A 229,499-nucleotide genomic window follows, 5' to 3' on the forward strand; every position below is an offset into this window, starting at 1 on the left:
ATCGCGATTGGGTGATTAAGGCCTTTAATAAGGATATGCCCTATGATCAGTTTATTAAAGAACAAATGGCCGGTGATTTGCTGCCTAATCCAACCGATGAGCAGTTGATTGCTACCGGATTTCACCGCAATTCCATGACCAATGATGAAGGTGGAACAGATAATGAGGAGTTCAGGGTGGCCGCAGTAATGGACCGGATCAATACCAGTTGGGAAGCCATTATGAGTACCACCTTCTCCTGTGTTCAATGTCATAGTCACCCGTACGATCCGTTTAAACACGATGAGTACTATAAATTCCTGGCTTACTTTAATAATACCAGAGATGAAGATGTACCCGGTGAATATCCCTGGCTGCGGCAATTAACCCCGGATATGGAGAAGGAACTGGATTGGGTAATGGATTGGATAAAGCAGAAGGGAGAAGGGAAAGAGGAGAAGGGCGAATGGGTGAAGGAGATGGTGAAGTTTTATCAGCCGGCCGTGAATTCAACCACAGCAGATAGTCTGGAGAACGCGGTGATTGGAAATATGAACTATGCCCTCATTTTCAAAAATCGCTCATCGGCCCGATTTAAGAATATCGACCTGAACGGCGCAGAACAAATGATCTGGCAGTTTTACTGTAATAAACCCGGCGGGGAATTAACCCTCCGGATTGATTCGCCAGACGGTCCCATTATTTCGAAAGCACCCCTTGCTGCAAAGGATCAATGGCGATATGAATCCGTTTCCTTCCCCAAACAGGAAGGCGTACATGATATTTATGTTCAGTTTGAACGGCCGGCAAAAGCAACAGAAAAAGATGATTTTACCATCACCTTCAACTGGTTGTCCTTTGTGCCAGCTTTCCCGGGCAAAGGAAAGCCAGGATATGAGCTGGCCTACCAGCGATATTGGAAATTGCTTACGCAAAATGTTCCCGGAATTCCGATCCTTTATGAAAACCCTGCCAGCCTTCATCGAACCACCCGCGTTTTTGAACGGGGAAATCGGCTGACCCTTGGCGCTGAAGTGAATCCGGCGGTGCCTGCCTCCCTGGTGAAAAATATGAAAATGGTGCAAAACGAACTGCCATCCAATCGACTGGAACTCGCAGATTGGATGACTGATCCCAGAAATCCCCTGGTATCCAGAACCCTGGTCAATCGCCTTTGGGAACAGTTGTTTGGAACCGGCCTCGTTGAAACTTTGGAAGATATGGGAACACAGGGAGCCAATCCAACACATCAGGCATTGCTGGATGACTTATCCTGGAAATTGGTTCATGAGTATAAATGGAGCATCAAAAAAATGCTCAAAGAAATGGTGATGAGCGCTACCTATCAACAGGACAGCAAGGTTCAACCATTGCACCTGGAAAAAGATGCCGCCAATAAATACTATGCACGCGGACCAAGACTGCGCCTGAGCGCCGAACAAATAAGAGACCAGCACCTTCAGGTAAGTGGTAAACTGAGTGATAAAATGTACGGTCCGGGTGTAATGCCCTGGCAACCCGAAGGCATTTGGTTATCGCCCTACAACGGATCAAAATGGGTGAAAAGTGAGGGAGAAGATCAATATCGCCGGGCGGTTTATACCTATTGGAAACGCTCAGCGCCCTACCCAAGTATGATGAATTTTGATGGCGCCCAACGCGTTGTTTGTAATGCCAGGAGAATTCGAACCAATACCCCCCTGCAGGCACTGGTAACCCTCAATGATTCGGTATATATTGATTTGGCCAGGCATTTTGCGGCGAGAATGGAGAGGAAGGGGGAAAAAGGAGAAAAAGGAGAAAGAGGAGAAAAAGGAGAAAAAGGAGAAAAAGGAGAAAGAGGAGGAAGAGGAGGAAGAGGAGAAAAAGGAGGAAGGGGGGTGGAGGAGATGGTGAAATGGGGGTATCGGGAGCTGTTGTTCAGGGAGATAAATCAGGAGCAGTTGAGCGCGATGACGTCCCTTTATGCAAAGGCGATGAAGGAATTTGAAGCCAACCCAGATCAGTTGGCGGAATTTTTAGGAACGGAGAGCCTCGAAGCCAATTACGGAGTTAAACACGGAAAGGTGCTCAAAAATGAGTATGCGCAGAATGCCGCGCACAGGGCGTCCCTCATCATTGTAGCCAATGCGATGCTGAACATGGATGAAGTAATTGTAAAAAATTAAGCTCAGGTAAAAACGAAGCTATGACAAGAGACGAATTGCATGCAAAACGGTTGGCGAAAGAGGCAGAAACGGCCTACCTGCAATTGCATACCAGACGGCATTTTCTGAAAGAAAGTGCCATGGGGCTGGGGGCATTGGCAATGGGTACACTATTAGGCGGATGCGGGCTTTCTGCTGTTGATAAAATGGCCAGAGAGGCGGCTAATAGCGGAGCTAACCCACTCGCTGAATTTGATCCCGCCAGACCCTTATTACCTAAAGCACCTCCTTTTGCTGCACGCGCCAAGAGTGTGATTTATTTGCATATGGCAGGCGCGCCATCGCAATTGGAACTCTTCGATTTTAAACCGGAATTAATGAAAATGGACGGACAGGATTGTCCGCCTAGTCTGCTTGCAGGCAAACAATTTGCCTTTATTACCGGAGTACCCAAAATGCTCGGGCCGCAGGCCAGCTTTCAGCAACGCGGACAATCCGGTGCCTGGATCAGTGATCACCTACCCCATTTTTCCACTATGGCAGATGAGGTTAGTTTTCTGAAAGCAGTTACTACGGATCAGTTCAATCATGCCCCTGCTCAGTTGTTAATGCATACAGGCTCCGCACGCCTTGGCCGGCCCTCCATGGGCTCCTGGGTAACCTATGGTTTGGGAACGGAAAATCAGAACCTGCCCGGATTTGTGGTGCTTACAAGTGGAGGAAGTTTTCCCGATGCAGGTAAAAGTGTTTGGGGAAGCGGGTTTTTGCCATCGGTTTATCAGGGGGTGCAGTGCAGAAGTGAGGGCGATCCGGTCTTGTTTATAAAGGATCCGCATGGCATGAGCCGCGATTTGCGAAAAGCAAGTATCGATGCCATCAATCAGGCCAATGCAGCATCGTATGAAGAATACAAAGATCCCGAAACCCTGAGCCGGATTTCACAATATGAAATGGCGTATCGCATGCAAATCACGGCGCCTGAAGTAATGAACATAAACGATGAGCCCGATTACATTCATGAAATGTACGGCACTCAGCCGGGTAAATCCTGTTTTGCCAACAACGCCCTGCTGGCCAGAAAGCTGGTGGAGAAAGGCGTTCGGTATGTGCAGTTGTTTGATTGGGGATGGGATGCTCATGGCGATAATGCGGGCAACTCTTTAAACCTGGGAATCATCAATAAATACCGCAGTGTGGATAAGGCGATGACAGCCCTGCTGCTCGATCTCAAACAAAGAGGTTTGCTGGATGAAACCCTGGTTGTTTGGGGTGGGGAATTTGGTCGCACCCCCATGATGGAAAATCGCAATGGTGTTCAGAATCCGTACAAGGGAAGAGATCATCATACCGATGCCTTCACGATTTGGATGGCGGGTGGCGGCATCAAAAAAGGATTCAGTTATGGTGAAACGGATGAAATCGGTTATAGTCCGGTTAGTGGTAAAGTTGAAGCCTTCGATATTCAGGCAACCATCCTGCATCAATTAGGATTTGATCACGAAAAATTTACCTTTCCCTTCCAGGGCCGCCCCTTCCGACTGACCGACGTCGGCGGAAAAGTGATTGAGGAGATAATAACGTGAAAGGTGAAAGGTGAAAAGTGAAAAGATGTGAAAGAAGTGAAAAGTGAAAGGTGAAAAGTGAAAAGATTTGAAAGGTGAAAAAGAGGTGAAAGGTGAAAAGTGAAAGGTGAAAAGTGAAAGGTGAAAGGTGAGAAAGAGGTGAAAAGTGAAAGGCGAGAGGTTAAAGTTGTGAATGGTGAATAGTGAAAAAAAGTGAAAAGGAACCCCCGGAATTGTTAGATGAATATGATTACTTTATTGTTTTTAAAAAATATAAAATAATAACGATGCTTGATATTAGTGCCTGTATTTAATAACAGTTGGGTGCCCAACTTTTTACTTTTTACTCTTTACTTTTTACTTTTTCACATGCTTGAATTCTTCGGTCGCTTTCATCCCATACTTGTTCATTTGCCTATCGGATTTTTGATACTTGCCGTGCTGTTTCAGTGGATCGGCAGGTGGTCGGGTTATTCCTATCTCCGATTGTCTGTTCCGGTAATATTGGTCCTGGGCATGCTGAGTGCTTTGTTTGCCTGTGTAACCGGATTGGCATTATCCGGCACGGCAGACTATCCCGAATCCTTGCTGGGCTGGCACCAGTGGATGGGTATTGGTACCACCGTTTTATCGCTCGGCATGTTTTGGGCAGTTCAGCGGAAGAAAACAAGGGAAACCAATTTAATTGCCGTAATGCTGTTGGCAGGCATAACCATAACCGGACATATGGGCGGATCACTAACCCATGGCGAAGATTATCTTTCATTCGGTCCGGCTGAAATTAAACCTACCCTGGCGCCAATTGCCGATATTCAGGCTGTTCACGCCTACAACGATCTGGTTCAACCAATTTTTGAAGCGCGTTGCGTCAGTTGTCATGGTGCTTCCAAACAGAAAGGGAATTTACGGCTCGATGAACCTTCTTTTATTTTAAAGGGTGGGGAAGACGGACTGGCTGTAAAACCAAAGGATGTTGAAAACAGCGAACTGATAAAACGATTGCTGCTGCCACAGGATGCTAAAAAACACATGCCTCCGATTTCGAAGGCACAACTTACCGGCGCTGAAATTCAATTCCTGCAATGGTGGGTGCGGACCGGAGCAGATTTTGAACAGAAAATAAATGCATTACCGCAAACAGCGCAGGATAAGCAGATCTTGTTGGATTTACAAACAGCTTCTCAGGATACGGGAAATTTAACGAAAGCGGGTAGTAAAGGGGCGACAGGTGATGGGGCTGCAGCTAAGGGTTCCGCTGCTGCTCCCGGCAATCCTTCCGGCGTTCGGAAAGTTTTTTCGCTGGCTGCATCCATTCCTGAACAACCCGTTCAAGCTGCTAAGGCAGATCTTGTTCAGCGCTTAAAAGAGCTTGGCGTGGTGGTGTTACCGGTTAATCGTGAATCGGCGTATTTGTCGGTAAATTTTGTTACTGTAGGCAAACTGATTCCGGATAGCGCCATCGCTTTGCTGGAAGGTATAAAAGAACAGTTGATCTGGTTGAAACTGGATGATGTGCAATTGAGTCCGGCTGCATTTTCCCTGATCGGAAAATTGAATAGGCTTACCCGGCTTCAATTGAGTAATTCCAATTTATCGGATGAATCCATTGGCAACCTGCAAAACCTAAAGGAATTGCAATGGCTGAACCTGGTGGGTTCAAAGGTTACAACGCAGGGCTTGTTGAAACTGGGTACACTACCAAAACTGCAACAGCTCTTTTTATACAGAGCCGCTTTTTCAACCACCGACCTCGCAACATTGCAACAGGCTTTTCCGGCTGTCCAAATCGATACCGGCAACTATCGCCTCCCCCTCCTCCCCGGCGACACCTCCCTCGTGAAGTAACCCCTCCACTCACCGGTCGGGTGGCACCGGTCGGGTGCCACCCGACCGGTGCCACCCGACCGGTGAGTGGAGTATATTTGCGGGATGAATACGATCGGAGCGAGTTCGTCCATTTTGGCAGCGGCAGAGTTGGGAAGTTTTTTACAATCCGTTTACGGGTGGAATGGGGAAGTGAATTGCCGACTACTAAGGGCGGGGATTAATCATACTTATTTAGTGGAAATCCGGGAATCGGGATCTGTCGTGTATGACAAAGCCGTACAGAACACTGCACCGATCCAAAAATTCGTGTTTCGGTTGTACAGCCTGAATTGGCGGAGCCGGGAAGAAATTCTGGCTGAAATCGAATTGATTCAGCAATTAAAAGCCGGAGGGATAGCTGTTTCATACGCCATCCCAGCCCCTGATGGCGAATTTATTCAGCACGTCATGGCACCAGAGGGACTCCGATACGGCCTGCTGTTTTCCTATGCAGCCGGAGAAAAAATGCATCGCTACCCATTGGAAGTTCATCGGGAAGCTGGCCGTATGATGGCCCGGTTTCACCAATTAACCAGCGGACATGAAATTGCACGTGAAACCTATGATTTAGATCGCCTCCTCACAAAGCCATTCGAATATATATCCCGCTATTTATCGGCCGATGCAGAAGAAATGATCTATTTGCAGAACCTGAGTATTCGTTTGAAACAGTTGTTTGAAACTATTGATCCCGGCCTCGGAGCCGCCCCCTCCATCCTCCGCAAAGCTGTGGTACACCTCGATATCTGGTTTGAAAACTTCGCTATAACGGCGGATCAGCACCTGATTCTGTTTGATTTCGATTTCTGCGGCAATGGCTGGCCGGCGCTTGACCTGGCTTTTTATACCATGCAGGTACATAACAGTGAACGGTATGATGCCGCCCTGTATCAGCCTAATCTGGACGCATTTTTGGAAGGGTATCAATCCATTCTTCCAATTTCTGCAGAGGAGCTAAACCTCCTGCCGGAACTTGGATTGGCCCTCTATATCTTTTATCTCGGCATCCAGTGCCAGCGCTTCGAAAACTGGTCTAATACCTTCCTGAGCGAAGACTACCTCAAACGCTTTATCAATGGCCTCATCCGCCGCTACGAAACAATCTATTCACCCGACCGGTGGTACCGGTCGGGTGGGTGAAAGGTGAAAGGTGAAAGGCTAAACGCGGACGTACCAGCGGCGCTTGTTCATATACCAGGCAATAAGCCAGAGCAGGAAAATCAGCGATAGAGAATAAAGCAGCGCAGCATTCTCCAAACGATTACTGATCGGCTTGCAGATATATTCATAAAACCAACCCATCGGATTCGTAAATTTCGGTTCACCGGCATCCGTTACACCATTTGGAATCCGGATCAGCCACATCGATTTCGGGATCACTCCACTCAGCACATAAATAAACAGTGGATTCTTCCCAAACGCATCAAAAAAATTCGGCACAACACCCTTCCAGCCACGGAACTCAATCAGTTGAATCAGGGTTGCCAAAATCAGGGTTGCCAATCCCACCGTATACAAAACATAAGAGCTCGTCCAGATTTTTTTATTGATCGGAAAACTAAGTCCCCATGCCATACCCGCCAGCCAAAGCACCACACCCGCAACAAAAAGATTGGCTACCATATCCGAATTTTTCCCTTTCTGACGGATATAATCACCCACCAGAAACCCAAGAATCACCTGAGCAACAGACGGTATGGTACTGGCAATTCCCTCCGGATCAAACGCCACGCCTTCTCCCTTGTACATATGATTCTCACCCAGTATCACCCGATCCAAACCCGTACCCCAAAAACCTTCCAAACTATAAGGATCAGCAGGATCCCCGGCCATAACTGTCAGTACCCAATAACCCAGTAGCAATAAGGCTGCAATCAAAAAAGATAACCGGGCTTTGAAAAAATAAATGATCAGCGCCCCAAAAAGATAGGCAAGCGCAATCCGCTGCAGTACACCAAAAATCCGAAGCGTTTCGAAGGATTTTCCAACCAATTCCCCATTCTCCCATTTCACAAACGGAAACCAGTTCAGCAGCAACCCAATCAAAAAGATCAGGATCCCGCGCTTAACAATCTTCCAAACTGCAGCCGATCGATTCATCGCTTCCAGCTTGGGTAAAACAAAGGCGATGGCATTCCCTACCGCAAAAAGAAAAAACGGAAATACCAGATCCGTCGGCGTACACCCATGCCAGGGAGCGTGGTGCAAAGGAGAATAGGAAGCACCCGGCTGATTGTTCACCAGTATCATAAAAGCCACCGTTGCTCCGCGAAAAACATCCAGCGAAAAAAAACGCTGGCCTGAATTGCCAGCTGGTTGGGCGATTGTTGTCAATGCAGTCAATTTAAATCGGAAATTAGCATATTTGTTAAAATCCACCGAATGGAAAAAACACCCTCCCCCTTCATCCACCCCACTGCCGTAATCGATCCCGGTGCTGAAATCGGTGCCGGTACCCGGATCTGGCATTTTTGCCATCTCATGCCCGGCGCCCGGGTGGGAGACAACTGTATCCTCGGACAAAATGTTTTCGTCGATAACAAGGTCGAAATCGGGAGCGGCTGCAAGATTCAGAACAATGTATCGCTCTATAATGGAGTAGTACTGGAAGAGGATGTCTTTATCGGTCCATCGGTGGTATTCACCAACGTCATCAATCCCAGAGCATTTATTGAACGTAAACTGGAATTCCGGCCTACCCTGGTGCAACGTGGTGCAAGTATTGGCGCGAATGCCACCATTGTATGCGGCATCACCATTGGGTCCTATGCATTCATAGGTGCCGGAGCCGTCGTAACCAAAGATGTACCCCCTTTTGCAAAGGTGCTCGGCAACCCGGCAAAACAAACCGGATGGGTTGATAAAGAAGGGAATAGCTCAACTCAGCCCCCTGACCAATAATAGTTTTCCCCTATATTTGTTAATAAATGGTGCAGTACCCATCACCATTGACTAGACCCTTTAAAATACAACCTGTGAATAAATTGCTGACCTCGCATAAGGTCATGATGGTAAAAGGCTAACGTATTGAAGCAAAGGAGGGCGAACCGCTTACTCCCTTGCTTTTTTTATTTGCACCCGTCGGTTATATCCACCCGCCGGGTAATTACCCGGCGGGTGGATATAACCGACGGGTGGAGGGAGAAAAATCAGGCAGATGGGACTGAGGAGGCGAAGCTATGCCTAAATTGCATCGAATGAAATCAGGGATGGTATGAACAAAAAGATCAGTTGGTATGCCTTATATACCAAGCCAAGATGGGAAAAAAAAGTGTTTGATTTGCTTGCTCAAAAAGGCTATCAGGCCTACTGTCCTTTGAATAAAGTGCGTAAAAAATGGAGCGATCGCTACAAAACCGTTGAAGAACCTCTTTTTAAAAGTTATGTTTTTGTAAGAGTCGCAGACGAAGAGAAGGCAAATGTGCGTTTTGTGGACGGTGTGGTGAATTTTGTGTATTGGCTGGGAAAACCTGCACAGGTTCGCGAAGATGAAATAGAAAAAATCAAACGCTTCATGAACGATCATCAGAACGTTCATGTTGAGCAATTAGCAGAACCAAGACCCGGTGATAAGGTTGTCATAACCTCCGGTGTTTTCATGGAGCAGCAGGGAACAGTGGTTTCTGCTGATAAAAAAAGAGTGGAAGTGTTGATTGAAAGTCTGGGTTGCAAACTCGTGGCTTTTATGGATAAGGAAAAAGTGGCGTTGAAATGAACTATTATAACTAATTCTACATGCTGAAAAAGCTTTACCTGGGTGCAGCAATGGTTACTGCACTCTTTTTATTAGTTGCCTGCGGTGCTTCGAAAAAAAATCATGAGCAACGTGTAATTCTACAGGGCATTGATACTGCAAATATTGAAGCCCTCAAAGTTCCTGATTTAATCATTCAAAAAGGCGACTTGTTAACTATTCTTGTTTATAGCGATAACAAAGAAGCAACTGAAATCTATAATCAGGCTCAAACCGGAGGTTCCGGTGCAGTCGCCGGAAATGCAGGAGCCGCTGCATTAACACTGATGGGAAGAGGATATCAGGTAGATAATACTGGCCAGATTTACTTTCATTCTTTGGGATCACTGCAAGTAGTGGGCCTTACAAAAAAGCAGGTAGCAGATCAGCTTACGGCGCGATTACAAACCTATCTGCAAAACCCCTATGTAATTGTTCGCTTTACCAATGCTCGTGTTACGGTAATGGGTGAAGTATTAAGGCCTGGAATGATTGAATTTCCTGATCAAAAAATCTCCATCCTGGATGTAATAGGACTTGCAGGAGATCTTACCCCTTTTGCACGAAGAGATAATGTACTTATCGTACGTGAAGTTGATGGCAAACGGATTACCGGAAGAATTGACCTTAGAACAGCGGATCTTTATTCTTCTCCGTTTTTTTACCTTCAGCAGAATGATTTTATTTATATAGAACCTAATAGGAAAAAGCCTACAGGTAATGAGCAGGTATTGATGCGGAATATTACCATAGCCAGCAGTCTTGTTTCTGTTGCTGCATTGGTTATAACCTTAATTGCAAGATAATTCATGAATATGGAAAACCCGGCTGAACAATTTGAGCTCAATAAGCAGGAGTTTACTCCTATGGAGTTTGTTTACAGGAATTTGAAATACCTGCCCTGGATTCTATTGTCCTTGGCGTTGAGCCTGATTGGAGCTTTTATTTACCTGCGCTACACACCCGATGAATTTACAGCAAAAGGCCAAATGATAATAAAAGGCGAAAATGCAGTAAGCACCAGTGATGAAAAGTTCAACAGATTGTTTTTAATGGATGCCGGCCCAAATTTGAATAATGAAATGGCGATCCTTAAATCCAGCAACTTTGTTCAAAGAATCGTTCAGGAACTGGGATTGAATATCCAATACACCGGCATTGGAAAAGTAAACTCAACCCTTGCATATCCCGAATCTCCATTACGTCTGGAAGTATTGAAAAAAAGAGATTCCAGTTCAGCTGTTTTCCGAATTACCGTTTTAAATGAAAAAGAATATTTGCTGAATGAAGAGCAGGATCCAAGACAGTTTGGTGCCATTCTGGAAGATAAAAAAGGTGTATTCAGAATTCATCTCAACCCTCAGCACCTGGTTGATTATGATACCAAATTCTTTCAGATTGATTATAGTCCGCTTGACATAGTTGCAGAAAGAATTATTCCTCATATCACAGTTAAACAAAGCAATGAGTACGCTAATATTCTTGATATTTCTTATCAGTCCACCAATGTAAAACTGGCTGCTGATATTGTAAATACCTTAATGATTGAATATGGAAAGGCAACCGTTGAAGATAAAAATGCCATCGCTTTAGGAACGATACGTTTCATTGATGAAAGACTTGATTCCATGCAATCGGAGTTGTCAGGAGTTGAAGGATCAATTCAACAATTTCAGGAACGCAATCAGGGAATTACACTTGGTGTACAATCAGAAATGTATGTTAATTCAATGGCTGATCTGGAAACCCGCACCAATGATGTTTCAGTGAGAAAAAAAGTTTTACAGTGGCTAAAAAACTATATTAACAGTAAAGAAAATACAGACGCAACCGTTCCGGTTAATCTGGGTGTGGAAGAGCCCACTCTCACGGCGCTCATTACCGCCTATAATGAATTACAGCTGCAAAAAACAGCCCTGCTGAAATCAACGCCCGCACAAAATCCGAAAATTGTTGAAATGCAGGCCAGTATCGATAAAATTAAAATTGATATCAGCGAAGCTTTGGTAAGTGTCGAAAAATCCTATGATATTTTATTAAATCAGTTGCAGGATCGGTATACAATCGCTCAAAGTAAAGCAGTATCAGTGCCTGGTAAAGTTCGAAAACTTTTAAATATAGAAAGACAACAAAAAATTAAGGAAGAATTATACCTGCTCCTGCTTTCGAAAAAACAGGAAGTGGCAATTGCTTCTGCTGCTGTGCTACCTAACTCAACACTGCTGGAAAAAGCCACACACAGAGGGAAACTGGTAGCTCCTATCCCTAGTGCAGTGTATATTAAATTTATATTGGCCGGATTGGTTCTGCCTATCCTAATCATCGCCGTGATAGGATTTATGAATGATAAAATAAGTATGCGGAGTGATATTGAGAAAAACACCCAGGTTCCAATTGCCGGGGAAGTTGGCACATCCGACAATCCAAGCCCCTTGTTGGTTACGCAGCAGAACCGTAGTTATATAACAGAACAGTTCAGGTCTATTCGCACAAATATGGCTTACCTGGCCAATCAAACCAACAAGCCAACCATCCTGGTAACTTCCTCAATGAGTGGAGAAGGGAAATCATTTATCAGTACCAATATCGGGGCCGCATTCGCACTTGCCGGCAAAAAAACGCTCTTATTTGAGTTTGATATCAGAAAACCGAAAATTGCTTCCAATTTAAATGTTTCAACCCGGATGGGTTTAAGCAGCTATCTTGTTACCAATGAAAATGAAGAAGACCTGGTGGTGAAAGTAAAAGATGTGGAAGGCTTATATGTTTTTCCCTGTGGAGTAATTCCACCCAATCCTTCGGAAATGCTGCTGCTGCCAAAAATGGATCAGCTTTTTAAATGGGCAAAACAAAATTTTGATGTAATTGTAATCGATTCAGCCCCGGTTGGCGTTGTGAGTGATGCAATTACCTTAGGAAAATATGCAGATGCTACCTTGTATATCGTACGCCAGCATTACACTATAAAAAAAGTGACGGAATTAATTGATAGTCTTTATTTAAACAAGCGGCTGCCTTCCATGTCCGTAGTTATTAACGACGTGCAAATGCAGAGAGGTGTCGGATATGGCTATGGGTATGGATATGCTTTCGGCAAAGCCGAAAAGGGAAGTGGTTACTTTGATCTTAGTGTTGAATCACCCATGCCCATCTGGAAAAAATGGTTTTCCCGTAAATAGCCCAGTTAAAAAGAGCTATGCGAAAATTTATTCTTTTTAGTACATATGAAAAGGTCCTTCATATTCTGCCGGAAAAATTAAAACGAAAGTTTTGGTGGTTATTGGCATTGATTATTGTTACCAGTATTGTTGATATTGCCGGACTGGCACTTTTTATTCCAATTATATCGGCTGTAGCAGAACCCGAATTGTTGAATAAGGGATTACTTGGATCCATCAGTGGCTTTTTTCCTGCGAATAATCCCGATTCATTCCTGTTTCAATTGTTTCTAGTTGGATTTGTTTTTATGGTTTTCAGAACGCTCTTTGTTGTGTACAGTCAGCGGGTTCAGTCCAAATTCGGTTTTCAAATTGCAGAATACATCGGTCAAAAAACATTTCACTATTATCTGCATGCTGAACTGGAAACAATCTCAAAACTGGATTCATCAAAAATTATTCGGGAACTCACTCAAAGTCCGCAACATTTTGCCCGTTTTCTGGTATTACCTATTTTGCTGATTACCGCAGAATTGGTGGTGGTTTTGTTCATTGTTACAGGAATTGCACTTTACAATATCGAAGTGCTATTGTTGATCGCTTGTACCATCTTCCCGGTGGTTTTTCTTTTTCAACTCATGGTTAAAAGAAAACTCAGAGCCTATGGACAACAACAGCATGAATTTACGCCGGAACTTTATTCTAATAGTAACAGAGGTATTTTTGGTCTAATTGATGTTCGACTCAGAAATAAAACAAATCTGTTGATCCAGGAATACCGTCAGGTATTGGCAAAATTGAATATTATTAATATTAAAACAAATGTTCTGGCAATTGTACCCGCCAAACTTTTTGAACTGGTCACTATTTTGGGGTTACTGGTAATCTTTGTTTATGGTACTTATATCTCAAAAAATACAACTCAGATACTCCCGCTAATTACTATTTATGCCGCAGCCGGTTATCGCCTTATTCCTTCATTGACTAAGATAATGCCGTCTCTCATGCAACTTGAACAATACAGTTATTTATTCAAGGTTTTCCAGGATCCGCTTACAAGAAACCAGGATCCGGAAGTTGGCAATGACGAATTGCAGGTGCCTGTTTTGTTCAATGAGGAAATTAAACTGGAGAATATCAGCTTTGTCTATAAAAAATCCAACCATCGGGTGCTGGATAACATTTCCCTGAATATTAAAAAAGGTGAAATTATTGGCCTGATTGGTAAATCAGGTTCAGGTAAATCAACGTTGGTTAATTTACTGATCGGGTTTTATAAACCGGATAGTGGAAAAATATCCATTGATGGTCAGCCACTTAACCAGAATCAATGGAGAGGCTGGATGAACCAGATCAGTTATGTGCAGCAATCTCCTTACCTGGAAAAAGGAAACCTTGCTTCCAATATCGCTTTTCTGGAAACAGAAATTGATCGGGAAAGACTGAACAGGGCAATCGAAGGAGCCTCCTTAAGCAGCTTCGTCAAAAATAAAGACCCCTTTGAGTTGGAAATTGATGAGCTGGGAAAAAATCTCAGCGGTGGACAAAAACAACGGGTGATTATAGCAAGAGCACTTTACCATAATAGCTCGGTGATTATTCTGGATGAAGCAACCTCCGCCCTGGATAATGAAACAGAGGATGAAATTAATCAAACAATTCATCGTTTAAAAGGAACAGGAATTACCATAATTGTAATTGCCCATCGGTTCTCAACGCTCCGGCACACTGATCGGATTTATCGTATGGACGCCGGTAAGGTAGTGGACAGTTTACAATACGAAAGTTTAAAATAATCTGATAATTTAATTGAGCTATATATGAAGCTGCTGGATTGTACCTTACGTGATGGCGGATATTATACCAATTGGGACTTCTCCGATGACCTGCTCCAGGTTTACCTCAGGGCAATGAATGAAAGCCCTATTGATTATGTTGAAATCGGATACAGGGCAAAACCCGAACCTGGTTACCAGGGACGGTTTTATTATTGCCCCGATTACCTCGTAAATCGGATAGCTTCAATACTGAAAAAGCAATTGGTTTTCATAATTGATGAAAAAAATTGCCTCCCGGGTGATATGGAAGCACTGCTTTCCGGAATAAAAGATAAAGTAGCCATGGTTCGGATTACCGTGGCCCCAACCAAAATTGAAGAAGGAATTGCACTTGCTGCTGCCATAAAAAAAATCGGCATTAAGGTGGCTTTTAATCTGATGTATATTTCAAAAATTGCCAATGATACAACTGTATTGGCAAAACTATCGGAAATCCCAACAGATGTGGTAGATGTTGTTTACCTGGTTGATTCCTATGGAGGAATTTTACCCGACCAATTGAAACAGATCATACAAATAGTAAAATCCGGCACTTCAATTCCCCTGGGTTTTCATGGGCATAATAATATGGAAATGGCACTGGCCAATACTATTGCCGCTCTGGATAACGGTGTGGAATATATTGATGCAACGATCACCGGTATGGGAAGAGGAGCCGGAAACCTAAAAACAGAACTCCTGCTTACTTACCTGTCTTCCAAAGGTATGCAGGTCGATTTTAATGCACTCAGCAAAGCCGTTTCCGCATTTGAAGAATTAAGAAAAGACTATGGCTGGGGCACCAATTTGCCCTATATGGTTTCTGGCGCCTATTCACTTCCGCAAAAAGAGGTAATGGATTGGACAACCAAACGTTTCTATTCCTACAACGGAATTTTGCAGGCACTCATCAATAAAAAATCAGGTGTGGAAGACAATGTTAAACTGCCGGTATTTGATGATGGGGGTGATAAAAAATGCCTGGTAATTGGTGGAGGTCAAAGTATACTTCTTCATCAGGAAGCAATTTTACGTTACCTGGATGTGGCTGGTATTGATGTCCTGGTCTTTTCAAGCTCCAAACATGTACCGGTTTTCCAGAATAAAACACTTAAAAAAATTTATTGTATCCAGGGAAAGGAGGCAGATCGTCTGGATGCTACTATAAATCATCAGTTAAAAGGGAATTCCATACTTATGTACGCACCCTTCCCAAGACAAATGGGTACCCAGGTTCCGCAGGATTGGATCGATCACGCAGTGGAACTTCCCCGCTGGCAATTGACTCCGGATGAACAGGAATCGCACCTCCGACTAGCACTTGAAACAGCACTGCTGTATAAACCAACCGAAATAATAATAGCCGGTTTCGATGGCTATAATTCAGAGCCAAGCTCAATTGAATTTGAAGTAGCCAAAGAGAATGATTTGCTCTTTAAAAAATTCAGAAACCTTGGAGTACGGGTTGTTTCAATTACTCCTTCCCGCTATAAGAACCTCGATCAGTTGTCCATATATTCCCTTTTAACCTGAATGCCATGAGAACAGTTGGAATTATACCTGCCCGCTACGCTTCTTCCCGTTACCCGGGAAAACCTGTGGTAGTTATAAAAGGAGTGCCAATGATTTTGCGGGTTGCTAAAAAAGTGGCAACTGCACTTGGAAAAGAAAACACCTATGTTGCCACAGAAAGCGAAATCATTTATAACCTGGTTAAGGATGCCGGCTACCAGGTAATTATGACTTCGGATGAACACCTGACAGGAACGGATCGCTTAGCGGAAGCAGCGGAAAAAATTCCGGCAGATTTCTACCTCAATATTCAGGGTGATGAACCAGTCGTAAATCCGGATGATATCCGGACAGTTGCTGAATTAAAAGCAAAATTTCCAGCTGCCATTATTAACGGAATGGCCAAATTAAATGAAACAGAAGATCCATGGGATGTAAATATTCCTAAAGTGCTTGTCAATAGCTCCGGTAAACTTTTGTACATGTCAAGGTTGCCGCTTCCCGGAGTAAAAAATCCGGATGCTGACCATCCTCCGGTTTATTATAAACAGATTTGCATATATGGATTCACATTGGACCAGCTTCGTCTGTTTAATACGGTTAAAGTAAAACCTGAATTTGAATTTCAGGAAGACATCGAAATTCTTCGCTTTTTTGATTTTGATGTGCCTGTTCAAATGGTCGAATTTTTCTCCAAAACAATGGCGGTTGACAGGCCCGAAGACGTACAAATTGTAGAACGTTTTTTAGAAACCTATGGTGACGACTATTATATTTGATTTTGACGGAGTAATTCTTGATTCCATGCCCATTCGGAAACTGGGATTTGCTGAGGTACTCAAAGAGTATCCAACAGACAAAGTGAATGAATTATTGGAATATCATGAACGTAACGGCGGTTTGTCACGCTACCATAAATTTGAATATTTCTATACTACCATAATTAAACAGGAATTTTCACAGGAGGATATATTGCGGCTGGCCAATGCATTTTCTGTAATTATGCGGGATAAATTGACTGACAAAGCAGGATTAATTGAAGAAACAATCCGGTTTATTCAGGAAAATAAATCCAGCTATCGCTACTTCATTGCTTCCGGTTCTGATGAAAATGAACTTCGTTTTCTTTGCAAAGAACTTGGTATTCATTCTTTTTTTGAAGCAGTTTTTGGTTCCCCCACGCCCAAAAAACAAATTGTTGGTAACCTGCTAAAGCAGTTTGCGTTTAAGCCTGATGAAGCGATCCTTATTGGGGATGCCTTAAACGATTTTGAAGCAGCATCCGTTAATCAAATTGATTTTTATGGATTTAATAACCCTGCTTTGCAAGGTATTGGCAAGGGGTATATCCATTCTTTTCAAACCTTCTCTATTTCCTGAATGGAACAAATTTCCAAAAGTGCTTTTTTTGAACGATTTAAAGACCCGGAAATTTTTCAATCCGGTAGCTGGAACCTGCTACGTGTCATCCAGTCGGCATTATATGCAAGACTTTCTGATCGAAACAAAAAGAAAAATGCCAAAATTCTTTTTTTAGCCCCCATCTGGGTTCAGCAACTCTACCTGAATCTGAAAGCATTTCGGAAATACAAGGAATTTCCAGTTATATCCTCGCAACAAAAATACCTCCTGATTTGCCCAATCCGCTTTATAAAGGATCCTGAAAGCGGAAAAGAAAAAAATATTTACATAGAAAAACTGCTGTCCTATCTCGGCAGGCAAAACTGTCATATCCATTACAGAAGTTCGCTTACAGCAGCAACTTCAATTGAACACGATTCAATACTTCCGGATTGGCTATCCCTGAGAATCCGATTTAGCGAATTTGATTATGAATGCGTAAAAATGCTTCGGGAACTTTACCATCAGCTCATTCATGCTGCTGCTTTACACCCTGGAGATCATGTTGAAATTCAACTTGCATTGGAAAATTTTTGGAGAGAAGCCCGTTTGTATTATTCAGTTATTAAAAACAGTCCGGTTAAAACCGCCTTTATTTATCCGGCTTATCAGAATGAAGCCCTGGTTTATGCATTCCGCAAAGCAGGTATTCGTATAATTGAATTGCAACATGGTGTAATCAGTAAAGGAGCTAATTTTTATGTGTATCCTACCATTGTTAATAAAGTAAAAGGTGATAAGTTACTGCCGGATGAAATATGGGTATGGGGCAACTATTGGAAAAACGTATTATTGAATGGGGATGAATTTAAAAAAGAACAAATAAAAGTTGCAGGCGATTTTATATCGCGTCCTTCATTTCAACAGAAAGCTGATCAAAAAGAAAAAATCCTGCTGATCGCACTTAGTTCCAATACCCAAGCCGTTTTTATTCCTTATATAAAGCAACTCGAAAAACAACTCCGGCTGCACCCCGGTTGGAGAATCCAGATAAAATTACATCCCGGGGATCCAAATAATCAGGTTTACTACGATGCGTTTGGCAGTCTGGAGACCATTGAACTGGTCGGTAAGCAAATCAATATAGCTGAGTGTTTACGAAAGGCCAGTATTCAGATCAGTATATATTCGAATACTTTATTTGAAGCAATAGGTACCGGTACCCTGAATTTTTGCCTAGATGTGGACGAAAAATTTAAAGGCTTTATTGAAGATGTTGTTGCAGCAGGGGTAGCCTATTTATTACAACCCGCAGATGACCCGATTGAAAAATTTGAAGCCCTTCGTCCAACGCATAAAGAGTTGAACAGGGATGATTTTTTTGCAAAATTCCCACCCGGCACTGATAAGAAACTGATATGAGTTTTTTAAGACAACAACTATCCAGCCTAAGCCTGGCTTTTGCACTTTATAAACAGCAAAAAAGAATAAAGGGATCCAGCATCCAAAGTCTGCTGAACCCTGCCTGGGAAAAACAATTGAAGGAATACAGCCTTATTGAATCTAACTGTGACTTGAAAGGCAATCCTTCCTATCTCGGCCGGGGACTTTATATCGGAAACACCACACTGATCTACAATACGGAAAGCATCGGAGATTTTTGTTCAATTTCTTCCGGAGTAAAAATTGGTCTTGCGGCTCACCCCAAACATTTTTTATCAACAAGTCCACTTTTTTATTCGGCTTCAAGAGGCTTGTTGCAAAACTCCGCATCGTTTCCCAATTCGCAAAAAAAGGTGGTCATCGGACATGATGTGCTTATTTCTGCTAATGTGCTCATAATGGAGGGTATTACCATTGGTACCGGTTCCATTATCGGAGCAGGAGCCGTTGTAGTTAAAGATGTTGCGCCTTATTCCATTGTGGCGGGTGTACCGGCCAAACCTATAGGGATGCGTTTTCCCGATACGATTGTTCAGCAATTGCTGGAAAGTTCCTGGTGGAACCTTCCCCTCGACCAAATTCTTGAATTACCTCATTTGCAGGACGCAGCGCGTATACCAATAAATAGAAAAAATTAATGCTTGTTTCGGTTATAATACCCTGTTATAATGTGGTTGATTATATTGAGGAATGTCTGCAATCAGTATATAATCAGGATTATTCCTCCCTTGAAGTGATCTGCGTTGATAACAATTCATCAGATTCAACGTTGAAAAAATTAAATCAGTTAAAAACAGATCGATACAAGGAACTGATCATTCTGGAGGAACCAAAAAAAGGGGCTAATGCCGCAAGAAATAAAGGCCTTCAGCATGCCAGGGGAGAATGGATTCAATTCCTCGATGCAGATGACCTGTTGCTGCCTGACAAAATAAGCAGCCAGATCCGCCAGATCAGTTTGAATGGATTTTCGGGGTTCATTGCAGCTACTGCAATCCGCAATAAAATAAACGGTGAGCAAATGCTGTATGAATTATATCAGGAACAACCAGCTATAGCCGTCTTTACCGGCAGAGCAGGAACTACCTGCTCCAATTTGTGGGAGAAAAAATGGCTCGATAAAATTAATGGCTGGGATGAAAGCATTCAAAGCTCCCAGGAAGCTGACCTGATGTTGCGACTGGTATTGGCAGATTGTCCGATTCAGTTTGATTCAACTCCCCTCACCCTCCTGCGAGATCGGGAAACAGGTCAGATATCCCAAACCGATCCTTCCAAAAGATGGATTCAGCTCCTGCATACCCGCTTACATTTTATCAGAGAATTTCGCAAAAAGCAGCCGGCAGCGTACAAACAACAAAAAAATATGTTTTGTACCTACTTGCTTTCATCCCTGCTCGTTTTAGCCAGATACAATCGAAAAAAAGCATTGGAGTATTATAATTTATTGGATTTTTCCGGGTGGAAACCGCAGGCCGGCTTTGGTATCAGTAAATCAAAAGCCATCCTGCTGCAATACCTGGGATTTTCCTTATTTACAAAATTAAATTTGATCCGGCAGGACCAATAGAATGGTGATATACCTCAGTTTTGGCGATCAGCCATCCGGTGTTTATAAAAGTCAGGTAACAGATTTTGTGAATTTTCTGGAGGCCGAATCCGGCCATAATGTTTGGTTGGTGGCATTTATTTCAATCCGTGGGTTCTTTAACAACCGCCAACAAATCCGGCAACACGCACCTCAGGCAATTGTACTACCCATGCTTCCCAAACTTCGGAACTGGCGCATGAACCGGTTCCTGCTCTTTGTTATTCTCCGCCTGCAATCAAAACGCCCGCAATTAATCATGGGCAGAAATGTGCTGGCAACTTTATTGGCCCTGGAAGCAAAGAAAAAAGGACTCACCAACAGCGTTTTATTTGACGGCAGGGGCGCCATTAGTGCTGAATGGAAGGAATATTCCGTAGTTCAGGATCCATACCTGGAGGCATCCATCAAAAACTGGGAAAAACAGGCTGTGCTTGAAACCGACTGGAGAATTGCCGTCTCCAATCAACTGGTTCGTTTCTGGCAATCCGAATTTGTTTATCAAAAAGGAAAAGAGTCGGTGATCCCCTGTACCATCGATCAATCCTATTCCCGGGTGCTCATCAATACCTCGCAAATTGATGCTGCCAGAAAAAAAATCGGTTTCCCAACAACCGGCGTTACACTGGTTTACAGTGGTTCTGTTGCCGGCTGGCAATCCGGCAATCTGCTCAGTAGTTTATTGGAGCAATTATTGAACAATCAGCCTGAACTTCAGGTGCTTTTTCTCTCAAAAGAAACTCCTTTTATCAGTTCACTTGCCAACAACTATCCCAATCGAATAAAAGCCTGCTTCGTAGCACCCGAAGAAGTGCCTTCCTATCTGCTGGGATGCGATTATGGCTTACTGATTCGGGAAGATACCGTTACCAATCAGGTGGCCGCACCGGTTAAATTTGCAGAATATCTCGCATGCGGACTGAAAGTCCTGATATCTCCCAATCTGGGCGATTATTCCGGTTATGTTTCAGAAGAAAAACTGGGCTTTCTTTCCGATTCTTTGCCACCAATACTTCAAAAATTATCATTGGAAGATAAAACAAGAATGCAGGCTTTTGCGTTAGAGAAATTTTCCAAAAGCAGGTACCTGACAGATTATCTTCAGATCATTCAACAAACCAGTATACATTGAAAATTCTTGTTACCGGAGGAGCCGGTTTTATCGGATCAGCAGTTATTAAGAAATTACAGGAATCAGCTCATACGATTTTTGTTATCGATAATCTTTCCTTCGGGAACCGCGCTTTTATTTCTATTCCTGATCAACAATTTTATCAGATAGATATCCGCGATGCGGATGCAATGGAAACCGCACTCAGGGAAATTCAGCCCGAAATTGTATTGCACCTGGCTGCTATCCATTTTATTCCCTATTGCAATCAACATCCCTTTGAATCCTCCGATATCAATATACGGGGAACCATGAATCTCTTGAAAGCGATTAAATCCTGCGGTTCTGTTCAGCAATATTTATTCGCATCCACCGCTGCCGTTTATCCGATAATTGATGAAGCTATCAGCGAGGATGCCGAAAAAAAACCAATGGATATTTATGGGTTGTCTAAACTTGCTGGTGAGGAGCTTTCGCAAAAATTTCATCAGGAAACCAATATCACCACCATCATCTGCCGCTTCTTCAATGCATTTGGCCCCAATGAAACCAATCCGCATCTGATTCCGGAAATTCAACAGCAGGTGAATAATGGATTGCGTACCATTAAACTCGGTAATCTGACACCAAAGCGCGATTTTATTCATACCTCCGATATGGCCAATGCCATTGATGCATTGCTAACACATATGAAACAGGGTTTTGAAATTTTTAATCTGGGCAGAGGAATTGAATATTCCGTTACTGAAGTTGTACAGGCTTTTGAAGCACAATTGAACCAGCGGATTGAAATTGAAAGCGATCCTTCCAGAGTAAGAAAAGTGGAACGCATGCACCTCCTGAGCGATATCAGCAAGCTGACCCGTTTTACCGGCTGGACTCCCAAAATTTCACTTGAGCAGGGTATCAAAACCCTCATCAATTCCTAAATCAGCCCGCTGCTCATGCATATTGCTTTTTGTACAGATGGCATTTATCCCTTTATCACAGGGGGAATGCAAAAACATTCCAGATTACTAATTGAAGCACTGTCAAAATACGAAGACCTCCGCATCTCCGTATTGCATCCGCATACAGAAACAATTTTTAACTCCCCACAGATAACAGAAATAAAACTGGCACCCCTATCAACAGATAAAAACTACCTGGTGGAAACCTATCGGTATTCGCAAAGAGTAGAAGCCAGCCTGAAAAAATTAAAACCTGATATAATTTACGCACAGGGTTTGTCTGTCTGGGCAGGATCTAAGCAGTTCTCTGATCGGTTGATTATTAATCCACACGGACTCGAACCTTACCAGGCACTTGGTTGGAAAAATCGCCTCATTGCCATCCCGTTCAAATGGATTTTTAACTACCTCTTTTCCCATGCAGCAAAAATTATTTCATTGGGCGGAAAACTGAGTGAAATCATAAAACAACACAGCGCTCACGCAGATCAATTGGCTGTTCTTCCCAATGCCATTAACCTGCCTCCAACTGCTGCTGATTTGGTCCGGAATCCTGCATCACCTGTTAAAGTATTGTTCCTGGCACGTTTCGCTGCCAATAAAGGAATTGATATACTATTTAACGCAATAGATCAGCTTGCCGCATCCGGACAGCTTTCCAAATTCGAATTTCGACTGGGTGGTAAAGGCCCACTTTATGAGCAATATCTTTCTAAACCACGTCCGGCAAATGTTGAACTCCTGGGCTTTGTGAAGGATGAAGAGATTGATCGCTTATATCAGGAAAATGATCTTTTTGTATTGCCTACCCTGTTTGAAGGTATGCCCACCGTCGTACTCGAGGCTATGAGTTGGAAAATGCCCATCATCGTTTCCGATGTAGGCGCTACCGCAGAACAGGTAGATCAAACAAATGGTTACCTGATTCCACCCGGATCAGCGGATGCGCTGGTAAAAGCTCTGCTGGATTTTGAATCCAGTTCAGCCAGTGCGAAAATTGCCATGGGGGAGGCTTCTTACCAAAGAGTTACTGACTTGTTTACCTGGGACGCAGTTGCGTTCAAACACCGTGAATTATTTTATGCACTTAAGCAATAAAGCCTGCCTGGTCTTTTTATTACTGGTGATCAGTATCGGTTTAAACGCACAGGTAAAACCTTCTTCTGAATGGTCATTCGACAGGGGCGAAACTAATAAAAATAAATGCCCCCTTACCAGAATCACCGGCATTTCAGGCCAGGCAATTGACCTGCAAAACAATAATTGCCTTTTTATAACATCAGGCCTTCCAAGAAATAAAAAAACAGGGATCACCGTTGAGTTTTGGTTCAAAGGTGATCGGTTTCAATTCCTTAGCTTTGGTCACCATTATTTTCTCCTGCAACTTAGTATGAACAGCCTGCTGTTTCGTACTACACATCAAAACAACCAGGGTAAAACACAGAATCAGGATTTACTTATTCCGCTCAAAGGAGCCGGAAGGAAATCCTATAATTATTATACCGATCAGCAATGGCATCATTTCGTATTTACCGTTGATCTTGAAAAAGGGGTTAAGCGTATCTGGATAGACGCCGCATCTCCTGAAGGGTTTAGTTCAATCTTTAATAAAAATGAAGAACTGCTGCTCAGTGGCGATGATGGGTTTCGGAATAGTTCGGCTATTGATGAACTTCGTTTTTATCCTGCTGCCATCACTGAATCAGCAATACAGAAACGTTGGCAAATTGGAGGAAAAAAAATGCCGGCAATCGCTGGTGGGCAAGTTACAGGTGTGGATCTTAAAGAATTTGCACCGGGTTACCCCAACTATTCCATTCAGGCGAAAGAGCAACTTCGCAATTTCCCAAAACCCCGCTTTTATTCATCCGTTTCTTTACCCAGAAATATGTCCTGGATGGATATTAATTTCCTTCACCGGGAGCTTCCATCTGCAGGTGGTACCGGATTTGGTACCAGCCGTCCCAATAACGCCGTTGCACTGATGGATGAGCTGGCAAAGAACTGGAACTATTATATCGAAATCCCCTTACTGCGTACCACATCGGTTGCTGCAAAGAAAGCCTATGCCAACCCCAATCACCTGGCAGGTGCATTAGTTCAATATGCCAATGCACATCCCCAATATCCCACTGCTTTGATTACCGTTCAGGCACAAAACATCCCTACACATATCGGAATGGATTCAAAGTTGGCTTACCTGCGCAACCAACATCTTCCATCCAACTATTTTATGAAAGATGCCAATGGTAATTTTATACTGCGCGGTAACCGAAAAATTCATTCTCCGCTAATGCCACTGGATATTATTGAGAAAGATGCTGCGGTTAGTGCGAATTATATTAAACTATTGATGCAGCACCTGCAGCAACCACCCGCACTGATCAATGAAAATGGTGAAATTTTCGGTCATACCATTCGGGAAGAGTATTTACGGAAAGATCCACCTGTTTGGAAAGATTTTAAACAATCCGGACGCACAGCAGCAGCCTACAGCGGACGCTTTCAATTCCGACAGGATTCGCTCTACAAAAAAACTATTCTGGAATCGCTGGGCTCCCCAAATACAAAATTCAGCTTCTATAATCTTTCTGCCATACAGCCGGGTTACTGGCCCGATTATGCACAAAGAAGAACACTGAATAAATGGACCGATTCCATTATCTATCCAAGCCCTGATTTTTATCCCACAACACCGGATAACTGGTCAATTGGAAGAGGCGCACTTAACGGATTCGGTATTATAAGTGAAGGCAGGAAAACTGAAATAGAATTCGGCGATCTGTTTTTTGCACCCTTTGTTTCTGCAGGATGGGCCGCTGAAGAAAAAAACATCCGGCCTGCCCAATGGCTGGCCTTATTGAAATCAATGGTGATGTTGGGGGCTGATTTTTTTTATACCGGTTATTTTAATATAACCGGCAAAGGTGGAAAATGGCCCAATGGTGCCGGACCAAACGATCCAAGAGGTTATATCTACCAGGCAGCAGTGCCTGCTTATGCACAGGCACTTCGTAGCTGGGTTCCGGAGTTTTTTAGCAGTGGCCAATTATTGGACCCGGCCGATTATGCTGATAAAAGATATTCGTTCCGATTTAAAGGTCAGGCAGATAATGAACTGATCCTCGTTCGAAAATGGAAACAGCAATACCTGATTTATGGGAGTATTCAACCCTCCGGCAACCAGGCAGGGAATGTTCCTGAAAAAAAGAATACCAGTATCCGGCTCGAGGGAAAAACCATTCAGTTTCCCATAAGAAGGCAGGGTAGTATTTATGTACTTGATTTGTCTGCCCCGGCCCCGGTTTTCTACCAGCTCGATGGCTGGCATCAATATGAACACCCCTATTACTGGTCAAACAGCCTGCACCAGGAAGCAGCTGCCTTTTCCCATGCAAAAGGAGCTGTAAAACGTAGTACAAAAAATATAACCGAAGAATTGAACTTCATTAATGCAACCACATCCCTTCAGCTTGCTGAAGCTGGTACTGTTTATTATGACGGACTTTCGCTGGAAACCGGAAATTATAAACTAACAGCAGTTCTTAAAGCGCTTACTCCCGGTACTCGTATTCAATGCCATTTCCCTGAAACCGGGGTTAAAAAACAATGGACCCTTTCACCCAAACAAAACGATTTCATTCAGGCAGATTTTCGGTTAAATAAAGCTTGCAACCGGATGGAGTGGTCTATTCTGGAAGGATCTGCAGAAATAAGTCATTTTTCAGTTGAAAAAAACTAACCCCCGCATGCGCATTCTCTTTTTATACTCAGAATTAGCAGAATACACAATGGCCTGTCTGCAGGCATTGAAAAAGCAGTCGGTAGAAATAAAGGTGGTACATTTTCCTATTAACCCTGAAGCGCCTTTTGCTTTTGATGAAGAAGCAAAAACAATGCTGCATGATTTATCTTCCATCCCAACCTATTCCGCTTTGGAAGAACTGGTTGCAAAATTCCAACCGCATAAAATTGTTTGCAGTGGCTGGATTAATAAATGGTATCTCCGGATCTGCAGAAAATGGTCGAAAAAAGCCACCTGTATTATTACCCTGGACAATCATTGGAATGGAGGTTTCAAACAACAACTCATGTCCATTCTCGGTAAAGTATGGTTAAGTAAATGGTTCAGTAAAATATGGGTACCCGGCAGCCCCCAGAAAGCCTATGCCATCCGGCTTGGTTTTCCGGAACAATCCATTATGACCGGATTTTATACCTGCGATGTTGATCGCTTTGTTCAACTTGCCGAAGCAGTTAAGAGCAGGAAAGAAAAAGCATTCCCCAAAGTGCTGCTCTGTGTTGCCCGTTATATCCCCGCCAAAGGCTACCAGGAATTATGGTCGGCCTTCCTGCAATGGCAGGAAGAACAACCCAACGAATGGGAACTCTGGTGCGCAGGTGCCGGAAAAGAATTTGATCAACGTGTTCATCATCCCAAAATTAAACACCTCGGCTTTGTTCAAAAACAGGACTGGCCATCCATAATTGAAAAAACAGGCGTATTTATCCTGTTAAGCCATTTTGAACCCTGGGGTGTGGTAGTGCAGGAATTTGCTGCAGCTTCCTATCCACTGATCTTAAGTAAACAGGTTGGTGCAGGAGAAGCATTTTTGAGACCTGAAAACGGCTGGCTGGTTGAATCCAATCAACCCGCTGCTATTGTAAAAGTGCTGAAGGAATTGGGCAAAAAAAGCAATCAGGATTTATTGAAGATGGCAGCCAATAGTCAAACCCTCGCCAGCCGGTTGACTCCAGATACCTGGGCCACCCGCCTGCTGGAAGCCTGACCCTTTTTAAATGTCAGCAGCTTATAAGTGACATAATATAAAAAGAAAAACAGGAAGAAACCTACATTGATATAATTTCCATTCCTGATTAACCCCAATACGATATAAACAAATATGGCATAGTTGATTGCTCCCAGATTTCGGGTGCTTTCATTTATGATGGTTGCTTTAGGAGCAAAAAACATCCACACCGCTGAAAGAAAGAGCAGGAGTCCAACAAGTCCCGTCTCAGACATCAAACGAATAAAACGGGAGTTCGCATCCTGTTGATTCTGGGCTCCATACCCTTTCAGATAATCGGGTGGAAAGTATTTCAGAAATGTTTTTTCATAAATCAGCGGATGTGATCCTAATCCTGATCCAAACAATGGATTGTCAAGAAAAGAATCACGCGCAATAACATAATTGGAATACAAGGCGAAGGTGCTGGAATTTGATTTGCCCGCCTCCTTCACATCAATTTCAGGCGAAAGAAACAGAGAAGTGGTATCGTTGTATCGTTTATTGATCAGGTCCACATTTTCAATCAGATAGTATACCAGCAAAGCAACCGGTGCCAGAAACAAGGGCGCAAAAATTATCCGGTTTCTTCTGAGGTTGAAAAAATCATTGATATATAAACTGAAAAAAGCAGCCAGCCCAATTCCCATCACCGCAGTTGATGAATACGTTACCAGATAACAGGCCAGTAAAACCAGGTATTTAAATTTGGCCGTATGCCAGGTACGCTTAAAATAACAGGTATAATAAACAATAGCAGGCGTTATGGCCATGGCAAGGTAAAATGGCTCTCCCATTATTCCATATTCCCGGTACTGAAAAGGACCATCCGGCAATGCTTTGGTAAGATGAATGCCCCCAATATGAAGCAGGTTGTCAATTACTCCATGTAAAGCCACCCAGAATGCTAAAACAAGGTAATAATTAAAAATCCGGCTCGCATCAAATTTGAAAACCCGTATCACATTATAATACGTGATTGCAGTAAATAAAATCCCAAATACCTGCTTTATAAGCTCGAATCCCAATATTCCCTTATACGCAGTTACCAATACACCACTTAGAATGATTACCAATAAACCGATATTAAACCAACGCGGCGGCATCACAATGGCAATACCTTTTACCGGCAATGAAATCAGAAAAATCAAAAAAATCGGATAATAATAATAAAAGTCAAATGGCAATCCGCCGCCCCTGATTGCTTTATCCAGGAAAACAGAAAAGATACATAGCAATCCCAGCTTCTGCGGTATATCCAATTTGTCTTTCTTCGTTTTCATGCTTAGTCTTGCAAATTAAATCTATTTGTTATTCAACTTACCAATAAATGTGTGGCATAGCAGGCATTCTTCAGTTTAAAGGCAGTGCCAACCTGCATTCAACCATTCAGGTTATGACCCATGCCATGGCGCATCGCGGACCCGATGCAGACGGACATTTTACCGATGGCCCCATTGCACTCGGTCATCGCCGCCTCTCCATTATCGATTTATCACCCGCCGGCAATCAACCCTATACCAGTGCCAACGGCCGTTACCACATGGTCTTCAATGGTGAACTCTATAATTTCCAGGAAGTAAAATCCCAAATAAAAGACCATTCCTTCAAAAGCACCGGCGATACCGAAGTGCTCATGGAAGCCTGGAGCCGATGGCAACTCAACGCCCTTCCAAAATTCAAAGGCATGTTTGCTTTCGCGATCTGGGACCGCCAGGATGAAGCACTCTGGCTGGTTCGCGACCGCCTCGGGGTGAAACCTCTCTATTATGCACAACAGGAAAATAATTTTCTTTTCGCCTCTGAAATAAATTCCATCCTGGCAAGCGGCCTCGTTAAAAACGAATTGAACCTGCAGGCACTGGCTGGTTATTTCCGCTATCAGTCTGTACCCGGAGAAAATACCATCATCAACGGCATAAAAGAACTTAAAGCCGGTTGCTGGATGAAAATAAAAAACGGCTCCATCAGCACCGGCTCCTGGTGGAAAATTCAGGAACCATCACCCGTAGCAATTCCCAAAACAAAAAGCGAAGCCCACAGTACCATCCGTCGCCTGCTCCAAACTGCAGTGGAACAACGCCTCGTCAGTGATGTTCCGGTGGGTGCTTTTCTTTCCGGCGGCATCGACTCCAGCGCCGTTGTTGCCCTCATGTCAGAAGTAAGCAGCCGCCCGCCGGAAACCTTCAATATCAGTTTTACGGAAAAAGAATTTGATGAATCGGCCTATGCAGAAATGGTGGCAAAAAAGTTTAACACCCACCACCATACGATATTGCAAAAGCCCGAATATATGCTCGATAACCTGTTGCCCGCCCTAAATGCCATGGATACCCCCAGTGGCGATGGCATCAACAGTTATGTGGTGTCAAAAGCTATCCGCGATGCAGGTATCACCGTTGCCCTTTCCGGAATCGGGGGCGATGAACTCTTCGCAGGTTATCCCTTTTTTCATCAGTATAAAAAACTGAAACGATACCAGCCTGGCTGGCCAATCACCCAACCGGTTCGCGCACTGGCTGCCCTTGCAATGGGAGGGGGCACCAGCAGAAAGGATCGGATCCGTCAGTTATTACAACTGAAAAAACTGGAGATCGCCAATCTCTATCCGCTCTTCCGGCAAATAACCACGCCGGCTGCATTTGATTCCTTCCTGAACCTGCCCTGTCAGGAAAAAGATCCCGTACAAAAAGCACTCGAAGAAATCCCGGAACTAAAGAATTTTCCAATCTACGCACAGGTATCCATCGCTGAATATTTAGGTTATACCCAATACACCCTCCTGAAAGATACCGACCAGATGAGCATGGCCGTATCACTCGAAGTACGCGAACCTTTTTTTGATCATGAACTCATTGAATACCTGATTCAGGTGCCCGATGCCATCAAAGAACCGCAGTACCCCAAACAATTGCTGGTGGAATCACTGGGCAATCTCCTGCCGCCTGAAATTGTACACCGCAAAAAACAGGGCTTTGTTTTTCCCTGGGAAAAATGGATGAAAACAACCCTGCATGGTTTTTGCGAAACCCGACTCAAAGAAATGGCCGATCGCAATTTCATAAACGGAAAAGCCCTCCTGCACCAATGGCAGCAATTCCAAAAAGGAGACCCCTCCATCCGCTGGATGGAAATCTGGTTATTTGTAATCTTATCACACTGGCTCAACAAAAATGGACACTGATAAACCCGTACTGCTCGTTTTTTCTGACTGGTATTTTCCCGGATACAAAGCCGGGGGACCCATTCAATCCTGCGTTAACCTGGTTCGTTTTCTATCTGATCAATATAAATTTTATGTGATTTGCTCAGACCGCGACCTGGGTGAAACAGCACCCTATCCATCCGTACAATTGAACGAATGGAATACCGGCGAGGCGGGCGAATTGGTCTGGTATGCACCCAACGCTCAATTAACTGCCCGTTTTATACGGGAGATGCTGAAAAAGCTGAGGCCGCAGACCGTTTATTTCAACAGTATGTTTTCGGTTCGATTAACGCTGTTGCCCCTTTATGTGCTCTCGCAATTGCAGGCAAAACCCCTCATTGTACTCGCTCCCCGCGGCATGCTGCAGGCCGGCGCACTCCAACTCAAAGCAACCAAAAAGAAAATCTTTCTGCAGGCATTTCGCTGGCTGGGCTGGCATAAATTCATCCGCTTTCAGGCCACCGATCAGCAGGAACTAAAAGATATTACCACTCATTTCCCCGGGGCGATGGTAGTACTGGCTGAAAATATTCCGCACCGTCTGCAACAACAATTCCCCGCAGCACCAAAAGAACCCGGTGTACTGAAACTGGTTTTTATTTCAAGAATCCATCCCAAAAAAAACCTGCATTTTTTGCTGGAACTGCTGGCCGGCTGGACCAACCCCGCCACCCTGCAACTGGGTATTTATGGCGATGCGGATGAACCTTCTTATGTAAACCAATGTAAAGCATTGGCTGATAAATTACCGGCAAATCAAGAGGTGAAATTCCATGGCCCAATTAATAATAAAGAAGTCTTTTCCGTATTGTCGGGTTACCATGCTTTTGTGTTGCCCACCCTCGGCGAAAATTTTGGTCACGCTATCTTTGAAGCACTCGAATCCGGCAAACCCGTGCTCATCAGCAATCGAACCCCCTGGCAGCAGCTGGCAGAACAAAAAGCCGGATGGGATATACCTTTGGATCAGAAAGACCGTTATTGGAACGCACTGGATCAACTGGCAGCAATGGATCAGGCCGGGTATATAGAATGGTCAGATGCAGCCCGGCAACTGGCTTCATCTTACATAAGCAATGCCGGCTTCCGGGAAAAATACAGCACCCTTTTTTCATGAGTACAACCGATTTAGCAAAATATAACAATAACTGGTACCCGCCCACCATCGGAGCACCCGCCTGGAAACGCCTGCTCTGGTATTATACCAGCCTGGTTTTTTTTGAAAGTGCCTGGTTGCCGGTATCTTCCTTTAAACGGGCCCTGCTCAAAGCCTTTGGTGCCAAAATTGGAAAAGGCGTGGTCATCAAACCCCGGGTGCAAATCAAATATCCCTGGTTATTAACGGTGGGCCATTTCAGCTGGATTGGCGAAGGGGTCTGGATCGATAACCTTACCACCGTACAAATCGGGGCCCATGCATGCCTCTCCCAGGGCGCCTATCTTTTAACCGGAAACCATAATTATTCCAAACCCGCCTTCGACCTCCTGGTTGCTCCCATCATTCTGGAAGAGGGGGTGTGGATCGGGGCCAAAGCCATTGTTTGTCCCGGCATCACCTGTTTTTCTCACAGTGTGTTGACCGCCGGCTCCATCGCTACCCGAAACCTGGAAGCCTTTACAATTTATCAGGGCAATCCTGCACTTGCTATTAAAAAAAGAACGATATCTGTACTCTGATGGAACCCCTGGTAACAATTATTACGGCAACTTATAATAGTGCCGCCACCCTTTCTGATACCCTGGATAGTGTGGCAAAACAAAGCTATCGGAATATAGAACACCTGATTATTGACGGTGCTTCCACCGATTCTACAGGATCGATAGCAGCCCGCTATCCGCATATAGCGTGTTTTGTATCAGAGCCCGACAAAGGCATTTATGATGCCATGAACAAGGGAATCAAACTGGCAAAAGGCGATATCATTGCCATACTCAACAGCGATGATTTTTATGCACAACCCGATATTATTGAAAAAATAGTGGCCGCTTTTGAAGACCCTTCCACCCTGGCAGTGTATGCAGATCTGCAATATGTGGATGTGTCCAATACTTCCCGCATAGTACGCAACTGGAAAGCCGGCGCCTATGATTCGCAATTATTTTATTACGGCTGGATGCCCCCGCACCCCAGTTTTTTTGTAAAAAGACAATTGTATGAGCAATACGGCGTTTTTGATACCAGTTTCCGGTATTCCGCCGATTATGAATTGATGTTGCGCTTTTTGGTACGATTCAATGCCCCAACAGTCTATCTTCCGGAATTAGCCGTTAAGATGCGGATGGGGGGACAAAGCAACGCGAGTATCAGAAATCGCTGGAAAGCCAACCGCGAAGACCGGCGGGCCTGGGATGTGAACGGTTTGACTCCGTATTTTTTTACCATACCTTTGAAACCGTTTAGAAAAATTGGACAATTCCTTATCAAATAGTAAATATGTCGAAAGTAGCTTTAGTAACAGGAATCACCGGCCAGGACGGCGCCTACCTCGCTGAACTTTTATTGGAAAAAGGGTATATCGTACATGGTATCAAACGCCGTGCTTCCCTTTTTAATACCGATCGGATTGATCACCTCTACCAGGATCCGCACGAAAAAAATGTGCGCCTGCACCTGCATTATGGTGACCTTACCGATAGTACCAACCTGATCCGCATTATTCAGGAAACCCAGCCCGACGAAATCTATAACCTCGCGGCCATGAGCCATGTGCACGTGAGTTTTGAAACCCCCGAATATACCGCCAATGCCGATGGTATTGGTACCCTTCGCATACTGGAAGCTGTTCGTTTACTCGGACTAACCAAAAAAACAAAAGTGTACCAGGCCTCCACTTCTGAATTATACGGACTGGTACAGGCCGTTCCCCAGAGTGAAACCACCCCGTTTTATCCCCGTTCTCCCTATGCCGTTGCCAAAATCTACGGCTACTGGATTACGGTGAACTACCGCGAAGCCTATGGCATGTTTGCGGTAAACGGAATCCTCTTCAACCACGAATCGCCCCTGCGCGGAGAAACCTTTGTAACCCGCAAAATCACCCGCGGGGTTGCCAAAATTGCACTGGGACTCCAGGATAAAATTTTCCTGGGTAACCTGAATGCCCGCCGCGACTGGGGACATGCAAAAGACTATGTGGAAGCCATGTGGCGGATCCTGCAGCAGGAGGTCCCCGAAGATTATGTAATTGCAACAGGGGTAACCACCCCCGTGCGGGAGTTTGTACGCATGGCATTTGCCGAAGTGGGTATTGAAGTGGAATTTAGCGGTTCTGAAGCGGCCGAAGTAGCCAAAGTGGTAAGCTGCTCCAATCCTGATTTCCAGCTCGAAATTGGCAGGGAAGTGGTAGCTGTTGATCCGCGTTATTATCGTCCAACAGAGGTTGACTTACTAATCGGCGATCCAACCAAGGCCCAAACCAAGCTGAACTGGAAACCCAAATATGACCTGGCCGGACTGGTAAAAGAAATGGTAGCCGCCGATGTAGACAGCTTCCGAAAAGAAAAGTTGCTAAAGGAGAGTGGGTACTACGTAAAGAATCAATTTGAATAATTGTGAACGAAGTGAATAAGGTGAAATAGGTGAATATTCACCTCCTTTCACCACTTTTTACTTTTTACTTTCTACTTTTTACTTTCAAACATGAATCTAAATAGCAAAATCTACATCGCCGGCCACCGCGGCATGGTTGGCTCTGCAATCATGCGCCGTCTCCAGGCTGCCGGCTTCACCAATTTCATTACCCGCACATCAGCGCAGCTGGACTTGCGTAACCAGCAGGCAGTAGCTGATTTTTTTGCAGCCGAAAAGCCCGATTATGTATTTCTGGCAGCGGCCAAAGTAGGCGGTATTCATGCCAACAATACCTTCCGGGGCGAGTTTTTGTATGATAACCTGATGATCCAGAACAATATCATCCACAGCAGTTACCAGCAGGGTGTGAAGAAATTATTGTTTTTAGGATCCTCCTGTATTTATCCCAAAATGGCTCCTCAGCCTTTGAAGGAAGAGTATCTGCTCACCGGAGAACTGGAGCCAACCAATGAGCCCTATGCCATTGCAAAAATTGCGGGTATAAAATTATGCGATGCCTACCGGAGCCAGTATGGCTGCAATTTTATTTCCGTAATGCCGACCAATTTATATGGTCCCAATGATAATTACGATTTAAACAATTCCCATGTATTGCCGGCCCTGATCCGCAAATTCCATGAAGCCAAACTGGCCAATGCGCCATCGGTAACCATCTGGGGTACGGGTACCCCGCGCCGTGAATTTCTGCATGCCGATGACCTGGCCGATGCCTGTTATTATTTGATTCAGGAATACAATGAACCCGGACTGGTAAATATTGGGGTGGGCCATGATATCGCCATCAAGGACCTTGCCCTCCTGGTGCAGGAAGTGGTGGGCTACGAGGGAACCATTGAACATGACCTGAGCAAGCCCGACGGTACACCCAGAAAGCTGATGGATGTGGGTAAATTGCATTCCTTTGGCTGGAAGCATAAAATTGAACTGGCCGATGGTTTACGCCAGGTATATGCAGAGTTTGTTGAGAATCATGGTAAATAATATAAATATAATGGTATAGGCGAGAGCAATTTTGAGTTTGGTACGATTATCCCTTAGTTTAGTAGTATGAACAGGGACCTTATCAAAATCGGAATTATTGAAGACAATAATTACCTGCTGGAAAATTATCGGGAGTTTTTCTCGCATTACAATGATATCCAGCTTGTTTTCACCTACCAGAGTCTGGAAGAATGGGAAACGGGAGGAGACAACCTGCATGATCCGGATGTAGTATTACTGGACCTGGTATTACCGGGAAAAGGTGGAATAGAAGGTATTGGCCTGCTTCGGCGGGCTTTTCCATTGGTGAAAATCCTGGTGATTTCGGGCGATGACCGGCAGGAAGCCATAGTGGAAAGCATCAAACAGGGGGCGCATGGCTTTCTGGTGAAACCGGGTCAGTTGGCAGAAGTGTACCGGGCCGTAGTAGATGTTAGCAGGGATGGCGGTTACTTATCCCCAAAAGCAGCAGCAAGGGTAATCCACCACCTGGGGGCCCGGGTAGAGGACCAGCTGGCTAAAAAACTCACCAAAAGGGAGCTGGAACTGGTGCTCCTATTAAAAGAGGGATTAACCTATAAAGAGCTGGCAGAGAAGATGTTTGTGTCGGTTTATACGGTGAATCACCACCTCAAAAAAATCTATCAAAAGTTATCCGTCGAAAGTAAGAGTCAATTAATAAGCAAAGTATTGAATAAGAGCTTTTAGATAGTACTTTTGTTCAATATTACTCATATGAGTAGTTTTTAAAGGTATATGTGGCAATACTTTTGCACGGTCGAAAAACGCATGCCGGAACCAGTTCAATTCCACCAGATTTAAGGGGGTTACTAGCAATGCTGGCTACCGGGTAGCCAATCGATATTCCTTTGTATTAACCTTACCCTGGTTGCATGAAATGTGACTGAGGAGGCGAAGCTATTCCGAATGCAGAACCATTTTTGCTTTATTATACCAAGAACTCCTAAAAAGTTCAGGACCGGTTTCCGGGAATTTTTATGGCAACAGACCCTGCAATCGTTAAAAACCCAGGAATATAACAACTGGCAGGTACTGGTTGTTGGCGAGTGGGAAGAAATTGGAGATGATAGATTTCATTTTTTGGAGCATGATCTGGTGGAAAAACGGAAAAAGCTCTGTTATGCGATGGAGTTTATTCGCTCTATGCCGAAACAGCCCGATTATCTGATTAGGTTGGATGATGATGATTTAATTTCTTCCACGGTGCTGGAGCGGGTAAAAGAGGAAACTGCGGCTTGTATTGCTGACCGGTATCATAGTTTTGTTGAAATTGTTACGGGTAAAGTTTCGCAGCAAAAAAGAAATTGGCTGGCCAATACCGTGGCACATAAAACCAGTCATGCATTTCAGTTGATGGACCCGGCTGACCCGGATTCCTATTTGCTGGTGCAGGATCATAGTCAGGCCTGGCATCCTTATTATAGTGGGCTTTCGGTTTATTATACATCCAAACTGGAGCCATTATATCTGCGAATACTGGCACCCGGATCCATTACCTCGAAGGCTGCCAGCCAAAGTGGAGATGCAGCAACGGATTATTTGAGGTACCTGCTTGGTTTTGGAACCTGGTCAACCGGCAGTACAGCACTAACAGGGTTTGAGCAGGCATTACCTGCGTTGAGGGGGATTGCAGGATATCTTTCAGAAACCGGGATACAGGATTTTCATTTCCCGGCATTGGCATTATTAAAGAACCGGTTGAATGATCTGAAAACAGCGATTTGGCATAAGTAAAATAGAAGCATTAACCTGAACAATGAATAAAGAAAGAAAAGTAGCGGTATTAGGCCTCGGATATGTGGGTCTGCCGCTGGCAGTTGAATTTGCCAAAAAATTCCCTACCGTAGGATTTGATATTAATGAAAAAAGAGTACAGGAACTAAAGGACGGAACCGACAATACCCTGGAAGTGTCAGAAGCTGACCTCGCTTCCGTAAAAGGAAAGCTGCTTATTTCAGCTACCCTGGACGACCTGAAAGATTGCACACACTATATAGTTACAGTACCCACGCCGGTAGATAAATACAACCAGCCGGATCTGACCCCGCTGAAAAAAGCAAGTGAAACAGTGGGCAAAGTACTGAAGAAGGGCGATATCGTTATTTATGAATCAACCGTTTACCCGGGAGTTACCGAAGACTATTGTGTTCCGGTACTCGAGAAGGTAAGCGGTTTGTTGTTTAATACCGATTTTTTTGCGGGTTATTCACCGGAGCGGATTAATCCGGGTGATAAGGAAAGAACACTGACCAAAATCAGGAAGATTACTTCGGGTTCTACGCCGGAAGTGGCGGCCGAGGTAAATGATTTGTACAGCGCCATTATAGTGGCGGGTACTTTTCAGGCAGCTTCCATTAAGGTGGCGGAAGCGGCCAAAGTAATTGAGAATGCACAGCGCGATATCAATATTGCCTTTGTGAATGAGTTGGCCAAGATCTTTAACCGCCTGCATATAGATACCCGTGCGGTTTTGGAAGCGGCGGGCACCAAATGGAATTTTCTTCCATTTCAACCGGGTCTGGTAGGCGGACATTGTATAGGAGTAGACCCCTATTACCTGGCGCAGAAGGCGCAGGAAACAGGTTATCATCCGGAGATTATACTGGCCGGCCGTCGGATCAATGATGGCATGGGCGAATATGTGGTATTACAGGTGATCCGTCAGTTGAACCGCCGGGCCTTACCGGTGGTTGGAGCAAAAGTGCTGGTACTGGGGCTGACCTTTAAGGAAAACTGTCCGGATATCCGCAATACCAAGGTAGTGGATATCATTCATCACCTGCAGGATCAGGGGGTGGAAGTAGATATTTACGATCCCTGGGCAAGCAAGGCCGAAGTGGTGCATGAATATGGATACGATATCTTTACCGATTCATCGGAACTGGGCCAGGGCTATGATGGCGTGATTTTAGCTGTTGCGCATAAACAGTTTTTAAACGGAGAAAACTGGAGAGGCCGTTTGAAAGAAAACGGCGTTTTATACGATGTAAAAGCAGCTTTACCGGTAGGTGTTGCTGATGCCAGATTATAATTATACAATTAAACGAAAGGATGAAAATTTTAGTAACAGGGGGAGCCGGATTTATAGGAAGTCATATTGTGGAGAATTTATTGGTGCGGGAGGATATTGAGAAGGTTAGAGTGCTGGATAATTTCAGTACCGGACACAGGAAAAATTTGGAGCCATTTTTTGAGAATCCCAAATTCAGTTTAATTGAAGGAGATATCCGTTCTGTTGAGGATTGTGAGAAAGCGGTAGAGGGGGTTGATGCGGTTTGTCACCAGGCTGCGCTGGGTTCTGTGCCCAGAAGTATTCAGGATCCCATCACATCGCATAATGTAAATGTGAATGGTTTTTTGAATATACTGGAAGCCGTACGGAAGTTCGGGGTTAAGAAAATGGTGTATGCATCTTCCTCTTCGGTTTATGGCGATTTGGCTGATAGTCCAAAAGTAGAAGAGCGTACGGGCAAGTTATTGTCTCCCTATGCTGCTACAAAGATGGCAAATGAGTTATATGCTGAAGTGTATGCCAAGACTTATGGAATTCAACTGGTAGGTTTCCGTTACTTTAATGTCTTTGGCCCCCGCCAGGATCCGAATGGACCATATGCGGCAGTGATACCATTATTTATCAAAGCAGCATTGGAAGGAACCTCTCCAAAAATTAATGGAGATGGAAGCATAACTCGGGACTTTACCTACATCTCAAATGTGGTGAAAGCGAATTTGAATGCGATGTTAAACCTTCAAAATCCAAACCATAAAGTATTTAATGTTGCTTGTGGAAGTTCAACAAGTTTAAATGAGCTCTGGTCAATAATTGCAAAGATTACAAGTACATCTGTTAAGCCTGAATACGGACCTGTACGTAAAGGTGATATTCTGCAGTCTCTTGCAATGATAAATTCTATTGAAAACAGTATCGATTATTCTAATTTGGTGCCAGTTGAAGTTGGTTTAAAGACTACAGTTCACTGGTACAAAACAACCTAAACTCTGCAAACCAAATCTTTAGTATGAATTTTCGAATACAGATATTTAACATTGTTCTTCTATTTTTTTTTGCTTCATGTACATCTTCAAAGCAAATGATCTACATGAATGACTTGAATAACAATAGTACTTTGGACTCATTAAAAGCAAAAGCTCAGGTAGAATTTGAATCAAAAATTCAGAAAAATGATCTTTTATGGATTACTGTTGGTGGTCCAAATAGCGAGGATTTGGTAGCATTAAACTCAGGTTTAGGCTTTCCTCAATCTGGAGTCAGTGGTGCAGTATTGAGTGGTTCAGGTCAGGTATTTGGATATTTGGTTGAAGCAGATGGTATGATAAAAGTGCCATACATTGGTAAAATTGAAGCAGATGGTTTGACAAGGAAAGAACTAGAAGAAAAATTGACGATTTCATTTAGAGATTTCACAAAGGATCCTGTGGTTAATGTACGATTTATGAATTATCGCATAACAGTAATGGGTGAGGTTTTAAGACCAGGGATTATTGTATTACCGAACGAAAGATTGACAATATTGGAGGCAATAGGAATGTCTGGAGATTTGACGGTTATGGGAAAAAGAGAATCAGTGATGGTAATTAGAGAGGTAGATGGTAAAAGAATTTATGGCAGAGTAAATTTGCTTTCAAGTGATATTTTTAACTCGCCATTTTATTATTTGAAAACAAATGATGTTGTATATGTTGAACCAGCGCCAGCAAAGTTTTTTGCCCGCGAAAGGTTGCCTCAATTTATATCACTGGCAGCAGGAAGCTTATCAATCCTCGCAATTATTTTAAGTTTAAACAAATAGAAGTGGTAGAAAACAACTATTCGTCAAAGAGTATAAATGATTCAAGTGAAAATATTGGGATTGAAGCTTTTGTTCGAAGAATAGTTCCTTATTGGCCACTATTTTTCCTAGGTCTTTTAGTAGCATTGGCAACTACTTTTATATATCTAAGATATTCAACGAAGATGTATAAAATACAAAGCAGAATTATTGTCAACGACGATGATTTACAAAGAAGCAATACTGATTTGTTAAATTTTCAATATGGAGGAGGTCCATTCCCAAGTCAAGCTGAAAAAGAGGTACAAATACTACAATCCCGAACACTTCTCGGAGAAGTTGTCAAAAGACTCTCACTTCAAGTTAGATTTACATTCGAGGGGAAATTAAAAGCTGCTGAATTATATAATCTTGCAGGACCAATATCTTTAAAATTATTTCAACCAGAAAGTTTTGATGAGACTTTTTTTGGGAATGTTGAAATTATAGATGAAAAAACAGTTGAATATTTGGGTAAAAGATATTTAGTGGACACTATTGTTCAAACTCCATTTGGTCTAGCACAGTGGGGCCTCGACTCTTTACCAGCAGCATTTGATATAATTGGGCTTGAAATTACTCCACTTAACTCAGCGGTTAGAAATTTGAAAAATAATCTTCAAATCGTACCGATTAGCAGTCAATCCTCCATTATTGATCTAAATTATTTGGACAATAAAACTACTCGTGGCATTGATATTTTAAACACTATTGTTGATGTTTATAGTTCGAATTATGTTGAATTCAAAAGACGGATTGCTCAAAATACTTTAAAATTTATTGACGACAGGCTTTTATTATTATCACAGGAATTAAATAGTGTTGAAAAAGATTTAGAGGGTTTTAAGGTTAAGGAAGGAGTAATTGATTTGTCAACTGAAGGAAGTTTATTCTTGAATCAAGTTAGTGAGTTTGATCAAGAGCTTTCGAAAATAGAGGTGCAGCTTAAAGTTTTAGAAGGCTTGCGGAATTATGTATTGAAGAGAAACAGCGATAAAACTCCAGTGCCGGCAACATTAGGTTTAAATGATCCATTACTTCAAACTCTATTAACACAACTCTTCCAAGCTGAGTTTGAGTATGAAAAGATAAGTCAATTGTCAGGCAAGAAAAATCCACAGTTGGAGGTTATTGATAATCAAATTCAGAAATTACGGCCAAGTATTCTGGAAAGTATTTCAAATCTGGAAAGATCATTTCAGGCCAATAAAATACGCTTAAAAGCCTTTGTAAGCCAAAGAGAGACGGCATTAAAAAACATTCCCAAAAAAGAAAGAATGTTGCTCGATATTAGTAGACAACAATCAATAAAGAATACAATTTATACTTACTTGCTGGAGAAACGTGAGGAAGCAGCGATTCAATCAGCTTCTATCGTTCCAAATAACCGAGTTATTGATCAGCCGCAAGACATGGGTGTTCAGAAGCCCAAAAGGATGATTATAACTATTTTCGGCTTGTTTATATGGACATTAATTTTTGCTTTCTACGTTTTTTTAAAAGAGTTTTTAAATTCAAAGTTTAGATATCGTAAGGAGCTTGAAGAAGTTTTAAGACAACCAATTTTAGGTGAACTTCAACTAGTTGATGATGGGAATAAAAACAGATTAGTAGTTCTTGAGAATAGAAATGATATTATTACTGAACAGTTTAGGGAAATAAGGACAAATCTAGCTTTTTTGCCTAGATCTGGAAAGTCTCAAGCAATCTTATTTACATCATCAAAAAGTGGAGAAGGAAAAACATTTGTTTCGATAAATTTAGCTGCAAGTCTAGTACTGACAGGAAAAAAAGTTGTATTGCTAGAATTAGATCTAAGGAAGCCAAAATTACTTCAATATTTATCGATGCCTCGTACTAATGGGGTGTCAAACTATTTAATAGGAGTTAATGAAGTTGATGAAATAATTCAACCAGTAAAAGGAGTTGATGGTTTATTTGTGATAGGTTCTGGGCCACTTCCACCTAATCCTGCTGAATTGTTATTATCAGATAAAATGGAGAAGATGATTGATGAGCTAAAAGATCGATTTGACTATATTTTGCTAGACTCTCCTCCCGTCGGTATTGTAACAGACTCTAGAGTTTTAGGAAGATTAGCAGATGTTTGTTTTTTTGTTGTTAGATACAATTACACTGATCGAAGTATTAGAGATTTAATTAGCCGGCTAATCGATAAAGGGCATTTCCCTCCTATAAATTTAATATTTAATGCTATTCCATTGCATAAGTTGATTAGTAATTCATATGGATATGGGTATGGATATGGATATGGATTAGGTTATTTACAAAATGATAAATCAAAAAATACTCTTTTAAGGAAAATTTTAAGATTTTTCAGACTTAAAAAAAATAATTAAACACTTCTTTGCCAAATGGAACATTCGAAAAAGGTACTAATTACGGGTGCAGCAGGTTTTATAGGATACCATACAACAAAAAAATTTTTAGAAAATGGATGGCAAGTTATTGGTATTGATAATTTGAATGATTATTATGAGGTTGGATTAAAATTGTCAAGATTACAAAAATTGGGCATTGATATTAATGAAGAGACTTATAATATCCCAGCTAAGTCTACATCCTACGATTTTCTATTCTTTAAAATGGATCTTTGTGATAGGGCAGAAATATTTAATTTGTTTAATGAACAAATGTTTGATGTTGTAGTAAATCTAGCAGCTCAAGCAGGTGTTAGGTATTCCGTAGAAAATCCATTTGTATATGTAGATAGTAATGTTTCTGGATTTATAAATGTTCTTGAAGGTTGTCGTCAAACCAATGTAAAACATTTGGTATATGCAAGTACATCAAGTGTATATGGTCTCAATTCAGAAATGCCATTTTCTCCTCATAATGGTGCTAATCATCCAGTAAGTTTATATGCTGCAACAAAAAAAGCTAATGAGATGATGGCTCATTCATATAGTCATTTATATTCCCTCCCAACAACTGGCTTAAGATTTTTTACAGTTTACGGTCCATGGGGTAGACCAGATATGGCTCTTTTTTTATTTACAGACGCAATTTTGTCCGATAAGCCTATAAATATTTATAATAATGGACAAATGTTTAGGGATTTTACATATGTTTCTGACATAGTTGAAGGGGTTTTTAGAATCAGTCAAAGAATTCCTAAATCGAACGTTTGTTGGGACTCAAAAATTGCTGATCCTTCTAGTTCAAGTGCCCCATATAAGATTTTCAATATTGGTAATTCAAACTCAGTAAGTTTAATGGAATATATTAATGCAATTGAAAATGCACTTGAAAAAACGGCAAAGAAAAATTACCTCCCTATGCAACCAGGTGATGTAGTTGCAACGCATGCTGATATGAGTGATTTAGCCGAGGCAGTTAACTATATTCCTACTACTACAATTCAGGAAGGTGTATTGGAATTTGTTAATTGGTACAAAGAATACTTCAATAAAAAATAAATTAATGATTTCTGTTTCTAAATCCAAGCTTACAGGTACTGTCAAAGTTAGTGGTGCAAAGAATAGTGCTTTACGTTTACTAGCTGCATCACTTTTGACAAGTGAAAGAATCGAAATAAACAATTTCCCAAACGGCTTGCTTGATGTTGCAATACATTTAGAAATGTTGAAAGCATTGGGAAAAGATTATATAATATCGGGTGATACAATTACAATAACAGAACATCAAAACTTAAACTCTCAATTAGTTTGGAATGATAGGTCAATTCGAAACACACTTTTGATACTTGGAGCCTTAACAGCTCGGCTCTCAGAAGGAAGAGTACCTTTGCCTGGCGGATGTAATTTGGGTGACAGGAAGTATGATCTACACGTAAATGCATTAAAAACATTGGGAGCAGATGTATGGGAGGAAGATGGATATTTATGTGCAAAATCTAAAGGACGCTTAATTGGCAATGAAATTTTTTTACCTATTCGTTCTACTGGCGCTACAGAAAATTCCATAATTATGGGAAGCTTGGCAATTGGTAAAACCATAATTTGGAATCCTCACATTCGTCCAGAAATTTTAGATCTCATTGATATGTTAAATTCTATGGGAGCTAAAATTAAAGTTTATGGACAAAAATGTATTGAGGTTTATGGGGTTGAAGGATTAAATGGTACTAGGCATTCTGTTATTCCAGATAATATGGAAGCTCTTACTTGGGCCATTGCTTCTGTAATTACTAATGGTGATGTAGAAATTGAAAATTTCCCGTATTCCCACTTAGAAGTACCTCTATGTTTCCTTCGCGAAAGCGGAATGAAGTATTACAAAGGTGAGTCATCATTAATAGTGCACGGCGGAACTCCATACCCAATTGAGATAAGTACTGGCCCATATCCTGGAATAAACTCTGATATGCAACCATTATTTGCTGTTTATGGTGCAATGAGTACAGGCCATTCTAAAATAATTGATCTAAGATTTCCCGGTCGTTATGGTTATGTAAATGAATTAAAAAAAATGGGCGTGGAATACCATGTTGATGGTGATATGTTAGTAATAACTGGAGGAAATGAATTAATTGGGACAAAAGTAGAAGCTTTGGATTTAAGGGCTGGAATTGCCTTACTTTTGGCAGGACTTACCGCTGAAGGTGAAACAAGTATTGAAAATGATTGGCAAATTCAAAGAGGATATGAAAATTTAACCCAAAAACTATCTGCTTTACAGGTTAATTTTAAAATATGAAATTTTCTTGTTTGCTAAGTGAAATAAAGGGAGATCTGCCAAATCAATCTTTTAATATTAAAGCATTTTTCATCAACTATTTTTACAGCGCCAGGTTTCGTGTATTATTGAATCATAGAATTGGAAAATTTTGTTTTCAAAGTAATTCTTTTATTATTCGTCAAATTTCGTCCTATTATAAATACAAGTTGATTTCAAAAAGAGGATGTGACATATCTTATAATGCAATTATTGGACGAAACTTACGATTGCCACACCCTATAGGAATTGTAATTGGTGATGGTGTCATAATTGGAGATAATGTTATGTTATTTCAACAAGTAACGCTGGGAAGTCATGGGAAGAAGGGCGATAAAATGAATTATCCAGTGGTGGAAAATGGCGTAAAAATATTTGCAGGAGCGAAAATTATTGGAGGGGTGGTAATTGGAGAAAATGCTGTAGTAGGTGCTAATGCAGTTGTGAACATTAATGTTCCTCCTGATTCAACTGCAGTAGGTATCCCGGCTAAAATTTTGATGAAATAGTATGGCTACATTTGTGTCAGACATTGTTCGTGTAGCATTCTCGCGAATAGCAGTAATTTTTTGTGGACTTGGAGTTTCTATTATTACTGCTAGGTATTTGGGGCCAGAGAATAATGGTATAATTTCAAGTTTAGTTGTTTATCCTTCTCTTTTTATGACTATTGGTTCCTTAGGTATTCGACAGTCCACTACTTATTTTATTGGCAAGAATTCAATTTCAATTGAAAGTATAAAAACCGCAATTGTTCAGATATGGTTTTTTACATCACTTTTCTGTATTATAGTTTGTGCTGCTTTGTTGTTTTTCTTTTCGCCAAATAACTATAAAAGCGAATTAGTCTTACTTGCCATTGCGCCGATTCCATTTAGTCTGTTTGTCACTTATAATTCAGGTATATTTTTAGGAAAAAATGAAATTAAAGAATTTAACAAAGTAAATTGGTTACCTAATGTTGTAATTCTTTTAGCAACATATTTTTTCCTGGTTCCATTAAATGCTGGTTTAAATGGAGCTATGCTAGCAGCCCTATTAGGCCCAATTTTTATGTTCTTTATAATGTTATTCAAGAATGATTTCTTAAATTCTTTTAGAATAAAAATTGAATACTCTGTTATAAAATCTTTACTATCTCTAGGTATTATTTACGCTATTGCTTTAATGGTTATTAATTTAAATTATCGGATTGATATTATATTATTGGAAAGACTGAGTAGTAATTATGAAACGGGTATATATTCAAAAGGAGCGTCTATTACTCAATATCTTTGGCAGATTCCTATGGTGCTGAGTACAATAGTATTTGCAAGAAGTTCAAATGCAAAAGATGATTTACTTTTCTCTAACAAAGTGGCAAAACTATTGAGAATTTCTATCATTGCAATTAGCTTGGTTTCTATCGTGTTATTTTTTTTAGCTGAATATATTATTGTGGGTTTGTATGGCTTAGATTTTATGGGAAGTGTCAGGGTTTTGCAAATATTATTGCCTGGTGTTGTTGTTTTAACAGTATTCAAAGTTATGAATATGGATCTGGCAGGAAAAGGTAAGCCTTGGGTAAGCATGAAGGCTATGATTCCTGGTTTAATTTGTAACATTCTTTTAAATATTTGGTTGATTCCGCAATATGGAGCAGTAGGGGCATCAATTTCATCAACTATAAGTTATTCCTTAGCTGGAGTTTTATTCATTATTTTTTATAGTAAGGAAACGCGACTTTCTATTATTGATATCTTCACTTTTAAGAGAAGTGAATTCAAAGAATTGTACTATTCAGTTTTAAAAATCATTAAAAGATAATATGAAAATTTATAGTGATTTTGATCTTACAAATTATAACTCTTACCGAATTAATTCTGTATGTAAAAGAGCTATTTTTTTTGATAGCGAAAATGAAATTGTTGAATATTTTTCTAAAACCTCTCTTGATAATTGTGTCGTTTTAGGTAATGGTAATAATGTCATTTTGACTAAAAACAGATATGAGAATGATTTTATCATATTTAATGGAAATTATAACTCATATGCTTTTTGTGCAAATGAAAGCCAACTAAGAGCAGAAGCTGGAATGCTATTATCTGATTTGAGTTTATTGGCTCTCAAGCATTCTTTAACTGGGCTAGAAGTTTTTTATGATATACCAAGCTCACTTGGTGGGGCTGTTGTGATGAATGCTGGTGCGAGTGGAGAGGAGATCAAAGATGTATTAAGTTTTGTAAGATTCTTGGATCTTGAAACAAATAAGGTTCGGGAATTTAGTAAGTCTGAAATTAGTTTTGAATATAGGAATAGTTACTTTCAGAAGAACAAAAACAACATCGTATTATCTGCAAAAATTGATTTGATTCCTGGTGATCGGGGAAGTATTGAAACTAAAATGAATTTAATCCGAGATCAACGATGGCTAAAACAACCAAGGGAATTTCCAAATGCTGGTAGCGTATTCAAAAGACCTCCTGGATATTTTGTTGGCGCCATTATAGACAATTTAAATCTTAAAGGTTTGGTCGTTGGTGGTGCAAAAATTTCAGAGAAGCATGGTGGATTTATTATTAATTTCAATAAAGCCTCAGGGAGTGATATTGTTAAAATTATAGATCATGTAAGAGAGCTTGTTTTGCGAGAATTCGGAGTTGAATTAGAAATTGAACAGAGATTGATATAATTTGATAAATTTTTGATTTTATTTTAAATGTTTCCTAATTCAATAGATTCAAAAGTAACAATCATTACTATTTATCATAATAGAGAATCAGGTGTGATTGAATCAATAAGTAGTCTTATACATCAATCATATAAAAATATTGAGATAATTATTGTGGATGATTTTTCCTCGGATAATACATATAATTTATTGTCTGATAAATTTGGACAGATACCGAATATAAAAATTGTAAGAAACAATGAAAACCTTGGTTTCACTAACAGTTTAATTAATGTTTTAAATACAGTTGATAGTAAATATGCAGCAATTCATGGTGCCGGAGATATTTCTGATATTAATCGAATAGCAACTCAGGTTGATTACTTAGAAAGAAATACTGATGTTGGAGTTGTTGGTACGAAATTACATAATCATAAAGCTGAATTTAAAAATGTTGAAGTTGTATCTGCAAACGAGCTTCTTGTAAGAAACAGACTAACCCATGGTACAGCTATGTTTAAAATGGATGTTTACAGGAAGGCTGGCGGTTATAGAAGTTATTTTACATTCCGCCAAGATAAAGACCTTTGGTATAGGATTATTTTGATATCTAAAATACATGTTATTCCAGATAAACTTTACACTCTAATAAAATTTCAAAATTCTGTATCTGAGCAGTCTGCAAAATCTGAAATTCCAACGCTTTTATCATGTTTTGCCTCGTATTTATTCAAAGAGAGATTAAAAACAGGAACAGATTCCTTGGATAAATATTCTGAAAAAGCTGCATTACTTTTTAATCCCACTAATTGCAACAAACTTCTTCTAAGGTTAATTTATTTGAATTCATTGAATAGAAAATTTGATGTGTGTTACGAATATTCAAGCTTTTTATTAAGATTTAATAGAAAAAGTTTATTAGCGCCTATTTTTTACGGAATTCGACAGTTCTTCAAGTTAATTTCATAATCATCATTTATGTTTAGCAGATTATACGATTATTATAAAAGAAAGTTTTGGAATGGTGTAAGATATGCTAAGTCTGTAGGAGTAAAAGTTGGTGACAATTGCAAAATAAGCGGGGCCAATTTTGGAAGTGAACCTTACCTAGTTACTATTGGAAATAATGTACAAATTACAAATGAGGTTAAATTTTTTACACATGGTGGTGGCTGGGTATTCAGAAAAAAGCACCCAAGTTTTGATTCGTTTGGAAAGATTGTGATTGGTAACAACGTTTACATTGGAAATAATACATTGCTTTTGCCTGGTGTTTCTGTTGGAGATAATGTTGTAATTGGAGCTGGTTCTGTGATAACAAAAAGTATACCTTCAAATTCTGTCGTAGCTGGTAATCCTGCCCGAATAATTACTGACATTGATTCACTTGAAATACGTATGCTTAAATACAATGTACAATCAAAAGGTATGGGATATCGGGAAAAGAAAAAATATCTTTTAGGCCTTGACGAATCACGATTTATTAAAAAAGAATTGCTTTAATATTTTTTGGGTAGTGATAACAAAGATTATATTTCTTATTTCTTTGCTTTTTTTTATTTTATTAGGTTTTTTTTTACCTGATGAGATGAATATGGAATTAATGATTCTACATCTAATCTTTGTGGCATTAATTTTTTTAACCTCATTTTTAACTCCTGAGAGAATTAGTTCTTTAAAAGGGCAATATTTTAAGCATTCTATTTTTTTTTTAATTGGTTTTGTAGTTGTTCATTTTCAGCACATTTTGGATTTTGTTACTGGTGCTATAAATAGCAGCTATTCTTACATTTGGGTTAATGAAGATGTAGTCTTGAAAGCTTTAAATTTTTCGGTTATAGGACTTACATCTTTTTTGTTGGGTTATTATTTTGATAGAAATGATAAGTTATTAGGTAAGCGAGTAAAGAGGAAATTTGAGGAAAGACCATACAAGGCAAAATTCTTATTATGGTTATCTGCTTTTTTTTTAGTTAGCTATTTTTTTACTGTTAATCCCCTTTATTTAGCAGGACACTATGGTGAAGTTGAAATGGGTACAGGTGCAACTTATTTTATATTGTTGTTCGAAGTTGTTGTATCTGCATATATTATACAAATGTGTCGTAATGCCACTATAGAGGATAGGTATTTTAGAAATATATGGGAGTACATTAAATATTTAGGAAGACCTTTTTTTATTTGTTTAGTTGTTTATTTAGTTTCTGTAATGTTTAGTGGAGATAGGGGACCAATCATTACTTTTTCACTTATTTTTCTTTCAGGTTATTTAATGGTAACAAAATTTAAGATTCGTTTGTATTTTTATGTGTTGTTTATTATATTGGGTGGATTTTTATTTACCATTTTGGGTAGCATTAGAAGTCAAGATAAATCATTGGGTTTTTTTGAACGATTTCAGAGTAGTTTAAATAAAGAAAGTAGATTTCCTCAAAAGTCAATTCTTCCTTTTACTCAAGAACTTGCTACATCGATTAGAGCTTATCATACTACAGTAAATTACATTCCTGAACGGCATGATTTTTTATTTGGTCGATTTCAATACCAACAATTGTCTTTAGGAATTCCATTTTTCAATCCATTAAATAATTTGATGTTTGGTGATTCACATTACAAATATCGAAGTTCTGCACGTTTTGTAACATGGATTAATCAAGGTGATTTTCCTTATTCAGGAGAAGGTACAACTTGTTTGGCCGATTTCTATTTTGATTTTGGACTATTTGGAATTGTAATAGGAATGCTTTTGTTTGGTTATTTATTTAGAATTTTAGAAGTTTCTATGTTCAGTCAAGGGTTACCGTCGCTATTTATAAGTTGTATGATAATTACTTATATAGGAAATTCAATTTATATTGCGCGCTCCTCTTTTGGATTTGAACTTAGAACAGTTTTGTGGGTCTTTGCTATTCTTTTGATTAATAAATATGTCTTTAACATGAAAAGAACTTAGGAGTAATATTATTACTTTTTTATTTTTCTAATTTTTATAAATGCGTACATATTTTTTTATTATAACAAGTTTAAATTCAGGCGGAATTGAAAATTATTTATTAAGGTTTTTAAAATATATAAATGGGGATTCCAGAGCCATTGTTATTTGCAGGTCAGGGGAGTTTGGAGAACTTCATGATAAATATATATCATTAAAGAATGTTGAAATATTTAGATTTTCGTTAAATGATTTTAATTTATTTGAATACTTTAGGTTTTATAAACTTTTAAAAAGTTATAAACCATGTTCTGTTTGTGATTTTTCTGGGAATTTTTCGGCAAACACTTTGTTTGTTAGTTTTTTGGCTGGTATTAAAATAAGAATTTCCTTTTACAGGAATTCCAGCAATCGGTTTAAAGCCTCATTTTTTAAAAATTTAATTAATTATCTTTTGAAATATGTTACAATATTCTTTTCAACAAGAATATTGCTAAATTCATACGCTGCAATTCAATTTTATTTTGGTAAGCAAGGACTTAAGAATTCAAAATTAAATGTTGTATATAATGGAATTGATCCAGAGGATTTTAAAGATGTGCTTATAGATAAAAGATTTAGAAAGGAGTTAAATATAAAAGACAGTTCTTTTGTAATTGGACATACTGGCCGATTTGATCCTGCTAAAAATCATAATTTAATTCTTAATTTGGCAGTGATTCTTAAAAAACAATATGGTGATAAAATTTGCTTTGTACTTGTTGGTAAAGGAACTGAAAAGATTATTGATCTTGAGATTTATAAGGAGAACAATTTAGAAGCTACTGTTTTTTGCGTAGGATATCACTCAGATATTCCAAAAGTGTTAGGATCTTTTAATTTGTATTTATTTCCTTCTATTACAGAAGGTCAGCCAAATGCTTTAATTGAGGCTATGATTTCTGGAGTCCCGGTTGTGGCATCAAATATTCCTTCAATTAAAGAGATTATTCCTCAAAATAATTGGCCAAGACTAAGAGATCCAAATGATATTTGGGGTTTTGTTGAGGAAGTTTCTGCTGCGTATATAAATAATGATTTTGTTATTCTTAAAGAATGGGCGGAAAACAATTTTAACTATAAGAAGCAGTTTAATATTTTTCTAGGTGAGCTATTTTAGTATGTTTTAATTAAATATGTCTTGACAAATTTGTTTTTTGTAACTGAAGCTCGATTTGTTCGTGTCGATAAACATACGGTTTATTCAATCGATGGTTCATTTAGCAATTATTTATGGGCAAGGTATCTTGAATCTTTTGACGAAATAATTGTATTTGCAAGAGTTAAGAATGATCCAAACTATAAAGGAAATAAAGAGTATTTAGCCTCATCAGTACGTGTTCGTTTTCATGATTGTCCGTATTATATTGGCCTTTTTGATTTTCTTAAGAATTATAGAAAAATTCAATCACTAATTTCTAGGGAATTAGTAAATAGAAAATTTATATACTTATTTCGTGTTCCAGGATTTATTTCTAACATTTTTACAAAAGAGCTGTGGAGGCAAAATATCCCTTATGGATTAGAAGTTGTTGGTGATCCATGGGAAGTTTTTGCGCCTGGAACTATTAAGCATCCTCTACGTCCATTATTAAGGATTTTAAACTTTTATTTATTAAAGTTACAAGTTAGGCGGGCTGCTGCCGTCTTATATGTAACCAAATCTCAGCTTCAGAAGAGATATCCAACAAATAGGGGAGTCTTTACAACTCATGCATCTAATGTTATGCTTAATAATGAAAGTTACTCACTGACCCCCAAAATTTATAAGGAGAAGGGAGAATATATTATAATTTCAGTAGGTTCTCTTGAGCAATTGTATAAAGCCCCCGATTTGGTACTAAAAACTATAAAAAGTTTGAATATTAGTGGAGTTAATGCGAAGTTGATTTGGCTTGGCGATGGAAAATATTTTAATGACTTAATAGAGCTTTCAGTATCACTTGGAATCAACGATAAGGTGAATTTTGTGGGGAATGTCAGTAAAGAATTGGTAGTTAATTATTTGGATGAGTCTGACTTGTTTTTAATGGCTTCCAGAACTGAAGGAATTCCACGTGCATTAATAGAAGCGATGGCGAGAGGGCTTCCATGTGTTGGAACTAATGTAGGAGGAATTCCTGAATTATTGAATAAAGAAAATTTAGTAAAAGTAGATGATATTTCAACTCTGGCAAAGCGTATTACAGTATTGTTAAAGAATGAAAATGAATATAATATTGCTGCGGGAAGAAATTGGGAATTTTCGAAAAACTTTGAAAATTCAATATTGCAAATGAGGAGGAAGGGGTTTTATGATTTTTTAATTGGAAACGCAAAATTTAATGCATATACTTCATTTAATAAAAACTAGTGAGGGTGCTACTTGGGCTTTAGAGTTGATTAAAGCTTTGCGGAATAGATTTTCAGATATTACTTTTAGTGTTGTAATTCCTGAAGGTGGGAAGCATTATAAGGACTACCAAGAAATTTGCAAAAATGTATATCCATTCGATTTTAGTATAGATTTCAAAGTGTTTTTGCGTGGTAGGCATTTAAGAGAGATTATAAGAGTTGAAAAGCCTACAATTATTCATAGTTGGTTTGTGCAAACAACTTTTTATTCAAGATTGTTTTTGCGTGATATAAAAATACCAAAGATTTTTCAAGTTGTAGGTCCACTACACCTAGAAAACAAATTGATTAGATACGCGGATAAATTAAGTGCTTCGAAGTATGACTATTGGATAGCGACATCTGAGTGTATACGAAATTATTATTTGCAAATGGGAGTATCACAACACCGAGTATTTCTAAATTATGCATTTATTAATTTGAACGAATTATTAGAGCGAGTTAAAGGAAGTGATATTAGGAAACTTAGAGATGAATTTAACATACCAGATGATGTTAAAATTATTGGAACTGCATCCTATATTTATCCCCCTAAACTTTTAAAAAATATTGGGATAAAGGGGCACGAGTTTTTACTTGATGCCTACCAAAAATTATTAGAAAAACGTAATGATGTTGTGCTTGTGATTTCTGGAACAACTTTTGGGAAGAATAAGATATATGAGAATAAATTAATTGAGAAAGCAAATTCTATAAAGAATGGTAGGGTTATTTTTACTGGGGGCTATTCTAATGTTTATTCAATAATATCAAACTTTGATGCCTTTATTTATTTATCGCTTTCTGAAAATTTAGGAGGCGTATTTGAAAGTTTGTTATATAAAGTGCCTACAGTTTCTTCTAATAGAGGTGGACTTCCAGAATTGGTTATAAATGGGAAAACTGGTATTGCATTAGATCCTCGCAAAAGCGAATTTATCGCAGAAGTTATTGATGATTTACTAAATAATAAATATCCAATTGAGGAGTTTAAAGAAAATGGATTCAATAGAGTTGTTCAAATTTTTGAAATTGATAGAAATGTAGAAACAGCTAGAAAAATATATCAAAGTATTATTGGAGAATAGAATTCAATTATATCCTGTTTAAAAAAATTATTTTGTATTTAATTTATTTTAAGAGATTTATTGATATCATAATTAGTGTAATAGTTTTGGTGCTAGCGCTCCCTATTTTAATCCTTAGTATTTGTATTTTGTTTTTATTGAATGATTTCAAGCCTTTTTTTTACCAACAAAGACCCGGTAAGAATGGTAAGCTTTTTTTTATTATCAAGTTGAAAACTATGAATGATAGAAGAGATGCACATGGTTTTCTACTTCCAGATGCAATGAGAATTTCTAAATTTGGGCGTTTTGTTAGAGCTTTATCTATTGACGAACTTCCTCAACTTATAAATGTGTTAAAAGGCGATATGAGTCTAGTTGGTCCCAGGCCATTACTTGTGGAGTATTTACCATTGTATAACAATCAACAATCAAGACGGCATGAAGTTAAACCCGGAATTACTGGCTGGGCACAAGTAAATGGTAGAAATGCAATAAGTTGGGAACAGAAATTTGAATTAGATATTTGGTATGTTGACAATATTTCGTTTAAGTTGGATTTAATCATAATATATAAAACAGTAATAAAGGTATTTCAGCGTAAAGGAATAAGTTCATCCACTTCGGTTACAATGGAGAAATTTAAAGGTTCAAAATGATAATTATTGGTTCAGGTGGACATGCAAGGGTAATTGCCGAAATTCTCAAAGAACAGGGGATTTGGAATATTAGCTTCTGGGTAGATCAGCCTTCTGATTCAATTGTAAATGAGTTTTCAGTTTTTAAACGAGAACAACAATCCATTGAAGAGGTAATTATTGGAATTGGTGATAACCGAATTCGGGAAAAAATCTGCAAAAATAATAGCTATGTTTTTACCACTGCCATACATCCCAAAGCCATCATTTCAAATTATTGTGAAATTGGTTTGGGAACTGTTTGTATGGCCGGTGTTATCCTGAATACCAATTCAGTAGTCGGAAAACATGTTATTTTAAACACAGGTGCTGTAATTGATCATGATGCCCTAATTGGTGATTTTGTACATATTTCACCCAACGCCACCCTGGCTGGCGCAGTTACAGTGGGAGAGGGTAGCTGGATTGGGGCGGGTGCAACGGTTATTCAAGGTATAAAAATTGGCAAATGGGCTATTATTGGCGCGGGAGCAGTTGTTATAAAAGACGTTCCTGATTTTGCTGTAGTAGTTGGAAATCCAGCCAGAATAATTAAATACAATAAGTCGGAATAGTATGGACAATCAATCAAAAAAAATTTGGCTCTCTTCTCCCCATATGGGAGGAAAAGAGCTTACCTATGTAACTGAAGCATTCAATACCAACTGGATTGCTCCCCTGGGCCCTCATGTAGACAATTTTGAAAAAGATCTGGCCAATTATTCACAAACCAGCTATGCGGCAGCCCTTTCTTCCGGAACTGCAGCCATTCATCTTGCATTAATCCTGCTCAATGTTCAGCCTGATGACTTTGTTATTTGTCAGTCCATGACTTTTTCGGCCTCTGCCAATCCAATCAGGTACCTGGGTGCCACGCCGGTTTTTGTGGACAGTGAGCCCAATACCTGGAACATGGATCCCAATGCGCTGGAAGAAGCCATCAACTATTGCATTTCGAGGAATAAATTACCCAAAGCCATCATCCCCGTTCATCTCTATGGCATGCCGGCAAAAATGGAGGCCATTAATCAACTTGCTGCTCAATACGATATTCCGGTTATTGAAGATGCCGCTGAAGCCCTCGGGTCAACCAATGATGGTAAAGCCTGCGGCAGCTTTGGAAAACTGGGCGTGCTGAGCTTTAATGGAAATAAAATCATAACAACCAGTGGTGGTGGTGCCCTGATTGGTAACGATGCTGAATTAATTCAAAAAGCCCGCTTTCTGGCCACCCAGGCCAGGGATCCGGCCCCCCATTACCAGCATTCAGAAATAGGCTATAATTACCGCATGAGCAATGTTTGCGCCGGTATCGGAAGAGGGCAAATGGAAGTACTGAACGATCGTGTGGCGCAGCGACGTGCTAATTTTCAATTGTATGCAAAAGCTTTTCAAGAGCTGCCCGGACTTGAGTTTCAGCCCGAACTGGAAGGCTCTTTTAGCAATCGCTGGCTGACAGCCATAACAGTGGATCCAAAGCAATCCGGAGGGGTTGATCGCGAAAAAATCCGGCTTAGCCTGGAAAAACAAAACATAGAAACCCGGCCGCTCTGGAAACCCATGCACCTGCAACCGGTCTTCAGCAGTTTCCCTTATTTTGGAGGACAGATAGCAGAAAAATTGTTCGAAAACGGACTCTGCCTCCCCAGCGGCTCCAACCTGAATTCCGACGATCTCAACCGGGTTATCACTCATTTTAGTTCAGTCTGGCAATAAATTTGCATATACAGCGTACTTAAAAGCCCCGTATTAAACGGGAATTATTAAAACTGGTCACGTTAAAATAAAAAATCTTTGAGTTGATATTTATTACTACTTATTTAAGTAGATTTAATAAATAAATGATTCTTATTTTTGCGGTGGCTTTCCGTGAAACCTTATTATGCGAAATCAACTACTTAAAGAGCTGACACCCCGGTGGATTCTGTTCCTTATTGAATCATTTTTCCTGGTGTTTGCTTTCTGGAGTGCAATTTATCTCTCCAACCGCCTTAGTATTTCATTAAGTACGCTTTGGCTATATAAATATGCCTTTGTCGTAAATGCTGTGATTGGTATTACCGGCATGGTCATTTTCCACACATTTTCAGGCATCGTTCGTTTTTCCGGCATTCGGGATATTACCCGGGTTGTTAGCTTTGCCCTTTTTCAACTGGTTAGCTGGCTGATTATCACCAGTATAAGTGCTTCAACCGGGCTGTTTGAATACATCCGCCTGGAACTCCTGCTCATCAACTGTTTCCTGGTAACCTTTCTCTTTACCGGCTTCCGGATCTTTGTTCGGGAAGTATTCCAGATCTCCGGAAATTTCCATAAAGGTAAACAACAGAAGCGCCGGATTATGATCTATGGCGCTGCTGATATAGGTCTGGCTACCAAAAAAGCCCTTGAAATTGACCAGGATACCAAAATGCAGATCATCGGCTTTATCGATGACAGCATCTCTAAACAGGGGAAAAGCCTGGATGGTCTCAAAATTTACTCCCCTGAACTGGCCTTCCGCAAGCTCATGGCCCACCACAGAGTGGATGAAATGATCCTGGCGGTGCATAACCTGCCCTCCGAACGGAAAGAACGCCTCTTCGAATTCTGTTCCTCCCGCGGTGTGAAAGTAACCATCATTCCACCCCTGCAGGAATGGATCAACGGCATCTTCCGGATCAATCAGTTAAAAGAACTGACCATCGAATCGCTCCTGGAACGCGATGAAATCAGTATCGATAATATCAGCGCCAAACGTACCTATCACGAAGCAGTGATGCTGGTTACCGGTGCCGCCGGTTCAATTGGAAGTGAAATCTGTCGCCAGTTATTGAACTATCCCGTAGTTCAGCTGGTATTGCTCGATCAGGCAGAGTCGGCTCTCCATGATCTTAAACTGGAATTGGAAGGCATGAACAAGCAGGTGGATATCTGCGTGGAAGTTGCCTCCGTTCGCGATAAATACCGAATCGAAAGCATTTTCGACCGCTATCGCCCCAATTTTGTCTTCCATGCTGCAGCTTACAAGCATGTACCCATCATGGAATATTTCCCCAGCGAATCGGTGCTTACCAACGTGAAGGGAACCAAAATAGTGGCCGATGCTGCCCTGAAATTTGATGTACAGAAATTCATCATGGTTTCCACCGATAAGGCGGTTAATCCCACCAATATCATGGGTGCCTGTAAGCGGGTGGCCGAAATGTATATCCAGAGCCTATCCGATCGCTCTTCCTCTACTGAATTCATTACTACCCGTTTCGGAAACGTACTCGGCTCCAATGGATCGGTAGTGCCCCTCTTCAAAAAACAGATTCTGCAGGGTGGTCCGGTTACCGTAACCCACCCCGATGTAACCCGATACTTCATGACCATTCCCGAAGCCTGCCGCCTGGTACTCGAAGCCAGTGTAATGGGCCACGGAGGCGATATCTTTGTATTTGATATGGGCAAGCCGGTGAAAATCATCGACCTGGCCCGCAAAATGATCCGCCTGGCCGGTTATACCCCGGGTAAAGACATGGAAATCAAATTCACCGGTCTGCGTCCGGGTGAAAAAATGTACGAAGAGTTGTTCAAAGAATCGGAGAAGCTGCTGGCTACCCACCATCCCCTGATCATGAAGGCCAAGAAAATCGGTATCAACCAGGAATGGCTCGAAAATGAAATCAATGAACTGGTAGAAGCTGCGCTTCAACACAAACAGCAACGCATCCGCCACCAGATCAAAAACCTGCTTCCCGAATACCAGGAGCATGTATTGGAAGCCTAACGTCAAAGACGTCAGACAGGTGTTAGGACAGTGTTAGGTACATGTTAGAACAGTGTTAGAACAGAATAAATTGAAACCACCCAATTCGGGTGGTTTTTTGTTTCAATAACTACCCGGAAAGAGTAAATTTGTATTAAATTCAGGTATGGCAATTCCCTTAATTGATAATGAATTCATGAAATATTGGTCAAAACTGACTGTAGTGGAGAAAGAATCTCTACTCACAGTGGCGAAGAATTATGTTCATGCAAAACAGGACGAATCCAACAGTTCAGATGCACGTAAAGCTCTTATTGCTGAAGAAAGGGAAAATTACCTCCAGGGGAAAGGTGTATCCTATACCTGGGAACAGGTGAAAGAAATGGCGCTGGATAAATCAAAAAGACATGGTCTATGAGCTGGAAATTCGCCCCTTGGCTACCATTGAAATAGTAGAGGCATTTGACTGGTATGAGTTGCAGAGAGAAGGCCTTGGAATGGAGTTCTTAGCAGAGTTGCAACAGTTTTACTTTAGCTTACTTCGAAATCCTCATAGTTATTCTTTTTATGAAATGCCTGTAAGGCAAGGCAAAATCGAACGTTTTCCGTACACAGTGGTATTTGAAGTAATTGAAACCACTATTGTCGTTTTCAGTGTTTTTATGACAAGTAAAGATCCATCAACAAAACGATCAGGTTAAAAACAACAACTCACTCCACTTTCATTTCCTTTTCAGGCGTAAAGACCAATGAAAAAAACCAGATCCCGTTAAACATCAACAAAACCGGAAATGGTATTTTTAAAATTGCCACCAGCTTTGACGTCTTAGACGTCAGACAGGTGTTAGTTAGAACAGTGTTAGAACAGAATAAATTGATACCCCGGACTGATTGCATCCAATAGTTCATATGAAAGTAAAGCCCTTAATAAATCCGGAACCAAACCACCATCAGCTAACAAGATAAGTTGAATTACCTCCGTGATAGTACGAAGAAGCTAGGATCAAGTTTGGATGAAGTAAGGATAAATTTGACCCAAATCCTCGTTTTTCTGTCGCATTTACACTTGATCTATGCGTATACGACCTTTTCAAGATAAGTTGAAAGTCTTGTACGAGTACGGCACGAGTACGGGATGAGTACGCCATGAGTACAGAAACCCACTTCCACTACCAAAGATATTGGCAAATAATACGTATATTTACTTCAATAAAACACGTGTATGAGCACGAAATTGACCCTGACTATCGATAAAGAAATCATTGAATCAGCCAAACGCTATGCCCAAAGTAAAGGACGCAGTCTCTCTGATCTGGTGGAAAATTATTTGAAATCCTTGTCAGGCAATAAATCCGGCCAAAACGAAATTTCTCCCCGTATTCGAAGGCTGATGGGTGCCGTTAAACTGCCCGAAAATTTGGACTATAAAGAGGAGTTGGCAAAAAGCCTGGAGGAAAAATACAGGTAATGACCCACCTCTTTTTATATACCAATATAGTGTTAGATGTGCTGGTCAACAGAGAGCCCTTTGCAAAGCCTGCAGCAAAGCTCTTCGATCTGGCTGCAGAAGGTAAAATAAAACTCTGTATTTCTGCTTTATCCTATTCGCATATCGCTTACATCATCAAAAAATATTGCACCCATAAAGAGCTGCTTTTTTTATTAAGGGAACTCGAGCGGTTGACCATAACAATGGATCTCACCAAAGAAATAATCCTAAAAACGGTTGCAGGAAATGCCAAAGAGCTCGAAGACTCCATTCAATATTTCACCGCATTGTCTGATAAAAAAATCACCGCCATCATTACCCGGAATACAAGAGATTTCAAAGACAGCATCTTACCGGTTTATACCGCAGAGGAAGCGGTGGGTATGCTGCAGCAGGAATACCAGCAATAAGTTTATTTGATGATATAAGACGGAATATAATTGTATTTCGGCTTCCGGATCAGTACATCCTGCCCTTTGAAAAATTCATCCACTGCCCGGGTCTCTCCCGCTACAGTTCCATAATCATCCCATCCACATCAATATGCAGCAAGGCAATTTTTCCGGAACTGTTTTTTTGCAGGTATTCCTTTGTGGTTTGTAGAATATCGCCTTCAATCGATTCCCGGCTTATTCCATACCCACCCGCTCCTTCAAATTGCTGAACAAATTTCCGGTCAGATTCCAGTTCCAGGTCCTCCGGAAATTTTCCGAAAATATCAAAACCGAATACTTTGCGTGAACTGGCATTTTCCAACAAATCGCGGAAGGATAACAGGCGTACAATAGAAGTACCCTTATAAACCCCAAACTCCAGTATATCGCCCGGTAAGTCAATTATCTGCTGGTAAATCTCCAGATGATTCAGAAATTTTCCGATTCGGCTGGTTTCACAGGTCAGGTAAAAACCATTTTCATAATCCCATTTCTTTTCAAGATCTACTGCGTAATTTTTCATATAATGCAGCGCTGCCGTTTTTCAGCAAAGTAAGATAGTGAATAATTTCACTGTAAATTTTGTGATAAATTCACAATAATAACTTACATGGTGCGTATTTTATCGTTTTTATGCTAAAAAAATGTATTTTGCGTGAAAAATTCACACATTGCTAATTAGATTTCTCATAAAGAACCTGTTTTCATTTAAAGAACTAACCGAGTTTAATATGCTACCGGGCCGGATTACCCGATTAGCACACCATGTGTATAGCGATAGCGGGGTTGATATTCTCAAGATAAATGCCATGTATGGAGCAAATGGGGCAGGAAAAAGTAACCTGATTAAGAGCCTTACCCTGCTGCATGATTTTATTAGAACGGGAGAATTACCAATTGAATTATTGACCCAGTCATTCAAATTTGACCCGGAAGCAAGAACCAAAGATATTTACCTGGGCGTTGAATTTATTAAGAACGATCTTCCTTTTTATTACGGCATCACAATTAATCAGGGAATTATTATTGAAGAAGAATTGCAGATTAGCGGGTTGAACAAAAAGGGAGATATTGTTTTATTCAGACGAACTGATTCTGTGAGTGACAATGCACTTGAAGTTGAATTCGCTCAAGAAGTAACTGAAGATAAAGAAGCTGGACTGTTTCCTCTTTTTCTTAAAAACGAAGTACTGAAACGAAATACTCCGGTTTTATTTCATATGGCAAGTAGGAAAAATAAGGTTTTTGACCTTTATAAGCAGGCATTGCAATGGTTTGTTATAGATCTGGTTCCAATTATGCCTGATTATAAACCACAGGGACTTGTATTGCAATTAGAAACAGATTCTTCATTTAGGTTATTTGCAGTTTCAGTAATGAAATCTTTTAATACAGGAATTCTTGATATCCTGATTGAAAATATTCCAATTGAGGATTTTTTTGGAGAGGATGATAGGCACCAGACCGAACGTATTTCAGCAGAACTAAGAGCAAACCCCGAAAAAGTTAGACCATTTCAAACGGATAATGAAGAAATACTGTTTGTATTAATAAATGGAAAAGTTGTAGCAAAGCGCCTTTATTTTTTACATGAAACGGATGGCGGAAAAGTGAGATTTACTGCAGATGAAGAATCGGATGGAACACGACGATTATTAGATTATTTACCAGCCTTCTACTCAGCAATAAACAATAAACGAATATTCCTGATTGATGAAATTGAAAGAAGCATTCATCCTTTATTGATAAAAGAATTAGTAAAGAAATTTTCTTTTGATTCAGCTACATCCGGACAATTAATATTTTCAACACACGAATCTAATTTGTTGGATCAGGAAATATTTCGCCAGGATGAAATCTGGTTTGCAGAAAAAAATAAATCGGGTGCCACAGAAATTTATTCTCTCAGTGAATTTAAAGAGCATCATACTATTGATATCCGTAAAGGTTATCTAACAGGGAGGTATGGAGGAATCCCATTTCTGGGAAATTTAAAGGACTTAAATTGGGATCAATATGCCCAAGCCGATTAGATTTACCTACCAGAAAAAGGAGCCTTTTCGGGACTCCTTTCTCTTTATTATTATTTGTGAAGGGCAAAATAGAGAACCGGATTATTTTAATTTTTTTGATGGACTATCGTCCAGAGTTAAAATTGTTCCCATAAGAAGTGGACATGGAAGTTCTCCCAGTCAATTAATTACGAAAGCGTTGGAGGTTGAAAAAGAATTTTCTCTTAACCCAACGGAAGATAAACTTTGGTTTGTTATTGATACAGACCGGTGGGGTTTACATTTACATACAATTAGAGAGGAAACTAGCCGGCATCAAAATTGGAACATTGCACAGAGCAATCCTTGTTTTGAAGTTTGGTTATATTTTCATGTATTGAAATTTTTGCCTGATGCAGGCGATATTTCATCTTGTGGTTTCTGGAAACCACTTCTTGCAAGAATAATTGATGGTGGCTTTAATTCAGATTTCCATCCTATTGCAATTGAGTTTGCAATTGAAAATGCCAGGATTAATTATCAATCAACTGGTTACTTCCCTAATCCAGGCAGCTCAGAGTTGTGGAAGCTTGCAGAACAATTGCTTCCACCTAAGGTGTCAGACAGCTATTAGAACTCTGTTCTAACACCGTTCTAACATGTGCCTAACACCGTTCTAACACCTGTCTGACACCTAATCCGCCAGCTTGCTCAGCTGCAGCCAAAACTCCTCTATCCGTAAAATCGCTTTTAAAAAATCCTCCATCTCAATCGGCTTCGTTACATAACTGTTGGTATGATTCTCATACGCCAGATTGATATCCTTCTGATTCGAAGAAGTCGTTAACATAATTACCGGTATCTTCTTCAACTCCGGATCCTGCTTGATTTCACTTAATACCTCATGCCCGTTTAAAATTGGAATATTGATATCCAGAAGTATTAAATCAGGCTTTCTTTCATTGGCAAAATCCCCCTTTCTATGCAGAAAATCCAACGCATCCCGCCCATTCTTCACCACACTGATATCGGTTTTGATCTTGCTCTCCTCAAAAGCATCCAGGGTTAACACAATATCCCCTTCATTATCTTCTACCAACAGTATATGAACAGGTTTCATGGGTTGATTTATTTTTTGATGGTAAAGTAAAAACTGGTTCCACTGCCAACCTCGGATTCTACCCAGATCTTTCCTCCCCAGCTTTCCACATGCTTTTTTACAATGGATAGCCCAATCCCCGTTCCCTCATACTCATCCCGGTTATGCAGCCGCTGAAAGATAATAAATATCTTATCATGGAATTGTGGATCAATACCTATACCATTATCTTTTACCTCAATGATCCATTCTTTTGCCGCTTCGCTTACCCGCAGCTCAACCACCGGATTCACACCGGTTCTGGAATACTTTACCGCATTGTCAAGCAACGCATGCAGGGTTTGGGTCAGCGGTGCCCGATAGCCCTGTACCACCGGTAAGGGATCCTGCACCAATTGCGCCGCTTTATCTGCAATTATTTTTTTTCTCAGCAACATATAATCCGCAACAATCTCCTCCAGATGAATCCATTCCATCGCTCCGCTCACCCTCCCGGCTCTGGAATACTCCAGCAGATCCAGGATAATTTTTTTCATCCGCTTGGCCCCATCCACCGCAAAATGAATGTACTGATGCGCTTTGGGATCCAGGTCTGCACCATATTTGCGCCTAAGCTGATCCATAAAGCTGGAAATCATCCGAAGCGGCTCCTGCAAATCATGCGAGGCTATAAAAGCAAACTGCTCCAGCTCCTCATTGGCCTGCTCCAGCTCCCGGATCTTGCTTTTCAGGTCCTCATTCAGCTGCCTCAATTCCTGCTCATACACTTTCTGATACGTGATATCACGCATTGCCCCCACCATCCGAACCGGCTGCCCTTTTTTATCCCGCATCACAATACCCCTGTCTATCACATTGGCATAGGTTCCGTCCGCTTTGAGGTACTGGTATTCTTCCTGCCAGATCGATTGGGTTCTGTCATCCAATACCCGCTGTAAGGATTGCAATACCAATTCTCGTAAATGTTCCGGTATATGACTGGTCCAGGCGTCCAGCGTTGGCGTAATTTTTTCTACCTCATAGCCAAACAGCGTAGAAAACCCATTGCCCCAGAACAGACTGTTTTCAACCACATTCCAGTCCCAGATGGCATCATTGGTTACCTCACTCACTTTCTCAAACCGCTCATTGGCATCGCGCAACCGGATATCGGCTTCCTTCCGCAGGGTGATGTCTTTAAAATACACCGATAAACCCGACTCAGACGGATAAGCCGTTACCTCAAACCAGATTTGCTGCGTGGGATAATATTCTTCAAAACTGATGGATTCACCGGTTTCCTTGGCCAGCTGATAATTTCGGTAAAAATCAGAGTCAATGGCATCTGCATACTCCGTCCATAAATGACGACCAACAATTTCCTCCCTGGATTTGTGTAATACCTTCTCCGCCATCTGGTTCCAATACGTCACAATCCAGTTATTGTCCACCGCAAAAAACGCATCCCCAATACTTTCCAGAATGGTATTTCTTTCTTCATAGGCTTTATGAAGCCGCATATCCGCCTCCTTTTTTAAGGTGATATCCCGGAAGAAAACCGAAACTCCATCCTCTGTCGGATACGCATTTACCTCCAGCCAGATGCCATAATAATCCTCAAACCGTACCGCCTGTCCGGTTGCCAACACCTGGTTATAATAGGTGTAGGAGGGAAGCTTGACCGCATCCGGAAAAACATCCCACAGGTTCTGGTGCAGCACCTGCTCTCTTTTTACATGCAGGAGTTCTTCTGCAATCCGGTTCCAATAAGTAACCACAAAATGGCGGTCCATCGTAAAAAATGCATCCCCGATACTTTCCAGAATCTTTGTTCGGTCCTCAAAAGCCCGTTTTAATTCCGCTGCTGCTTTTTTACGGTCATCAATATCCTGATAACTTCCAAAAATCCTTACACACTCATCCAGCACAAATTCACCCTTACCCATACACCTGATCCACCGCAGCTTTCCCTTTGCCGTTCGAATCAGTAATTCTTCATCAAAAGGAACCTGTTCTCCTATCAGCCTCTTTACCGCTGCCTGAATCTTATTCCTGCTTTCCGGCTCATAAAATTCAAATCCACCGGTTAAAGAAGGGGTATAGTTTTTATCCACTTCCAGAATGGTACGTACCATGGGCGACCAGTACATCGAATCATTGCCGGCATCCTTGAGGTTTAATTCCCAACTGCCCACCCGGGCCATTTTGGAAGTTTCCTCATATAACAAAGTGGCTTTTTTCTCTTCCGTTATATCAAATACCATCGAGTTGAACACCACGGTTCCGTCTGGCAGAAAATAAGGGGTTCCTGATCCTTCCTGCCAGCCTACCTGTCCGTTTGGATAGATATATCTCCACTGACTCTGCCATTTCGATTGGTTGGTGATAGCCAGGTTGATATTCCGCATCACTTCAATGAAATCGCCCCCCAGTTTTACCTGGTTCCATACCAGCCCCGGGTTTTTAATGCAGTCCTCCCGCTTTAATCCCCAGATTTTTTCCGCAGCCTTGTTGACAGATCGTAATTCTTCACTGCCATCAGGATATACCAGGTATTGAAAACTTGCACCGGGTAAATCATCCATGATAGATTGCAAACGCAGTTCCGTTGTCTTGCGGTCATGGATATCCTGAAAGCTGCCAATAATCCGAATACAGCGTCCCTCCCTCATTTCTGCCTTCCCAATTACCCGCACCCATAATTCCTTTTTTTCCGTGGTTATGATGATGGCTTCAAAATCAAAAGGGGCGGCTGTTTCAATGGTGACCTGGATGGCAGATTTTACCAATTCCCGGAAATCAGGCCGATAAAATTCAATGCCTTCCGAAATATTGGGAATAAAATTGGCCGGATCGGTGCCGTGTAAGGTATGCACCATATCTGACCAGTATAGCTTTGAATTAACCAGATCAATTTCCCATCCACCCATGCGGGCAAGGGACAGCGATTCTTCCAGTAATTCACCCAGCTTTTTTTCAGCCGTTATATCCTTGGCCGAGGCAAAAATGATGCCTTCTTCAATTGAAGAACTGCAGTTCCAGCTCAGCCAGATGATCTTGCCCGATTTGGTTAAATATCGATTCTCATATTGAAAATTGGAATTGCCTGCTATCAGTTGGCCAATCTCAACATGCGATATTTTTTCATCCTCCGGATGAATAAAACGGCTATAATGCTGACCTATAATTTCCTCCTCCGCATATCCCAACAAGGCACAACCGGCTGAATTGATTTTTAAAAATTGGCCATTGAAATCGGACAGGCAGATCAGATCAGGAAGGGATTGAAAAAGACGTTCCAATTCCGTTTCAATTTTCTTTCGGTGGATCTCCGAACCAATATAGTTTTCCAGTTTACTTAAAGTGGGCGCCAGTTGTTTGATAGATTGTCGCGGCTTTTGTGCACCCACAATCATTACACCCACCATATTTCCATCATGCAGGAGCGGAATACCCATGAGTGATTGAATATCGGCTGCCCGCGCTGCTTCCATTCGCAATAAGACCTGCTTATCATCCGACTTATCAGCTACCCAGGCTTTTTTTGAAGCCCATACATGGCCCTGTATTCCTTCATTCAATTCAAATTCATGGATATTGGCCGAAAGTTGGAAAAAATCTTCTCCTGCTTTATCACGTGCACAGGAAGCCTTTATCTGCAACTTATCCTGCCGGGTGGAAGGCAGCCAAATCTCCGAGAAACTGAATCCGCCAAAACGGCTTACTTCCTCGCAAACAAGTTGCAGGGAATTGTGCAGGTCCATAGTTGGACTGAATACCGTACTGATACTGGCTAACAGCGCCTTTTCAAGTTCCCTGTTCTTTTGTTGGGTAATATCTTTTTCAATGGCAATCCAGTGGGTGTACCAGCCTTTCTCATCCGCAACCGGATTCACCGTAAAATTGATCCAGAATTCTTCGCCCGATTTTTTATAATTGATGGTGGATATTTCACAGGGTTCCCAGTTTTTTAAGGCGGTTGACAGGCGGGCAATTTCTTCGTAATCTGTATTGGGACCCTGTAATAGTTTGGGCGATTTGCCAATTACTTCTTCTTTTGTATAACCGGTCAGCTTGGTAAAAGCCTGGTTAACATAAACAATCCGGTGACCGATTCCTTCAACAGGGTCAGCCTCCGTAATTATGACAGAATCGTGCGTATTGGTAATAACACTTTCCAGAATTTTCAGCCGTTGTTCTTCTTCTTTTTGCAGGGTAATATCCCGCACCGTTCCTTCAAACGCAATGGGCTGGCCTTCCTTGTTTCGTTCAATCCGCCCGATTTCATGCACCCATTTTATGCGATGGTCGGGTAGCAGGATCCGGTGAATAAAATCAAGTGTTTTTTCTCCATTAAAAGCTGCCATCTGCTCATTGAAAAATTCCTTCTGATCATCCGGATGTATAGTGGTTAAAAACCTGTCAAAATCCACGGGAAAGTCTGATTGGGATCGCCCCCAGATTTCATAAACCTCCTCCGACCAGCTGAGTTGTTGTCCATCTAATTCCAATCTCCAATAGCCTAAATGCGCAATGCTGGAGGCTGCTTTTAATTTCTTTTCTGAATCCTTCAGTTCTGTCAGCTGCTGTTGTATTTCGGTAACATTTATTGCAGAAATCATGATGGCATCCTGCGCTGCAAATTGCAGGCGATGGCCATAGATATCCATCAATATGCGCTCACCTGATTTTTTCAGATGGTTGAAGATGCCGAAATGAAGAATGCCCTCTTTTTCAATGGTATGGGCGCGCGTTTCCAGCATTCGGGGAATTTCTTCCTCCGTCCGAAGATCAAGAATGGTTTTAGTTAGAAATTCATCCCGGGAATATCCGTATAAATGGATGGCCGCCTGATTTACTTCGAGAATTTCAAATGTTGAAACATTGTATACCCAATTGGGTATGGGGTTAAACTGAAACAGCGTGCTGAAATCGTTATGGGTTGGTTGCATATCGGTATTGCTTGTGCTGGTTCTATGGTGTTAACAGCAAATAAATAGGCGGACTTTATTTTTGGTGAAAAAATTTGGAAAAGGTATTATCAAATATAAATTAAAAAGATTTTGTAAACGCTGTGGCTGGATGTATTTCTACCCGGTCTCTAAACATAACACTTAGGTGGATTCGAAATTCTTTTTTTTCGGTTAAACTATATAGTTAGATCAAATTTTTTACGTTGTGGAGGGAAGGAAACCAAAACTAATTCCGGATGTTAAACAATAATAGTGTACCTTATAAAGGCGAATTTTACAATTTTATGCTTCCCGGTTTATTTGAGTCCGTATTTGCGGCTATTACCAACCCCTGTTTGTTGTTGGAACCGGATGTTCCGAATTTTCAAATTATAACGGCTAATCAGGCCTATCTGGATATTACCGGTACCAAACTGGAAGATATTCAAAACAGGAGTTTTTTTGAAGCTTTTCCCCTCAACCCTGCTGAAATGGAGGCAGATGGGGTTCCTAATTTACGCCAGTCATTAACAGATGTAATCACTACAGGTTCGGTGCAATACATGCATCAGCAGAAATACGATCTGCCGATACGCTCCTCCACTACAGCTTTTGAATTGCGCTATTGGGATGTGGTGAACAGTCCGGTTAGGAATGAACAGGGTGAACTCATCGCCCTGTTACATACGGTTACAGATGTTACGGAAAAGGTACTGTTCGATCGAAAACTACGGCTGAATGAAAATCGCCTGCATTCGCTGGTGCAGGAAGGCAGTGACCTGATAGCCATTCTGGATCTGAATGCAAACTATAACTATGTCAGTCCCACTTCCCTTGCGGTACTTGGGCTGGATCCGCGTGAGCTGGTTGGGAAAAATGCCTTTGATTATATCCATGAAGGCGACCGGGTATCGGTTATGGAACAATTCAGAAGAATCGAATCAGAGTCGCGGATTCTGCTGGAGCCTTTTCGATTCCAGCATGCAAATGGTGCCTGGCACTGGATTGAAACCATTGCAGTAAATCTGCTGCAGGATCCTTCCATTAATGGCATTGTGGTTAACTCCAGAGATATTACGCATCGCATTAAAGCAGAGCGACAAAAACAGGTACTGGCGGATATCAGTCTGGTGTTTAATGAATCGGGCCCCTTCGTGGAAACCCTGAAAGAAATGGTGGATCTGCTTTCTTCCAAAGGACCCTATGCCATTGTGGAATGCTGGTTGACGGATCCTCAAAGCCGGCAACTGAATCTGTTGGCAAAATTTGGTGCTAAGGAGGAAGAAGGAAATGCAGACTGGAAAGAGCTGGTAATGCAGGCAATAAAAACTGGTGAGCCTGTAAAACGCAGCGGCGTTTATGCGATACCACTGTACCATCACCAGGGTATAAATGCAGTATTGGTAACCGTTAGTTCGGAAGGAGAGGAGGAGCAGGATTTTATTTTACGCAGTGCAGGCATCCGTTCTTTTATAGGTGGAGAAATTTATCGCAAACAACTCGAGCATGAACTGAACCAGGTTTTTTCACTGTCTGAAGACATTATCTGTATTGCCAGTTTTCAGGGCTATTTTAAGAAACTGAATCCTGCAGCAATGCGGATGCTTGGTTATAGCGAAGCTGAATTATTGAGTCGTCCCTGGATTTCGTTCATCCATCCCGATGATAAACGGATAATTGAAGAGAGATTTTCATTGCCACCTGTTTCGGGTGAACGCTACTTTTTTGAAGTGCGATTTTTATCGGCAGAAGGTAAAATCATCTGGATAAACCTCACCCTTACAGCATCGGTTGAAGAACAGTTGTTTTATGGTACCGGGAAGGACAGTACCGATAAAAAAAAGCTGGAAGATCTGCTGGCAAAATCATTACAGCTTGCGCAAATCGGAAGTTGGGAGCTGGATCTGCAACAACCCGGGGAGGGATCGCTTTACCTCTCGGAAATTACCCGTTCTATTTTGGAAATCCCGCCAGATCAGCCGGTGAGTCTGGCAGAGGGAATTGATTTTTATACGGGCGATAGCAGGGAGCGGCTGGAAGCAGCCTTGCAGGATCTTATGAATGGCGGTCGTGAATACGATCTTGAATTGCTGATGAGGACGGCCGGGGGAAAAGGGAAATGGGTGCGTGCTATTGGTCGGTCAGAATGGCGGAATAATACATGTGTTCGGATTTTCGGAAGTTTTCAGGATATCCATGCCGCAAAGCTGGCGCAAATTGCGGTGCGAAACAGCGAGGAGAAATTGCGGCTGGTTATGAATGGTGCCTTGGATGCAATCGTTTCAATAGATACGGAAGAACGGATTACCTTTTGGAATTCGAGTGCGGAAACAATTTTTGGTTGGACAGCAGCAGAAGTGATGGGTTTACCACTGTCCGAATTTATTGTACCGGCTGCCTACCGCGGACGGCATTCGCAGGGCATGAAACGATACCTGGCAACGGGTGAAAGTCAGATCCTGAATCAACTGCTCGAATTACCGGCTGTGCGGAGAAATGGGGAGGAGTTCCCGATTGAGCTGACGGTCATCCCTATACGACAGGAAGGAGAAATTTCTTTTTGTGCATTTATAAGAGATATTACCGATCGGAAAAAAGCCGATCAGAACCTGCGCGATTCGAAGGAGCGATTTGAAAAAGTGGCGCAGGCCACCAATGATGCGATCTGGGATTGGGATCTGGTGGCGGGTTCCATTTATCGGGGGGCAGGCTTTGATCGGTTGTTGGGATATGAGGTGGAATCGGTTCGTACGATCCGGGAATCCTGGTGGGATCATGTACATGCCGATGATCAGGCGGAAGTGCAGCGAAGTATGGAAGAGGCGATGGCGGATCGGGAAGTATCACATTGGGAAATGGAATATCGGCTGGTGCGTGCGGATAGTGAGGTAATCAGTGTGTTGAATCGGGGTATGATCATCCGTAACCAGCAGGGTGAAGTGGTTCGCATGGTGGGTGCACTCAGTGATATTACCTATCGCAAAGAGTTTGAATTATCACTCCGGAACCTGAACCAGGAACTTATACGGACCAACGAAGAATTGGCGGGATCAAATCAGGAATTGGAACAGTTTGCCTTTATTGCTTCTCATGATTTGCAGGAGCCCCTTCGTATGGTAACAGGATTTCTGAGTCAGCTACAAAGGAAATACGGTCCGCAGCTGGATGAGAAAGCGCGGCAGTACATCCATTATGCAGTGGATGGTGCGGCAAGGATGCGGCTGATCCTGCTGGATTTGCTGGAATATTCGCGTGCCGGGCGGACTGAGTTGAAACTGGAGCGGGTGGATCTGAATTTGCTGCTCGGGGATGTACGGCAATTATTGCAGGTACCCTTGCGCGAATCGGGTGCGGTGCTGGAACTGGGCGATCTGCCGGTGCTGCAAACCAGTTTGATTCCGCTGCAACAGGTATTCGTCAACCTGATCAGCAATGCGATCAAATACAGTCGGGAGGGGGTGCCTCCGGTGATTCGGGTATCGGCTGCGCTGGTGGATGGCCATTGGCAGTTTTCCGTTTGCGATAACGGGATCGGCATTGAGGAGGAGTACTATCAGAAGATCTTCCTTATTTTTCAGCGGCTGCAGGTGAAGAGCGATGCGGGCGGTTCCGGAGTTGGCCTTTCGATCACCCGCAAAATCATCGAACGACTCGGCGGCCGCATCTGGCTCGAATCCATTCCCGGTTCCGGCTCCTGCTTTTTTTTCACCCTTTAGGTGTCAGACACCAGTGAGACAGGTATCAGACATATGTCTAAGAGTGTTCTAACATGTATCTGATACCTCTCTAACAGCGTTCTAACACCTGTCTGACACCTAATCCGTAAATTGCAGCATGCTTTTCTTTAAGAAAAAAACGCAGCCCCGAATCGACCTCTCCGGAATTGGTACCGATATGCACTCCCACCTGCTGCCCGGAATTGATGACGGCGCTCCCGATGCAGAAACAGGCTTACAACTCCTTACCGGCCTCCAGGAACTCGGCCTCCAGGGATTCATTACCACCCCCCATATTCTCTGGGATCTGTATAAAAACACCAACCAGACGATCGAACCCGCAAGACATACCCTGCAGGCTGAATTAACCCGCACCAATAATCCGGCTACCCTCTCCGCCGCAGCCGAATACCTGATTGATGATTATTTCTCGCGCCTCTTACAGAATAAAGCCCCCCTTCGCTGCCTGCGCGACAACTATGTACTGGTTGAATTCTCTTTCGTCAACCTGCCATTCGACTGGAAACAGGTTTTCTTTGACCTGCAAATCCAGGGCTATCAGCCCGTTCTCGCACATCCTGAACGCTATTCCTACCTCTTCAACAAATGGACGGTTTTTGATGAACTGCGCGATATGGGAATCCTGTTACAGGTCAACCTGAACTCCCTTACCGGCTATTACGGCAAACCCATGCTGCAACAGGCGCAACAACTGATTAAACAGAATAGAATCGCCTTCCTCGGCTCAGATATGCATCACCAGCGGCACCTCGATGCCCTTCGCCAATCAACCAGTCTCATGCCTCTCGTACAGGAAACCCTGGCCTCCCCTACCTGGATCGGCTTTCGCTAAACTACCGGGATCGGGTGCATTCCAGCGCAACTGCACCAAGAAAACGGCTTTCATTTTCCACCAGCCGAAACATGGGATCCGGACTGTCATTAAAACTGCAACGGCGAATCTGCGCGAAGCCCGCATTTTTTAATTCTTCCGCCAGCGAGGCATGATCCCACATCCACAGATGATTGGCATTACCCATGTATGAAGAAATGAATCCTTTCAACCCCCGGGGCCGCTCTTCCAGTCCAAAAATCATATTCCGGATGAATTTGATACTGGCCGATGCCTGTCCCGCTTCCAATGATTGAAGATACCCACGTGCCATTTGCTCCAGATCCGGAACCACCAGCCGAAACGGCGCTCCGGGTTTCAATATTTTAAAGGAATTCTTTAACGCAACACGGAGATCATTCAGTGAAAGATGCTCAAGTGTATGTGAACAATACAGCCCATCACAGGACTGATCGTCCACCGGCAATCCCCTGATAATATCACCATATTGCACATTGGCCGGAAAATTCGTGTTCAATTGCCTGCGCAATAAACTTCCAACCAACGGAATCTTTTGAATCCTAAGCGTCGGTGAAACATCAAAATTCGTCCATTCTGCCGGTGCTGATAATCCACATCCGTATTGTACATACTGAGCCATGTCTTCTTTTCAAATTTTCGTGAATATACTTCGAGCACCTGAATTTCAGCATATTTTGTACGCCCATCCAGGGATTTTACCCGTCGGGTGCCGATGGTTGAATACATTTCATGAAACTTTACATGTTTAGCCTTTGGATAAAAAAAATTAAACAATATTTTGCCTGAAAGCCAACTTTTTCTTGCTGATTTCTGTTTAATTATTTATCTTCAAACTTAAACAAGGAAATCTGAGGTTATGAACGCATTTACCATTAAGGACCTTGAAAACCTGTCAGGAATTAAGGCCCATACGATCCGGATCTGGGAGCAACGGTACAATTTCCTGAAACCCCAGCGAACTGATACCAATATCCGCCAATACAGCAGCGATGAACTGAAAGCCGTTCTGAACATCGCCCTGTTGAACAAATACGGGTATAAAATTTCACATATCGATAAAATGGGGGCGGAAGAAATCCGCGATCGCATCATCACCCTCGGCAATATCCAGGCCCAGCAGGAACGTCTGGTGAATGAGCTCATCCAGCACATGGTGGACCTCGACCTCGAATCCTTCGAAATCGTGCTCGATGAACACATCAAGGCCCGCGGAATTGACAAAACAATAACGCAGATAATCTTCCCTTTTCTCGAAAAAATCGGGATTTTGTGGATGACCAATCACATTAATCCGGCTCAGGAACACCTGGTAACCAATATCATCCGTCAAAAACTGATCGTCGGCATCGAAGGTGCCTTCTCTCACGTAAAAGTGAACCAGACCGGTCTGCTCTTCCTGCCCGAAGGAGAGTACCATGAAGTAGGCCTGCTTTATATGTACTACCTGTTGAAAGGACGTGGCATGAATGTTTTATACCTGGGAGCAAACGTACCGTTGAAAGATGTTGAGTTTGTCGCCAACCTTAAAAAACCCGACTTCCTGTATACGCACCTGACCTCGGTAGCCAATAATTTTAATTTTGAGAAATTTCTCACCAATTATCAGCTCCGTTGCTCCACTCATACCCTGGTTATTTCAGGCATGCTGACCCAGCAGTATAAGAAGAAAGTTCCCTCGAATGTGGCCTTCAAAAAGTCACTTCCCGAAGTAATGGAATTCATCTCGGCTATTCACTAATTTTTAACAGTGAAACCAGCTGGATTCGTTGGTGAAACAATGAATATTGTTTAAATTTGGATACCTAACAATTAAACACACAACCATGTCTAACGTAGATTTTAATGAGATGCTGGTAGACAACGCAGAGTTTCTGCGTCCCTTCGCAATCACGTTAACGCGGGATAATGAAGCTGCTCAGGACCTGTTTCAGGAAACCATGTACCGTGCTATCGCGAACCGCGAAAAATACAATGTGGGAACAAATATCAAGGCATGGTTGTACACCATCATGCGGAATATTTTTATCAATAATTACCGCAGAAAAGCCAAACAGAACACCATCTTCGATCATACCCCGAATGATTTCCTGCTTAATTATAACCAGGCAACTACTGCCAATGCAGCAGAAGCCAACCTGAAAATGAAAGAAATACAGGGATATATTCACAAACTCCCGGAAATCTTCCGCAACCCCTTCCTGCTCTATTTCGATGGATTCAAATACCACGAAATCGCCGATATGCTGGGAGAACCCCTCGGTACCATCAAAAGCCGGATTCACTTCGCCCGTAAATTGCTGAAAGCGCAGATAGAGAGATAGGAGGAAGGGGAGACAAAGGAGGAAAAGGAGGAAAAGGAGACAAAGGAGGAAAAGGAGACAAAGGAGGAAAAGGAGAAAAGGAGGAAAGGGAGAATGTGCGGGAATAATATTACTTTCAGGCCTACTTATTTTCTAACGCTAAAATTATCTTCTAACCGCTAAAGTTATCTTCTAACGCTAAAATTATTTTCTAACTGCAAAAATTAAGTTAGGTCATACTGTGTTATGGTGCCACGACTTTCACTTTTCACTTTTCACCATTGTAAATTCACCTTTCACCTTTCACATCTAACCTTTCACCTCTCACCTTTCACCTTTCACCTTCTTATGCCCCAAGTCATCATTATCGGTGCCGGATTCGCCGGATTATCTGCTGCCAGCTTTATGGCCAAAGCCGGATGGAAAGTTACCGTGCTCGAAAAAAATGACCAGCCCGGCGGCAGAGCCAGACAATGGAAAACCGATGGCTTCACGTTTGATATGGGCCCTTCCTGGTACTGGATGCCCGATGTATTCGAACGCTTCTTTAACCAGTTTGGAAAATCCGTCAGCGATTTTTATGAACTGGACCGACTCGATCCCTCTTATCAGGTTGTATGGCCCAATGGCCCCATGAATATTCCAGCCGGACTCCCGGCACTCAAACAATTATTCGAATCAATCGAACCCGGTGCTGCCATCGCCCTGGAAAAATTCATGGAGGAAGCAGCTTTCAAATATAAAGTGGGCATGGAAAAACTGGTGCATAAACCCGGACAATCACTCACTGAATTCATAGACTGGGACCTTATTCGCGGAGTGTTCAAACTCGATGTTTTCACCTCCATGCGTACACATGTGCACAAATTTTTTCATCATCCCCAACTAAGGCTGCTCATGGAATTTCCGGTTATTTTTCTGGGCGCCATGGCTGAACATACACCTGCACTCTACAGCCTGATGAATTATGCCGATATGGTGGGTGGAACCTGGTATCCCAAAGGCGGCATGTATTCCATCGTGGACGCGATGTACCAGCTCGCAATTGAACAGGGTGTTGAATTCCGCTTCAATGAAGAAGTGAAAAAAATCACCCTGAACCAGTCGAGTGTTACTTCCGTTCAGACAGAAAAAGCAGCTTACCTGGCAGATGCTGTTATTGGCGGCGCCGATTATCACCATATCGAAACAAGCCTGCTTCCCTCTTCCCACCGATCCTATTCCGATCAATATTGGGATTCAAGAGTGATGGCACCAAGCTGTCTGCTTTATTATGTTGGACTCAATAAAAAGCTGCCTAACATTCATCATCATACGCTTTTTTTTGACACCCCATTTGAAGCACACGCAAAAGAAATTTATGAAGATCCGGCATGGCCAACAGATCCGCTTTTTTATATGAGCGCGGTATCTGTTACAGACCCCGGATCAGCCCCGCCTGGTTGTGAAAATTTGTTTCTGCTTATACCCGTTGCCGCCGGATTAAAAAATGATTCAGACGAAATAAGAGATGCTTATTTCAATAAATTAATTGACCGACTGGAAAAATATTTTCAAGAACCAATCCGGGATGCAATTGTTATTAAAAGAAGTTTTGCACATCGCGATTTTGAACAGGATTATAATTCGTTTAAGGGTAATGCCTATGGTTTAGCCAATACACTTAAACAAACGGCCATTTTAAAGCCATCCTGTCGAAGTAAAAAGGTGAAAAATCTTTTTTACACTGGACAATTAACCGTACCCGGACCAGGTGTTCCACCAAGTCTGATCAGTGGAGAACTGGTAGCAAAGGAAGTTATTCGGAATTTTTAGTTAACTTAAAAGAAAACTGGTTTGGGGATATGATGCAATTATTTCACACGGTATGCGAATTAACAAGTAAAATAACGACGGAGCGATACAGTACTTCCTTTTCGTCGGCGATTAAATTATTACACCATGATCTTCGCCAGCCTATTTTCAACATCTATGGATTTGTGCGTTTTGCGGATGAAATCGTAGATACCTTTCATGCCTACGATAAAGAAACGCTGATTAAAGAATTCAGGGAACAAACCTATCAGGCAATTGATCGCAAAATAAGTCTCAATCCGATTTTACATAGTTTTCAGCTCACCGTTAATCAATACAATATTGATCACGAACTGATTGAAGCCTTTTTCCGCAGCATGGAAATGGACCTGAATCAAAAAGCCTACGACCATCAGGGATATATGGATTATATCTATGGGTCTGCAGAAGTAGTGGGACTCATGTGTCTCTATGTTTTTTGTGAAGGTGATCGGTCGCTGTATCAGCGATTGAAAGACCAGGCACGGTCCCTTGGTGCAGCTTTTCAGAAAGTGAATTTTTTGCGTGATCTGAAAGCGGATTATAATTGTCTGGAGCGGGTTTATTTTCCGGGATGTGATTTTAGCAATTTTACCGCCTGCGATAAATCAAAAATTGAAGCGGATATCCAGCACGATTTTGATGAAGCCTATAAGGGCATCATGAAACTGCCGGTGAAAGCGCGTTTCGGTGTATATGTGGCATATAAATATTATCTTTCCCTCTTTAACAGGATCAAACGGGTACAACCGCAACGGATTCTGGTGGAGCGCATCCGGATTCCCAATTACCGGAAAGCCGCCATCGTTGTCCGGGCAGGCGTAAAAAATCAACTCGGTATGATCGGTTAGGAGAGGGAATTTTTCCCGTAGGGTACTGCAAGTAATTGCGACCAAAGGTCATGTTCCCGACGGGTAAAATTCCATAGGATGAGGGAAATATTAAAAGAGAAATAGGAGAAGAGAGAAAGGAGAAAGGCTTCCTAATCCTGAGGTTCAATTATTAATCGTATCTAGTAAATTTCACTTTTCTAATTTCACCTTTTAAATCTTACATCTCTTTTATGGAGCATATAATTTTAGTTGACGAATTCGATTCCCCCATCGGCACGATGGAAAAAATGGAGACGCATCGCAAAGGATTACTGCATCGCGCCTTCAGTGTTTTTATTTACAATGCCGCCGGGGATATGTTGCTGCAACAACGCGCGTTGAATAAATACCACAGTGGTGGTTTGTGGACCAATGCCTGCTGCAGTCATCCTTATCCGGATGAATTGACGCAGGCAGCCGGACTGCGCAGAATGCAGGAAGAAATGGGTTTCGTTACGAATATCCAGCCCGCTTTCCAATTTATATATAAGGCTGAATTCGATAACGGATTAACCGAATACGAATTCGATCATGTTTTTGTTGGAGAATACGATGGTCCCATCCATCCAAATCCGGCTGAGGTAAATGATTATTGTTATTTGTCAACTTCGGAAATTGAAGCGGCCCTGAAATCTCATCCGGCCCGTTTTACTGCCTGGTTTCACCTGGCATTTCCGAAAGTACAGGAATGGAGAAAACAAGCTGAAGTATGCATTGGTTAATTTATGCCGGAATTATTCTGTTGACTTTTATTATTATGGAAGCCGTTACCTGGTTAACCCATCGGTTCGTGATGCACGGATTTCTTTGGTACCTGCACGAAGATCACCATAAAAAAGGGCCGGGTTTCTTTGAAAAAAACGACTGGTTTTTTGTGATTTTCGCGATTCCCAGTATTGGGATGATTCTCTGGGGTACAATCGATACATCCATGTGGTGGATCCAGGCGATTGGTTTTGGTGTGATGCTGTACGGGTTCGCCTATTTTATGGTGCATGAAATCATCATCCACCAGCGATTCAAGTTTTTTACCCGCAGCAATAATATATATATCAGGGCCATCCGCTGGGCGCATAAAATGCACCACAAACACCTCGATAAAGAAGACGGAGAATCCTTCGGCATGCTGGTGGTTCATCAAAAATATTGGGAAAAGGTCAAAAAAGACCGTGAAAACACCCGAAATAAAAAGTGATAAGCGAAGTATCTTGCTACTCTGCTAAATCACTTATATGTCTACCCACCTGTATCAATACAAGCCCTATCATTATTCGTATGAATACGATTATGTATTCGCAGGAGCCGGTGCTGCAACCATGAGCCTCCTGATACGAATGATTCTTTCCGGCCGCTTTAAAGATTCAACCTTTCTTGTAGTGGATAAAGACCGCAAGGAAAAAAACGACCGTACCTGGTGCTTCTGGGAAAATGAGGATGGTTTATTCGAAAAACTGGTACATAAATCCTGGAACCAGCTCTGGTTTCATGGTCCGGGTTTTTCAAAAAAATACCGCATCAAACCCTATCGATATAAGATGATCAGGGGGATTGATTTTTATACCTTCTGCCTGGATTTTTTGAAAAAGCAACCCAATGTGCAATTGCTTTTTGAACCGGTGGAAAAAATTGAATCCCTTAAAAACGGTGCCCGCCTGGTGATCGAAAACCAGGAAACCTATTACGCGAAAAAATATTTATTTAATTCCATTCCTTTTGATAAGCCGGCACCGGCTCCGGGAAAACATATGCTGCTGCAGCATTTCAAAGGATGGCTGATTGAAACTGAACAGGATTTCTTTGATCCTGCGGCCTGTACCCTGATGGATTTTCGGATCAGCCAGCAGCACGGAGCCTCCTTCGTTTATACCATGCCTTTAACAAACCGGACAGCCCTGGTTGAATACACGCTTTTTAATGAATCGCTGTTGAAGGAGGAAGAGTATGAGGAGGGATTGAAAGCCTATATCCGGGATTATCTGAAGCTTGAACAATACTCCATAAAAGAGCAGGAATATGGCGTAATACCCATGACAAATCAGGTGTTTTCACGGGGGGATGGGGCGATTGTGAATATTGGCACCACCGGCGGACAAACCAAGCCTTCCAGCGGATATACCTTTCAGTTTATTCAGAAGAACAGTGATGCGATTCTTTATTCCATGCTGAACCATGGTCATCCGCGGCCGATTGATCTGTCGCATGAAGGACGGTTTATGTTTTATGATTCAGTATTGCTTGATGTGCTGGTGCACAAGGAATTGGGTGGTGCGGAAATCTTCACCAAATTGTTTAAACGCAATTCGGCGAAACGGATTTTCCGCTTCCTCGATAACAATAGTTTCCTGCTGGAAGAACTCCTCCTGATCAGCAGTCTTCCCGTAGGCCCCTTCTGGCGCGCCGCCCGCCGCCAACTCTTTCCTTCACCCGCCGGGTCTCACCGGTCGGGTGCCACCCGACCGGTGAGACCCGGCGGGTGAAGGAAAGAAACCGTAGTTTTGGCCGGTGCGGAAACATTATTTTTATTTTTTGGCGGCGGTGCAGTTTTTGACGAGGATCCGTGTACCGGTTGATTTTCATTACAAGCCCGAGTACCTGGAAAAATCCTCAGTTTATTTTCCACTGGTGGGCTCCATTGTGGCGGCAATCGGTCTCCTGCCTTACCTGCTGCTCAACAAATACCTGAGTGCCGACCTCGCCATCCTCGGGTACATGCTCACTACCATCTGGATCACCGGCGCATTTCACGAAGATGGCTGGGCCGATACCTGCGACGCATTCGGTGGCGGCTGGACCAAAGAAAAGATCCTCGCCATCATGAAAGACAGCCGGCTCGGTACCTACGGAACCATCGGACTGATTGGCCTACTCGCCACCAAATTCCTTATACTGAAAGAATTGCCGGGATTTAATCCCCCTTCCATCACCGCCGGCTTAAACCCGCTGGTAAATTACCGTGATTTTATCCTGTTAATGCTGGGTGCGCATGCTACCAGCCGTCTCATGGCCGTTACCGTAATTCAACAATTTGAGTACGTGCGCGATGAAGATCAAAGCAAATCAAAACCGCTGTCAAAATCAAAGTTGTCGACAGGAGAATTACTGCTTTGCATTGGGCTGGCAATTTTGCCGATCCTGCTGCTATCCCCCTGGTACCTGCTCTGCCTGCTGCCGATGTATCTCGTACGCACACAAATGGCCGGCTATTTTAAAAAATGGATCGGCGGTTACACCGGCGATTGCCTCGGTGCCGTGCAACAGGTCACAGAAATTATATTTTATCTGACTGCACTTATACTTTGGCGTTATATAATCTAAAAATGGAAATTTATCTGATCCGCCATACCCGTCCGGCTATAGAAAAAGGAATCTGTTATGGACAGGCCGACCTCGATATCGTGGAAAGTTTTTATGAAGAAGCGGCAATTATTCGTGCAGTAATTCCGGCAAAAATTCATCGCGTTTATTCAAGCCCGCTTCAGCGATGCCGTAAACTGGCTGAACATTTATTTGAATCACCGATTGAATTTCATAACGATCTCATGGAGATCAATTGCGGTGAATGGGAGCTGCGTCATTGGGATACCATCCCAAAAGAAGAAGTGCAACCCTGGATGGATAATTTCGTGCAGGTTCGCATACCCGGCGGCGAGAGTTATGAAGATCTCTATACAAGAACAACGCAGCGGTTTGAACAAATCAGAAGCAGCGTATTGGAAAATGCGAAGCCCATCGCCATAGTGGCTCATGGGGGCGTGATCCGCAGTATCTTATCGCACCTTACTGGTACTCCCATGCGCGATTCTTTCCAGCGTTTCCCGCTTTTTTATGGCTGTGTGGCCCGCGTGAAAGCCGATACGGGCAATCACGAAATCTTGCTTAATATTGAACAGGAAAAAGAACAGCATCGCCCCAAAACATAACTCAACTTCATTTTATGGCAATCAATATAGATGAACTCCTTACGGTCAGTTTTACACTTTTTGCCGTGATCGATATCCTGGGTTCCATCCCCCTGCTGATTTCGCTCAAAACCAAAATGGGTGAGATCCGGGAATTCCAGGCTTCCCTTATTTCCGGCGCGCTGATGTTGCTGTTTTTATTTGTGGGAGAGCGTTTCCTCGGAATACTTGGCGTGGATGTAGGCTCCTTCGCTGTGGGCGGTTCGATCCTGATTTTTATACTTGGACTGGAAATGGTTTTGGGAGTTGAGTTTTTCAAAAGCGAAGGCGATCCCAAATCAGGTACCCTGGTACCGATTGCATTTCCCCTTATTGCGGGCTCCGGAACCCTTACCACGATTATCTCTCTGCAGGCCAACTATCCGGTTTGGACCGTGGCACTCGGCATTTTACTCAACCTGATTGTGGTTTATTTTGTTCTGAAATCACTTAACTATATCGAACGGCTGATTGGTCCGGCCGGACTCCTCGCCATTCGTAAATTCTTCGGTGTTATCCTGCTTGCCATCGCCGTGAAAATTTTCACCACCAACGTCAGCGGGCTGATAAAGTAACTCCACCCGACCGGTGCCACCGGTCGGGTAGAATGAAGAATTAACCAAATGGTTAAAATATTTGGTCAATTAAAATAAAACCATTTATTTTTGTGGTGAAATTGGAGCAGATGGCAAAAAAAGAACTGAAAATGACGGCTGTGCCGGATCCTTCCACAGAGGAGAAAATAATGGCCGCAGCACGTACTGTTTTTTTGGAAAAGGGGTTTGCCGCCACCCGTACCCGGGATATCGCTGAAGCAGCTGGAATCAACCATGCCCTTCTGAATTATTATTTCAGGAGTAAGGAAAAACTCTTTCAGATCATCATGCTGAACACAGTGAAGCAGTTTTTCAGTTCGCTTTCCGTTGTTTTCAATAATCCTGAAACCAGCCTGGAGAAAAAAGTGGAAGAAGTTGCCAATTATTATATCAACCTGCTGACGGCCCATCCCGATATCCCGCTTTTTATTATGACCGAAATGAAAAAGGGAGCAAAAGATTTAATGAACCAGGTTGGAGCAAAAGAAATTGTTATGAAATCCGTTTTCATTAAACAGTATCAACAAGCCGTGAAAGAAGGCAAGATTCAAAAACTACCACCCGTTCATTTCCTTATGAATGTTTTGGGATTAACGGTATTCCCTTTTATTGCAAGTCCCATGATTAAGGGCCTCGTCGATTTGTCAGATACAGAATTTACAAGCCTGATGCAGGAAAGAAAAAAATTAATCCCCATCTGGGTAAAAATGATACTGAAGGCAACGTAATTTTTTTTGCCATCACTTTAACCAAATGGTTAATTCAAATGGATAAATTTATGCATAAAAAAACAACAAAAAACAAAGGACATTGGTTCTGTATTCCAATTTTCCTTATTAGCCTTTACACAAACAGTGTTTCCGGCCAAACAATGCTGCGTATTGAAGATTGTTACATTCAGGCAAGAAATAATTATCCGCTGGTAAAGCAAATGAGTCTGATTGAACAGGCAAAACAATATTCAATCAGCAATGCTTCGAAAGCATATTTGCCTCAGGTAAGTTTCAATGGTCAGGCTACCTATCAATCGGAGGTTACAGAAATAAAACTGCCCGCAGCCAGCCTGAGCCTGCTTAGTAAAGATCAATACCGGGTAACCGGAGAAATCTACCAGACCCTTTCCGATTTTGGAACCATCAAACAACAACGAGAACAGATAAAGTCCCAGGCTGAAACAGAGAAAAAACAAACAGCTGTTGAGCTGTATAAATTAAATGAACGAATCAATCAACTTTATTTCGGGGTTCTTCTTCTGGAACGCCAATTGCAACAAAACGAAGTTTTAAAATCAGATTTACAGGCAGCATTGGATAAAACCATGGCCGCAATCGAAAACGGAACGGCATTGCAATCCAATGGAGCTGAACTGGAAGCGGAGCTTATAAAAGCCGCACAACGCACCATCGAATTAAAGGCAGCAAAAAACGCTTATCTGGATATGTTATCCCTCTTTACCGGGCAGAAAATGGATACTGCAACTAGACTTCAGCTGCCTGAACGCAAAGAATTGGATTCAACAGTCAGAAGACCGGAAATAAATTTTTTCGAAGCACAAAAAAGAACGCTGTCAATTCAGACCCGCCTTATCAATAACCGGAATATTCCAAAAATTGGGGCATTCTTTCAGGGTGGATATGGTCGTCCGGGATTGAATATGCTGAATAATGAATTCCGTTCTTTTTATATAACCGGACTTCGGATGAACTGGAATTTCACCGGATTATATACTGCTAAAAAAGAGAAAAAACTGGTTGAAATTTCCCTGCAGAAAATAGATCTGCAAAAAGAAAGTTTTCTGCTCAATACACGGATCAGCCTCTCTCAACAGGAGAAGGAATTGGAAAAATATGTTCAGCTGATAAAAGAGGATGAAGCTATAGTAGGCCTGCGGAAAAAAATCAAAACAAGCGCAAAAGCACAGGTAGAGAATGGAGTTATCACCATCAAAGATTATATAAGCTATATAAACGAAGAAGACCTTGCCAGACAGCAGTTGTTATTACATCAGGTACAACTTCTGTTAGCACAACACAATTATTTAACAATCTCCGGCAATCAATAATTTAAAAACAAAATCATGAAACAATATCTCAAGCTTCTGTTGCTTATTTATTTTCCCTTTTTAATTTATTCCTGCGGTTCCAGTTTATCTGATTTTGATGCAACCGGATCTTTTGAAGCGGATGAAATAATAATCAGTGCAGAGCAATCGGGGAAAATTTTGGAATTATCTATTGAGGAAGGCCAGTTGCTGGACAGCAATTCCATCATCGGGCAAATTGATGTAAGTGGATTAGCGATACAAAAGGAACAGGCTCAGGCATCGGTTTACGCAATTCGGGAAAAAATGGCAGATGCCCGTCCTCAGGTGGACGTTCTTCAATCACAGATTGCAGCACAGCAGGCACAAATTCAGGCCATATACCAGCAACTGGAAGTGCTCCAAAAAGAAGTAGCCAGAACTGAAAAACTGGTAGCGGCTGATGCGGCAACCAAAAAACAATTGGATGATCTGAATGGACAGGAAGCTGTCCTTCAAAAACAAATAACAGTAGCAAAAGAACAGGAGCAGGTTTTACGGCAACAGATTCGCTCGGCAGTAGCATCGGTAAGTATTCAGAACAGGGGCATTTTGAGTGAAGTAGTGCCCGGTAAAAAACGAACCGAATTAATTGAAGACCAGATCAAAAAGGGGCAAATAATAAATCTTTATCCCGGTACTGTGCTCACAAAATATGCCATGGCGGGTGAATATGCTTCCATTGGAAAACCGCTTTACAAGCTGGCAGATTTGTCCACCATAACGTTAAGAACGTATATAAGTGGTAATCAGCTTCCGCTTGTAAAACTAAATCAGGCTGTAAAAGTATTTACCGATGATGGAAATGGAGCATTCAATGAAACAACGGGTACTATCACCTGGATTAGCCCCAAAGCAGAGTTTACTCCCAAAACCATTCAGACCAAAGACGAAAGAGCCAATCTTGTATATGCCATCAAGGTTAAAGTCAGAAATGACGGCAGTTATAAAATCGGCATGTACGGTGAAATAAAATTTTAATCCCATGATGGATGTACAGGTAAGAGGTCTCCGCAAAACCTACGGCAAACCACCGGTAACAGCAGTGGATACAATCAGCTTTGATGTGAAGAAGGGAGAATTGTTTGGATTAATTGGTCCGGATGGAGCCGGCAAAACAAGCATTTTCAGGATGCTGACCACCCTGCTGCTGCCAGATGGCGGAACTGCTTCTGTAAATGGTTTTGATATCGTAAAAGACTATAAATTCATCCGGGAGCGGGTAGGTTATATGCCAGGGAAATTCTCCCTCTACCAGGATTTAACGGTTGAAGAAAATCTGCATTTTTTTGCCACTCTTTTTAATACAACGGTTGAAGAGAACTACGCGTTGGTAAAGGATATCTATATTCAAATTGAACCGTTTAAGAAAAGGCGCGCCGGTAATTTATCAGGGGGTATGAAACAAAAACTGGCGCTCTGTTGTGCGTTGATTCATCGCCCTTTGGTCTTGTTCCTTGACGAACCTACTACCGGAGTGGATACGGTTTCAAGAAAAGAGTTCTGGGAAATGCTGAAACGATTGAAAGAGCAGGGGATTACCATTCTGGTTTCTACACCCTATATGGACGAAGCTACACTTTGCGAGCGGATCGCATTGCTGCAGGAAGGGAAAATTTTATCCATCGATACGCCCGCCAATATAATCCGGTCCTATCCCGATCAATTATTTGCCATTAAATCAGATCAAATGAGTTGGTTATTAAAGGAGCTTAGAAATAATCCTGAAGTTAAAACCTGTAATTCATTTGGCGAATATCATCATATCAGTTTTAAGGAAATTGCTGCAGACACTGAATCTGCGTTGATTAATTACCTTAAAAAAGCGGGTCATTCAAATCTGGAACTATTCAAAACAGCTCCAACTATTGAAGATTGTTTTATTAACCTGATGAATTAAGTATATGCAGGACATTGTCATCAAAACAGATAAGCTTACAAAGAAATTTGGTGATTTCATAGCAACCAATCAAATCTCGATGGAAGTGTATAAAGGAGAAATATTCGGATTTCTGGGAGCGAACGGAGCCGGTAAAACAACTGCGATGAAAATGTTATGCGGGCTCTCGATCCCTAGTTCAGGATCTGCTACCGTAGCCGGATTTGATGTGTATACGCAAAGGGAAGCAATAAAAAAGTCCATTGGTTATATGAGTCAGAAATTTTCTTTGTATGAAGATTTGACTGTTATAGAAAACATCGAATTCTTTGGTGGAATATACGGCCTTAACAGAAAAGCTTTGAAAGAGAAATCAGCAAAGCTAATTGAACAGCTGGGTTTACAACCGGAAGCTGCAAAATTGGTAGGAGCGCTACCCCTGGGCTGGAAACAGAAGCTGGCTTTTTCCGTCGCGATTCTTCATGAACCAAAAATTGTATTTCTTGATGAGCCAACCGGTGGAGTGGATCCTGTAACAAGAAGACAATTCTGGGATTTGATTTATGATGCGGCAGACCGTGGCATTACCGTATTTGTTACTACACATTATATGGATGAAGCTGAATATTGTAACCGAATTTCCATGATGGTAGATGGATTTATAAAGGCACTTGATAGTCCGGCAAATCTTAAAAAACAATTTAATGTCCCTTCCATGGACGAGGTTTTCTTCGAACTGGCCCGAGGTGCTCAAAGAAAAGCTGATTAGACTTAAAAAATTTGTGCAATGAAACAGTTTAGTACGTTTGTTCGAAAAGAGTTTTATCATGTTTTCAGGGATACAAAAACATTGCTCATGTTATTTGGACTGCCTGTTGTATTGATAGTATTATTTGGATTTGCGCTCACTAATGAAATAAAAAACACCCGGATTGTTATCTGCGATTATGCGAAAGATCCGATTTCAACTCAATTAACCGAATTGTTATCGAAGGGCGACCATTTCAAAATTGATAAAATTCTTACCCATGCAGGTGAAATTGAAGCTGGATTTAAAGAGGGAAAGATTAAACTTGCCATTCTTTTTCCGCCCGGATTTTCGCAGGAGCTGATTCATCAGGGTAAAGCAGAGATTCAGGTTATAGCCGATGCATCTGATCCGAATACGGCAAATACAGTTACAAGTTATGTGCATTCAGTTGTATTGAACTACCAGCAGACTCGTGCGCTTGCTAAACCTGAATCCTTTCAAATTATTCCGGAACTGAGAATGATTTACAACCCGGAATTAAAGGGTGCGACAAATTTTGTGCCCGGCGTAACTGCTCTTGTGTTGTTGCTGGTTTGTGTTCTGATGACATCCGTTTCCATAGTACGTGAAAAAGAATTGGGGACCATGGAAATTTTACTGGTATCACCCATTAATCCCCTTTTGGTAATCATTGCCAAAGCGGTTCCTTATTTTCTGCTTTCACTGGTTAATCTGGCGGTTATACTTTTACTCAGTGTAAGTCTGCTGGATATGCCTTTTAACGGGAGTGTATTCCTCTTATTTGGTGTCAGCAGCATGTTGATACTTGCGGCCTTGTCATTGGGTTTGCTCATTTCAAACAGCACCGCTTCGCAACAAACTGCGATGATCATATCCTTAATGGGTATGTTGATTCCAACCCTGCTCTTTACCGGATTTATGTTTCCCCTTGAAAATATGCCAATTGCTCTTCAGGTAATCGCTAATCTTGTACCCTCAAAATGGTATTATATAATTGTGAAAGCAATCATGATTAAAGGCCTTGGTTTTTCTGCAATTTGGAAAGAAACCCTGATTCTGGCTGCTATGACAGTGGCGCTTCTCTTTATCAGTTTCAAAAAGTTCAAAATTCGGTTGTCATGAATACGATGCGATATCTCCTGGTTAAAGAATTTAAACAGATTTTAAGAAATAAAGCACTGCTGCCTCTTTTATTTGTTGCACCTATTGTTCAGTTACTGGTAATGCCACTGGCAGCTGATTATGAGGTTAAAAATATCAAGGTTGGAGTTGTTGATCTTGATCGGTCAGATTATTCAAAAAAACTGGTAACCAAAATCGAATTTTCCAATTACTTTAAACTGGTGGATTATTCTAACTCGTTTGATGCCTCATTCAGGTATCTGGAAAAAGATGCGGCTGATCTGGTTCTGGAGATACCAAAGAATTTTGAAAGAAATCTGGTTCGGGAAAAAATAGAAAAGGTCTTTATTGCCGTAAATGCAATCAATGGAACCAAAGCTATTATGGGGAGTAACTATCTGAGTTTGTTATTGGCTGATTTCAATAAAGAAATCAGTACAAAATGGAAAGCGTATGAAATGGCAGAAAAGAGTCCGGTTATTGAGGTTGCTTCACTTAATTGGTTTAATACCTGGCTGGATTATTCTTTTTATATGGTACCGGGTATTCTCGTTACGCTCGTAACGATGGTAGGTGTTTATATGTGCTCCTTAAATATTGTAAAAGAAAAAGAAATCGGCACGATTGAACAAATTAATGTAACACCCATTAAAAAGCATCATTTTATTTTAGCCAAACTGCTTCCCTTTGCTGTTATCGGGCTGGTAATTTTTAGTGTGGGTTTATTTGGTGTAGCCGGTCTTGTTTATGGGATTTATTCAATTGGCAGTCTATGGCTGGTATATGGATTTCTTTTACTTTTTCTTGCAGCTATTTTAGGTATAGGTCTCCTGATTTCCACTTATTCCCAAACGCAGCAGCAGGCGATGTCGGTAGCCTTTTTCTTTATGATGATTTTTATGTTGATGAGCGGATTGTTTACGTCTGTTGACAGTATGCCTGCCTGGGCCAGATTCATAGCAAACTGTAATCCGGTTACTCATTTTATTGAGGTAATGAGAATGGTAGTTTTGAAAGGAAGCGGGTTTTCACAGATAAAGTACCATTTTTTGATCATGCTTGGATTTGGCCTCTTGTTTAATGGATGGGCAATTGCCAATTATAAAAAGACCAGTTAAATCAACTCTTTTTTCATTATTACAATATTTTTTTTCTCTAATTCGATCCGTTCCATTTCTTCCCATCCAAGCCGTTTATATAAGTTTTCTGCAGTATGAGTGAAAAGAAAGAGTTCAGTTATTCCCAGGCTTTTTGAATGGGCCTGAATTTTTTCGCAGAGTAAGCTGGCATAGCCCCTCCCTCTGCTTTGGGGTTCACAGTATACCAGTGCCATCCAATGTTTAAAAATCGATAATCGGGGTAGTTTGGCCTGTAAACCCACCTGATTGTAAATTCCGCCCGTTGCAACAGGTTTTGTGTCAATTGAAAGTAATACCTGAAATTCCCGGCCGTTTTCGTTCAGCGTTCTTATTTTTTCTACAGTAGCTGCGTTGGGGATTTTCCATTCTTTAAAATACCATTCTGCAATAAGGTTTATTTTTTCCGGGGCAAAATGTGAATGTAATTCATAGTTTATTTCCATCGTCTATAAAAATAGCACATTAATAGGAAATTTCATAAAACAGCAGCCAATCGATGGCAGTGGTACGATTTTTTTAAGTGAATGGAAAAAAATTACCATGAAACAGCTGATTTTTGTTTTGGCGGTTTGTTGCGCTTTTGCCTGCAACAACCGATTTGAAGAAAACGAGGATTTGGTGAAATCCGAACAAATGGTAGCACGCGAGGACACTTCCATAACCAGTTACCCGCCGGGTAATACGCCGGTTCCACCTAATGTGCAACCGTATAGCGACAGTACCAATCGCCAAAAATAGATTTAGGTATTCACTATTTCCCCTCCATTGGGGTGTAACACCTGTCCGGTCATATAACTGTTTTCTTTCAGCGCAAGAAAAAGATAAGCGGGCGCGATTTCATTCGGCTGTCCGGGTCGTTTCATGGGCACATCACTCCCAAATCCGGCCACTTTTTCTTTTTTGAAGGAGGAAACAATCAGTGGAGTCCATACCGGTCCGGGTGCCACTGCATTCACGCGAATGCCTTTTTTCACCAAATTCGCAGCCAGACTTCTTGTAAAGGCAATTATGGCCCCCTTTGTTGCAGCATAGTCAATCAATGCATCGCTGCCCCGATAGGCCGTTACGGAGCTGCTATTGATAATACAGGCCCCTTTATTCATATACTCCAAAGCGAAGCGGGTTATCCAGAAATAGGAATACACATTGGTTGCAAAGGTTTTTATCAATTGATCTGTAGTTATATCTGTAAATTCTTTTTGCTCCCAATGAACGGCAATATTATTGATCAGGACATCTATTGAGCCGAATTGGTCGGCTGTTTTTTGTACAACTCTTTTACAATTCGATTCCTTACTTATGTCAGCCCTGATCAGTATGCAATTCACGCCATAAGCCTGTATTTCCGCTTTTGTATCGGATGCGTCTTGCGTTTCATTCAGATAGCTGATGGAGATATTAGCCCCTTCACTCGCAAATAATTTGGCCACAGCTTTCCCGATTCCACTATCGCCACCGGTTATCAGCACATTTTTCCCTTTTAATTTTTCCGAACCCTTACTGACGGGATCTGTTTCCGGAATCGGCAACATCTTTTCTTCCTGTCCGGGACGCCGTTGCCGCTGCGGCGGATTCACTACCTTTTTTGGATTTTTCTTTGCCATCTTTTTTAAAGACGGTGTTAAAAAATCATACCATTCCCCTTCACCGGTCGGGTGCCACCGGTCGGGTGCCACCCGACCGGTGAAGTTATTGTGTTGTTGGTCCGTGAACGGTGAGTATCCCTTCTTTTGAAATCTCCATTTTGTCAATGAAAACTACCCGCTCATCTCCGGTTTTATTGGTGCGGCCATGATATACGCAGAGCATGGTTTTCCCATCCGGCGTATACGTGATACTGTTATGACCTGTTCCGGTTACAATGCCACCTGATGCTGTATTTTTTTGCAGTACCGGATTATTGGCTGCTTTGGTAAATGGTCCCAATGGATTGTTGGAGGTCGCATAACCCACTGCGTAATTTTTGCCCCCGAAATAATTGGCTGAGTACATCATGTAATAGGTGTCATCGCGCTTGAAAATAAAAGACCCTTCTGTCCAACGGCGATTCACTTCTTTACTTGTGACAGACAAACTTTCCCAGGCAGCCTGCGGGTCATTCATTTTTACAGGCGGACGCAGCAGTAAAACCGGCTCACCGATAATGCCTGTGAAATCAGGCTGGATTTCCACACCATATACCCAGCTTTCCTCAATTTCCTTAAACCAGCCCTTCTTACGTGCCCATCTTGCCACTTCAGAATCAACGGCATGTTTGTAACAGCACCTCGAATAATACAGATAAACTTTTCCGTTTTCTGCGAACAATACATTGGCATCAATAATCGGATAACCCGGATCAAAAATGGGCTGATTGGTAAGGTCGATAAAGGGCCCGGTTGGCTGATCAGCAACAGCCACCCCTATTTTAAAATTCTCCTCCTCATTGGTCGGATTTACTTTCCATTGGGCACTGTAGAACAGATAAAACTTTCCATTCCGTTCATATACTTCCGGCGCCCAGAAAGAATGAATACCCCAACCATTTTTATTATCACTGAAATAAACCTGGCCTTCTCGTTTCCAATCCTTCAGATCATCGGATGAATAGGCAACAAATCCGTTTTTTGCACCGGCTCCTGTTCCATACATATAATATTTTCCGGAGGAGGTACGCAAAATATACGGATCACCAAATTTTACATCGATGGGGTTATTGGAAATCAGTTTCTCTTCATAAGGGGGCAGGGCTGTCCACCAGTTTAGAATTTCTTTACTTAATCTGTTTACGATTTCCGGATAGTTTACTGCCAGGTTGTTGGATTCATTTTTATCCGTACGCAAGTCATATAGTTCGATACTGGTTTTATCTGCATTCAGGAGTAATTTCCAGTTGTCCACCCTGCATGCCAAAGCCGGACTTTTATTTGGTGCTTTCGGAACACTGAAGAATGCATTATTGCGACCATATTCCCATATCAATGTATTCTTTCTTTTGGATGGTTTTCCCAATAAAACCGCGCTTCTGTCCTCTCCATCAAATGACTCTGGTCCTTCCAGTTTAGCGCCCGCAATTTTGCAAAAGGAGGGAAGCAGATCTAGTGCAGAAATAATAGAACTGGTATCCACTCCGGCTTTTTTAATTTTTGCCGGCCAGCGGATTATAAAAGGCATTTTTAGTCCGCCCTCATAAAGAGAGAGTTTGGTGCCTCTCAACCCTGCAGACCGATCCTGCCGAAAATTAGGCAGTGGGCCATTATCACTGGTAAAAATAACGATCGTGTTTTCATCGATTCCAAGTTCTTTGAGTCCGGTCATCAAACGCCCCAACTGATGGTCAAATTCTTTCAATACGGATTCAAAACTTTTTTCTTCTTCGGGCTTTCCCGGATAACGGCCTGTTTCATCATCGCCGGCCACCCAGGGTGTATGCACATCATCGGTCCAGAGGTTTACAAAACAGGGTTTGTTTTTATTTGCTCCTAAAAATGCCAGGGTTTTATCCACAAAATAGGCTGTGCGATTCCATCTTTTTACACTGTCTTTATCGCTCCAGATCCAATTGGTTGCAGTTATGGCGGGATCGGGATCCGGACTTTCATAGGTTCCAGACCAGGCATCAAAACCATACTGGTCAAAATTGGGTGCATTGGTTACATCCCGACCACCACCCAGGTGCCATTTTCCGAAATGTCCGGTTGCATACCCTTTTGCTTTCAGCAATTTAGCCATGGAAGGAGCATTCGGATCAAGAAAGTCGACCTGCTCTTTTCGTTTATTATCCGCTCTTGTATTCAGGAAAGTAGTGAAATGCAGTTCAGCGGGACGGATTCCGGTAAGAATACCGGCTCTTGATGGAGAGCAAATTGGGGACGCGCTGTAATAGTTGGTAAAGCGCAATCCTTCCGCGGCAATTCTGTCAATATGGGGAGTATTGTATTTCCCATAATAACAACTGATATCTCCGATACCCAGGTCATCGGCAAGGATCAATATGATATTGGGAGCCTGATCGGATAGGTGCTGGGTTGATTTAGCCCTGGTCTGTGTAACAACAAGTAACAGGAGGAAAGCGGCAATTATTTTATGACATCGCATCGTTGAAATCTTTTCTTAAAGCAATGAAGATAAATTCTAACTTATTCCAATTTGCGGTTTGATACATATTGACGATAATTTGATACAAACTGAAACTATGAGCCCTGTCAATTGAATTAATTTGTTTGTTGCCAATAAAAATTTAGCTATATGTGGAAATTTACAGGATTGCTTCTCTTTGTTTTATGCATACAAAGTGCTGTTGCCCAACGACCGAATTTTGTAATTATAATGGCAGATGATCTGGATAGCAAACAACTGAGTTGTTATGGCGGTAAGAATATTCAGACTCGAAATATTGATGCCCTCGCAAAACAGGGAATGAAGTTTAACCGGCTGATTGCATCAGAAGCGATGTGTGTGCCAACAAGGGCGTCCTTATTTACGGGACTATATCCCATGCGGCATGGGTCTTTTCAGAATCATAAGCGGGTGGATCGGAATGATCTGAAAAGTATTTGTCATTATCTGGGAGATCTCGGTTATACGGTGGCGTTAACCGGAAAGGATCACAGTACAAAACCGGAGTCCGTATTCCCTTTTAAAATAATTGAAGGTTTTGAAAAGAATTGCGTTGCCAATACAGATGATTATTCGCTGGACGGGATTTCAGCGTTTATGAAAGAACAACAGGCGAAACCATTTTGCCTGTTTATCATGAGCACCAATCCGCATATGCCCTGGACCATGGGTGATCCTTCTGAATTTGATGCGGATAAACTGGTGCTGCCTCCGCATTGGGTGGATTCAAGAGATGTGCGCAGTGATTTTACCAGGTACCTGGCCGAAATACGCAGGCTGGATAATCAGGTAGGAGAAGTGATGACGCTGTTGGATGAAACCGGCCGGAAAGAGAATACCGTTTTCATTTTTTTGGGTGAACAGGGGCCGCAGTTTCCTGGTGGTAAATGGAATCTCTGGGAGAATGGCCAATATAGTTCAATGATAGTGCGATGGCCCGGTAAAGTGAAAGCAGCATCAGAATCTCAGGCTATCTGCCAGTACGAAGATATTATGCCAACACTGGTAGCAATGGCGGGTGGTAAACCTATACCCGGACTGGACGGTAAAAGTTTTTCATCTGTATTGGCTGGGAAGAAAAACATGCACCGCGATTATGCCTATGGTATTCATAACAATACACCGGAAGGTCCGCCCTATCCGATCCGAAGCATTCGTGATAACCGGTATAAATTTATTCGGAACCTTGATCCATCACTTCTATATCATAACAAGTTTATGATGGATACTGTCAGGCAGAAGAATTACTGGACTACCTGGCTGCGGCTTTCGGAAACCTCAGCGCAGGCTAAACAACTAACCGATCGGATTATGATCCGTCCGGCGGTTGAATTGTATGATTTGCAGACGGATCCATATGAGTTAAATAATCTTGCCGGTACGCCTGCTTATCAAAAAATCAGTGATAAACTTCAGCTTAAATTAACTGAATGGATGAATCTTCAGGGGGATGCAGGAGCTGGTACCGACAGAAAGTATTAATATTATAATCCGCCACAAGTGGTCTAAAATATATAGTTGTGGCGGTGTATAAAAATTTATAATCCGCCATAAGTGGTATAAATTATACATTTGTGGCGGATTATAAATATTTTGTAAATGGAAATTATAATTGGAAGAGAAGAGGAAAAAGCGATTCTCGGGGCTGCTCTTTTTTCAAATGAAGCAGAATTGATTGCCATCTATGGAAGAAGGAGAATTGGTAAAACCTATCTCGTTCGTAACTATTTTTACGAGAATCTGGTGTTTGAAATGACTGGCCTTCATAATGCCAGCCTGCGCGAACATTTGGCGAATTTCAGCAGTTCACTTCAAACTGCAATGGGAATGGCTGTTCCTCCCGCACCCCCTCATAATTGGATGGACGCATTTCAAAAGTTGGATAGTTTTCTTCTGAGCCTGCCTAAAAAATATCCGATCGTTGCCCTGTTTGATGAAATGCCCTGGCTAAGTACACCAAAATCAGGTTTTCTTCAGGCATTTGGATACTGGTGGAATACCAGAGCGTCCAGAATTCCGCATCTTAAAGTAGTAATTTGTGGGTCTGCTGCATCCTGGATGATTAAAAAGGTTTTCAATGACCGGGGGGGATTACATAACAGGGTGACACATAGAATCCGCTTATTGCCCTTTAAGCTTACAGAAACAGAACGATTTCTAGATCATCATGGAGTAAGGTTGGACAGATATCAGGTGATGCAACTGTACATGGCAATGGGAGGTATTCCGCATTATTTAAAGCAGGTGAAAAAAGGAGAGAGTGCCACGCAAAACATCGATAAACTCTGCTTTGCAAAAAATGGGTTTCTTCGTACTGAGTTTAAGGATTTGTATCATTCCCTGTTTGCGAATGCCGGCAATCATGAAGCAATTGTGAGAGCGCTTTCCAAAAAACCGGGAGGTATGACCAGGCCGGAGATCATCAAAGCCTGCGGGTTTACAACCGGTGGGTGGATAACGGAAGTTTTTGATGAACTGGAGCAGTCCGGTTTTATTTCGCAGCATATTCCTTATGACCGGCGCGTACGGGATGCCATATTCAAGCTTACAGACGAGTATAGTCTGTTCTATTTGAAATTTATCGAAGATTCCCGTGCTTCCGGTGCTGGAACCTGGCTTCGGTTATCCGGATCGGCATCCTATACCAGTTGGTGTGGTTTTGCATTTGAATCTGTTTGTCAGAAACATGTGAATAAGATCAAACACGCCCTGGGGATTTCAGGAGTCTATACAGAACATTCTGCATGGCGCTACCATCCAAAGAAAGGAGAAAAAGGCGTTCAGATTGATTTATTGCTGGACCGGGCTGATTATTGTATCAATCTTTGTGAAATGAAATTTTCTACTGCAGAATTTGTGATCGATAAAAAATACGCGACGGAAATTGATAAAAAAGTGCAGGTGTTTAAGCAGCACATGAAAATAAAAAAAACAGTTTTCCCAACAATGATCACCACCTATGGTGTAAAGCAAAATATTCATTCCACCGGTCGCATCATAAATGAGGTGGTAATGGATGAGTTGTTTTAATCAGTTAATATGTATTTGAGGATGGTGCTATTGCTCCAATTGGCGGGATATCTCCAACCGGATGACCAAGTATATCAACCGTTGGATTTAATCCCTGTAACAACCCCTGATAATCTCCAGGTAGTAACTTAACGGGTAAACCCTTTTCGCGAATCAATAAAGTGGCAACAGGTATATAATCTTCCACGCGCATGCCTCCCGGTCGTATAAATGATGGGTTCCCAAATTTCGGTTCTGCATCTCTGATAGGCGCATCTGCAGGCCAGCTGCTGGCAGCATACCAGAGATTGTTCTTAAATACGATACCATCCAGTAACTTACTGGCAGTATCATCCTTTTTATTCTGATCGCCCAGTACCATTTTTGATCCTCCCATCACATAAAATATGTTGTTCATGATGAGGATCCCTTTTGAACTTGCCTCTATCGCAATTTTTGACATCAGTTCAGGTGATACATACATTGTGTTATTGTAGAAATAACTGTTCACCGGGCCTTGTTTCGGTTGCTTATCTCCCTGGTACCCGCTGAGCCAAAAAAGTTTTCCCTCCTGGAAAGCACCATTTTTCCCTTTTATCCGATGGCCATCGTTTACACTGATATTGTACCTGTAAGCGCAGTTGTAATTATTGCCAAGTATCTCACAAAATCCGCCCGCATTATTGGCGCTGAAATTATATTGTAGTACGATATGATCACAATTGAAATCGATATGTGCACCGGCCGAATCACCCGGGCCGTTGGCATTCGTGAATCGGTTGTGCTCAATCAATACATGGGAAGCACTCCAGGTCCAGAGTCCGCTTCCACGGCTCCATTTTCTGCTGTCCGTATTACTCCCGGAATGATCAACCGAATTGCGATACACATGAATATTTTTGACTTCACTCATCTGTATCCCCGGTCCGCCGGTATGACTCAACTGGTTATCATGAATCCGGATCCATTGAATATTTTTTGCCATCCCGGTCAATTTGATTCCGGTATGACTCAACTCCCGTACAATTGAATTCCGGATATCCACTTCACGGATCTCCGATCCTGCTTTTGTTGCCATCAGGCGGATGCCCCATCCGTAACGCTGTGATCCATTGGCAGTTTTAACTTCCGCGGCATCCCTTTTAAATCCTTTGTTTTCAAAATATACCTGTTCTATCAACAGACTGTCCAGTTCAATATGATGACAGGTTTTTGAAGCTGTTGCTTCCAGTTTCACACCCACCCGCATGGTTTCTGTTTCACCAGGAGCAGTTATATATCCATCAGCAATGATCCTTGCTTTTTTGACCCTGATATAACTACCGTCCTGTATTAATATTCCTATGGCTTTTCCTTTTGCATCAATGGTAAAGTAGCCGGTTGCTCCCTTCCAGGCATAACTCTCAATGGATATGGGAGCAGTTGCTGTTCCATGCTGGTTCACCAGTCTGAGTTCACCCTTGAATGTTTGTCCGGCTGCCAGGAATATCTTATCTCCAGGTTGGAATTGCATGTTACTCAATTTCTCCAGGCTCTGGAAAGCAGCCTCCCTGCTTACTCCTGAATTAGAATCCTTTCCAGTGTTATTATTGACAAAATAATCGGTTGCGCCTGCCTGTGATACAGACAGTAAGAGACTCAGCCAAACTGCGCCCAGGTGTGCCAATGTTTTCAAGTCCTTATTTTTTGAAGTTAAATCGGTCGGGGTGTAGTTTGTTGTACTCCTCATTTTCCAGCAAACCCAGAAAAGCCGGTGGTACCAATCCTTTTTTCCAGGCTGCCAGCAGTTGTTCCAGTGCCGGTAGGGCAGCTCCCGCTGAACCAGCCCGGTTATTCTTCTCTTCCTTGTCCATGCGGATGTCAAACAATTCTGTAGATCCTTCCTGAATTATCAGTTTGTCCTCCACTGTCCGGATTGCATACAACTCCTTTCTCGGACCCCTCCAGTACAAGGCCTTATGTGGCGGTGATTTTTCTGTACCTGTCAAATAGGGAAGGAGGTTAACGCCATCAATTGGGTTGATAGGCTGCTGTTTTGTCAATGCTGCAGCCGTAGCAAATATATCCAGGGAGATGACCGGCATATCATAGACTTTCCCGGCGGGTAACACCCCTTTCCATTGCACGGCAAAGGGTACCCGTATCCCGCCTTCATAATATCCACCTTTCGCACCACGCAGGGGTTTGTTATTGGAGGCATTGTCATTGGTGGGACCGCCATTATCCGATAAAAAAAAGATAAGGGTATTGTCATCGAGTTTCAACTCTTCCAATGTATTCAGCAATGCATTGATTCCATCATCCATGGCACTTACCATGGCTGCATAGGTTCTTCTCTTTGGATCTTTAATATGCGAAAACCGTTGCAGATAGTTCTCTGATGCCTGCATGGGCGTATGCGGCGCATTGTAAGCCAGGTAGAGAAAGAAGGGCTGTTGCGCATTCGATTTGACAAACTGAACAGCTTCGCGACTGAATGCGTCTGTGAGGTATTCTGTTTCCTCTGCCACCTGCTGGTTCCGTATCAGTTTGGTTTTATAACCATCGTTCTGACTTCTGGATTCCGTATGATCCCGCAATACCAATAACTCCGGAAAATAATGATGACCTCCATCCAGAAACCCATAAAACTCATCAAATCCTTTTCTATTCGGATGCTGCGATGGATGTGTGCCCAGGTGCCATTTACCCAATATACCTGTCCTGTAGCCGGCTCCTTTCAGCAGTGCTGCCATGGTTTGCTCAGATGATGGCAATCCCATCGTGCTATCCTTGGGCGCATACAGTGGATTTCGTGAAAAGCCAAAACGATCCTGATACCTTCCGGTGATTAATCCTGCCCTACTTGGTCCACATACAGCAAAGGATACATAACCATTGGTGCAGGTGACTCCATTTTTCGCAATCCGGTCAATTCCCGGCGTTGGAATATCCTTGCTTCCATTAAAGCCTACGTCGCTGTAGCCCAGGTCATCAGCAAGTATTATAATGATATTGGGGGCCGTTTGCTGTTGCGCATACAGGATGCCGTTATACAGCAAACAGCTTCCAGCCAGACTTATTGTTAAGAGTAGTTTTTTCATACAATTTAATTCCAAACCGGATTTTGAGTCAGGTTTCTGTTTGCATCTATTTCACTCTGCGGTATAGGGAATACTTCTGATCTTCTGCCCTGGTATACAGGCGCATAGGGTGGTACCGGATCCGCATCTGCCCGCTGGAATGCCTGTTCAATTTGTTCCCAGCGTTTCAAATCATAAAAACGCAACCCTTCAAAAGCAAATTCCACTCTTCTTTCATGACGAACGACTTCCCTCATTTGTTCCTGGGATAAATCAGCGCCTTCCACTGCTTCTACTGCTGGCATGTTCACTCTTGCTCTTACTTCATTCACCAGCGGATAGGCTTCTGCCGCGCGATTTAATTCCGTTAAAGCTTCTGCTCTCATTAACAATACATCTGCATATCGAATTACATAAAAATCCTGGCCACCTGGTGAACCTACCGGGATGCCTGTTGCTGAGGCACTGTTTCTCAGGTATTTTTTCTGACCAAATGTGGTTGCGGTATTACCACGAAAAACAGTTCCTAAATCCGTTATAAATATATCTCCCTGGAAATAGACAGATGCCGTCAGGCGCGGATCCCTGTTTTCTTTTTGATTCGCCTGACTATATAGCGGCGAACTGGTAATTGGTAATCCATCTGTACAGTAATAATCCCGGATGAGATTGCGCATGGGTTGCACATTCACTTTTGGAATTCCCAGGAAGGTAGCAGAGAATACTTCGCCGTTATTACTCTGATCCTGTATAAACCGAACCGAAAAAACAATTTCTGGTGTTATTTCTCCGGCGAGACTAAAGAGATTACTGTAATTTCCGTATAAGCCGTAACCCATATTCAACATTGGTTCAGTTGCTGCCAGTACAGCATCATAATTCTTATTGTATAACTGAACTCTTGCCAGCAATCCCAAAGCCGCACCCCTGGTAGCATACCCAAATTTATCTGCGGTATAACTCATCGGCAAAGCAGCCGCTGCATCCGTCAAATCCTGGATGATGGCATTGGTAATTTCCTGGTAACTGTTTTTGCCAACATAAGCTGTTTCCAATGTCTGTACTTCCAGTATGAGTGGTGCTTCTTCAAAGTAGAGCGCAATATTGAAATAGAACAAAGCCCGTAAAAACTTTGACTGGCCGATCAATGCGGCCCGGCTCTCCGCCGTTATATCGGCATCCGGTATCTTTTCAATATTTGCAATGGCTGCATTCGCCCTGGCAATGCCTTTATAATTAGCTGTCCAGAAAAGATTGAAAAAGGAATTGGCCGGATCAGTTCTGCCTTCCATAAAATTACCCGGTCCTTCAAACTTATAGCTGCCAAAGCAATTATCGGTTAACCCGTCAAATATGGGAATACCCGCCGGACCATTGAGCGTTCCGCTGTATAATACTCGATCCTGCAAGGCTTCATAGATACCATTTACCCCCAATTGTGCATCTCGTTCATTTTTCCAGAAATTGTTTTCCGCCAATTGCGATAAAGAACTTCTGTCCAGGTATTTTTCACTGCAAGCTGAAGACAACAATACAGTTGAACTCAGCAGTAATAAATGTATAGTGCGTTTTAACATGACTTAGAATTTAACGTTAAGGCCGGTTGTGAATACTTTATAAAGCGGTGTCTGCTGGTCGGTTGCTCCGCCCGTTGCTCTTTCCGGATCAAAATTTTCCAGTTTCGTAAACGTGAACAGGTTCTGTGCACTCACGAAAATGCGTAAACGCTGAATGGCTGCTTTCCGGGTAAGTGACGCTGGTAAGGTATAACCGAATTCAAGGTTACGTAACCTGAAATAGGATACATCCTGAACATAAAAACTCGAAATAGTATTGTTGTTTACACCTCCCAGTCTGGGTAATTCCTTCGATGGATTATCCGGTGTCCAGCGATTGAGCCAGTAAGAGAGCGCATTGTTCCTGTCATCAATCATTGGCAACTGACCATTGGAATTCAGGATGCGGTCTACATCTCCGATACCCTGCCATACCATATTCAAATCAAAGCCGCCATATTCAAAACTGCTGTTGAATCCATACAACCAGCGCGGGAAAGGATTGCCTATGATCGTTCTGTCATTCGCGTCAATTTTTCCATCAGGAGTTTTATCCGGACCTGAAATATCAGCATAGCGGATGTCTCCGGGTTTGGTCAATGCAGAACCAAACTGCACTGGTGCATTGGCGATTTCATCCTCCGTTTGAAAGATTCCCAGTGCCTGGTAACCAAAATATGCATTCAGTGGTTGCCCTATCCGGATGATGGAATTGGCGCCGATGGTTTCAATTCCATCAGGACCAAGACCCGTTACTTTATTAACAGCCATCCTTGTTACATTGGCTGATAAATTCATGCGCAGTTTGCCAAAATTCTGGCGATAAGCAGCAATCAGTTCAACTCCTTCATTCAACATGCTGGCAGCATTCTGCGCGGCCAGGTTGGTCACACCAATCGTATTGGGAATCGGAAAATTTGTATAGAGGATATCAAAACTTCTTCTCCTGAAATATTCTGCGGAAAAAGAGAAGCGGTTCTGGAACATGGCAAGATCAATGCCTGCATTGAATTGCTCAATGGTTTCCCAGGTAATTCTGCTGTTCGCCAGCGACGTAAGCGCCACTGCCGGGATTACCACATCATTTCCAATATGATAATCCAATCCGCTGTTATAAGTTTGCTCATAGATATAATTACCTATCCGGTCGTTTCCACTCAAACCCCAGCTGGCACGCAATTTCAGGTTGTTGATACTGGGTATGTTTTCAAACCATTTAGAGCGTCCGATATTCCATCCTGCTGATACAGAGGGGAAGGTTCCATAGCGATTATTCGGACCAAATCTGGAAGAGCCATCCCTGCGGAGATTCAATTCAAGCAGATAGCGATCATCATAATTATAATTGATACGGCCAAAGAAGGATTGCAGACTTACCTCATTGGCACCTCCCGAAACAGATGGGTTGATTACTCCACCACCATCAAATTCCTGAATCGCATCAGATGGAAAGCCCTGCAGGGAACCCTGGAAGCCATCGGTTTTATCATAGATAACCGAATGTCCGGCTAATGCCGTCAATATATGATCTCCAAAGTTTTGACTGTAGCGCAGAATATTTTCATTTTGAAGGCGGTAAAAAAATCCGAATTCATTCCGCAATGAATTGAGATCATTCGCATTTACAATGGTGCCATCCCAGGCGCGGTCGGTTCGTGTGGGACTGAAATTCGATGTGTTATTAATATTGATATTGATTGCACCACTGGTTTCAAAACTGAAATATTTCAGGAAACTTGCTTTTGCGGCAAGACGGCTGCTTATATTGATATTATCATTTTCATAATCACCAAACTGTCCACGTAAAATAGGATTGGTAATGGGGCGGGAGAAATTGGTATTTTGCCAGGCACCATCCACAATGCCATATTCTCCATTCGGATAAAATACCGGCACAGTTGGTGCGGATCGCTGAAATTGATTAATAATACCAGTTTCACCGGTAATGGCATCGGGTCCGCCTGAAGGTCCACGGAACTTCGACCAGAAAGTATTGGTGTTATTGGTGATGGTTAACCATTTGGTTGTTTTATTGGTAAGGCTTAATCCAAAGGTGTACCGGGCATTTTTGAATTTGCCTTTAACGATGGCATCCTGACTGAGTATACCTGCAGATAAACGAAATGTAGTTGCTTCGTTACCACCTGAAAACGAAAGATAATGTTGCTGAACAGGTGCATCTCGCAGGATGGTATTGGCCCAGTTGGTATTGGCATATCGCTCCGGACTCGTGCCATTTTGTATCGCATCAATAGCCGCCTGATCGTATCGTATATTGGTATTTGCACCTTCCGCATTGATATCGCGTTCATTTCTCAGCAATGCGTAATTAACAGCATCCAGGTATTCAGGTACTACTGTTACGCGCTGAAATCCAAAGTAATTATTGTAATCAAAACTGCTCTTGCCTTTAGCACCCCTTTTGGTGGTCACCAGAATTACGCCATTGGCACCTCTTGCTCCATAAATGGCCGAAGCAGAGGCATCTTTCAAAACAGAAATGGATTCGATATCAGTAGGAGCAAGGCTGTTAAACTCTGCGAGTCCGTTGTATTGAATATTGTCAATTACAACCAGCGGTGTACTGGCTCCAAAAGTTCCAACACCACGAATAATGATGCTGGAATTGTCGGCGCCTGGCAAACCGTTGGACTGTGTGAGTTGAACACCGGCAACCTTACCATATAGCAGTTGTCCGGAATTGGTTACGGGCTGGTTTACTGCATCATCAAACCGGATGGTTTCAACCGCCCCGGTCAGGTTGATTTTTTTCTGTTCACCATAACCTACCACTACCACTTCATCCATGGAGCCGGATTCCGCTTCCAGTGTTAGTGTCAGATCAAAGTTCTGTCCAATTGCCTGCGTGATGGTTTGATACCCTACAGAACTAATCCGGACGGATTTGGCATTTTCAAGCGCAATGGAAAATTTACCATTGGCATCTGAAATCGTTGAGCGCGAGCCCGGTAATAATTGAATGGTAACTCCTTCCACAGGTTTTCCATCGCGTGAGGAAAGCAGGGTACCGGTGAGACGTTTTTCCGTTTGTGCATGGAGCACAGATACGGAAAGCAGCAAGGTTAGCAGTGTTGCAAAGCGCTTGCGAAAAAGTTGTTTCCACATAACAAGCATCGTTTTGATTTACCCTTCAAATTTGGTTGAAAGCAAAAAATTTGAGGGGGGCAATGGGTTCAATCAGGAGGTTTAATCGTTCAAAACGTCCTAATTCTGAAGGCTTTGGGAAATTTTCTCCCGGTATTCAGAAGGCAGACAGCCGAATTGTTGCTGAAAGGATTTCTTGAAGTATTTATAGTCGTTGAAGCCCACTTCAAAGGCCACATCATTCATTTTCATATTCGATTGCAGGATCAGTTGTGCTGCTTTTTTCAGTCTTATTGAGCGAATAAAGCCGGTCAGGCTTAACCCTGTTAGTGATTTGATCTTCCGATACAGGGTACTCTGGCTCATGAAAAGATGATCTACCATCATTTCCACTCCCAATGCTTCGTTCTGGATATTGTTGTTTACTAAATCGATGGCTTTGTGAAGAAATAGTTCATCAAGATTGTCGGCGACCAGTTCCGTGCTATCCGGTTCAAAGCGGATTTTCTTTTGGTAATAAGCTTTGAGTTGTTTGCGGTTTTCAAGCATGTTGTGCACCCGCATTTTCACCACTAACGGATTAAATGGTTTAGTGATATAATCATCGGCTCCTGTTTCCAGTCCGTTTAATTCATAGGTTTCCGATGCCCGTGCAGTTAGTAATACTACCGGTATATGGGAAGTGGCTATATTGCTTTTGATTTCAGAACATAGTTCAATGCCATTCATATGCGGCATCATGACATCACTGATGATGAGGTCGGGAATTGTTTCCAATGCGAGTCGCAAGCCGGCTGAGCCATCTGCTGCTTCCAGTAGTTCATATTCATCTTTCAGCAACTCATTCAGGTACCTGCGGATACCTTCATGGTCGTCGATCAACAATACCAGCGGGCGGTTATTCTGGTGATACGATGTTTTTGATTTTTCTACCGGTGCCGGATCTGTTGCAGGTATGCTGATAGTAAATACCGACCCTTTTCCAGGATAACTTAATGCCTCAATGGTTCCATTGTGTAATTCAACTATGTTTTTCGCAAAGGCGAGTCCAATACCACTGCCTCCTTCATGATGCGATTGGTTGGATGCCTGGTAAAAACGGGTAAATATTTTCTCCAGATCCGATGCTTCAATTCCTATACCGGTATCTGCTACCAGTATGCGGGTATTCTGGTTCTCCGTTTCGGTTTTAATAGTTACCGATCCCTGTTTCGAAGTGAATTTTATTGCGTTGCTGATAAGATTACCAATAGCCATTTCGAGCTGCTCCTGATCAATTTCCATCCAGGTGGCGCTTTCTGGCAGAATTGCTTTTAGTTGAATCGACTTACTCACAGCAGCCGGTTCAAAATCTCTAACCAGGCCACGGAGTACTTCATTCAGGTCCACACGCTGGCGGCGCAATTGTAATAAGCCATGCTCCGACTTTCGGAAATCAAGCAACTGGTTTACCAGTTTAAGCAGTTTCTGTGCATTGGATTTGATCAGCGAAATTTTCTGAATCTCCGGAGAGGTTAAATCCGGTTGCGCTAATAACTCAATACTGGGACTTAGAATTAATGTTAGTGGCGTTCTGAATTCATGCGAGATATTGGTAAAGAAATTGATCTTGGCTTCATTTACTTCATGTTCTTTTTCTTTTTCAAACTGTACCCGCTGCAATTCTGTTTTCAGTTTCTTCTGACGCAGGTTCAGCTTTCGCAATCCAATAAATATGAGCGCAGCCATTGCCGCATAAATTATCCATGCATACCAGGAAAGCCAGGGCGGATAAGCTACCTGTATGTTAAGAGACTGCACATTTCCCCATCCCTGGTTATTTCGGTTAGCCCTGAGTAGCAGTCTGTAGTTGCCTGCTTTTAACCCGGTAAAATTCAATTCATTTTTTTTGCCCAACTGCATCCACCCGGTTTGAGCAGGTTCTAACTTATATGCATACCCGATATTTTCAGTCCCAAGAAAATCATTGGACGAAAACTGAATACTGAAATTATTATTGTCGTAGTCGAGCTGTATGTTATTCGCGTATTGGAAGGCAACAGGTACTATTTCGTTATTGATATCCAGCTTCGTTAAAACAATCGATGGTTTCTGGTAGTTGGTTACTACTGTTTCGGGATTGAAGTACAACAATCCATTATCGCCACCGAAATAAAGTTGCCCGTTTTCATCATGGTACGAAGAAGTGATGTGAAAAGCATTGATTTGTACGCCATCTGCTTTTCCGAAATGATGAAATATACCTGAGTGATTATTCAATTTGGATATTCCGGTAGTAGTAGAAAACCAGATATTTCCATTTTTATCTTTTTCGAGGGCACAGATGAACTGATTGACCAATGCGTTTTCTTCATTGAAAAAATTTTCAATACGCAGTGCAGGCTGGTTTTGTGTGCGCTTAATTTTATACAATCCATTTGGTGTGGCCAGAAAGAGTGTTGATCCATCCAGTAAAATATCGTGGATAATTAAATTAGGTAAGGCATCGCCGAACAATTCACGGTGAGAATAGAGTTGTTGTTTTGACTGATCCCAGTAATTAAGTCCCGAATAAGTTGCTATCCAGATATTACCCGACTCTTCTCCCAGGATACGATTGATCCGATCATTCTCAACCTGTAATGGGCGACTGGCATTTTCTGTAAAATGAACAGCACCGGAGGTATCGGATTTGTTTTGAAAGGGGATACGCCAGAGACCGCTTTGCTGCGTGCCGAGCCATAGTTCCTGTTTTTCGGAGAGAAAGGCGGTAGTTATTTTTTCTGTTGGGAATAAATGGAGTTGGGATTGATCTAATCCGGAAGCAAAATAAAAAAGTCCATCATTGGTTGCCACAAACTCACTTCCATTTTTTTTGTAAAGTTGGTTGATTCGGGTAGCTGGTAACTTGCCGGCTCTGCTAAAGGTTTTATCAGTTCCGGCACTTAGTTTAAACAAGCCCTGCGAAATACCTCCCAACAGCAATTCATTATTATTAGTTTTCCCGATGGCAGCCACATTATTATCCGGCAATGCTGTTTTTTCATTGTTAGCAAGATGTAAAAATCCTTTATTGGGATACATGATTAATACGCCCCCATAGGAAGTGGAAAGCCAGGCAATGCCATTCGAATCAAAATAGATATGAAGGATGGCATTGTGGTTGTTGTTTTTCACGTACCCTTCCCGCATGGTGGTATTGATCCGTTCAAACGTATTCACTCCCGGATCACTGACATAGAGTCCATTGCCCCAGCTTCCAAACCAGATTCGTTGTTGCTGGTCCACTGCCAGTGAAAGGGCAAAACGGGCGTTGATATTCGTGGGTATTTCTGTTATCGTGCCGGCAAGCTGGTCGAAATAACGCAAACGTACCTGGCTTTCCAGGTTACCCAGAAACCAGATTCGTTTTCTGGCGGTATCCTCACAAATATTATAAACACTGAAGGGCTGGGGAAAGCGCTGCAAGGATCCGTCTTTGCTGTTGTAACGACACAGGGTATTTCCATTCGTGTACCAGATAATACCTTTTGAATCACAGAGCAGGTTATAGATCTTACTGTTGGAAGGAAAATGTTCGAGCACTTTGCGGTTCGCCACATCAATTTTAAAGCAACCCATATTCCAGGTGCCCACCCATACATGTCCTGCAGAATCTTCCGTAAGTGAAATGATGCGCAGCGGTTTTTCTGTAAAGTTTTGAAACAGCTCATTCCAGTTTTCCAGTTCCTGGCTGTTTAAGAGCAAGCGGCTCAATCCCCCGCTTTTGGTACCAATCCAGATATGCCCTCTTACTGAATGATAAAGGGTTTCGATGTTTTCATTGGCCAATGCCTTCGAACCCGGAGCCGGACGATAATGCTGAAATGTATACCCATCATACCTGGATATGCCGGCTTCAGTTGCAAAATATTTAAATTGTTTATCATCGCTGATGGTGCGGGTTACGAAATTGCTCAACAATCCCTTTCTCACATTGAGCACATCAATGGAAAATTCTTCCTGCGCCTGTATGGTTAGAGGCAGGAGGAAACAGGCAATCAGAAGCCTTCTTGTTAACAGGGCAAGCAATCGAGCCATTGGAATCTTTAACAAATGTAAATGGAACTAGTTTGCAGTTTTGGTTTTGATCTCATCAATTTTTGCCTGCATTTCCTGAACCCGGACGGGTTCTGCTGTTGCCAGGTTGCTGACTTCTCCCGGATCTTTCGAAAGGTCAAAGAGTTGAGGTTCATGCGCTACGCCACTTTCAATCCCTTTATTGGCCATAAAATCCGGCAGTTTTTTGTTCTGATCATGGGGCGCAATATATTTCCAGTTAGCATTTCGGATACTCAGCGTGTAGGCTTCTTCCAGCATCCAGTCCCGCCCTTGCTTTGTTTTTCCACTGAAGGCTGCCCACTGGTCCTCACTGTCGATGGCTTCATTTTCAGGAACCGGAATTCCAATTAGTCGGGCCAGTGAGCGATACAGGTCAATTTGGGTTACCAGCGCAGCTGAAGTTTGCGCTTCAATTTTCCCCGGCCAGGTAATAATAAGCGGAACTCTTGTGCCAGCTTCAAAGGCACTGTACTTGCCTCCGCGATAGGGCCCGGCGGGCTTGTGGGATCCCAATAATTCTATTGCCTGGTCTTCATATCCATCATCTAATACCGGACCATTATCACTGGTAAAAATGATAATCGTTTCCTTTTCCAGGTTCAGTGCTTTTAATTGTGCGATTACCTGTTGCACGGTCCAGTCCATCTGCATAATGGCATCCCCACGGGCACCCATAGCCGATTTTCCTTGGAACTCTTCATTGGGTAACCTGGGTACATGTATATCGTGGAAGGAGAAAAACAGGAAGAAAGGTTTTTCCTGGTTTTCTTTCATGAATTTGCCGGCCTTTTCTGTAAAAACCCGGGGGAAATCCTCATCCCGCCAGAGCGCCTCTTTTCCGCCTTTCATATAACCGATCCGGCTGATGCCATTTACGATGGTATTGGAATGTTGCAGGTCGGCAGCCTGTCTGCGCAACTGCGGACTGTCAATTCCGTTGGGATAGCCATCCAGCTTTTGTGTATAGCTCACTTCAATCGGATCAGTTGGATTCGCATTCACTACCCGGTGATTTTCCAGGTATACACTGGGTACCCGATCGCCGGTAGAGGGCAACAGAAAACTATAATCAAATCCGATTTCAAGCGGACCCGGTTTTACCTCCTCATTCCAATTCACTTTTCCATTTCCCAGTCCCAGGTGCCATTTACCCACTACCCCGGTAGCATAGCCCGCTTTTTTCAATAAGGCAGGCAGTGTGGGTTTTCCTTCTTTAATCAGCAGGGGCGCATCTCCGGGCAGGATGGCTGCGTTGTTCCGGAACGCATATTCTCCTGTCAGCAGGGAATAACGGGAGGGGGTGCAGGTAGCAGCCGGACTGTGGGCATCGGTAAACCGAATGCCGGTTTTGCTCAGGCTGTCAATAAAAGGAGTTACAGCAGCGGGACTTCCATAACAACCCAGATCTCCATACCCCAGGTCGTCTACATAAAAGAGAATGATATTCGGTTGTTGGGGTTCCGGAGTTTGGCAGGCCACCATCGGTAAGAAACCAATCAGGAAAAGGCGGAAAAGGTGGGTGTTGATTTTAGGCATAACAATCGGTTTTCTAATTCAGTAGTGTGTAGCAATTTATTTTATCCTCCTGCCGGAAGCAGGGTGGATTCAGTCAGGTAGGGGGACAAATAATGCATTTCATGGTTTTTGCTACCTCCTGGCTTGGAAATGCAGGATTTGACTTGGAAACTGACCCGAATACCCCCCAGGGTTAAAATTGGCCAGGAGTATTTTACTGCTCATCGATTGCAAACCAAAATTGATTGTTATGAGTAAAAAAATTACCTCTCGTTTTAGCCTGGTTGGCTGCCTGCTGGCACTCCTGTTGGGCTGGTTTTCTGGCGCAGCCCAGTCGCCGGGCAGCCCCTGTGATAACCGCGCAACCTATCTCTATTGGGTGGGCGGATCCAGTACCGATTTTTTTGATGAATCTAACTGGCGGGAAGGAAAACGAAAAGTTCAACAGAGCGATTCTTCCATTACCCGATGTGGCCCCGGTGTTTCTACAAAGTTTTTTGTGTGTCGCGGCGATGAACACCCTTTAACTGACAAAATTCCGGTAGCCGGTACCCTTCAACCCGGGCAACCAATACCATTTAATATGGTGATTTCCGGCGTAGCTGTTCAACTGACGGCTCCGCTGGTATTCAGTTGCCTCGATAAAGGACTTACATTGGATAATGCACAGTTACAGGTTGGAGCCGGACTAAGTGGTACGCTGCATTTATCAAATGAAAGTACGGTTCGGGTGCAGGGAGCCAATTTTCCAACTGGTCTGCGAATCAGCCTGGAAGATCACGGCTCCTGGGTGTATTTTGATCAATTGAATCCCCTTGAAACGGTGGCTCTTCCACTGAGTTCCTGGATGGTTCGGTTAGCCGTGCCTGGTAGTGCCAGCGAGTTGCTGATGAATCAATACTACCAGAAGGGTTCAGTGGTGCGAATCAATCCCGCTGCTTTCAGGCCACTGGAAGTTTTCAGCCAGTCGGGTTTTGAAGGTTCGGCTGCTACGGTTGGTGTGAATACTATTTATTCTGCGGGTTCCATTCCAGGCGGACTCAATAATGCTATCCGGTCGTTTAAGTTAAAGCGGGGCTTTATGGCTACCCTTGCCGTAAATGGAAATGGAACCGGCAAAAGCCAGGTCTTCATTGCCTCTGAAAAAGACCTGGACCTGGCAGACCTTCCATTGTCTTTGAGTGGCGAGGTTTCCTTTATCCGCGTTTTGCCCTGGAACTGGGTTGCCAAAAAAGGAACAGGTGGAAAAATTCAGAACAATCCGTTGGATGCAGGCTGGTATTATAACTGGGGATTAGGTGAGTTATCAAACGGGAATTATGAATATGTTCCCATGGCCTGGGGAGCAGGCGGAACAGCACCCAATAATATTCAGTTGCTCATTGATAAACCTTCTACTACCCATTTGCTTGGCTTTAATGAGTCTGATAATTGTGAGGATCAGTCCGGGCAGTTCAATAACCTTTGCGATCCTGCCACCGCGGTTGCCTATTATGAGCGCCTGATGCAAACCGGCTATCGGTTAGGCACACCCGCACCTCGTGAAAATGGTCCCAGTACCTGGCTGCGCGAGTTTGCGCGTATTGCCAAAGAACGCGATGTGCGCTTTGATTTCCTGGCACTGCACTGGTATGATTGGGGCAGTTCTCCTGCCAATTCTCCCAATGCCAATCCGCAGGAAGTATTCAATCGGTTTAAAGCCTATCTGCAACGCGTACATGATGAATACCAGTTGCCCATCTGGATTACCGAGTTCAATGCCAATCCAAACAGGGAGAACAGTGTGAATGCGGCTTTTCTGGAACTGGCGCTGCCTTTTCTGGATACGCTCTCCTATGTGGAGCGGTATGCCTATTTCGAACCGAATCCTGCTTATGGTTCCAATACCGTAGCTCCTTCCAATTATTTTGATGCAACAGGTGCTATCACCAATATCGGACAGATTTACAGAGATCATGTTGCTGCTGCATCTATGACTGATTCTGCGCTTGTATCGCCAAATAATTTGTCTGCAATGAACCAGCCTTTGCCAGTTTTCCAGGAACAGCAATTTGTATATGAAGTGGAATGTGGTTCTTTTCCAGGTAACAGATGGACAGTAGGGGAGGCTTCCACTGCGTCCAATGGAAAATTCCTGAAAGGTAACTTGGCTGTGGCTGCCGGCAGCAGCCTTTCTTCACAGGTGCATTTTGATTTTGAGGTAGCAGAAGAAAATAATTTTAGAATCTGGGTACGGACCAGGCAAAATGGAGCGATGGCGATCCAGGTGAATCACGACCGCGTGGATTCTGTAGTTGCCCTTACCAACACAACATTTGCCTGGCAGTCCTTCCCCCGACTATATCGGTTCAAGGCTGGTAAAAACCGCGTGAGCCTGGGTTTTGTGAATGGCGTTACGGAGTTTGATCAGATCGCCTTTATAGCCGGTAGTGAAGATGTGGGGGAACCTTCCAAACCTGCCGGCTATTGTGATACGGTTCCTTTTGTATGGGGTGCTGCGGGTACTGGTGATCCTGTGTTTGCCGAGGCAGAAGCAGCTGTTGCAGGTGCTAACTGGACAGTGGAGACAAACAGCACAGCTATTGGCGGACAGTTTATTAGCAGTTCAGCAGTTTCTGTTGATGCTGCTCCGGATGAAGCAGGTCAGCTTCGGTTTAGCGTTGACGTTAGTGCTTCCGGTGCTTATCAGTTCTGGGCAAAAATTCAGCATAAGGAAGAAGGTGCGAATAAACTCTGGTGGAAAAAAGGAACTGACTCTTTCACCAGCTGGTCGGTAGGTGTGCAGCCTGATTTTGAATGGAAATGGGTTCGTTATGATCCCGCGCTGTTGGGTGAGAATGTGCAGAATTATTTATTCCTGGAAGAAGGATCACATGAATTTACCCTGGCCTATGCAAGTGGCGGTGTGAAAATCGATCGGGTGGCATTGATGCCAGCCGGACAATCACCTGCATCCATTGATCCGGATGTGATCCTGCAAAGCGGACCACAGTCTTTTGAAGCGGAAGAAGCTCAATTACTGACGGGCTCTTTGATTGTTGCATGTGCTACTTCATCCAATGGAGAAATGGTGAACATGGGCCGGCTGGCAACAGGCGGGGTACGATTCAGTGAAGTAAATGTTAGCAAAGCAGGCACCTATCGCCTGACGGTTCATTACATGAGTGCCGTACAACGTAGTCTGCGGGTATTGGTCAACGGTAGTCCGGTATTTTATTCCTTTGCGGCTTCCGGTCCCTGGTGTTTCAATGGAGGTTCTCCCACCACACGTGTGTTAACAATTACTTTGATTGCTGGTCCCAATACCATTGAGATCAGACCGGTTGCTGGCAGCGATGCACCGTTTATTGACAGGATCGATATTGAAGAGCCGGTTGAGCTGACTGTTTTACCATCTGCTGGTATCCGCAGTGATGCACTGGCAGAAAAGGACATGAACACCGGTTCCTTATATCCGAATCCGGCCAGAGCTGGTTCAATAGTATATATACCGGGACTCGAAAATGCAAGAGTTTCTTTGTTGGATTTGAGTGGCCGTTTGCTTGAACGCAGAGTAATAAATAATGGTACCGGTTACCGGTTGCCGATGTTGAAAAAGGGCGTTTACATGGTGAGAGTTGATCAGCAGGGTATGGTTAAGGTGTACCGGTTGATCATTGGGACTGAGTGAGGTCTGAATGCCAGGGAGCTGCCCAATCTGGGCAGCTTTTTTTTACTATCCGCCCAATACCGACCGCCAATCCTCTTTGGTCATACTACTGAAAAAAGCCTTGCCGCTTTGAACAAGACCGGCAGATAGCTCTCTTTTGCTTTGCTGGAGCTGACGCATTTTTTCTTCCACTGTACCCGGACAAATCAACCGCACCGCCTGTACATTCTGGTGTTGCCCGATGCGATAGGCCCGGTCGATGGCCTGATCCTCCACAGCCGGATTCCACCAGGGATCGACCAGGTACACATAACTGGCTGCTGTCAGATTAAGTCCAACACCGCCCGCCTTCAGACTTAAAAGAAAGACCCGCACTTCCGGATCCTGCTGAAAACGATCCACCGCTGCCTGCCTGTTTTTAGTTGCACCGGTGAGTGTTTCATATACGATGCCCAGCTTATTCAATTCAATTGCAATCAGGTCGAGCATGGATACAAACTGAGAAAATATCAGGATTTTATGCCGGGGGGATTTGGTCTGCACCTGCTCGATCAGCACCTGAATTTTTGAAGACCCTTCTCCCTGCAACTGATCAGCCTGCAATAGACGTGGATCATCACAAATCTGCCGGAGCTGCGTTAAGCCGCGTAATACATGAATGGAATTGCGCAGGATATCATCTTCCAGTTTGTCTTCCAGGTAATCCCGCAGGTCTTTTTCGTAGGCATTGTACACAGCACGCTGTGCTTCTCCCATCGGGCAATACAGGATCTGTTCAATTTTATCGGGCAGTTCCTGCATCACTTCCTGCTTGGTGCGGCGAAGGAGGAAGGGTCTGATTTTCTGTTGCAGCTCTTCTGAGCGCTGGCGGTTTTCAAAGCGGTCGATGGGAGTGGAGTAGATATCCTGGAAGTATTTTTTGTTTCCCAGCAAACCCGGACAAACAACTGAAAACTGCGCATACAGATCCATGGTATTGTTTTCGAAGGGGGTACCGGTGATGGCTAAGCGATTGTTACTTTTCAGCATCTGTACCGCCTGGTAGCGTTGTGAGTCGGGGTTTTTGATCTGCTGCGATTCATCCAGTAACAGATAACTGAATTGGAACCTGCGCAGGTAAGTGATATCCGTTAAAAGCGTGCCATAAGAGGTGAGTATGATATCATATTGTTCAAATAGATCCGTGTTTTTACTGCGATTGGAACCATGCAGGGTCAGGCATTTTAGGGTTGGCGCAAACCGCTCCAGTTCCACCTGCCAGTTAAAGAGGAGAGAAGTGGGTACAATCAGCAGGTGGGTGGAGCTATAGTTTTTCTCTTTCAATAGTAATAGAAAGGCGATCACCTGCACGGTTTTGCCAAGCCCCATATCATCTGCCAGAACACCACCGAATTCATGTTCATGCAGGAAGTGCAACCAGTTCAGGCCTTCCTGTTGGTAGCGACGAAGCTCTGTTTTCAGCGTTGCCGGTACTGGGATTGGATCAATGGACCTGATATCGGTTAATCGTGACCGGTAGTTACTGATTTTTTGTAGAACTTCCTGATCCAGTTCGTCTGCTGTAAACTGGCTGCTAATAGTTTCAAACTGGGTGCCGGGAATTACGAGGTCCTCTCCCATAATGGAGGCGCCAAAGAAAAACGTTGCCATGCGTTCAATCCATTCTTCCGGCAGCAATCCCAAACTGCCATCATCCAGTTGAACATACTTGCTTTTATTGCGAATGGCTTTTTGGAGCTGTGGCAATGATGCCTGTTGATCACCGTATTTGGCATTGATCTTAACATTGAACCAGTTGAATCCGGATACAACCCGCACGGTAATGTTTCCCTTGTGTGCGCTTTTTTTATTTTCCTTCAATTGATTAAACCCAAAAATGGAAATGCCTGCAGCCCTCCATTGTGCAAAAACTTCCAGGAACCAGTCTTCATCCAGAAAGCGATCGCGGTGCAGGTAGAAATAAGGCAATTCATTTTCCAGTTGCTCCATGAAATGCGGATGTTGTTTCAGCACCATGGAGAGGAAGTTATTTTCTGCCCCATCATTACGATGCAGGGCTAGCAGTCTGCCTTTACTATCGGGCAGGTAAACCATTTTTTTACTGCGCAGGGGTACTTCCATGTTGCCATAGCGCATCATTGGTTGAATGCTTATATATTGTCCAAGATCGGACAGGTAAATTAGTTGTTCAGTTGCACCCTGCCAGCCGGAGGCTGCTAATTCAACAGGATCCGTAGGTTCAATATAGTTGCGAACAATACTTATTTTATTTTCCAGTTGCGAAAGTAAATTTTCTTCCAGACTGGCAAACTGTGATTCGTGGATTTCGAGGTGAGAACGGGTAGAAAAAAACTGCAGTAGTTTTATGATGGTTAGATTGGCGAGCAGCCAGAATTGATTGGCATGTTGTACAAACACGCCGTATTTGAGGGGTAGCTCCCTGGGGTGTAATTTTTGCTGTCCGATCCGGAGTTCCGGAATCAGCCGATAAAAGGATTCCTGCTTATAAAGCTGGAGGGTAAAATCTTCCAGGATACTGCCTACTGCTATTTCAATAAGCGAACCTGCACTCACATTTTCAGAAAATTCCGGATTGTGGTAAAAGAAATGCAATGTCAGCGGGTTCCTGATGATGAGTCGAAGCGCACGTAAATCTGCGGTTGTCAATTCCTGAATCGGGTTCAGTTGAAAACGGCTGATGGCTGCATAGAAGCGAATGGCGTCGATATTGTTACCGGATTGCAGAGAGGCATCCGTTGCACTTATCGAAGTTAACGGATTGCGGATTTTACCCGTTTTGGTAACAGGTGCATCATAAAGTTCGATACAGAGAGCTTTGTTAAAGCGGAATTGTTTCAGCACAACAATGCGATGCCGGTTACTATCCTGTGTTGGCATCGGAATATCATCAGCTGGTAATAATAAGGAAGCAAGTTCCCAGATGGAATCCATAGCGCAATATAAAATGAAATTAACAATGGGTGGGGGAAGGATAATTGCTTATTTTGACAACTCAACTGAATTTGATTTCACTTATATGAAAAAGTTTAAATACTTCCTAAGTCTTTCGTTGTCTGTATGCTCATTAAGCGGTTTTTCACAAACGGTACAGGAAAAAATTGCACGCCCCAAACTGGTGGTTGGAATAGTGGTTGATCAGATGCGCTATGATTATTTGTACCGGTATTTCGACAGGTATGAAAGCGGCGGCTTTAAGCGATTATTGAAAGAAGGATTTTCTTTTGAGAATACCTATATCAATTATATTCCAACCTATACGGCAATTGGCCATGCAACGCTTTATACCGGCAGTGTACCTGCAATTCATGGGATAGCCGGAAACGATTGGATTACGCAGGCTACGGGCGAAGAAACCTATTGTACTTCGGATGAAACGGTAACTACTGTGGGAGCTGCGAATAACAGCGGAAAAATGTCGCCACAGAATATGCTCACCAGTACCATAACAGATGAGCTGCGGCTTGCGACGAATTTCAAATCAAAAGTGATAGGCATCGCATTAAAGGATCGTTCCTCGATTCTGCCTGCCGGACATTTTGCAAATGCTGCCTATTGGTATGATGGCGAAACCGGTAGTTTTATTTCCAGTAGTTTTTATATGAAGGAACTGCCAGAATGGGTTAACAAGTTTAATGCATTAAAGCAACCGGAAAAATTGCTGCAGCAGGATTGGCATACACTATATCCTATTAATACGTACAAGCAAAGTATTGAAGACAATAATGACTATGAAAATAAATTCAGGGGTACGGATGCACCTGTTATGCCGGTGCTTACGTCCAGGCTAATGAAAGAAAACGGATTGGGATTAATTCGTTCAACGCCTTATGGAAATACTTTCACCCTAAATTTTGCCATAGAAGCCATACAGAAGGAGGCATTGGGAAAGAACCCCGCCGGTGCAACAGATTTTCTTGCACTCAGTTTATCTTCTCCTGATTATATCGGTCACCAGTTTGCCCTGAATGCGATTGAAATAGAAGATAATTATTTACGGTTGGATAAGGATTTATCGGCATTTTTCTCGTATCTCGATAAGACAATCGGAAAGGGGCAGTACACGGTTTTTCTGAGCGCAGACCATGGTGCAGCACATAATCCGCAGTTTATGCTCGATAGAAAAGCCAATGCCGGTTATTTTGATTCAAGGGCAACGCAACGGGGGCTGAATGAATTGTTGAAGAAGAAAACGGGAATTGATTCACTGGTAATCAGTTTGTCGAATTATCAGGTTCATTTTAATAAGAAACGAATTGCAGAAAAAACACTGAATGAGCAGGAGCTGATCGCGATAGCCGTTCCTTATCTGCAACAACGGGAAGGAATCTCTTTTGTAACATCGATGGAAGCTGCAGGTAATGCAGCTATTCCGCAGTTATTAAGAGAGCGGATTGTAAATGGATACAATCACAAAAGAAGTGGTTCGATCCAGTTTGTGCTGGATCCTCAATTATACAGTGGTGGACCGAGATCCAGGGGTACCACGCATGGTAACTGGCATCCTTATGATTCACATATCCCATTGGTATGGATGGGATGGGGGATTGATCCCGGATCATCCAACCGGGTGGTGCATATGACGGATGTAGCGCCAACAGTAGCTGCTTTATTGCATGTTCAGGAGCCGAATGGGAATATTGGACAACCGTTGGTTGAGATAGTCAATAAAAAATAAGATCAGGATCTTGGTTTGGATTTTTTGGAGGCCGGCTTAACGGCCTCTTTCCTTTTTACATCATTCAGGGCAAGATGTAAGATTTCCGAAGGGTCCACTTCAAACAGTTCCCCCATCAGTCTAAAATCTTTTAGTGTAAGTGTTTCTCCGGTATAGATCCTTTTCCGAAGTGTGGAATAGTTAGCATTCATGTCAACCCGCACTACCGACAAAGGAATTATCTTAAAAACTTCTTCCAGACTACTTATCCGTTTCGCTTCAATTAAAGATTTTATGGCGAAATACCTTTGATCTTTCAATTTTCTCTAAGTTTTAGAGCAGAAAGCTAAAAATCATCTACAAAATTACGCCTTATATTGTACTAAATGAATTTAAAAAGAACAATAGGGAAAATAAAATATCCTAAATGGATTATTTATTGATTTTATTTTGTAGTTTTACATTTCAGAACTGCCACCATGCCAACTGCTTTTATAAGGAGGTCCTTTCTTTTACAAACGCATCGTCAGCTTTACTTAATTCAGACGAATTGGGTCAGGAAGCCCAAGAACCCTGTGTAAGCACCGCGCCAACTTATCCGGCGGCGGGGGTTTTCTCTTGTTGTGGCCCCTTAGCCTGCCGGGTGTTTTTTTGATTTACTGCTATTAACCAAACTATTACTGCAATGAGATGCCTGCTTTTCTGCATACTGGTCGTGTTATGTCCGGTACTGAACGGCTATTGCCAAAACTCTGCTTCGATGGTACAACCGCTCACGATCGGTGATCCCATTCCTGCTCATTTACAACTCACCAATCTTGAAAATTACCCCGTTTCTACAATCCATTTATCCGAATTAAAGGGCAAGCTGATATTACTGGATTTCTGGAGTACCTGGTGTGGTTCCTGTATTGAAGCTTTTCCGAAACTGCAGCAAATTCAGCAGGAATTTGGAGACAGTATCCAGATTTTTCTGGTCAATTCCTATGCGGCTGATACGAAAGAAAAGGTAGAGAAAACCTTAGAAAAAAGAGCGTCCAAAGGAGAAGAGGTTAATCTTCCGTATAGTATTAATCAATCCCTCCTGGGAGAATACTTTCCGCATAATTCAGTGCCGCATTATGTCTGGATCAATTCGGAGAATAAAGTAGCTGCCATAACCAGGGCAGATGAAGTAACGGTGGAGAATATTCGAAAATTAAAAGAGGGTGAATCCCGTGCCCTGCATACCAAAAAAGATCTGCTCGATTTTGATAAATCCATACCCTTGGGGGTAGGGGACAATGGTACCCCAAGTTCAAATTTTCAATACCGCTCTCTCTTAACGGGTTATGTAGAAGGCATTGGGATTGGCAGATCTGGTAAGCAACTTACACCTGAAAAACTGATTACCCGAATTTTCAAATTCAATATTGCTCCCAGATTGCTTTTGCGGAGTGCGTATCCGGAGCTTTTTTCTCTACCCTCCAATCAGGTGCGATGGGATTTTTCCAGGCCGGAATTATTTGATACAGAAACCTTCGATGTAAGCTTACGCTATAAAAATGCAATATGTTATGATCTTGTATTACCTCCTTCTACTGTTGATGAAGTAAAGACTGCCATTCGAGCTGATCTGCAAAGATTCTGGGGAATACGTGTGGACAGCTCTACTCGTTTAGCTCCCTGCCTAATATTAAAAGAGGTGAAGTTGGAGGCTTCCAGTTTTGGAAGCGGAAAGACTGTTACTGAGCTTATGAAAGTACTAAGTAAGGCTCCTGAATTTGAAGGATTTAATTTGATCAATGAAACTAATTATACTGGAAATATGCAAGTAGAATTACCTGAAAATTTCCAGCAACTAACACTCAAAGATGCGCTCCGCGTGCTTCGACAACGGGGTATTCTGATTTACCAATCCAAACGGCCGCTTCTTTTTTTTACCATAACCGATAAACGCTAACTATATGAGATTTTTGTATTTTATATTCTTCTTTATGTTGTATACAAGTCCTGCTTTCTGTCAGGGCCAATTGTTACAGGGAAAGATTCAGACTGTTTCCGGTGAGCCTGTTAATAGCGCTACTGTACTGCTTAAACGTAACAGGCAATCTGTTCAGTCAGGTATCAATGGTAATTTTCGGTTGACGGGGGTACAATCTGGTGATTCAATTGAAATCAGTTATGTAGGGTACCTGAAATCCCGATTAGTTATAAAAGATCCTGCAGTTTTTTTGGCGGTCCAATTAATTGCATCAGAAAACTCGTTGGAGGAGGTGGAGGTAGTAAGTAGTGGTTATGAGGATATTCCAAAAGAACGCATCACCGGATCTTTTGTTAAACTCAATAAAGAAGCCCTGAATATGCAGGCAGGTACCAATATCCTGAAACGATTGGATGGAATTACAAGCGGATTACTGTTTGACATTGGAAAGGATAACGGAGATCAGGGAAAGCTGGGTATTAGCATCCGGGGTGTAAGTTCATTAGAAGGAGCCTTAGATCCATTGGTGGTATTGGATGGGTATATCTATGAAGGTAATATCAATAATATTAACCCCAATGATGTGGAACAGATTACCGTGCTCAAAGATGCTGCTGCAAGTTCAATCTGGGGTGCGAGAGCAGGGAATGGTGTAATCGTAATAACCACAAAAAGAGGCCGTTTCGGGCAACCTCTTCAGGTCAGTTTTAATTCTAATCTCATTCTAACGGAGAAACCTGCACTTCAAAAGCTTCCCTATATGAATTCTGCAGATTATATCAATGAAGAAGCATTTTTATTTGGTAAAGGCTATTTCAATAATATCATATCAACCAAGTATCAGCCCCTTTCACCTGCTATTGAAATTTTTGACCTAAGAAGAAGGGGGCTACTTTCAGCAGAAGATTCAGCTACACAGATTGATGCATTGAAATCTATTGATGCTCGTGATCAGTTCAATCGCTATCTGTATCGGGAAGGGGTAACGCAGCAATATGCCATCAATTTCCGAGGAGGTTCCAATGCGCATGCGTATACCTTTTCTGCCGCTTTTGATAAATCGATCAGCGATCTTCATGCTACTTCAAGAAGAATCAATCTGCAGTTTGGCAATAGTTTCCGCCCTGTTAAAAATCTGGAATTGGATTTCAATGTTTATTTAACAAATGGTAGAGATGTTTCGGGAGCGCCCGGTTATGATATGTATAAAATTGGCGGACGAACGATTCCTTATTTGCAGTTGGTCAATGCACAGGGGGAACCAATGGCTGTTGATCGCGACTACCGCAGTTCCCATACCGATACCCTTGGCGGAGGGAAATTGTTGAACTGGGATTATGTGCCACTTGAAGATTATCGCTATAACCGTACCGTTGATAACAGACAGGAATTGTTCGCCGCTGCTGGTCTCCGTTATAAATTTACCAACTGGCTGAATATCGATCTTAAATACCAATATCAGGATCAGCAATACCATAGTGAACAGCTTGCCAGGCAGGAAAGTTTTGAAGCCCGCACAATGATCAATCAGTTTACACAGGTGGATCCGCTTACGGGTGAGCTAACTAGAATTGTTCCCCTTGGTGGTATGCGAACGGTTAATTTAGGGATGGTTCGTTCGCAAACGCTTCGCTCACAATTAAATCTTCTTAAGCAATGGAAGGACCATGAAATTGCTGCAATTGCCGGAATGGAGTTTCGGGAAGCAAGGAATTCTGCTGAAGGTGGAACCCAATATGGCTATAATCCTGAACTGCTGACTACCAATCAGATGGATTATCTAAATACATATCCAACTATCTTAACTGGATCTGCTGAAGGTTTGAATGGATTGCGGTCCAACAAGGCTTCCATCAATCGATTTGTAAGTTTGTATGGCAATGCTTCCTATACTTTTCGGAACCGGTACAGTTTTTCAGCAAGCGCTCGAAAGGATGGTGCTAATGTCTTTGGTGTTAGTACCAATGATCGATGGAAACCACTCTGGTCAGTTGGTGCTGCATGGGCCATCTCGAAAGAGAATTTTTATAAATGGGATCTGTTGCCATCGCTCAAATTCCGGATGAGTTATGGGCATAGTGGTAATGTAGACCTTAGCCGTTCGGCAGTAGCATCCGGAAGATATTACAATGCATCAACCATTGGTCTCCCTTATGTTCGCATTAACACGGTAAATAATCCAAGTCTTCGATGGGAGCAGGTAGGGATGCTCAATTGGGGCCTTGATTTTGCATTTCGAAAAAACAGAATTTCCGGTTCAATTGAATATTTCATTAAAAAGGGAACAGATCTATATGGAACAGAACCCTATGATTATACAACCACCGGAATTGGTAATCAGTTAACCCGAAATATTGCCAATATAAAAGGTCAGGGATGGGATCTGAACTTAAATGCCCTCCTACTTGAGGGTCCATTCAGGTGGAACAGTAACCTTATTTTTAGCTATGTTACCAACAAAACTACCCGCTATTTTGGTCAATCAGCGGCCAGTATTGGCGCCCTATTCGGTAGAGGAACTGCGATTGCCCCATATGTAGGGAAGCCTTTGTATAGCATTGCTGCATATAAATGGGGTGGACTGGATGCCAACGGAGATCCACAAGGATATGTAAATGGAGAATTAAGTACTAATTATTTGGCAATAGCTCAGGAGGCCGGGGAAAAAGGAGTGGAAGGGAATGTGCTTTATGTTGGAACTTCAAGTCCTCCTGTATTTGGTTCCTGGATAAATAGGTTCTCCTATAAACAATTTTCATTATCCGTGAGTCTTGCCTATCGATTTGGGTATTATTTTAAAAGAAACATTTTTAACTATGGCCAGCTATTTTCCGGAACAGCTACCAATGCATATGAAAAAAGATGGCAACAGCCTGGTGATGAAAAATTTACCAACGTTCCTGCCATTAGATATCCTGTAGTAAGTAATCGGGAGAGTTTTTATAATTTTTCGGAAGTGAATATTTTGAAAGGGGACCATATCCGTCTTCAATTTATCAATCTCAGCTATACATTTGGGAGTTCTGGAAATTCGATAAAATTCCTTAAGGATGCTCAGCTATATCTTATTGCTGCTAATCTTGGAATTCTTTGGAGGTCTAATAAAGAAGGATTAGATCCTGACTATCCATTATCGCTGCCTCCTTCAAAAAACCTAACCGTTGGATTGCGGGTGAATTTTTAACCTATTCTCCATTTCAAAAAAAAACTCAATGAATAGATTATATAAATATAGTTGGCTCCTGATTCTGATACTATCTGTATCATTTTCTTTCTGTAAAAAATACCTTGATGTTAAATCTGATAAAAGTCTGGTTGTTCCAACATCCTTATATGATTTACAGGCATTGCTGGATAATGACTTAATAATGAATAATAAAGCTCCGGCTTTTTCTCAGGCCTGCGTAGATGATATATTTCTAACAACAGAAAAGTTTAATGCACAACCGGAGTTTCATCGTCAGGTTTATATCTGGCAAATACCACCTTACTCATCAGGGAATGATTGGGGGGCTGCGTACAATGCTGTTTATTATGCTAATTATTGTATGGAACAACTGGACGAAATTCCGAAAAATGGCACAACTATGAGTGAGTGGAGTAATATTAAAGGGTCGGCTCATTTTTACCGGGGATACTATTTTTTATGGCTGCTTTGGGAATATGCAAAATCCTATGATTCTGCAACCGCAGATGCAGATTTGGGGATTGTACTTCGTTTAAATTCGGATTTCAATATACCTTCAGTACGGTCATCCGTACGAGAATCATATAAGCAGGTGATTGAAGATCTTATGGAAGCCAGTTATTATCTTCCAGTTGTTTCTCTTCATCCCTCCCGGCCTTCCAAGCCTGCTGCTTATGGAGCGCTTTCAAGATGTTATTTATCTATGAATCAATACGATAGTGCATATAAATATGCCAATCTTTGTCTGGAGTTCAAATCCGATCTGTTGGATTATAACAGTACAGAGGTAAATAAAGTTTCAACTACACCCTTTCAACGATTCAATAAAGAGATTGTTTTTTATACGGCTCAGTCGGCAAATTATGCAATCAAACTATCCAGAAATTCCTTTCAGGATACGGCGTTGTATGATACTTACGCCCCGGATGATTTAAGAAAAATATGTTTCTTCTTTAAAAATGGAAATTATTACAGTTTTAAAGGGCATTATACCTCCAATCTGAATTTGTTTTTCAATGGCATATCTACTTCTGAAATATTACTAATTAGATCAGAGGCAAATGCCAGGATGGGACGTGTTTCAGAAGCTATGAATGATCTGAATCATTTATTGATACATCGTTGGGTTTCCGGCAGTTTTATTCCTCTTACAGCTGAAAGTCAGGAAGAAGCGTTGAATATTGTACTGCTTGAACGTAGGAAAGAATTGACTATGCGGGGATTGCGATGGATGGATATCAAACGACTTAATAGGCTGGGGTCAGAAATCAACCTTATAAGAATATTGGATGGTCAGGAATATAAAATGCCACCTAATGATAATCGTTTTGCTCTGCCACTTCCGGATGATGTTATTCGTTTAACAGGTATGCCGCAGAATTAACGGATGCTATAAACAGTATGAAAGAGCCTGCCCTTTTGGAACAGGCTCTTGCTGTTTAATCTTTATCCACTTTGCTAAGAATCTCTGTTGTGTTGATCACATCAGGGACATGGTCCGCTATTGATCCGCTTCCTGGAATTGCTTCCAATTCAAATGCCAATGTTCTAAGGCTTCCGCTTCCATTGGTATCATCATTATCAACTTCAATACTGCAAGCCTTATTGTCTCCATCACATGTCGGCATTTCCAATGGAGCAATTTTCCAATTGCTTTCTGTTTCGACTGATTGCAGAGAATAGTCGCCTTCTTCAGGAGGGACATAATAAAATGTGGATGTAGTTTGACGTTCCGGTTCCTTCTCCGATGGAGTAAAGGCAACCATGGTAATGGCCAGGAAGGCGGCCAATAAACCACTGAAATATTTTCTGATCATAATTTGGGATGCTTTTATAACTCAAAAAGCAACAAAAACTCTACGATTAATTAATAAATAAAAACGGACTATGATTGCAATCTGATCCCTATGATGGAGAGCCCGATAAAAAACAGGTTGAATACTACATGCTGCCGCCAACTCAAATTTTCCAAAACACCTCCGCAATTACAGGGCAGATCGGGCGAAAAAAGCAGCATCCAACCGAGATAAACGGTTACCGTTACAAGAAATACAAAGGATAACCAAAATCCACTCCTTTTTATGGCCGGAATAAGTAATAAACCGGCAATTAGTAGTTCTGACAAGGGTAGGAGAAAAGCGATTGTTTTTGCATAGGGCCTCAGCCAAACAGCCTGTTCCATCGCTGCAATAAAAACCTCCTGGTGAAGCAATTTGCTCAGCGCAGTGTATACGAATAACAGTACCAGCAGGGCACCGCTGATTTCAAGAATAATTCCCTTTTTCATATGGATAAATGTTTACGTTGTATTTATTTTTTTGTAGTTTTAATGGTATTCTTTCTCCCTTCTGCTATATACTACCCCCAATTTGAATTTTGTACTATAGAAAACGCAACTTTTTTAAAAAAAAGTTCGTTCCCGCTTATTGCACCTTATCTTATGTCGTCTGATAATTATTATACCGATACTGAATTGTTTCAGCAATTGACTGAAAATCAACAGCAGGCATTGAGCGATCTTATGAATCGTTATAAGTTCAGCCTGCTCTGTTATTTTAGAAAATTTACCGGAAAGGAAGAGTTGATTAAGGAAGCATTTTTGGATACTATGTATGCGGTGTGGGAACAGCGAATGGAAGTAGCGGAGAAAGAAGATCCTCTTAGATGGATGTTCCGGATCGCACATAATAAAGTTTGTAATAAACTACGTGCTGAAAAAAGATTCATTTTCAGTCCACTGGATTCCTTATCAATTCCACCCCATACCAAATTGAATGGTGAACTGGAATTGGAAGCAAAAGAACTGGAAAGACGCGTGGAAAAAGCCGTTGAATTATTGACACCCCATGAACAACTCGTTTTCCATCTTAGTAAACAGCAGGGCTGTTCAACCAGTGAAATTGCGGCACGACTGAATGTGTCTGAGAACACGGTTCGAAATCAACTCAGTAGTTCACTTAAGAAAATCCGTAGCTATTTAAAAGATAGTTTCTTCAACCTGTTTATCTAATCGTACAAATCAAGTAAGATGATTCACCAACCGAACTATGTTCAGGAACTCATCAAAAAATATTTCGAAGGAATAGCTTCACCTTCTGAAATTATTCAACTGAGAGCTGCCTGGAAACTATATGATGAAGAAGAACTGTTGAAGATGATGAAAGAAGCGCTGATGGAAACTGATCCGCAAATACTTGGCAAAAACCTGCGGAACTGGAATCCAACTATTGATGACGTATTTTACAAGCCAACAGCATGGTACGAATACAGCCTTCGAATCGCCGCTGTCATTCTTCTTCCACTCCTGCTGATAGCGGGATTGGGGTATTGGTATTATAACTCGCAAAACAGGGAAATAGCCTGTGAGGGAGTAGATGGAAATTCGATTTTATCAACTGCACAATTTTATTGCATAATTGAAGCTGATTATAGTAAACAACTCGAGGTGAACCGCAGTTTTACCGGCCATTCAAAAACGATCGGATCCATTGAATGGTTTCAACCAGAGGATGGCCTGCTTAAGTCAACATATATCGGCAAACCCGGCTCAGAAGAGAAACGTTCACTCCATTCCCAAATCATCCGTACAACTGCCGGACAACAATACCAGGTGGTTCTTCCGGATGGCACGCGCATTCGGTTAAATGCAACCTCACAAATTAAAATCTCTTCAGCTTTCAAAACCGACAATCGGGTGGATTTGGAAGGAGAAGCTTTTTTTGATATTCCCGGCAGCCGAACAGATTCCCTGATCATAACAACAATCCATGGAACGGTAAAAGCCCTGAATGCGCGCTTTAATTTGTCGACCGGAAAACTTCGGACCATAGTAGCATTGGAAAAAGGAGCATTACTTATGCATGGAGATACCTCCAGTCAATTGGTTAACGGTGAAAACGATGTAGTGATGCAGGCAAAAAGTATGGTGTATTTCCCCAATCAGAATATTTCACAAATACTAACCTGGCAATATGAAAAGCGGGTGTATACCGGAATTAATATGGTGCATTTTGTAGAGGAGATGGGAAGATGGTATGGACTTACCTTCGAAAATCTTAACTGTGTGCCGAATAAAAGCATAAAAACAAATATTTGCTACCAGGCCTCATTGGAAGACATGTTAGGTGTGCTGAGAAAGAATGGCCTCAATATCCGTCAGGTGGGCACAAAAATCAGTTTTTGTCCCCCTAAAGGACACCGCCATACCATCGCCTCCACCAATATTTCCATTCACCTTTCACATTTCACCTCTCACCCCTAACTTCTAACTTCCCACTTCTAACTTCTCACTTCCTATATGCTTCTTCTGTCACCGGCTCCAGCCAGATCGGCTCACCTTTTTCACGACCGGTAATTGCTATTTGCACAAAGGAGGAGTCAATGCTGGCGCCATGCCAATGGGCAATATCTGGAGGGCATTTTATGGCATCTCCCTTACGCAGCATTCTTTTCGGACCACCTTTTTCCTGGTAATAACCAACGCCTTCCAGAACAAGTATTATTTGACCCGCCGGATGTATATGCCAGTTGGTTCTTGCTCCTGGTTCAAAACTTACATTACCCACAGAATTTTTATTCAGACTGTCTGCTCCAATTAGCGGCTGCAGGTAGGCTGTACCTGTAAAATTCGAATTCGTAATTTTATTTCCTTTTGGAAATGGATTTGATGCAATTTGATCCTTTTGAGCATCCGGATTCACGTCAGTCAGATTGCAGGAATAAGCAGTCATGAGGAATGCTATGCTTAATAAAGAATTGACAATTTTCATATTCAATTAGTTGAGTTCTCTTACAATGAATTCGTTGATCTTGCTAACTGCCTGTGAAACATATTCGGGTTTCCAGTAGGTTTCAATATGCGTTGCTCCATCAATCTTAAATAGCTCTTTTTCCTTTGAATTGATGGCATTTTTAAAAGCTGCCTCCGTCATGTAATAAGTGTCTGCCTTATTCCCTGCAATCATAAGTAATGGCTGATTCAATAAATCCATATTGGAATTGGCATCAAACGTCATTAATTCCATGAGACTACTAAGGGTATATTTTGCACTGGAGTTTTTATGTGCATGTGTTTTATTATAGTAGATATAGCCTTCTCTGTACAAATCAAAAGGAAGTTTTGAAATCTGTTCTTCCGTTAATGGAACAGTGCTATTATTTGCATACAACACTTCTCCGGTTGCTGCTTCTTTTTTTCTGGCATCGGATGCCTGCTTTATTCTTTCCTGGATGGTGGAAAGTTGAGAGTCCATAAAGCCATTACGTCTTACCAGACCAGAATTAAACATGCTTAGCGTAACAACTACTTTGAACCGTTTGTCTGACTGCGCTGCTTTTAAAGAATAACCACCTCCACCACAGATTCCCAATAATGCGATCCTTGCTGTATCAACGCCTGCAAAAGTTGAAATAAAATCTGCCATAGCATGAATGTCTTCAATCCGATTAGCAGGTTTATCAGTATACCTTGGAGTACCTCCACTTCCGCCCTGGTATGCAGCATCTGCAGTAATGGTTATAAAGCCAAGTTCAGCCAGGCGCTGTGCATATAATCCTGCTACCTGTTCTTTTACCCCGCCATTTGGATGTGCAATTACAATGGTTGGATAAGATGCATTGGTATTGTATGCAGGAGGTGTGTATACATTGGCAACTATGGATAGGTCCTTTATTTTATACCTGACCGGATGGATATTCACCTTGCCTTTCTGATTTTCTTTGATGGCACCCGCATACACAAGTGAAAATGGACTCTCTACCTTAATTTTTAATACCTCGTCCAAAACAGACTGCGCTTCATCGGCAGCACTGTTTCCAACTGCGGACTGAAGTGTATGTATAAACTGCTTAAGTTGATCTGGTGTTAATCCAGTGTTCAAACAAATAGCCAGATGGCTGCGCAGCATTGGTTCAGCATTTCCGATACTGCCCAACACGGAAATAGTCACCAGCTCTCTTTCTGAAAAGGTTAATACATCCCGTTCAAAAATGTCGGCGAACAAATGTTCTTTCAGAAAGCTGTCAATAACCGGCGCAAAGGCGTTGTATCCTGTTGCGGTTGCGGATTGCTGAACTCCTGTAAGTTTCTCCAAAATAGCTTTGCCCCGCTCATATTTGTTGCTGTTATTTTTTATTGGAGAAGCTTGCGGACCTACAATATCTTTTATTTGTCTTGCTTTTCTGTCTTCCAATACCTGCATAAATGTTTGCAACCCGCGAATACTCCTGGGGAAGCCACAATAGGCATACAGATGTACCTGCGCCTCTTTAATTTGATTAATGGTTAACCCTGCATTCAATCCGTCATTCAAAGCAGACTGCAGTTTTACCAGATCGCCTTTTGCAGTTAAAGCTGCTATAGAAATCAGCTGTTGTTGCTGTGGAGTAAGATCAGTTTTCATCGTACTGTTTTTCTGTGCATATAGTGTTGCTTGTAAGCTGGTAATAAGTACCAACAGGAGCGGTAATATTTTTATTCTATGCTTCATGATTTTATTTTTCAAGTCCTTTTTCCTTTATCCAATTAAACATCAGATCAGCGATTGCTTCATTATTCAAATCTGACATAGGAAAATGCGTATTGCCTTTGATCCCAATATCGGGGAGATAAACAAGTGTTACATCACCTCCTTTTTTATTAACAGCATCCCGCCATAATTTGGCCATGGAAAGAGCAGCCCGCCATTGCTCCTGTCCCGGATTTTGAGTTGGTTCAGTAGGGATGTAGTCACCATAATAAATGATTATGGGAATTTTTGTTAACTGGAGGAAATCAGCCTCCGGAACGCCTGATGCTCTTAATACGCCCCCCAGATAAGGTATGGAGTCTGGCAGTTCCTGGTTAGGAAATACAAAACCACTGCCGGGTTCATAAGCAACGATAGCTTTGATATTCCTGTTTTTAATGGCAGTTGACCAACCCTGCCCTCCACTGTGAGAGTGTGTAACCAGAATTCCTTTTCCTATTTTGTCAAAGAGCGCTGAAACTGCTGCTATATTTACTGTTGCATCAAATGGACCTGTATTTGGAACCATCTGCCGATAAAACTGATTCAGTGCTTCCGGATCTTTTGAGAATTGTACACCCGGGTAAAATGTGGTATCAGTGCCCATACGGAAAATTCCAAACCATAATTGCTCATCTGTTGCGGCTGGAATTGTTATAGGAAGACTTCTTCGTGCAGCTCTGCCTCTTCCTGGCTGATCAAGTAGATAAACCGGAAAATTTTTTCTGAGAAAGATTGTTTGAAATCCATCTCTTCCATCAGGCGTGGTTTCCCATGTTTTAGCAGATTGTCCGTAACCATGCCAGAATACTAAGGGTAATTGCCGAGGAGTTTTAGGAATCTGATAAAAAACATAAGCATGATCTCCGTGAAGGGTTTGGCCTTCAGTTGCCTGATTTGAAGGGTTGAAGGCGCCATGGTTTACAGGGTCGAACGTACCCGCACTTTTAACAATTGTACCACCAATTGCAAAACTTCCCTGATCAGCTAAAACGATTGAATTGCCAGTAGCTTTTTGATCAGGTGGATTACAAGCGGTAATCAATAGGCACATAGTTATCCCTGCCAGTATATAAAATACGTTATGTTTCATTTGATAAATTCTTTCAGATAATGTTATTAACCAGCTTTGTATTGTCCAAGCCATTTTACAACGGAAGGATCACGATGGTCAAAAAAGTAGCTTTTATTTGTATCGAGGGTTGTAATCAAATTCATTTCTTCCTGACTTAGTTCAAAATCAAAAATGTTGAAATTTTCTTCAATCCGTTTTTTTTGAACTGATTTTGGAATGGCTATTATACTTCTTTGCGTTAGCCATCTAAGAATTACCTGTGCAATTGATTTATTGTGTTTTTTTCCAATTGACAACAATACCTCGTTACTGAATATATCATTTTTGCCTTCAGCAAATGGGCCCCAGGATTGGATTTGAACGTTGTTTTCTTTAAGGAATTGCTGCGTTTCAATTTGTTGATGGAAAGGATGCGTTTCAATTTGATTTACAGCAGGAACTACCTCATTATGAGTGATCAGATCAATTAATCTGTCGGGCTGGAAATTACTAACGCCTATAGCTCTTATTTTACCTTCCTTATACAATTCCTGCATTGCTCTCCAAGTTCCATAAACATCTCCAAATGGCTGATGAATCAGGTATAAATCAAGGTAGTCTGTCTGTAGTTTTTTGAGTGAATTTTCGAATGCTATTTTTGTTCCCTCATATCCATTCGACTGAATCCAGACTTTTGTAGTTAGAAACAACTCTTTTCTTGAAACTCCGCTTTTTTTTATTGCATTCCCTACTGCTTCTTCATTTCCGTAGGATGCGGCGGTATCTATAAGGCGATAGCCTGTATGAATGGCATCCAGTACGCTTTTTTCACATTCTGAAAGATCATTCATCTGAAACACTCCGAAACCCAAAATTGGCATCTCGACTCCATTGTTTAACTGTATATGTTGCATTGTATTATTAATTATCTAATGCAAAGGTCATAACAATTCACTAATCAGTCTGTATACCAATTATGGGTTTATCTACCAATATTGCAGATTTATTCCAGGAGAATTGTTAATGAACAATTTTGTGGGTATCTCTTACACTACTAAATGTCATCGCCAATAATTTCCATTCGCCTGCCTGTTTTTTAAATACTTCCGTTACTGTAAATTCTGTTATTGCATCTGTTCCCCTCACAACTGCAGTTAATGTTATCCGGCTCCAAACTACTGCTACATCATCAGCAATTTCAGCTATTGCATCATGCACATCGGCTTTTTTATACCAGATGCTGCCGGTTTTAATGATATCCAGTTCCTGGTCTTTTTTCCAGGTACCACTCATGTGAACAAATTTTGACTGATCATGGAAGAGTGGGGTGAGTTTCTCCACATTCTTGTCTGCCATCCATTGCCATTTATCAGCTGATAGTTTGATTAATTCCTGCTGAGAATTGTTTTGGGCTTGACAATAAGTGTTTGCAATCAATATTATTATTGTAAGAAATAGTGGTTTGTTTTTCATTTTTGTGTTTTTATTTAGATGGAGCAAATGCCCCATTTTCAATCCAGGTTATCCAGGCTTTTTTAAATGCTGCGTGACTTATTGGAGGAAGGGTTCTGCCTTCTCCGGGATTCCATCCGGCTTTTACTAACCCATCATCTGCATGTTCCAGTAATTGCTTCAGTGTTTTATTCCCGTTTGTATTGGGGTTTACCAGTTGTTTCGCCAATTCTTGCGGTGTTTTACCTTCGAAAACCATCTTCATATCTGCTGGTGGCAGGTGCCAGTCAGGGTGCCCTGGTGGCATATTCAATCCGGCCAGATTGGTGGCCTGATGACAGTTCGCACATTTCATGGTATAAATTCCTTTTCCATCTTTTCCTCTTTGAGGCAGCATGGAATGCGGATGACTGTCATCACCCTGTAAAGGAGTATCCCCGGCAGGATGACAGTTCATGCAACGCGGACTCATTAATACTTTATAAACATCCTTAAAAGCCTTTACCGATTCAATACTGTCTTTTTTTGCAGAATGGATCGTTCCTTTTGTAAAGTCCGCTTCATTTTTTAAAGCAAAGCTCATTAATGCTACGAGTGAAACGAATCCCGTTATAAGTGTCATTGATTTTTTCGGCATGGCTGTAATTTTATCCATTTTTTTGTTGAATTTCCGCAGCGAGATGGATGGCTTCCCGAATTCTCAGATAGGTTCCACAACGGCAGATATTTCCCGACATGGCAGCATCGATGTCTTTGTCAGTTGGATTTTTATTTTGATTGAGCAGTACGGCTGCCGACATAATTTGGCCGGTTTGGCAATACCCGCATTGAGCCACATCCAGTTCCAGCCAGGCTTTTTGAACCGGATGCTCACCGGTATCCGAAAGCCCTTCAATGGTAACCACTTTTTGTCCTTCAGCGCGACTAACTTTTGTTACACAGGAACGTATGGCTTCCCCGTTTAAATGCACGGTACAGGCACCACATTGTGCAAGACCACAACCGAATTTTGTACCCACCAGATCAAGGTGGTCTCTTAATACCCATAACAGCGGCGTATTGGGATCGATATCCAGCTGGTAAGGTTTGTTATTTATTGTTAAAGAAATCATGGATGAAATATGATGGTGTTTAAAAATTGGTTTAGAAAGCCCGGCGTGGGTTCAGTTGCGGGCCATAGGGCTGATCATAATACCGTTTGCCGGTAGCTTTGTATAATGCATTGGCGAGTGCTCCGAATACCGGAGGAAAAGGTGGTTCTCCCAATCCGGTTGGGTCCAAATCATTCTGTACAAAATGAACTTCTATTTTTTGAGGAGCCTCATTCATCCGGATGATTTTATAGCGATGAAAATTATTTTGTTCAGCGGCACCTTCCTTGTGTGTTAATGCACCGTACAGCGCATTGCCAATTCCATCAACAACTGCTCCCTGCACCATATTGGTAGCGGCATCCAGATTAACAACAATTCCACAGTCAACTGCACTGAAAACCTGTTCCACTACCGGTTTTCCGTCTTTTATAATAAAATCGATCACATGTGCTGCATAGGAATTGTGACAGAAATAAGCGGCTACACCCCGACTGTATTTTTTATTTTCAGCACCGTTCCAGCCCGATTTTTCTTTTACCAACTGTAATACTGAAGCGTATCTGTCCGGATTGTAATCGTTGTTTTTGCCAACCGGATTTTCTTTGGCTCTTTTCAATAACTCCAGTCTGAAATCAATCGGATCTTTACCCATTGCTTCTGCCAGTTCATCCAGAAAGGATTGTTCAGCTGCTGCATTGAAATTAGATCTTGGGGCCCTGAATGCACCGATGGTAATATTAGAAGGAATAGACCAGCCTTCCGCCAGATAATTATCGATGGCGCCTGCCGGGAAACGATTAGCATGAACAGGATGTTCCGGTATGCCGCCTCCCTTTACATGAAAACCGATCAGGTTTTTATTGGCATCGAGGGCAGCCCTGTAAGTGGCTGTATACATGGGTCGGTAGATGCCATAGGTCATATCATCCTCTCTTGAATAAATCAGCTTAATTGGTGCTTTGGTCTTTTTTGAAATCAGCGCCGCTTCTCCCAGATAATGGCCATAAGCCCTCCGGCCAAAACCTCCACCCATGCGGGTCATTTGAATTTCAATTTTTTCCGGCGGCAGTCCCAGTAATTTAGACAACATCGGCTCCGTCCAGCCGGGCGCCTGTAAGGGGCCTGCCAGCACAGCCTTGTCCTCTGTTACATGCGCGAAGAAATTCATTGGCTCCATACAATTATGCGCAAGGAACGGTGCGTTATAAGTGCGTTCTATAATTTGTGCGGCATTTTTGAATGCAGCTTCAGGATCTCCGTCTTTTCTGAGTTCCTGCGCAGGCTGACTGGCGAGTTCCTGCATTTTCTTTCGCTGGGCATCCGTGCTTTCCAATGCGCCTGGAACAATCACTTCTCTTTTACCTCCTCTGCCTCCAAAAACATCTTTTGCATCTCCCCGAGGCTCCCAGGTAACTTTTAATTTCTTCCGGGCATTCATTACCTCCCAGGTAGATTTTCCAACTACCACCAGTAAATCATTAAAGGTTCTGGTGTCAAATCCTCCCTGTTCAAAATCCTCCGGATATAATTCCTGTTTAAAAACGTCTGTTATGCCGGGCATTTTCAAGGTCTCTGACGCATCAAATGACTTTAATTTCATTCCAAACGCAGGCGGATGTTCAATCATGGCGATCAGCATGCCTTCCTGTTTGTAATCCATCCCAAAAAGCGGTTTGCCTGTTACAATTTTCTGTCCTTCTACATTCTTTTTGGAGTTACGAACAACATTGAAATTCTTTATCTCCTTAAGTTTTGCGTCTTTGGGTACCGGAATGGTGGCGGCCTTTGTGGCAAATTGTCCGTAGTTACCGCTCTTGCCAGATTTAACATGATGAATGATTCCATCTTTGGTGCTTAGTTCTTCCATTGGAACATTCCAGGTTTGTGCTGCTGCGCTCAATAACATTTGTCTGGCAGCTGCACCTGCTTCCCTAAGCGGTTTCCAATACATCCTTACCGAATTACTTCCGCCGGTAAATTGCGGACCTAATTTCATATTATCATGCGGTCCCATTTCCACAATAATGGTTTGCCAATCGGCATCCAGCTCTTCGGCAATAATCATAGGAAGGGAAGTCATTACATTCTGTCCAAATTCCGGATTTGGGTTTAAAATTTTTATTTGATTATCGGGCGTTATTTTAATATAACTGGTTAATTCGATCCATTTATCAGCCAATTCAGGATCGGTTAATTTACCTGCTTCCTTAAAAGAGGATAACCAGGTAAAGCTTAACATCAGCCCGCCTCCGGCAAGTGCGGAAGATTTTAGAAAAGAGCGCCTGTTAATGGATGATTTTGCTTGGGTCATTGTTCTGCATTTTATTTTAAGGAACCTGTTGTGACAGCTTTTTCAATTAAATCTAATCTTTCTTTCTTAGGATCCGGACCTCCAACTGCAGCACCATCATTCCGAAATTCAAGTAGGTCATTTTTTTTCGGATCGTGTAGCGGCCAATTGGGCAAACCAGCTTCATTCGGATTTCCAGTTTTAGCAAAATTTGTCCAGTACCTATTCATCAGTTTTGCCATTTTCTGATCTTCGGGTGCAACTGAACTTCCGTTTCTGCTTATCAGATTATCAAATACATAGGGTATTTCTGAAGCGTGAGCAGCGCCGAAACGCATTCTTTGTTGCATGGATGGTGATACATAGGAAAACAGATAAATAAATGCAGGTGCTCCGATGGCGGTAAAAGATGTTGCGGTAAAACGTGCTGGTTCTGCCCATACTTTATCGGTGTTAACCATCGCCAGCATCCAGGGAAATTCCAGACTGTCGTTTCTTCTATAAACCTGTTTTGCTTCTTCTTTAAAGTTACCAAACAGGTTCAACAGTTCCTCTTTTGAACGGGCATTCACAAATCCTGCCGGAACTTCCGCACTATTTGATCCGATAATTATCGGAACCTTGGGTTGCCTGCCTGCATTATAAGTAGTTTGGGCAGTTTCTGTCACTAATTTTCCATCAAGAATCGGACCCGAATAAATTGCCGCACCACCAGGCCCGATACTTTCCAGTCCTGCATCAATAATTTGCGCAACAGTCATCGATCGAAGCCTTGCCAGTGCTGCTGCATCAGTTCCGGTTATTCCATGTTTTCGGGCAAAATTCACCCCAATTGTTTCAGCTGAAACCGGATAATAAGGATCGGAATTTTCCTTGCGTATTGGCCTGCCGGTAAGTACGCCATCACGCCCTCCACCTGATTCAATAATAGCTTTATGAAAGAGTCCTTTAGCGGATGGAATTGTAATCAGGGAGTGCACGGAAACACCACCTGCAGATTCTCCAAAAATGGTGATATTACCAGGGTCTCCGCCGAATGCTGCTATGTTCTTTTGAATCCATTGCAGGGCGGCTATCTGATCCATATAGGCATAACTGCCTTTGGGCTCGTCCTGATATTCTTTGCTAAGGGCTGGAAATGCGAAAAAGCCCAGTCTGCCTAATCGATAATTGATACTCACCAGAATAACGCCATTATCTATAAAAGAAGCACCTGAAAAATCATTCATTGCTCCGCTTCCAAATACAAAAGCGCCACCATGTATCCAGACCATCACTGGCAGTCTGGCATTTTCTTTGGCAATTGCAGGCTTCCAGACATTCAGAAACAGACAATCTTCTGAGGAGGATGGTGAAATTGAATCAGCTCCATTTCTGGGAAATGCCGCCTGCGCGCAATCGGCACAGTATTTATTTGCTTCCCGAATGCCCTTCCATGGTACAGCAGGCTGCGGTGGCCGCCACCGGTATTGGCCTGTTGGTGGTGCAGCATAGGGGATTCCTTTAAAACTGGATACAGTTCCTTCGGTTGTACCACGTACAATACCTGATGCTGTTTTGATTGTTGGTGAGGCAATGGTGGAATTTTGTGCCTGTGTTTCAGCCAGAGTAAAGCAGTTCAATATGAGTGCTGCTGTAATAATGATATCTTTCATGATGATGGTTCCTTTCTTTCATTCATATCTGATCACACAAATTCCAATTTCTAAGATCCACTTTAAAAATTACCTGATAGTTATACAGATTCCTGTTTTACCTACCAATATCGCTGATAGCAGCCCTAGCCTCCCTAAAACTGGTGTAAAACAGTAATTTTAAGTATAAAATGCAGCAGCATGGAAAATATCCGACGTTTTGAGTCCATTAATGATTACAACAGCTTTAACAATAATGAAACACTTCATCCGCTGGTGAGCGTGGTTGATCTTTCCAAAGCGAGTCCAAGGCAGGGCTCACGCATGTATTTTGGTTTTTACACTGTTTTTCTAAAAGACGTAAAATGCGGCGATCTGGTGTACGGGAAGCATAATTATGATTATCAGGAAGGCACCCTGGTATTTCTGGCACCGGGACAGGTAGCTGGAGTCAATAGCAATGGAGAAACCTATCAGCCTAAAGGATATGCATTGATATTTCATCAGGATCTGCTTCCCGGCACTGCTTTGGGCAAGCATATGCAGGAATATAGTTTTTTTAGTTATCAGTCGAATGAGGCACTTCATTTATCAGAACGGGAACGCAAAATTGTGCTGGACTGTTTTTCTAAAATTGAATATGAACTGGAGCGTGCAATCGATAAGCATAGCAAGAAGCTGATAGTATCCAATATTGAACTGTTTTTGAATTATTGTGCACGTTTTTACGAAAGGCAATTTATCACTCGTGAAAATGTTCATAAAGGAATATTGGAAAAATTTGAGGTTTTGTTAAATGAATATTTTAATTCTGATAAACCTGAAACAATCGGATTGCCATCCGTAACCTGGTGTGCCGGCGAATTAAATTTATCTCCGGGTTATTTTGGTGACCTGATCAAAAAAGAAACGGGAACATCTGCGCAGGAATACATCCAATCCAGAATTATTGATGTTGCTAAAGAACTGATTTTTGACAAGAGCAAATCAGTAAGTGAAATAGCCTATGAGCTGGGGTTTAAATACCCGCAGCATTTCAGCCGTTTATTCAAACAAAGAGTTGGTCAGTCTCCACAGGATTATCGAAATCTAAATTGAGCTTTTTCATTTCTGTAATAATGGTATAAGTTCAGGTGATTTGTATACGTAGCCTAATTTTTTTGATGTCAATTTTGTTGAATAAATAAATTGATGTCAAAAAAAGATAATTATATGAAAACAAGAATACTGGGCAGAAGCGGGATTGAAGTTTCTGAATTGGGATTGGGTTGCATGGGGCTAACATTTGGATACGGCCCCCCTGCCAATGAAGCCGATGCAATTGCCCTAATCCAAAAAGCATATGAGCTGGGTATAATTTTTTTCGATTCGGCAGAAGCCTATTCACAAGGTGCAAACGAAGCTGTATTGGAAAAAGCTGTAAAATCATTTAGAGATAAGGTAGTGATTGCTACAAAATTTGGCTTTCAAAATGGAGATGCTTCAAAAGGTGTTGACAGTAGCCCTGCGAGAATCAGGGCTGTTGCTGAAGCTTCTCTGAAACAACTGAATGTGGATGTGATTGATTTGTTTTATCAACATAGGGTCGATCCTTCAATTCCTATGGAAGAGGTGGCTGGTACGGTAGGAGATCTGATAAAGGAAGGGAAAGTCAGGCATTTCGGATTAAGTGAAGCAGGTGTTGAGCGTATACGTCAGGCGCATGCCGTGCAACCGGTGGCAGTCTTACAAAGTGAATATTCATTGTGGTGGCGTGAACCTGAGAAAGAAATCCTACCGCTTATGGAAGAATTAGGAATTGGATTTGTACCATTCAGTCCATTAGGTAAAGGATTTCTTACGGGAACAATTAATGAAGCAACTGAGTTTGATAAAAATGATTTCCGGAATATAGTGCCGCGTTTTTCAGAAAAAAACAGGAAATCCAACCAGGCATTGGTTGATTTGGTTAAGAATATTGCAGTTGAAAAAAATGCCACCCCTGCTCAAATATCTCTGGCCTGGTTATTAGCACAAAAACCCTGGATTGTACCAATACCCGGCACTACTAAAATGCATCGTTTGCAGGAAAACGCAGGCGCTGTTGCAGTTGAGTTGAGTAAAGAAGATCTTTCAAAAATTGAAACTGCTGCTGCGATTATTGAAATTCATGGAGCCAGGTATCCGCAACATTTGCAGGAGAGAGTAGGAAAATAATTTAATTAATTAGTGGTTATGATAAATTTTACCGGAATACTGATGGTAACAATAAGCTTATTTATGTTTCCTTTTTCTTCTGTAACAGCTCAGCTTAAAAAAGATTCCAAAAATATCCTTATTGTTTATTTATCACGAACAAAAAATACTCAAGCTGTAGCGCAACTTATTCATCAGGAAACCGGTGGAAAATTGGTGGAGTTAGAGTTGGTTACTCCTTATCCGGAAAATTATCAGCAAATAGTAGCGCAGGTGAGTAAAGAAAATGAAACAGGTTATTTGCCGGTACTTAAAACTAAAATTGACAGCATTGATAAATACAATATTGTATTTATTGGTTTTCCTACCTGGGGAATGCAATTACCACCGCCTATTAAAAGTTTTCTGAACCAGAATAGCTTTGCGGGTAAAACAATTGTACCCTTTAATACGCATGCTGTTTATGGAATGGGGAACAGTATAGAAACCATTAATAAATATTGTCCGGATAGTCGAATTCTAAAACCGATCTCATTTGAGGGCGGAAAAGAAAAAGAAGGTAGGTTTTTTGTAATGCGAGGGAAAAAGAAAGAGGATGTTGCTTCTGTCATCAGGAGTTGGTTATTGAGCTTAGGCATATATAACTAATATATCAGCTTCCAATGCTCACTTATTTCCTTGGTAATTAGTTTATTAGCAAAATATACTGGTCTAATTTGTTTTTTACAGAATCATTATTATATTTGAATTCTTTCCAAGCCGCCTCCGGCAAATTTTTTTAGCCTCGTTTTTGTTAATTCATCAGCCTCTTTAGTTCATTGATTATTGTTCGCTGGTGGCATTCTGATAAGCCAGTCACCGGTAAGTTTTAGTAATTGCGCATTTATAATTTAAAAAATTCAGCATTTATGAAACTATCAGAATTTATCGCATTGAATGAAGATCAGAAAAGATCAACCGTTTTGAAGAAAGGAGTAGTACTTGCAAAACGGATTATTGAAGATCAGGTGGTTTTTCTTTTTCAGTTACAGGAGTATTATGTTGAAATCTACTGCTGCAACAAAAGTAAGGATGTTATGCAGTACATCGCTTTTCAAAATACCCGACAATTGGTGCCCTATCTGGATGAAATTCCAATCAGTCACTTGATTAAAACTGATAAATAAAGGCATTGATATTCATGCCAGCGCCAACCGATGCAAAGACCACTTTGTCGCCTGGTAATACTTGCTGATTTTCTACCTTGTTTTTCAAAATCAGGTCCAATAAGGTAGGAATCGTTGCAACTGAACTGTTGCCCAGGTAGGCTATTGTCATGGGCATAATGGAGTAGTCTTCCAGGTCGATATCGTAGAGCTTATAAAGCCGTTTAAGTATGGCTATATCCATCTTTTCATTTGCCTGATGGATCAATATTTTTTTTATTTCGGTGATTGGCACACCGGCTTTATCAATGGTTTCTTTAATAACTACCGGAACATAACTCAGGGCAAACTCATACAATGCCCTTCCGTTCATTTTGAGATAGGCATTATTGGTGGTGCAGTCGGCATTATAGGAAGCTGCCATTGTTAGTAGGAGCGCATGCTCGCTGGCAAAAGTTTGGGCGCCATGCGCAATGATACCTTGCTCTGAATGGGGGGCTGCATCCATTATAACAGCGCCGGCACCATCTGCATAAATCATGGAGTCCCGGTCATTCTGATCTATTACTCTTGATAAAGTTTCTGTGCCAATAATCAGGCACCTTTTTGCATCACCGGATCGGATAAAATAATCGGCCTGGATAACCCCCTGAATCCAACCGGGACATCCAAATACAAGATCGTAGGCAATACAATGCGGATTGTTGATCTGAAGTTTGTATTTAACCATGGAGGCTAAAGAGGGTACAATATTGACCCGGTTCGAGTCAAAGGTGACATCCCCAAAATTGTGCGCAACTATTATATAGTCGATACTTTCTTTGTCAATTTTACCTGTTTCCAATGCGTCTATGGCAGCCAGATAGGCAAGATCAGAGGCTGTTTGGTCATTCCTGGCATAACGGCGTTCTTCAATGCCGGTTATTTCCCTGAATTTTTCAATATTTCGTTGAATGGTGCCCGGTACAACCGAACCGTCTTTTTGTAAAAATTGATGGTTTATAAAGTCGCTGTTCCTTACTCTAATTTCAGGCAAACAACTTCCAGTAGCAGCAATAACAGATCTGATTCCAGTCATATAGGTTCGAATTCACTTTTTAACTTCCACTTCCAACTTCCAACTTCTCACTTCCCATTTCCCACTTCCAAAGGTAGTTTATAGATCCGTTTTCCCGTTGCTTTATAAATCGCATTGCAAAGGGCCGGTGTAAAAGGAGGAACCGGCGGTTCCCCAACACCCGTAGGTTTAGCATCACTTTGCATTATATGTACATGGATTTCCTTCGGCGATTCAGACATCCGGATGATTTTGTATCCATCAAAATTGGATTGTTCCACCTGGCCGTTTTTTACCGTTATTTCACTTTTTAAAGCCAGGCTGGCAGAAAATTGTGCACCGCCCTCAAACTGTGATTTTATACGGTCAATATTCACCGCCGTTCCGCAATCCACCGCATAATGTACACTGGGAATCGATAGCTTGTTATCGGCATCTACTGTTACCTCCACAATGCAGGCAACATAGGTTAGAAAGGATTTATGCGCTGCAAACCCCAATGCACTGCCTTTGGGAAGGTCTTTACCCCAGCCGGCCTCTTTGGCTACCCGTTGTATTACGGCCTTCATACGACTGGTTTCCCAGGGATAGTTGGCAATATCTTCTCCATAATTGGGGTAGGTGGTATTAACCAGCTCTTCTGCGAAACTGATATTTCTATCTTCTCCCAAAAGGGCTAAAGATTGTTCAATCGGATCAATTCCCCTGGCTTCTGCAATTTCATCCAGCATCGTGGATATGGCAAATGCCTGCGGAATATTGCGTACCGACCGCAGCCAGCCAATCCGAAGATGTGCTGTGGCATCATGTGTTTCAAGTTTGATGGCCGGAACATTGTAAGGAAAATCAGAGGCCCCCAGCATTAATTCACCATCACTGGGTTGAACTACCTTATTGTCATCCGTTGCAGAAATAGATGGATTGGCAATATGATGATTCCATCCGCTTAAGTTATTTTGCTTATCAATTGTAGCCACTATTCTTTGCACACTCAATGCATGGTAATAATCGTGCTGGATATCATCTTCCCGGGTCCAGATAACTTTCACCGGATGACCTGCTTCCTTTGCCAGCAGCGCCGCTTCCACAATGAAATCGGGTTTTGATTTTCGTCCAAATCCACCGCCGAGTAAGGTTACATTAACTTTTATATTATCCGCTGAAATTCCCAATGCATCTGCCAGTACATTTCGGGCACCCTGCGGATTTTGTGTGCAGGCCCACACCTCGCATTTGCCGTCTTTGACAATTGCCAATGCAGTAGGGGCTTCCAGTGTAGCATGTGCCAGATAGGGGGCGATATAGGTATGTTCGATTATTTTTTTCGCACCTGCCCTGGCGGAATCAAAATCGCCTCTGTTTCTTCTTGTGGTTCCTTTGCCTTTAATGGTTTCAGTTAATTCAGCAATTTGTTTGGCTGAATCATAACTGGCATTCGGTCCCAGGTCCCATTCCACTTCCAGTGCTTCCCGCCCTTTTATGGCTGCCCAGGTATTGTCAGCTATAACTGCCACACCATTTTGAGGCGTTTTCAACGTTGCTGGAAGTGTGGCGCCTTTTATGGCGATTACATTTACAACACCCGGAACTGCACGCGATTTTTGATCATTAAAGGATTTGATGGAGCCGCCCACAACCGGACTTCTTTTTATAACGGCAATTTTCATTCCTTCGATTTTTGCATCGATTCCAAATACCGCAGTGCCGGTTACGATTTCATGCAGGTCAACGATGGGAGTGGCTTTCCCAATCATAGTAAACTGACTGCTTTCTTTTAGTTTGAGTTTATCCGCACCTGGAACCGGAAGTTTGCTGGCAGCATCGGCAAGCTCGCCAAATCCGATTTTTTTGCCAGAGCTTTTATGAACAACCTGGCCATTTTCCGTATCACATTCTTCGATTGGAAGTTTCCATTCAGCTGCGGCAGCCTGCATCAGTAGCAGTTTTGCAGTGGCACCGGCTTCCCGCATGGGTTTATAAAACATCCGAACAGAATAAGAGCCGTCTGTATTCTGATCGCCGTATTTCTTTTCATCTCCTTCCGCCTGTTCAATTTTTACCTTGGTCCAGTCGGCACCCAATTCATCTGCAATAATAAGCGGAAGGGAAGTTCTGATTCCCTGTCCCATTTCAGAGCGATGGGCGATGATGGTGATTTCTCCGGTTGATGAAATACGCAGATAAACATTGGGCGCAAAACTGGTTGTTTTATTCCCTTTATCATCGCAGCTGAAAAAACTTACGCCCAATAACAATCCTCCCGAAAGAATGCTGCCGAGCTTTAAAAAATCTCTGCGGGAAGCGTTGAATATTTCTGATTTTACTTCGGTTTCCTGTTGCTGAATTGGGTTGGAGTTCCGCATGGTAATGGCTTTAGTTGATGACCAGATTATTTGGATGCAACTTCAAGGATGGCAGCCCTGATTCTGTTATAGGTGCCACAGCGACAAAGATTTCCTTCCATGGCCTGTTCTATTTCGGCCTCTGTAGGAGTGGGATTTCTGTTCAATAAGGAAGCGGCATTCATAATCTGACCGGTTTGACAATAACCACACTGCGGAACGATATGTTTTTCCCAGGCTTTCTGGAGGGGATGATCACCCTTTTCACTGAGGCCCTCAATGGTGGTTATTTTGCCGTCTTTTACCGCTGAAACCGGGTAGCTGCAGGATCGGATGGCATTGCCGTTCAGGTGCACGGTACAGGCGCCACAGAGAGCTTTCCCACAACCAAATTTGGTGCCTGTTAAACCGATAAGGTCTCTTAAGACCCATAATAATGGCATATCGTCCATGACATCCACTTCATGCGTTTTACCATTAACCTGAATGGAATAGTTGGCCATAAAAAGAGTTTTCTAAATGTATTTAAAATACAGGAATCTGTCTATTTTTTTATGGAAGCCATATCAATAACAAAACGATACTTCACATCGCCTTTTAATAATCGATCATAGGCTTCATTGATTTGCCCTATATTGATCAGTTCGATATCTGAAACAATGTTGTGCCGGCCACAGAAGTCCAGCATTTCCTGGGTTTCGGCAATACCTCCAATCATTGATCCGGCAAAACTTCTTCTTTTGGGAATCAGGCTGAAAGCTGCAACAGGGAGTGGTAGTTCAGGTGCACCAACTAAGGCCAGCGAGCCATCCACCCGCAACAGGTTTAGATACGCATTTATATCATGCTGCGCAGATACGGCATCCAGCACAAAATGGAGTTTTCGGGCATAACGGCGCATTTGTTTTTCATCTTTTGATAATACCACATCATCTGCTCCGAGCCGCCTGGCATCTTCAAATTTGGAAGGAGAAGTGGTGAATACAATAACTTCTGCACCCATTGCTTTGGCCAGCTTTACGGCCATATGACCGAGTCCGCCGATACCCACGATGCCAACTTTTTTACCCTTGCCAACATTCCAGTGCTTCAATGGTGAATAGGTGGTAATGCCGGCACAGAGCAGGGGTGCAGTAGCTGCCGGATCGAGATTTTCCGGTACTCGCAACACAAAGGATTCGTCTACCACAATGCTTTCGGAATAACCTCCAAAAGTGTGTGTGTTCAGGTGTTTGTCCGGTGCATTATAGGTGCCGGTCATGCCTGGTTCACAATATTGCTCCAATCCCTCTTTGCAATAATCGCATTCCCGGCAACTGTCCACCATACATCCTACTGCAGCCAGGTCTCCAACCCTGAATTTTTTTACGTGATTTCCCACAGTTACAATGCGGCCAACAATTTCATGTCCGGGTACACAGGGATAAACCGTATTATGCCATTCATTTTTTGCTGTATGAAGATCCGAGTGACATACTCCGCAAAACAGGATTTCAATTTCCACATCATGTGGAGTGGGATTTCTCCGATTGATGTTTAGTTGTTGGAGTGGTTGCGTGGCTGCAGTATTTCCAAATGCATGCACCTGTTTGGCAATGGAACTTGATGAGGTACTCATGTGTATTGTTTAAATATTTTTTATGTGTTTTGCCGGGATGCCTGCCACAACGGTATTGTCTGGTACGTCTTTTGAAACTACCGCACCGGCTGCTACAACAGCGTTTTTGCCGATGGTTACACCGGGTAATATAGTTGCACCTGCGCCAATCCAGGCATTTTGTTTAATCAGAATCGGTTTGCAGACCAACGCTCTTCTGTTAGCAGGATCCAGTGGATGGTTTTCAGTAATCAGGCTCACTTTCGGTCCGATCAGTACCGAATCTTCAAGGGTGATTCCGCCCATATCAAGAAAAGAACAGGCATGATTGATAAATACATTTTTACCGATTTCGATAAAGCGGCCAAAATTGGTATAGAATGGAACAAATACAGTTGTGCTATCATCCAGCTGAATGGTCCGGTTAATCAAGGCCTGCACTTTATCATATTGCGGATCAGTAAGATGAATTGATTCACCTGCTTTCATTCGATCAAATATATCTGGTCGGTATTTTTTCTGCTGATCAGCATGTTGCATTGCTTTTTGGTTTGATGGCTGTACAAAGGTATTGGGAGATGTTCTGTCCAGGCTAACGAATATCAAACCAATTCTTAAGAATATCAAACTTCCTGAGTTCGCAGGGACCGGGGGTTTGTTCCGGTAAGTTTTTTGAAAAAATTATTAAAGTAAGTGGGGTAATCAAATCCCAATGCATAGGCGATATCGGTAATATTCCAATTGGTATGTAGTAAGAGGGCCTTTGCCTCGCTGATAATACGTTCAGTTATATGAGTGGTGGTTGATTTGCCAGTTACCTCTTTTATAGCTCTGTTTAGGTAGTTTACGTGTACATTCAGGTTAATGGCATAATCCTGTGCAGTTTTTAACTGAAGTGGCCTGTCTGTGCTTTCGATGGGAAATTGTCGTTCCAATAACTCAAGGAATACGGCGGTGAGTCGTGCAGCTGCATTGTTATGCTGTATAAAATGCTCAGCGGGTTGCATTTTTAGTGCTTCGTGTAGCACAAGTTGTACATAATTTCTTATCAGGTCATCTTTATAGGCGTATTCGGAATTTTGTTCCTCAATCATCTTTTGGAAAATCGAGTTCAGGTAGATTCTTTGTTCTTCGCTGATGATCAGGATAGGTGTGCCGCCAATTTTGAACAGGGAAGAATGGTGCAGGCTTTCTGTACGGTTAACGGAGTTAAAAAAATCCTCAGAAAACAGACAGGTATAGCCGATGTAACTGGTGGAAATGGTTTCCCAGGAATAGGGAATATGCGGGTTGCCGAAAAACAAAATGGTGCCTTCGGCTTCAAAACTTCGGTCGGCGTAATGAATGGTACTTTTGCCGGTTGTGAGACATATTTTGTAAAAATCTTTTCTGCTGTAAATGCGGGTGGCTGCCCCATCGCTTTCTATCTGGAACGCATTGAAGCCCTTTAGGCGAAGTTCGTTGTTGTAAGCGGATACCTGTCGTGCCGCCTTGTTTAGCATTTGGTAAAGTTAAGAAATTCAAATAAAACCCCTTGCATGATTTCCATGCAAGGGGTTTATTTGTAAGTGCCCGCTTAGGCATCCGGAATAGTGGGCTCCACCAGTCTTTTTAATTTATCCAGCGATTCCTGCCAACCCAGGTAACACATTTCTACAGGAATAGCATTGGGGATTCCTGCCTGTACAATGGTGAGTTCAGTTCCGCAGATAACCGATCTGAATTGAATGGTAACGATCATTTCCCCGGGGAGATTGGGATCATCGAAGCGGTCTGAATGTTTTATGAATTCATTCGTTCTGATCTCGAGATATTCGCCGCCAAATGAATGCCCATTTCCGGTGCTGAAATTGATAAAGGACATTTTATATGTGCCGCCTGTTTTAAAATCCATATGATGAATTTTTGCCAGAAAGCCATAAGGAGGCAGCCAGGCCGAGTATGCTTCCGGACTTGTAAATGCTTTGAATACTTTTTCTGCAGGAGCTGCAAATACCCTGTGTAATTGAACCTGATTAGTAGACATGGTGAATGATTTGATAGATAATTAGAAGTAATTGACCAATCAAAGATGAGCAGGAATTATTTTCTGGATGGGGGGTGGATCTGACAGCTTACCGGGCTAATTCTGCCATAAAAATGTAAAAGCTGTATTTAAATTATATATCTTAGCAGGTAAGATAAATACATGCTAAGGTAAATATGGAAACTGACAAAGTTCTTCACCTGAGAAAACTCAGCCAGCAATATGCTTTTTCGGCATTGCAGATGCATGAAGCTATTGCCAGAAATGCCGGATTTTCAAGTACGGATCACAAATACCTGGGATTTTTTATAAAACATGGTTCCATGACAGCCGGTGAGTTGGCGGCTTTAACTGGTCTTACAACAGGTGCAATAACCGGACTTATAGACCGTTTTGAGGCATTAAAGCTGGTTAAGAGAACCTATGATCCCAGGGATCGAAGAAAAGTTATAATCCTTCCAAATTCGAAGCGTATTCAGTCATTATTGGAACCTTTTTACAGGAAGTTTCAGGAAGAGACAGAAAAATTACTGAAAGAGTTTTCTGAAAATGAATGTATCGTTCTTGAAAAGTTTTTCGAAAAATCAATTGCCCTCATGACTAAAACTTTTACTACAGTAAACCAGTAATCTATGAATACTAAAAAATTTATTGATTGGGATAATGGTAATCCTGAATTGGAGGACAATCAGTTTCTGCACGGTACTAAGGCAGCTTTTAAACCGGGTGATTTTATTGGCAATGGCTATCCATCTAATTATAAAGATGGACATATTGCCAACCATGTTTACTTTTCCAAAACCCTGGAGTCAGCCAAATGGGGCGCAGAGCTTGCAGTGGGAAACGGTAAAGGACGTATTTATATAGTTGCGCCAACAGGGACTTATGAAGATGATCCGAATCTCACCAATAAACGCTTTCCGGGTAATCCTTCAAAATCCTACCGTTCAAAATTTCCTGTAGAGGTAGTCGGAGAACTTAAAGAATGGCAGGGGCATACGGCTGAGCAGCTGCAACAAATGAAAGAAGGTTTGGCGAAACTGAAAGAAGCCGGAAAAGATGTATTGGAGGATTAATTCTCATAAATGGAGTTGACTAGTTTTGTTTAAATATTAGTAAAACACCGGAATCTTTAATTATACGACCGTTTGGTCATATATCTCTTTGCGTTAGAATTAGCAAACTGGGTATGACCAAAGGTGATAAAACAAAGCAATTTATAATTGAGCAATCAGCGCCCATCTTTAATACAAAGAGAATTGCTGCTACTTCCATGCTGGATAATATGGAAGCAACCCAATTGTCTAAAGGAAGTTTATAGGAGAATTTCGAAAGTAAGGAGGAACTGGTTGTTTCTTTTGCTTTAATTGAAGGTGGGATTATGATTTGTCGCATAGCCGGAAACCCTTCAAAAATGAAAATTATTCTGAGGTTTATAGGAAAAATTATTTCGGAAAATACGAGTTGATTTTTTTTGCTTTAGAATGACCGAATGGTCATAATTATAACCGTATAAAATTTATAAAAATGTCAAAAGTAGTAGTAATTACAGGGGCTTCGAAGGGGTTTTGAAAGATCTGGGCAGACGCCTTTTTGCAAAAAGGTTACAGCGTTGCAGCCACGGCCAGGAAAATTGCTGATCTGAATGAACTGCAGGAAAAGTATGGTGAAAAACCTGTTACCAGTTCAGCTTGATATCAGAGATCGTGAGGCAGGCTTCAACGCCATAGCTGCCAGTTGAAGCGACTGTTGATGCAGAAGTGGATTTAGTTTTATCGGAGGCTGATGGCTATTCATTACAGGGTCGATTGAAAATTAGTATACCCGGCATAGAACAGGAAACCGCCCGGGTGGAAACGGAAATAGTATCCTAATGACGTACAAAACCCCTGCCGGTTCATCCGCGCAGGGGTTCTTTTTTATCACTTTTCACCTCTCACCTTTCACTTCTTCCTGTGGCCTCGCCAGGAATCGAACCTGGATCTGGAGCTTCGGAAACTCTTATACTATCCATTGTACTACGAGGCCGTCCTAAAAGGAGTGCAATATTACGGGTTTTTCGGGAATTCCAATCTTCACCCGCCGGGTGGCACCCGACCGGTGGTACCGGTCGGGTGCCACCCGGCGGGTGAAGGAAGAAAAAAATACCTTTGGTAAAGCAACCCGGAGCAACCGGACTGCGTATAGGCCGAAGGACATGGACATTACGGCACCCACAGACAACCTGCTTAAGCAACTGGTAGAGGGATGCGTTTCCCTCAAACGCCAGAGCCAGAAGAGCTTTTACGAGCATTTCTATGGCTATGCTTATGCAGTTTGCCATCGCTATATCAGCAGAGAGGAAGAGGTGCTGGAAGTCGTAAACGATGGGTTTGTCAAGATTTTCAGGGAAATGGAACGCTTCCAGCTTCGCTATGATTCCTATGAAGCATCCCTTAAAGCCTGGATCCGACGGATATTTATCAATACCGCCATTGATCATCTCCGGAAAAAACAACTGAGCCTGGTCGCCATCCCCACGGAAACTGAAGAATATTCCCATCTGCCCGTTGTTGAGCCAACCGGACTCTCCTCCATCGCACATAAGGAATTACTGGCTATGATTCGGCGATTGAGTCCGGCATACGGACTGGTTTTCAATCTTTATGTCATAGACGGATACAACCATGAAGAAATCGCGTCCATGTTGAAAATCAGCGTGGGCAGCTCCAAATCCAACCTGTCAAAAGCCCGTGCCAACCTACAGAAAATGCTGGCAGAGGAACTAAACCGAAACCAAAAAAATGAACGAGAAAGAATTCGACTTTAACCATTGGGACAAAGGTCTGGATGATCTTTTCCGCGAAGCCGCCGATGCTGAGCAGCCGGCAGCGCCGCCCCATGCCTGGTTGAAAATGAATCAGCTGCTCGATGAAGAAGAGCGGAAACGGCGCCGCAGGTTCGCCTGGTGGTGGTTGCCCCTGTTCTTATTTATGGCCGGACACCAGCATTTTTTGCCGGAGAATTCATCTGGTTCGCTAAGTTCTCAAACGCTGTCAACGGATAAGAAAACTGCTGAGTTAGTTAAAAATTTAGAAATTGGAATTGCTCCAAATAAGCTGAATCCTCAGGAACATTCTGAGTCTGAAAAAGAGTCATTTAAAAATAAAAAGCAAACTCAATTAAGTAAAGCTGATATTAAAACAGGCAATCCTCTCCTTCTGGAGCAATCATCAGGTACTTCTGCAACCAGAAAGAAAAAATTGGTGCAGCCAGAAGAAAAAAATGCAAATATTTATAAGAATGTAATTCTAAATCTTCAAATAGATCAATCTGAATCAAACTTGATTTTATTGGAAGAAAAATCTCTTTATCCCAGCATGCCGAAAACGAATCGGATATCCCTGCCTGTTACTATAACTGTCCCTGATCCTGCAGAACCTGACCAAAAAATTTCCGACTCATCCAAACCAGAACAAGAAACTAATTTCAGGTTCTATATCTATGCCGGTGCCGCCGCAGATCGCGGATTCATCAACCGAAACCATGCATCTGATTATAAGTTGGCATACGGTGGTGGAATCGGCGTGCAGCTCAATAAGCGATGGGCTATCCAGGCAGGTATTCTTCAGACAAGAAAAATCTATGAAGCGCCCGGTGATGCGTACACCCCCAAAAAAGGATCTTATTATGACAATCCTAATTACAAAATAAAAGAAGTGTATGCCGATTGTGCCATTCTTGAAATTCCGGTAAGTGTTCGCTATAGTTTTTTACAAAATAAAAAGCAGCAGTTTTTTGGAATGCTGAGCACCCAGGCTGCACTCATGCAAAGAGAATCCTACGATTATTATTATACCCGCTTTGGTCAGCCTGCCAAAGGTTATTATACCTATCGAACCAATGCATTGGAATTGTTTTCCGCGCTCGGTTTAAGTGTTGGATATGAAAGAAAAATCAATGATAATCTGCATTGGTTAATTGCGCCCTATTTTAATTTACCAACAAGCGGAGTTGGTGAGGGTGCTGTGAAATTACGGTCTGCTGGTATATTCACCGGACTTCGGTATTCTTTCTGGAAGAAAAAATAAAACCGAGGCAACCATTTATCAACAATATACGATTAGGTAATTAATCAAACACTGCGCGTCGCGCACTAACTCCTATAATATGTTGACAGCAACCTTCAGTTGCCGGCGAATGACCTTCGTTGGCCTGGCACTTCTATTCTTTTTATCCTGTAGTAAAAGCGGAACAGATTCACCTGATAACCCTTGTGAAACAATCACCATAACAGTGAATGGAACGGTTACCAATACAGGCGGTCCGGGTAGTACAACCGGTTCCATAATTGTTACTGCTTCCGGTAGCTCGGGGTTTACGTATAGTCTGAATAACGGTCCTTATCAGGCTTCAGGTACATTCAGCAACCTGGCAGCCGGCGCCTATACAATCCGCGCGAAAAACGGAGATGGTTGTATAGGAAGCGGAAGTTTTACAGTCGCCGATGGTGATCCATGTGCCGGAAAAACAATTACGGTAACGGCTGATGCCAGTTCCTCTGAAAAATGTGGGAAAACAGGAACCATCACCGTTACCGCTTCCGGTAGTACAGGGTTTACCTATAGGTTAAATGCAAGCGGAACCTATCAGGCGTCCAATAGTTTTACCCAACTGGAAGCCGGTAACTATACCGTATATGCGAAAGATGGAACCGGGTGCGAAACCACCAAAACAATAACTGTGGATGCCGTTGCAAACGGGCCATTATTTACAGCGGTTGTTGGTTTAATCAATTCCAAATGCAGTGGATGCCATACCGGTAGTGCACCAACCAGCGGTATCAGTTTCGCAACTGATTGTGCCATTGTTGAAAAGAAAAATAATATCAAAACGCAGGCAGTTGATCTGGAAGCTATGCCAAAAGGCGGACCAGCACTCGGTGCTGCAGATAAAAAAATAATTACCGACTGGATTACAGCAGGAGGCAGAACCAGTGATTAAACGAATCTTATATGGTTGGATCATTTTGTTCATCATCCTGGGAGCCATTGGCTATTTTTTGTACCAGCTCAAAACAGGAACAGTAGAGCATCAGCAACCAGCCTATCAACTTACTGCCACTGAGTTGCTGGCTGCTTACCAGGAGGATGAACAAAAAGCCAATGAACAATTCCTCGGTAAACTGATTGAAGTTCGCGGGGCGATCAATTTACTGAACCAGGAAGATGGATTTATTTACCTCGGAGAACCAACTGCTGCAGCAACCATCAGTTGTACACTGGATTCCTCTTTAAAATCATCGATTCGGTTGCTGAAAGCCGGAGACACTGTTTCTATAAAAGGATTTTGCACAGGTTATCTGATTGATGTACAAATAAACAGAGCCCAATTGCTACCCTAATTTTTGAACTATGCACAGATTTTTTATTTCGATATGCTGGATGCTGATTATTATTTGTTCGTCCACCTTAGTTTATGCGCAACGATATACCTCCCGTACGGTTTTTATTGGATTTGAGTCTGTCACATCACTGGAAACGATTAAGGCTGAAAATAAAAACGGCGTGTTGATATTGGATGTAAACTCGGGAAAGGTTGAGGCGGCTGTCCTGATCAAAGGTTTTCTTTTTCGCAAATCCTTGATGCAACAACATTTCAATGACTCTTATTTGGAGTCTGATAAATTTCCGAAAGCACAGTTTAGTGGAAACTTTGATCCGGCTGCTGTTTCGATTCAAAAGAACGGGAAACAGTTTATTGAATTGAAAGGATCTATTACGATTCATGGGGTAACAAAGCCCCATCATTGCCAGATTCAACTTGAGTTTAAGGAGGGAAATTGTCTGGGCTTTGCTTCCTTTCCCATAAAGCCGGAAGATTTTTCGATTCAGGTGCCCGCATTGGTGAGAGATAATATCAATAAACAACTGAAAGTGGAACTAAATACCGGATGGATGAAACCAAATAACCGTTAATATGAATAGAATTCTTGTTTGCTTACTGCTGATTTCAAATGGGGCGATTTCTCAGGTCCCATTAGCAGATTCCATATCGATAGAACTGCCGGTTGATGCTGCTCAAAAAGTTACCGGCATTTTTCATTCTACCCGAATCATCCAGTCGCAATCAGTAGAGTTGCTGGGTAAAGGGAGTCTGGATGTAAGGATCCTGCATCGTTTTGGTCGTTTGTCCGACGGAGTGAAGGAATTATTTGGGCTTGATCAGGCCTCCATGCGTATGAGCTTCGATTATGGGGTGATGGATTGGTTAACGGTGGGAATTGGACGAAGTACTTATCGGAAAGAATACGATGGACTGGTTAAAGTTCGCTTGTTGCAACAGTCCGCAGAAAAGGGATCAACTCCCTTTAGTCTCGTTTTGGTGGCTGGTGCCATGATTCGTACAGCAGATGAAATTTCAGGAAATGGTTACAAACCCACGGCTGGCGATCGCACTTCTTTTTATGGTCAGTTATTAGCCGGACGCAAATTTTCTCCCGGTTTTTCCGCGCAACTGAGCGCTGCCCTTCTTCATATGAATTATGTACCCGATGAAAGCTGGAATAATACTCATTTAGCAGTAGGGATCGGTTTAAGGCAGAAATTAAGCAAACGATTTGCGCTGACCTTTGATCACCAGGTTGTGATAACCGGATTGCCGGAGGACTTTTATTTTCCACTGGGAATCGGGTTTGATATCGAAACAGGAGGACATGTATTCCAGCTTCACTTCAGCAATGCCATCGGCATGAATGAACGAGCCTTCCTCACTGAAACCACCGACCGCTTCTTCAAAGGCGAAATCCGCTTCGGCTTCAACCTCTCCCGCATGTTCTGACTCTCACCCGTCGGGTGAGGTGAGTCTACAATCCAATACAAATCGCAATTAACACCGGATACAAAATCCACTTAATCACCCTGCGGGTATTTGAATGATAAATCGGTATGTTCTGCGTTTTACCTTCAAAATTGAAACGCAGCCCGAATTCATGAAAATTCAGTCGCGATAAGGATCCTTTCAGCAAGCCCCATTCATATATGAAACGCAAACTGATGCCATATCCGATTATTGCCGGCGAAACAGTATGGGATCGTTTTATGATCTGGATCCCCGTTGCAATAGCTTCAATAATAAAAATCCCGATTACAAACAGGAGCAGGGTCGTCCAGCTGGCAATTCCAAGAAAGCCCAACACTGGTAGTATAAACAAACATAGCAACAGAGTTTCCGGCGCAGTCAAAAAATCATAGTATGCATAAGCAGGATGCTGATCGGCCAGCATACTATTCCCGATTCCATACCTAAATGGCCGGCTCCATACCCGTGATTCATTTCCCCACCAGGGATGCGTTACCGATGCAGCAGGCAAACATTTAAATTGTTTGCCATTATTTCGTTCCCGTACATGATAACTAAAATCAACATCTTCTCCACCGCCCATTTTAGGATAGGCCGCAGAGAAACGAACCGGGCCAACAGCTTTACGATTGAACATAATGTTTGCTGTGGCTCCCCAGGCAAACCGGTCTCTTTTTTTAGCAACGCCAAAAATATCCATGGATCCGCTTGCAATTACGGCTTTTGTAAAATTTTTACTTGCCGGCGGTAGATCAATCTGGCCAATGAATGCGATTTCATCCGGATTAGACCGTATGGCTGCTGCATATTGGAGCAGGATATCCTTTACCGGCACAATATCATCATCCAAAAACAGGATCCAATCTGCTGTTGCCAAATCAATCCCACGGTTTCGGGTAGCAGAAACTCCCAGATTCACTTCGTTTTTATAGAAATGTACATTGGATCTCGAGCAGGCAAACTGAAGTTCTCTGCTTAATACAATCGATGGATTGTCGCACATCAGATAAAAATTCAGCTCCGTATTAGCAGGAGGGTCCAGATTCAGAATAGGGATAAGGATCTCTTCCGTCATCCGGAAACTTGGTATTATAACATCAATTGATATTTTCATATTTGTTCAGGAAGCCTGGATATACCCGTTTTGGCATACCCAGTGTGGGTTTTTAGTGGTTTCTTTAAATCTGATTTCGTTTTGTTGCAGATTATTCCTGTTTACGATTGCATGATGCAGGTGATAGGCAACCGCTGCCATTTTCAATCTTCGTTTTTTACAACCAGCCTGCAAAAGGCGGGTTGCAAACTCAACATCTTCCCAACCCCATCCGCAGAAATCATTATTATAACCATTTACCCGGATATAATCCTCGCGCCAGAAAGCCAGGTTACATGCTTTAATATTTTGATTGCTGGTTGATTCCCTGTTAAATAAAAATCGCAGTAAAGGAAATCGAATAGCATTGATCCTATTGGTAATTCCTTTTGTCCATGGACGCAGAGGCATCAGTCCGGTTTGAATCATTTTTCTTGTCAGTATCGCATTCAGCAATACCCTGGAGCCCTGAATAAAGCAGTCTGGTCTAACTGCAGACAGATGATCTGCAATAAAATTGGGATGCAATAACATATCGCCATCTACCTGGATGATATAATCACAACTGGTTTGCCTGATTGCTTTGTTCAGAATCAGACTTTTTCGGAAACCTTCATCCGGTTGCCAGATATGTTTGAGGGGAAGTTGATATACATTTTTATAGTACTCTACCAATTGTCGGGTAGCATCAAAAGAACCATCATCTGCCACAAGTATTTCATCTGCCTGAATTGTTTGACGTAATACCGTTTCAAGAACCAGCTCCAGCGCAGAGGGCCAGTTATAGGTGCTGATCAGCAGCGCCACTTTATCGGGTTTGTTTTTCATATTATTTTCTGGTACAACAGTTAATAAATAGGAGCGGAGAAGATTTTATCTTCTGTTACCGGGATTGAATAGGGGGATGCTATTTTTTTACTAATTATCTGAAGAATTTTATCTTCATCGAGGAATTGCCCACAGTTGAAATGTTTTTCTGGACAGGCTGATTTTCCATGTCTGCCACAGGGTCTGCAGGGAAGTGCCACTTCTGCCTGAATAATATAAGATTCTGATGACAAAGGGGTGAATCCAAATCCGGGTGAAGTTGAACAATAGAGCGCAATTACCGGTGCATTCATAGCTGATGCAATGTGCAAAGGAGCAGAATCATTCACCAGATTAAATAAGGCAGATTCCATTAAAGCAGCAGATTGCAATAATGTTAACTGTCCGGCAAGCGAATGTATATTAGTGTGGTCAGGAAGACCCGCCAGGATGGTTTGAGCCAGCGGAATTTCTTTGGATGAACCAATTATATAAATCTGAATAAACGGAGGGATTTTATTCAGAATAGCGATCCATTTTTGTATTGGCGTCTGCTTGGTAAACCAGACTGAACCAGGAGCAATTATCAGGTACGGGATTCTGGTGAATGCAGCGATACGCTTATAATCGTATGGGCTTGGGTAAAGTTTAGGACGTTCAATTGAACAAGGCACAATACCTTCCAATAACTGATTGCATCTTGTTGTTTCGTGGATAAAACGGCCGGTTTTGCCTGTTAAGTGAGGGGTTTTTTGTGTAAATAAAAAGGAGAGAGGATTTTTGTCGTATCCGATTCTCTGTTTTGCACCGGAAAGACCGCATAATAAACCAGTTGCTGCATATCGCTGGACGGTTAGAACCAGGTCGTATCTATGCTTACGTAGTTGAAGCAGGAGTTGGAATAGATGGCTGTATTTTTTTTCTTTTTTATTCCAAACAAGTACATTGTTTAGATAAGGGTGGCCATCAAACAGAGATTCGTTTCCTTGTCGAACTAAAAAATCAATCTTTGCATATGGGTAATACGTATGAAGATTTTCAATTAATACAGTTGAAAGAATAACATCGCCAATAAAAGCTGTCTGGATGATTAACACATGCTTCATACAATCGGGCATTTGGAGCCCTCAGGTATGACAAGGTGGTTTTTAAAATCGTTGTATCGGATTTTTTACTTCGTAGATAAAATTCGTTTTGGCAGGTTCTCCAAAATAGGCAATATCATGTTCACCAACTTTTTTGGCACCAAAAGTTTCAATTGATTTTTGTGAACGAAAGTTGGTGATACCGATATGAAAGCGAACTATATCGGCAAAACGAAATGCATGTTGGACCATTAGTTTTTTCAGTTCCTGGTTATAACCCTGGTTCCAGAAAGGACGACCAAGAAAAGTATAACCGATCAGAATGCTGTTATCAGTTGAATCAAAATCATAAAAACGGGTACAGCCCATAATTTGATTGGATTGTTTTTGCAGGATTTTATAGGCTCCTTTGCTTTCCATGGCTCCATTAAAATAATTTCTAAACTCATCCAATTGGTACCGGTTTTTATTGGGATGCTGTTCCCAAAGTAGTGGATCGTTGGCAATTTGATAGAGTGAGTGGAAGTCGGTATCCTCTAAAGGAATCAGGTGTAATCTTTCTGATTTTAATTCTTGTTGCAACCAGGACATACAGCTTCAATATTTTATAAAAAAGTAAATATCATTAAAAACCGGTAAATATGTGATATGTAATATAAACAATAGAGTTCCTTAGAATTTGTTTTTTAAAATACCCGTGTTTTAACGGGTGTTTTAAAATAAATACCTCTTAGTAGTATTCCTCAAAAAGCGCAGGCTCTCTATTTTTGCCAAAATTTGTTTAAAGCTGGTGCAACGATTCTAAAATAATTTATCTCATTCTTGCTTGTCTGAACTTATTAATAAGGAAGTAGGCTGGTATGTTGATTTATAAACACACTCATTTGGCTTTTGCTGATGTTCCGCTCATTAGGAATTCGGCAAGAGGCGAAAATCCAATTATCATGAATAACCTCCGGTTATTGTTTTTATTTGTTGTTATTATCTTAAGCGGGTTAGTAAGTTTTGGGCAGGTTCCGGATAATTTAAGTTCGGTTAAAGCATCTCAGATCTCAGATCAACAACTTCAGCAATACATTTTACGGGCCAAAGAAAATGGATATACTCCTGAAGAATTGGAGAAAGAATTATTGGCTCGTGGATTACCTGAATCGGAGATGCAGGAGCTTAGGTTAAGGATTGAACAAATGGGCTGGATTCCTGAGAAATCAGGAAGTTCGGATAGTGCATCAGTTAAGTCAGATAAAAAACCACGCAAATTTACTGCCAGAAAATCTCACCTGGAAGAGTTGTTTCCAACGCCAAAAAAGCCACAATTATTTGGAGCTGAATTGTTTTCAAATACCAGTTTGGTATTTGAGCCTGATATGCGAATGGCCACACCTAAGGACTATGTAATAGGACCTGAAGATGAATTGGTGATACAGGTATTTGGCCAGAATGTATCACAGCAAACAGCTACTGTAAGTCCGGATGGTACCATTAATATTAAATATGCAGGTGTGGTTTTAGTTGCCGGGCTATCAGTTGAGGCGGCCACTTCCCGGATTAAAACTAGCTTAAGTAAATACTATCCATCACTTTCAAGCGGCCAAACCAAACTTAATGTGACCCTTGGTAATATCCGCAGTATCCGTGTAGTTCTGATTGGAGCAGTTAATCGCCCCGGCACCTATACACTTCCTTCTCTCGCCACGCTTTACAACGCTTTATACGTAAGCGGTGGGCCAACGGAAAATGGCTCTCTGCGTACCATCGAACTTATTCGGAATGGGAAAACCGTTGCCGTTGCCGATTTGTATGATTTTTTAACCAAAGGCGATCTTCGTGGGAATGCCCGCTTGGAAGATAATGACGTTATCAGGATTCCATATGCGAAAACACTTATTACAATTGGAGGTCTTGTAAATAGGCCAGGCATATTTGAAATCAGGGATTCAGAATCGCTGGCAACAGTAATTGATTATGCGGGAGGGTTTTCAAGCAAGGCGTTTCGCAATAGAATTACTGGTAGACGGTATGATGGAGTCAGCAGGCAGGTATTGGATATTTCCAACGACTCCTTTCCCTATTTCCGCATGAAACATGGTGATGAATTTCATATTGATAGTGTCATAAATAGATATGAAAACCGGGTGATAATATCAGGTGCTGTAATGAAACCCGGGGAATACGCTCTATTTGAAAACATGAGTTTTTATGATCTGATTCAAAAGGCACATGGTTTGAAAGAAGACGTCTATTCTGGCAGAGCCTTATTGGTACGTACCAGAGCTGATTTAAGTAAGGAGCATATTCCGATTGATCTTCAAAAAATCATAAATGGAACCTCTAAAGGCCCTACTTTAAAACGAGAAGACAGTGTATCAGTAAGCTCAATTTTTGATTTAAAAGACACCAGTTTTGTAACCATTAACGGGGCTGTACGCTTTCCTGGAAAATTCAGGTTTGAAGATAGTTTAAGTTTAAAATCATTAATCATAATGGCAGGTGGTTATGCCGTAAATGGGACTGGAAAAGGCATCGAAATTTCAAGAAGGAGAAAAGATATCAACGTGCTATTAGCAGGTAGCCCAATTGTTGAAATTATACATTTTGATGATAATATGGATTTAAGTGCTGCATCAAAAGATTTGACGCTTCAGCCGTACGATATAGTAGCCATTAAAGAGAATCCAAATTATTTACAGCAGATCAGTGTGAAAGTGAGTGGTGAAGTGTTAATGCCAGCAGTTTATGCTCTAAAGAGCAGGGAAGAACGGATCAGTTCACTTATTCAGCGTAGTGGCGGTCTGCTTTATACTGCAAATATTGGCGGAGCAAAGCTGATTCGCCAGCGGAAAGAATTACTGGATACCTCAGAAGTAAAGCGATTGCTTAAAACAATGGCGAGAGATACCACTCAAAAAAAGGATGAGGAAGTATTGGAAAAGACAAGAGATGTAGCGATAGATCTTGCATTTATTTTGGATCATCCAGGATCATCTGATGATATAACATTGGAGGAAGGTGATGAGCTGTATATACCACGTATAAATAATACGGTAAGCATTAATGGAGAAGTATACAAGCCTCTTGATATAATGTATGAACGTCATAAATCAATGAAGGATTATCTATCTGATGCCGGAGGTGTAACTCAATTGGGAAAGAAAAGAAAAGCATTTATAATATATCCAAACGGTAGGTCAGCCCGAATCAAAAAAGTTTTTGGCTTTATCCCATCCTATCCTGAGGTTCAACCTGGTTCCAGCATTTTTGTGCCTGAAAAACCCAAGCGCTCAGAACTGGAACCTGCCAAAGCAGGAATTCTCATATCAGCATTAACCGCATTTATAACCGGGTTGTCACTGATTCTGAGATAAAAGAGAGCGGTTGGATAGGTTTTATTTACGTTACTGATCCTGTGTTTTTCACATCATGGGACTCAGGTGGCGAAGCTGTGAAAAGTTCAAAAAGATTAGTTACTACATGTCAGAAAACAATGCAGAAGTTATAACCCTGAGGGATTTATTGGAAAAACTACAGTTAATGTTTCTTTTTCTGCTTAAAAACTGGTGGAAGATTGGAGCAGTAGCGTTCTGTGGTGCGATGATAGGATACTTAGCATTTACACTACAAAAGCCCCGATTTGATGCAGCTTGTACTTTTGTTTTGGAAGAGAGACAATCTGGAGTTGGAGGATTAGGTGGTTTGGCCAGTCAGTTTGGAATTGATATAGGATCAATTACTGGTGGAGGAGGTAATGGAATGTTTACAGGAGACAATATATTTGAAATTCTAAATTCACAAATAATTCTGAAAGAGGTATTACTGTCCAAAATATCAACCAAAACTGATAGTGTTTCTCTTGCAGATAGGTACCTGGAAATATCAAAATTGAAAGCTGCATGGGCTGGAATTCCCAAACTGGATTCGATTGAATTTGGAACTAAAAAGGAGATTGGTGAATTAAGTGTGGTTGAGGATAGTGTATTAAATATTATTTATGCTTCTATAGTTAAAAATAATCTGGCGGTTGAAAGAGTAAGTAAAAAGGGAACACTGATTAAAACCACCGTTAGTTCAATTGATCCTGAATTTTCACGTCATTTAGTTCAGCGGGTAGTACATGGTTCTCATGATTATTATATTAATATGAAGACATTTATTACAAAATCAAATATAACCAGACTTCAGAAAAAAGCAGACTCCTTGCTTTCTCTTCTGACAAACAGAACGTATGGGGCAGCGCAGCTTCAGCTCAATGATCCGAATCCTGCACTCAGAGCATTGATGGTTCCGGCAGAGCTGGCCTCGCGCGATAAAGCTGTAGTTGCAACATTATATGGTGAAGTAGTTAAAAATCTTGAAATTGCCCGAACCACCCAAATGATGCAAACTCCAATCCTGCAAATATTGGATGCCCCTCCTCTTTCATTGAATGATAATAAAAGAGGAAAACTATATTGGATGGCTATCTGTGTGTTTATATCTGTAGCCCTTTCATCAGCTTACCTAATCCTGTTTAAGTTTAATAGATGAACATAAATTTTGTGTCATTCCTGCATCCTGAAAGATTTAGTGGAGGTGGTGAACTGGATAATCGAATGATAATTGATAAGGGTAGACAATTGGGAAATGATATTAGAATAGGAGCCAGAGTTACGCATAAATATTGGAGCAGATTGATGGCACCTGTTATGAAACTTCATACAAAACCAGATCTTTGGATACTTTCCGATTTATTTAATGTGCCAGAGTATAAGCTTTCCTATAAAAAAAAATGGTTGGAAAATATCATTCAAAATGAACCATATATTCATCTTGACAACGCTTATGTGGATATATGCTCGAATGGCGCACTTCCATGTGGTGGGTGTAAACTAAAGTGTACTGAAAATTGCGGGTATCCCCTTACTGAAATGATATATGATAAATCAAGATTGAATGTATTTTTGTCTCCTTTGCATGAGCGAATAATCAATGGGATGTTTGACAATAAATATATTGATAAATCATTTGTTGTAAGACCACTGATTGATACTGACAGGTTTTATAAAACCGGTGTAGAAAGAGATATTGATTATTTATATGTTGGAACAATTTCTTATTACAAAGGATACGGACAATTAAAAGATCGTTTTAGCCAGGAAAAGAACTTCCTGTTTATAGGCAAAAATGCTACAGGCGAACCCCTGTTCGGTAAGCATATTGAACATGTGGAAAATGTTCGTTTAATTGAATATTTTAATAGGTCAAAAAATTTTGTTCATTTGCCTGAATGGAATGAGCCAATGGGTAGAACTGTAATTGAAGCGGCTCTTTGTGGTTGTAATATTATATCTAATGAAAGAGTAGGCGCATGCAGTTTTGAGTTTGATATATCGAACCCTGTAAATAGCAAAAATGCAGCTAAAGAATTCTGGAACAAAATAAAGTCGGTTGTATAATAGAATATGTATGTTAAGTATAATAATACCTGCCAATAATCTGATAAAAAGTATTAATCCCCGTTTTTTTTATAAAAAAAGATTTTGCCTGGATGATACCATTCAAAGTATTGTACAATCAATTTCTATACCTTATGAGTTGATTATAGTTGTAAACGATTGCAATAATAATGAACTGGTGGATTATGTCAAAACAAGTCCGTATGTAACAAAATATTCGATTAATTCATCTAATGCTGGTGTGGCGAGGTCCTGGAATATTGGCGCACATCTGGCTGAGGGAAAGCATTTGTGTTTCTGTAATGATGATGTTGAATTTACAAATAACATAGTTTTTGAGCAATTGGTGCAACTCCTGAATGCGGATGATAAGATTGGTGAAATAGGTCCCGCAGGTGGTAAATGGCATCTGGATAAAAGCGGCGATCGAACAGGGTTAACTAAAATAGAAGAAGCGGATGAAATTTCAGGCTTCTTCTTTATTATACCTGCCGTAATTTATCACGAAACCGGGGGGTTTGATAACTACTATACACCAGCTGGGTGCGAAGAGATTGATATGTCTTTCAAAATTAGAAGTCTTGGCTATAAATGTATAGTTGTTCCTAATACTGGCATCATTCACCATGGGAACCATGGAATAAGTTCAAAGCGGAGCATCGTAAAGTATTTCAATCAGGAGGTAGATACTCATGAACTGGATAAGAGAAATAAAGCTTACTTTATCAACAAGTGGTACAAAAAATCCTGAAAAATAGTCTCGCTGCTTTTGCTTTCCAATTCCTTAACAGAGGGCTTGGTTTTGGCTGTTTTATACTCATAGCACGCTTGCTGGGTATTGAAAAAATTGGACATTTTACCTATATATTGTCCCTTTGTGCCCTGCTTACCCTATTTGTAGAATTTGGCACCAATCAATTTCTGGTAAAAGAAGTGGCATCCAATGGGGGGAAGGTTGACGCAACGGCACTGATTTCTATTCTTTTTCTAAAATTGATTCAATACCTGATTGGTCTTATTGTTTTGTTTTCAATAGAATTTAAAACACTTATAACCGATTTTACAATAATCAATTGTTTGTTTTTATACGTGCTGTTTGATAGTATAGCGCAAACCGGAATTAGTATATTAAATGGTAGAAAAGAGTTTATTAAAGCTAATAAATATAGTTTTTTTTACGAATCCGGGCGATCCTTGTTTCTTCTGTTGCTGATTTTGTTAACCGGATCAGAAATCGTTATTCCCTTCGTATATATATTCAGTGCTTTTCTTTTTTCAATTCTAATAAGCAGAAAAGTATTCACTATTAATTTAAGTGTTGGTTTGTTTTATCCGGACAGAATTTTCAAAAGCATAAAAAAGAGTTATCGGTCAACCTATCTTTTTTTTCTTGCAGCTATTGCATTCCAGCTATACTTCAGGATAGATATAATTCTTCTAAGAAGGTTAAGTTCTGAATTTGAATTGGGTGTATATGGCACGGCATATAAGTTTTTTGAAGTATTTTTATTTGTTCCGGCTATTGTATCGGGTATAGTGTATCCGCATGTAGTTGAAATGTTCAAATCGGATAAATGGAAGGTTTCTAAATACCTTTCAGAAATTCAGCTAAAATCAACTTGTTTACTGGCGATTCCTGTTGTTGTGCTTATTTTACTTAGTGACTTTATTATTAATCTTTTTTTTGACGCTTCATTCTCTGGAGCAGGTTCAATAATGCAGATCTTATTTCTTACCTCTTTTTTGTTTTGCTTCAATTTTGTATATCCGGTTCTAATGAACGCAGGTGGATGGGAACGTAATTCTATATATACCTATCTTATTGGGATGGTGCTGAATGTGATTTTGAACTTTATGTTAATTCCCAGATACGGAGCTGCCGGAGCTGCTTATGCAACATTAATTGCGGAATTATTTGTAACAACAATATTTATCTTATTTAGCTATAAAGAGAAGGTTGGGTTTATTAATTCAACAGCGTTGATTACCCTGGCTGTTTGTTTGATTTTGGTTCTTTTTAAAGTTGCTTTTTTGGCACTACCTCTTTTGCTCCTTATAATTTTATTTGTTTTTAGAACTGAGCTCAATTGGAAACAAAAATTACATGCGCGCGGATAGAATTGGATTTTATTTGACAGTAATTCTGTTTGGCGTCATTATTTTATTCGGTGAGTCGTTTAAATTGAATCTTGCTTTTGTTAAGATCAGTTTACCACTGTTGTTAATTGCAATACTTTTGGTAAATAGTTTTCAAGCAGGTTTTTTATTTTATACCACCCGACTTGATTATTTTATTTACGCTTACCTGTCTATTATTCTATTGTACACAATTATTGGTTTGATTTCCGGTAACTCTGTCAGGGATGTTTTTGAAGATCTGTATCCTTTACTTGTTTTTGTATTACTCTATTTGGTTTGGCGCTCATGGTCAATTGAACAATTCACAGGCTTATGGAAATTGATAATAGTATTTGGTACACTGGCTGCCATTAAAGTTATTATTATAGGGTTTCTTCCAATTGAAGCCGGATGGGATAGCGTTTGGCAGGCTGCAAAGGAACCATTGCCTCTCGGTTCCTTCAGTAGAATTATACTTAGAGGGGGCGATATTTTTTTATCTATCTCTCTTGTTTATTATTTACTTGATGTTTTACGTAATAAACAAGGTTCAATGGTTCGGAACCTTCTTTATGTACTAATATGTCTGGTTGCAGTTTTTATTTCTTTATCACGCAGTTCTTTTTTGGCTGACTTTCTTGCTATTCTTTTCTGTATAGCACTTTTTCGGTCCCGATTTTCCACAAAAAAAATGATATCATTCGGATCAATACTACTGGTCTTTTTGATATTAATACTTCCTTTTATTAATGCAATTTCTCTTGCTGTGTCAATATTCGAGGCAAGAACTGATGCTTTTGATAATAATAATATTGCGGTTAGTTTTCGGGAAAATGAAAATGAACTGGTTCGCGATGCTGCTTCCCGCACATTTTATCTTGGAAATGGAATGGGAAGTTATTTTTACCTGCCACTTTCAGGTAGTGAAAAAATGGATGGACGCAGTATTTATGTTCATAATTTTAATTATTGGTTGTTATTAAAAGCAGGATTTCCCGGACTTGTCATTTTTTGCTCGATTTATTTTTTAGGTGTCCGTAACTATCTTCAATTTTTAAGGCATAGAACCTCTGCGGATGCGGATTTTATGCTCATTACTATACTGGCTGCAGGTATTATTGTTTGGGTTATTTCCATTTTAGCTAACAAATTTAGTACACTAAGTGGTGCAGTTTTTCTCGCTTTTTTTATTGCAGGTTCTTCAGTTGTAAAAACATCCTATGAAAATAGCCGTAGATCTTAAAAACAGCTGGTTGTATGGTAAAGGAATTTCCGGCTTTACAATGAATTTATTGCAAGATCTGGCAAAGATTTCTCCTCTTGGTCATACAGTAGATTTATTTTCTCCCGCATTTGATACCTCGGAATTAAAGAATATTCAAAAAATACCGGCATTTACGGCCCGCCCAACCCGACTAATTAATCGGGAAAGCAGGATTCATAAAATTTGGTACGATCAGGCAATTTTATTACAATATTTAAATACTTCAAAGCCTGATTTGTTTTTTTCGCCTTATTTTGATTTGCCTTATTTATATATTGGAAAAACTATCTCCACAATCCATGATCTTGCAGTATTGGATTTGAGTAATCAATACGGTAAACTTTTTTCAGCGTATTATTCAATTCTGCTAAATAAATGTGTTCGGGAATCAGCTTATATTTTAACCGTATCTGATTATTCCAGGAATAGATTGATCGATAAATTCAATATACCGGGAAATAGAATACATGTATTTTATAATAAGGTTCATCCTGCCTTTAAGGAAAGCTCAATTGAAATTTCCCTGCCGGCTTTACCTGGGGAATTTCTACTTTATACCGGAGGTCTTGATAAACGGAAGAATATTTCCTTACTTATTCAGGGGTATCAGGCTGCGAAGAGGGAATTCAGTTCTATTCCGCCTCTTGTAATAACAGGAATTTCGAAGGAAAATATTGAAAAACACTGGAGTGGAATTTTACAGCTGGAGAATGTAATTCCACTTGAATATCTTTCATTTCCAGAAATCGTTGCCTTATATCGAAAAGCTACCTTACTGGTTAATACATCCGGATACGAAGGTTTTGGTATGCCGGTATTGGAATCCTTAACAGTTGGAAAGCCAATTATTTGTTCTGATATAGATGTATTTAGAGAAATAGGGCAAGACCTGGTTTATTATTTTAAATCTCATTCAGTAGAATCATTTACTGCTGCAATTGTGGCCTATTTCAAAGGGCAATTGACTTCTGTTGACCCTGGTGCAATGATGCGAAGAGCCGATGAGTTCAATGAACAAACTTACGGTCAGCGATTTCTGGATTTAATTCAATCAGCCTGAATATGATTAAACCAATGGTTTCTGTTTTAATGACAGTTTATAATGATGCAGATCAGGTTGCATTAGCTGTTAGAAGTATTTTGAATCAGTCTTTCACGGATTTTGAGTTTATTATTGTTAATGACGGATCTACTGATAACACAAATAGTATATTGAAAGATTTGGCTTCCATGGATAAACGAATACAGGTTTACTCCATTGCCAATTCTGGAACCGCAAAAGCTGCTAACTACGGATTGACTTTCTGTAATGGAAAATATATTGCAAGGCTGGATTCCGATGATATCTCATATCCGCATCGTTTACAAACAGAGGTGGATTTTCTTGAAAGAAATACAGGTATTGATCTTGTCGGGGGAGGATGTCATATAGCTGACCTGAACGGCACAATTATCGGTGTAAGGAATATTTACACAAAGAATCCTCATAAAACTTTACTACGGAGATGTATTTATCAGCAAAGTGATATTATGTTTCGGAAATCAGTTTTAGCTAAGTTACCTGAGGGTGAAGTATACAGATCCAAACTAAAGGCTGAAGATTATGACTTATGGCTGCGAATCAGTGAGGTTGGGAGAATTGCAAAGATAAATGAAATACTGGGCGTATGGCGGTTAAACCGGGGGGGATATACCCTGTCACGAAAGGAAGAGCAGCTTGAAGCTGTTATGGTATTGAAAAAAATGGCTGCATTGAGAAGAAAGGGACTTTCAGACGGGTATGAAGAATTTGTTCCTGTCGCTAAACATAAATTACACCGTAGTTTAATTCGGGAAGCAGAATATGATCTGGTTGTTTCACAGGTATTAATAAAAGAAGGTAGAACGCTCGAAGCAAAAAAACTACTTAGACCATATAAAAAAAGTAGTCAGGATTGGCAACTTGTCAAAAGATGGTATCAATTGGCAGGTATTCCTGTTCCCCTGCTGAAACTTGTTTTCTCTTTCCGTGAATTTATTCTAAATAATAGCTCAATTGAATTACGTTAAATGACACGAGTTGCCATTCTTTTGGAAGCTACACTTGGCGGTACCAGGAAACATGTAATTGACTTGTTGTTGCACCTTCCTTTGGATATCGTTTCTCCTGTATTTATTTATTCAAAGGAAAGGGCAGATCGTTCTTTTTTTACAGATATTGTTAAAGTGCAGGATAGAGGTATTCCCTGTATTGAATTGCCTATGTCCAACAATATTGTCAAACCGGAAAACCTGCTTTGTATTTTTCGTTTGACATCAATTTTTCGAGAATGTAAAATTGAAGTTCTTCATCTGCATGGAGCAATTGCAGGTACTATTGGTAGAATCTCCGCTCTGTTATATGGCAGAATTAGAAAGATTTATTATTCTCCGCATGGAGGTGTTCTGCACAAATTAAAAAAAGCTTCCGGTGGAACAATATTCCGGACTATCGAAAAAATATTGATTCGTAAAAATGTTGAATTTATAGCAGTTTCAAGTGATGAAGTTAATTCACTCAAAAATGAACTTGGGCTTACAGGTGAAAAAATTCATTTGATACATAATGGTATATCGTTTGATCGGATAGCTGCTGATCGGAAAGAAGTAAGAAATAGACTTGGATTTTCCGACTATGATTATATAACACTTTATCCTGCACTCTTTTTGGAAGCCAAAGGCCATCTTAATTTTTTCACTACCCTTTTGAATATGCCAACGCCAGCAATAGATCCCAGAGTTAAAATTGTACTTGCAGGGGATGGACCATTGAAAGAAAAGGTAATGAATCTGGTAGCTGCTTCAGAATATGCTAATTCAGTAAAGTTTGCAGGATTTGTAGAAAAAATTGAAGAATATTTTTTGGCCTGTGATATCGTATTGCTCCCGTCAAACCAGGAAGCTTTTGGGTACGTGTTAGTGGAAGCTTTATTATACAACAGACCCGTCCTGGCTACAAACGTGGGTGGTATACCGGATATTATTAAGGATGGCCTAAATGGTTTTCTATATCCGGTGGATCAGTTGAATCGTATGATCAATGATATAAATAGATTGGCTGGTAGTGCAAACGATATGGAGCAACTTGTTGTCAATATAGAAGGATTGCTTCAGGAAAAATTCGATATCAGAAAGAATACGCAGGCAATTGCCTCTTTGTATATATGAAATGGATGATAATTAAACCTTATAACTATGAATGTTTCACAATCTTTACAAAAATCCAAGATCTTTTTTGATCTTGTTTTTGTTTCGGTCATTTTATTCCTTGTTCGAAGTAATCTTTTTCTGGATGCAGGAGCATTTTCAATCAATAATCTGTTTATTTCATTGATTTGTATGATTGCCTGGTTTCTTGTAGGTCGTTCTATGGGGTTATACGAGGATTATCGTAACACGCAATTTGCTATAGAATGGATTGCTTTTTTGAAAACAATCCTGCTTTATTCTTTAATTGTGTCCTGCCTTTTTTATTTTGTTTTGAGTCAGGTTGCATTTGGAAGAGCACATTTGTTTATTCATTTCGCTACTTTATTTTTTTTAATACCTGTTCAGAAAATTTCAATCCGGCTGTTTTATAAGCGTTTTAGAGTGGCAGACCGGGTAATAAGAAAGGTTTTAATAGTTGGTGCTGGATCCAATGGGAAGGAGTTTTATTCCAAATTTGTAAAATCTAAACGGTATGGTTACGAATTGACAGGTTTTATTGGTGAAGAAGAAGATATTGAATTAAATGGCCATTATCTAGGTAAAACCTCCGATTTAGACAGTGTGCTGCTTACTCATGAGTTGGACGATATTATTGTGACGATACCTATTAAAGATGAAACTGTTCTTGAAAAAATTGTAACATCCGGCGAAAGCCAGGGGAAAATGATTCGTGTAATTCCTGATTTTCACCGATTTGGTTCTCGTCGTTTACAAGTGAATCAAATCGGAACGCTTCCAATAATCTCTTTGCGCTCTCTTCCTCTGGAGAAATATGATTTTAAATTACTGAAACGTGGATTTGATATTGTCTTTTCATTTTTAGTAATTGTTTTGGTTTTTAGCTGGGTATTTCCAATTATTGCGATACTTATTAAATTGGAATCAAAAGGCCCGGTTTTCTTTATTCAGGACAGATGGGGGTTAAACAACAGTTTGATCAGATGTTTTAAGTTTCGCACCATGTCTGTAAGTAGTAAGGATATTGATGAGAATGGCAATTATTTACAAGCACGTAAAAACGACCCTCGTATTACTAAAGTTGGGGCTTTTCTCAGGAAAACAAACCTGGATGAATTGCCACAGTTTTTAAATGTATTACTTGGTTCCATGTCTGTTGTAGGTCCCAGACCCCACCCGGTACCTCTTAATATCCAATCAAAGAAACTGGTTGATAATTATTTATTACGGCATTGGGTTAAACCTGGAATTACCGGATGGGCACAAGTAAATGGATATAGAGGTGAAACTGCAAAACCTTACCTTATGCAGAAACGGGTTGAATTTGATGTCTGGTATGTTGAGAACTGGACGTTTTGGCTGGATCAGCAAATAATTTTGCAAACCCTCGTTAATATGGTGAAGGGTGAAAAAAATGCCTATTAGTAATGAAATACTTAAATTTTCTTGTTACCGGATTTTTATTTTTACTATTATCTTTCCCAGGTCTTTGTCAGGTAATTTCACCAGGTACAGTTTTTTTTGAGGAAGATCTTCGGATAAATCAACTTAAAGGGAAATTTTCAGATGCACCCTCATTTATCATCAGACCCAACCTGTTTCCTGTAAAAGAAGTGGGGAAATTCTATAATTGGAAACAAAACGACAGCATTTCTCCCCAAAAGATCAAGATAAATATACTGCCTTTAATTCTCCGGCAACAACTGAATACCCACCATCCATATAATTGGAATGATGGATCAATAATTCCTGCTAAAGGATACCAGCAGCAAATTTCAGCAGGTTTTTTTTTAAAAGCCGGACCATTCACCATTCAATTGCAGCCGGAATTGGTAATTGCCAGAAATAATTCTTTTGCCAAATTTCCTTCCTCTCACCCAGATAGTATCTGGCGTGCCTATTATACATTTTTGAATCATTCCGATATTCCGGAACAAATGGGAACGGGTACCTATGCTAAACTTTTTCCGGGCCAGTCAAGTGTTAGGTTGAATCTTGGTAAACTTTCCTTAGCTCTTTCAACTGAAAACCTCTGGTGGGGACCAGGCGTTCGAAATTCACTAATATTGAGCAATACAGCTCCTGGCTTTTTACATCTGAGTTTTAATACAAAAGAACCTATAAAAACTCCAATTGGTTCCTTTGAATGGCAATTAATTGGTGGAAAACTTAAAGAATCAGGTATTTTGCCTCCAGATACCAGCCGGCTTTTTGAAGGCCAGCCTTTATATGTTCCTAAACCAGGAGGCAATCGATACCTGAATGCAGTAGCAATGACATGGCACCCTAAATGGGTAAATGGCTTGTATTTAGGACTTTCTAGAAGTTTTGTACAATACGAACACTCTATAAACGGTAACTTTAATGATTATCTTCCTGTGTTTAGTTTTTTCTTCAAAGGGAATAGCAGAGATGAAAGCAATTTTGGCCGTGATCAGTTACTTGCTTTTTATGTAAGGTGGGTTTTTGAAAAAGAAGCTGCCGAAATTTATGCAGAATACGGACGTAATGATCATTCAGGTGATGCAGTTGATTTTCTGGTTGAACCTGAACATAGCAGGGCCTATATTGTTGGCCTCAAAAAACTATTTCAAAAATCAGGAACTAAACCGGATATTGAATTTTTTACAGAGTTTGCAAATCTGGAAAGCGGAAAGTCTGGTCAGCTTCGGGATATTCCTACCTGGTATCAGCACCACCAGATAAAACATGGTTATACTCATTTCGGTCAAGTTCTTGGTGCTGGAATTGGTCCGGGTAGCAACAGTCAGACTTTTGGAATTAATTGGATACAACCGGCAAAGCGCACCGGACTTTTTTTCGAACGGATAGCGAGACAGAACGATTTTTACTATGATGCGTTTACAGCTTATAAAACACATCGTAGTCATTGGGTTGATTTGTCACTAAATGGTAATAAAAGCTGGAAACAGAAGAATTGGATGCTGAATGCTCAATTATCTGTAATTTATTCATTGAATTATCAATGGCGTAATAAACTATTTCCCTCTACGCTTCTAAATGGGAAAACCAACGTTACAAATATATTCGCCGGTTTTACCATAGCTTATTTATTGAATTGATTGGATAAGTCCGCAAAACCGGTAATTCCAAAAAACAAAAAACCGATTCGAACTGGTCGAATCGGTTTTGTTTTTCAGGCTCGGTAAACTTTTTTATGGAAGGATAATTTTTCTTGTCTGATCAACACCATCAGCAGTTATAACCCGCAGGAAATAAACCCCTTTTCCACTGCGCAGGCCATTCAAATCTATCGCCTGCACCTGATTGGCTGAAATCTTTCCCATTGTTTTACGCATAACTATTCTTCCAGACAAATCAGTTATAGTAACTATTGCTTCTGAGTAATTTTCTGTTGATTTTACCATTACCTGATTCGACCTTACTATTGTAGGATAAACCTGCAACTCCTGCTGTTTTGAATCATTCAGGGTTACCGTTAAGGTTTTAGAGTAAGTAGCAGTGCGATCAATATCCACCATTTTAAGGCGGTAATAAATACGATCTGCCTTCACTGTTTTATCAACATAGCTGAATCGCGTGGTTAATTGTCCGGCTACCGGTTCAACCGTACCAATCGAACTGAAACTACGATTATCATAACTCCTTTCCACTTCAAAATAATCCGGTGTACTATTGGTAGTAATGGTCCAATTCAATACTGGCTGACTGTTTTTTACTGAAGCTTTAAAATCTACCAGATAAATTGGCAAGATTGAAATTACTGCCATATCAAATGAAACCCGGTTATCTCCCCCCTGTTCATAATATTCCAATACCATATCATAATCTCCATTCAAACTTAAGGGTGTTGAAATGGTTGAAGCATAGGATTGCGCAAACCATTGATTGATAATCCAGGTTGCACCGCCATCCAGACTCAACCGATAGCCATCATCTGCACCAACTGTAAATTGATAAGTGCCAGCCAGGAAATTTTTTCTCAGCCTGTAGCGAACACTAAAAGTCTCTGTATTTGTACCACAACCACTGGTCGAAAGCGTAACATTACTTCCGCCGAAATTCTGATCAAAATCTGGATTGGCAGGTGAACCATTTTGAATCATACCGGCATAGGTATCGAAATTGGTACCATCATATACATATCCATTCCAGATATTATTACTTCCATATACAGTAGTATTTTCTGTTCCTGAACAGATGGAACTCATATTGAAGGATACCCTGTTACTTCCTCCATTTTCATAATATTCCAGCACCAGGTCAACACTTCCATTTAATAAAAGATCTATGGTTGAAGTTGTGTAACCATGGTCATTCCAGTTATTGATTACCCAGGTGGAACCACCATCCACACTAAACCGGTATCCATCATCACCCCCTACAACAAACCGGTAGTTTCCATTCGTAAAAGTTCTTCTGAGTTTGAACCGAACACTGAAAGTGGTCCGGTCCACATTGCAACTGGCACCAGTAAAATTTCCATTATCCCCGCCAAAATCATAATCAAAATTTGGATTACCAGCCGCCCCCTGGTTAAAGAAACCTCGGTAAGAGGTGAAATTCAGGTTGTTGTAGGCATAACCAATCCAGACATTTCCCGTGCCGAAACTTGTCTGATCTCCTGTCGGAGAACAAGGTGGTTGGGCAATCAGACTGCTGGAAACCAGTAAAAGAATAAGTACGAATTGTAAACTTCTAATCATAAAAAATGCCTTTGGTACTCAATAAACGGGCGGTAATAAGTATTAGTATGTAGATATAACTAAGGGTATCCGGCTAAGTGATTTGTTGTAGAATCAGGGTAAACACTTATTAGGCAGTAAGTAGTTCTATTTCATCGCTAAACAGTAAATTTTGGCCGATGAATGGTATTTTTAGGAAATTGCCGGTTAATTCAAAATGTTGATATAAGTCAATATATTTTATCTAATAAACTAAACCATGCAGCAAGCTCTTTTGATTTTTGTAGCCATCCTGGCCGGTATGTTTTTACCTCTTCAGGCATCCCTGAATGCCAAAATGGGCGCTGTTGTTCAGAACCCCCTCCTGGGCAGCCTGATCTCCTTTCTGGTGGGCACAATCGGACTCTTGATCTATATTATTATCAGCCGGGTGCCACTCGCAAATCTTGCTCAGGCAAAAGCAGCCCCCACCTTTGTATGGGTAGCCGGCTTATTAGGCGCTTTTTATGTTACCGCAATAATTCTGCTGGTTCCCAGATTGGGGGTTGCATTGACATTCGGACTCGTTATCGGCGGACAAATGCTGGTCAGTATCCTCTTCGACCATTTCGGATTACTGGGCACCCCCGTACACCCCATTTCCTGGATGCGCAGTCTTGGTGCACTGCTCCTGATAGCCGGTGTGCTGATCATCCGGAAGTATTAATCCATGATTTGTACAAGTTTATCCGTCTTTCCTGCATGGGTGGAGCAAAATCCGGTGGGTACTTTTGCATATACTAAAACAAACAATTATGGAACCACTGATAAAAGGATTGCACCACGTAACCGCCATGGCGGATGATCCTCAAAAAAACCTCCACTTCTACGCCGGTATTCTAGGTCTCCGGCTGGTAAAAAAAACGATCAATTTTGATGCTCCGGATGTTTATCACCTGTATTATGGTGACGAAGACGGTAAACCTGGTACAATTCTGACTTTTTTCCCTTACAAAGGACTTCACCGCGGTCGGCAGGGGAAGGGACAGCTCACCACCACCGCTTTTTCTATACCGGCAAACAGCCTGGGTTACTGGACCGAACGACTTAAAAAATTTGGAATCACCCACTCCACTCCACAGGAACGCTTTGATGAAGGATTTATCTATTTCGAAGATCAGGATGGGCTGGGTATTGAACTGGTCGCCAATGATCGGGATAACAGACCTGGTTTTACCTATGGTCAAATACCGGTTGAACAGGCAGTTAAAGGATTTCACAGTGTAACATTAAGTGAAGATGGATATGAGAAAACTGCAGGCTTCCTTACTACCTACCTCAATCACCAGGCAATTGCGGAAAATGGCAACAGATTCCGCTATAGTGCCAGTGGAAAAGTGGGTGATATAATCGATGTGGTTTGTGAACCTGAGCGCCTCCGCGGTTTAGGTGGTAGTGGAACCGTTCACCATGTTGCTTTTGCAACAGAAAACGATGCCACTATCCAACAGGTGCAGGAAAACCTGGCAGGCAAAGGGATGAATGTAACCACTGTATTGGATCGTCAGTATTTCCACAGTATCTATTTCCGTGAACCCGGCGGTGTATTGTTTGAAGTAGCTACCAGTGATATCGGATTCACCTATGATGAACCTATTGATCAGCTTGGTCAGGATCTGAAATTGCCACCCTGGGAAGAAAAAAATCGGAGTCGCATCGAAAGTGGATTGGAAACAATTGAGTTGAACTGGAAAAATTTTGTTTAATCATGACTACCAAAGCACACAAAAAGCAGGTGGTATATGAAGGTGTACCACTTGCTTCCGCTAATAAAGCAATGATCCTGCTGCATGGAAGAGGCGCTTCAGCAGAATCGATCCTGAGTTTAAAGGAATATTTAAAATTGGATGGATTTGCACTGCTGGCGCCCGAAGCCACCAATCATACCTGGTACCCTTTTAGTTTTATGGCTCCTTCAGAACAGAACGAACCCTGGTTAAGCAGTGCCATTGAATTGATCGAAACCCTGGTGGCTGAATGCACAGCTGCCGGAATTGCAGAATCTTCCATCCATTTATTAGGATTTTCTCAGGGTGCCTGCCTCACGTTGGAATTCGCAGCCCGTACTGCAACGCGTTATGGATCAGTAACTGCATTTACCGGCGGATTAATTGGAGAAAAAATAAATCGCTCAAATTATTCCGGAAATTTTAATGGAACACCGGTTTTTATTGGATGCAGTGACCGTGATATGCATGTGCCCGTTGAAAGAGTGTATGCATCAACGAATGTCTTGACTGAAATGGGCGCAAAGGTGATTGAAAAAATCTACCCTGGTATGGGCCATACCATTAATGAAGATGAAATTAATATTGTAAACAAGCTCCTGAATGAAACAACTTAAATTTCCCGCAAGCGAACGTGGCACCAAAGATATAGGATGGTTAAAATCCAAATTCTGTTTCAGCTTTAGTGATTACGCCGATCCAACCAAATCTGCCTTTGGTACTTTGGTTGCATTCAATGATGATCGGATGGCAGTTGGAAAAGGATTTGGAACCCATCCGCATGCCAATATGGAAATCATTTCAATTTTATTGAAAGGTAAAATGAACCATAAAGACAGTATGGGTTATAGCACAGAAATTAGCGAAGGTGGTGTACAAATCATGAGTGCAGGCACCGGTCTTTTTCATGAAGAATATAATATAGGGGATGAAGAAGTAAGTTTTCTTCAAATCTGGATCCAGCCTAAACTCCAGGATATCCGTCCAAGATACCAGATGCGTCATTTTCCATTGAAAGACCGGAAGAATAAACTACAAACCATCATCTCTTCGGAAGAAGGACAGACCCATTGCTGGATCAATCAGAATGCTGCTTTATCATTGGGTTATTTCGATACTGGCAAATCATTATCGTATCAGTTGAATCCGGTTAACAAATGCCTCTACCTGTTTGTAATTGAAGGCTCCGTTCAGATCGGCGAAACTATTTTAAATGAACGCGATGCAATAGGAGTGTGGGACACCAATAAGATTGATATCAACTGTCTTACCAATGCACAGTTTCTTTTAATAGAAACACCCGTTAATCAGAAATAAGGATTTACTAATTTAGGGTATGAAAGAAAACATTCCGGTTATCGAAATGGCTGATTCGAAGGAACATAGTCTGCAGTTCGAACTGCAGACTATGGAATATATCGATGAACATCGGCATAACCGGATTGATCATCCACATAAACATGATTATTTTGTAATCATCTGGATGAAATCAGGAGAAGGGAAACATATGGTTGACTTTCAGGAATTTGTTGTGGAGCAACAATCGATCTTTTTTCTTACACCCGGTCAGGTGCATCAACTCCAAACAGCAACACATCCTGATGGTTATGTACTTTCTTTTCACAATGATTTTTTCTGTACCACAGAAAGTCAGCGCGAATTACTTTTGCAAACCGGTTTATTTTATAATTGTAGTCAGTTTAAACCGTATCCAGTTTTACCTGAACAGGCAGCCATGCTGGAAAAGCTCCTGGGCCTGATGCAGGCAGAACTGAACAAGGTTGACTATATGCACTATGAAAGCTTACGTGGTCTCCTGCAATTATTCCTGATCCAATGCTCCCGTTTCTGGGGCCATTCTGAAGAAGCCAGTTCCATCAGTTCCCGGCCAGCCTGGCTTACCCGCCGGTTTTTGAACCTGCTGGAAACCAATTACCGCAAGCATACAAAAGTGAACGATTATGCTGCTATGTTGGTAGTTACTCCCAACCATTTGAATGAAACAATCAAAAAAACGACCGGATTCCCCGCCAGTGATCATATTAAAAAAAGAGTGATTCTGGAAGCAAAACGCATGGCAGTATTGGAAAACAGCAGTGCAAAAGAAATTGCTCACTCATTGGGCTTTGATGATGAAGCTCATTTCAGTAAATATTTTAAAAATAATACCGGACTTACATTTTCAAAGTACCGGATTTCCTATTATCTTGGCGGCAGAACCTAAACCGCCTTTATGAAAAAAATGGCACTCGTATTAGTGCACCTTATCCTTACAGCCACCCTTTTTGCCCAAAATCAATCGGCCGATGGTGAAGGAATGAGCCAGGCCACTGCCCTCAAAAAAATAGACAAAGACGCCGATTATGGAACCTCTTCCGCTAGTCGCCAAATAAGTTTCACTACCGGCAAAGGATTGGATGGATTACCAGTAGTTGTTGCCAATGAGAAGGGAACCATTGAAATGGTTTCCATTGCCAAACATACTTATATGGGTCATATGGTGGCCTATAATAATTTTGTACAATTAAGGGAGTATGATTTTGAAGTCTTCTATAAGAATAAATTCAGGAGTCAGAAATATCCGCCCAAAAAAGTTTCCTTAACAGACGATGCTATCTTTTTTGATGACAACTACGGACTTTTATATGGTATGGAAGCCCAGGACGAAGGTACCCGCTGCCGGTTTCTTTATAATTACCAGTATATAGATGCAAAATACCTGACTCGCCTTTTCTTTCATAGTTCCAATCCAATCAGAGAACAACATATTGAGTTTGAAGTGCCTTCCTGGCTGGAATTGGAACTCATTGAAAAAAACTTCGAGCCTTCCTATAAAATAAAAAAATCAAAACGGAAAGAAGGCGATAAAACAATTTATACCTATACCGCTCAAAATCTGGCTCCGGTAAAACAGGAACCAGCCTCCCTGGCAAGACCCTATTATCTTCCACATCTTATCGTTTCCATCAAAACCTTTAAATCAGATAATAAATCGCATGCAGTTTTCAATACGATGGATAATATGTATGCCTGGTATAACCTGCTGTATAAAAAGGCTAAAAATGATATCACAGGCCTAAAAACTGTCGTGGACAAGGAATTGCAGGGTAAACAAACAGATGAGGATAAAATCAAAGCACTTTATTATTGGGTGCAGGATAATATTAAATACATCGCTTTTGAAGAAGGTTATTCTGGGTTTATTCCGCATACCGTTCAGGATGTTTACCAGAATAAATACGGCGATTGCAAAGGAATGGCCAACCTGTTGACTGAACTATTGAAAATTGCCGGATACGATGCCCATTTTGCATGGATCGGCACCAGGGAAATTCCCTATGACCGGCGCGAAGTGCTTTCGCTCTGCGTAGATAATCATGCCATTTCCGTACTCTATCATAAGGGAAAAACCTATTTTCTGGATGGTACTGAAAAGTACGCTCCATTGGGTGTGAATGCCTATCGGATCCAGGGTAAATCAGTTTTGGTAGAACATGGAGATACCTATAAAATTGAAACCGTGCCTGCTGCCCGTCCGGAAGATAATACCATGGCAACATCCGCCAGATTGAAGTTGACGGGAACTAAGATCGCAGGACATGTACGTTTGAGTTTTACTGGTGAAGCGCGCAATTTCTTCCACTACATTTATAATTCCATTCCATCCAATAAAAGGAAAGAGTTTATTGCCAGCCTCATTGAATTGAATAACAGTAGCACAGAAGTGTCCAATGTTAAAACTTCTGATTTTACGAACCGCGATATACCATTGGTGCTGGAAGGAGATGTGGAAATCTCCAACAGAGTAACCCTGGTTGATAAATCCTGCTATACCAGTATCGATTTTTTTCCGGCAAGCTTCGCGAGCTTTATGCCCGATGAAAAAAGGAAAACACCCATCGATCTCGACCATGTACTATATGCAACAGATGATATTCAACTCGAACTTCCTGCTAATGCATCTGTAAAATCATTGCCTGCTGTATTTGAAACTTCCTTTGGACAGAATGCCATGAAGGCTCAGTATAAAATGGACAAAAACCAATTGCAACTGACAAAAATAATGCAATTGCAATCGCCGGTTATTCAGCCTGTTCAGTTTGCCGACTGGAAAGCTTTTCTTCAGAAAATAAAAGAGTTTAATCGGACTACCATCAGTATCCAATTATAAATCCAGGAAACTTAAAGTATGCGTTTATCAGTATATATTTTCGCAAGCCTGTTGGCAGGTTCAATTACACTAACAGGACTAGCCCAGCAGCGGATAGGTTCAAAAGAATTGGACTTGCTGAAAAAAAATACAAAATCAGATCCCCTGCTTACGGATGCGGATCCAAATTTTAAAGCCAATACATCAGACCAATGGTCGGATGAAAGCGGTGTTATTCTGGCCCAGAAAACAAGTTTTGATTTTGATAAAAAAGGGCTTAGTGTGGGTAAGCGAATTGGACGGAATTTTTTTGGTGCCCTGCTTGCCGTACCAACACTGGGTTCTTCCATCTATATGGCCAACGCCCGTAATGATACCAGGATGCTGGTAGAAGAAACAGAAAGAAGAAAAATTCTGCTGCGCGATAAGTTTGCTGTGGAACAATATTCGGTGCTGTATTTCCGGCTTTCTATGGAATCAGATGCCTTTGAAGCCAGAGTTATCAAAAATGATGGAACAGTAAAACCAATTGATTTATCAGAAGCTATTGAATTGGGCGACCCAACTTCTACTCCCGGTATTTTCAGAGGATATACTGATGAACGTTTCAGCGCCAGGTATCGTCCCGATTATTTTAAAATTGCTGTTCCTGATCTGCAGGAAGGCGATGTGATTGAATATGCTTTCCGGCACCTCAATACTCGTTCCTTCAGTCATAATCCCAATTATAAAGAATTTGATCCCGTTTATTATTTGTGTAACCGGGAATGGCCTGTGGCACATCAGGCCCTGGAAATTATAACCCAGGATGAAAATTATTACCTGGGATATAAAAACCTGAAAGGGGCAGCAGATTTTACGGTTACACAGGGGGCGGGACGTAAAATTTACAAGTGGGTGGATCAGGCACGTGATAAAAGAAAAGATACCCGCTTTGTGAATGAATACATTGAAATGCCTTCGCTTAAATTCCAGGTTATTTATGCCAGGAACGCTGGAAAAAATTTCATCTGGTTGCCCAATGATGCTTCCTCCAAAACAGATATTAGTCAGGATGATTTCGCCAATAAAGCCAGGCAGCTTTGGTTTGCCCCGGAAAAAATTCAGGAATCAGGCGAATATAGCAGAGGCTTGCCAACCACTGTCAAAGCAACAGTAGATGAAATGTACCGACTGCTGAGAAAAAGAGGTGCTTATGATGGACCAGAGAAAGAATTTGTGAACAAAGCCTATTATACCATTCGCTCTGTTACCATGTACAATAACTGGAATGATTATGGTTTTGCTAAGGTTTTGTCGGCACTGCTTGCCAAAAGAGGAATTGAACACCAGGTGATAGCAACAACCATCAACAACCGAACCAATATTGATAAACTATCTTTTAATCAGGAACTGGCCTGGGTTATCAAATACAGGGATAGTTATTTTGTTAATCCGGATGAACACCTGAATCCTGATGACATGCCGGTTTATCTTGCTGGAAACAGAGCTGTTCAATTCAGCAATAAAGAATCAGATAAGAAGGTGGAAAATATTGACCTGCCTATTGCAGATACTGTTACGAACAGTTACAGAGCATTGCTTGCCGTAGCGTTGAATGAAAGTAAAACCGGATTTATGGTGAAAAAAGAAGCGGAAGCAGCCGGACTTGTCAAACTTCGCACCATTGATGAATTACTGGCATTGACTCCTTATATGGAACAGGATTTTCGAAACTATGGTGGAGATGGTCCCTGGGACGGACTAAGTGCTATTGATCAGGATAAAATGACCGAACGTTTTCAGGAAGCAAAAAATAAATGGAAAACGGAAAAACCAAAACTGATGAAGGAACTGGCAGAAGACCTCTACGGCCATTCCATTGAAAATTATAAGTCCTTCAAAATTGTAAATGATGGTCGCAATCTGAAGAAACCGGGATTGCGTTATGTGGAAGAATTTGAACTGGCAGAAACAACTGCAAAGGCAGGAGAGGACCTGATTCTATCCTTACCGGCACTGATGGGGCAGCAAAATAAAATAGAGAAAAAAGAGCGGAGCCGTACCTTGCCCGTGGATATCGGTTTTCCTGCCAGATACCAGTGGAAAATAGTATTCGCCATTCCAGATGGGTTTGCGGTGAAGGGATTGGAAAACCTGGAGAAATCGATCGAAAATGAAGCTGGGAGTTTTATTTCAGCTGCAAAAATTGAAAACAACCAGGTTCATCTGACCATTACACGTAAGTATCAGCAACGTCACCTGAAAGCAGCCCAGTGGAACCAGTTATTGGAATTGCTGGACGCATCACAGGTTTTGGCTGAGTCACGAATCGTTTTGGCTAAACCCTGATACGGACGAAATTTTACGATGGTAATTTTACGACGTTCACCCAGAAGTTTTCTATCTGCACCACCACTTTGAAAAATTCCTCCACTTCCACTGGTTTGGTAATATAACAATTGGCGTGATTGGTATAGGAAACATTAATGTCTTTATAAGAAGACGATGTGGTTAACATGATAACAGGTATATGTTTGAATTCATTGGTGTTTTTAATGAATTGTAATACCTCGTGTCCGTTTTTTTTAGGGAGGTTAACATCCAGCAAAATCAGGTCTGGTGCATGTTCCGCTGTGAATTGTTCCTTTTTCTGAAGAAAATCAATGGCTTCTTTACCATCGCGGGCAATACTGATTTTGTTTACCAGTTTACCTTCTTCAAGTGCTTCCATCGTTAACAATATATCCCCTTCGTTGTCTTCAACGAGCAATACATGAATTGATTTCATTGGATTCAGGCTGTTTTGCGAATAGTAAATGTAAGTATAGTTCCCGTACTTCCATTGTCATCAATCCATATTTTTCCACCGTGTTGTTCTACAATCCGCTTACAGGTTGCAAGTCCCATTCCTGAACCGGTATATTCATGTTTTGTTTGAAGCCGTTTGAATAGATGAAAAACTTCTTCCCTATGTTCTGTGGGTATACCAATCCCATTATCACTGACCGAGAATTGCCAAAAGCCGGTATCTTCAGATGCAGTGATTTCTATTACAGGATCAATTCCAGGATGCTGATATTTCAATGCATTGCTGATCAGATTCTGAAATACTAATTTCAAGGGCGTTTTTCCTGCGTGTACTACCGGTAATTTTCCTACATGCAGAACTGCATGCTGTTCATCAAGCTGTGCTTTATTTAAAACAGCAATCTGATTCAGTAGCTCTGTGCAGTTAACCCATTCCCGTTTGCCGACCTGCATGCCACCTGCATGTGCATATTCAAGTAATTCCTTTATCAAAGCAGTCATTCGTTCGGCTCCATCCATCGCATAATGGATGTACTGGTTTGCTTTTGCATCCAATACATCGCCATAATTTTTTTGGAGCAGCCGCATAAAGGAACTGATCATCCGTAATGGTTCTTTCATGTCATGTGAAGCAACAGAAGCAAAGCGGGTTAATTCCTCATTGCTTTCTTTAAGCGGACTGATATCAACATGTGTTCCGAACATTTGCAGCGGTTCTCCATTTTCAGTAGAACGCACCACTTTTCCCCTGTCCAGAATCCAAACCCAATGACCGTCTTTGTGTTTCATCCGATAGGTGGCTTCATAAAACAGGCTTTGATCCCGCAAACAATTACTCACCCTGGTATTGGCTTCCGCAAGATCATCCGGATGGGCAAATCTTGCCAGTGTTTTATCATTGATTGGCTGAATTTCCTCCAGTCTGTAACCTATTAAACTGGCCCAGGTTTCATTATAGATCAATTCGCCGGTTTGAATATTCCATTCCCAGGTGGCTGCATTGGTTCCTTCCAGAACAAAATTGAGGCGCTCTTTCTCCTTCAGCAAATCTTCCTGAACCTGACTTTTTTCCCGAATTGTTTCTCTTAATAATTCCATGGTTTCCTGATCCTGCTGTTGAATCTGCAACAATTTGAACCTTCTTCTGAATTGGATGAAATTAAACCCCGCAAGGAAAAGTACAGAACAACAAAGCATCCCAACTCCCAGTTGATTAACCCCGGAATATTCCTGTTCAATTTTCTCCAGATTGCGCAGCCTTCGGTCATTTTCCAATTGTTTGGAAGCCCTGTTCTGAATTTCAAGCAGGGCAGCACTTGGGATTTGCCTGGCTGAATCAGATGTGGGCATTAAAACAGACAGGTGCGCAAGATTTAAATGGCGCAGCTCCAGATTTTCATTGGAAAGCCGACTGATTTCTCTTGTAATTTTCTGGTGCCGGTTTTGATTTCTTAAGAAAAGGGTTAGTCCGGCAAGCATTATAACAATGGAGCTAATCAGAACAGGGAGCGTAACCGGGTATCGTTTCATTAATTATGGAGACTGCACAAAATAACGGTGCTAATTCATTTTTGAGTATTAAAAGTTCTATTTAAAGCAGTTTTCCAACAATTACGAAGGCTTTCATAGGTGTTTTCAACTAGTCCAGAACATTTAAACCAAAGCACTGTTATAGTTTTTTGCCACTATTTATACTCTTTTGTATAAATAGGTCTTACCTTTGTGGCCAATTTTAGCAACTGAATAGTATTTGTAGTATGAACGACGGATTAAGTACGATAGAACAACAGATAACCAGCGATTATAAATACGGGTTCACCAGCAATTTGGAAGCCGATCAGGCACCTAAAGGGCTGAATGAAGACATTATCCGTTTTATATCCGGCCGTAAAAACGAACCGGAATGGATGCTGGAATGGCGCCTGAAAGCCTACCGCTACTGGCTGAAGATGGAAGTGCCGGATTGGGCAAATATCAAGTATCCAGCCATTGATTTTCAAGATATTATCTATTATTCTGCCCCCAAACAAAGCAAAAAACTGAATAGTCTGGATGAAATCGATCCCGAACTGCGCCGGACCTTTGAAAAACTTGGCATTTCCCTGGATGAGCAGAAACGCCTTAGTGGAGTGGCAGTGGATGCTGTAATTGACTCAGTATCAGTGGCCACCACCTTCCGCGAGCAACTGGGCGAATTGGGAATTATTTTCTGTTCCATCAGTGAAGCCATCCAGGAGCACCCCGAACTGATTAAAAAATACCTGGGATCAGTGGTGCCCATGACGGATAATTTTTATTCTGCCCTGAATGCTGCTGTATTTACCGACGGGTCTTTCTGTTATATCCCCAAAGGAGTACGTTGTCCAATGGAACTTTCCACCTATTTCCGGATCAATGCCGAAAATACCGGTCAGTTTGAGCGTACCCTGATTGTTGCAGAGGATAGCAGTTATGTATCCTATCTCGAAGGTTGTACAGCCCCTATGCGGGATGAAAATCAGCTCCATGCTGCTGTTGTAGAGCTGATCGCGATGGATCATGCCGAAATCAAATACTCCACCGTCCAGAACTGGTATCCCGGTGATAAGGAAGGTAAGGGAGGAATTTACAATTTTGTAACCAAGCGGGGTATCTGTGCAGGAGTACATTCTAAAATTTCCTGGACCCAGGTGGAAACCGGATCAGCAGTAACCTGGAAATATCCAAGCTGTATTCTTAAAGGGGATTATTCAACCGGAGAGTTTTACAGTGTAGCCGTTACCAATCACCACCAACAGGCTGATACCGGTACAAAAATGATCCATCTTGGAAAAAATACCCGCAGCCGGATCGTTTCCAAAGGAATATCTGCAGGTGTTAGCCATAACAGTTATCGTGGATTGGTAAGTGTTGCCAAAAACGCCTCCAATGCAAGAAATTTTTCACAGTGTGATTCGCTGTTATTGGGCGATCGTTGTGGGGCGCATACCTTCCCTTATATAGAAGTAAAAAACAATACAGCCCAGGTTGAACATGAGGCCACTACTTCAAAAATAGGAGAGGACCAGATTTTTTATTGTAACCAGCGCGGTATCGATACCGAAACAGCGGTTGCATTAATCGTAAATGGTTTTGCCAAAGAGGTGATGAATCAGCTACCCATGGAGTTTGCCGTGGAAGCGCAGAAATTACTGGCCATCACCCTCGAAGGAAGTGTTGGTTAATCATTAAAACAATTTTGAAATAACACGTTATGTTACAAATAAAGGATTTACAAGCAGGTATTGAAGGAAAAGAAATTCTCAAAGGCATCAACCTCACCATACAACCCGGTGAAGTACATGCCATCATGGGACCCAATGGTTCCGGAAAAAGCACCCTGGCAGCCGTACTGGCTGGTCGTTCGGATTATGAAGTAACCGGCGGATCGGTGGAATTTCTGGGCAAAGATCTCCTGGATCTTTCTCCGGAAGCCAGAGCCGGCGAAGGACTGTTTCTTGCCTTCCAATATCCGGTTGAAATACCTGGATTAAGTACCATCAATTTCATGAAAACTGCAGTTAATGAAGTACGCAAATACCGTGGAGAACCTACCCTCGATGCTGCTGAATTCCTGAAACTGATGAAGGAAAAAATGAACCTCGTAAACATCGATAAAAACCTCTTAACCCGCTCGCTGAATGAAGGGTTCTCCGGTGGTGAAAAAAAGCGGAATGAAGTATTCCAAATGGCCATGCTGGAACCTCGCCTTGCCATCCTGGATGAAACCGATTCCGGTTTGGATATCGATGCCATCCGCATTGCAGCAGCCGGTGTTAATGCCGTTCGAAGTAAAGAAAATGCAACACTTGTAATTACCCACTATCAGCGTCTGCTCGATTATATCATTCCTGATTTTGTACATGTGCTGTACAATGGAAGAATTGTGAAATCCGGTGGCAAAGAATTGGCACTGGAACTGGAAGAGACAGGCTATAGTTTTCTTAAAAATGAGATGAATATTGCATGAGTACGATCAATATAATTAAAGACAGGGCCCGGCAATTGGGAGCTGATCAGTTGGATGCCCTTCAACCGATCCGCACCGCTGCACTGGCATCGTTTGACAAGTTAGGTGTTCCGGCAGTTAAACACGAAGAGTGGAAATATACACGCGTAAGCCAGTTGTTCAATCAGGCGTACCAGATTGGAGCAGATACTGCTACTTCAGATCTGAACTGGCAGGCATTTCGTTTACCCGAATTTGAAACAGCGAATGAGCTGGTATTTATCAATGGAGTTTACAATGCTGCTGCCTCTACCGTTCGCTCTGCCGGATTGGTGGTGCTTCCCCTGCAGGATGCTGCACAAGGCGAATATGCTTCCATTGTATCAAAACACCTGGGCCATAGTGCTCAATACCTGAATGATGGTATCAATGCATTAAATACATCTTTCCTTGTTGGAAGTGTTTTTATTGGCGTGAATCGCTCTACTGAAATTGAACACCCCATTTATATCTATAATATAAATGACGGAAGGAAAGAAAATGTATTTGCGCAACCACGCACCCTGGTACATGTTGCTGAAAATGCCGGTGTGGTGTTGGTGGAAACCTATGGCAGTATCGGCTCGGCAGATCATTTTACCAACCAGGTTGTTGAAGTGGTGGTGGAACAGGATGCCAGAATTGAATACTATAAAATTCAAAATGACAGTGCCCGATCCAGTCAGGTAAGTACTACCCATTTCCGCCAGGTAGGTAAAAGTTATGTGCATGCCGTAACCATTTCATTGAATGGTGCAATGGTTCGGAATAACCTGAATATGGTTATGGAGGCAGAATATTGTGAATCCAATATGTATGGACTCTATTTTACTTCTGATTCCTGCCATATAGACAATCATACCATTGTTGATAATGTGAAACCGCATTGCCTCAGCAATGAATTTTACAAAGGCATTCTGGATGGTTCATCTACCGGTGTATTCAATGGAAAAATATTTGTTCGTCAGGATGCACAGAAAATAAATGCCTTCCAGTCAAATAAAAATATCCTGCTCTCTGATACTGCCAGTGTGTATACCAAACCGCAGTTGGAGATTTTTGCAGACGATGTGAAATGTTCACACGGTTGTACCATCGGTCGACTTGATGAAGAAGGCCTGTTTTACCTGCGTTCCCGCGGAATAACGGAAGCAATTGCCAGGTCGCTGCTCTTGCATTCTTTCGCCATTGATATCCTGGAACAGGTAAAGCCGGATGCCATTCGGGCATACATAGATCAACTTATTTCTGAACGTTTAGGATCTTAATATGGAAACGCTTACCCGATCTGAACTTTTAACAGATAGTACTGCCATCCGGCAACAATTTCCTATCCTCAACAGGATGGTAAAGGGAAAACCATTGGTATATCTGGATAATGCCGCTACTACGCAAAAACCCCTTGCAGTAATAGACGCGCTGACACACTATTATTCCCATTACAATGCCAATATTCACAGGGGCATTCACAGCCTGGCTGAAGAAGCAACCGCTGCTTTTGAAGCTACCCGTGATACAGTAAAAGAATTTATAGGCGCCGCTCATCGGGAAGAAATCATATTTACAAAAGGCGCTACTGAAGGTATCAACCTTGTTGCCTATACCTGGGCCAGAAAGAATATTAAAGCGGGTGATGAAATCCTGGTTTCCGGTATGGAACACCATAGCAATATCGTTCCCTGGCAAATCATTGCCGGCGAAAACGGAGCCAGAGTAGTTCCCATTCCCGTGCTGGATGACGGTACGATGGATATGAGCGCATTTCAGCGCTTACTCACGAAGAAGACAAAGCTGGTTGCAGTAGTCCACGCATCCAATTCGCTCGGCACTATCAACCCGGTAAATAGTATTGTTGCGCAGGCACATGCAGTTGGTGCAAAAGTTTTGGTGGATGGTGCGCAGTCAACCGTACACCTTTCCTTTGATGTGCAGGATATGGATTGTGATTTCTTTGTATTCTCCGGACATAAAGTATATGGTCCAACCGGATCAGGTGCACTCTACGGAAAAAAAGAACTGCTGGAAACCATGCCGGTATTTCATGGTGGTGGTGAAATGATCAAAGAGGTAAGCTTTGAAGGCACAACCTATAATGAACTGCCTTATAAATATGAAGCCGGAACTCCCAATATTGCCGACACAATTGCCCTGAAATTTGCCCTTGATTTCGTAAATGAAATCGGGAAAGAAACTATTCATCAGTATGAACAGGGATTGCTGAACTACGCAACCGATGCACTGGAACAAATTAAAGGCCTGAAAATTATTGGAAAAGCACCGGAAAAAACAAGTGTGATTTCCTTTATAGTGGATGGTGTTCATCCACAGGATCTTGGAATTTTGCTCGACAATAAAGGTATTGCCGTACGAACTGGTCATCATTGTACACAACCATTAATGGATCGTTTTGGTATTCCGGGCACTACTCGTGCATCCTTTGCCATGTATACTTCCTATGCTGAAATAGATGCACTCACTGAAGGACTGGAACGTTCTATTAAAACCTTGTTATAACTATGGCGGTACGACCAACTATAGAAGAACTGGAAGAGGAAATAGTAGAAAATTTTTCGTTGTTCGATTCCTGGGATGAGAAGTATGAATACATAATAGACCTGGGAAAAAAATTACCGGCACTGGAAGCAGAACACAAAAAAGATGAAAACAAAGTGAGGGGATGTCAGTCCACCGTTTGGCTGGTTGCCAGCTATTCAGACGGACTTGTACATTTTAAAGCGGATAGCGATGCCGTAATTGTAAAGGGACTGATTAGTATGTTGATCCAGGTACTCTCCGTACATACTCCTGATGAAATTATTCAGGCAAAACTGGGCTTTATTGATCGTATCGGGATGACGACCCACCTGGCGCAAACCCGTTCAAACGGATTGCTCTCGATGGTGAAACAAATGAAAAACTTCGCACTGGCATTTAAATTGCAAAACGAATCTGCAAAGCAGTAATAATATGGACACAGAAGCTTTGAAAGAACAGGTGATTGATTGTATTAAAACCATTTTTGATCCGGAATTACCGGTTAACATCTATGAGCTGGGATTGATCTATGAAGTAGATATTCTCCCACTGAATAATGTTCAGATTGTTATGACCCTGACGGCTCCCGGTTGCCCTGCGGCACAATCGCTGCCCATTGAAGTAGACCAGAAAGTACGTCAGATAGAAGGTGTGAATGATGTGCATGTAAGTGTTACCTGGAATCCACCCTGGAATAAATCAATGATGTCAGAAGCTGCCCAATTAGAATTAGGTATGTTTTAAACGATTTCCATGAAGATAACAGCACAGGAAGAAATCGGATTACGTATTATGTTACGCGTTGCCAATTGCGGAAACGATGCAGGACTCAGCATTCCCCAGCTTAGTGATGCAGAAGGTATCAGCATACCTTATGTAGCCAAACTTACCCGCCTCTTGAGGCAGAAGGGGTTCCTGAACAGTACGCCGGGTAATAAAGGTGGTTATGTGCTGTCCCGTCCCGCAAATCAAATCATTGTAAACGATCTTCTGAAAGTACTTGGCGGTGCCCTTTTCGATACCAGTTTTTGTAACCTCCATAGTGGAGGCATGAAGCTTTGTACCAATTCTGTGGATTGCTCCGTGCGCTCCCTCTGGAAAATGATGCAACTGGTATTGGATGAATTATTACAGCAATTAACCCTGAGTGATTTATCAAACTCCGAACTGGAAGCAGAACGAATTATTTCACGGGTATTTGCTCCAAAACCGGTGGTTTAAATTTTACAATTAGTTCGCAACCTTTCCCCGGTTCCGTTTCAATGGATAATACTCCATTGAACAGGGTTGCCCTGGTTTTCATATTCATCAATCCAACCCCGCTGCTTTTCTTGGTTAGATCAAATCCAACTCCGTCATCTTTGATCCGGAGCTCCAGATTATTGTCTTTTTTCCCCAGATAAAAATGAATCTGGCTGGCCTTTGCATACTTGGTGATATTGTTGAATTGCTCCTGACATATCCGGTAAATAGACAGCTTAAAGGGTTCTTCGATAGAATGTTCATCAAACTCGGTAAGGGAATGATAAATCGTAGTGCCTATTCCACTGGCAACATTTTCAAACAATTGCAATAAGTTATCTTTAAGATGACCATCATTCAGTGTTGGCGGTATCAGCGAATGCGACAGTGTCCTGATTTCATCTATGGCATTTTGAATCAGCTCATCCGATTTTTCCATAAAAACCTGCTGATCGTCACTGGTTGTTTTACTTAGTCCAAGATAAAGACGCGCACTGGCAAGAATCTGGTTGATATTATCATGTAATTCCCGGCCTATTTCCTGACGCTCCGATTCCTGTGCGGAAATCACGGCATTCGTCATTTCTTTCTGCGCCTTTACCCGTTCTTCTTCCAGCTGGTTTTCCAATTTCAATCGTTCCGTAACATTGTTTCCCAGCGCCATGATACAGGGGATTCCCTTATAATCAATCCGGTGTGAAACAAATTCAATATAAATTTTCTCCCCGGTTTTACTGATAATCCGGGTAATATGTGTTTCCCTGAATTGTTTGTCTGCCCTCGCCTTTGCTGCCAGCTCTTCAATTGTTTCAGATCGTTCAGCCAATCCTCCTTTTAAGATCGATTTACCCTCCAGATCTTCCCGCTTATACCCGGAATGTTTTTCAGTAGACTCATTAATTTCCATGATAGTGTAATCATGCAGATTCCAGATAATAATAGCCGCCGGATTATTTTCAAAAAGATAACGATACTCTTCTTCCGATTCTTTCAGAATTCTCTCTGCTTCCTTCCGTTGCGAAATGTCCTGCGTTGCCCCAATAAAACGAATGGCCTTCCCCAATTCATTGCGGATGATATATCCCCGGTCCTGTATATAAGCATAGTTGCCATCATCCTTAAGAAAACGGTATTCCAGTTCAAACTGCTGCAAGGCCGGATTCTCTTTATAACTATTTATTTTTTGAACCACTTCCTCACGCTCATTCGGATGTATCTGTTCCACCCATTTCAGTTCGGTACCATAGCGTTCATGATCATAATCGGTTTTGAATAATTTTTTCCATCCCTCTGCATTCCGGTAAACCTCTCCGGTAATCAGGTTAAGATCCCAAACCATATCATTGGTTGCTTTACTTACCAGATCATACCGTTCATTGCTCTCCTGCAAGGCCTGCAGGTTATTCATACGTTCAATGGAATAAAGAATGGTTTTTGAAAGCAGCTTTTCATCAAAATCTCCTTTGATCAGATAATCCTGTGCTCCCAGCGTAATGGCATCCAGCGCAGTATTCATATCGGATACCCCAGATAGAATTACCACAGGTGTGTAACCTGCATTTTCACGGATGGAGGTGAAGGATTTAATTCCGAAACTGTCTGGAAGTGATAAGTCCAGCAGCACAATATCCACCGCATGTTCCTTTAAAACTTCCTGTGCCTGTCTGATGGATTCCGTCGTAAACAGTTCCCTGATTTTTATTCCGGAACTCAGTAATAATTCTTCCAGTAAAAACTGGTCTCCCGGATTATCTTCCACCATCAGAATATTCAGCTCATTGTTGTGTATCATTCTGTCTGGTTTAGCTATTTGGTAGTTGGGCAGTTTTCATCCAGAAAGATTCCATTGTTTTAACCACTTTTATAAAGCTGGAATAATCAACCGGTTTGGTTATAAAACAATTGGCATGATTTGAGTACGAATCAAAAATATCTTTATCAGAAGAGGATGTTGTCAGTATAATTACTGGCAAAGAGCAAAGTGTTTCATCCTGCTTGATTTTTTGCAACACTTCTTTCCCGTCAATTTTGGGAAGATTAATATCCAATAACACAAGGTCCGGACTTTCCACCTCTGTATACTTCCCGGTCTTAAACAGAAAATTTAAGGCTTCCTTGCCATCTTTTACAATAGAAATTTTCCGAATATTTTCAACTTCGTGTAATGCTTCACGGGTTAACAAAATATCCCCTTCATTGTCTTCTACAAGTAATATATGCATGTTTTTCATGATACCTGGTATTGTTTCACTGGGTTGGACGTATATGAATGTAAAGATTTATTTTTTTATGGTAAAGTAGAACGTAGAACCTTGATTTTCTATGGAATATACCCAGATTTTACCCCCATGTTGTTCAACAATTTTTTTACATATCGCAAGCCCTATTCCTGTTCCTGAATACTCTGACATATTATGAAGACGCTGAAATATGATGAATATCTTCTCAAAATAATCCGACTCAATGCCTATGCCGTTGTCTTTTACTGAAAACAGCCATTGATCTGCTTCTTCCTTACAACTGATTTGTATGCTTACTGGCGCTTCTGAGCGGTACTTTAATGCATTTCCAATCAGATTCTGCAACAATTGCACCATCCCGGAATAATTCCCCTTTTGAAGTACCGGTAACTTTTCAAATTTAATTTTTGCCTCATTATCAGCAATTGCTTCCTGTAAGTTGAGGCAGACTTCCTTTACCACCTGCATCATATCAACCACATCCAAATTTCCAAGCGCATGTTCAATGCGGGAATACTCCAGCAGGTCATTAATTAGTTTTTTCATCCGCTCTGCACCCCCAACCGCAAAATTGATGTACTGCCTTCCTGCATCATCTATTTTTTCCCTGTATCTCTTATCCAGTAACTGAAGAAAACTGCTAACCATACGAAGCGGTTCCTGCAAATCATGGGAAGCCACAAAAGCAAAACGCTCCAGTTCCGCATTGGAACGGGCTAACTGTTCAGCTCTTTCTGATAATTCACTGTTAGCCTGCTCAAGTGCCTGTTCATATAATTTTCGTTGCGTAATATCCTGAACCGTCCCACTGTAACGCACTACATTTCCCAACTGGTCTTTAAATAAACTCCCTTTTTCATGTACAAACCGGATAGAGCCATCCGGCAACAGGATGCGGTGTTGAAAATCGAGCTCTTCTTCCCCATTCAATACCCTGGCCCTTCTGGTTAAAAACTCCTCCCGATCATCCGGATGAACCGTCCCCATAAATTGTTCAAAACCCGGCTGAAAATTGGAAGGATGCCGTCCCCATATGGAAAACACTTCCATCGTCCAGAATAACTCCTTGGTCTCCAGATTTAATTCCCAATAACCCAGTTTGGCCAGTTTTTGTGCGGTTTCCAGTTTCTGGTTCAGTTGCCAAAGCTCCGACTGGTAGCTCCGGTTCATGGTGATATCGCGTGCATGGCAGGCAACTCCAACAACCTGATCACCTTCATAGATTGGATTAAAACTCGTTTCCCACCAGATTTCCTGTCCGGGTTTCGTATAAATATCCATCGACTGCATATGGAATGCTTCGCCCGTTAATGCCCGATCATACAACACTTTCCAATACTGAATATGCTCTTCCGGATAAGCAGCTTCCAATAACATGTTTTCTCCTTTTCGGATGGATACACCTGAGGTTAACGCGGTCGTATCAATGAAACTACGGTTCGCAGCAAGCAATCGATAGGAACTATCAATACTCCAGATCATATCGCTGGTGGAATTGATCAACGCTTCCCGGTTTCTTTCCTCCTCTATTTTTAGTTTCTCCAACCGAACTCGTTCTGAAATATCATGTGACAGGACAAGCGCTGCAGGTTTGCCATTATATTCTATCTGGTGCGATGTTATATCCACATCAATCAGCTCTCCGTTTTTTTTAAGATGCCTCCATCTCCTTTTATGAACCAGATTAGCCCCCTCTTTTACCCGATCCAGATGATGCATCAGTCCCCGATCTTCTTCCGGCCGGATCGAAAATGCCGTCATATCCAGAAATTCCTCCCTGCTGTATCCATAATGGCTGATCGCTTTTTCATTTACTTCCAGAAACTGTTTGGATTCCAGATCGATGATCCACATCGGCAGTGGATTATTATGGAACAAATTCCGGTACCGATGTTCTGATTCCTCAATTCGAGCCTCAATTTTTATTTTTTCAGTTGCATCCCTTCCAACACAATAGAGCAATTGCGCTGCTTCATTCCAGTTGGCAGACCAGCGGATTATTGCCAAATTGCCATTTTTACAGCGTACCCGATTGTCAAAATGATTCACCGGCTGGCCACTGATCGCCCTTGCCAGCATGGTTACACTGGATAACTGATCCGCATCTTCAATAAAACTTAAATAAGGTTTGCCCAGCATTTCCTCAAGGGAATATCCAAGAATTCGCGTCGCCGCCCGGCTCACCCGGGTAAACATACCATCCTGATTCATGGTACAGATGATGTCCAGCGAGGCATCCATGATGCGCTCATATTCCTGTATAATTCCTGTTTCGGTTTGCTGCATGGTTTAAAGGTTGTCAGAAGATCGCAGAAAAAAAGCGAAATACCAAAAGGGCACAAAAATCTCTTAAAAAGAGAAGGTTTCGCGCCCCCCGGTTTCCATTAACCTTAGATAAAAAATCCGATACTAAACGGTCTTCATAGCGTGGATACAGTTTTACATGGATCTGGACGGTTGGTTTTTCGGGACATTGGATACAGATTAATAACGGACCAACTACAGCACAAAGATGCAACCTGGCAGATTCCCCCACAATAGACAAACTTGTCAATTCATGTAGAAAAAATGCGACAATGATTCTGTATTTTCCTTAATTTGTATAAGTGAAACATTTTCTACTCATTGACGATCATGAAGTTGTACGTACCGGCATCGGCCATGTACTGGCTGAATTATTCCGCCCCTGTACCATCCATGAAGCAAAAGATGAAGCCACCGCACTCGAAAAACTGAAGGAGCGGAGCTTTGATCTCATCATTATGGATGTGTATATGCCAGGTACCGACACCTTCGGCATTATGGAATTTATTAAAGTCCGCCTGCCTGATGCAAGAGTGCTAATTTTTTCTATGAGCGCCGAAAATATTTATGCCCCCCGCCTGATCCGTGCAGGTGCCAAGGGCTTCCTTTCCAAAAACACCGGCATTCAGGAACTGAAAAAAGCAGTCGAAACACTGCTGAATAACAAAATGTATATCAGTTCAGAGCTGGCCTTACAGCTGGCAACCGGCCTGCAGCAGGAAGAACCCTCCAATCCATTTGATAAATTGAGCGGGAAGGAATTTGAAATCGCTTCCCTGATGATGGAAGGTAAAACCCTCACGGAAATCTCCATGATCCTGGGTACCAGCACCTCCACCGTTGGAACCCATAAAGCCCGGCTCTTTAAAAAACTCAATTGCAATAACCTGTTGGAACTCGTTGAATTGGGTAAAGCCTATCAGGCTTCCAAACGCTCCTGATTTGCGGAAACAAGGGTTTCCATTCCGGCCATTTCCCGTTGAAAAGCCACGGCCGACTGAACCAGCGGAATCGCCAATGCCGCTCCGGTTCCTTCTCCCAGGCGCAATCCAATATTCAATAATGGCTGCGCATCCAGGTAATGCAGAATCGCATGATGCCCCAATTCCCCGGAACAATGTCCGAATATGCAATTGTCAAGTACTGCCGGTTGTATTGCATGTGCCACCAATAAGGCTGCTGACGCAATAAAACCATCCACCACTATCACCAAATTCGATTCCCTGGCTCCAAGATAGGCTCCTGCCATCATCGCGATTTCATAACCGCCGAAATACTGCAGACTTTTTAATGGTGAATTCAGCTGGCAAATTGCCTCGTGCTGATCCAGTACCTCCTGTAAAGTGCTGCGTTTCTGCGCCAATTGGGCAGAATTGGCGCCTGTACCTTTTCCTACAGTCCGGCTCAACGGCAAGCGCATAATGGTTGACATCAGCAGCGAGGCTGCTGAACTGTTTCCTATTCCCATCTCCCCAAAAGCAATGGTATTGGTGCCCCGTTTCGCAATTTCTTTGACAATAAATGCACCCGCACCTATTGCTCTCTCCATCTCTGCAAAACTCATGGCTGCCTCAAATTGGTAGTTGTTGGTGCCCCGGGCAATTTTCGCATCAATAAAAGATGGATTTCCGTGATACCTGCTTAAGTCAGCATCTACCCCGGCATCTACAATGGTTAAACCCAATTGATGCTGCCGGCAAAACACATTGATAGCAGCGCCTCCTGCCATAAAATTATGCACCATCGCGGCTGTTACATAAGCAGGATATGGATTTACCAAACCAGTTTTTGCTATTCCATGATCTCCGGCAAATACCACCACATGCGGCTGCCTTATTTCAGGTTCAGGAGTTTGCTGAACCATCGCCACTTTAAGGGCGATGGTTTCCAGCAAACCCAGTGAACTCACTGGTTTGGTCTTATTGTCAATTTTTTCCTGCACTTGTTTTCGAAGGTCCATCAGATTGTTTTAGAACTGCCAGCGAATACCTCCCATCATGTTGAAACGACGGGCATTGTATCCAACCAAATCAAAATAACTTTGATCGGTTATGTTCCGCACATCAACATAAACGGAGAATTGTTTGGTCAGTTTATAGTTCGCATATAGGTCAAGATTATAATAGGATTTCAGATCCGCCACCTCTGTACTGAAGGTGCTTGAATTGTAAAACAAATCCTGCCGTTTGTCTACCCAACGATAATTCACACCAACATAGAATGCATCCGTTAACTGATACCCGATATTGAAATTCACATTGTTCTTCGGACGACGGTACAAATTAAAATAACTGGTATCCTTTCCGCTTATGGTAGACGTATTCAGTTCTCCGTTTACATAAGTATAATTAGCTGTAATGGTCAGTTTGGAAATGGGTTTCCAGCTTGCTTCCAGTTCCAGTCCGCGATCAGCTTGTTTATCACCATTCTGATATTGTCCATAGGGAGGTACAGTTAATGGCGCAAATAGAATTATATCTTTAATCGTTCTTCTGAAATAAGTAGCTCGTACAAATAGCTGATTGTTTTTGCTGCTGAATTGTATTCCCAGTTCCTGCTGCTGTGAACGCTCCGGTTCCAATGCCGTATTCCCATATTCACTGGCCAGATTATATACAGATGGCGCACGAAATGCAGAACCTGCTGAAGCAAAAATCTTCAGTTGTTTTATAGGCGAATAATAAGGATTCAATGAGTACGTCAGTGCATCTCCAAAATCCTGGTGCTGCGTAAAACGTCCGCCCATCTCAATACCAAAACGATTGTCTTTATGCAGATGCCCCGATACATAGGCACTCATCATACTTGCTTCCAGTGAATCCTTGCTCAAACTGCTGCCAAATCCGCCAAAATCAGTGGCGATATCTGCCTGGTTGCGACGGTAATCTACCCCTGCAAGCAAACTCAGATTTGAATTGATGGTTGAGTTCAGGTACGCTTCTGCAAAAAATGAATTGCCTTTATAATTTCCACTGGACGGATCAAAGTCATTTGGTCCAACCGGATTGTTTATCGGATCACGATAATCCCGGTTCACCAGATTGTAATTGCTGTGTACAACAAATTGTCCCTTTGGTAATTGCAAAATAGATTTAAGCCCAATTACCTGCTGGCGATTAAATACGGTTCTGTTTTTATCATCTTCAAATGCGGCATCATCAATATCCGTTTTATAATCACTGAACTGATAATAACCCTGCACCTTCCATTGTTTTGTTGCCTGAAGTCCAACTGATAGATTTAATACATTCTGTTTAAATCCGTCTTTATCAAATCCGGCACCTCCGCTTGCATCATGTGCTGCTGAAAATCCACCTGATTGCAATCGGCTATACTGCGCACTGTAATTCAGTTTGCCTTTTTGTCCGTCTATTCCAAGATTGCCTTTATAGGTATTGAAACTTCCCGCTGCCAGCTGTCCATTGATGCCAATGGCCTTGTTGGCAGTGCTTTTTTTTGTGATAATATTGATTACGCCGGCTACCGCATCTGATCCATATAAAACGGATTGCGCGCCTTTCAAAATTTCAACCCGCTCAATCTGATCAATTGAAAAATGATTGATGTCAAATTCAATGGAGATTCCTGATGCATCCGTTACCGGCATTCCATCTATCAGGATCAATGTATTGGCGCTGCCGGAACCTCTTAAATAAACAGAAGGCACTGTGCCCAAATTATTTTGTGCTCCTGCCAGAAATAAACCGGCCTGTTCATTGAGTACCTGTGCCAGTGTTCTGCCTGCATTCTGTTCCAGTGTTGCCCGGTTAATGACCAAAACCGACTTACCCGTACTGCTTTGTTTTTGCGAAATTTTGTTGGCGGTTACCACCACTTCATCAAGGGGCGAAGGAAGACTGTCTGTACTTACCTGCTGACTCCATAGGGGGCTGCTGCATACTGTAGCAGCCACTAAAATCCATGTTCTTTTCATGTTGTTGAAAAAAGATTTTGTGACTGCTTCCGGAAATGAGGGTAGAAATATAAATGGCTGGATAACCGGCCCTTTACATCCCTGCTTTTCTCCCGAAAGCGGAATATGATTGCTGTACATGGCAGGTCTTCTGGCTCGTTTACTGGAGATCCCCTTCCCATCCGCCTTCGCTAAAGCATAGGCGGACAGTGGTTCTGGATCTTCAGGAGGATGATATACATCCCATTAACATTACAGCTACGGGGATAGCGCCGGGATTAACCGGACTTCCCTTTTAATCCTCATCAACCGGCGAAGCCGGCATCAGGGGAACCATTTACGCCGCGAAGATAGTTTTTTTCTTTACTGAACCCGGATGCCCGTAAAATAGTTTCTCCTTGCCGCAGCATTGTAGTACCGTCCGCCTACTGCATTGATATCATTTCCCAAACTATAGTTTTGATTCAACAGATTGTCGGCACCGGCAAACCAACTAATGGCTCCGGTATTCCCTTTTTTACTGGTCATTTTATAAAGAACAGCTCCCAGTTTTGCGCCAACCAACTGGTAGGCTTTCGCTTTAGCAGAATTGGCATCATTTAAAAAAATCGGATCAACATACTGATAGGTCAGATGTATATCCGCTTTTTGAAAAACCTGCAGGTCTAGTCCCGCAGCAACCGTTTGCCTCGCTATGCCGGGTATTCGATTGCCGCTGTAATCTGCTTCAATTTGGGTGAAATCACGGTATTGAAAAGGATGATAGGTATAACTGAACCAGGGCTGCCAGCTAAAATTCGGGTGTTGTTTTAAAGGAGAATACCTGGATGCCAGTTCAATTCCCCACTGACGGGTGCTTCCTGCATTGGTGAAAAAATCGGCTCCACTGGCATCCCTTCTCTGTACGATGGCATCCTTCAACTGAAAGTAAAAAATATTGGCATCCAGCCAAATCCGTTGTTTTGCTACACGTCCCCTGAATCCCAATTCATAATTCCAGCCATATTCAGCCTGCAGATTGGTATTTATTACACTGGTCGATGGCAATAATTCCGAACTGGTGGGTGGTGAAAATCCTTTGGCTGCCAGCGCATAAACAGTAAAAGTGTTTAGTTTACGGGCGATGGAAATCCTGGGCGCCCATTCCGCCTGCCCGCTGCTGGTAAATGCATAATTGGGTACCACCGATTCCCGGATAATACGGATGGTATTATTGTTGAAACTGATACCGGCACTGATCTCCCAATTGGAATCGGGTTTCCATTGCGCCTGCCCAAATACCAGTGCGTTCACCGGTGTTAAGGCATCTGAACTTTGAAGCGTATCCTGCTCGCCACCCCGGTTTCCAAATACATTTACCTGATAATATCCTTTCTGCCATTCTGCTCCTGCAGAAAAATCCAGACTGCCGGATGATAGTGGTACCGTATAACCAATTAATGCTCTTGTGCCAAAAGAGGGTTCCGTTCTTCTTTCGAAATTCCGGATAGTAGGATTTGTGATCCTGTTATACATGCCGTATAAGGTAGCTTCTAAACGCAATCTGGTAAACGGCGTGTACACTTGTTGTACTCCTCCATAAAATGATTGCTGATAAATAGTAGCTTTTGCATCCTGCGCAGAAGGGAAGGGGCCACCCGCCGGCCTGGCCTGTTTTGGATCTGCCTGATATTGGGCCAGTGTGAGTCCGCCGGGTGTCTGGTATTCCAGATCACTGTACAAAACAAGCGTACTTATCTTGTAATTCTCCGTTATTGCCTGCTTGTTTTGCCAGCTGATAAAATTCCGTCGCATGGAACTATGTTCGCGATAACCGGATGCCTGCTGATGATGCAGTTGAATTCGGTTGTACTTATCTGTTGTGCCGGTTAATACTTGTGCATCGGCCTGAAATAATCCATTGCTGCCTCCGAGTACTGTTACCCGAAAAGGAATGGTTCCAATAACCTTACTACTGCCTGTTGCCAGTAGTGCGCCTCCCGATCCTGCTCCATATACTGATGCCGCAGGTCCGCGTAATACTTCCATCTGTTCAAAGGCAGCAGGCGCAAATAAATTCAGATACGTATTCCCACCCGGATCTGTAATCGGGAATTGTTCATAATAAAAACGAACATTTCTTACACCAAAAGGAGAGCGGAGTGAACTGCCTCTTATGGCCATCCGATAACTGCCGGGCGAACGTTCCTCCATGCGCACACCGGGCAACGCATTCATGGCAGCAATTGAACTGCCGGGTGAATACCGGTTCCACTCTGTACTGCCAGCAATGGAAATGGCTGCAGGTACGGAAGCTAAGGGACTCCGTTGCACAAAACCCTGTACCATTACAGAATCTAACTGAGTACGGGGCAGAGTATCGGTTGCCGGCAACTCATTCATCTGGATGCCGATGGTTGTAAAAAGTAAAAGCAGGTTCATTTTTTATTTGCCGGCTAGGCTTTTGGATTTATATTGGGTAAAGATCGGGACTAACATGCAAAACAACACAGGCAAATCCAATCAGTTGAGATTGTTTGATCTCACCATGATTGTAGTGGGACTGGTAATTGGAATGGGAATTTTTCGCACGGCCACAGATGCAGCAAGTGCTTCACTCACCCCAACCATTTATTTTGCAGCCTGGATTACCGGTGGAATAATAGCCTTATGCGGAGCACTTACCTATGCAGAAATCGGATCCCGTTATCCGGTAACCGGCGGCTATTATAAAATTTTTGCAGCCTGTTATCATCCCTCCATCGCCTTTGCCATCAATTGTATTATATTAATTTCAAATGCAGCTTCACTGGCTGGGGTAGCGCTGATTGGTAGTGAATATCTCTCCCAATTGATCTTTGCCGAACCTGCAAGCGACCTGGTAAAATCGCTGATCGCGATGTCGGCAATTGTGGTTTTTTATTTTGTGAACCTGGCCGGCTTACGCATGAGTTCCCAAACGCAGAACGTACTGATGCTGATTAAAATAGCCATGGTACTTGTTCTCATCTGCGCTCTCTTCTTCCCCGGCGCCCCAACTTCCGCTCTCCCTTCTCCTCTCTCCCCTTCCCCTTCCTCCTTCTCCTCTCTCCTTTCTTCCTTCGGTATTGCCTTAATTGCCGTTTCCTTCACCTATGGTGGATACCAGCAATCTATCAATTTTGGTGATGAAGTGAAAGATGCGAGAAAAACAATTCCCCGTGGAATATTTATTGGCATCCTGATGATAATAGGGCTTTATCTGCTGGTGCAGATGGCCTATGTACATATAATCGGATTTGAAGAATTGAAAACAACCCGTGGCATTGCAGCTGTAGTGGCGGAAAAAATGTTTGGACCTATTGGGAAAACAATTTTCACCATGTTGCTTTTTCTGGCTGTACTGGCTTATGTAAATGTTTTGTTGTTAAGTAATCCAAGAGTCATGTTTGCCATGAGCATGGATGGAATTCTTCCGAAGATTTTTGCAAGCACCAATGAAAAACGCGGCGTATTAACCGTTAGTCTGACCGTGTTTGCGGCTATCTGTATTGTAGTATTATTTTTTGCCAATACATTTGAAAAAATACTTGGCTTTACGATATTCCTGGATTCAATCGGCATGGCCACTTCTGCAGCAACTATCTTTATACTTCGGAAAAGAACGAAAAATCTGGATGGCACCGGTATTTATACCATGAAATTGTATCCGCTGCTGCCCCTCGTATTTATGGCAGCTTATACTTTTGTTGGAATCAGTATTGCCATCAATACTCCGGTGCTGGCAATGACCGGATTGGCTGTATTTGGTGCTTTTCTGGGAATTTATTTTCTGGTTGTTCGTAAAAAATAATTCGATCACTAATGGATAAAATGGATCTCTCTTATATAATAAATGAACTTGGCGAGGATCGGGAACTGTATTTTAATGCAATGGCTCCTCCCATTATGCAAACAAGCAATTTTGTGTTTCGCAAGGTGGATGCATTGTCTCGGGCCTTTGAAGATGAAATGAGCGGATTTTTATACAGCAGGGGCCTGAATCCCACAGTAGATATCCTGCGAAAAAAACTGGCGGCACTGGATGGGGCCGAGGATTGCCTGGTACTGAACAGTGGTGCCGCCGCCATATTTGCTTCCGTGCTGGCGAATGTAAAAGCAGGAGATCATATCGTTTCCGTTCGAAAGCCCTATACCTGGGCCGAACGCTTGTTTTCTGTTTTGCTTCCCCGGTTCGGCATAACAACAACCTATGCGGATGGGGGAGAAGCGGCCGATTATGAAGCCGTGCTTCAACCGAATACCCGCCTGATTTATCTGGAAACACCCAATAGCTGGACCTATGCCATACAGGATTTACAAGGCATTGCGGAACTTGCGAAGTCCCGAGGCATCATCACCATAGTAGATAACAGTTATTGCACACCGATTTACCAGCAACCCATTGCATTGGGTATTGACCTGACTATTCAGTCGGCAACAAAATATATTGGTGGCCATTCGGATACGGTTGCCGGTGTAATAACTGGTTCCACTGCGCTTATCAGAAAAATTTTTGAAAATGAATACCTTACCGTGGGCAGCGGAATCCAGCCTTTTAATGCCTGGTTATTGTTGAGAGGCTTGCGGACCCTGCCCATGCGGCTGGAGCAGGTGACGCAGACCACCCGACGGGTGCTCGATTACCTGAAAAGCCATCCCAAAGTGGAAGCCACTCTTTTCCCGCTGGATCCGGATTTTCCCGACTATGAGCGGGCGAGGAAACAGATGCAGGGAGCCTGCGGTTTGCTGACATTTATTTATAAAACGGATTCCAGAGCGGAGATTGTCGGCTTTTGTGAGGCACTGCAGCATATCTTCATGGCGGTTAGCTGGGGCGGACATGAAAGTCTGATCATTCCCCGATGTGCAGGTATTGATCCGGCACATTTTCGGCCGGAGAAAAAAGAACACCGGATGCTTCGGTTATACGTGGGACAAGAATCGGCCGATTACCTGATTGCGGATCTGGAGCAGGCATTTCTTTCCGCAACTGGTGGTTGATGGGGAGTTTTTTCACGATAATTATATAACCGGTCGGGTAGGAGCCATTGAATTCTTTATTTTTAACCCCTTAACCATTGTACATGTTATTTTTTAAACGGTTATCCTATTGTTTATTTTTCGGTTTGGGGCTGGTTCAGGAAAGTCAGGCACAAGAAGGCCCGTGGGATCTAAGGCGATGTGTGGAATATGCCATTGCCAATAATATTTCCACCAAACAGGCAGATGTTCAACGCAGAATCAGTGAGTTGTTATACCAGCAGGGTAAAAAGGCCAGAATCCCGACAGCTGATTTTAATACCAATACCGGGTATCAGTTTGGCAGGTCAATTGACCCAACTACCAACCTCTTTACCAATCAGCAGTTATTGTTTCAGGGATTTCAGTTCAATACCAATGTAACCATCTTCAACTGGAACCGGATCACCAATAATATGCTGGCTTCCAAATTTGAAGCAGAAGCTGCTTTGGCAGATGTTGAAAAGAATAAAAATGATCTGGCGCTGAATGTGGCAACCGCCTATCTGACGGCTTTATTATCTAAAGTGCAGGTGGATATAGTGGAAGTGCAGGTAAAGCAGAGCGCGAGTCAGCTGAATGATACCCGCAAACGGGTGGAAGCAGGTACATTGCCAGAATTGAATTCAGTTGATCTGGAAGCGCAACTGGCAAGAGATAGTTCATCGCTGATTACAGCACAGTCTACCTATGAGCTGAATCTGCTTTCGCTGAAAGCCTTACTGGCATTGGATGCGGGTGCTCCATTTGCAATAGCTGTACCTCCCGTTGATCGTATTCCGGTTGATCCGATTGCCGAACTGGAACCGGAATTGGTATATACGATGGCATTGCAGAACCAGCCGGTTATTAAAGCGAATGACCTCAGAAAAAAATCGCTTGAATACTCCATTAAGGCAGCTAAGTCGAATTTGTATCCCAGCTTCTTTGCATTTGGCGGACTGGCATCCAACTTTGCGAGTTCGAACAGGAAAATTACCGGTGCAAATTTTTTGGGATATAATCCACCTAACCCATCAAATGGAGCAGTTACAGTAAATGGAGATGTTATTCCATTGCAGTCGCCCAATATACAGATTCAGCAGGGGAATAAAAGTTTTGGTGAGCTCTGGGAAGGCTGGGGTACGCAGATGTCCAATAACTTCCGTCAGAATATCGGAATTGGTATCAGTATTCCTATTTTGGGAGGCTGGCAGGCAAGAACCAATTATCAACAATCGAAATTGAACCTGGCAAATGCAAACTTAATTATTGAACAGGGCAACCTTAATTTGAAATCCAGTATTTATAATGCGTATACAAGTGCTGTTGCAGCTATGCAAAAATTTAATGCAGCCAGAAACAGTGTGAATGCGGCTGAACGATCTTATAATTTTACCCTGCGTCGATATGAACTCGGCTTATTATCCACCCTTGAACTCATCACCTCCCAAACCAATCTTACCCGTTCCAAAATCGATATGGTGAATGCCCAGTTCGATTATGTTTTCAGAATGAAAGTATTGGAGTTCTATAAAGGACAGGGAATTAAATTATAATTACAAGATATACTACACATATGAATAAGAAATTAGTATGGATTCTGGTTGGCGTGCTGGTACTGATCGGTGGATTGTTCGCTATGAAACAGGCCGGAATCATCGGCGGCGAAGAAGGCATCAAAGTGACTACGGAAAAAGTAGCCAAACGCACCATCATTGAAACAGTAAATGCCAGCGGTAAAGTGTATCCGGAAGTGGAAGTGAAAGTGAGTTCCGATATATCCGGAGAAATTGTTGAACTGATGGTGGAGGAAGGAGACAGTGTTCGCAAAGGGCAGGTACTGGCGAAAATTTTCGCTGATATCTATTTAACCCAGCGTGATCAGGTGGCTGCCAGTGTTCGTCAACAGCAGGCAATTGTGGAAAACAGCGAGGCTCAGTTGAATGCCTTGCAGAGTGCCCTTAATCAGGCAGAAGCGCAGTTTCGCAGACAGGAACAACTGATGAAAGAAAAAGTGATTTCACGCGCCGAATTTGAGCAGGCAGAAAATGCCTTTAATACGGCAAGAGCCAATTACAATGCAGGTTTGCAAACAATCAATGCAAATAAAGCATCTGTTGCAAGTACAAGAGCCAATCTGGAAAGTGCCAATAAAAACCTGGGAAGAACTACGATTCTTGCTCCTATGAATGGAGTGGTTTCCCTGATGGCGGTGAAGAAAGGAGAACGTGTGGTGGGTACCGCACAAATGACCGGTACAGAAATGATGCGGGTGGCTGATATGGATAAAATTGAAGTGCGCGTGGAAGTGGGTGAAAATGATATTCCAAAAGTTCATTTGGGTGATTCTGCGCTGGTTGAAATTGATGCCTATAACGCACGGAAATTCAAAGGAATTGTTACGCAGATTGCAAGCAGTAGTAAAGCACTTTCATCCGCAACGGCAACTGCTGTTACCAATGATGTCACCAACTACGAAGTAAGGATTCGTTTACTGAAAGAATCTTACCAGGATTTGCTGGATCCATCCCGTCCGAAAAGTTTTCCTTTTCGTCCGGGTATGAGTGCAAGTGCCGATATTCAAACCAAACGCAAACTCGATGTACTGGCAGTTCCCATCAATGCGGTTACCACCAGAGAAAAAGATTCCGATAAAGCAGTGAACGAAACAAGAACCTCTACTGCCGAAAGTGGAGAGAATGAGAACAATAAGGAAGATCGTCGCTCCATCAGTTCCGAGCTGGATGAAGTTGTATTTGTTTTAGAAGCTGATAAAACCACTGTTAAACGGGTAAAGGTTCGCACCGATATCCAGGACATCACTTATATTGAAATATTAAGTGGTTTAAAAGAAGGTGATGAAGTAATAACAGGGCCTTATTCTCTTGTTTCAAAGACACTAAAGAATAAGGATAAAGTGAAGGTGGTGAAAAAGGAAGAGCTCTTCGAAACGAAAAAATAATCAACATGCGGCTGGGTATTATCGGTAGTGGCAGCTGGGCAACGGCACTGGCCAAGATCGTTACGGATAATGGGAATACGATCCAGTGGCTGGTTCGGAGTGAAGCCATTCGTCAGCATCTGCTGCAGCGAAAACATAATCCGAATTATCTTTCTTCTGCGAGTTTTGATATACAGCGGCTGCAATTGCATACCTCAATAGTAGAAATGGTAGCCGCATCTGATTGCCTTGTGGTAGCTGTCCCATCTGCTTATATCGTTGATACGTTTAAAGAGCTGGATCCTGCTGCTTTGGAGGGCAAACTGCTGGTGTCGGCAGTGAAGGGCATGGTGCCGGATAAAAATATCCTGCTGAATGAATGGTTATTGCAGCGGTTTAATTTTCCGCTCTCATCCTACTTTACATTAATGGGGCCCTGTCATGCGGAGGAAGTGGCGCGTGAACGGCTGTCTTATCTCACATTTTCCGGAGTTTCGGAAGAGCGCGCTTTTGAAGTTGCTTCCTATTTCAAAACCTGGTACATCAACACCATTGTGAATGCCGATGTGCTGGGGGTTCAATATGCCGCGATTCTCAAAAACATTTATGCCCTTGGTGCAGGTATTGCACATGGACTGGAATACGGCGATAATTTCCAAAGTGTTTTCATTGCGAATTGTGCCGACGAGATGGCCGCTTTTTTGAAGAAAGTGGGCGTTCAGCGCATGGAAGTGGGCTCGCATCAGGGCGAGGATCCTGTAACACATAAGAAAGATGCCAATTATGCGGCTTCTGTTTACCTGGGCGATTTACTGGTAACCTGTTATTCTCTGTATAGCCGCAACCGGACCTTCGGTAATATGATAGGGAAAGGCTATTCCGTTATAAGTGCACAACTGGAAATGAATATGGTGGCCGAGGGGTATAATGCAAGCCGGAGTATACAGGTAATCAACCAAACCATTCAGGCAGATATTCCAATTGCTTCCGCCATCTATCGCATCCTTTGGCAGCAACTTTCCCCCGCCGCCGGTTTCGAGTTAATTGAGGAAGTATTGATTTAGACGTCAGACAGGTGTTGGGACGCTGTTAGAGATGTGTCAGACAGGTGTTGGTACTGTGTTAGATTTATGTTAGAGCGATGTTCTAACATACCGGCATCAGGAGCCAGAATCCTTTCCCGCAAAATAAAGCCAGCCCTGACGTATCAGGACAATCGCCAATAAAATCAGCATGGCCGAACCGTATATGGAAAAACTAACCGGCATACAATTAAAGATACGCATTTAAACGTCAGACAGGTGTTAGGACATTGTTAGATTAGGTGTCAGACAGGTATTAGGATAGTGTTCTAACATGTATCTGACACCTCTCTAACAGCGTCCTAACACCTGTCTGACACCTAAAACAGGTAACCCGCAATACCATCCGCAAATAAACGACCCTCATCTGTCAACCGTACCCAACCCCCAGACACCAATAAGCGCTCGCTTCCCTCCGCACGCACCAGTGTACGATACCCCTCCACCCGACTAAGCAACCCCTCCACAGCAGCCTCCCCAAAAGCCTCCTCAAAATATTCCAGCTCCAACCCCTCCGCCGTACGCAAGGATGTCATAATATACTCATGTCGCCGATTCTCCTCTGTCAACTCCTCCTGCTCATGAAATTCACCATCACCCTGCAATGCTTTTATATACAACGCATTATTCGAAACATTCCATCTCCGAAACCGACCATCAAAAGAATGTGCACCCGGACCCACACCCAAATACGCATCCCCTCTCCAATAAGCACTATTGTGCCGGCTCCGCCACCCCGGCAAGGCAAAATTGGAAATTTCATACTGCTCATAACCCGCAGCCCGCAGCTCCTCCATCAAAATCAAAAACTGCCTGCTCTGCTGCTCCGGATCCGTATCCGGCATCCGCTTAGTTTTCACCATATGCGCCAACGCCGTTTTCTCTTCCACCGTCAACGCATAACAGGACAAATGCGGCACTCCAAAAGCAAGCGCCTGACCAATATTTTCCAACCAGGCCGCATCACTCAGTCCCGGTGTGCCATAAATAAGATCAATACTGTAATTTTCAAACCCCGCTTCCTGTACCCATTCAATTCCCCGCTTCGCTTCCACCGCAGAATGCGCCCGGTTCATCCAATCTAAATCCGCCTGGTGAAAAGATTGTACACCAATACTCAACCGGTTAATCCCCGCCTGCCGCCAAACAGCCAGCAATTCCAAACTCAAATCATCCGGATTCGCTTCCAGTGTGATTTCCGCGCCCACTGCCAAATTCACCTCCGCCCGAATCACCTCAAGCAACCCCAGCAACTCCGCTTCCGTTAACAGAGATGGCGTACCCCCTCCCAAATAAACAGTCTGCACCTCCTGTCCATTCAACTCCCCCGCACGCAACAATAATTCCTTTCTGATTGCAGCAATCAATGCAGGCTTGCTCTCTAATTGGGTGGAAAAATGAAAGTTGCAATAATGACAGGCCTTGCGGCAAAAGGGGATATGTATATAAATTCCGGCCAAAGTGTAAGTTGACCGGCAAAGTTAATCCAGTTCGTGCAATTCAGATTGCTGGCAAAGCGTTATTTTAACGGCGTGATGAAGGGTATCTTATTTATGCGATCGAACCGGCTCATGGGGATTTTTCTCCTTGCCTTTTTCGTATGGACTAATAAGTTGATCGCACAGGCACCAACACAAAATCCGCATCGCCTCGAAATCAAACTCACTGATTCCGACTCCAACCGCCTCTCAACCCTGCAACTTAAATCCGGTTTCCCAACCAGACCGCTCTGTTTAAATTATGTATCATCCCTTGATTCTCTACTCGCTCTAAAGGGATTTGCCGCCGCATCTGTAGACAGCGTCCGTGAATCTGACTCGCTTACCATCGCCTACCTCTACCTGGGAGAACAATTTCAATGGGGACAAATCAAAATCGCCGGTTTATCAGCCAATGAATTATCCGAAGCAGGTGTCCGGATGGACACATCCTCCAACCTGCTAATCCTCACACCAACTCTACGAAAACGTTCTGCCAATAATCCAGCCGGCGCTTTCTTTTCAACCCGACAACTTGAAAAAATCCAACAGCAAATTCTGGAATACCTGTATAATCATGGCCACCCCTTTGCCTCGATTCAATTGGATAGCCTGGCAGTTCAGCCATCCGATCAGACCAGCTCAACCATTAATGGAAAACTAACCATAACCAAAGGCTTGAATTACACACTGGATAGTATTCAGGTAAACGGAAAGGCAAGTATATCCGAAAATTTTCTGCATCGCTACCTCGATCTTCCAAAAGGTATGCCCTTTCAAAAAACAGCCTTCAATACGGTCTCCATCCGCCTCAGAGAATTGCCCTACCTCCAGGAAAACAAACCCTGGGCACTGCGTTTTGGTGGAAACGGAGCCATCCTCGATCTCTTTCTCGAACCCAAAAAAAGCAGCCAGATCAATGTATTACTCGGACTCCTGCCCACCACCAACAGCACAGGCGAAAATAAATTTCAGGTTACCGGTGAAGCCAATCTGAATCTCAAAAACGCATTGGGTAACGGAGAAACAATCGGCGTTAACTGGCAACAATTACAAGTTCAGTCGCCGCGATTAAATCTTATGTTTCAACAACCCTATCTTTTTGGATCCGCCTTCGGTATCAGCACCCAATTCGATCTCTTCAAAAAAGACAGTTCCTTTTTAAACATCAATGCGCAATTGGGAATTCAATATGCTGTATCCGCAAGGCAAACCGGAAAAGTATTCCTCCAGTTGTTCAGAACCAACCTGGTGAATGTTGATACCAACCGGATCAAAGCTTCGAAACGCCTGCCCAACGATATTGATATGAGTATCGTAAACCTGGGTGTTGATTACGAATTATACACCACCAACTACCGGCGTAACCCAAGAAAAGGCTGGGAACTCTACGGATCCGTAACAGCGGGCACCCGTACCGTCAAAAGAAATAATGCGGTACTGGATATCAAGGATCCTACTTTCAATTATGCCTCCCTTTATGATACCATTGACCTCAAAAGCTATCAGTTCAAGATCAAAGCCCGACTGGCAAAATTTTTACCAATCGGAAAGCAGGCCACTATTCAGCTGCTGGCAAATGGTGGCTGGGTGCAAAGCCCCTCTTTGTTCCGAAATGAATTGTTTCAAATTGGCGGTTATAAACTGATGCGGGGATTTGATGAGGAAAGCATCTTCGCTTCCCGCTACCTGGTGAATACGGTTGAATATCGTTACCTGGTCGGAATCAATTCCTATTTTTTCGGATTCGCTGATTATGGATTTACCTCCAGTAAAAGCTCCATCGGACAAAGCCGCAACAGCCTGTTTGGGGCGGGATTAGGAATCGCATTCGAAACCGCAGCCGGATTCTTCAACCTCTCCCTGGCTGCCGGCAAACGGGATGATAATCCATTTAATCTCCGGCAAACGAAGATTCACTTGGGCTATGTGAATTATTTCTAAATTGCAGCCTGTTCATGATGCGTATACTTCTCCCTCTGTTTGTTTGCTGCCTGCTCTTACTGATCAGCCCATTGCGGGCACAGGACAGTTTGCAGAAAATAATTCCGGATAGCCTGCCTCAGGTTGTCCCGGTAGCTCCTGCCACTCCCGCACCCTGGATACCCATCGATTTTTCCACCACCGGATATTATAAAGTGCTTCAGTCACATCCCTACCTGAATTTTTCTGCAGAAGGTGTTTACCGAACCATTCAACCTAAAACAGCAAAAGGAAAGGACGGAATTTTTTATCTCTTATTGGGATTGCTGTTCCTGCTGGCACTTGTTAAAGCAAGTTTCGGACGCTACCTGGAAAATATGTTCAAGGTTTTTTTCCGTGCTTCCCTCAAAGCCAAGCAGATAAGGGAGCAATTGTTGCAGACACCCCTAGCCAGTCTGCTGCTGAATATTCATTTTGTTGCTGCCGCCGGGCTCCTGGCCAGTTTCATTCTGCATGAACAGCAGGCAAATCCAGATGACCCCGGTTTCTGGCGCCTGTACCTGTATTCCGTTATTGCAATCGCCCTTATTTACCTGGGGAAAAACTTTATACTCAAATTCCTCGGCTGGAGTCTGCGGATGACAGATACCATTGATACCTATATTTTTATCGTTTTTCTCTGCAACAAAGTGCTGGGGATTTTCCTGTTGCCTCTGCTTATGCTGATTGCCTTTGCAGGAGAACCCCTGGCAACCATTGCCCAAACCCTTTCCTATGTTTTGGTAGGGGTAATTTTCATATATAGGTACACCAGTGCCTATGGATTTATTACCCGGGAACTTAGAGCGAGTCGTTTCCACTTTTTTTTATACCTTTGTGCCTTCGAAGTAGCACCCTTACTGTTGATTTATAAGGTGTTAACGAAATTAGTGTAGGTGTTAATTAACTTTAAGAACATTTAGCTTAAGAAAAAATGCTAAAGAACGAGGCTAAGAAGGGAGCCGGAGCTCCTGCAATCAAGAAAATCCTGATCACCCAACCGAGGCCTGAAAGTGACAAATCTCCCTACTTTGAACTGGGTAGGAAATTTGGCGTGACTTTAGACTTTCATCCCTTCATCAGTTTGGAGGGAATCCCCTCAAAGGATTTCAGGAAACAAAAAATTGACATCGCACAATATTCTGCGGTCATTTTTACCAGCAGAAATGCCATCGATCATTTCTTTCGCATTTGTGAAGAAATGAAAGTGAATGTGTCGCAGGATACCAAGTATTTCTGTATCACAGAGGCAGTTGCCCTCTATCTCCAGAAATTTATTCTCTACAGAAAAAGAAAAGTGTTTTATGGTGCCGATGGCTCTAATAAAAGCATGTTTGATGTAGTGAATAAACACAAAGAGAATGAAACCTTTCTCTATCCCTGTTCCGAGAATCAACAGGACAACGATATCGTGAGCTGGCTGAAAGCACATAAATGTGAATTTGCTACTCCCTTCATGTATCGCACCATCTCCAATGATCTCAAACCCATTCTGGGATCTCACCAGTATGATATCATTTGTTTTTTTACGCCAAGTGGAGTGAAAAGCCTGTTTGAGAACTATCCCAGTTTCCAACAAAACGGCACCCTGATCGGCGCTTTCGGCAGCAATACCTCCAAAGCGGTGGAAGAAGCCGGACTCGCACTTGATATTAAAGCACCCCAACCACAGGCACCCTCCATGGTAGCTGCCCTGGATCAGTTTTTGAGCGGGAAGAATAAGTGAGGTGAGAAGGTGAAAGGTGAATAAGTGAATGGTGCAAAGGCTCGGGAGGGTTTAAAAAGCGGTTGAACTACAAAGACCAAAAGCATCCCAAAATTTCCTCAACTTATATTTAGAACATGCCTAATTGGCACTCGATAAGTTGAATTGATTCGACGAGGCCGGTATGAAGCCGGGATGAGGTTTGGATGAAGCCAGGATGAATTTCGGTCCCTTCAGCAATAATTGGTTAATTTCTGTCGCATTCGCCCCGTCTCTTATGAACTTTTTCAATCTAACCAAAAAAACACCCTGCCAACCAGGCAGAAACTTCATATAACGAGTAGCAACCCCTTCAGAATTATAGGATCGGAGTTCCATGATGGTTTCATCCGAATTTCATTCGCGTTTCTTTAAGTAGCTTAGTGATTGTTCTATTCACCATTCACCTCCTCCCTCATGCCTAATCGATTAGCAAAAGAAACCAGCCCCTATCTACTGCAGCATGCACATAACCCGGTGGACTGGTATCCATGGGGCGATGAGGCGCTGAAGGCGGCCCGCAAAGCGGAAAAGCCTATACTCATCAGCATCGGCTATGCTGCCTGCCACTGGTGCCATGTAATGGAGCGGGAAAGCTTTGAGGACCCGGCAGTGGCAGCGCTCATGAATGAAAAGTTCATCAATATTAAAGTGGACCGCGAAGAGCGCCCTGATATTGACCATATTTACATGGATGCCCTCACTTCCATGACCGGAAGTGGAGGATGGCCCCTGAACCTATTTCTGACACCGGAGGGCAAACCTTTTTATGGAGGCACTTATTTTCCTCCGGCATCCTACCATAATTTACCTGCCTGGAAAGATGTGCTGGAAGGAGTTTCAAAAGCCTGGACAGAACGCCGCGAGGAAGTGGTTAACCAGGCCGAAAACCTGACAGCCCACCTTATACAGGCTAACCGAATCGGAGAAGAAGCCGGCACCGGTTTCCATCTGGATCAATTGAGCCAGATTGCCCTGGCATTGCTGAAAAATGCCGACAAAAAAGAAGGTGGCTTCGGTCGTCCACCCAAATTTCCCCAGACTTTTTCGATTGCCTACCTGCTTCGGTATGCTGCCCGGTATCTGGATAAACAATCCCGTTTCAACACCGGCAACCCTAAACCGGCAATTCCCGTATGGAAAGAGGGTGCAATGGAAACACCGGCTGAAGAAGCGCTTCAACATGCCCTGCTTAGTTTGGATAAAATGATCGCCGGGGGTATTTATGATCAGTTGGGTGGTGGATTTTCACGTTATTCCACCGATAACAACTGGCTGGTTCCGCATTTTGAAAAAATGTTATATGATCAGGCCCTGCTAATAAGTGTGCTGGCAGATGCTTACCAGCTTACCCGAAAACAGCTCTATGCCCAAACAATCCGGGAAACCGTTGAATTCCTGGAACGGGAAATGTTTTCCCCGGAAGGCAGTTTTTATGCTGCCCTGGATGCCGATTCGGAAGGAGAGGAGGGGAAATTTTACGTTTGGGAAAAGGGGGAAATGGAAGAAATTCTCGGAAAAGATGCTGCGCTGGCCTGTGATTGGCTCTCTGTATCGGAGGAAGGGAATTGGGAAGGAATTAACATATTGACAAAATCGCGCAGGTCTTCCGAATTGTTAGAAATGGGATATTGCAATGGAGATGCATTAATCCTGTCCGCTACCCTTGAAAGCATTCGAAGCAAATTACTGGAACATAGGGCGAAAAGAATCCGTCCGGGACTGGATGACAAGCAGTTAGTGAGTTGGAATGCGCTGATGAATACGGCATTGACCAAGTCATATGCTGCCACAGGTGAAAGCAGGTACAGACAACTGGCGGAACGGAACATGGAATGGATGCTGCGGGTTTTCCTTCAATCCGGAGATCAGTTGATGCATACCTACAAATCGGGAAAAGCACAGTTTCCGGGATTTTTGGATGATTATGCATATCTGGTACAGGCTTTGATTTATTTGCAGGAAATCACGGGCAGAACGGAATTATTAGAGCAGGCGAAAAAATTAACAGAAACTATACTAAGGGAATTCGGCTCGGATGACAGCCCCCTTTTTTATTATACCAATCAATTTCAGACAGATGTAATTGTCAGGAAAAGAGAAGTATACGATGGGGCACAGCCTTCCGGAAATTCCGTTATGGCGTTCAATCTCAGGTATTTAGGTATTGTGTTTGAGCGCAGAGACATGGTGGACAGGTCGGAAGCAATGGTGGCAGCAATGGCCGGGTCAGCGGTCCGGTATCCCGGATCTTTTGGAGGCTGGGCAATGGAATTGATGGGTTGGGTGGACGGATGTGCAGAAATAGTAGTGGTTGGACCGGATGCGGAATCACGCCGAATGGAAATATTGGCTAATTTTATTCCGTATAAAGTACTCCAATCCGCTACCCGGGAAAATGAAGCTTATCCGCTTTTGCGTCAAAAGCCCTCCGCCCCTGATACACTAATCTATCTATGCCAAAGCTATAACTGCCTTCGGCCGGAAGTCGCTGTTGATCGGATTTTGGACCAGATTTAGTTGTTATTGGTCTGAAAACAAGGTTTTTTGGCAAGATTTTATTGGAGGGTGGAACAATAATCCCCTTTTAAAGACCGTTAAATTTGTCACGGGAACAAGCAAAATCAGTTCCATGACGTAAAATATAAACTTGAGAAGCTGATGTTGACAAAACATTATATTTGCCCACTACCCTTTAATATTATGAAAATGAAAAACCTGTCCACGTTGTGCACGCTTGCAGCCGTATCTATGTTGGCAAGCTGCGGAATGTTTGGAAAAAACTCCAATAAGGGAGGATTACCAAACGATGGTCAGTTGCACGGCGTAGCGCCCGGCAACAAGTACTCTATGCCAAAACCTCCGGGAATGGTGTACATTCCACCCGGGACATTCCACATGGGTCCAAGCGATGAAGATGTCAACTATGCGTACACTGCCCGTAACAAGCAGGTATCCATCAATGGCTTCTGGATGGATGCCACTGAAATCACCAACAATGAATACCGTCAGTTCGTAAACTGGGTTCGGGATTCAACAGCTGCCAAGCTGATGGGATTTGTTAAAAATGTTGACGGGGTAGATCAGGTTGACTGGGCAAAAGCAAAAACCATCAAATGGGGTGATAAAGCCACTATCGAAAAAATTGATCAGTTGATTCTGTCACCTGAGAACAGGATTTTTGGTAAAAAAGAGCTGGACGCTTCCAAATTAGTCTATCATTCAGAAACCTTTGATAATAAAGAAGCTGCCAAGCGCGAAAACGCCGGTAAGCCTCGTTCTACCTTCATTTTGAAGAAAGACGTTAGAATCTACCCGGATACCCTGGTTTGGATTCGTGACTTCTCCTATTCTTACAATGAACCAATGACCAAGCGTTATTTCTCTCATCCTGCTTTCGGAAATTATCCGGTTGTAGGGGTTAGCTGGAGCCAGGCAACTGCCTTCTGCGAGTGGAGAACACATTTCCTGAATTCCTTCCTGGAAAGCAAGAAGCGTGCGCAGGAATCTGATTTCCGTCTGCCTACAGAAGCAGAATGGGAATACGCAGCCCGCGGTGGTCGCTCTCAATCAATGTTCCCATGGGGTAACTATTACCTGAGAAATAAAAAAGGATGTCTTCTGGCCAACTTCAAACCCGGCCGTGGTAACTATCCTGAAGACGGTGGATTCTATACCGTTCGTGCCGATGCATACTGGCCTAATGATTTTGGTCTGTATAATATGGCAGGTAATGTAGCAGAATGGACTTCTTCTCTCTACTACGAAGGTGGATACAATTTCCAGCATGATATGAACCCGGATATCCGTTACAACGCGAAGGATTCTGATCCTCCACGGATGAAACGTAAGGTATTACGTGGTGGTAGCTGGAAAGACGTAGGTTATTTCCTTCAAACCGGAACCCGCTCGTACGAATACCAGGATACGGCTAAATCGTATATCGGTTTCCGCTCTGTAATCGATCTTCCACCTACTCCGAGCAAAGGCAAAAAATAAGCGTATAGCAAATTTCTAAAGACAACATCTTACTGTATATTATTTGATTGAAAAATCGAACAGGCATTCTTATATCTAAATCTAATATCTTAATAACAACGATCTAAACCCTTATTCAAACTCAAAAATTAACAACTATGGCTGGTGTATCTAAATCTACTGACAAACTCGTAAATATCTTCGTATGCGTGGGCGCTGCGGTGGTAATCTTCGGAGCATGGGCAAAAATCCTTCACCTTTCTTTTGCCGACGTTATGTTGACCGTGGGACTTTTAACAGAAGCGCTGATCTTTATCGTGTATGCATTCTTACCGCCTCCAGGTGGTGAAATGGCTGCTCTCGCTGAAGCCCTGCCAAAGTTGTCTACCAATCCCGCTGGTAACCCTTCCCTCAACAGCCTCGACAAAATGATGCAGGAAGCGGATATCACTCCAACCAATCTGAAAAAACTGAGCGAAGGTTTCAACAAACTGGGAACTACAGTTAACCAGATGAAAGATGTTTCTGATGTGGTAGCTGCAACCAATGATTATGCATCTAAAACAAAAGAAGCTGCCGGTGCACTCGGACAAATGAAAGATGCTTATGTAAAAAGCGCCTCAACCATGGCCGTTTTCAACGAAGCTTCTGAAAGCACCAAGCAATTCCATACACAGGTACAGACCCTGACTAAGAATCTGGGATCTCTCAATACAATCTATGAACTGGAACTTCAGGATACCAACAACCACCTGAAAGCAATGAACAAATTCTATGGTAACCTGGCACAGGCTTCTGAAGCAATGCAGGGTAGCGTGGAAGATGCTAAGAAAACACAGGATCAGATTGCTGCATTAGCTAAAAACCTGGGTAACCTTAACCAGATTTATGGTAATATGCTGAACGCAATGCAAGGTCGCGCCTAAGCCAAGTTGATCGTACCCTTTATTGAAACTGTGAAAAACTAGATTGACAACATTTAAATCCCAGATCCATGGCCTTACCTAAAGAGCCCAGGCAGAAGATGATCAACATGATGTATTTGGTGCTTACCGCACTGCTTGCATTGAACGTATCATCGGAAATCCTGAACGCATTCAAAACCGTAAACGAAAGCATTTCCACTGCAAATGGTGTTGTAGATGAAAAAAATGCAGCTGTATTCACTGCATTTAAAGATGCAATGGAAGACCCAAAAACCAGACAAAATGCTGAAATCTGGCTGCCAAAAGCACAAGAAGCGCAAAAGCTTTCTGCTGAGGTGTCCAAGTATATTGAAAACCTGAAGCTTGAATTGAAAAAAGAGTCGAAAGGTGAAAACATCGGAACGCCCGAAGAGAAGTTCGCAATCGATAACCTGGATGCTTCTACCCGTATGCTGGTGGAAGGAAAACAGGGCGATGAACTGCTCGCCAAGCTGACCGAATTCAAAACAAAAATCTTAAACATTGTTCCTGAGCAGAAGGCGGCATTTGCCAAATCGCTGCCCATTGATCTGGAGATTCCAAAATCCCAGACAGGAAGCACTGTTAAAGCTGACTGGAAATCTTCTTATTTCCGCATGACCCCAACCATTGCTGCACTTACCATTCTGAGTAAATTCCAGAATGATGTTAAGAATTCAGAAGCAATCGTTGTTGATCATTGCTTCCAGCAAATTGGAAAGGTGAAATTTAAGTTGGATAAGTTCGAGGCTTTCGCCGGAACCAACTCCACTTACCTGATGCCTGGCCAGGAATTGCAAATCACTGCCGGTATCGGTGCATTTTCTACAGATGCATTGCCTTCAGTAACTGTTAATGGTGCAAGTGTTGCGCTGGGTCCTGATGGAACTGCGTTGTACAAAACAACCGTTAGCGGCGCTGGTGCACACAAGGTGAACGTAGTAGTAAACTACAAAGATCCTAACACCGGTGAAGATAAATCAGTTTCTAAAGTAGTTGAATATACCGTAGGTGTTCCTTCAGGAGCTTCTGTATTCCTCGAGAAAATGAACGTGGTTTACATGAGTGTGGAAAACCCGGTAATGATTTCTGCTGGTTCTGCCGGTAAAGAAAAAATGAACGTAAGCTTCACAGGTGGTGCAATCACTCCTGCAGGTGGCGATCGTTACATTATCAAGCCAAGCAAAATGGGCCCTGCTGAAATCAAGATTACAGTAGATGGTAAAACAAGTTCTTTCCCAATGCGGGTGAAATCTCTGCCTGATCCAACTGCGATGGTTGGTGCCAGCAAAGGTGGATCTATGCCTGCTGCCCAGTTCAAAGCAATGGGTGGTGTACTGGCAAAATTGATGGACTCTGAATTTGATGCCAAATACGATGTAATCAGTTACGTTGTTGGTGCTAATGGTGGTGCATTCCAGACCTACCAGCAGGCTGCTAACGATGGTCCACGTTGGAATGGAGGTGCTGCTGCTATTGTAAATAAAGCAACCCCGGGTTCCAGTGTGTTTTTTGATCAGATTCGTGTGAAAGGTCCGGATGGCCGTGTTCGTGAGCTACCCGGTATCTTCTTTAATTTGAAATAAGCAATTGACTAAAACAGGATAAAATGAAAAACCGTATCATTCAACTTTGTTTGCTGGCTGCTGTTATCGGCTTCAGTGCAGACAGTGTACAGGCACAGCGAAAGCCGTCCCGTAGCTCCAGCAAGCGAACAACTACCAAAAAAACCAGCACCAGTAAAAATAATACGGGCAATGCTGCAGCGATTACCCAGGCTCCGGCCGTGGATACAACGCCAAAAGCACCTGTTGAACCGGAGCTGCAATTGGGAGAAACCCGTAAGTCGCTGAGGAACGATAACGCCATCGAGCGTAACCTGGTAAAAGAACGTATTCCGCTGACTTACGAGCATATCCGGGAAGATGATGCGGTTTATCGTCAGCGTCTCTGGAGGGAAATTGATGTTCATGAAAAAATGAACCTGCCCTTTATGTACAAAGCAGACGAGGACAATGGTAACCAGCGTTTCATTAATATCCTGTTAGGTTCAATTAAAAGTGGTGAAGTCACTGCCTTTAATCCAACAGATGACCGTTTTACAACTCCCATTACCCTTAAGGAAATCACCAAACAATTGGTTGGTGAGCCCCTGACCATCCAGGTGCCTAACTGGGCGCAGGATCCGGACGGTTCTCTGGGAATTATGAAAGACAGTGTGATCGTCAACGAATTCAATGCAGAAGAAGTTGAGAAATACTGGATAAAAGAGGAAGTGGTTTTTGATAAGGAATCCTCCCGCCTGCATGTTCGCATCCTGGGTGTGGCTCCTTTGAAAACCATTAAAAATACCGATGGTTCATTCCGCGCCGTAACGCCTCTTTTCTGGGTTTACTACCCCGATATGCGTCCATTACTGGCCCGTTATGAAGCGTACAATGGTAAAAACTTCGGCGCCCGTATGAGTTGGGAAGAGCTGTTTGAAAGCCGTATGTTCGCCAGCCGTATCATCAAATCAACCCTTGATAATCCGGGTGATCAGTTCATCGAAGCCTTCATCAAAGATCCCATCCTTCGTTTGCTCGAAGGCGATAATATCAAAGAGAAAATCTTCAACTACGAACAGGATCTCTGGTCGTATTAAAAAAAAACTGGCAAAAAAAAACTGGCCCGTCTGAATTCAGACGGGCCAGTTTTTTTTGGTGAAAGGTGAAAGGTGAGAGGTGAAAGGAGAGGTGAAAGGAGAGGTGAAAGGTGAGAGGTGAAAGGTGAAAGGGGAGAGCATGCACCCGAAGGGTAACAAGAGATGTGATCAAATATGGCTCAGTATCCGGAGAGGCCAAATTACGCCGCCTTCGAATTACACCACCTGCAAAATACCCGCATATAAATTACCCTACTTGTAAATTACCCCCTCATGCAAAATATCCCGTATCCCAAACTAAGTCATCGTGCTAAAATGCCCGTTGCGTCAAATAACTCCACACGTCTACATTTTAATTGAAAAAAAATTTAACCACGGCTTAGATCAAGCTCCCTGATTTTCACCTTTCACCTTTCACCTCTCCTTTCACCTTTCACCTTTCCTTTCACCTTTCACCTTTCCTTTCACCTTTCACCTTTCACGTTTCACCTTTTTGTCCGTTCGTCGAAATACCTAAAAATACCCCTATCCGGGTATTGGCTGAATGGAAAATTCATCTACCTTTACCTCGGTTTTTCATAGGATATTGGATTTTAAAAACGGGGCTGGATTTCTATCCTGGCCCCTTTTTTTTTACAACTTCACATTACGGCGCCAGAATTCTACCAGTGCCATCACCATTTTATTAAATTCATCCGCTTCCGTTGGTTTTGTTAAATAGGAATTTGCATGGGCAGCATAAGCCTGTGTAATATCAAGAGGAGAGGAGGATGTAGTCAGTATCACTACCGGAATAAAGGTCAGCGATGGGTGCTTTTTGATGAATTGCAATACTTCATGACCATTCCTGCGTGGCAGGTTTATATCAAGTAAAATCAGATCAGGTTTCTTTGAAGAGGGTTCTTCCAGCAGTTGTTCTATCAACTCAATGGCTTCCTGCCCATTTCTTGCCACATCTATCCTGCACCCCGGCTCATATTCCAGGATAGATTCTGTCGTCATCAGGATATCTCCCTCATTATCTTCAATTAATAAAATGTGGAATTCTTTCATTCAGGGTGTTTTGTTAATTCAATATAAAAACGGCTGCCTTCTCCTTCTACAGATTCAACCCGGATACTTCCCTTGTGCCGTTCGGCAATTTTTTTGCAAATAGCTAAACCAAGGCCGGTTCCTTCGTATTGATCCCGGTTATGCAGCCGCTGGTAGGGTTGAAATATCTGTTCAAGGTAAGCGGGTGAAATCCCGATACCATTATCGCGGATACAAAACCTGTAACCGCCTGCTGTTTCCTCTGAACGGATCTCCAGAAGGGGCGCCACACCAGGTTTACGGAATTTCAATCCATTTGAAAGCAGGTTTAGAAAAAGCCGGTACAGCCAGCTTTCATTCCCCCATACCTTTATTCCGGTCAAATCGGCAACCTGCATGCTGGCGCCGGATGTTTCAATACTGATCCTCAGATCGCGCAATATGGTAGCAATCAATTCCTTCATGGAAACTGCCTGCATTTCGTAGTTTTTTCCTCCTGCTCTTGAATACTCCAGAATATCATTGATTAATACCTGCATTCTGCGTGCGCCGTCTGCTGCATAATGCAGGTATTCCTGGCCTTTGCCGTCCAGTTGTGGACCATATTTTGTTTCCAGCAACTCTGTAAAACTTTTCACCATGCGAAGCGGTTCCTGAAGGTCATGTGCCGTTACCGAAGCAAATTGATTCAGTTCCAGATTTCTTTGCTGCAAATGTTCGTTGATTTCTTTCAACTGACGGGCAGATTCAACGGCGGCCGATACATCAATAATGATGGCAGTAAACACTTTTTTATTACGGAACTTCATTAACTGTAAATGAACTTCCACATGGTAGATGGAACCATCTTTCCTTCTGTGCACTGTGTTAAAAAGAATCAGATCCTCTTTACCAGAGCGAAGGGGAAACACCAGTTCATTGAATCGTTCCAGATCATAAGCAGGTTTGATATCCAGCGGAGTCATCTGCTGCATCTCTTCCTGGTAATAGCCAATATTCTGCAAGGCCCCTTTATTTACATAGTCAAACAAAAAGGTTTTCTCATCAAAAATGTAGATCTCATTCAAACTGTTTTCAATGATTCCGGCTAATTGGGTATTCTCCCGTTCTGCCAGGGCACGCTGGGTTATGTCCTGCAAAACACCTCTGCGTATCACGTTGTCGCTAACCGGATACTTACTCGGATATCCTTCAATCTGCAAAATTTTTTCATTTCCATTGGCTGTTTGGATCCGTACCTGCCTGGATAAACGGTTGGCAGAACCCGCCTCCTGCAACCAGTGCCGGATAATCTCCCGATCCTGAGGATCAATTACCTTTTCCAACACCCAGTCAAGATTGGGTGCTGCCTGTTCAGCAGGCCATTCAAACAGGGCATACATTCCATTCGACCAGATCAATTGTTTTTTTTCCGGCTGCCATTCAAAATAACCACCCTGCAAGAGTTGTTCCGATTGCTCCTGCCGCTCTACTATTTCCAGTAAATGCGCTCTTTTCTTTGCCAGGCTTTTTTCCGTTGTTCTGAAATAAAGCCATAACATCAGCAGCATTAAAAAAGAAACCACAAAAAGTACAAGGAAACCAATGCTATTTCTGTTCCGAAGTTGTTTGACGGTCCTAAGCAGGTGGTCAAAGCGTTCTGAAGAATCCTGTTTGAGTTCCTGTAATATGGTGTTTATATCCTGCCTGAATAAACGAAATCCATCTTCCAAAAGAATAGTGGCAGCAACATCACGGCCATATTTTGTATAAAAAGTATCAATTCTGATCAGCCGGTCATTTGCCTCCGCTAAAAGAAATTCCAGCTTTTGATAGGTGGCTTCCTTGGTAATTGGGCGAGATAAGCTGCCAACCAGACTATCTACCGTTGCCATTTCAGCCAATGCCTTTTCCATGGAGCTATGCTGGCCGGTTATGAGATAATCACGCACGTCAATTCCTGCACGGTTAATATTTGATTGTATCAGGTGAAAACGTTCTTTCTGTTCTTCTTCCTGATAGATTTTTTTATTTACTTCAATCTGTTCCCGATACCCTAGATAAAACAATACAAAAGAGGCAATGATAACCAGGGCCGCTGCTGCCAGGATGGTATAGGTTCGGGTATGGTGGTTGGATTGTATCAAAGCCATCATTTGGGTATCGTGAAATAAAAGGTGCTGCCTTCTCCAACAACGGAATCCAGCCAGATTTCTCCTCCCTGCCAGTCAATAATTTTTTTGGCTATGGCCAGGCCCATTCCCGACCCGGGAATTTCCGGCGTGTAATTCAATCGCTGAAAAATCACAAAAACTTTCTCCTTAAAGCCCGCTTCAATTCCAATTCCATTGTCCTGTACCGTAAACTTCCACTGCTGGTCCTCTTCTTTACAGGAAACATGTATCACCGGTTGTTTGCCTGGCTGGCTGTATTTGATAGCATTGCTTACCAGATTTTGTAGTACCTGTTGCAGGGGTATTTTATAAGTAGGTACACTGGGCAGGGGATCAATTATAAGCTGGGCAGATTTTTCCTGAAGCTGATTTTGCAACAGTTGCTCCACCTCTTTCATTACAAGATTGGCATCCACCAGTTCTCTGGTGGTATTCATTCTGCCAACTCTGGAATACTCGAGCAGGTCAAGGATTATTCCCCGCATTCGTTTGGCACCATCTACCGCAAAATAGATATACTGGTTGGCTTTTTCATCCAACTGGGGACCATATTTTTTTTCCAGCATGGTCAGGAATCCGGTAATCATACGCAGCGGTTCCTGCAGATCATGAGAAGCTACAAAGGCAAATTGTTCCAGCTCTGCATTGGAACCCGCCAGTTCATGGTTGATGCGTTTTAATTCCAGGTTCAGGTTCTTCAGAGAGGATTCAAAATTTTTTCGTACACTGATATCCGATAATGCACCCACCATTCGTGTTACTTCTCCATTCTTGTTTCTTATCAGGGTGCCTTTATTGGATACATAGGCATAACTGCCGTCTGTTCTGCGAAAGCGGAATTCAATATCGATATGTTGATGTGCCGCATCATTGGTAACCTGCTCAATGTTCTTCATCAAAAGAGGAAGGTCATCCGGATGTACCATGTCTTTCCATTCCGAAGGGTTGGAACCTTCCGGTTTTATATTGTAGCCGAAAATTTTTCTGAAGCTGTCATTCCAGATCAGTCTGTTTTGGGTAAGATCCCAATCCCAGATGGCATCATTGGTTGCGGAGGATACCCGTTCAAACCGGTCATTGGCTTCTTCCAGTTGTAATTGAACCAGTTTCTTTTCGTGGATATCCTGAATACTTCCATATATCCGAACACATCTTCCCTGATGAAAACTTGCCTGCCCAATCAAACGAACCCATCTCGATTTGCCTTTTGCCGTACGGATTTCAACTTCAATATCCCAGGGCTTCTGATCAAACAGGGCCGCCTGTAGCAGTCTTCTAACCCTTTTCTTGCTGCTTTCCCGGATGTATTCCAGCCGGTTATTCAGCCGAAGTTGAAGACCCTCTTTTAACTCCAGTAGTTGCCGGGTAATTTTTGAGCAGAATATATATTTATCGCTCATGTTGATTTCCCAACTTCCGACTCGGGCAAGTTTTGATGTGTTGTCAAATAGTTCCTCCAGTTCCTTCATTTCAGTAATATCCCGGCCATAGGCGAATGCAAAATTTTCTTCTCCAAACACCTCTGAAGTACTCCAGGATATCCACCGGTGTTCGCCGGTTTTGGTGATATACCGATTCACCAGATTAACTGCTTTTTTATTGAGAGGAATGGTTTCGCTAAACACTTTCAATGTGTGTAATACATCATCCGGATGAACGAAATTATGGAATGGTTGTCCGGTTAGCTCCGCACTGCTATACCCCATAATAGTACAGAATGTCGGATTCACTTTTGTAAAATAGCCTTCAGGTGAAACAATTGCCAGAATATCCGGCGCACTATCAAAAACCAGCCGCATTTCTTCTTCCTGTTGCTTGCGTTTGATTTCTGTACCGAGGGAGAATTGAATGGATTCCAATACCTGAGAACTGATTTCTTCTTCTTTGTTATTGGAGGTTCTGCCCAATACCATTGTTCCTAATAACTGATCATTATGCAGGAGTGGCAGACCTATGATGGTTTGAATTCCGATTTCTAATGCAGCGTCTTTTCGTAAAAAATCCTTCTCTATTCGTTCCTGATCCCATTGTTCCAGTTCACGGCTTTGCCAGACCAATCCTGGCATTCCCTTTCCAAAAGGCATTTCCAGAACAGCACGATCTTCCCTGTAAAAAGACGCTTCTGTTGCTGCATTTGAATAATAGGCTGCCAGTTGCATTTTATCCTGCCTTGTATTTAATAACCAGGTTTCCGCCAGTATAAAGGAGCCTTCTCTCGCAAGGTAATCAGACACTTGCTGCAAGATGACTGGTAAGGATTTATCGGTTTTAAAAAACTGGATGATCTCCTGTTCAAGTTGCTTTTTGAATAAGGCAAGTTTGGTATCTGTTTTATCACGCAAGGAACCGATCATTCGAACCGGCCTGCCTTTTTCGTCGCGAATCAGGTAAGCTACTTCTTCCACATATGCATACCCGCCATCCGCTTTTCTGAATCTAAATTTATTCATCCAGCTGAACTGGGTCGGATCATTTAAAAACTGCTCCCAACGTAGTTGATCTTTCTCGGCATCGAGGTGATGTGTCAATGAAATCCAGTTAGCAAGCCGAAATGGGGCAGCTTGTTGAGAGTACCCAAACAAACGATAAAATCCTTCCCCCCAATAGAAACTATCTTCAAGAATATCCCAGTCGTATAGCGCATCATTGCTTGCTTTGTAAATTAACTGATACCGTTCATTATTCAACTTCAGGTTTTGTTGTGCTTCCACCAATGAAGTTATGTCGATGCTGTTTACTACAATTCCTCGTACTGAATCTGTTCCCAGCAGGTTGGTTCCAACACTTTGCAGCCAACACCAGGATCCATCCTTTTTCTTATAACGATAGGGTGGGGCCTGAACACTCAGCTCCGCTCCAAGTCTTTGAAAAGCTGATAAAGTAACGGCAAGATCTTCCGGATGAACCAGCTCAAAGGAATTGGTTCCCATTAGTTCCTTTTCCGTATAACCAAGCATGGCCGGAAAATTCGGACTTAAATAACGATACTCCCCGTTAGCTGTAAGGATTACACAGAGATCTGTTGCACCTTCAATTAAAGTGCTGTAATTCTGTAAGGATTGCTGTATGCTTACAGGCTGGATGGAACAGAGTATTTGTAATTCTTTTTTCTCTGAAGCAGGTAGCACGCTTAATTCCAACTGCACCTGGGAAGCATCCTGTTTACAGTTGGTTACTAATTTTTCTTTTTGATTGGATTGGGCAAAAGACGAATGACTGCTATCAGCCCATATTTTATTGGACCAGTCAAGCAATGCTGAATTACCGATTAAGTAATCTCTATCATAATCCTCTTCCTGAAAGGCTTTATTCGTATGTGTAATGCACAATGGTTCTCCTTCAGCGATACGCAATACCACAGCCGGAAATGGAATCTCATTGAGAAAAAAGTCGACCATTTGCATGCAATCTACAATATGCTTTTTAAAGGTTATCTAAATGGAAAAACTTGGAATAATATCTATAGCTGCCCTAAGGGGAACATAGTAGGTTTTCAGGATTTACCGGCATGAAAATACTCCCAAACCAGTTTAGCCTTTGCCTTTCCTATTTCCTGACTGATTTCTTCCAAACTTCGTTCCCTTATTTGGGTAATGCTTCGGAATGCCCTTAATAATTGGGTGGCCGTTGATTTTCCGATTCCCGGTATGGTTTCCAATTCGTTTTTGAAAGTTCCCTTGCTTCGCTGATTGCGGTGAAAACTTATTCCGAACCGATGCACTTCATCGCGAATGCGCCGGATCAATTTTAATGACTCACTGTTATAGGGTAATCTCAATGATTCGGAATCACCCGGGAAAAACAGTTCTTCCTCATTTTTTGCCAGTCCAACCAGGGTCATGCTGCCCGTTAATTCCAGTTCTTTTATCGCCTCCATTGCTGCACCCAGCTGTCCTTTACCTCCATCAATAATAACTAATTGCGGCAACGGACTTTGTTCGTCTTTCAAACGCTTATACCGCCGGGTTACCACTTCTTTCATCGTTGCAAAATCATTGATACCTTCAACGGTTTTTACATTGAAATGACGATAGTCTTTTTTACTGGCAATTCCTTCCTTAAAACAGACCATTGCCGAAACCGGAAAAGCTCCCTGGAAATTGGAATTGTCAAAACATTCTATATGCACAGGCAATTCCGGCAACTGCAAATCTTCCATCAGCTGATACAGTACCTGCTTCTTTTCGAAGTCGGATTTACCTTCAAGATGAAGGGTTTTTTTTCTTCTTATTTCGTCCTGGAAATAATTCACATTTTTCTGGGAGAGCTCCAGCAGTTTTTTCTTGTCTCCAGCTTTTGGAACAGTAATCGTCAGCACATCTTCTTCAATGGATTCTTCCTGCCAGTCGGGCAATTCAAAAGGTACAATCAGTTCGGTTGCAAAACTATTAAAGGAGGCTCTCAGTTGTCCGATTGCATACCGTAATACCTGCTCTTCTGTTTCATCCAAATGTGTTTCCAGCTGAATGGTATGCGTTTGTACAATTGTTCCATGCTGCACCATCAGGTAGTTGACATAGGCAATATCACCGTCTTTTAAAATCGAAAACACGTCCAGGTTGCCGAGGTGTTTGCTTACAATGACAGAACGCGACTGGTATTGCTCCAGGTGTTCCAGTTTGCGTCGCATCATCTCTGCTTTTTCAAACTGAAGATTCATGGCATACTGTTGCATCTCCTGTTTGAATTGTTGCATTACCGGCCCCAGATTGCCCTTCATAAGATTTCTTAATTGCAAGAGGCCATCCCGGTATTCTTCTTCGGTTTGCAATGCCTCACATGGACCTTTACAATTGCCTAAATGATATTCCAGACAAACTTTATATTTCCCCTTTTGAATATTGGCACTGCTCAGGTTCAGCTTGCAGGTTCTGAGCGGAATGGTTAGTTTGATGAAATCCAATAGTTCCCGCACTTTTCCAACAGAAGTGAACGGGCCCAGGTATTCCGATCCGTCATTGATTTTTTTCCTGGTAAAAAATACCCGCGGAAACGGTTCTTTTTTTATAACCAGATAAGGATAGGTTTTATCGTCTTTCAGATCAATATTATAGCGGGGCAGGTACTGTTTGATTAGTGCATTTTCAAGAAGAAATGCATCCTGTTCGGAATCTACAATCGTAAATTCAATCCGTGCTATCCGCTGTACCAGTTCATGGGTTTTATAACTGGTAAATGTTTTTGAAAAATAGGAACTGATTCGTTTGCGAAGGCTTTTCGCCTTACCTACATACAGCAGGGTATTGCCACTGTCGAAGTATTTGTAAATACCGGGCGACAATGGAATGGTTGAGGATATTTGTTGAAATTCTGCGGCTGTCATTCCTTATTCAGTTGGATCCCAAACCACTTTTACCTGCGAAAGAAGAGGCTCGCCAGTTCCTGTTGTTTTGGTCCGCATGATTTGATAATAATGACCATCGTTCCAGAATAATTTTTCCTGCACCAGGGTGTCACCATTCATAAAAGATTTCTCAAGGTAGATCGTGCGCACTTTATCAGAAACGGAAGGATCGGGTTTCAATACCACATCTACCCGTTTCAGGGCCATTGTTTCTTCTTTTGACGTATAATTAAATGTGATGCTGGGTATCGACTGATCTGCGAAACTGCTTTCAGTGAAAAAGCCGGCCACTTCCGGATCAGCAAGATCAGGTTCCATAAAGGGAGCTGCCAGATTCGTGCATTCTGCCGTAGACAGTAGGGCGGTATCAGTTCCCTCTGCACCGGATTTGTAAAGGGTCACCGGCAATTGAAGAGAGTCTATCTCCTTCAGCTCCGACCGGATATAATCCGCAACCGGAAAATGTGCGGTTCTTTCTGTTGATTCCTGATCTGTTGTACTGGTTTTGTCCTTACAGCCAACCTGCAACAATAGCAGCGTCAACCCCGACAAATAAATCGCTCGATATGAAAATTGCATGTCCGAAATTACGAATTCCTTTTCACCCGCCGGGTGCCACCGGTCG

188 protein-coding genes, 1 tRNA gene and 1 riboswitch (1 of these 190 running past the window's edge) are annotated in these 229,499 nt (G+C 42.2%); of the genes, 134 read left to right on the forward strand and 55 right to left on the reverse strand.

Annotated elements, in window-relative coordinates; translation table 11 throughout:
- The 4 genes from B2746_RS13195 to B2746_RS13210 form a co-directional block, all read left to right on the forward strand.
- Positions 1–2,147: the 3' portion of a DUF1553 domain-containing protein gene (locus tag B2746_RS13195; protein ID WP_290794710.1), read on the forward strand. The gene continues 748 nt to the left of window position 1, outside the view; 2,147 of the gene's 2,895 nt are visible here — the last part of the coding sequence; its start codon lies beyond the left edge, outside the window; its stop codon occupies positions 2,145–2,147.
- A gap of 20 nt (positions 2,148–2,167) precedes the next feature.
- Positions 2,168–3,709 carry a DUF1501 domain-containing protein gene (locus B2746_RS13200; RefSeq protein WP_290794713.1) on the forward strand — a complete coding sequence of 514 codons (1,542 nt, stop codon included), beginning with the start codon at positions 2,168–2,170 and terminating at the stop codon, positions 3,707–3,709.
- Positions 3,710–4,057: 348 nt separating this feature from the next.
- Positions 4,058–5,533 carry a c-type cytochrome domain-containing protein gene (locus B2746_RS13205; RefSeq protein ID WP_290794714.1) on the forward strand — a complete coding sequence of 492 codons (1,476 nt, stop codon included), beginning with the start codon at positions 4,058–4,060 and terminating at the stop codon, positions 5,531–5,533.
- 84 nt (positions 5,534–5,617) lie between these two features.
- A complete protein-coding gene (locus B2746_RS13210) occupies positions 5,618–6,694 on the forward strand; it encodes a phosphotransferase enzyme family protein (RefSeq protein ID WP_290794717.1) in 1,077 nt (358 codons plus the stop codon).
- Positions 6,695–6,712: 18 nt separating this feature from the next.
- On the opposite strand, the gene B2746_RS13215 is transcribed toward B2746_RS13210, so the two are convergent.
- A complete protein-coding gene (locus tag B2746_RS13215; RefSeq protein WP_290794720.1) occupies positions 6,713–7,888 on the reverse strand; it encodes an acyltransferase family protein in 1,176 nt (391 codons plus the stop codon).
- Between the two features lie 48 nt (positions 7,889–7,936).
- Here B2746_RS13215 and B2746_RS13220 point away from each other — a divergent pair, with 48 nt between their 5' ends.
- The 16 genes from B2746_RS13220 to B2746_RS13295 all read left to right on the forward strand — a co-directional run bounded on the left by B2746_RS13220 (position 7,937) and on the right by B2746_RS13295 (position 26,997).
- Positions 7,937–8,455, forward strand: coding sequence for an acyltransferase (locus B2746_RS13220; RefSeq protein WP_290794723.1), 519 nt, complete (start codon positions 7,937–7,939; stop codon positions 8,453–8,455).
- A 313-nt stretch (positions 8,456–8,768) separates the two neighbouring features.
- Positions 8,769–9,269, forward strand: coding sequence for a transcription termination/antitermination protein NusG (gene nusG, locus B2746_RS13225; protein ID WP_290794725.1), 501 nt, complete (start codon positions 8,769–8,771; stop codon positions 9,267–9,269).
- Between the two features lie 20 nt (positions 9,270–9,289).
- Positions 9,290–10,093, forward strand: a complete 804-nt coding sequence (locus B2746_RS13230) for a polysaccharide biosynthesis/export family protein (protein ID WP_290794728.1) — start codon at positions 9,290–9,292, stop codon at positions 10,091–10,093.
- A gap of 9 nt (positions 10,094–10,102) precedes the next feature.
- On the forward strand, positions 10,103–12,466 hold the full coding sequence (locus B2746_RS13235; RefSeq protein ID WP_290794731.1) for a GumC family protein: 2,364 nt from the start codon (positions 10,103–10,105) through the stop codon (positions 12,464–12,466).
- A gap of 17 nt (positions 12,467–12,483) precedes the next feature.
- On the forward strand, positions 12,484–14,241 hold the full coding sequence (locus B2746_RS13240) for an ABC transporter ATP-binding protein (protein ID WP_290794734.1): 1,758 nt from the start codon (positions 12,484–12,486) through the stop codon (positions 14,239–14,241).
- Positions 14,242–14,265: 24 nt separating this feature from the next.
- Entirely contained in the window at positions 14,266–15,795 is a 1,530-nt protein-coding gene (locus B2746_RS13245) for an aldolase catalytic domain-containing protein (protein WP_290794737.1), read from the forward strand.
- A 5-nt stretch (positions 15,796–15,800) separates the two neighbouring features.
- Entirely contained in the window at positions 15,801–16,553 is a 753-nt protein-coding gene (gene kdsB / locus B2746_RS13250) for a 3-deoxy-manno-octulosonate cytidylyltransferase (RefSeq protein WP_290794740.1), read from the forward strand.
- The gene (locus B2746_RS13255; RefSeq protein ID WP_290794743.1) at positions 16,531–17,154 is read left to right on the forward strand and encodes an HAD family hydrolase; all 624 of its coding nucleotides are present in this window, start codon (positions 16,531–16,533) and stop codon (positions 17,152–17,154) included. Before kdsB ends, B2746_RS13255 begins: the two co-directional genes overlap by 23 nt.
- The gene (locus tag B2746_RS13260) at positions 17,155–18,537 is read left to right on the forward strand and encodes a hypothetical protein (RefSeq protein WP_290794746.1); all 1,383 of its coding nucleotides are present in this window, start codon (positions 17,155–17,157) and stop codon (positions 18,535–18,537) included. It abuts the gene before it with no gap.
- A complete protein-coding gene (locus tag B2746_RS13265) occupies positions 18,534–19,196 on the forward strand; it encodes a CatB-related O-acetyltransferase (RefSeq protein ID WP_290794749.1) in 663 nt (220 codons plus the stop codon). Before B2746_RS13260 ends, B2746_RS13265 begins: the two co-directional genes overlap by 4 nt.
- Entirely contained in the window at positions 19,196–20,128 is a 933-nt protein-coding gene (locus B2746_RS13270) for a glycosyltransferase family 2 protein (protein WP_290794752.1), read from the forward strand. The genes B2746_RS13265 and B2746_RS13270 overlap by 1 nt, the downstream gene beginning before the upstream one ends.
- 1 nt (position 20,129) lies before the next feature.
- On the forward strand, positions 20,130–21,278 hold the full coding sequence (locus B2746_RS13275) for a glycosyltransferase (protein WP_290794755.1): 1,149 nt from the start codon (positions 20,130–20,132) through the stop codon (positions 21,276–21,278).
- Positions 21,275–22,186 carry an NAD-dependent epimerase/dehydratase family protein gene (locus B2746_RS13280; RefSeq protein WP_290794758.1) on the forward strand — a complete coding sequence of 304 codons (912 nt, stop codon included), beginning with the start codon at positions 21,275–21,277 and terminating at the stop codon, positions 22,184–22,186. The genes B2746_RS13275 and B2746_RS13280 overlap by 4 nt, the downstream gene beginning before the upstream one ends.
- Positions 22,187–22,201: 15 nt before the next feature.
- Positions 22,202–23,305: a glycosyltransferase family 4 protein gene (locus B2746_RS13285; protein WP_290794761.1), complete on the forward strand. Its 1,104-nt coding sequence runs from the start codon at positions 22,202–22,204 to the stop codon at positions 23,303–23,305.
- Complete coding sequence (locus B2746_RS13290; RefSeq protein ID WP_290794763.1) at positions 23,289–25,949, forward strand: hypothetical protein; 2,661 nt, start codon at positions 23,289–23,291, stop codon at positions 25,947–25,949. The genes B2746_RS13285 and B2746_RS13290 overlap by 17 nt, the downstream gene beginning before the upstream one ends.
- 7 nt (positions 25,950–25,956) lie before the next feature.
- Positions 25,957–26,997: a glycosyltransferase family 4 protein gene (locus B2746_RS13295; RefSeq protein ID WP_290794766.1), complete on the forward strand. Its 1,041-nt coding sequence runs from the start codon at positions 25,957–25,959 to the stop codon at positions 26,995–26,997.
- On the opposite strand, the gene B2746_RS13300 is transcribed toward B2746_RS13295, so the two are convergent.
- Positions 26,937–28,280 carry an O-antigen ligase family protein gene (locus B2746_RS13300; RefSeq protein WP_290794769.1) on the reverse strand — a complete coding sequence of 448 codons (1,344 nt, stop codon included), beginning with the start codon at positions 28,278–28,280 and terminating at the stop codon, positions 26,937–26,939. The two genes, B2746_RS13295 and B2746_RS13300, sit on opposite strands and share 61 nt — an antisense overlap.
- A 47-nt stretch (positions 28,281–28,327) precedes the next feature.
- Between B2746_RS13300 and asnB the strand changes: the two genes are divergently transcribed.
- The 31 genes from asnB to B2746_RS13455 all read left to right on the forward strand — a co-directional run bounded on the left by asnB (position 28,328) and on the right by B2746_RS13455 (position 59,696).
- Positions 28,328–30,181 carry an asparagine synthase (glutamine-hydrolyzing) gene (gene asnB, locus B2746_RS13305; protein ID WP_290794772.1) on the forward strand — a complete coding sequence of 618 codons (1,854 nt, stop codon included), beginning with the start codon at positions 28,328–28,330 and terminating at the stop codon, positions 30,179–30,181.
- Positions 30,171–31,322 (forward strand): glycosyltransferase, encoded by a 1,152-nt coding sequence (locus B2746_RS13310; protein WP_290794775.1) that lies wholly within the window; start codon positions 30,171–30,173, stop codon positions 31,320–31,322. Before asnB ends, B2746_RS13310 begins: the two co-directional genes overlap by 11 nt.
- Positions 31,319–31,882: a WcaF family extracellular polysaccharide biosynthesis acetyltransferase gene (locus tag B2746_RS13315; protein ID WP_290794778.1), complete on the forward strand. Its 564-nt coding sequence runs from the start codon at positions 31,319–31,321 to the stop codon at positions 31,880–31,882. Before B2746_RS13310 ends, B2746_RS13315 begins: the two co-directional genes overlap by 4 nt.
- Positions 31,882–32,634: a glycosyltransferase family 2 protein gene (locus tag B2746_RS13320; RefSeq protein ID WP_290794780.1), complete on the forward strand. Its 753-nt coding sequence runs from the start codon at positions 31,882–31,884 to the stop codon at positions 32,632–32,634. The genes B2746_RS13315 and B2746_RS13320 overlap by 1 nt, the downstream gene beginning before the upstream one ends.
- 5 nt (positions 32,635–32,639) lie before the next feature.
- Entirely contained in the window at positions 32,640–33,755 is a 1,116-nt protein-coding gene (gmd, locus tag B2746_RS13325) for a GDP-mannose 4,6-dehydratase (RefSeq protein WP_290794783.1), read from the forward strand.
- A 90-nt stretch (positions 33,756–33,845) separates the two neighbouring features.
- A complete protein-coding gene (gene fcl / locus B2746_RS13330) occupies positions 33,846–34,778 on the forward strand; it encodes a GDP-L-fucose synthase (RefSeq protein ID WP_290794786.1) in 933 nt (310 codons plus the stop codon).
- Between the two features lie 66 nt (positions 34,779–34,844).
- Entirely contained in the window at positions 34,845–35,486 is a 642-nt protein-coding gene (locus B2746_RS13335; protein ID WP_290794789.1) for a response regulator transcription factor, read from the forward strand.
- A gap of 219 nt (positions 35,487–35,705) precedes the next feature.
- Positions 35,706–36,533, forward strand: coding sequence for a hypothetical protein (locus B2746_RS13340; protein ID WP_290794791.1), 828 nt, complete (start codon positions 35,706–35,708; stop codon positions 36,531–36,533).
- 22 nt (positions 36,534–36,555) lie between these two features.
- A complete protein-coding gene (locus B2746_RS13345) occupies positions 36,556–37,830 on the forward strand; it encodes a nucleotide sugar dehydrogenase (RefSeq protein WP_290794794.1) in 1,275 nt (424 codons plus the stop codon).
- Between the two features lie 20 nt (positions 37,831–37,850).
- Positions 37,851–38,795: an SDR family oxidoreductase gene (locus B2746_RS13350; protein ID WP_290794797.1), complete on the forward strand. Its 945-nt coding sequence runs from the start codon at positions 37,851–37,853 to the stop codon at positions 38,793–38,795.
- Positions 38,796–38,899: 104 nt separating this feature from the next.
- On the forward strand, positions 38,900–39,610 hold the full coding sequence (locus B2746_RS13355) for a polysaccharide biosynthesis/export family protein (protein ID WP_290794802.1): 711 nt from the start codon (positions 38,900–38,902) through the stop codon (positions 39,608–39,610).
- A gap of 2 nt (positions 39,611–39,612) precedes the next feature.
- Positions 39,613–41,988 (forward strand): GumC family protein, encoded by a 2,376-nt coding sequence (locus B2746_RS13360; protein WP_290794805.1) that lies wholly within the window; start codon positions 39,613–39,615, stop codon positions 41,986–41,988.
- Positions 41,989–42,003: 15 nt separating this feature from the next.
- Positions 42,004–43,068 carry an NAD-dependent epimerase gene (locus tag B2746_RS13365; RefSeq protein ID WP_290794807.1) on the forward strand — a complete coding sequence of 355 codons (1,065 nt, stop codon included), beginning with the start codon at positions 42,004–42,006 and terminating at the stop codon, positions 43,066–43,068.
- A complete protein-coding gene (locus B2746_RS13370) occupies positions 43,019–44,308 on the forward strand; it encodes a UDP-N-acetylglucosamine 1-carboxyvinyltransferase (RefSeq protein ID WP_290794809.1) in 1,290 nt (429 codons plus the stop codon). Before B2746_RS13365 ends, B2746_RS13370 begins: the two co-directional genes overlap by 50 nt.
- Entirely contained in the window at positions 44,305–44,835 is a 531-nt protein-coding gene (locus B2746_RS13375) for a serine O-acetyltransferase (protein WP_290794812.1), read from the forward strand. Before B2746_RS13370 ends, B2746_RS13375 begins: the two co-directional genes overlap by 4 nt.
- 1 nt (position 44,836) lies before the next feature.
- Entirely contained in the window at positions 44,837–46,132 is a 1,296-nt protein-coding gene (locus B2746_RS13380; protein ID WP_290794814.1) for a flippase, read from the forward strand.
- A 1-nt stretch (position 46,133) separates the two neighbouring features.
- Positions 46,134–46,997, forward strand: a complete 864-nt coding sequence (murB, locus tag B2746_RS13385) for a UDP-N-acetylmuramate dehydrogenase (protein WP_290794816.1) — start codon at positions 46,134–46,136, stop codon at positions 46,995–46,997.
- 27 nt (positions 46,998–47,024) lie between these two features.
- Positions 47,025–47,945, forward strand: coding sequence for a glycosyltransferase family 2 protein (locus B2746_RS13390; protein ID WP_290794819.1), 921 nt, complete (start codon positions 47,025–47,027; stop codon positions 47,943–47,945).
- Between the two features lie 9 nt (positions 47,946–47,954).
- Positions 47,955–48,479 carry an acyltransferase gene (locus B2746_RS13395; RefSeq protein WP_290794822.1) on the forward strand — a complete coding sequence of 175 codons (525 nt, stop codon included), beginning with the start codon at positions 47,955–47,957 and terminating at the stop codon, positions 48,477–48,479.
- A gap of 13 nt (positions 48,480–48,492) precedes the next feature.
- Positions 48,493–49,929: an O-antigen polymerase gene (locus tag B2746_RS13400; protein WP_290794824.1), complete on the forward strand. Its 1,437-nt coding sequence runs from the start codon at positions 48,493–48,495 to the stop codon at positions 49,927–49,929.
- A gap of 40 nt (positions 49,930–49,969) precedes the next feature.
- Positions 49,970–51,067, forward strand: a complete 1,098-nt coding sequence (locus B2746_RS13405; RefSeq protein WP_290794827.1) for a glycosyltransferase — start codon at positions 49,970–49,972, stop codon at positions 51,065–51,067.
- A 21-nt stretch (positions 51,068–51,088) separates the two neighbouring features.
- On the forward strand, positions 51,089–52,300 hold the full coding sequence (locus tag B2746_RS13410; protein WP_290794829.1) for a glycosyltransferase: 1,212 nt from the start codon (positions 51,089–51,091) through the stop codon (positions 52,298–52,300).
- Positions 52,272–53,408, forward strand: a complete 1,137-nt coding sequence (locus B2746_RS13415) for a glycosyltransferase family 4 protein (protein WP_290794831.1) — start codon at positions 52,272–52,274, stop codon at positions 53,406–53,408. Before B2746_RS13410 ends, B2746_RS13415 begins: the two co-directional genes overlap by 29 nt.
- Before the next feature lie 32 nt (positions 53,409–53,440).
- Positions 53,441–54,046, forward strand: a complete 606-nt coding sequence (locus tag B2746_RS13420) for a sugar transferase (RefSeq protein ID WP_290794834.1) — start codon at positions 53,441–53,443, stop codon at positions 54,044–54,046.
- The gene (locus B2746_RS13425; RefSeq protein ID WP_290794837.1) at positions 54,043–54,639 is read left to right on the forward strand and encodes an acetyltransferase; all 597 of its coding nucleotides are present in this window, start codon (positions 54,043–54,045) and stop codon (positions 54,637–54,639) included. Before B2746_RS13420 ends, B2746_RS13425 begins: the two co-directional genes overlap by 4 nt.
- Position 54,640: 1 nt before the next feature.
- A complete protein-coding gene (locus B2746_RS13430; RefSeq protein WP_290794840.1) occupies positions 54,641–55,780 on the forward strand; it encodes a DegT/DnrJ/EryC1/StrS family aminotransferase in 1,140 nt (379 codons plus the stop codon).
- 166 nt (positions 55,781–55,946) lie between these two features.
- Positions 55,947–57,818, forward strand: coding sequence for a polysaccharide biosynthesis protein (locus tag B2746_RS13435; RefSeq protein WP_290794842.1), 1,872 nt, complete (start codon positions 55,947–55,949; stop codon positions 57,816–57,818).
- Positions 57,819–57,963: 145 nt separating this feature from the next.
- The gene (locus B2746_RS13440; RefSeq protein WP_290794844.1) at positions 57,964–58,215 is read left to right on the forward strand and encodes a hypothetical protein; all 252 of its coding nucleotides are present in this window, start codon (positions 57,964–57,966) and stop codon (positions 58,213–58,215) included.
- Positions 58,205–58,498, forward strand: a complete 294-nt coding sequence (locus B2746_RS13445; RefSeq protein WP_290794847.1) for a hypothetical protein — start codon at positions 58,205–58,207, stop codon at positions 58,496–58,498. The genes B2746_RS13440 and B2746_RS13445 overlap by 11 nt, the downstream gene beginning before the upstream one ends.
- 521 nt (positions 58,499–59,019) lie before the next feature.
- Positions 59,020–59,265 (forward strand): DUF6364 family protein, encoded by a 246-nt coding sequence (locus B2746_RS13450; protein ID WP_290794850.1) that lies wholly within the window; start codon positions 59,020–59,022, stop codon positions 59,263–59,265.
- Positions 59,265–59,696 carry a type II toxin-antitoxin system VapC family toxin gene (locus tag B2746_RS13455; protein WP_290794853.1) on the forward strand — a complete coding sequence of 144 codons (432 nt, stop codon included), beginning with the start codon at positions 59,265–59,267 and terminating at the stop codon, positions 59,694–59,696. The genes B2746_RS13450 and B2746_RS13455 overlap by 1 nt, the downstream gene beginning before the upstream one ends.
- A 100-nt stretch (positions 59,697–59,796) precedes the next feature.
- Here the strand turns inward: B2746_RS13455 and B2746_RS13460 are convergent, their stop codons facing one another.
- Positions 59,797–60,243: a TylF/MycF/NovP-related O-methyltransferase gene (locus B2746_RS13460; protein ID WP_290794855.1), complete on the reverse strand. Its 447-nt coding sequence runs from the start codon at positions 60,241–60,243 to the stop codon at positions 59,797–59,799.
- A gap of 148 nt (positions 60,244–60,391) precedes the next feature.
- Between B2746_RS13460 and B2746_RS13465 the strand changes: the two genes are divergently transcribed.
- Positions 60,392–61,753, forward strand: coding sequence for an AAA family ATPase (locus tag B2746_RS13465; protein WP_290794857.1), 1,362 nt, complete (start codon positions 60,392–60,394; stop codon positions 61,751–61,753).
- Complete coding sequence (locus B2746_RS13470) at positions 61,737–62,345, forward strand: RloB family protein (protein ID WP_290794859.1); 609 nt, start codon at positions 61,737–61,739, stop codon at positions 62,343–62,345. Before B2746_RS13465 ends, B2746_RS13470 begins: the two co-directional genes overlap by 17 nt.
- Positions 62,346–62,405: 60 nt before the next feature.
- Here B2746_RS13470 and B2746_RS13475 read toward each other — a convergent pair whose 3' ends face one another.
- On the reverse strand, positions 62,406–62,831 hold the full coding sequence (locus tag B2746_RS13475) for a response regulator (RefSeq protein ID WP_290794861.1): 426 nt from the start codon (positions 62,829–62,831) through the stop codon (positions 62,406–62,408).
- A gap of 8 nt (positions 62,832–62,839) precedes the next feature.
- The gene (locus B2746_RS13480; RefSeq protein ID WP_290794864.1) at positions 62,840–67,741 is read right to left on the reverse strand and encodes a PAS domain S-box protein; all 4,902 of its coding nucleotides are present in this window, start codon (positions 67,739–67,741) and stop codon (positions 62,840–62,842) included.
- Positions 67,742–67,998: 257 nt separating this feature from the next.
- Here B2746_RS13480 and B2746_RS13485 point away from each other — a divergent pair, with 257 nt between their 5' ends.
- On the forward strand, positions 67,999–71,457 hold the full coding sequence (locus B2746_RS13485; protein ID WP_290794867.1) for a PAS domain S-box protein: 3,459 nt from the start codon (positions 67,999–68,001) through the stop codon (positions 71,455–71,457).
- A gap of 118 nt (positions 71,458–71,575) precedes the next feature.
- Positions 71,576–72,310 carry a tyrosine-protein phosphatase gene (locus B2746_RS13490; protein WP_290794870.1) on the forward strand — a complete coding sequence of 245 codons (735 nt, stop codon included), beginning with the start codon at positions 71,576–71,578 and terminating at the stop codon, positions 72,308–72,310.
- A 1-nt stretch (position 72,311) separates the two neighbouring features.
- Here B2746_RS13490 and B2746_RS13495 read toward each other — a convergent pair whose 3' ends face one another.
- Positions 72,312–72,950, reverse strand: a complete 639-nt coding sequence (locus tag B2746_RS13495; RefSeq protein ID WP_290794873.1) for a class I SAM-dependent methyltransferase — start codon at positions 72,948–72,950, stop codon at positions 72,312–72,314.
- Positions 72,951–73,187: 237 nt separating this feature from the next.
- Here B2746_RS13495 and B2746_RS13500 point away from each other — a divergent pair, with 237 nt between their 5' ends.
- The 17 genes from B2746_RS13500 to B2746_RS13580 all read left to right on the forward strand — a co-directional run bounded on the left by B2746_RS13500 (position 73,188) and on the right by B2746_RS13580 (position 88,841).
- Positions 73,188–74,069 carry a MerR family transcriptional regulator gene (locus tag B2746_RS13500; RefSeq protein WP_290794876.1) on the forward strand — a complete coding sequence of 294 codons (882 nt, stop codon included), beginning with the start codon at positions 73,188–73,190 and terminating at the stop codon, positions 74,067–74,069.
- Between the two features lie 85 nt (positions 74,070–74,154).
- Entirely contained in the window at positions 74,155–74,652 is a 498-nt protein-coding gene (locus B2746_RS13505; protein ID WP_290708918.1) for an RNA polymerase sigma factor, read from the forward strand.
- A 327-nt stretch (positions 74,653–74,979) separates the two neighbouring features.
- The gene (locus tag B2746_RS13510) at positions 74,980–76,446 is read left to right on the forward strand and encodes a phytoene desaturase family protein (protein ID WP_290794878.1); all 1,467 of its coding nucleotides are present in this window, start codon (positions 74,980–74,982) and stop codon (positions 76,444–76,446) included.
- Positions 76,447–76,475: 29 nt separating this feature from the next.
- Positions 76,476–77,315, forward strand: a complete 840-nt coding sequence (locus B2746_RS13515) for a phytoene/squalene synthase family protein (protein ID WP_290794881.1) — start codon at positions 76,476–76,478, stop codon at positions 77,313–77,315.
- A 212-nt stretch (positions 77,316–77,527) separates the two neighbouring features.
- A complete protein-coding gene (gene idi, locus B2746_RS13520; RefSeq protein WP_290794884.1) occupies positions 77,528–78,058 on the forward strand; it encodes an isopentenyl-diphosphate Delta-isomerase in 531 nt (176 codons plus the stop codon).
- Entirely contained in the window at positions 78,046–78,531 is a 486-nt protein-coding gene (locus B2746_RS13525; RefSeq protein WP_290794887.1) for a sterol desaturase family protein, read from the forward strand. The genes idi and B2746_RS13525 overlap by 13 nt, the downstream gene beginning before the upstream one ends.
- A 37-nt stretch (positions 78,532–78,568) precedes the next feature.
- Positions 78,569–79,813: a lycopene cyclase family protein gene (locus B2746_RS13530; protein ID WP_290794889.1), complete on the forward strand. Its 1,245-nt coding sequence runs from the start codon at positions 78,569–78,571 to the stop codon at positions 79,811–79,813.
- A gap of 25 nt (positions 79,814–79,838) precedes the next feature.
- Positions 79,839–80,651, forward strand: coding sequence for an adenosylcobinamide-GDP ribazoletransferase (locus tag B2746_RS13535; protein ID WP_290794891.1), 813 nt, complete (start codon positions 79,839–79,841; stop codon positions 80,649–80,651).
- Positions 80,652–80,653: 2 nt separating this feature from the next.
- Positions 80,654–81,256, forward strand: coding sequence for an alpha-ribazole phosphatase (gene cobC / locus B2746_RS13540; protein WP_290794894.1), 603 nt, complete (start codon positions 80,654–80,656; stop codon positions 81,254–81,256).
- A 14-nt stretch (positions 81,257–81,270) separates the two neighbouring features.
- Positions 81,271–81,849: a MarC family protein gene (locus B2746_RS13545; RefSeq protein WP_290794897.1), complete on the forward strand. Its 579-nt coding sequence runs from the start codon at positions 81,271–81,273 to the stop codon at positions 81,847–81,849.
- A gap of 110 nt (positions 81,850–81,959) precedes the next feature.
- Positions 81,960–82,598 (forward strand): TetR/AcrR family transcriptional regulator, encoded by a 639-nt coding sequence (locus B2746_RS13550; protein ID WP_290794899.1) that lies wholly within the window; start codon positions 81,960–81,962, stop codon positions 82,596–82,598.
- Between the two features lie 143 nt (positions 82,599–82,741).
- On the forward strand, positions 82,742–83,932 hold the full coding sequence (locus B2746_RS13555) for a TolC family protein (RefSeq protein ID WP_290794902.1): 1,191 nt from the start codon (positions 82,742–82,744) through the stop codon (positions 83,930–83,932).
- Between the two features lie 15 nt (positions 83,933–83,947).
- On the forward strand, positions 83,948–84,931 hold the full coding sequence (locus B2746_RS13560) for an HlyD family secretion protein (protein WP_290794905.1): 984 nt from the start codon (positions 83,948–83,950) through the stop codon (positions 84,929–84,931).
- A 4-nt stretch (positions 84,932–84,935) separates the two neighbouring features.
- The gene (locus tag B2746_RS13565) at positions 84,936–85,850 is read left to right on the forward strand and encodes an ABC transporter ATP-binding protein (RefSeq protein WP_290794908.1); all 915 of its coding nucleotides are present in this window, start codon (positions 84,936–84,938) and stop codon (positions 85,848–85,850) included.
- Positions 85,851–85,854: 4 nt separating this feature from the next.
- Positions 85,855–86,598, forward strand: a complete 744-nt coding sequence (locus tag B2746_RS13570) for an ABC transporter ATP-binding protein (RefSeq protein ID WP_290794910.1) — start codon at positions 85,855–85,857, stop codon at positions 86,596–86,598.
- Between the two features lie 18 nt (positions 86,599–86,616).
- Positions 86,617–87,723, forward strand: coding sequence for an ABC transporter permease (locus B2746_RS13575; RefSeq protein ID WP_290794913.1), 1,107 nt, complete (start codon positions 86,617–86,619; stop codon positions 87,721–87,723).
- Positions 87,720–88,841, forward strand: coding sequence for an ABC transporter permease (locus B2746_RS13580; protein ID WP_290794915.1), 1,122 nt, complete (start codon positions 87,720–87,722; stop codon positions 88,839–88,841). Before B2746_RS13575 ends, B2746_RS13580 begins: the two co-directional genes overlap by 4 nt.
- Here the strand turns inward: B2746_RS13580 and B2746_RS13585 are convergent.
- Positions 88,838–89,305: a GNAT family N-acetyltransferase gene (locus B2746_RS13585; protein ID WP_290794917.1), complete on the reverse strand. Its 468-nt coding sequence runs from the start codon at positions 89,303–89,305 to the stop codon at positions 88,838–88,840. The genes B2746_RS13580 and B2746_RS13585 overlap by 4 nt on opposite strands.
- A gap of 97 nt (positions 89,306–89,402) precedes the next feature.
- On the opposite strand from B2746_RS13585, the gene B2746_RS13590 reads away from it, so the two are divergent.
- Positions 89,403–89,600 (forward strand): hypothetical protein, encoded by a 198-nt coding sequence (locus tag B2746_RS13590; RefSeq protein ID WP_290794920.1) that lies wholly within the window; start codon positions 89,403–89,405, stop codon positions 89,598–89,600.
- A gap of 2 nt (positions 89,601–89,602) precedes the next feature.
- Here the strand turns inward: B2746_RS13590 and B2746_RS13595 are convergent, their stop codons facing one another.
- The gene (locus tag B2746_RS13595) at positions 89,603–90,466 is read right to left on the reverse strand and encodes an SDR family oxidoreductase (protein WP_290794923.1); all 864 of its coding nucleotides are present in this window, start codon (positions 90,464–90,466) and stop codon (positions 89,603–89,605) included.
- A gap of 85 nt (positions 90,467–90,551) precedes the next feature.
- Positions 90,552–92,939, reverse strand: coding sequence for a family 43 glycosylhydrolase (locus B2746_RS13600; protein WP_290794926.1), 2,388 nt, complete (start codon positions 92,937–92,939; stop codon positions 90,552–90,554).
- Between the two features lie 150 nt (positions 92,940–93,089).
- Between B2746_RS13600 and B2746_RS13605 the strand changes: the two genes are divergently transcribed.
- Positions 93,090–94,442 carry a sulfatase family protein gene (locus tag B2746_RS13605; RefSeq protein WP_290794928.1) on the forward strand — a complete coding sequence of 451 codons (1,353 nt, stop codon included), beginning with the start codon at positions 93,090–93,092 and terminating at the stop codon, positions 94,440–94,442.
- A gap of 117 nt (positions 94,443–94,559) precedes the next feature.
- Positions 94,560–95,990: an AAA family ATPase gene (locus B2746_RS13610; protein ID WP_290794931.1), complete on the forward strand. Its 1,431-nt coding sequence runs from the start codon at positions 94,560–94,562 to the stop codon at positions 95,988–95,990.
- Positions 95,991–95,994: 4 nt separating this feature from the next.
- Here the strand turns inward: B2746_RS13610 and B2746_RS13615 are convergent, their stop codons facing one another.
- From B2746_RS13615 to B2746_RS13640, 6 genes are all read right to left on the reverse strand, one after another.
- Positions 95,995–97,644 (reverse strand): right-handed parallel beta-helix repeat-containing protein, encoded by a 1,650-nt coding sequence (locus B2746_RS13615; RefSeq protein ID WP_290794933.1) that lies wholly within the window; start codon positions 97,642–97,644, stop codon positions 95,995–95,997.
- Positions 97,645–97,648: 4 nt separating this feature from the next.
- A complete protein-coding gene (locus B2746_RS13620) occupies positions 97,649–99,052 on the reverse strand; it encodes a sulfatase-like hydrolase/transferase (RefSeq protein WP_290794936.1) in 1,404 nt (467 codons plus the stop codon).
- A 5-nt stretch (positions 99,053–99,057) separates the two neighbouring features.
- A complete protein-coding gene (locus tag B2746_RS13625; protein ID WP_290794939.1) occupies positions 99,058–100,608 on the reverse strand; it encodes a RagB/SusD family nutrient uptake outer membrane protein in 1,551 nt (516 codons plus the stop codon).
- A 3-nt stretch (positions 100,609–100,611) separates the two neighbouring features.
- Positions 100,612–103,713 (reverse strand): SusC/RagA family TonB-linked outer membrane protein, encoded by a 3,102-nt coding sequence (locus B2746_RS13630; protein WP_290794941.1) that lies wholly within the window; start codon positions 103,711–103,713, stop codon positions 100,612–100,614.
- Positions 103,714–103,812: 99 nt separating this feature from the next.
- The gene (locus tag B2746_RS13635; protein ID WP_290794943.1) at positions 103,813–107,751 is read right to left on the reverse strand and encodes a hybrid sensor histidine kinase/response regulator transcription factor; all 3,939 of its coding nucleotides are present in this window, start codon (positions 107,749–107,751) and stop codon (positions 103,813–103,815) included.
- Positions 107,752–107,778: 27 nt separating this feature from the next.
- Positions 107,779–109,308, reverse strand: coding sequence for a sulfatase family protein (locus tag B2746_RS13640; RefSeq protein WP_290794946.1), 1,530 nt, complete (start codon positions 109,306–109,308; stop codon positions 107,779–107,781).
- Positions 109,309–109,537: 229 nt separating this feature from the next.
- Between B2746_RS13640 and B2746_RS13645 the strand changes: the two genes are divergently transcribed.
- Entirely contained in the window at positions 109,538–112,957 is a 3,420-nt protein-coding gene (locus B2746_RS13645; protein WP_290794949.1) for a glycosyl hydrolase, read from the forward strand.
- A gap of 45 nt (positions 112,958–113,002) precedes the next feature.
- Here B2746_RS13645 and B2746_RS13650 read toward each other — a convergent pair whose 3' ends face one another.
- Positions 113,003–115,888 carry a DEAD/DEAH box helicase gene (locus B2746_RS13650; RefSeq protein WP_290794952.1) on the reverse strand — a complete coding sequence of 962 codons (2,886 nt, stop codon included), beginning with the start codon at positions 115,886–115,888 and terminating at the stop codon, positions 113,003–113,005.
- An 85-nt stretch (positions 115,889–115,973) separates the two neighbouring features.
- On the opposite strand from B2746_RS13650, the gene pafA reads away from it, so the two are divergent.
- A complete protein-coding gene (pafA, locus tag B2746_RS13655) occupies positions 115,974–117,632 on the forward strand; it encodes an alkaline phosphatase PafA (protein WP_290794956.1) in 1,659 nt (552 codons plus the stop codon).
- A gap of 2 nt (positions 117,633–117,634) precedes the next feature.
- Here pafA and B2746_RS13660 read toward each other — a convergent pair whose 3' ends face one another.
- Complete coding sequence (locus B2746_RS13660; RefSeq protein ID WP_290794958.1) at positions 117,635–117,931, reverse strand: hypothetical protein; 297 nt, start codon at positions 117,929–117,931, stop codon at positions 117,635–117,637.
- 440 nt (positions 117,932–118,371) lie between these two features.
- Here B2746_RS13660 and B2746_RS13665 point away from each other — a divergent pair, with 440 nt between their 5' ends.
- Genes B2746_RS13665 through B2746_RS13675 form a run of 3 tightly spaced genes read left to right on the forward strand, consistent with a single transcriptional unit; the run spans position 118,372 to position 124,145 of the window.
- Positions 118,372–119,553: a TlpA family protein disulfide reductase gene (locus B2746_RS13665; RefSeq protein WP_290794961.1), complete on the forward strand. Its 1,182-nt coding sequence runs from the start codon at positions 118,372–118,374 to the stop codon at positions 119,551–119,553.
- 34 nt (positions 119,554–119,587) lie between these two features.
- Positions 119,588–122,758: a SusC/RagA family TonB-linked outer membrane protein gene (locus tag B2746_RS13670; protein ID WP_290794964.1), complete on the forward strand. Its 3,171-nt coding sequence runs from the start codon at positions 119,588–119,590 to the stop codon at positions 122,756–122,758.
- Between the two features lie 28 nt (positions 122,759–122,786).
- Positions 122,787–124,145: a RagB/SusD family nutrient uptake outer membrane protein gene (locus tag B2746_RS13675; RefSeq protein WP_290794967.1), complete on the forward strand. Its 1,359-nt coding sequence runs from the start codon at positions 122,787–122,789 to the stop codon at positions 124,143–124,145.
- Positions 124,146–124,200: 55 nt separating this feature from the next.
- On the opposite strand, the gene B2746_RS13680 is transcribed toward B2746_RS13675, so the two are convergent.
- The gene (locus B2746_RS13680) at positions 124,201–124,578 is read right to left on the reverse strand and encodes a hypothetical protein (protein WP_290794970.1); all 378 of its coding nucleotides are present in this window, start codon (positions 124,576–124,578) and stop codon (positions 124,201–124,203) included.
- Positions 124,579–124,646: 68 nt separating this feature from the next.
- Positions 124,647–125,048: a MauE/DoxX family redox-associated membrane protein gene (locus B2746_RS13685; protein WP_290794972.1), complete on the reverse strand. Its 402-nt coding sequence runs from the start codon at positions 125,046–125,048 to the stop codon at positions 124,647–124,649.
- A gap of 153 nt (positions 125,049–125,201) precedes the next feature.
- Here B2746_RS13685 and B2746_RS13690 point away from each other — a divergent pair, with 153 nt between their 5' ends.
- Both B2746_RS13690 and B2746_RS13695 read left to right on the forward strand, forming a co-directional pair.
- Complete coding sequence (locus tag B2746_RS13690; RefSeq protein ID WP_290794974.1) at positions 125,202–125,771, forward strand: RNA polymerase sigma factor; 570 nt, start codon at positions 125,202–125,204, stop codon at positions 125,769–125,771.
- Positions 125,772–125,789: 18 nt separating this feature from the next.
- Entirely contained in the window at positions 125,790–127,022 is a 1,233-nt protein-coding gene (locus tag B2746_RS13695) for a FecR family protein (protein ID WP_290794977.1), read from the forward strand.
- 25 nt (positions 127,023–127,047) lie between these two features.
- On the opposite strand, the gene B2746_RS13700 is transcribed toward B2746_RS13695, so the two are convergent.
- The 9 genes from B2746_RS13700 to B2746_RS13740 all read right to left on the reverse strand — a co-directional run bounded on the left by B2746_RS13700 (position 127,048) and on the right by B2746_RS13740 (position 136,812).
- Positions 127,048–127,530, reverse strand: coding sequence for a cupin domain-containing protein (locus B2746_RS13700; protein WP_290794979.1), 483 nt, complete (start codon positions 127,528–127,530; stop codon positions 127,048–127,050).
- Positions 127,531–127,536: 6 nt separating this feature from the next.
- Positions 127,537–129,249, reverse strand: coding sequence for a carboxymuconolactone decarboxylase family protein (locus B2746_RS13705; protein ID WP_290794981.1), 1,713 nt, complete (start codon positions 129,247–129,249; stop codon positions 127,537–127,539).
- 4 nt (positions 129,250–129,253) lie between these two features.
- Entirely contained in the window at positions 129,254–130,360 is a 1,107-nt protein-coding gene (locus tag B2746_RS13710) for an alpha/beta hydrolase (RefSeq protein ID WP_290794984.1), read from the reverse strand.
- Positions 130,361–130,386: 26 nt separating this feature from the next.
- Positions 130,387–131,235, reverse strand: a complete 849-nt coding sequence (locus B2746_RS13715) for an aldo/keto reductase (RefSeq protein WP_290794986.1) — start codon at positions 131,233–131,235, stop codon at positions 130,387–130,389.
- A 106-nt stretch (positions 131,236–131,341) separates the two neighbouring features.
- Complete coding sequence (locus B2746_RS13720; protein WP_290794989.1) at positions 131,342–131,794, reverse strand: nuclear transport factor 2 family protein; 453 nt, start codon at positions 131,792–131,794, stop codon at positions 131,342–131,344.
- A 10-nt stretch (positions 131,795–131,804) separates the two neighbouring features.
- Positions 131,805–132,428, reverse strand: a complete 624-nt coding sequence (locus B2746_RS13725) for a hypothetical protein (RefSeq protein WP_290794991.1) — start codon at positions 132,426–132,428, stop codon at positions 131,805–131,807.
- Positions 132,421–132,885, reverse strand: a complete 465-nt coding sequence (locus tag B2746_RS13730; RefSeq protein WP_290794993.1) for a (2Fe-2S)-binding protein — start codon at positions 132,883–132,885, stop codon at positions 132,421–132,423. Before B2746_RS13730 ends, B2746_RS13725 begins: the two co-directional genes overlap by 8 nt.
- A 31-nt stretch (positions 132,886–132,916) precedes the next feature.
- A complete protein-coding gene (locus tag B2746_RS13735) occupies positions 132,917–135,178 on the reverse strand; it encodes a xanthine dehydrogenase family protein molybdopterin-binding subunit (RefSeq protein ID WP_290794995.1) in 2,262 nt (753 codons plus the stop codon).
- 11 nt (positions 135,179–135,189) lie between these two features.
- Complete coding sequence (locus B2746_RS13740; protein WP_290794997.1) at positions 135,190–136,812, reverse strand: carboxylesterase/lipase family protein; 1,623 nt, start codon at positions 136,810–136,812, stop codon at positions 135,190–135,192.
- A gap of 180 nt (positions 136,813–136,992) precedes the next feature.
- On the opposite strand from B2746_RS13740, the gene B2746_RS13745 reads away from it, so the two are divergent.
- The 4 genes from B2746_RS13745 to B2746_RS13760 all read left to right on the forward strand — a co-directional run bounded on the left by B2746_RS13745 (position 136,993) and on the right by B2746_RS13760 (position 140,132).
- Positions 136,993–137,889, forward strand: coding sequence for a helix-turn-helix domain-containing protein (locus B2746_RS13745; protein WP_290794999.1), 897 nt, complete (start codon positions 136,993–136,995; stop codon positions 137,887–137,889).
- 114 nt (positions 137,890–138,003) lie between these two features.
- Entirely contained in the window at positions 138,004–138,987 is a 984-nt protein-coding gene (locus B2746_RS13750; RefSeq protein ID WP_290795001.1) for an aldo/keto reductase, read from the forward strand.
- Between the two features lie 18 nt (positions 138,988–139,005).
- On the forward strand, positions 139,006–139,614 hold the full coding sequence (locus tag B2746_RS13755; protein ID WP_290795002.1) for a flavodoxin: 609 nt from the start codon (positions 139,006–139,008) through the stop codon (positions 139,612–139,614).
- Positions 139,615–139,874: 260 nt separating this feature from the next.
- Positions 139,875–140,132, forward strand: coding sequence for a hypothetical protein (locus B2746_RS13760; protein WP_290795005.1), 258 nt, complete (start codon positions 139,875–139,877; stop codon positions 140,130–140,132).
- Here the strand turns inward: B2746_RS13760 and B2746_RS13765 are convergent.
- The 7 genes from B2746_RS13765 to B2746_RS13795 all read right to left on the reverse strand — a co-directional run bounded on the left by B2746_RS13765 (position 140,116) and on the right by B2746_RS13795 (position 147,133).
- Positions 140,116–141,189 carry a 3-oxoacyl-ACP synthase III family protein gene (locus tag B2746_RS13765; protein WP_290795007.1) on the reverse strand — a complete coding sequence of 358 codons (1,074 nt, stop codon included), beginning with the start codon at positions 141,187–141,189 and terminating at the stop codon, positions 140,116–140,118. The genes B2746_RS13760 and B2746_RS13765 overlap by 17 nt on opposite strands.
- A gap of 47 nt (positions 141,190–141,236) precedes the next feature.
- Positions 141,237–143,531 carry a xanthine dehydrogenase family protein molybdopterin-binding subunit gene (locus B2746_RS13770; RefSeq protein ID WP_290795009.1) on the reverse strand — a complete coding sequence of 765 codons (2,295 nt, stop codon included), beginning with the start codon at positions 143,529–143,531 and terminating at the stop codon, positions 141,237–141,239.
- A gap of 26 nt (positions 143,532–143,557) precedes the next feature.
- A complete protein-coding gene (locus tag B2746_RS13775; RefSeq protein WP_290795011.1) occupies positions 143,558–144,013 on the reverse strand; it encodes a (2Fe-2S)-binding protein in 456 nt (151 codons plus the stop codon).
- A 41-nt stretch (positions 144,014–144,054) separates the two neighbouring features.
- Positions 144,055–145,128 (reverse strand): NAD(P)-dependent alcohol dehydrogenase, encoded by a 1,074-nt coding sequence (locus tag B2746_RS13780; protein ID WP_290795014.1) that lies wholly within the window; start codon positions 145,126–145,128, stop codon positions 144,055–144,057.
- Positions 145,129–145,137: 9 nt separating this feature from the next.
- Positions 145,138–145,647: a DapH/DapD/GlmU-related protein gene (locus B2746_RS13785; RefSeq protein WP_290795017.1), complete on the reverse strand. Its 510-nt coding sequence runs from the start codon at positions 145,645–145,647 to the stop codon at positions 145,138–145,140.
- Positions 145,648–145,730: 83 nt separating this feature from the next.
- The gene (locus tag B2746_RS13790) at positions 145,731–146,609 is read right to left on the reverse strand and encodes a helix-turn-helix domain-containing protein (protein WP_290795020.1); all 879 of its coding nucleotides are present in this window, start codon (positions 146,607–146,609) and stop codon (positions 145,731–145,733) included.
- A gap of 74 nt (positions 146,610–146,683) precedes the next feature.
- Positions 146,684–147,133 carry an SRPBCC family protein gene (locus B2746_RS13795; protein WP_290795023.1) on the reverse strand — a complete coding sequence of 150 codons (450 nt, stop codon included), beginning with the start codon at positions 147,131–147,133 and terminating at the stop codon, positions 146,684–146,686.
- 176 nt (positions 147,134–147,309) lie between these two features.
- Between B2746_RS13795 and B2746_RS13800 the strand changes: the two genes are divergently transcribed.
- The 3 genes from B2746_RS13800 (at position 147,310) to B2746_RS13810 (ending at position 148,454) form a co-directional block, all read left to right on the forward strand.
- Complete coding sequence (locus B2746_RS13800) at positions 147,310–147,762, forward strand: MarR family winged helix-turn-helix transcriptional regulator (RefSeq protein ID WP_290795024.1); 453 nt, start codon at positions 147,310–147,312, stop codon at positions 147,760–147,762.
- 3 nt (positions 147,763–147,765) lie between these two features.
- Positions 147,766–148,209: an NAD(+)--rifampin ADP-ribosyltransferase gene (arr, locus tag B2746_RS13805; RefSeq protein ID WP_290795026.1), complete on the forward strand. Its 444-nt coding sequence runs from the start codon at positions 147,766–147,768 to the stop codon at positions 148,207–148,209.
- Positions 148,210–148,322: 113 nt separating this feature from the next.
- A complete protein-coding gene (locus B2746_RS13810) occupies positions 148,323–148,454 on the forward strand; it encodes a hypothetical protein (protein ID WP_290795028.1) in 132 nt (43 codons plus the stop codon).
- A gap of 635 nt (positions 148,455–149,089) precedes the next feature.
- Here B2746_RS13810 and B2746_RS13815 read toward each other — a convergent pair.
- Positions 149,090–149,161 (reverse strand) — tRNA-Arg (locus B2746_RS13815).
- Between the two features lie 169 nt (positions 149,162–149,330).
- Between B2746_RS13815 and B2746_RS13820 the strand changes: the two genes are divergently transcribed.
- The 6 genes from B2746_RS13820 (at position 149,331) to B2746_RS13845 (ending at position 153,952) form a co-directional block, all read left to right on the forward strand.
- The gene (locus tag B2746_RS13820; RefSeq protein WP_290795030.1) at positions 149,331–149,942 is read left to right on the forward strand and encodes an RNA polymerase sigma factor; all 612 of its coding nucleotides are present in this window, start codon (positions 149,331–149,333) and stop codon (positions 149,940–149,942) included.
- Positions 149,917–151,203, forward strand: a complete 1,287-nt coding sequence (locus B2746_RS13825) for a hypothetical protein (protein ID WP_290795032.1) — start codon at positions 149,917–149,919, stop codon at positions 151,201–151,203. The genes B2746_RS13820 and B2746_RS13825 overlap by 26 nt, the downstream gene beginning before the upstream one ends.
- 79 nt (positions 151,204–151,282) lie before the next feature.
- A complete protein-coding gene (locus B2746_RS13830; protein WP_290795034.1) occupies positions 151,283–152,116 on the forward strand; it encodes a hypothetical protein in 834 nt (277 codons plus the stop codon).
- Positions 152,117–152,141: 25 nt separating this feature from the next.
- Positions 152,142–152,516, forward strand: coding sequence for an OB-fold protein (locus B2746_RS13835; RefSeq protein WP_290795036.1), 375 nt, complete (start codon positions 152,142–152,144; stop codon positions 152,514–152,516).
- Positions 152,517–152,526: 10 nt separating this feature from the next.
- A complete protein-coding gene (locus B2746_RS13840) occupies positions 152,527–153,090 on the forward strand; it encodes a YceI family protein (RefSeq protein ID WP_290795037.1) in 564 nt (187 codons plus the stop codon).
- 1 nt (position 153,091) lies between these two features.
- On the forward strand, positions 153,092–153,952 hold the full coding sequence (locus tag B2746_RS13845) for a DUF5777 family beta-barrel protein (protein ID WP_290795038.1): 861 nt from the start codon (positions 153,092–153,094) through the stop codon (positions 153,950–153,952).
- A gap of 25 nt (positions 153,953–153,977) precedes the next feature.
- Here B2746_RS13845 and B2746_RS13850 read toward each other — a convergent pair whose 3' ends face one another.
- From B2746_RS13850 to B2746_RS13865, 4 genes are read right to left on the reverse strand one after another with little or no spacing between them, the layout of a single operon-like run.
- Positions 153,978–155,087 carry a glycosyltransferase gene (locus tag B2746_RS13850; RefSeq protein WP_290795040.1) on the reverse strand — a complete coding sequence of 370 codons (1,110 nt, stop codon included), beginning with the start codon at positions 155,085–155,087 and terminating at the stop codon, positions 153,978–153,980.
- A 6-nt stretch (positions 155,088–155,093) separates the two neighbouring features.
- Positions 155,094–155,894, reverse strand: coding sequence for a glycosyltransferase family 2 protein (locus B2746_RS13855; protein WP_290795042.1), 801 nt, complete (start codon positions 155,892–155,894; stop codon positions 155,094–155,096).
- A gap of 20 nt (positions 155,895–155,914) precedes the next feature.
- On the reverse strand, positions 155,915–156,979 hold the full coding sequence (locus tag B2746_RS13860) for a glycosyltransferase family 9 protein (protein ID WP_290795045.1): 1,065 nt from the start codon (positions 156,977–156,979) through the stop codon (positions 155,915–155,917).
- 42 nt (positions 156,980–157,021) lie between these two features.
- Entirely contained in the window at positions 157,022–157,549 is a 528-nt protein-coding gene (locus B2746_RS13865; RefSeq protein WP_290795047.1) for a GNAT family N-acetyltransferase, read from the reverse strand.
- Between the two features lie 353 nt (positions 157,550–157,902).
- Between B2746_RS13865 and B2746_RS13870 the strand changes: the two genes are divergently transcribed.
- The 11 genes from B2746_RS13870 to B2746_RS13920 all read left to right on the forward strand — a co-directional run bounded on the left by B2746_RS13870 (position 157,903) and on the right by B2746_RS13920 (position 172,041).
- Positions 157,903–160,323, forward strand: coding sequence for an SLBB domain-containing protein (locus tag B2746_RS13870; protein WP_290795048.1), 2,421 nt, complete (start codon positions 157,903–157,905; stop codon positions 160,321–160,323).
- Positions 160,324–160,429: 106 nt separating this feature from the next.
- A complete protein-coding gene (locus B2746_RS13875) occupies positions 160,430–161,482 on the forward strand; it encodes a hypothetical protein (RefSeq protein ID WP_290795049.1) in 1,053 nt (350 codons plus the stop codon).
- Positions 161,479–162,390, forward strand: coding sequence for a glycosyltransferase (locus B2746_RS13880; RefSeq protein WP_290795050.1), 912 nt, complete (start codon positions 161,479–161,481; stop codon positions 162,388–162,390). Before B2746_RS13875 ends, B2746_RS13880 begins: the two co-directional genes overlap by 4 nt.
- A 10-nt stretch (positions 162,391–162,400) precedes the next feature.
- A complete protein-coding gene (locus B2746_RS13885) occupies positions 162,401–163,141 on the forward strand; it encodes a glycosyltransferase family 2 protein (RefSeq protein WP_290795053.1) in 741 nt (246 codons plus the stop codon).
- The gene (locus tag B2746_RS13890) at positions 163,123–164,508 is read left to right on the forward strand and encodes an oligosaccharide flippase family protein (RefSeq protein WP_290795055.1); all 1,386 of its coding nucleotides are present in this window, start codon (positions 163,123–163,125) and stop codon (positions 164,506–164,508) included. The genes B2746_RS13885 and B2746_RS13890 overlap by 19 nt, the downstream gene beginning before the upstream one ends.
- Positions 164,495–165,751 carry an O-antigen ligase family protein gene (locus B2746_RS13895; protein WP_290795057.1) on the forward strand — a complete coding sequence of 419 codons (1,257 nt, stop codon included), beginning with the start codon at positions 164,495–164,497 and terminating at the stop codon, positions 165,749–165,751. Before B2746_RS13890 ends, B2746_RS13895 begins: the two co-directional genes overlap by 14 nt.
- Entirely contained in the window at positions 165,729–166,832 is a 1,104-nt protein-coding gene (locus B2746_RS13900; RefSeq protein WP_290795059.1) for a glycosyltransferase family 4 protein, read from the forward strand. Before B2746_RS13895 ends, B2746_RS13900 begins: the two co-directional genes overlap by 23 nt.
- A gap of 2 nt (positions 166,833–166,834) precedes the next feature.
- Positions 166,835–167,821 (forward strand): glycosyltransferase family 2 protein, encoded by a 987-nt coding sequence (locus B2746_RS13905; RefSeq protein ID WP_290795060.1) that lies wholly within the window; start codon positions 166,835–166,837, stop codon positions 167,819–167,821.
- Entirely contained in the window at positions 167,822–168,958 is a 1,137-nt protein-coding gene (locus tag B2746_RS13910) for a glycosyltransferase (RefSeq protein WP_290795061.1), read from the forward strand.
- A 27-nt stretch (positions 168,959–168,985) separates the two neighbouring features.
- The gene (locus B2746_RS13915; RefSeq protein WP_290795063.1) at positions 168,986–170,383 is read left to right on the forward strand and encodes an undecaprenyl-phosphate glucose phosphotransferase; all 1,398 of its coding nucleotides are present in this window, start codon (positions 168,986–168,988) and stop codon (positions 170,381–170,383) included.
- A 2-nt stretch (positions 170,384–170,385) separates the two neighbouring features.
- A complete protein-coding gene (locus B2746_RS13920) occupies positions 170,386–172,041 on the forward strand; it encodes a capsule assembly Wzi family protein (protein ID WP_290795066.1) in 1,656 nt (551 codons plus the stop codon).
- A gap of 93 nt (positions 172,042–172,134) precedes the next feature.
- On the opposite strand, the gene B2746_RS13925 is transcribed toward B2746_RS13920, so the two are convergent.
- Complete coding sequence (locus tag B2746_RS13925) at positions 172,135–173,646, reverse strand: T9SS type A sorting domain-containing protein (protein WP_290795068.1); 1,512 nt, start codon at positions 173,644–173,646, stop codon at positions 172,135–172,137.
- A gap of 238 nt (positions 173,647–173,884) precedes the next feature.
- On the opposite strand from B2746_RS13925, the gene B2746_RS13930 reads away from it, so the two are divergent.
- The 7 genes from B2746_RS13930 (at position 173,885) to B2746_RS13960 (ending at position 181,872) form a co-directional block, all read left to right on the forward strand.
- Positions 173,885–174,331: a DMT family transporter gene (locus B2746_RS13930; protein WP_290795070.1), complete on the forward strand. Its 447-nt coding sequence runs from the start codon at positions 173,885–173,887 to the stop codon at positions 174,329–174,331.
- An 88-nt stretch (positions 174,332–174,419) separates the two neighbouring features.
- Positions 174,420–175,370, forward strand: coding sequence for a ring-cleaving dioxygenase (locus B2746_RS13935; RefSeq protein WP_290795072.1), 951 nt, complete (start codon positions 174,420–174,422; stop codon positions 175,368–175,370).
- A 2-nt stretch (positions 175,371–175,372) separates the two neighbouring features.
- Positions 175,373–176,008, forward strand: a complete 636-nt coding sequence (locus tag B2746_RS13940) for an alpha/beta hydrolase (protein WP_290795074.1) — start codon at positions 175,373–175,375, stop codon at positions 176,006–176,008.
- Positions 175,995–176,708, forward strand: coding sequence for a pirin family protein (locus B2746_RS13945; protein WP_290795076.1), 714 nt, complete (start codon positions 175,995–175,997; stop codon positions 176,706–176,708). Before B2746_RS13940 ends, B2746_RS13945 begins: the two co-directional genes overlap by 14 nt.
- A gap of 19 nt (positions 176,709–176,727) precedes the next feature.
- Positions 176,728–177,615, forward strand: coding sequence for an AraC family transcriptional regulator (locus B2746_RS13950; RefSeq protein WP_290795079.1), 888 nt, complete (start codon positions 176,728–176,730; stop codon positions 177,613–177,615).
- A gap of 9 nt (positions 177,616–177,624) precedes the next feature.
- The gene (locus B2746_RS13955; protein WP_290795081.1) at positions 177,625–179,562 is read left to right on the forward strand and encodes a transglutaminase-like domain-containing protein; all 1,938 of its coding nucleotides are present in this window, start codon (positions 177,625–177,627) and stop codon (positions 179,560–179,562) included.
- An 18-nt stretch (positions 179,563–179,580) separates the two neighbouring features.
- Positions 179,581–181,872 carry a DUF3857 domain-containing protein gene (locus B2746_RS13960; RefSeq protein ID WP_290795083.1) on the forward strand — a complete coding sequence of 764 codons (2,292 nt, stop codon included), beginning with the start codon at positions 179,581–179,583 and terminating at the stop codon, positions 181,870–181,872.
- 13 nt (positions 181,873–181,885) lie between these two features.
- Here the strand turns inward: B2746_RS13960 and B2746_RS13965 are convergent, their stop codons facing one another.
- Both B2746_RS13965 and B2746_RS13970 read right to left on the reverse strand, forming a co-directional pair.
- Positions 181,886–182,311 carry a response regulator gene (locus B2746_RS13965; protein ID WP_290795085.1) on the reverse strand — a complete coding sequence of 142 codons (426 nt, stop codon included), beginning with the start codon at positions 182,309–182,311 and terminating at the stop codon, positions 181,886–181,888.
- 5 nt (positions 182,312–182,316) lie between these two features.
- On the reverse strand, positions 182,317–183,861 hold the full coding sequence (locus B2746_RS13970; protein WP_290795086.1) for a sensor histidine kinase: 1,545 nt from the start codon (positions 183,859–183,861) through the stop codon (positions 182,317–182,319).
- Positions 183,862–184,088: 227 nt separating this feature from the next.
- Between B2746_RS13970 and sufB the strand changes: the two genes are divergently transcribed.
- Genes sufB through B2746_RS14005 form a run of 7 tightly spaced genes read left to right on the forward strand, consistent with a single transcriptional unit; the run spans position 184,089 to position 190,093 of the window.
- Positions 184,089–185,534, forward strand: a complete 1,446-nt coding sequence (sufB, locus tag B2746_RS13975; RefSeq protein WP_290795088.1) for a Fe-S cluster assembly protein SufB — start codon at positions 184,089–184,091, stop codon at positions 185,532–185,534.
- A 29-nt stretch (positions 185,535–185,563) separates the two neighbouring features.
- On the forward strand, positions 185,564–186,319 hold the full coding sequence (gene sufC, locus B2746_RS13980; protein WP_290795090.1) for a Fe-S cluster assembly ATPase SufC: 756 nt from the start codon (positions 185,564–185,566) through the stop codon (positions 186,317–186,319).
- Positions 186,316–187,605 carry a Fe-S cluster assembly protein SufD gene (gene sufD / locus B2746_RS13985; RefSeq protein WP_290795092.1) on the forward strand — a complete coding sequence of 430 codons (1,290 nt, stop codon included), beginning with the start codon at positions 186,316–186,318 and terminating at the stop codon, positions 187,603–187,605. The genes sufC and sufD overlap by 4 nt, the downstream gene beginning before the upstream one ends.
- A gap of 1 nt (position 187,606) precedes the next feature.
- On the forward strand, positions 187,607–188,851 hold the full coding sequence (locus tag B2746_RS13990) for a cysteine desulfurase (protein ID WP_290795094.1): 1,245 nt from the start codon (positions 187,607–187,609) through the stop codon (positions 188,849–188,851).
- A 2-nt stretch (positions 188,852–188,853) separates the two neighbouring features.
- A complete protein-coding gene (locus B2746_RS13995) occupies positions 188,854–189,300 on the forward strand; it encodes a SufE family protein (RefSeq protein ID WP_290795096.1) in 447 nt (148 codons plus the stop codon).
- A gap of 4 nt (positions 189,301–189,304) precedes the next feature.
- Complete coding sequence (locus B2746_RS14000) at positions 189,305–189,616, forward strand: SUF system Fe-S cluster assembly protein (RefSeq protein WP_290795098.1); 312 nt, start codon at positions 189,305–189,307, stop codon at positions 189,614–189,616.
- A 9-nt stretch (positions 189,617–189,625) separates the two neighbouring features.
- Positions 189,626–190,093 (forward strand): RrF2 family transcriptional regulator, encoded by a 468-nt coding sequence (locus B2746_RS14005; RefSeq protein WP_290795100.1) that lies wholly within the window; start codon positions 189,626–189,628, stop codon positions 190,091–190,093.
- Here B2746_RS14005 and B2746_RS14010 read toward each other — a convergent pair.
- The 3 genes from B2746_RS14010 to B2746_RS14020 are packed head-to-tail and all read right to left on the reverse strand — an operon-like array spanning position 190,056 to position 194,640.
- Positions 190,056–191,906 (reverse strand): PAS domain S-box protein, encoded by a 1,851-nt coding sequence (locus tag B2746_RS14010; RefSeq protein WP_290795102.1) that lies wholly within the window; start codon positions 191,904–191,906, stop codon positions 190,056–190,058. The two genes, B2746_RS14005 and B2746_RS14010, sit on opposite strands and share 38 nt — an antisense overlap.
- Before the next feature lie 10 nt (positions 191,907–191,916).
- Entirely contained in the window at positions 191,917–192,345 is a 429-nt protein-coding gene (locus tag B2746_RS14015; protein WP_290795104.1) for a response regulator, read from the reverse strand.
- A 48-nt stretch (positions 192,346–192,393) separates the two neighbouring features.
- On the reverse strand, positions 192,394–194,640 hold the full coding sequence (locus B2746_RS14020) for a PAS domain-containing sensor histidine kinase (protein ID WP_290795106.1): 2,247 nt from the start codon (positions 194,638–194,640) through the stop codon (positions 192,394–192,396).
- A 320-nt stretch (positions 194,641–194,960) separates the two neighbouring features.
- Between B2746_RS14020 and B2746_RS14025 the strand changes: the two genes are divergently transcribed.
- A complete protein-coding gene (locus B2746_RS14025; RefSeq protein WP_290795107.1) occupies positions 194,961–195,599 on the forward strand; it encodes a response regulator in 639 nt (212 codons plus the stop codon).
- Here B2746_RS14025 and cobT read toward each other — a convergent pair.
- The 3 genes from cobT to B2746_RS14040 all read right to left on the reverse strand — a co-directional run bounded on the left by cobT (position 195,578) and on the right by B2746_RS14040 (position 200,992).
- A complete protein-coding gene (gene cobT / locus B2746_RS14030) occupies positions 195,578–196,618 on the reverse strand; it encodes a nicotinate-nucleotide--dimethylbenzimidazole phosphoribosyltransferase (protein ID WP_290795109.1) in 1,041 nt (346 codons plus the stop codon). The genes B2746_RS14025 and cobT overlap by 22 nt on opposite strands.
- Before the next feature lie 9 nt (positions 196,619–196,627).
- Positions 196,628–198,592 (reverse strand): TonB-dependent receptor, encoded by a 1,965-nt coding sequence (locus B2746_RS14035; protein WP_290795112.1) that lies wholly within the window; start codon positions 198,590–198,592, stop codon positions 196,628–196,630.
- A 103-nt stretch (positions 198,593–198,695) separates the two neighbouring features.
- A riboswitch (cobalamin riboswitch) is annotated at positions 198,696–198,924 on the reverse strand.
- A gap of 10 nt (positions 198,925–198,934) precedes the next feature.
- Complete coding sequence (locus tag B2746_RS14040) at positions 198,935–200,992, reverse strand: TonB-dependent receptor (protein ID WP_290795114.1); 2,058 nt, start codon at positions 200,990–200,992, stop codon at positions 198,935–198,937.
- A 55-nt stretch (positions 200,993–201,047) separates the two neighbouring features.
- Here B2746_RS14040 and B2746_RS14045 point away from each other — a divergent pair, with 55 nt between their 5' ends.
- From B2746_RS14045 to B2746_RS14065, 5 genes are all read left to right on the forward strand, one after another.
- Positions 201,048–202,382, forward strand: coding sequence for an APC family permease (locus tag B2746_RS14045; RefSeq protein ID WP_290795116.1), 1,335 nt, complete (start codon positions 201,048–201,050; stop codon positions 202,380–202,382).
- Between the two features lie 11 nt (positions 202,383–202,393).
- Positions 202,394–203,572, forward strand: coding sequence for a trans-sulfuration enzyme family protein (locus B2746_RS14050; RefSeq protein ID WP_290795118.1), 1,179 nt, complete (start codon positions 202,394–202,396; stop codon positions 203,570–203,572).
- Positions 203,573–203,655: 83 nt separating this feature from the next.
- Positions 203,656–205,128: a TolC family protein gene (locus B2746_RS14055; protein ID WP_290795119.1), complete on the forward strand. Its 1,473-nt coding sequence runs from the start codon at positions 203,656–203,658 to the stop codon at positions 205,126–205,128.
- A 20-nt stretch (positions 205,129–205,148) separates the two neighbouring features.
- Positions 205,149–206,534 (forward strand): efflux RND transporter periplasmic adaptor subunit, encoded by a 1,386-nt coding sequence (locus tag B2746_RS14060; protein WP_290795121.1) that lies wholly within the window; start codon positions 205,149–205,151, stop codon positions 206,532–206,534.
- A gap of 5 nt (positions 206,535–206,539) precedes the next feature.
- Positions 206,540–207,577: an NAD(P)H-dependent glycerol-3-phosphate dehydrogenase gene (locus tag B2746_RS14065; protein WP_290795124.1), complete on the forward strand. Its 1,038-nt coding sequence runs from the start codon at positions 206,540–206,542 to the stop codon at positions 207,575–207,577.
- A gap of 338 nt (positions 207,578–207,915) precedes the next feature.
- Here the strand turns inward: B2746_RS14065 and hemW are convergent, their stop codons facing one another.
- Complete coding sequence (gene hemW, locus B2746_RS14070; protein ID WP_290795126.1) at positions 207,916–209,055, reverse strand: radical SAM family heme chaperone HemW; 1,140 nt, start codon at positions 209,053–209,055, stop codon at positions 207,916–207,918.
- Positions 209,056–209,088: 33 nt separating this feature from the next.
- Between hemW and B2746_RS14075 the strand changes: the two genes are divergently transcribed.
- The 8 genes from B2746_RS14075 to gldN all read left to right on the forward strand — a co-directional run bounded on the left by B2746_RS14075 (position 209,089) and on the right by gldN (position 220,345).
- Positions 209,089–211,017 carry a ShlB/FhaC/HecB family hemolysin secretion/activation protein gene (locus B2746_RS14075; RefSeq protein ID WP_290795127.1) on the forward strand — a complete coding sequence of 643 codons (1,929 nt, stop codon included), beginning with the start codon at positions 209,089–209,091 and terminating at the stop codon, positions 211,015–211,017.
- Between the two features lie 14 nt (positions 211,018–211,031).
- Positions 211,032–211,931 (forward strand): DUF4271 domain-containing protein, encoded by a 900-nt coding sequence (locus B2746_RS14080; RefSeq protein ID WP_290795129.1) that lies wholly within the window; start codon positions 211,032–211,034, stop codon positions 211,929–211,931.
- 38 nt (positions 211,932–211,969) lie between these two features.
- On the forward strand, positions 211,970–212,761 hold the full coding sequence (locus tag B2746_RS14085) for a uroporphyrinogen-III synthase (protein WP_290795131.1): 792 nt from the start codon (positions 211,970–211,972) through the stop codon (positions 212,759–212,761).
- A gap of 435 nt (positions 212,762–213,196) precedes the next feature.
- Positions 213,197–215,299, forward strand: coding sequence for a thioredoxin domain-containing protein (locus B2746_RS14090; RefSeq protein WP_290795134.1), 2,103 nt, complete (start codon positions 213,197–213,199; stop codon positions 215,297–215,299).
- 189 nt (positions 215,300–215,488) lie between these two features.
- A complete protein-coding gene (locus tag B2746_RS14095; protein WP_290795136.1) occupies positions 215,489–216,778 on the forward strand; it encodes an SUMF1/EgtB/PvdO family nonheme iron enzyme in 1,290 nt (429 codons plus the stop codon).
- A 137-nt stretch (positions 216,779–216,915) separates the two neighbouring features.
- Complete coding sequence (gene gldL, locus B2746_RS14100; protein ID WP_290795138.1) at positions 216,916–217,683, forward strand: gliding motility protein GldL; 768 nt, start codon at positions 216,916–216,918, stop codon at positions 217,681–217,683.
- Positions 217,684–217,751: 68 nt separating this feature from the next.
- Positions 217,752–219,287, forward strand: coding sequence for a gliding motility protein GldM (gene gldM, locus B2746_RS14105; protein ID WP_290795140.1), 1,536 nt, complete (start codon positions 217,752–217,754; stop codon positions 219,285–219,287).
- A gap of 23 nt (positions 219,288–219,310) precedes the next feature.
- Entirely contained in the window at positions 219,311–220,345 is a 1,035-nt protein-coding gene (gene gldN / locus B2746_RS14110; protein ID WP_290795142.1) for a gliding motility protein GldN, read from the forward strand.
- 633 nt (positions 220,346–220,978) lie between these two features.
- Here gldN and B2746_RS14115 read toward each other — a convergent pair.
- The 5 genes from B2746_RS14115 to B2746_RS14135 form a co-directional block, all read right to left on the reverse strand.
- The gene (locus tag B2746_RS14115) at positions 220,979–221,398 is read right to left on the reverse strand and encodes a response regulator (protein ID WP_290795144.1); all 420 of its coding nucleotides are present in this window, start codon (positions 221,396–221,398) and stop codon (positions 220,979–220,981) included.
- Positions 221,395–223,503, reverse strand: a complete 2,109-nt coding sequence (locus B2746_RS14120; protein WP_290795147.1) for a sensor histidine kinase — start codon at positions 223,501–223,503, stop codon at positions 221,395–221,397. Before B2746_RS14120 ends, B2746_RS14115 begins: the two co-directional genes overlap by 4 nt.
- A gap of 5 nt (positions 223,504–223,508) precedes the next feature.
- Positions 223,509–226,928, reverse strand: a complete 3,420-nt coding sequence (locus tag B2746_RS14125) for a PAS domain-containing protein (protein ID WP_290795149.1) — start codon at positions 226,926–226,928, stop codon at positions 223,509–223,511.
- A 95-nt stretch (positions 226,929–227,023) separates the two neighbouring features.
- Complete coding sequence (gene uvrC / locus B2746_RS14130; RefSeq protein ID WP_290795151.1) at positions 227,024–228,853, reverse strand: excinuclease ABC subunit UvrC; 1,830 nt, start codon at positions 228,851–228,853, stop codon at positions 227,024–227,026.
- Between the two features lie 3 nt (positions 228,854–228,856).
- The coding region (locus B2746_RS14135; protein ID WP_290795153.1) for a hypothetical protein at positions 228,857–229,499 on the reverse strand (643 nt) is incomplete at its 5' end.

The organism is Flavihumibacter sp. UBA7668 (assembly GCF_002483205.1).
Taxonomy (GTDB): domain Bacteria; phylum Bacteroidota; class Bacteroidia; order Chitinophagales; family Chitinophagaceae; genus Flavihumibacter.

Excerpts from the sequence above, each read along its gene's own strand:
- B2746_RS13650 (WP_290794952.1), bottom strand. The coding sequence starts at position 115,888 with ATGGATTCCATCTGGGAACTTGCTTCCTTATTATTACCAGCTGATGAT.
- B2746_RS13605 (WP_290794928.1), top strand. The coding sequence starts at position 93,090 with ATGTGGAAATTTACAGGATTGCTTCTCTTTGTTTTATGCATACAAAGT.
- B2746_RS13685 (WP_290794972.1), bottom strand. The coding sequence starts at position 125,048 with ATGAAAAAGGGAATTATTCTTGAAATCAGCGGTGCCCTGCTGGTACTG.
- B2746_RS13565 (WP_290794908.1), top strand. The coding sequence starts at position 84,936 with ATGATGGATGTACAGGTAAGAGGTCTCCGCAAAACCTACGGCAAACCA.
- B2746_RS13730 (WP_290794993.1), bottom strand. The coding sequence starts at position 132,885 with ATGATTTCTTTAACAATAAATAACAAACCTTACCAGCTGGATATCGAT.
- B2746_RS14020 (WP_290795106.1), bottom strand. The coding sequence starts at position 194,640 with ATGCAGCAAACCGAAACAGGAATTATACAGGAATATGAGCGCATCATG.
- cobC (WP_290794894.1), top strand. The coding sequence starts at position 80,654 with ATGGAAATTTATCTGATCCGCCATACCCGTCCGGCTATAGAAAAAGGA.
- B2746_RS14055 (WP_290795119.1), top strand. The coding sequence starts at position 203,656 with ATGTTATTTTTTAAACGGTTATCCTATTGTTTATTTTTCGGTTTGGGG.
- B2746_RS13885 (WP_290795053.1), top strand. The coding sequence starts at position 162,401 with ATGTTAAGTATAATAATACCTGCCAATAATCTGATAAAAAGTATTAAT.
- B2746_RS13625 (WP_290794939.1), bottom strand. The coding sequence starts at position 100,608 with ATGTTAAAACGCACTATACATTTATTACTGCTGAGTTCAACTGTATTG.
- B2746_RS13680 (WP_290794970.1), bottom strand. The coding sequence starts at position 124,578 with ATGATCAGAAAATATTTCAGTGGTTTATTGGCCGCCTTCCTGGCCATT.
- B2746_RS13725 (WP_290794991.1), bottom strand. The coding sequence starts at position 132,428 with ATGGATAAAATTACAGCCATGCCGAAAAAATCAATGACACTTATAACG.
- B2746_RS13875 (WP_290795049.1), top strand. The coding sequence starts at position 160,430 with ATGTCAGAAAACAATGCAGAAGTTATAACCCTGAGGGATTTATTGGAA.
- B2746_RS13395 (WP_290794822.1), top strand. The coding sequence starts at position 47,955 with ATGTTTAGCAGATTATACGATTATTATAAAAGAAAGTTTTGGAATGGT.
- gmd (WP_290794783.1), top strand. The coding sequence starts at position 32,640 with ATGTCGAAAGTAGCTTTAGTAACAGGAATCACCGGCCAGGACGGCGCC.
- B2746_RS13945 (WP_290795076.1), top strand. The coding sequence starts at position 175,995 with ATGAAACAACTTAAATTTCCCGCAAGCGAACGTGGCACCAAAGATATA.
- B2746_RS13230 (WP_290794728.1), top strand. The coding sequence starts at position 9,290 with ATGCTGAAAAAGCTTTACCTGGGTGCAGCAATGGTTACTGCACTCTTT.
- B2746_RS13200 (WP_290794713.1), top strand. The coding sequence starts at position 2,168 with ATGACAAGAGACGAATTGCATGCAAAACGGTTGGCGAAAGAGGCAGAA.
- B2746_RS13700 (WP_290794979.1), bottom strand. The coding sequence starts at position 127,530 with ATGAAAATTGTCAATTCTTTATTAAGCATAGCATTCCTCATGACTGCT.
- B2746_RS13290 (WP_290794763.1), top strand. The coding sequence starts at position 23,289 with ATGCACTTAAGCAATAAAGCCTGCCTGGTCTTTTTATTACTGGTGATC.
- B2746_RS13865 (WP_290795047.1), bottom strand. The coding sequence starts at position 157,549 with ATGTCCTGGTTGCAACAAGAATTAAAATCAGAAAGATTACACCTGATT.
- B2746_RS14080 (WP_290795129.1), top strand. The coding sequence starts at position 211,032 with ATGATGCGTATACTTCTCCCTCTGTTTGTTTGCTGCCTGCTCTTACTG.
- B2746_RS14005 (WP_290795100.1), top strand. The coding sequence starts at position 189,626 with ATGAAGATAACAGCACAGGAAGAAATCGGATTACGTATTATGTTACGC.
- B2746_RS13925 (WP_290795068.1), bottom strand. The coding sequence starts at position 173,646 with ATGATTAGAAGTTTACAATTCGTACTTATTCTTTTACTGGTTTCCAGC.
- B2746_RS13240 (WP_290794734.1), top strand. The coding sequence starts at position 12,484 with ATGCGAAAATTTATTCTTTTTAGTACATATGAAAAGGTCCTTCATATT.
- B2746_RS13670 (WP_290794964.1), top strand. The coding sequence starts at position 119,588 with ATGTTGTATACAAGTCCTGCTTTCTGTCAGGGCCAATTGTTACAGGGA.
- B2746_RS13905 (WP_290795060.1), top strand. The coding sequence starts at position 166,835 with ATGATTAAACCAATGGTTTCTGTTTTAATGACAGTTTATAATGATGCA.
- B2746_RS13220 (WP_290794723.1), top strand. The coding sequence starts at position 7,937 with ATGGAAAAAACACCCTCCCCCTTCATCCACCCCACTGCCGTAATCGAT.
- B2746_RS13255 (WP_290794743.1), top strand. The coding sequence starts at position 16,531 with ATGGTGACGACTATTATATTTGATTTTGACGGAGTAATTCTTGATTCC.
- B2746_RS13735 (WP_290794995.1), bottom strand. The coding sequence starts at position 135,178 with ATGACCCAAGCAAAATCATCCATTAACAGGCGCTCTTTTCTAAAATCT.
- B2746_RS13300 (WP_290794769.1), bottom strand. The coding sequence starts at position 28,280 with ATGAAAACGAAGAAAGACAAATTGGATATACCGCAGAAGCTGGGATTG.
- B2746_RS13435 (WP_290794842.1), top strand. The coding sequence starts at position 55,947 with ATGCGAAATCAACTACTTAAAGAGCTGACACCCCGGTGGATTCTGTTC.
- B2746_RS14015 (WP_290795104.1), bottom strand. The coding sequence starts at position 192,345 with ATGAAAAACATGCATATATTACTTGTAGAAGACAATGAAGGGGATATT.
- B2746_RS13555 (WP_290794902.1), top strand. The coding sequence starts at position 82,742 with ATGCTGCGTATTGAAGATTGTTACATTCAGGCAAGAAATAATTATCCG.
- B2746_RS13235 (WP_290794731.1), top strand. The coding sequence starts at position 10,103 with ATGGAAAACCCGGCTGAACAATTTGAGCTCAATAAGCAGGAGTTTACT.
- B2746_RS13335 (WP_290794789.1), top strand. The coding sequence starts at position 34,845 with ATGAACAGGGACCTTATCAAAATCGGAATTATTGAAGACAATAATTAC.
- pafA (WP_290794956.1), top strand. The coding sequence starts at position 115,974 with ATGAAAAAGTTTAAATACTTCCTAAGTCTTTCGTTGTCTGTATGCTCA.
- B2746_RS13375 (WP_290794812.1), top strand. The coding sequence starts at position 44,305 with ATGAAATTTTCTTGTTTGCTAAGTGAAATAAAGGGAGATCTGCCAAAT.
- B2746_RS13950 (WP_290795079.1), top strand. The coding sequence starts at position 176,728 with ATGAAAGAAAACATTCCGGTTATCGAAATGGCTGATTCGAAGGAACAT.
- B2746_RS14095 (WP_290795136.1), top strand. The coding sequence starts at position 215,489 with ATGAAAAACCTGTCCACGTTGTGCACGCTTGCAGCCGTATCTATGTTG.
- B2746_RS13490 (WP_290794870.1), top strand. The coding sequence starts at position 71,576 with ATGCTTTTCTTTAAGAAAAAAACGCAGCCCCGAATCGACCTCTCCGGA.
- B2746_RS13955 (WP_290795081.1), top strand. The coding sequence starts at position 177,625 with ATGAAAAAAATGGCACTCGTATTAGTGCACCTTATCCTTACAGCCACC.
- B2746_RS13690 (WP_290794974.1), top strand. The coding sequence starts at position 125,202 with ATGTCGTCTGATAATTATTATACCGATACTGAATTGTTTCAGCAATTG.
- fcl (WP_290794786.1), top strand. The coding sequence starts at position 33,846 with ATGAATCTAAATAGCAAAATCTACATCGCCGGCCACCGCGGCATGGTT.
- B2746_RS13295 (WP_290794766.1), top strand. The coding sequence starts at position 25,957 with ATGCGCATTCTCTTTTTATACTCAGAATTAGCAGAATACACAATGGCC.
- B2746_RS13505 (WP_290708918.1), top strand. The coding sequence starts at position 74,155 with ATGTCTAACGTAGATTTTAATGAGATGCTGGTAGACAACGCAGAGTTT.
- B2746_RS13600 (WP_290794926.1), bottom strand. The coding sequence starts at position 92,939 with ATGCGATGTCATAAAATAATTGCCGCTTTCCTCCTGTTACTTGTTGTT.
- B2746_RS14060 (WP_290795121.1), top strand. The coding sequence starts at position 205,149 with ATGAATAAGAAATTAGTATGGATTCTGGTTGGCGTGCTGGTACTGATC.
- B2746_RS13995 (WP_290795096.1), top strand. The coding sequence starts at position 188,854 with ATGGCGGTACGACCAACTATAGAAGAACTGGAAGAGGAAATAGTAGAA.
- B2746_RS13740 (WP_290794997.1), bottom strand. The coding sequence starts at position 136,812 with ATGAAAGATATCATTATTACAGCAGCACTCATATTGAACTGCTTTACT.
- B2746_RS13570 (WP_290794910.1), top strand. The coding sequence starts at position 85,855 with ATGCAGGACATTGTCATCAAAACAGATAAGCTTACAAAGAAATTTGGT.
- B2746_RS14125 (WP_290795149.1), bottom strand. The coding sequence starts at position 226,928 with ATGGTCGACTTTTTTCTCAATGAGATTCCATTTCCGGCTGTGGTATTG.
- B2746_RS13765 (WP_290795007.1), bottom strand. The coding sequence starts at position 141,189 with ATGACTGGAATCAGATCTGTTATTGCTGCTACTGGAAGTTGTTTGCCT.
- B2746_RS13880 (WP_290795050.1), top strand. The coding sequence starts at position 161,479 with ATGAACATAAATTTTGTGTCATTCCTGCATCCTGAAAGATTTAGTGGA.
- idi (WP_290794884.1), top strand. The coding sequence starts at position 77,528 with ATGGAGCATATAATTTTAGTTGACGAATTCGATTCCCCCATCGGCACG.
- B2746_RS13425 (WP_290794837.1), top strand. The coding sequence starts at position 54,043 with ATGATAATTATTGGTTCAGGTGGACATGCAAGGGTAATTGCCGAAATT.
- B2746_RS13380 (WP_290794814.1), top strand. The coding sequence starts at position 44,837 with ATGGCTACATTTGTGTCAGACATTGTTCGTGTAGCATTCTCGCGAATA.
- B2746_RS13575 (WP_290794913.1), top strand. The coding sequence starts at position 86,617 with ATGAAACAGTTTAGTACGTTTGTTCGAAAAGAGTTTTATCATGTTTTC.
- B2746_RS13450 (WP_290794850.1), top strand. The coding sequence starts at position 59,020 with ATGAGCACGAAATTGACCCTGACTATCGATAAAGAAATCATTGAATCA.
- sufD (WP_290795092.1), top strand. The coding sequence starts at position 186,316 with ATGAGTACGATCAATATAATTAAAGACAGGGCCCGGCAATTGGGAGCT.
- B2746_RS13405 (WP_290794827.1), top strand. The coding sequence starts at position 49,970 with ATGCGTACATATTTTTTTATTATAACAAGTTTAAATTCAGGCGGAATT.
- B2746_RS13705 (WP_290794981.1), bottom strand. The coding sequence starts at position 129,249 with ATGAAGCATAGAATAAAAATATTACCGCTCCTGTTGGTACTTATTACC.
- B2746_RS13285 (WP_290794761.1), top strand. The coding sequence starts at position 22,202 with ATGCATATTGCTTTTTGTACAGATGGCATTTATCCCTTTATCACAGGG.
- B2746_RS13840 (WP_290795037.1), top strand. The coding sequence starts at position 152,527 with ATGCACAGATTTTTTATTTCGATATGCTGGATGCTGATTATTATTTGT.
- B2746_RS13910 (WP_290795061.1), top strand. The coding sequence starts at position 167,822 with ATGACACGAGTTGCCATTCTTTTGGAAGCTACACTTGGCGGTACCAGG.
- B2746_RS13630 (WP_290794941.1), bottom strand. The coding sequence starts at position 103,713 with ATGTGGAAACAACTTTTTCGCAAGCGCTTTGCAACACTGCTAACCTTG.
- B2746_RS13580 (WP_290794915.1), top strand. The coding sequence starts at position 87,720 with ATGAATACGATGCGATATCTCCTGGTTAAAGAATTTAAACAGATTTTA.
- B2746_RS13345 (WP_290794794.1), top strand. The coding sequence starts at position 36,556 with ATGAATAAAGAAAGAAAAGTAGCGGTATTAGGCCTCGGATATGTGGGT.
- B2746_RS14090 (WP_290795134.1), top strand. The coding sequence starts at position 213,197 with ATGCCTAATCGATTAGCAAAAGAAACCAGCCCCTATCTACTGCAGCAT.
- B2746_RS13525 (WP_290794887.1), top strand. The coding sequence starts at position 78,046 with ATGCATTGGTTAATTTATGCCGGAATTATTCTGTTGACTTTTATTATT.
- sufB (WP_290795088.1), top strand. The coding sequence starts at position 184,089 with ATGAACGACGGATTAAGTACGATAGAACAACAGATAACCAGCGATTAT.
- murB (WP_290794816.1), top strand. The coding sequence starts at position 46,134 with ATGAAAATTTATAGTGATTTTGATCTTACAAATTATAACTCTTACCGA.
- uvrC (WP_290795151.1), bottom strand. The coding sequence starts at position 228,853 with ATGACAGCCGCAGAATTTCAACAAATATCCTCAACCATTCCATTGTCG.
- B2746_RS13550 (WP_290794899.1), top strand. The coding sequence starts at position 81,960 with ATGGCAAAAAAAGAACTGAAAATGACGGCTGTGCCGGATCCTTCCACA.
- B2746_RS14000 (WP_290795098.1), top strand. The coding sequence starts at position 189,305 with ATGGACACAGAAGCTTTGAAAGAACAGGTGATTGATTGTATTAAAACC.
- B2746_RS13245 (WP_290794737.1), top strand. The coding sequence starts at position 14,266 with ATGAAGCTGCTGGATTGTACCTTACGTGATGGCGGATATTATACCAAT.
- B2746_RS13545 (WP_290794897.1), top strand. The coding sequence starts at position 81,271 with ATGGCAATCAATATAGATGAACTCCTTACGGTCAGTTTTACACTTTTT.
- B2746_RS13390 (WP_290794819.1), top strand. The coding sequence starts at position 47,025 with ATGTTTCCTAATTCAATAGATTCAAAAGTAACAATCATTACTATTTAT.
- B2746_RS13440 (WP_290794844.1), top strand. The coding sequence starts at position 57,964 with ATGGCAATTCCCTTAATTGATAATGAATTCATGAAATATTGGTCAAAA.
- B2746_RS13760 (WP_290795005.1), top strand. The coding sequence starts at position 139,875 with ATGAAACTATCAGAATTTATCGCATTGAATGAAGATCAGAAAAGATCA.
- B2746_RS13675 (WP_290794967.1), top strand. The coding sequence starts at position 122,787 with ATGAATAGATTATATAAATATAGTTGGCTCCTGATTCTGATACTATCT.
- B2746_RS13820 (WP_290795030.1), top strand. The coding sequence starts at position 149,331 with ATGGACATTACGGCACCCACAGACAACCTGCTTAAGCAACTGGTAGAG.
- B2746_RS13845 (WP_290795038.1), top strand. The coding sequence starts at position 153,092 with ATGAATAGAATTCTTGTTTGCTTACTGCTGATTTCAAATGGGGCGATT.
- B2746_RS13715 (WP_290794986.1), bottom strand. The coding sequence starts at position 131,235 with ATGCAACATATACAGTTAAACAATGGAGTCGAGATGCCAATTTTGGGT.
- B2746_RS13480 (WP_290794864.1), bottom strand. The coding sequence starts at position 67,741 with ATGCAACCAACCCATAACGATTTCAGCACGCTGTTTCAGTTTAACCCC.
- B2746_RS13595 (WP_290794923.1), bottom strand. The coding sequence starts at position 90,466 with ATGGCAAAGAAAAATCCAAAAAAGGTAGTGAATCCGCCGCAGCGGCAA.
- B2746_RS13560 (WP_290794905.1), top strand. The coding sequence starts at position 83,948 with ATGAAACAATATCTCAAGCTTCTGTTGCTTATTTATTTTCCCTTTTTA.
- B2746_RS13415 (WP_290794831.1), top strand. The coding sequence starts at position 52,272 with ATGCATATACTTCATTTAATAAAAACTAGTGAGGGTGCTACTTGGGCT.
- B2746_RS14065 (WP_290795124.1), top strand. The coding sequence starts at position 206,540 with ATGCGGCTGGGTATTATCGGTAGTGGCAGCTGGGCAACGGCACTGGCC.
- B2746_RS13940 (WP_290795074.1), top strand. The coding sequence starts at position 175,373 with ATGACTACCAAAGCACACAAAAAGCAGGTGGTATATGAAGGTGTACCA.
- B2746_RS13665 (WP_290794961.1), top strand. The coding sequence starts at position 118,372 with ATGGTACAACCGCTCACGATCGGTGATCCCATTCCTGCTCATTTACAA.
- B2746_RS13275 (WP_290794755.1), top strand. The coding sequence starts at position 20,130 with ATGGTGATATACCTCAGTTTTGGCGATCAGCCATCCGGTGTTTATAAA.
- B2746_RS14045 (WP_290795116.1), top strand. The coding sequence starts at position 201,048 with ATGCAAAACAACACAGGCAAATCCAATCAGTTGAGATTGTTTGATCTC.
- B2746_RS13935 (WP_290795072.1), top strand. The coding sequence starts at position 174,420 with ATGGAACCACTGATAAAAGGATTGCACCACGTAACCGCCATGGCGGAT.
- B2746_RS13500 (WP_290794876.1), top strand. The coding sequence starts at position 73,188 with ATGAACGCATTTACCATTAAGGACCTTGAAAACCTGTCAGGAATTAAG.
- B2746_RS13315 (WP_290794778.1), top strand. The coding sequence starts at position 31,319 with ATGAGTACAACCGATTTAGCAAAATATAACAATAACTGGTACCCGCCC.
- B2746_RS13930 (WP_290795070.1), top strand. The coding sequence starts at position 173,885 with ATGCAGCAAGCTCTTTTGATTTTTGTAGCCATCCTGGCCGGTATGTTT.
- B2746_RS13205 (WP_290794714.1), top strand. The coding sequence starts at position 4,058 with ATGCTTGAATTCTTCGGTCGCTTTCATCCCATACTTGTTCATTTGCCT.
- B2746_RS13470 (WP_290794859.1), top strand. The coding sequence starts at position 61,737 with ATGCCCAAGCCGATTAGATTTACCTACCAGAAAAAGGAGCCTTTTCGG.
- B2746_RS13530 (WP_290794889.1), top strand. The coding sequence starts at position 78,569 with ATGTCTACCCACCTGTATCAATACAAGCCCTATCATTATTCGTATGAA.
- B2746_RS13710 (WP_290794984.1), bottom strand. The coding sequence starts at position 130,360 with ATGAAACATAACGTATTTTATATACTGGCAGGGATAACTATGTGCCTA.
- B2746_RS13365 (WP_290794807.1), top strand. The coding sequence starts at position 42,004 with ATGGAACATTCGAAAAAGGTACTAATTACGGGTGCAGCAGGTTTTATA.
- nusG (WP_290794725.1), top strand. The coding sequence starts at position 8,769 with ATGAACAAAAAGATCAGTTGGTATGCCTTATATACCAAGCCAAGATGG.
- B2746_RS13830 (WP_290795034.1), top strand. The coding sequence starts at position 151,283 with ATGTTGACAGCAACCTTCAGTTGCCGGCGAATGACCTTCGTTGGCCTG.
- kdsB (WP_290794740.1), top strand. The coding sequence starts at position 15,801 with ATGAGAACAGTTGGAATTATACCTGCCCGCTACGCTTCTTCCCGTTAC.
- B2746_RS13750 (WP_290795001.1), top strand. The coding sequence starts at position 138,004 with ATGAAAACAAGAATACTGGGCAGAAGCGGGATTGAAGTTTCTGAATTG.
- B2746_RS13960 (WP_290795083.1), top strand. The coding sequence starts at position 179,581 with ATGCGTTTATCAGTATATATTTTCGCAAGCCTGTTGGCAGGTTCAATT.
- B2746_RS13445 (WP_290794847.1), top strand. The coding sequence starts at position 58,205 with ATGGTCTATGAGCTGGAAATTCGCCCCTTGGCTACCATTGAAATAGTA.
- sufC (WP_290795090.1), top strand. The coding sequence starts at position 185,564 with ATGTTACAAATAAAGGATTTACAAGCAGGTATTGAAGGAAAAGAAATT.
- B2746_RS13350 (WP_290794797.1), top strand. The coding sequence starts at position 37,851 with ATGAAAATTTTAGTAACAGGGGGAGCCGGATTTATAGGAAGTCATATT.
- gldN (WP_290795142.1), top strand. The coding sequence starts at position 219,311 with ATGAAAAACCGTATCATTCAACTTTGTTTGCTGGCTGCTGTTATCGGC.
- B2746_RS13495 (WP_290794873.1), bottom strand. The coding sequence starts at position 72,950 with ATGGCTCAGTATGTACAATACGGATGTGGATTATCAGCACCGGCAGAA.
- B2746_RS13780 (WP_290795014.1), bottom strand. The coding sequence starts at position 145,128 with ATGAGTACCTCATCAAGTTCCATTGCCAAACAGGTGCATGCATTTGGA.
- B2746_RS13755 (WP_290795002.1), top strand. The coding sequence starts at position 139,006 with ATGATAAATTTTACCGGAATACTGATGGTAACAATAAGCTTATTTATG.
- B2746_RS13455 (WP_290794853.1), top strand. The coding sequence starts at position 59,265 with ATGACCCACCTCTTTTTATATACCAATATAGTGTTAGATGTGCTGGTC.
- B2746_RS13790 (WP_290795020.1), bottom strand. The coding sequence starts at position 146,609 with ATGCTAAACAAGGCGGCACGACAGGTATCCGCTTACAACAACGAACTT.
- gldM (WP_290795140.1), top strand. The coding sequence starts at position 217,752 with ATGGCCTTACCTAAAGAGCCCAGGCAGAAGATGATCAACATGATGTAT.
- B2746_RS13720 (WP_290794989.1), bottom strand. The coding sequence starts at position 131,794 with ATGAAAAACAAACCACTATTTCTTACAATAATAATATTGATTGCAAAC.
- B2746_RS13640 (WP_290794946.1), bottom strand. The coding sequence starts at position 109,308 with ATGCCTAAAATCAACACCCACCTTTTCCGCCTTTTCCTGATTGGTTTC.
- B2746_RS13895 (WP_290795057.1), top strand. The coding sequence starts at position 164,495 with ATGCGCGCGGATAGAATTGGATTTTATTTGACAGTAATTCTGTTTGGC.
- B2746_RS13785 (WP_290795017.1), bottom strand. The coding sequence starts at position 145,647 with ATGCAACATGCTGATCAGCAGAAAAAATACCGACCAGATATATTTGAT.
- B2746_RS13515 (WP_290794881.1), top strand. The coding sequence starts at position 76,476 with ATGATGCAATTATTTCACACGGTATGCGAATTAACAAGTAAAATAACG.
- B2746_RS13800 (WP_290795024.1), top strand. The coding sequence starts at position 147,310 with ATGGAAACTGACAAAGTTCTTCACCTGAGAAAACTCAGCCAGCAATAT.
- B2746_RS14035 (WP_290795112.1), bottom strand. The coding sequence starts at position 198,592 with ATGAAAAGAACATGGATTTTAGTGGCTGCTACAGTATGCAGCAGCCCC.
- B2746_RS14085 (WP_290795131.1), top strand. The coding sequence starts at position 211,970 with ATGCTAAAGAACGAGGCTAAGAAGGGAGCCGGAGCTCCTGCAATCAAG.
- B2746_RS13430 (WP_290794840.1), top strand. The coding sequence starts at position 54,641 with ATGGACAATCAATCAAAAAAAATTTGGCTCTCTTCTCCCCATATGGGA.
- B2746_RS13795 (WP_290795023.1), bottom strand. The coding sequence starts at position 147,133 with ATGTCTACTAATCAGGTTCAATTACACAGGGTATTTGCAGCTCCTGCA.
- B2746_RS13990 (WP_290795094.1), top strand. The coding sequence starts at position 187,607 with ATGGAAACGCTTACCCGATCTGAACTTTTAACAGATAGTACTGCCATC.
- B2746_RS13860 (WP_290795045.1), bottom strand. The coding sequence starts at position 156,979 with ATGAAGCATGTGTTAATCATCCAGACAGCTTTTATTGGCGATGTTATT.
- B2746_RS13485 (WP_290794867.1), top strand. The coding sequence starts at position 67,999 with ATGTTAAACAATAATAGTGTACCTTATAAAGGCGAATTTTACAATTTT.
- gldL (WP_290795138.1), top strand. The coding sequence starts at position 216,916 with ATGGCTGGTGTATCTAAATCTACTGACAAACTCGTAAATATCTTCGTA.
- B2746_RS13770 (WP_290795009.1), bottom strand. The coding sequence starts at position 143,531 with ATGCGGAACTCCAACCCAATTCAGCAACAGGAAACCGAAGTAAAATCA.
- cobT (WP_290795109.1), bottom strand. The coding sequence starts at position 196,618 with ATGGACCTTCGAAAACAAGTGCAGGAAAAAATTGACAATAAGACCAAA.
- B2746_RS13810 (WP_290795028.1), top strand. The coding sequence starts at position 148,323 with ATGACCAAAGGTGATAAAACAAAGCAATTTATAATTGAGCAATCAGCG.
- B2746_RS14050 (WP_290795118.1), top strand. The coding sequence starts at position 202,394 with ATGGATAAAATGGATCTCTCTTATATAATAAATGAACTTGGCGAGGAT.
- B2746_RS13270 (WP_290794752.1), top strand. The coding sequence starts at position 19,196 with ATGCTTGTTTCGGTTATAATACCCTGTTATAATGTGGTTGATTATATT.
- B2746_RS13210 (WP_290794717.1), top strand. The coding sequence starts at position 5,618 with ATGAATACGATCGGAGCGAGTTCGTCCATTTTGGCAGCGGCAGAGTTG.
- B2746_RS13610 (WP_290794931.1), top strand. The coding sequence starts at position 94,560 with ATGGAAATTATAATTGGAAGAGAAGAGGAAAAAGCGATTCTCGGGGCT.
- B2746_RS13915 (WP_290795063.1), top strand. The coding sequence starts at position 168,986 with ATGAATGTTTCACAATCTTTACAAAAATCCAAGATCTTTTTTGATCTT.
- B2746_RS13695 (WP_290794977.1), top strand. The coding sequence starts at position 125,790 with ATGATTCACCAACCGAACTATGTTCAGGAACTCATCAAAAAATATTTC.
- B2746_RS13745 (WP_290794999.1), top strand. The coding sequence starts at position 136,993 with ATGGAAAATATCCGACGTTTTGAGTCCATTAATGATTACAACAGCTTT.
- B2746_RS13635 (WP_290794943.1), bottom strand. The coding sequence starts at position 107,751 with ATGGCTCGATTGCTTGCCCTGTTAACAAGAAGGCTTCTGATTGCCTGT.
- B2746_RS14010 (WP_290795102.1), bottom strand. The coding sequence starts at position 191,906 with ATGATACACAACAATGAGCTGAATATTCTGATGGTGGAAGATAATCCG.
- B2746_RS13850 (WP_290795040.1), bottom strand. The coding sequence starts at position 155,087 with ATGAAAATATCAATTGATGTTATAATACCAAGTTTCCGGATGACGGAA.
- B2746_RS13970 (WP_290795086.1), bottom strand. The coding sequence starts at position 183,861 with ATGAAACGATACCCGGTTACGCTCCCTGTTCTGATTAGCTCCATTGTT.
- B2746_RS13870 (WP_290795048.1), top strand. The coding sequence starts at position 157,903 with ATGAATAACCTCCGGTTATTGTTTTTATTTGTTGTTATTATCTTAAGC.
- asnB (WP_290794772.1), top strand. The coding sequence starts at position 28,328 with ATGTGTGGCATAGCAGGCATTCTTCAGTTTAAAGGCAGTGCCAACCTG.
- B2746_RS13590 (WP_290794920.1), top strand. The coding sequence starts at position 89,403 with ATGAAACAGCTGATTTTTGTTTTGGCGGTTTGTTGCGCTTTTGCCTGC.
- B2746_RS13265 (WP_290794749.1), top strand. The coding sequence starts at position 18,534 with ATGAGTTTTTTAAGACAACAACTATCCAGCCTAAGCCTGGCTTTTGCA.
- B2746_RS13920 (WP_290795066.1), top strand. The coding sequence starts at position 170,386 with ATGAAATACTTAAATTTTCTTGTTACCGGATTTTTATTTTTACTATTA.
- B2746_RS13460 (WP_290794855.1), bottom strand. The coding sequence starts at position 60,243 with ATGAAAAATTACGCAGTAGATCTTGAAAAGAAATGGGATTATGAAAAT.
- arr (WP_290795026.1), top strand. The coding sequence starts at position 147,766 with ATGAATACTAAAAAATTTATTGATTGGGATAATGGTAATCCTGAATTG.
- B2746_RS13900 (WP_290795059.1), top strand. The coding sequence starts at position 165,729 with ATGAAAATAGCCGTAGATCTTAAAAACAGCTGGTTGTATGGTAAAGGA.
- B2746_RS14040 (WP_290795114.1), bottom strand. The coding sequence starts at position 200,992 with ATGAACCTGCTTTTACTTTTTACAACCATCGGCATCCAGATGAATGAG.
- B2746_RS13355 (WP_290794802.1), top strand. The coding sequence starts at position 38,900 with ATGAATGACTTGAATAACAATAGTACTTTGGACTCATTAAAAGCAAAA.
- B2746_RS13340 (WP_290794791.1), top strand. The coding sequence starts at position 35,706 with ATGCAGAACCATTTTTGCTTTATTATACCAAGAACTCCTAAAAAGTTC.
- B2746_RS13320 (WP_290794780.1), top strand. The coding sequence starts at position 31,882 with ATGGAACCCCTGGTAACAATTATTACGGCAACTTATAATAGTGCCGCC.
- B2746_RS13620 (WP_290794936.1), bottom strand. The coding sequence starts at position 99,052 with ATGAAAAAACTACTCTTAACAATAAGTCTGGCTGGAAGCTGTTTGCTG.
- B2746_RS13310 (WP_290794775.1), top strand. The coding sequence starts at position 30,171 with ATGGACACTGATAAACCCGTACTGCTCGTTTTTTCTGACTGGTATTTT.
- B2746_RS13585 (WP_290794917.1), bottom strand. The coding sequence starts at position 89,305 with ATGGAAATAAACTATGAATTACATTCACATTTTGCCCCGGAAAAAATA.
- B2746_RS13260 (WP_290794746.1), top strand. The coding sequence starts at position 17,155 with ATGGAACAAATTTCCAAAAGTGCTTTTTTTGAACGATTTAAAGACCCG.
- B2746_RS13775 (WP_290795011.1), bottom strand. The coding sequence starts at position 144,013 with ATGGCCAACTATTCCATTCAGGTTAATGGTAAAACGCATGAAGTGGAT.
- B2746_RS13475 (WP_290794861.1), bottom strand. The coding sequence starts at position 62,831 with ATGAAACCTGTTCATATACTGTTGGTAGAAGATAATGAAGGGGATATT.
- B2746_RS13510 (WP_290794878.1), top strand. The coding sequence starts at position 74,980 with ATGCCCCAAGTCATCATTATCGGTGCCGGATTCGCCGGATTATCTGCT.
- B2746_RS14115 (WP_290795144.1), bottom strand. The coding sequence starts at position 221,398 with ATGAAAGAATTCCACATTTTATTAATTGAAGATAATGAGGGAGATATC.
- B2746_RS13645 (WP_290794949.1), top strand. The coding sequence starts at position 109,538 with ATGAGTAAAAAAATTACCTCTCGTTTTAGCCTGGTTGGCTGCCTGCTG.
- B2746_RS13965 (WP_290795085.1), bottom strand. The coding sequence starts at position 182,311 with ATGAAATCAATTCATGTATTGCTCGTTGAAGACAACGAAGGGGATATA.
- B2746_RS13855 (WP_290795042.1), bottom strand. The coding sequence starts at position 155,894 with ATGAAAAACAAACCCGATAAAGTGGCGCTGCTGATCAGCACCTATAAC.
- B2746_RS13825 (WP_290795032.1), top strand. The coding sequence starts at position 149,917 with ATGAACGAGAAAGAATTCGACTTTAACCATTGGGACAAAGGTCTGGAT.